Origin of the sequence: Burkholderia sp. THE68 (assembly GCF_009938265.1) — a bacterium.
In the GTDB taxonomy this organism is placed as follows: domain Bacteria; phylum Pseudomonadota; class Gammaproteobacteria; order Burkholderiales; family Burkholderiaceae; genus Caballeronia.
Window position 1 is genome coordinate 1076655 of the sequence record NZ_AP022315.1, and the last position, 226391, is coordinate 1303045.

Below are 226391 nucleotides of genomic sequence, written 5' to 3' on the forward strand. Positions count from 1 at the left end.
GGTCGAAGGCCTGTGGATCGAAGAGAACATCAGCTTCGCCGATCTGAAGGGCGTGTACACCGATTTCCTCAAGAAGTTTTTCGAGCGCGACGACATTCTCGTGCGCTTCCGTCCGTCGTATTTTCCGTTCACGGAGCCGTCCGCCGAGATCGACATGATGTTCGAGCATGGCAAGAACGCGGGCAAATGGCTGGAAATCTCCGGCTCGGGTCAGGTGCATCCAACCGTCATCCGCAACATGGGCCTCGACCCGGAGCGCTACATCGGCTTCGCGTTCGGCAGCGGCCTCGAGCGTCTGACAATGCTGCGCTACGGCGTGCAGGACCTGCGTCTGTTCTTCGAGAACGATCTGCGTTTCCTGCGCCAGTTCGCATAACGCGACCGCATTGCCCGCGACGTCCGGCGCCCACGTGAGTTGAGCTGCCGGACGAGAGACTCCAAACATTTCGAACGTAGACACACATGCAATTCCCAGAATCCTGGCTCCGCAGTTTCGTCGATCCCAAGCTCTCCACGGACGAACTCGCGCACGCGCTGACGATGGCCGGTCTCGAAGTCGAAGACCTGCGTCCGGTCGCGCCGCCGACCACGAAGATCGTCGTCGGGCAGGTGCTCGAAGTGGCGAAGCATCCGAACGCCGACAAGCTCAATGTCTGTCAGGTCGATGCCGGCACGGGCATGCAACTGAACATCGTGTGCGGCGCGCCGAATGTGTCGCCGGGCATCAAGGTGCCGGTCGCGCTGATCGGCGCGGTCTTGCCGCCGGCCGAAGCGGGCGGCGAGCCGTTCGCGATCAAGCCCACGAAGCTGCGCGGCGTCGATAGCGAGGGCATGCTGTGCTCGGCGCGCGAACTGAAGCTGTCGGAAGACCACAGCGGTCTGCTGATCCTGCCGGCCGATGCGAAGGTCGGTCAGGATATCCGCGAGACGCTCAATCTCGACGACACCGTGTTCGAGATCAAGCTCACGCCGAACAAGGCGGATTGCCTGTCGGTGTTCGGCGTCGCGCGCGAGACCGCCGCGATCACCGGCGCGCCGCTGAAGGCGCTCGATATCGCCGCGGTCGAAACGAAGCTCGACGAAAAGCTGCCCGTGAAGATCATGGCGCCCGATCTGTGCGGCCGCTTTTCCGGCCGCGTGATTCGCGGCGTGAACGCGCATGCGAAGTCGCCGCAATGGATGGTCGAGCGTCTCGAACGCGCGGGCCAGCGCAGCATTTCCGCGCTCGTCGACATCTCGAACTACGTGATGCTCGAACTCGGCCGCCCGTCCCACGTGTTCGATCTCGACAAGATCCACGGCGCGATGGAAGTGCGCTGGGGCAAGAAGGGCGAGTCGCTCAAGCTGCTGAACGGCAACACCATCGAGGTCGATGAAACCGTCGGCGTGATCGCGGACGATCACCATCTCGAGAGTCTCGCGGGCATCATGGGGGGCGACAGCACCGCCGTGACGCTCGACACGACCAACATCTATCTCGAAGCCGCGTTCTGGTGGCCGGATTCGATCCGCGGTCGCGCGCGCAAGTACAACTTCTCGACCGATGCGGCGCATCGCTTCGAGCGCGGCGTCGATTACTCGACGACCGTCGAGCACATCGAGCGCATCTCGCGCCTGATCCTCGATATCTGCGGCGGCGAGGCCGGCCCGGTCGACGATCAGATCGTCAACGTGCCCGAGCGCAATCCGGTGTCGATGCGCGTGTCGCGCGCGCATCGCATCATCGGCATCGAGATCGGCGCGGAAGAGATCGCGCAGATTTTCACGCGCCTGAACCTCGCGTTCGAGCGCGACGGCGACACCTTCAAGGTTACGCCGCCGCCGTATCGCTTCGACATCGAGATCGAGGAAGACCTGATCGAGGAAGTCGCGCGCATCTACGGCTTCGAGAAGATTCCGGCGCGTCCGCCGGTCGCGCGCAGCGAGATGCGGATCACGGACGAGACGAAGCGCTCGATCCACACGCTGCGCCATGAAGTGGCCGCGCGCGATTACTCGGAGACGGTGAACTTCAGTTTCGTCGACGCCGAGTGGGAGAGCGACTTCACCGGCAACGACAACCCGATCAAGCTGCTGAACCCGATCGCGAGCCAGCTCTCGGTGATGCGTACGACGACCTTCGGCAGCCTGATCGAAGTGCTGCGCCATAACCTGAACCGTCGCGCGGAGCGCATTCGCGTGTTCGAAGCGGGTCGAGTGTTCCATCGCGATGCAGCGGTGAAGGCGGGCGAACTGGCGGTCGAAGGCTTCGCGCAGCCGAAGATGATCGGCGGCCTTGCCTATGGTCCGGTGATCGAGGAGCAGTGGGGCGCGGCCTCGCGCAACGTCGACTTCTTCGACGTGAAGGGCGATGTCGAAGCGCTCTTCGCGCCCGTCGTGCCGCGCTTCGTGAAGGCCGAGCATCCGGCGCTGCATCCGGGACGCAGCGCGCGCATCGAAGTGGCGGGGCGCGCGGTCGGCTGGATCGGCGAACTGCATCCGCGCTGGCTGCAAAAGTACGATCTGCCGAACGCGCCGATCCTGTTCGAAATCGAGGCCGACGCGCTGATGGATCGCGCGCTGCCGACGCCGTCCGAAGTGTCGAAATTTCCGCCCGTACGGCGTGATATCGCGATTGTCGTGGATCAACACGTGCCGGTTCAGGCGCTTCTCGACGAGCTCGAAAACGCCCGCTCGGAGACCGCTTGCAGGCACGTCACGAGGGTTGCGCTTTTCGATGAATTTCGTCCAAAATCAAATACTTCCGGCGGCTTGGGAGCACATGAGAAAAGTCTTGCCTTCCGTGTAACGTTGCAAGATACTGGCGGCACGCTTCAGGACGAAACGGTCGATACGGCCATCAAAACACTGGTGGATCGCCTGGCTCGAGTACACGGCGCGCGGTTGCGCGGATAGCCTGCAGATGGCCCGTCCGTTTCAGCCGCCAGGTCTCAACATGGCAAGCGCCGTTTTACCGATATGAACCAAATGAACTCGAGTGATTTCGAAGCCCTTCTTTCGGCGCAGCGTAGCGCCATGACCCGAGATACCCAGACCTCGAGCGCGAACGGCGACACGCCGACGCTCACCAAAGCCGAACTCGCGGAGATGCTGTTCGACCACGTTGGTTTGAACAAGCGCGAAGCCAAGGACATGGTCGAAGCTTTCTTCGAAGTCATCCGCGATGCGCTGGAGAGCGGAGAGAGCGTCAAGCTGTCCGGCTTCGGCAATTTTCAGTTGCGCGACAAGCCTCAACGTCCGGGCCGCAATCCGAAGACGGGCGAGGCCATTCCTATCGCCGCGCGGCGGGTCGTCACGTTTCATGCAAGTCAGAAGCTGAAGGCGCTGGTCGAAACGGGAGCGGAGTCCGATCTCACTCGCTGAAGTCCCGGCGGCACGCTAAAGACCGGTGTGCCGCATCGCTTGCCACCGCGCTTCAATCGACATCACTTATAAGATGGTTGATCGACGATGGAAAAAGTCGTCTTGCCTCCGATCCCCGCCAAGCGTTACTTCACGATCGGGGAAGTCAGTGAGTTGTGCGGCGTCAAGCCGCACGTGCTGCGCTATTGGGAACAGGAGTTCACGCAGCTGAGGCCGGTCAAGCGGCGCGGCAATCGCCGCTATTATCAGCATCACGAAGTCTTGCTGATTCGCCGGATCCGCGAGTTGCTGTACGAGCAGGGCTTCACCATCAACGGGGCGCGCAACCGGCTCGATTCACAGGGGCGCGCCATCAGCGATGAAGCCGAGATGGATGCCGAAGCGCAAGCGTCGGGCCAAGCGCAACCGGGCGTCGATGTCGATCAACTGCGCAAGGATATTCTTCAGGTGATCGACCTCCTCGGTGGATGAGCGTCTCTTCGATCCACGCAAGCCATGCCGCGATTCGTCGCGGCATTTTTTTCGTCCGGACGACGCGCTGCACGCGTGCCGAGACGGCAGTAGCATAGTTCCTCGTTGCCGCGCCGGGCGCGCCCGCCGCGGCCTTTCATGTCGATTCAGGAGGGCTTATGCGAGTGCTGCTCATTGGCGCAACCGGCATGCTGGGCACGGAGATCAAACGGATTCTCGACCCCGAGCATGATGTCATCACCGCGAGCCGCAAAGGCTCCGACATCGCAGTCGATTTGTCGGACAAGGCGAGCATCGTCGCGATGTATGACAAGGTCGGGAAGGTCGGCGCGGTCGTGAGTGTCGGCGGTGCGGCGAAGTTCGCGCCGCTCGACTCGCTCGGCGACGATGACTATGCGTTCAGCATCACGAACAAGCTGATGGGGCAGGTGAATCTGGTGCGCTGCGCGATCGGTCATGTGAACGATGGCGGGTCCGTCACGCTGACGAGCGGCACGCTCGCGCAGCAACCGATGGTCGGCAGCGCGGCCGTGAGTATCGTCAATGCAGGCGTGGAAGGTTTCGTGCGCGTGGCCGCGCTCGAACTGCAGGGCAAGCTGCGCGTGAATGTCGTGAGTCCGGGCTGGGTTGCGGAGACGCTGGCTTCGATGGGCAAGGATGCATCGCAAGGCATCGAGGCCGCCGATGTGGCGAAGGTGTACAAGCGCGCCGTCGATGAAACGATGACGGGCCAGACGCTGCTTGCAGCTAAGGCTTGATCCCGACGCGGAAGCGCTTCTTTGGACCGGCCGCCTGCGACGCCGGCAGCTTCGCCTTGACCGACCAGTAGACGATGCTCGGCCCGACGCCCCACGGTGGATAGATGCGCCAGTCGCCGGCGCCGTGATGAAAGAAGTACAGCGCGAAGAAGCCGCCGGGTTTGGGCGCGCTCACGCATACGTAGCGGCTTCCGCCAGGATAGATACGCCCGAAACGGGTGACGCGCGCGCGGCTCGCCGGAACGAACCATCTCGAGACTTCCTTGCGCAAGGCAGAGGAAGTTCGGTCGGTTCGGGTGCGCCGCGCTTGCGCGGGCGCTGAGACAGACGAAGGCATTGGGCGCCGTTCCTTATGTGTCACGTTAAGATTAGAGCTTAACTGACTGACGCACAAGTGTTTTTTCGCGTTCTAACGTCTGAATAAAGGACTTCAACGAAAAGATCGCGCTTGATACTCTGGCCGGCGAAAAAGAAAAAGGCTCTCCGGCCAGAAGCCGGAGAGCCTTTCAATTCTGGTCGGGGCGAGAGGATTTGAACCTCCGACCACCTGCACCCCATGCAGGTACGCTACCAGGCTGCGCTACGCCCCGAAAGAGCAAAAGTATATCAGACCGAAACGAATAGTAGAACTGCTTCGAACAATTTTGCCGTTGCTCACGGCAAATTCACTCGCGATGGGTCAAAGCCGATGCGTCAAAGCGTCAGCTCCGACTGCGAATAAGGCGACGTCTGAATCTGCACCGACCCTTCACGATCCGACTTGTTCACGCCACCCGCAAGCTCGCGCGCGAAACGCTGTCGTCTGCGGAACCGCAGTGCCAGCAGCAGCGATATCGCGCAGGGAATCAGATACGTCAGAATGCGCTCACTCCACGCAATCCGCGATCCGAAGCTGTCGTACGTGGTGCGCGCATTGAAGCCCGCGGTCGCGAAGATCATCGTCAGCGTGAAGTCGAGCAGCATCGCCGAGAGACACAGGACCAGAAACAGCAGCGCGCCGTTCCACGTCAAGCTGCCTCGACTGGCATTCAACGTGCGGCAAATGAACAGCGCCAGCCCCAGCAAAGTCAGATTGAATGCCAGGGGAAGCCAGGGAAAATCCATATCGCGCGAGCCTCGCGTGCGGGTAACGGGAACGATCCCGGTGGCGCGCGAGATGAAATTTTTTGTCGCGTCTCGAGCGCCCGATCCGGAAGCGGACGCGATGATCACACGCAGAACACGGCTCTAGAATAAGAGTAATCCTAATCACATCGGCCGATCGGCGAGCGACTCGGACAGGAAGTCGATGAAGGTCCGCACCTTCGTCGTCATATATTTTCGGCTCGTGTACACGGCGTACACGGACGGCGCGAATGCCGTGTAGTTTGGCAGCACGCGCACGAGCGCGCCCGACGCCAGTTCGGGCTCGACGATCCACGCGGGAAAGTACGCGAGCCCGAGTCCGGCGCGCACGAGTTGCAGCGCCATGGACGTATCGTTGGTCTTGAGCACGGCCTGATTTTTGACGATGAACGCGCCGTCCGGGCCGGTCAGGGTCACCGAGTCGATGTTCGTGTAGGTCGGCAACACGAAGCGATGCCGCGCGACATCGTCGGGATGGCGCAGCTTGCCGTGCTGCTCCAGATACGCGCGCGAGCCCGCGAGCACGAAGGGCATCTTGCACAGGGGCCGCACGATAAGCGAAGGCGAAGGCTCGGAGGTCGCGCGGATCGCCATGTCGTAGCCTTCTTCGACGAGATCGACGAAGCGGTTCTCCAGCCGCAGGTCGACGAGCACGCCGGGATAGCGCGCCTGATACGCGACGAGCAGATCCGCGAAGGTCCGATTGGCGAACCAGCCAGGTGCGGTCACCTTGAGCACGCCCTGCGGCTGCGCGGTCTGCACGCCGACGGCGGCTTCGGCGGCTTGCAGAATATCGAGCGCCTCGCTGCATTGCTCGTAGTAGACGTTGCCGGCTTCCGTGAGGCTGAGGTGGCGCGTGGTGCGGTTGAGCAGGCGCACGCCCAGCTGGCGTTCCAGATTGGCGACATGCTTGCTCGTCATCGCAGTGGAGATGTCGAGGCGCTCGGCGGCCTTGACGAAGCTGCCTGCTTCGACGACTTCGCGGAATACGCGCAAGCTGGTCAGTGCGTCCATCGATAATTTCCTGGCTGGAAATAAAGCGCCAATATTAACCGGATTTATCGACCGTCCATGTCTGCATAGACTGGCGGCAATCCACCTTTACGGGAGTCTTGCCATGTCTGCCCAAGACCGCTTTGCTTCGCTAGCGAGCTACGCTCACGCTCTGTTGCGCATCGTTGCGTCGTATCTGTTGCTCACGCACGCGAGCGCGAAGCTCTTTCACGTTCCCCACATCGCGATGTTCGATGGCCTGCCGCTCTTCTCGCTGCTCGGCGCGGCGGGAATCATCGAGCTGGTCGGCGGGGTGCTGGTCCTGATCGGTTTCTTCACGCGCGCGGCCGCGTTCGTGCTGTCGGGCGAACTGGCGTTTGCGTATTTCATCGGACACGCGCCGAGCGGGCATTTCTTCCTGCCACTGCTGAACCAGGGCGAGCCGGCTGTGCTGCTCTCGTTCATCTATCTGTTCATCGCGGCGGCGGGGCCGGGCGCGTGGAGCATCGACAATCGCCGTTGACACTCACTTGGGCCACTCATCGAGCTCGTCGTTGAACAGCGACGCAACAATGCCCCGCAGCCACACCGTACGCGCGTCGTTGTGAAACTTGCGATGCCAGTGCTGCTTCAGATCGAAGCGCGGCAACGGGAGCGGCGGCTCGGCCAGCGTGATCGACGCATGCTCGGCCACATACGCGAAGCCGATCGCATGCGGCACGGTCGCGATCAGATCGGTGCGCGACAGGATGAACGGCAGGCTCATGAAATGCGGCGTTTCCAGCACCGCACGACGCCGCACGCGCTCCTTGTCGAGAAAATTCTCGAGGATTTCCTGACTGCGGCCCTCGGCGCGCACGACCGCGTGGCCGCATTCCATGAAGCGCTCCAGCGTGAGCGGCTCGTTCGCGAACGGATGATTGCGCCGCATCAGGCAGATGAAGCGGTGCGAGAAGAGCCGCTGCTGAAAGAAATTGTTGCCGCGCAAGTCCGGAAAATAGCCAACGGCGAGATCGATTTCACCGGCTTCGAGCCCGCGCTCGACATCCCCGTGCGACACCGACACCGAGCGCAAGTTCGCATTCGGCGCTTCTCTCGCGAACGCTTGCAGAAGCCTCGGCAGGAACACGATTTCGCCGACATCGGATAGCGCGATCGAGAACGTCTCCGTGCTCATCGACGGATCGAAGTGCTGCCGGTCGAGCAGGCCGCGCTCGATGCGCGCCAACGCCTCACGCGCCGCCGGCACGAGCGCGAGGGTGCGCGGCGTCGGCTCCATGCCGCGCGAAGTCCGCACGAACAGCGGATCGTTGAAGTACTCGCGCAGGCGCGCAAGCGCGGTCGACACGCGCGGCTGGCTCACGCCGAGCCGTTCGGCGGCGCGGCTGACGTTGCGCGTCTCCTCGATCGCGACGAGGTACGGAATCAGATTCAGATCGAGGTCGTTCATGGCGTGATGCGCCGTCATCCGCGCCGCGCGACCATGTCGGACACGCGCTGCGCCGCGTCCTGAAGCGGCTCCAGAAACGCCTTCACCATCTGCTTCGCGTTCTTGCGCTGCGCATTGCCGCTGATGTTCAGCGCCGCGATCACGCGGCCTTGCCGGTCGCGGATCGGCGCGGACATCGAAATCAGTCCTTCCTCCAGTTCCTGATCGACGATCGCCCAGCCCTGACGTCGCACGGCGGCTATCGCGTCCTTGAGCGCGTCCTTGTCGACGATGGTGCGCGGCGTGCGCGCGACGAGCGAACTCGAATCGAGCGCTTCGTCGAGGCGCGCTTCGTCGAGCGCGGCGAGCAGCACGCGGCCCATCGACGTGCAGAACGCGGGCAGGCGGCTGCCGATCGACAGATTCTGCGTGATGATCTTGTGCGTCGGCACGCGCAGCACATAGACGATTTCCGCGCCGTTCAGCACGGCCGCCGAGCAACTTTCGTGGACCTGCTCGACGAGGTCTTCCATCACCGGCTCGGCGAGATTCCAGAAGGGCATCGAAGTCAGATATGCGAAACCCAGATCGAGGATCTTCGGCGTCAGTTGAAAGAGCCGTCCGTCAGCTTCGACGTAACCGAGCGCCTGCAGCGTCAGAAGAATGCGGCGCGCGCCCGCGCGCGTGAGACCCGTCGCGCCGGCGACATCCGTCAGTGTCTGCGCGGGGCGGTTCGTATCGAACGAGCGGATCACCGCGAGTCCGCGCGCGAATGACTGAACATAGGCATCGCCGGGACGCGACGGCGCGTCCTGAGACTCGGCTTCCTGATTGAGCGTGGCTGAATTCTTCATAAGGCGGATGATGAACGCATGAACCGGTGGCGACTCCGTGAAAACCCGAGGTTTGCAGAAGCTTCGTTGACACGACAACGAATGCAGGACTACCATGCCGATGTTCGCTAAACGAATCCATGTTCGCATATCGAACATTTCGATGCAAGTCTGATTACGAGCAGGTAAACCCCGAGTTCGGGACGGGCGCGCGAAGCCAAAGCGGCGCTCAGACTGGAGAAGAACGGCAATGATCAACAAGATTTTCGATTCGCTCGCCTCGGCCGTCGCCGACGTCAACGACGGAGCGACCATCATGATCGGCGGTTTCGGCACGGCGGGCATGCCGTCCGAGCTGATCGACGCGCTCATCGAGCAGGGCGCGCGCGAGCTTACGATCGTCAACAACAACGCCGGCAACGGTGATACGGGTCTCGCCGCCTTGCTCAAGGCGAAGCGCGTGCGCAAGATCATCTGCTCGTTCCCGCGTCAGACGGATTCATATGTATTCGACGCGCTCTATCGCGCCGGCGAAATCGAACTGGAACTCGTGCCGCAGGGCAATCTGGCCGAGCGCATCCGCGCGGCGGGCGCGGGCATCGGCGGTTTCTTCACGCCCACCGGCTACGGCACGCGGCTCGCGGAAGGCAAGGAAACGCGCGTGATCGACGGCAAGCATTACGTGCTGGAAGCGCCGTTGCACGCGGATTTCGCGCTCGTGAAGGCATACAAGGGCGACCGCTGGGGCAATCTGGTCTATCGTAAGACCGCGCGCAACTTCGGACCGATCATGGCGAGCGCCGCGAAAACGGCGATCGTGCAGGTGTCGAAGGTCGTGCCGCTCGGCGAGCTGGACCCCGAAAACATCGTGACGCCGGGCATCTTCGTGCAGCGCGTCGTGGAAGTGCCGCAAGCCGTGCATCAAGCCGAACTCGCTGCTTAAAGGAAGGACGAAAAGCCATGAAGAAACTCACTCGTGACGAAATGGCCCGGCGCGTGGCCGCGGACATTCCCGAAGGCGCGTATGTGAACCTCGGCATCGGCGTGCCGACGCTCGTCGCCAATCACCTCGCGGCGGATCGCGAAATCTTCCTGCACAGCGAAAACGGCCTGCTCGGCATGGGCCCGGCGCCCGCAAAGGGCGAGGAAGACGACGAACTCATCAACGCCGGCAAACAGCACGTGACGCTGTTGACCGGCGGCGCGTATTTCCATCACGCGGATTCGTTCGCGATGATGCGCGGCGGCCATCTCGACTTCTGCGTGCTCGGCGCGTTCCAGGTATCGGCGACGGGCGATCTCGCGAACTGGCACACCGGCGCGCCCGACGCGATTCCGGCAGTCGGCGGCGCGATGGACCTCGCGATCGGCGCGAAGCAGGTCTACGTGATGATGGAACTGCTCACGAAGCAGGGCGAGAGCAAGCTGGTTGCGGAGTGTTCGTATCCGGTGACGGGCGTGCAGTGCGTGAACCGCGTGTACACCGACCTCGCCGTGTTCGATGTGACGCCGGAAGGACTGGTCGTGCGCGAGATCGTGGAAGGTCTGTCGTTCGACGAATTGCAGAAGCTGGCGCAGGTGCCGCTGCAATACGCGCCGCTTACCGAAGCTGTCTGAGACCTGAGAGATAAAAGAGAACTGGAGCAACTGATGAAAGAAGCTTTCGTATGTGATGCGATCCGCACGCCGATCGGCCGTTACGGCGGTTCGCTCTCCTCGGTGCGCGCCGACGACCTCGGCGCCGTGCCGCTGCGCGCGCTCATCGAGCGCAACAAGGAAGTGGACTGGGAAGCCGTCGAGGAAGTGATCTACGGCAACGCGAATCAGGCGGGCGAAGACAATCGCAACGTCGCGCGCATGTCGGCGCTGCTGGCGGGCCTGCCGGTCGGCACGCCGGGCACGACGGTGAACCGCCTGTGCGGTTCGGGCATGGACGCGATCGGCGTCGCGGCGCGCGCGATCAAGGCGGGCGAGACGAGCCTGATGATCGCGGGCGGCGTCGAAAGCATGAGCCGCGCCCCATTCGTGATGGGCAAGGCGACCAGCGCGTTCTCGCGTCAGGCCGAGATCCACGATACGACCATCGGCTGGCGTTTCATCAATCCGCTGATGAAGAAGCAGTACGGCGTCGACTCGATGCCAGAGACCGCCGAAAACGTCGCGGACGACTACAAGATCAGCCGCGCCGACCAGGACGCGTTCGCATTGCACTCGCAACAGAAAGCGGCGCGCGCGCAGAAAGACGGCACGCTGGCGCAGGAAATCGTAGCGGTGACGATTCCGCAGAAGAAGGGCGACGCGCTCATCGTCGATAAGGACGAGCATCCGCGTGAAACGAGCCTCGAAGCGCTCGCGAAGCTCAAGGGCGTCGTGCGTCCGGACGGTTCGGTGACGGCGGGCAACGCATCGGGCGTCAACGACGGCGCGGTCGCCATGCTGATCGCCGACGAGGACAGCGCGAAGCGCAACGGCCTCACGCCGCGCGCGCGCATTCTCGGCATCGCGACCGCAGGCGTGCCGCCGCGCGTGATGGGCATCGGGCCGGGCCCGGCGTCGCAGAAGCTGCTCGCGCGTCTTGGCATGACCATCGACCAGATGGATGTGATCGAGCTGAACGAAGCGTTCGCGTCGCAAGGTCTCGCCACGCTGCGCATGCTCGGCGTCGCCGACGACGATCCCCGCGTCAACCCGAACGGCGGCGCGATCGCGCTCGGCCATCCGCTCGGCGCGTCGGGCGCGCGGCTCGTGACGACCGCGAGCTACCAGCTTCATCGCACCGGCGGCCGCTTCGCGCTCTGCACGATGTGCATCGGCGTGGGCCAGGGCATCGCGATGATCATCGAGCGCGTCTGAGCTCATGTTCGCATCCACGGGACGTCTCACCGATCTCGTTTGCGGCAACGCCGCCGCGAACGAGATCTGGTCGCCGCGCGCGACCGTGCAGGCGATGCTCGACGTCGAAGCCGCGCTCGCGCGTGCGTCGGCGCTGCATGGCGTGATTCCGTCGGGCGCGGTCGAGGCGATCGTCGCCGCGTGCCAGGCCGACAACATCGACGCCGACGCGTTGATGGCCGGCGCACAGGCCGGCGGCAATCTCGCGATTCCGCTCGTCAAGCAACTGACGGCCGTCGTGAAGGCGCGCGACGCCGAAGCGGCGAAGTACGTGCACTGGGGCGCGACGAGTCAGGACATCATCGATACGGGCGTCGTGCTGCAATTGCGCGCGGCGCTCGATCTGCTCGATGCCGATTTACGCGCACTTTCCGATGCGCTCGTCACGCAGGCTCAAACGCACGAAAAGACGCCGATGATCGGCCGAACCTGGCTACAGCAGGCGCTGCCGATCACGCTCGGCCTGAAGTTCGCGCAATGGCTCGATGCGGTGACGCGTCATCGTGAGCGCCTCGACGCGTTGCGCTCACGCGCGCTGGTGCTGCAATTCGGCGGCGCAGCGGGCACGCTCGCGAGTCTGCGCGACCAGGCGTTGCCGGTTGCGGCATCGCTCGCGCAGGATCTGAAGCTGACGCTGCCCGCGCTGCCGTGGCACACGCAGCGCGACCGCATCGCGGAGGCCGCGTCGTTCCTCGGCATGCTGACGGGCACGCTAGGCAAAATCGCACGGGACATCTCGCTGATGATGCAGACCGAAGTCGGTGAAGTCGCCGAACCGGCCGCGGCAGGCAAGGGCGGTTCATCGACGATGCCGCACAAGCGCAATCCGGTCGGCTGCGCGGCGGTGCTGACGGCCGCGACGCGCGCGCCCAATCTCGTCGCGACGATCTTCGCGGGCATGGTGCAGGAACACGAGCGCGCGCTCGGCGGCTGGCAGGCCGAATGGGAAGCGCTGCCCGACCTCGCGCGTCTGACAGCGGGCGCGCTCGCGAACATCAAGGGCATCGTCCCGACGATGGAAGTCAACGTCGAACGCCTCGCGCAGAATCTGAACGTGACCAATGGCCTCGTGCTTGGCGAAGCGGTGATGCTCGCGCTCGGCGACGCCATCGGCCGGCTCGATGCACACAAGCTGGTCGAGGGCGCATCGAAGGCGTCGGTCGCGAACGGCACCTCGCTGTTCGACGAACTCGCCGCGAACGAAACCGTCACGCGTCATCTGTCGCACGATCAACTGAAGCAATTGCTCGATCCGGCGAACTACGTCGGTCAGGCGCAGGCGTTCGTCGCCGCCGCCATCGCAAACGCCAACTCGAAAAAACAGGAGCAGTAAAAACATGCCTCTTGCCGAAGTGAACGGAACGCGGATTCACTACCGCATCGATGTCACGGCGGGCGACGACGCCCCGTGGCTCGTGCTGTCGAATTCGCTCGGCGCGGATGTCTCGATGTGGACGCCGAACATCGAAGCGTTCGCGCAGCATTACCGCGTGGTGCGCTACGACACGCGCGGCCACGGCCATTCGGACGTGCCGCCGGGACCGTACACGATCGATCAGCTGATCGGCGACGTGATCGGCCTCATGGATCACCTCAAGATCGAGCGCGCAAACTACTGCGGCCTGTCGATGGGCGGGCTGACCGGCATAGGACTTGCCGCGCGTCATCCGGAGCGCTTCTCGCGCGTCGTGCTGTCGAACACCGCCGCGCTGATCGGCTCGGACGCGGTGTGGACGCCGCGCGCGGCGAAGGCGCGCGAGCCGGGCGGCATGCCCGCGCTGACCGACGCCGTGATCGCGCGCTGGTTCACCGCGCCGTTCATCGAGCGCGAGCAGCTCGAACTCACGAATATCCGCGATGTGTTCCGCCACACTTCGGGCGACGGCTACGCATCGAACTGCGAGGCGATCCGCGACGCCGATCTGCGCGGCGAAGCGAAAACCATCCGGTTACCGGTGCTCGTGATCGCCGGTACGCACGATCTGTCGACGACCGCCGAGCAGGGCCGGGAGCTTGCGGGTTACATCGAGGGCTCGCGCTACGTCGAACTCGATGCGGCGCATCTGTCGAACATCGAAAAGCGCGACGACTACACGCGCGCGGTCCTCGAATTCCTCGGAGAACAGCAATGACCGACGACGAACGCTACGAAGCCGGAATGAAGGTGCGCCGCGCGGTGCTGTCCGACGCGCACGTCGACCGGTCGCTCACGAACCGCACGGAACTGACGACCGAATTCCAGAACTTCATCACGCGCTATGCGTGGGGCGAAATCTGGACGCGCGACGGCCTGCCGCGCCACACGCGCAGCCTTCTTACCATCGCGATGATGGTCGCGCTGAACCGCAGCGAAGAACTCGCGCTGCACTTGCGCGCCGCGAAGAACAACGGCGTGACGCAGGACGAGATCAAGGAAGTGCTGTTGCAGACGGCGGTGTATTGCGGCGTGCCGGCGGCGAACTCGGCCTTTCACCTCGCGCAGAAGATTTTCGACGAGGAAAGCAAGGCGTAGTCGCGCAACGAGTTCGACAGGAAACCGTCTCCGGGACACCGGAGACGGTTTTTTTGCGTTTGGACTCAGAACGCGTAATACGGTCCCGGGCCCGCGGGCGTCGGGCGTCCGGCGAGCGCCGTGAATACGCGGCGTCCATAGAAGAACGGCAGGCCCCAGTCGAAGAAGCCGCTGGCGGAGCCGGCGAGGTTGTCGAAGGCAAAGTTGCCTGTGCCGAACAACGCCGTCGACTGCGCGATCGTGAAGCTCACCGCGCTTTGCGCCCCGGTCGACGAGCGGAGCGTGGCGGCGATCGTCTGCGGCGTGGTCGGGCAATACCATGCGCCGCAACGGGCGAGCGTCGTCGACGGGAAGAAGACGCCGTTCGATCCGCTGTCGATGAAGCTCGATCCGTACTGACTGCCGCCGAAGTCCGTCGTCACGTAGCCGGTGAGCGAGCTCGACTTGAGCACGGTCGCGGCGCCGAGCAGGTTGTTCGACTGCGAGCCGATGCCGAAGGTCATCGTGCCGGTCACCGTGGCCGCGCCGCTGTCCGGTATGTCGGGCAACTCGATCAGCACGCCGTTGTTGTCGGAGGCGAAGTTCGCGACCGGATTCGTCACCTGCTGGGCGACGGGCAACGTGCTCGCGACACAATTGCCCGAGATGCAGCTGTAGTACCAGCGCGGCATGGCCGACGTCGCGCAGCCCGCGCCGCAATCGGCGGTGAAGGGGCCGACGCCGAGTATCCCGTTGCCGCGCAGCGACGACGCGGAGAGCATCGGCAGGCCGGACTGGCTGCAATCCTGCGCGGTGCTGGGCGCGGCGCTGTCGGCGATCAGTTGCACGGAGGTCGAATCCGCGACTTGGCCGGCGAGCCGGACATCGGCCTGGCGCACCGCGCCCCATGTATAGCCCGAACCGAACACCGCGCATTCCGCGACGATCGCGTTCTCGCCGCCTCCCGCGACGAGCGGCAGCGCGATCGACGGATCGAGCGCGGACGCCAGCACGCGCAGGCCGTGCGAACCGGTATCGACCTGAACGTTGTCGATGGTCTGGCAGGTGCTCGTGCCGGGCACGCAGATCGTCACGCTGGTTTGCAGCATGTTGCGCGTGTTGGTGGGCGTGCTGGCGACGCGGATGACCTGGACGTTGGGCGTCGTCGATTGCGGCACGGTGGTGTTCGCAGCCGGCGCCGATGGCGCGCTCGCGGGCGTGGCGGCGCTGGCCGTTTGCGGCGCGCTGGCCTGCGGGACCGGCGCGGCGGAACCGCTGCTGGAGCCGGCGGTGGGGGCGCCGCTGGAACCGCCGCCACCACCACAGGCTTGAAGGAGTGCACACAGTGCGAGCGCGGGAATCGCGAGAAGGGCGCGGGTGTTCATCGTCGTCCTCCTACTGGATATCCGTGGTGTTCACGCCTGGCGGCAGGTCGCCTGCGAGCCACGCGCGGCCGCTGAACTCGCGCAGCCGCACGCGATTTTCGACGACGAGATCGCCCTGCGCGACGCGCGCCGTGTGCAGACCCGCTTCACCGACCGACGCGTTCGCGCCTTGCCGGAAGGTCTCGAAGTACGTGCCGAGGAGCGTCTGCACGTCGGGCATCGCGGGGCCGCGCCAGGACACGGCGTACACATCGCCGCTCGAATCGATGTATTCACGCACGACGATGCCGTGCGCGTCGGTCGTCTCGTGATATCGCACGAGGCCGCTCTGAGCCCGATGCATGACATCGCTCCGCGACGCGCTGGCGGCGCGCCCGGACGCGCCGAGTTGAGCGTGAACGGACGTCGTCGTGCCGATCGCGAGGATTGCCAGGGCCGCCGCCGTATAGTGAGGAATTCTGATTTTTGTCATCGCTTTCTCTCAGGTAATTAGGATTCTTCTTATTGTTGCGATGGAATTTTAAGATGAAGGCGCGACAAATTGATACGACGCGCCGAGCGGGCGGGATGCGGCCAGATTCCGGCGAGGCGCGCAAAAAACATCGACTAATCAACATGTTAAGAATCGAGAAAAATCGAATTGCTGCTTTTCGTGATTGTCATAAATTGTCAATTCGATGTGGGGCGACTTAAATACAAATTTCAGATGGGTTGATTCATGACCGCAGTCCGCTGTCTGCGTCGTTAGGCAGGAAACATGTCGTAAAGGGTGGCCCACGGCCGCCCGGCGCTCTTTTTTTCACGGCTACGCGCCGGACCGGTAAAATAGCGGGTTGATCCACGGAAGAACGGCCGTGGCGTAGCGGAAGGATTTTCCAAATGACAGATTTTCGTGTAACCAGGCGCATGGCTGCGCTTTTCGCGGTGGCCGGAATCGTGGCGGGATGCGGCACATCCAATCCCAACGCGTTCAACTACAAGAGCGATCAGCGTTCGAAACAGGTGTCTCTCGCCGTTCCGCCGAATCTGCTCGACGAAGCGGCCGACCAGCGTTCGCTGCCGCCGCAGGGCGGGCAGGCAACGCTCTCCGATCTGCAGCAGATTCAGAAAGTCGCACCGAACGCGCCCACCGTGGCGCCGCCCGTGTCGGGCATGCGCGTTCAGCGCGACGGCACCGAGCGCTGGCTCGTCATCGACGGCAAGACGCCCGATCAGGTGTGGCCGCAGGTTCGTCGCTTCTGGCAGGAGCAGGGCTTTCTGCTGGTCGTCGATCAGCGCGACAAGGGCGTGATGGAAACGGACTGGAACGAAACCCATCCGCAAATTTCCGACGGCCTGATCCGCGACACGCTCTCCAAGGCAACCGGCAACTCGTATGTCACCGCTGAGCGCAACAAGTACCGCACGCGCCTCGAAGCGGCGCCCAGCGGCGGCACCTACGTGTTCATCAGCCAGAAGGGCATGCGCGAAGCGCTGACCGGCGTGAACAACGATTCGAGCCAGTGGCAGGCGCGCCCGAACGATCCGGCGCTCGAAAACGAATACCTGAAGCGCCTGTTGTCCTCGCTGGCGATGGCGGATCAGCGCACCGCTCCGGGCGGCGCGACGCCGCTCGATGTGCCGGCAGCGGGCGCAGCGGGTGCCCAGGCTGCGAAGGGCGGCGATTCGAAGGCGGCATCGGTCGCCGCGCAGAACGTCACGAATGCGGGCAATTCGCCGATCAGAAACGAGGCGGTGCCCGAGGCCACGACCTCCGAGCTGACCTTGCCGGAAGCGTATGACCGCGCGTGGCTGCGCGTGGGCACGGCGCTCGATCGCGCCAACTTCACGGTGGACGATCGCGACCGTGCGAAGGGCGTCTACTACGTGCGCTACGTCGATCCGACCGACAAGTCATCGGCCGAGCAGGGCTTCTGGAGCCAGGTGTTCCACGGCCGCAAGGAAATGAAGGCGAAGCAATATCAGGTCAACGTGCGCGCGGTGACCGAGCAGCAAACGCGCATCGCGGTCGTCGATGACAAGGGCAACCTGGATTCGTCGCCGCAAGCGCGGCAGATCATGGCTCTCCTCGCGGACCAGATCAGCTGATCGTTTCGCGGCAGCCGCATCACGAAAAACCGCCTCCTTTTCGAGGCGGTTTTTTTGCGCCTTCACTGTCGCGCCGGGCGCGCAAACGATTCTCTTCAGCGTGCACAGAAATGCGAGACTGACCGGCGAATTGCGCAGACAATTCTTTCTATCGCGGAATGTGCGCAAAAGCTTATAGAAATGACCGCGCGAACAGTACATTGCATCAATGGCGCAAAACGCGGTTTCTGCGACCTCAAGACGCGGTTGTACCCACGCTTCGCACGACATCAAAAGACGATTGGTTCGCTACGCGCGAACCCCGATGGCCCCGTCGCCTATCCTCGTAGGGCGACGGTTTTTGCCCGCGTTTCGCTTGGAACGCGGGCTTTTTCTTTGGCTGTCCGAGCCGATCGTTTCGGCGGCGTGCGACGCGCGCGGTTATGCTCGTGCTTTCATCGATTCATGAAAACAGGAGAACGCATATGTCGGAAGTTGCCGTCGTCGCGATTTTTGTCGCCAAGCCGGGCAAGGAAGAGGAATTGAGGCTCGTGCTCGAAGCCAATGTCGAGCCGACGCGGAAGGAACCGGGTGCGCTGCAGTACGATTTGCACCGCGACATCAAGGAGCCGCGGCGCTTTATCTTCGTCGAGCGCTGGGAAAGCGAGGCCGCGCTCGCGAAGCACGGCGAATCGGCGCATATTCAGACGTTTCGCGCCAAAGCGCCGGATCTATACGAGCACGGCGAAGTCCGTGTCGCAAGCAAGATTCTCTGACGGAACCGCGGACCTTCTTCAGTGCGTTTCGTGCGGCACGTCGAGGATCAGGATGATGGTCCAGTCGGCGTCGCCGTCGTGATGATACTGGCGCTCCGCGACGATGAACGGCTGCTGCTTGCCGGACGGCCCGAGGAACAGCACGTCGCCTTCCATCGGCAGACATTCGACGGGCGGCAGCGCCAGATACGAGTCCTTGTTCACGTTGCGCGGCATCAGTTTTTCGATCTTGCGCGATGCCGCTTCGGTCCATTCGATATCGAGCTGGATATTGCTCATGCTGTCGTTCGCACGGTCAGTGCGCTCCACGGTTGAATCATTGAAAAGACGATGCGCAATGTAGCACACGCCGTGCTCGATCCATGAGGCGCGCCAGACGAAAAAACGGCCCGAGGGCCGTTTTTTCGTCGTGCGTCAAAACCCTCGAAACGCTCAGATTTCCTCGTACAGCGGCAGCGTCAGAAACTCGGTGAAGTGCGCCGACGTCGACATCTCCTCGAAGATCTTCGCCGCGCGTTCGTAGGGCTTCGTGTCGGCGCCCGACGCGCTGACGGCCTGCTTCACCTTCTCCAGTTCGTCGATCGTGATCTCGCGCACCATCGCGGCGGTGACCTTGCGGCCATCGTCGAGCTTGCCCTTCGGCGAGCGAATCCACTGCCACACCTGCGAGCGCGAGATTTCGGCGGTCGCGGCGTCTTCCATCAGATTGTGGATCGGCACGCAGCCGTTGCCCGCGAGCCACGAACCGAGATAGTGGACGCCGACGTTCACGTTGTTGCGCAGGCCCGCTTCGGTGATCGGCTCTTCCGGGCGGAAGTCGAGCAGGTCGTGCGCGGTCACCTGCACATCGGTGCGTTGCTTGCCGATCTGGTTCGGCTGGTCGCCGAGCACCTTCACGAACTCTTCCATCGCGATCGGCACGAGGCCCGGATGCGCGACCCAGCCGCCGTCGTAGCCGTCGCTCGCATCGCGCGCCTTGTCGGAGCGCACGCCGCCCATCGCCTTGTCGTTCGCGGCGGCGTCGTTCTTGATCGGAATCAGCGCGGACATGCCGCCGATCGCCGGCGCGTTGCGCTTGTGGCACGTCTTCAGCAGTTCGAGCGCGTAGGCGCGCATGAAGGGCGAGGTCATCGTGATCTTGGCGCGGTCGGCGAGGCAGAAATTGGTGTCGTTCTTGAACTTCTTGATCGCCGAGAAGATGTAGTCCCAACGGCCCGCGTTCAGCCCCGAGCTATGCTCGCGCAATTCGTACAGGATCTCGTCCATCTCGAAGGCGGCGAGAATCGTTTCGACCAGCACCGTCGCGCGGATCGTGCCGCGCGCAATGCCCACGCCTTCCTGCGCCGCGACGAAGATGTCGTTCCACAGACGCGCTTCGAGATGGCTTTCCATCTTCGGCAGATAGAAGTAGGGGCCGCTGCCGCGCGCGATCAGTTCCTTCGCGTTGTGGAAGAGGAAGAGCGCGAAATCGAAGATGCCGCCCGACACGCGCTGTCCATCGACGCTCACGTGCTTTTCATCCAGATGCCAGCCGCGCGGACGCACGATCAGCGTCGCGATCTTGTCGTTGAGCCTGTACGACTTGCCGTTCTGTTCGAGCGTGATCGTGCGGCGCACCGCTTCCTTCAGGTTGATCTGGCCGACGATCTGGTTGTCCCAGTTCGGCGCGTTCGAATCCTCGAAGTCGCTCATGTACGAATCCGCGCCGGAGTTGAGCGCGTTGATGATCATCTTGCGCTCGACCGGGCCGGTGATTTCGACGCGCCGGCATTGCAGGTCCTGCGGCAACGGCGCGACTTTCCAGTCGCCTTCGCGGATCGATTTCGTGTCTTCGAGGAAGTTGGGACGCTCGCCCGCATCGAGACGCTTGGTGCGCTCGACGCGCGCAGCGAGCAGTTGCTGGCGGCGCGGCTCGAACTGGCGATGCAGCGACGCGACGAACGCGAGCGCTTCGGGCGTCAGGATGGTCTCGTAGCCGGGCTTGATATCGGCCGAGATTTCCATGCCTTTCGGAAGCGAAAGCGGATTCGATGGATGCGTCATGGTTTTCTCCTTGGTCGGTCAGACGGTTTTGCTGGTGGTTCGCTTGCAGCGATAAAACTGCGATAAAAAAGTGATGACATCAGACGCCGGGCGGACGACGCCCGCCGCCCGTGCGACGGCTTGCGAGCGGAATGTCCTGCCGCGCGCAGCCGCTCTCGAGGAACGCGATGAGTTCGGCCATGCCGCGCCCGCTGCCGTGCGGCGCGACGCCGAGTTCTTCGACCGGCAGCGCCGCGCGATTGATCCAGAAAGTCGTGTAGCCGAACCACGTCGCGCCGGCGACATCCCAGCCGTTCGACGACACGAACACGATGTCGCGCGCCGCCGCGCCGAACGCGCGCGTGCCGAGCGCATACGCGGCGGCGGCGGGTTTATAGGCGCGCACGGCATCGACGGACAGCACGTGATCGAAGAGTCCGGTCATTCCGGCGCTTTTCACGGCGATGTCGAGCATCGGCGGATTGCCGTTCGAAAGGATCGCGAGCGGCATATCGAAGCGCTCGCGCAACTGGCGCAGCGCGGGCACCGTGTCGGGGAACGCGGACAGGCACGCGTATTCGTCCATCAGCCGCTTTTCGGCGGGCTGGGTCAGCGCATCGGCGAGATCGAGTCGCGCGGCGGCATGGCGCAGCGCATCGATCGTCATGTTCCAGAACGCCTCGTAATGCGCGCCAGCCGGATCGGCGAGGGTGCGCAACTGCGTGTATTCGATCTGCTTTTGACGCCAGAGCTGCGAGAGCGCTTCGCCGTGGCCGGGGAAGAGCTGCTCGGCGGCCGCGACGACCGAATGCACGTCGAAGAGCGTGCCGTAAGCGTCGAAGATGACTGCGCGGGGAGCGTTGAGGAATCGGGACGATGCGTGTGTCGTTATGGCCGACATAGCCGTGCGCTCCATTTAGAGGTCGGAATCGATTGTATTCGTGATCTGAGTGATGGAAAAAGACTCGTCGAATCACTTGATCTTTTACTTTTACTTACCTAATCTGTGCGCAAGCCGGAACATTGAAGACGAACACGCATGGATCGATTCAAGCAGATCGAAACCTTCGCCTCGGTCGCAGCGAAAGGCAGCCTGTCGGCGGCAGCGCAGGCGGAGGGCATCGCGCCGGCGGTCATCGGACGCCGGCTGGACGCGCTCGAAGAGCGGCTCGGCGTGAAGCTGCTGGTTCGCACGACGCGCAAGATCACGCTCACCTTCGAAGGCTCCGCGTTTCTCGAGGACTGTCAGCGCATCATCAACGACATGCAGAACGCGGAGGCGAGCGTGTCGGCCGGCGGCGTGAAGGCGAGCGGGCATCTGCGCGTGTCGGCGCCGGCGGGTTTCGGGCGACGCCACGTCGCGCCGCTCGTGCCGAAGTTCACGACGCTGCATCCGGATGTGTCGGTGAGTCTCGATCTGACCGATCGCATGGTGGATCTCGTCAACGAAGGTTTCGATTGCGCGATACGGCTCGGCGAGCTGCCGGATTCGTCGCTCGTTTCGCTGAAGCTCGGGGAAAACCGGCGTGTGTGCGTCGCGTCGCCGGACTATCTCGCGCGGCGCGGCAAACCCGCCGATCTCGCGGCGCTCGCGCATCACAATTGTCTGGCGCTCGGCGCGTCGGCCAATCAGCAGCGCGGCTGGGTGTTCGGGCAGGACGGCAAGGTCGTGACGATCAAGGTTTCCGGCACGATGGAATGCTCCGACGGCGCGGTGCTGCACGAATGGTGTCTCGAAGGCCGCGGCCTCGCCTGGCGCTCGTGGTGGGAAGTCGGCGAGGATATCGGCGCGGGGCGCCTGGTGAGCGTGCTCGATGGGTTCGCCGCGCCGCCCATCGGTATTCATGCGGTGTTTCCGCAACGAAGACACTTGCCGTTGCGCGTGCGATTGTTTCTCGATCTGCTCAAGCATACGTATAACGCGACAGGGTATTGGGGATAGACGTTTCGGATTCCTAGCGACACATCGTCACGCGCAGGCATCGAAACTTTTCTTCGCCTGCGTGCCCGTTACTACAATGGAACCACGCACCTACACGTATTGCGGAGGACGCCATGTTCAAACACATCCTCGTGCCGACCGACGGCTCCGAGCTTTCGCAAAAAGCCATCGACGGCGCGATCGATCTCGCGCAATCCGTCGGCGCGCGCATCACGGCCTATGCGTGCCTGCCTCAATACCCGTACTCGCCATTCGCCGATGTCGCCGTCGAGCCGCCCGACGATTTCCACGCGCGCGCCGAGAACGAAGCGCGCGAGCATCTGCGCGCGGTCGAGCGTGCCGCTGAAAGCGCCGGCGTGCCGTGCGCGAGCGTGACGAGCATCGATGCCGCGCCGTACATCGGCATCATCGAAGCGGCGGAGCAAAACGGTTGCGACGTGATTCTGATGGCGTCGCACGGACGCCGTGGTCTCGGAAGCCTGCTTATCGGCAGCGAAACGCAGCGCGTACTGACGCACACGAAGATTCCGGTCATCGTTTACCGCTGAAACCTCAAACGGAAGCGCACGCGATGCGCTTTCGTTTGAGCGGCGGCGCGGGCGCATTGCTGCATGCGCCCGGCCGCCGCTTCTTTTCACCACTCTCCCTGATTCAGCCTGCCTGCTGCGGTATTACGCCACCTTCTTGTCGAAGAACTGCTCGTCTTCGGTCGAGCCGTGCAGCGCGGTCGTCGACGACTCTTTCTCGACCGTCTGCGTCACTGCGTCGAAGTAACCCGTGCCCACTTCGCGCTGATGCTTCACCGCCGTGAAGCCCTTGTCGGCGGCGGCGAACTCGGCCTGCTGCAACTCGACGAACGCGCTCATCTGCGAACGGGCGTAGCCGTGCGCGAGGTTGAACATCGAGTAGTTCAGCGCGTGGAAGCCGGCCAGCGTGATGAACTGGAACTTGTAGCCCATCGCGCCCAGTTCGCGCTGGAATTTGGCGATGGTCGCGTCGTCCAGATTCTTCTTCCAGTTGAACGACGGCGAGCAGTTGTAGGACAGCATCTTGTCCGGGAACTGCTTGTGGATCGCCTCGGCGAACTTCTTCGCGTATTCCAGATCCGGCTTGCCGGTTTCACACCACACGAGATCGGCATACGGCGCGTAGGCGAGCCCGCGCGAAACTGCCTGCGCGAGCCCCGGCTTCGTGCGGAAGAAGCCTTCCACGGTGCGCTCGCCGGTGAGGAACGGCTGGTCGTTGTCGTCGACGTCGGAGGTGACGAGATCGGCGGCTTCGGCGTCCGTGCGGGCGATGAGCAGCGTCGGCACGCCGCACACGTCCGCCGCCAGCCGCGCGGCCGACAGCTTCGCGACGTTCTCGCGCGTCGGCACGAGCACCTTGCCGCCCATGTGGCCGCACTTCTTGACCGACGCCAGTTGATCCTCGAAGTGCACGCCCGCGGCGCCGGCTTCGATCATCGCCTTCATCAGTTCGAATGCGTTGAGCACGCCGCCGAAACCCGCTTCGGCATCGGCCACGATCGGCGCGAAATAGTCGATGTAGCCTTCATCGCCCGGATTCCTGCCTTCCGACCATTGAATCTGATCGGCGCGCGTGAGCGTGTTGTTGATACGCTTCACGACGAGCGGCACCGAGTTCGCCGGATACAGCGACTGGTCCGGATACATTTCGCCCGCGACATTGGCGTCGCCGGCCACCTGCCAGCCCGACAGATAAATCGCCTTGAGGCCGGCCTTCACCTGCTGCATCGCCTGATTGCCGGTCAGCGCGCCGAGCGCGTTGACGAACGGCTCCTCCTGAATCGACGCCCACAGGCGCTCGGCGCCACGGCGCGCGAGCGTGTGTTCCGGCTGCACCGAGCCACGCAGACGCACGACATCATCCGCCGAGTAGCCGCGCTTGATGCCTTTCCAGCGCGGATCGGTTTCCCATTGCTGCTGGAGTTGCTGAGCTTGTTGTTGACGTGAGGTCATGGCGCTTCTCCTTGAGACTGGAACGACGAATAGGTGAGTCGATAACTCTTATATAAGAGTCTAGGCAAACACACCTTGCCGAAACACCCCTCGTATGGAGTTTTTATGATAAATTTAATCGATATAAATCAGTGAGATACGCGCTTCATATCGTATTGCGGAATGTCTTTTTCTATCTCGCAACGCACCGGTTTGTGCCGCGCAGCACATCTTTTGCGACGCAAGAGGGCATTGCACATCGTGAAATATGGAGACGGGACGAAAAAAAACCGATGCACGAGGCATCGGTTTTTTTCGTCGCGTAGAGAAACGGCGCGGGCGCCGCTTCCTGATCGCGCTTAGCTGCTGCGGCGCGGGGCGCGCGGACCGTCGTTGCGGCGCGCGCTGTAGCCGTCGCGCTGGCCGAAGCCGCCTTCACGATTGCCGCCGCGATAGCCGCCTTCGCTGTTGCCGCCGCGATAGCCGCCTTCGCTATTGCCGCTACGATAGCCGCCGCCTTCGCGCGCACCGGCGTTCGACTTGTTGCCGTAGCCGCCGGCGTTGCCCGGACCGTAGCCACGGCCGCTGCCGCTGTTGCCGCCACTACCGCTGCCAAAGCGCCGGCCACCACCGTTACCGCCGCCCGGACGGCCACGGCCGCCGCCGCCGCCGAAACCGCCCTTGGGGGGCGCCCTGCGCGGCTCGAAGCCCGCAATGACGTTCACCGGCAGCGGGTTACGCACGAAACGCTCGATGCGCTTCAGCGCGCCCATTTCGGCGTAATGCACGAGGCTGACCGCCGTACCGCTGCGACCCGCACGACCCGTACGGCCGATACGGTGCACGTAGTCTTCCGCGAACTTCGGCAGGTCGTAATTGAAGACGTGCGTGATCCCCGGAATGTCGATGCCGCGCGCGGCGACGTCGGTTGCCACCAGCACGCGCACACGGCGCTCGCGCAGCGCGCGGATCGTGCGGTTGCGCGCGCCTTGCGGCAGGTCGCCGTGCAGCGCGGCCGATTCGAAGCCCGCGTCCGCGAGACGATTGGCGATGAGGTCGGCGTCGCTCTTGGTCGCCGTGAAGACGATCGCCTGATCGAGGCCCTCGCCGCGCAGCAGATGATCGAGCAGACGATCCTTGTGATCGCGGTCATCGACGTAATGCACGGTCTGCGCGATGTTGCCGCTCGCTTCGAGCTTCTGCACGATCTCGATGCGCTCCGGATCCTTCAGGAGACGCCCGGTCAGCGACGTGATCTTGCTGTCGATGGTCGCGGAGAAGAGCAGCGTCTGGCGCGAAGCCGGCGTCGCGTCGACGATGCGCTCGATGTCTTCGATGAAGCCCATGTCGAGCATGCGGTCGGCTTCGTCGAGCACGAGCATGTTCAGGTTCGACAGGTCGATGCGGCCGCGTTCGAGGTGATCGATCAGACGGCCCGGCGTCGCGACCAGGATCTCGGGGTTCTTCGCAAGCAGCATCAGCTGCTGGCCGTAGGCGACGCCGCCGAGAATGCTGACGGTGCGCAGGCGGCGCAGGTGCTTGCCGTACGTGGTCGCGGCGGTGGACACCTGCATCGCGAGTTCGCGCGTCGGCGTCAGCACGAGCAGGCGCGGACGGGCGACCGGCTGCGGACGGCGGCCGCGGGCGTTCGCATCACGCGGCTCGCGCGGCTGTTGCGCTTCCTGCTTTTGCAGTTGCGAGAATTTTTCGATGGCCGGCAGCATGAACGCCGCCGTCTTGCCCGAACCGGTCGGGCTGGAGACGAGCAGATCGCGTCCGGCGAGCGCAGCGGGAATCGCGCGCTGCTGCACGGGCGTCGGGTTCTGGTAGCCCGCGCCGGTCAGCGCGGACACGATTTCGGCGCACAGGCCGAGGGATTCGAAACTGGGGCCGGTGGGCTTGTCGGCGGGCGCTTCGGTCGCCGGGGTATCGGCCGGGGAGGGAATGCCAATGGTTGCTGCGAGATTGTCCAACGGGCTAGCGGTAAAGCTCGAAGTCATGTCGATCCTTGAAACGGGAAATAAGGCGTCGGCGCCAATCGGCATACCCAAGTCGTTGGATTCAGCGAGCGAAGAAACAGCGAGCAAATCGAAAAACGGGGGCTACTCGCGCGAACGTGCGGCGAGCATCTTTGTTAGAAGCTGTATCGGATTCGACAGGCTCGATCGTTCGAACAGAACGACGGGCGCTGGCGTCAGCCTGATGCATGACGGGCCGGGAAAACTGCGCGCAAGACAACCGCGCAACGGCCTAGCAGGGAGGGGACAGTTTCTAAACTGGATTGGAGCAAAACGCTACGAAGCGCCTTGCTGCGTGAGGCTTTGCCAGAAAGCAGCCGACTCACAGTGAAGCGCTGGCCGCTAGTATATCCGAATTTGCTGCACTGCGCCACATTTTGACGCGTACGCGCGCCATCCCTGGGCACGGGACGGCGCGGCGGGAAACGCGCAGGCGTCAGGCTGCTTCGCCGCGTTTGAGCGATTCGACGAGTTCGACGTAGCGTGCCTTGGCGTCATCGGCGGGCGTGCCCTGCAGCGCGGACCATGCTTCGTACTTGTACTTGCCGGCGATATCCGTGAAGCCCGGCTTCTCACCCTGCACGTCGCCGCTGCTCGCCTGCTTGAAGAGCGCGTAGAGGCGCAGCAGCGTGAGGTTGCCCGGCCGTTCGGGCAGTTGGGTGACGTCGGTCTGGGCCTGCGCGAATTGCTGGTCGATGTCGGTCATGCGTTCTCCGTTCTTCTCGAAATAGGACCGCACGATCTTAGCAAGCCGCACTCGCGCGGCCTGTCGAGGCTTTCCTCCAACCGAGCGCGTCCTCCAGCTGCGGTTCGGATCGATCCGCGTGCGTGCTTCGCGCGAATGCGGCGCATGTCCCGCATTACAATACCGGCTATGACACGCACCGTTCTGCTCGCCCTCGACACCTCGACGGAGTTTTGCTCCGTTGCGCTCCTGCTCGCCGACTCCGCTCCCGACTCCACCCATTCCGCCGCCGCGCCGCAGTACGCGAGCGGCGACACGCGCGTGTGGATCCGGCACGAAGCGACCGGAGCGGTCTCGAGTACGCGTCTCTTGCCCGCCGTGCGCGAACTGTTCGACGAAGCGGGCCTCGCGCTCGCCGATTGCGCGGCCATCGCGTTCGGCGCCGGACCGGGCTCGTTCACCGGCCTGCGCACGGCGACAGGCGTCGCGCAAGGACTGGCGTTCGGGCTGGGCGTGCCGGTGGTGCCGGTCAGCACGCTGCTCGCCTGCGCGGAAGGCGCGCGGCTGAACGATCCGTCGATTCCGCCGCGCGTGCTCGCGGCGCTCGATGCCCGCATGGACGAGGTGTACTGGGCCGACTTCGAATTCGATTCCGCCGCCGCCGAATGGCGCACGCTGCATCCGGCCGCGCTCGATGCGCCCGGCGCGTTGCCGCTGCCGGACGCGCCGTTCGCACTCGCCGGCAACGCCGCCGCCGCGTTCGGCGACCGCCTGCCGGCGCTGGCCGCAGCCGCGCGCGTCGATCGCGAAGCGCTGCCGCATGCGCTGCCGGTCGCGCTCGTCGGTCTGCGTGCTTTTCGGGCGGGCCGCGCGGTCGCGCCAGAGCTCGCCGCGCCGGAATATGTGCGCGACAAGGTCGCCCAGACCACGGCCGAACGCATGCAAGCCCGCGAGGAGGCGCTTCGGTGAGCGGGGTATTGCTGGCGGACCGCTATCTCACGTCGATGACCGAAGCCGACCTCGACGAAGTCGCCGCGGTCGAAAAGCTCGCCTACGAGTTTCCGTGGAGTCGCGGCAATTTCCAGGATTCGCTGCGCAACGGCTACTACGGCGTGTGTCTGCGCCACGTGACCGGCACGCTGATCGGCTACTGCGTGCTGATGCCGGTCGTCGACGAGATGCATCTGCTCAATCTGTGCGTCGCGCCGGCGGCGCAGCGCGCGGGCGCGGGACTCACGCTGCTGCGCGAAGCGGTGCGTATCACGCGCGCCGAGAAACTCGAAGGCGTGCTGCTCGAAGTGCGGCCGTCCAATCCGCGTGCGATCCAGCTTTACGAGCGCTTTGGCTTCACCGCCATCGGACGTCGCAAGAACTATTACCCCGCGCGGCATCGCTCGCGCGAGGACGCCATCGTCATGCGTCTGGCGTTTTTGAAGGAGGGCGCGCATGGCGCTGGATGAATCGCTGATCGAGGAACTGGGAATCGGGCCCGTCTGGGTCCGGCGCGGCGTCGTGGCCGCGTCGCCGCGCGTGGAAGAACCGCCGAGCGTCGAACCGGTCGCGCAAGCGGTCGAAGCGCCGAAGTCCGCTGAACCGCCGCCGCCCGTTGTGCAGACAGACCCCGACACACCGCCGCTCGACGCCTACGACGATCTCCCCTGGACCGACGACGCTCCCGTTCATTCGGAGCCCGTCGCCCTCGCCGAAGCCCCTGAGGACGTCCACACGCTCGACTGGGATGCGCTTGCCGAGCGTGTCGCGAACTGCGAGCGCTGCCGGCTGTGCGAGCGCCGCACCAACACGGTGTTCGGCGTCGGCGACCGCGAAGCCGACTGGATGCTGATCGGCGAGGCGCCGGGCGAGAACGAGGACAAGCAGGGCGAACCGTTCGTCGGCCAGGCGGGCAAGCTGCTCGACAACATGCTGCGCGCGCTCGATTACTCGCGGCAATCGAACGTCTATATCGCGAACGTGATCAAGTGCCGGCCGCCCGGCAACCGCAATCCCGAACTCGATGAAGTCGCGCGCTGCGAGCCGTATCTGCAGCGGCAAGTCGAACTCGTGAAGCCGAAGGTGATCGTCGCGATGGGCCGTTTCGCCGCGCAAAGTCTCCTGAAGAACGAAGCCAGCATCGCGTCGATGCGCGGTCGCGTGCACGCGTATCGCGGCGTGCCGGTCATCGTCACGTATCACCCGGCTTATCTGTTGCGCAGCCTGCAGGACAAGTCGAAGGCGTGGGCCGATCTCTGCCTCGCGCGCAACACGTATCGCGAAGCGCTCGCCGCGCTCGGCGTCGAGCAAGGAGCGCAGAAGGACGGCATCTGATGGCCGCCGGGGCGAGCGAACTCACGCGTCTCGTCGATCGTTTCGACGACGTCGCCGTGCGCGATCTCGTCTGGCTGCTGTTCGCCCCCGATCTGCTGCGCGAAGGCGATGCGCCGCTGGCGCATCCATTCGACTCGCCGCAGGAGCGCGATGCGACGCTCGCATGGCTGAACGCGCTCGACGCCTCACCGCAATCACTGCAATCGCTGCACGAACACACGCGCAATCCCAGATTCACGCGCCTCGGCATTTATGCCGAAAGCCTGCTTGGATACTTTCTCGCGCACGGACCGGCGGCGCGTCTGATCGCGGCGAACGTGCCGCTGCGGCTTCAGCGGCGCACGATCGGCGAATGCGATTTCCTGCTGGAGACGGCGAACGACGTGCGCCTGCATTGGGAACTCGCGGTGAAGTTCTATCTGCATATCGGCAATGGCGACGCGTCACGCGCCGCGCGTCTGTCGGACTATGTCGGTCCGAATCTGCAGGATCGCTTCGATCTGAAACACGCGCGGCTCGTCACGCATCAGCTCGCGCTGACTTCGCGCACGGAATTCGCCACGCTCGGCTTCGAAGGGCCGTGGCGCGCGCAGTTGTTCATCAAGGGACGGCTTTTCTATCACGGCCTCGCCGGCGAGCGTATCGATCCCGCGCCCGAAATCGGCGCGTGTCATTTACGCGGATGGTGGCTGACGGCGTCTGAATGGCGCGATGCGCGGGCGCGCGCGTCCGCCGCTTCGGGCGATGAGCGCGCCTGGGTCGTTCAGCCGCGCCTGGCGTGGCTCGCGTCGCGGCGGCTCGATGCGAGCGACGCCGAATCGCTCATCGCGGAATCGGATGCGATTCGCACGCGTCTGGAAACGACTGTCGCGCCGACGATGATCGCCGCCTACCTGCGCGACGAAGCCGGGAAGTGGACCGAGGAATCGCGCGGGTTCATCGTGCCGGACGACTGGCCGGAGCGTGCGCGCGCATTCGCCGCTTCGGCGCCCTGATCACCACCAGCGATAGAAGTGATGTACCGGCCCGACGCCGTGACCGACGTCGAGCCGCACGCTTGCTTCGATCGCGCCGGTCAGATAGCGCTTGGCTTCGGCGGTGGCGCTCGCCAGATCGTCGGTTTGCGGGATCAGCGCCGCGATCGCCGACGACAACGTGCAGCCCGTGCCGTGCGTGTTCTTGAGCGGCACGCGCGCGCCGCCGAGCCGCAGCGAACCGTTCGCCTCGATGAGCCAGTCGGGACTATCGGAGGAGGCGAGATGGCCGCCTTTCATCAGCACGGCTCGCGCGCCGAGCGCACGCAGCGCTTCGCCTTGCTGCACCATCGCGTCTTCGTCGACGGCGCTTTCGACGTTAAGCAGTGCCGCCGCCTCGGGCAGATTCGGCGTGACGAGCGTCGCGAGCGGCAGCAGTTCGTCGCGCAGCGCGGCGACCGCTTCCGGCGCGAGCAGCGCGTGATTGCTCTTGGAGATCATCACGGTATCGAGCACGACATGCTTCGGCCGATGGCGCTTGAGCGCAGCGGCGACCGCGCGCACGATGTCCGCGTTCGCCAGCATGCCGATCTTCACCGCGTCGATGCGAATGTCGTCGAACACGGCGTCAAGCTGCGCGGTGATGAACGCGGGCTCCGGCGCGTGCACGGCCGTCACGCCGCGCGTGTTCTGCGCGGTGAGCGCCGTGATGACGCTCGCGCCGTACGCGCCGAGCGCGGAGAAGGCTTTGAGGTCTGCCTGAATGCCCGCGCCGCCGCCCGAGTCGGAGCCGGCGATGGTGAGGACGTTGGGAATGGTTTTCGTGGCGGGCATGGAAAGATCAGGTTCGGGCGCGCGCGATGGTCGCGCGCAATGCCGCGGCCGCTTCGCGCGGATCGGCGGCCTTGCAGATCGCGGAAACGACCGCGAGACCGGCGGGCTTCGCGCGCATCACGTCGGCGGCGTTGTGCGCCTGGATGCCGCCGATCGCGACAGTCGGAAAGCGCGCGGCGGCGCGGATTTCAGCGAGGCCGTCGATGCCGCATGGCGCGGCGGCGTCGGACTTGGTCGGCGTCGCGTACACCGGACCCGCGCCCAGATAGTCGACGACGCCGGCGAGCTTTTGCGCGTCGGCGGTTTCGTCGAGGTTCGACACCGACAGGCCGATCAGCGCGCGCGGCCCGAGCAGTTGCCGCGCGATATCGGCGGGCAGATCGCGCTGGCCGATATGCACGCCATCGGCGCCCACGGCGAGCGCGACATCGACATGATCGTTGATGACGAACGGCACGCCGCGCGCGCGCGTGAGCGGCAGCAGCTCGCGCGCGAGGTCGAACCACGCGCGCTTGTGCCATTCGGGCGCGCGCAGTTGCACGATGGTCGCGCCGCCTTCCAGCGCGGCCCGCGCGACGGCAAGCGCCGCGTCGTGCCCGCCGCATTGCACCGGATCGAGCACGAGATAGAGCGAGAGATCGAACGAAGCGCGCATGATCAGCCGGACACGATATCGCGCTGCACGAGCGTCTTCTCGAACGCGGCTTCATCGAGCGATGCCAGGCGGTCGAGATACGTGACGGCAAAGCTGCCGGGCAGGGCGGCATCGCGCGCGGCCAGTTCGCCCGCGATGGTCGAATACGCGATGGCGGCGACCGTCGCGCTCCAGAACGCGTTGCGATCCGGCGCGGCGCCGACGAACGCCGCGACCGTCGCCGACAGCGCGCAGCCGACGCCCGTCACGCGCGTCATCAGTGGCGAGCCGTTGGACAGCGCGATCACGCGCCTGCCATCGGTTACGTAGTCGGTCTGGCCCGTCACCGCGACGACGGCCTGGGCCTTCAGCGCGAGAATCTGCGCGGCGTCGAGCGCGGCGTCGGTGGCGGCGGTGCTGTCGACGCCGCGCGCGCTCGACGCGCCGCCTGACAGACTGATGATCTCCGACGCGTTGCCGCGAATCACCGCGGGTTTCGCATCGAGCAGATCGAACGCGAATTCCGTGCGAAACGCGAGCGGGCCGACCGCGACCGGATCGAGCACCCACGGCTTGCCGGCGTCGTTGGCGGCGTCCACGGCGACGCGGATCGCGCGGCTTTGCGGCACGTCGAGCGTGCCGAGATTGACCGACAGCGCATTGGCGAGCGGTGCGAATTCGCCGACTTCCTCACGCGCGACGACCATCGCGGGCGCCGCGCCGATCGCGAGCAGCACGTTCGCGGTGAAGTTGGTGACGACGAGGTTCGTCAGGCAATGGACGAGCGGCGCGCGCTCCCGCACGCGGGTGACGAACGAAAAGAGGTCGGCGGCGAGCATGATGAAAGTCGAATGGAGCGTGCGCGACGCGTCAGTGCCGCGCTTCGCCGATCAGCGCGACCGAATCGAATGCGCGCTGATTGGCCTGATGCCGCCGCATCACGAAGTACATCATGAGACAGACGAACGAGCCGAACAGCACGATGACGAACTGGATCGGCACGTCGAGCCACACGAGCACCGCGTAGAGGCACAGCATGATGAGCACCGAAAGGTTCTCGTTGAAGTTCTGCACGGCGATCGAATGGCCCGCGGAGAGCAGCACGTGACCGCGATGCTGGAGCAGCGCGTTCATCGGCACCACGAAGAAGCCCGACAGCCCGCCGACGATCATCAGGAACAGATACGCGACCAGCAGGTAGCCTGGGAAGTGCATCTTGCCGAAGTAGATGCCCCAGTGCGCGGGAAAGAGATGGCGCGTGTAGAAGGCCATCAGCATGACGGCGAGACCCATGATGATGCCGACCGGCAGCACGCTGAGCGAGCGCTTGAGCGGCACGCGCGCCGCCGCGAGCACCGCGCCCACCGCGACGCCGACCGCGATCACCGCCTGCAGGATCGCGGCCTGCGAAAGCGTCATGCCGAGCGACACTTCGGCCCACTTCAGCACGATGAACTGCAGCGTCGCGCCCGCGCCCCAGAAGAGCGTCGTGACGGCGAGCGAGATCTGGCCGAGCTTGTCGCGCCACAGCGTGAGGAAGCAGTCGGCGAAATCGGTGATGAGCTTGATCGGCCGCGTCTCCTGCTTCGGATAGCGGGCGCCTGTGTCGGGGATGCGCAGGTTGAACATCGCGGCTATCACGTATATCAGCATGATGACGAGCATCGCTGCTTCGGCGGGCGTGTGAATGCGTGGAATGTTAAGCGACAGCAGATGACTCGCGATATGCGGGCTGATGAGCGCGCCGCCCATCACGGTGCCGAGAATGATCGAGCCGACGGTCGTGCCTTCGATCCAGCCGTTCGCGGCGACGAGCCGGTCCGGTGGCAGGAGTTCGGTGAGAATGCCGTATTTCGCCGGCGAGTAAGCAGCGGCGCCGAAGCCAACGATGCCGTACGCGAGCAGTGGATGCGCGCCGAAGAGCATCGTCACGCAGCCGACCACCTTGATCGAGTTGGTCACGAACATCACCTTGCCCTTGGGCCGGGAGTCCGCGAAAGCGCCGACGAAGGCCGCGAGAATCACGTACGACAGGACGAAGAACAGCTTGAGCAGCGGCGTCATCCAGTTCGGCGCGTGAAGGTCCTTCAGCAGAGCGATGGCAGCGATCAGTAAAGCGTTATCGGCCAGCGATGAGAAAAACTGCGCGGCCATGATGGTGTAAAAACCTTTTTTCATCTGATCCGAAGCTTTCCTCACTGCGGGTGATCCGCCCCGGGCGCCTGTTATGCGTCCGGGCTTATGCCTTTCGAAATGGGTTGTGCGCACGGCTTTATAACACGAAAATAGGCGCATTCTGACTAGCACTCATCCCGATCGCGTGCGAAATGACACGTCCGTGCGGGGGATTCCTCATAAGATACTGATTCACAAGGCGTCCCGATCGGGGCAGCAGGACGCGTCCCGCTGACGTATGCTGGTCGTTTCGATCGCACTTACCGCACTTCCTCCAAACGCTCATGCCGCGCCCCCTCTCTGCAACCATTCACACCCCCGCGCTCGCCAACAACCTCGCCATTGCGCGCAAGTACGCGCCGAAGTCCAAGATCTGGGCCGTCGTCAAGGCCAATGCGTATGGCCACGGACTCGCCCGGGCGTTCCCCGGACTGCGCGCGACGGACGGCTTTGGCCTTCTCGACCTCGAAGAAGCCGCGAAGTTGCGTGAATTGGGCTGGGCGGGGCCGATTCTTTTGCTCGAGGGCTTTTTCCGGCCCACCGATATCGACGTGATCGACCGCTACAGCCTGACCACGGCCGTGCATTGCGACGAGCAGTTGCGCATGCTGGAAATGGCGCGCCTCTCGAAGCCGATCAACATCCAGTTGAAGATGAACAGCGGCATGAACCGCCTCGGCTACACGCCCGAGAAGTACCGCGCTGCGTGGGAGCGCGCGCGCGCCGTGCAGGGCGTCGGTCAGATCACGCTCATGACCCATTTTTCCGATGCCGACGGCCCGCGCGGCATCGCCCATCAGCTCGATGCGTTCGAACGCGGCGCGGAAGGCATTGCGGGTGCGCGCAGCCTCGCGAATTCGGCGGCGGTGCTGTGGCATCCGGACGCGCACGTCGACTGGGTGCGGCCCGGCATCATGCTGTATGGCGCGTCGCCGTCGGGCGTGACCGCCGACATCGCCGGCACCGGCCTCAAGCCCGCGATGACGCTCCAGTCCGAGCTGATCGCCGTGCAGACGGTCAGCGCGGGAAGCAGCATCGGCTATGGCTCGACCTTCACCGCGGGCACCTCGATGCGGATCGGCGTGGTCGCGTGCGGCTACGCGGACGGCTATCCGCGCGTGGCGCCGGAAGGCACCCCCGTCATCGTCGATGGCGTGAGGACCAAGCTCGTCGGCCGCGTGTCGATGGACATGCTGACCGTCGACCTGACGCCGTGCCCGAATGCGGGCATCGGCTCGCGCGTCGAGCTATGGGGCGCAAATCTGCCGATCGACGATGTGGCGAGCGCGGCCGGCACGGTCGGCTACGAACTCATGTGCGCGATCGCGCAGCGCGTGCCGGTGCGCGCGGAATAACTCTCAACGAAAACTCAAAGCAAGGCAGTGTGTGGCAAAAGCAGCGAAGGCAAAGACGCTCTATACGTGTAGCGAATGCGGCGGACAATCGCCGAAATGGACCGGCCAGTGCGCCGCGTGCGGAGCGTGGAACACGTTGGTGGAAGGCGTGGAGCAGGCGCCCTCCACGCATCGCTTCCAGGCGCTCGCGAAGAGCTCGGCGGTGCGCAAGCTCGCCGATATCGAGGCGTCGGACGTGCCGCGCTTCACGACCGGCGTCGGCGAGTTCGACCGCGTGCTGGGCGGCGGCCTCGTGCCCGGCGGCGTGGTGCTGATCGGCGGTGATCCGGGCATCGGCAAATCGACTTTGCTGTTGCAATCGCTCGCGGAGATCGCGCGCGAGCGCCCCGCGCTCTATGTGAGCGGCGAGGAATCCGGCGCGCAGATCGCGTTGCGCGCGCAACGGCTCGGCCTGATCGGGGAAAGCGCGGCGGGCGACCTCGCGCTGCTCGCGGAAATCCAGCTCGAAAAGATTCAGGCGACCATCGACGAGCAACGTCCTGAAGTCGCCGTGATCGACTCCATCCAGACCATTTATTCCGAAGCGCTGACTTCCGCGCCCGGTTCGGTCGCGCAGGTGCGCGAGTGCGCGGCGCAACTGACGCGCATCGCGAAGCAGACGGGCACGTCGATCATCATGGTCGGCCACGTCACCAAGGAGGGCAGTCTCGCGGGGCCGCGCGTGCTGGAACATATCGTCGATACCGTGCTGTATTTCGAGGGCGATACGCATTCGTCGTTCAGACTCGTGCGCGCGTTCAAGAACCGGTTCGGCGCGGTCAACGAACTCGGCGTCTTCGCGATGACGGAAAAGGGCTTGCGCGGTGTCGCGAATCCGTCGGCGCTGTTTCTGTCGCAGCACGAGCAAAGCGTGCCGGGTTCGTGCGTGCTCGTGACGCAGGAAGGCTCGCGGCCGCTGCTCGTCGAGGTGCAGGCGCTGGTCGACACGGCGCATGTGCCCAATCCGCGCCGGCTCGCGGTGGGGCTGGAGCAAAACCGGCTCGCGCTGTTGCTGGCCGTTCTGCATCGGCATGCCGGCATCGCGTGTTTCGATCAGGATGTGTTTCTCAACGCGGTCGGTGGCGTGAAGATCACCGAACCGGCGGCGGATCTGGCCGTGCTGCTCGCGATTCATTCGTCGATGCGCAACAAGCCATTGCCCAAGGGCCTCATCACGTTCGGCGAAGTCGGGCTGGCGGGCGAAATCCGGCCGTCGCCGCGCGGACAGGACCGCCTGAAGGAGGCGGCCAAGCTCGGCTTTTCGGTCGCGCTGATTCCGAAGGCGAACGCGCCGAAGCAGGCGATCGACGGCCTGAAGGTGATCGCGGTGGATCGAATCGAGGAAGCGATCGACCGGGTTCGGGATCTCGATTGAACCCGTGGTCGGACCCTTGGTAATGCGGCGTAAAAATCTCGTTGCGCAATGTAACCTACGCGGCGCGCGGTTTTCTTATCCTTTCAATGCTACGGACCCGGCCAACTTCGCTATGGACAGTTCAAGAAGCGAAGTGACTGGAAGGATCGAGAGGACCACGCATTGAAACACTCAAAATCAACCCGGCCGAAGCCCGCGTTCCATCTGCGCGGATGCCGCGTCTCCGCGCCGCTGCAACAGCCCTGGGGAAGCGGCTGCCGGATCGTCGAATGGATCGACGAGCAAGGCCAGATATCGCGCCGCGTCGTCGCGGCCGATGTCACCGAGGATGAAGTCGTCGCGACCATCCGCGAACACGTGACGGGCCGCAAGCACGTGCTCGTCGATGATGAGCGCCCGCCGCGCCAGGTCTTGCCGCGGCGCTAGGCGTCGCGGAACAGCGGATGCATTGCCGCTTCGGCGGGCGTGAGCACCGGCGCGACGCAGCAATCGAGCGGCTCCAGCAGCGTCATCCATTCATCGCGCGTGCGTTCGCGAAAGCGCGCGGCCAGTTGCACCGACAATTCCGCCGCGTCCGTTCCGCCGATCGCCTGGCCGAGGCTCCAGTGCCGCGTCGCCCAGTCGGGACGGCCGAGTGCCTCGCACAAGGTTTGCCAGAACTTCAGCTCCAGTGCGCCGACCGCGACGAAGCGGTCATCGCGCGTGCGATAGACGTCGTAGCACGGCGCGCCGCCGTTCAGCAAGCCCGCGCCAGCGCGCGTTCCGGCTTCGTCGGCATTGGTCAGCGCGATATGCGCCATCACGTTGTGCGCGTGAATCGCGTGCGTCATCGACACATTCAGGCAGCGTCCTTCGCCGCCACGCGCGACGTGCCACGCCGCCGCGAGTATCTCCATCACGGCCGACAGCGCGCCGCCGAGCAGGTCCGCGAGCTGAAAATTCGGTGCGACGGGCGTGCCGTCGCGCGCGGCAAGCTGATCGAGCACGCCCGCGTAGGCGATGTAGTTCAGATCGTGCCCCGCCTTCTGCGCGAACGGCCCGTCGCCGCCGAAGCCCGTAATCGCGCAATAGACGAGCTTCGGATTCGCCTCGCGCAGCACGTCATAGCCGACACCCAGCCGCGCCATCACCGAAGGGCGAAAGCTTTCGACGAGCACGTCGGCGTCGCGCGCGAGTTCGATCAGTTTCGCGCGGCCTGCGCTGGTCTTGAGGTCGAGCGTGAGTTGCCGCTTGCCGCGATTGACGATGCGATAGAACGCGCTCGGCGCGCCGCTCTGCCGGTCCGCTTCGCTTTGCATCATCGTGCGCGCGTAGTCGCCTTCGCCCGGCGGCTCGATCTTGAGCACGTCGGCGCCGAGTTCCGCGAGCCGCAACGTGGCGATCGGTCCGGGAAGAAGCCGCGTCAGATCCAGCACGCGCAGGCCGGTGAGGGATGGCGTCAAGTCGTCGATCTCCGGTTATGAGCCAATTTGCTCCAGTTCCTCGTGCGCTTCGAGCCACTCCATTTCGAGCGTTTCGAGACGCGCATTGACTTCGCCCTGCCGGCGGATCGTCTCGGTGAGCTTCGCCTTCATCGCGGCTTCGTAGCTCGCAGGATCCGCGACGAACGCTTCGAGCGTCGACTTCTCGGCGTTGAGCTTCTCCATCTCTTTCTCGATCTTCGCGATGCGCGACTGCAGCGGCTTCCTGAGATGCGCGAACTTTTGCCGCTCCTGCGCTTCCTGGCGGCGCTGTTCCTTGCGATTCGGCCCGCTGTCCTGCGCGTCGGCCGATGCAGCGCCGCTCGCTTCCTTCGCCGCCGCGCGTACTTCGGCGGCGTGCTGCAGCAGCCAGTCGCGATAGTCGTCGAGATCGCCGTCGAACGGACTCAGGCGATGCTTTGCGACGAGCATGAAGGTATCGGTCGTCGCTCGCAGCAGGTGCCGGTCATGCGACACGAGAATCAGCGTGCCCTCGAACTGCGCGAGCGCCATCGTCAGGGCGTGGCGCGTTTCGAGGTCGAGGTGGTTGGTCGGTTCGTCGAGCAGCAGCAGATTCGGTTTCTGCCAGATGACGAGCGCCAGCGCGAGCCGCGCTTTTTCGCCGCCGGAGAAGGGCGCGATCTTCGCGGTCGCCATCTCGCCGGAGAAGTTGAAACTGCCGAGATAGTCGCGCAACTCCTGCTCGCGCGTATCGGGCGCGAGGCGCGCGAGATGCTGGAGCGCGGAGTCGTCCGAGCGCAGCGTTTCGAGCTGATGCTGCGCGAAATAGCCGATCTGCAAGCCCTTGCCCTGGCGGACGCCGCCGGAGAGCGGTTCGAGCGTCTGCGCGAGCGTCTTGATGAGCGTCGACTTGCCTTGTCCGTTCGCGCCGAGCAGGCCGATGCGCTGGCCGTTCTGGATCGACAGCGTCACTGCATCGACGATCGGAATCTCGCCGCCTGCGTCGTCGTGATAGCCGCAGCGCACGCTTTCCATGACCATCATCGGATTGGGCGCGGCATCGGGCTCGCGGAATTCGAAGGTGAACGGCGAGCTCGCATGCGCGGGCGCGATCAGCTCCATTTTCTCCAGCGCCTTCACGCGGCTCTGCGCCTGCTTCGCCTTGGTGGCCTTGGCCTTGAAACGGTCGATGAAGCTCTGCAGATGCGCGACCGTCCGCTGCTGCTTCTCGAACGCGCTCTGCTGCAGCGCGAGCTGCTGCGCGCGCAGCACTTCGAACTGGCTGTAATTGCCGCCGTAGCGCTTCACCTGACGATTTTCCAGATGCAGCGTGACGTTGCAGACCGAATCGAGAAACTCGCGATCGTGCGAAATGACGACGAGCGTGCCCGCATAGCGCCCGAGCCAGTCTTCGAGCCAGACGATGGCGTCGAGGTCCAGGTGGTTGGTCGGTTCGTCGAGCAGCAGCAGATCGGACGGACACATCAGCGCCTGCGCGAGATTCAGGCGCATGCGCCAGCCGCCCGAAAAGCTCGACACCGGCTCGCGCGTCTGTTCGAGCGTGAAGCCGAGGCCGAGCAGCAGCGTTTCGGCGCGCGCGGGCGCGGTGTAGCCGTCGGCGTCGGCGAAGGCGGCATGCGCTTCTGCTTCAGCGGCGCCGTCGTGCGCGGCGGAGGCCGACGCGATGCGCGCCTCGATCGCGCGCAGATGGGTGTCGCCGTCGAGCGTGTAATCGAGCGCGCTGCGGTCCACCGCGGGGGTTTCCTGCGCGACGTGCGCGATGCGCCACGACGGGGGCATCGAGAAATCGCCGCCGTCCGCGTGCAGCTCGCCGCGCAGCACGGAAAATAGCGTGGACTTGCCCGCGCCGTTCGCGCCGACGAGACCGGCTTTCTCGCCCGGATTGAGCGTGAAGCTCGTCTCTTCGAAAAGCGGCTTGGTGCCGCGGGACAGGCTGAACTGATTGAAACGGATCACGTCGAATTGGCGGCGAAAGGGCGCGGCTTGGAAGGAAAGCGCTATTTTAGACCGGACCGGTTGCCGCGCAGGGGTAGGCCGTTCGGCCAATGGCACAGGAACGCGCGCCGGGTTAGCATCGCCTGTCATTCATCGAATTCATTAGCGGAGCGTGCCATGAGCGCAGCCAGTGACGGCATCTACGGCTTTTCGGCCGAAACACTCGACGGCGCGACCGTCGGTCTCGACACCTATCGCGGCAAGGTGTTGCTGATCGTGAACACGGCCAGCGAGTGCGGTTTCACGCCTCAATACAACGGCTTGCAGCACATTTACCAGCTGCTTGCCGCGCGCGGCTTCGAGGTGCTCGGTTTCCCATGCAACCAGTTCGGCAAGCAGGAACCGGGCGATGCCGAGCAGATCGGCAGCTTCTGCGAGAAAAACTACGGCGTCACGTTCCCGATGTTCGGCAAGATCGAGGTGAACGGCGCGAACGCGCATCCGCTCTACAAGTATCTGAAGGACAAGGAGCCGGGATTGCTCGGCATCGAGGCGATCAAGTGGAACTTCACGAAGTTTCTCGTCGACCGTCAGGGCAACGTGGTGAAGCGCTATGCGCCGCAGACAAAGCCCGAGTCGATCGTGGAGGACATCGAGAAGCTGCTCTGAAGCTTCGGCGCGCTCAGAGAATCGGCGAGAAAAGCCGCGCGACGTGCATCGCCATGCGTCGCCAGAACGCCTTGCCGCGGTAGTCGTTGCCGTCGATCTCGAAGGCGAGCGCGAAGTCCGCGCGCAGCATCGCTTCCACCTCGTTGGCGAACGCGCGATCGACCGTCAGCACGGTGATCTCGAAGTTCAGGCGAAACGAGCGGTTGTCGAGATTCGCGCTGCCGATCGCCGCGGCGATATCGTCGACGAGCACGACTTTCTGATGCAGGAAGCCCGGTTCGTAACGGAAGATGCGTACGCCGGCCTGCCACAGATCGTACGCATAGAGCCGGGACGCTGCGAACACCACGCGATGATCGCGCCGGCTCGGAATCAGGATGCGTACGTCAACGCCGCGCATCACCGCGAGCCTGAGCGCCGAGAACACGGCTTCGTCGGGAATCAGATAAGGCGAGGTGATCCAGATGCGCTCGCGCGCCGCGTTGATCGCCTCGACGAAAAAGAGCGAGCAGGTTTCCTGTTTGTCGGCGGGGCCGCTCGACAGCACCATGCAATGCATGTTGCCGTCGGAGGGCGGCGCGGGACCGAGTTCGGGCAGGCGCTGGGTCGCCCAGTACCAGTCTTCCGTGAAGACGAACTGGATGCTCGCGACCGCCGGTCCGCGCACTTCCACATGGGTGTCGCGCCAGGGCGAGAGGCGCGGATTGCCGCCGAGATACTCGACGCCCACGTTGTGCCCGCCGATGAACGCGCATTTGCCGTCCACCACGACGATCTTCCGATGATTGCGGAAGTTGATCTGGAAGCGGTGCACGAACTTGCGCGTGGCCGCGAACGGATGCGCCTCGACGCCGCCCGCGCGCAGCGCGTTGACGTAGCGATGCGGCAGATCGAAGCTGCCGATGCTGTCGTAGAGAAAATAGACGCGCACGCCGGCCTGGGCCTTGCGGATCAGCGCGTCCTTGAGCATGTCGCCGAGCGCGTCGGCGCGCACGATGAAGAACTGCACGACCACGTAGCGTTCGGCCGCGGCGATGGCATCGAGGATCGCGGCGAAGGTGGCGTCGCCGTTGATGAGCACGCGCGCCGAGTTGCCGCGCAGGAACGGCATGCCGGAGAGGCGCTGCAGCGTGCGGATGGTCGGATTGCCAAGATAGGCGGCCGGTCCCGGCGCAATCTCTCCGCGCGCGCCCGAGGAATCGATGAGCGGGGCGCTCTCGGGCGCATCGCTGCGCGCGCCCGAGTCCCATTCGGCGGGCTTCGAACGGTTGCGCAGGATTTCGATCTCCAGCCGCCGCTCGTCGATATACCCCGCGAACTTGCTGCGGCCGAGGAACAGATAGGGAATCAGCGTGAAATAGGGCATCGCGACGAGCGACACCGCCCACGCCACCGCGCCTTGCGACGTGCGTGTGTTGATGACGGCATGGATCGCGGCGATCACGCCGAGCACATGCGCGGCCATCACGAGCGTGCCGAGGTGTAGCCAGTCGGATGCTTGCATAAGCGCGAGAGGGAGCCTGATGGCGATTTGCCATCTTACCCAACCCTTTCGCGCGAAGTGTTAGCGATCGTTGCAGCGCGTGTCGCCGCAACGATCGCCAGGGTGCAGGCTTCAGGAGGGAAGGTCGGCGGCCTGGATCAGGAACACGTTGTCGTCGCCGGCGCTGGTCGAGAGCCACACGAGATCGAGACCGCCCAGCGCTGCCTCGACGTTCGGCCGCTCGTTGCCGATTTCGACGACGAGCACGCCGTCCTCGGTGAGCCAGTTGCGCGCGTCGCGCACGATGCGCCGCACCACGTCCATGCCGTCCGCACCGCCCGCGAGCGCGAGTTCGGGCTCGTGCCGGTACTCCTCCGGCAGCGCCTGCATCGCGTGGGCGTTGACGTACGGCGGATTCGTGATGATCACCTCGTAGCGCTCGGCCGACAGCGGCGCGTACAGATCGCCTTCGTGGAGGCGCACGCGTTCGTTCAGACCATATTCGTCGACGTTGCGGCGCGCGACCGCGAGCGCATCGGCGGAGATATCGACGGCATCGACATCCGCGTTCTCGAAGGCCTGCGCCGCGAGAATCGCGAGACAGCCCGAGCCGGTGCACAGTTCGAGCACGCGCGTGACCTGATCGGGATCGGCCACATACGGTTGCAGACCGTCCTGCAGCAGCTCGCCGATGAACGAACGCGGCACGATCACGCGCTCGTCGACGTAAAAGCGGCGGCCGTGCATCCACGCTTCCTGCGTGATGTACGCGGCGGGAATGCGCTCTTTCGCGCGGCGCTCGATCACTTTCATGACGGCGTCGATTTCGTTGTCGAGCAGGCGCGCGTCGAGGAACGGTTCGAGCGTGTCGAGCGGCAGATGCAGCGTGTGCAGGATCAGGTACGCGGCTTCGTCGTAGGCATTGGTCGAGCCGTGGCCGAACGACAGGCCCGCTTCGGTGAAGCGCGAGACGCCGAAGCGCAGCAGGTCGCGCACGGTGGTGAAGGGCAGCGCCATCGAAGGCTCCTTTTTATTGTGTGAGATTGAATTCAGGCGATCAGCTGTTCGAGCACACGGCGGTACACGTTCTTCAACGGCTCGATGAAGCGCACTTCGACATGCTCGTCGATCTTGTGGATCGTGCCGTTGGGCGGGCCGAACTCGACCACCTGATCGCAGATTTGCGCGATGAAGCGTCCATCGGAGGTGCCGCCCGTGGTAGACAGTTCGGTGCGCACGCCGGTTTCATCGGCGATGGCCTTTTCGAGCGCATCCGAAAGCTCGCCGCGCGGCGTGAGAAACGGCAGGCCGCTCACGATCCACTTCAGATCGTAGTCGAGACCGTGCTTGTCGAGAATCGCGCGCACGCGGCTTTGCAGGCCTTCCACCGTGCTCGCGGTCGAGAAGCGGAAGTTGAACATCAGATCGGCGTGGCCGGGAATGATGTTGGTCGCGCCCGTGCCGGAATGCAGGTTGGAAACCTGCCAGGTCGTCGGCGGAAAATACTCGTTGCCGTCGTCCCAGCGCTCGGCGACCAGCTCGGCCAGCGCGGGCGCGAGCAGATGCACCGGGTTCTTCGCGAGATGCGGATACGCGATATGCCCCTGCACACCCTTGACGACGAGCTTGCCGGTCATCGAGCCGCGCCGGCCGTTCTTGACCATGTCGCCGAGCGTGGCGTTCGAGGTCGGCTCGCCGACGATGCAGTAATCGAGCCGCGTGCCGCGCGCTTTCAGCGCTTCGACGACCTTGATCGTGCCGTCGGTGGCGGGGCCTTCTTCATCGCTCGTGATGAGAAACGCGAGCGTGCCGCGGTGCTCCGGATGCTTTGCGACGAACTCCTCGCTCGACACGACGAACGCCGCGAGCGACGCCTTCATGTCCGCCGCGCCGCGCCCGTAGAGTTTGCCGTCGCGGTGAGTGGGCGTGAAGGGCGGCGAGGTCCATTGTTCGAGCGGACCGGTCGGCACGACATCCGTATGGCCGGCGAACGCGAGCAGTCGGGCCGAAGCGTCCGTGCCGCGCTTCACGGCCCACAGGTTGGTGACGCCGCCCGATTCAATCGTTTCGCATTCGAAGCCGATCGCTGCGAGCCGCTCGATCATGAGCGCCTGACAAGCCTGATCGTCGGGCGTGACGGATGCGCGTTCGATCAGCGCTTCGGTGAGGGAGAGGGTGCCGGACATGGTCGATTCACGTGAGTGCGATAAAAAATGCCGGCGCGCGGGCCGGCACTCGTAGCGATTTTGCGATGACCGTCGAGTTCACAGTCATCGCTCTGGCTCAGACGAAGAGCGTTTCGAACTGCTCGGCGGAAAACCCGAGCGTTTTCACGCGCCCGTTCACCACGACGACGGGCCGCTTGATGATCGACGGCTTGTGGATCATCAGCGCGATCGCGCCGGAGGTGGTGTCGGCTTCGGCCTTGTGCACGTCGGACAGGCCGCGCCAGGTGGTGCCGCGCTTGTTGATGAGCTGCTCGAGCGGCACGTCCTTGAGCCAGTCCTGAATCAGCGCGTTCGACACGCCGGCCTTCTTGAAGTCGTGAAACTCGAACGGCACGCCGTGCTCTTCCAGCCACACGCGCGCTTTCTTCACGGTGTCGCAATTCGGAATGCCGTAGACGACCGTGGTCGGAGTGGAACCGCGCGCCACGATCAGTCGCCTCGCAGCAGTTCGTTCAGGCCGACCTTCGCGCGCGTCTTGGCGTCGACCTTCTTGACGATCACCGCGCAGTACAGGCTGTGCGAACCGTCCTTCGACGGCAGATTGCCCGCGACGACCACCGAGCCCGCCGGAATGCGGCCGTAGCTGACTTCGCCGGTTTCGCGGTCGTAGATCTTGGTCGACTGGCCGAGATACACGCCCATCGAGATGACCGAGTTCTCTTCGACGATCACGCCTTCCACCACTTCCGAACGCGCGCCGATGAAGCAGTTGTCCTCGATGATGACCGGGTTCGCCTGCAACGGCTCCAGCACGCCGCCGATGCCCACGCCGCCCGACAGATGCACGTTCTTGCCGATCTGCGCGCACGAGCCGACGGTGGCCCAGGTGTCGACCATCGAGCCTTCGTCGACATACGCGCCGATGTTGGTGTACGACGGCATCAGCACGACGTTCTTCGCGATGAACGAGCCGCGGCGCGCGATGGCCGGCGGCACCACGCGAAAGCCGCCCGCCGCGAAGTCTTCCGCCGTGTAATTGGCGAATTTCGAAGGCACCTTGTCGTAGAACTGCGAGTAGCCGCCGGCGGGCATCGGCGCATTGTCTTCCAGGCGGAACGACAGCAGCACGGCCTTCTTGAGCCACTGATTCACGATCCATTCGCCGTCGCGCTTTTCGGCGACGCGCATCTGACCTTTGTCGAGCTGTTCGATCGCGTGCGCGACGGCTTCGCGGACTTCGGCGGGCGCGGCCTTGGGCGACAGCTCGGCGCGGTTTTCCCAGGCGGTATCGATGATGCTCTGAAGTTGTTGCGACATAGTGGTATCAAGGATGGAGGATTGGGCCGGTCAAGCTCATGACTTGAGCGAGCGGCAGAATTCGACGATGCGGCGGGCTCCTTCGACACATTCTTCGTTCCCGGCCACGAGCGCGATGCGTACGAAGCCCTCGCCGGGATTCGTGCCGTGCGCGCTGCGAGCGAGAAAAGAGCCCGGCAGAACCGTCACATTATAGTCGGCGTACAGGCGCGCCGCGAACTCGGTATCCGTGAGTCCGGTGCCCGCGACGTTCGCCCAGAGGTAGAACGCGGCGTCGGGCAGACGCACGTCGAGCACGTCGGCGAGCATCGGCGTGACCGTCTGGAATTTTTTCAGATACTTGGCGCGGTTGTCGCGCACGTGCGTTTCATCCTGCCACGCGGCGATGCTCGCGCGCTGAAATACCGTCGACAGCGCCGCGCCGTGATACGTGCGGTAGAGCAGGAAATCCTTCAGGACGGACGCGTCGCCCGCGACGAAGCCCGAGCGCATGCCCGGCACGTTCGAGCGCTTCGACAGGCTCGACAGCATCACGAGGCGCTCGAACCCGCGCTTGAGCAGGCGCGCCGCCTCGAGGCCGCCGAGCGGCGGATTGGTTTCGTCGAAATAGATTTCCGAGTAGCACTCGTCCGACGCGATCACGAAACCGTGCCTGTCCGACAGCGCGAAGAGCTCGCGCCAGTTCTCGAGCGTGAGCACCGCGCCGGTCGGGTTGCCCGGCGAGCAGACGTAGAGCAGTTGCGTGCGCGCCCAGATGTGATCGGGCACCGCGGCGTAATCGCACGCGAAGTTGCGCGCCGGGTCGCTGTTGACGAAGTACGGCTCGGCGCCCGCGAGCAGGGCCGCGCCTTCGTAGATTTGATAGAACGGGTTCGGACAGAGTACGATGGGCGGTTCGGCGGCATTCGTCGTCCGGCTGTCGATCACGGTCTGCGCGAGCGCGAACAGCGCCTCCCGCGAGCCGGACACGGGCAGCACTTCAGTGGCCGGATCGACCGATTCGAGGCCGTAGCGCTGCATGACCCATGCCGCGATCGCCGCGCGCAGCGGCTCGCTGCCGAGCGTCGCCGGATAAGAGGCGAGGCCGTCGAGCGCATTGATCACCGCATCGCGGATCAGCGCGGGCGTCGGATGCTTCGGCTCGCCGATGCCGAAGCTGATCGGCGTGAATCCGGCGCGCGGCTCGACGCCCTTGAAGAGCACGCGAAGCTTTTCGAACGGATAAGGCTGAAGTTTCTTGAGAAGTGGATTCACGGCGTGACCGGTAAGCAGTGAGCGATGCGCGCGAGGCGAAAAGCGCCTGCGAGGGCGGCATCGGAAGACGTCGAACGGACGCGAAACAAGCTCACGATTATAGCGCGCGGCCCCGGCTCGCAAGCGGGCAGCGGCGCGCGGCACGAAGGACAAAGCACAGAATGACGGCAACAAAAAAAGGATGGGGCGCATGGCCAACGCTCGCGATCATGATCGGCGCGTCGGTATGGGGCCTCGTCTGGTATCCCATGCGTATGCTCGCCGCGATGGGCCTCTCCGGCACCGCCGCCAGCGCGACCACGAGCGCCGCCGCATGCGTCTTCGTGCTGCTCGCGAAGCGCCGCTCGCTCAGCACGCTGTCCTGGCACTGGCTGCTCGTCGCGCTCGGCGTGGCGGCGGGCGTGACCAATATCGGCTTCGTGTGGGGCGCGATCCACGGTCAGGTGATGCGCGTGCTGCTGCTTTTCTATCTGACGCCCGCGTGGACCGCGATCTTCGCGCACTTCATCCTGAAAGAACGGCTGACGCGCGCCGACGCCGCGCTGTCGCTGCTGTCGCTGGCGGGCGCCGTGACCATGCTCTGGTCGCCCGAACTCGGCATGCCGCTGCCCGCCGATCTTGCCGAATGGGCCGGTCTCATGGGCGGCATGGGTTTCGCGATGAGCAACGTGCTCGTCGTCAAGGTCACGCGCACGCTGCCCGCGATGAAACCCGAGATGCGCACCGCGGTGATCTTCGGCGGCGCGGCGCTCGTCGCCTGCGTCATCACGCTGTTCGAGCCGATGCCCACGCCGCCCGCCGCCGCGCTGCTGCCCACGGTGGCGTTCATCGTGATCGGCTTGGGCGTCGTGCTCGCGGTGAACAACATGATCGTGCAGGTGGGCCTCGCACGCGTGCCGGCCAATCGCGCGTCCATCATCATGCTGTTCGAGCTCGTCGTCACCGCGCTGTCCGCGTGGCTCTTCGCGGACGAAGTGCCCGGTCCGCGCGAGTGGGCGGGCGGCGCGTGCATCGTCGTGGCGTGCGTGCTGTCGGCGTGGGTGCATCGGCAGGGTGCGCAGCGTTCGCCTCCCGCGCCCGAGGCGCTCGACATCGCCGGACACGCGCCGGAAAGCAAAAAGAAATCGACTCGCGCGATGGTATGATGGTGTCCGCTTCGCCGGGACACGCATGAGTCTTCGCGTGGCGTGACCGAATGCGATCGACGGGCCGCGACGCTCGTCTGCCATCTATCCTCCGTCATCAATTCAAAACAGCGATATCGCCGTGCGTCTGACCTCGATAAAACTCGCTGGCTTCAAGTCCTTCGTCGATCCCACGCATTTTCAGGTCCCCGGCCAGTTGGTCGGCGTGGTGGGACCGAATGGCTGTGGCAAGTCCAACATCATCGATGCCGTGCGCTGGGTGCTCGGCGAATCGCGCGCCTCCGAATTGCGCGGCGAATCGATGCAGGACGTGATCTTCAACGGCTCGACGGCGCGCAAGCCCGGCAGCCGGGCAAGCGTCGAACTCATTTTCGATAACGCCGACGGCCGCGCCGCCGGTCAGTGGAGCAGCTACGGCGAAATCGCCGTGAAGCGCGTGCTGACGCGCGATGGCACCTCCAGCTACTACATCAACAATCTGCCCGCGCGCCGCCGCGACATTCAGGACATCTTCCTCGGCACGGGTCTCGGCCCGCGCGCCTACGCGATCATCGGGCAGGGCATGATCGCGCGCATCATCGAGGCGAAGCCGGAAGAGCTGCGCGTGTTTCTCGAAGAAGCCGCGGGCGTGTCGAAGTACAAGGAGCGCCGTCGCGAGACCGAGAACCGTCTGCATGACACGCGCGAGAACCTGACGCGCGTCGAGGACATCGTCCGCGAGCTGTCGAACAATCTCGAGAAGCTCGAAGCGCAGGCGGTCGTCGCGACGAAGTACAAGGAATTGCAGGCCGAAGGCGAAGAGAAGCAGCGTCTTCTGTGGCTCTTGCGCAAGAAGGAAGCGGGCAACGAGGCCGAGCGCCAGCAGCGCGCGATCCGCGAGGCGCAGGTCGAACTCGAAGCGCAGACCGCGCGTCTGCGCGAAGTCGAGGCGCAACTCGAAACGCTGCGCGTCGCGCATTACAGCGCGAGCGACGCGATGCAGGGCGCGCAAGGCTCGCTGTACGAAGCCAACGCCGAAGTGAGCCGGCTCGAAGCGGAGATCCGCTTCATCGTCGAATCGCGCAATCGCGTGCAGGCGCAGATCGCCGCGCTCACCGCGCAGCGCGAGCAGTGGCAGGTGCAGGCGCAGAAGGCGCGCGATGAAATCGATACCGCCACCGATGCCCTCGCCGAAGGCGAAGAGAAGGCCGCGATCGCCCAGGAAAACGCGGCCGCGAAGCACGACGCGCTGCCCGCGCTCGAAGCCCGCTGGCGCGACGCGCAGGCGCAGCTCAACGATGAGCGCGCGGGCATCGCGCGCGCGGAGCAGGCGCTGAAGCTCGAAGCGGCGCATCAGCGCAACGCGGATCAACAGCTTCAGCAACTGCAGCAGCGCCAGGAGCGGCTCAAGAGCGAAGCGAAAGGGCTGGACGCACCCGACGAAGCGCATCTCGAAGAGCTGCGCATGCAGCTCGCCGAAAACGAAGAGATTCTCGGCGAAGCGCAAGCGCGCCTCGCCGATGCGCAGGAAACGGTGCCGCGTCTGGACGCCGGGCGCCGTGAAGCGCAGGAGCGCGTGCAAAAGGAAAGCGCACAGATCCACCAACTCGAAGCGCGCCTCGCTGCTCTGAAGCAGCTTCAGGAAAGCGTGCAGACCGAAGGCAAGATTCAGCCGTGGCTCGACAAGCACGAGCTCGGCGCGCTGCCGCGCCTCTGGAAGAAGCTGCACGTCGAGACCGGCTGGGAAGCGGCGCTCGAATCGGTGCTGCGCGAGCGTCTCGCCGCGCTGGAAGTATCGAATCTGGACTGGGTCAAGGCCTTCGCCACCGATGCGCCGCCCGCCAAGCTCGCGTTCTATTCGCCGCCCGTCGCGGGCAAGCCGGTCGAGACGGCGCAAGGCCTGCGCTCGCTGCTGTCGCTCGTGCGTATCGACGATCCGGGTCTGCGCGCCGTGCTCAACGAATGGCTCGCCACGACCTTCGTCGCCGACGACATCGGAGCCGCGCTGGCATCGCGCAATCAGTTGCCGGAGGGCGCCGCGTTCGTCGTGAAGGCGGGACATATCGTAACGCGCGTGGGCGTGCAGCTCTACGCGGCGGATTCCGAGCAGGCTGGCATGCTCGCGCGGGCGCAGGAAATCGAGAACCTCACGAAGCAGGTGCGCGCGCAGGCATTGTTGTCCGACGAAGCTAAAGCCAGCGCCGTGCGCGCCGATGCCGCGCACACGCAAGCCTCGCAGACGCTCGCGGAGGCACGCGCCGCCGCCGAGCGCGCGACGCAGCGTGTCCACGCATTGCAGCTCGACGTGCTCAAGCTCGCTCAGGCGCACGAGCGCTACACGCAGCGCAATACGCAGATCGGCGAGGAACTCGAAGAGATCGCCGCGCAGATCGAAGAGCAGCGCGCGTTGCGCGCCGAATCGGAAGCCGCGTTCGAGCGTCACGATGGCGAGATCGCGCAGTTGCAGGCGCGTTTCGAGGACAACCAGCTTGCGTTCGAATCACTCGATGAAGCGTTGACCAGCGCGCGTCATGAATTGCGCGAGTTGGAGCGCGCGGCGAGCGATGCGAGTTTCGCGGTGCGCGGCCTGTCCGCGAAGATCGACGAATACAAACGCAACATCGAGACGGCGCACGACCAGAGCGAACGCATTGCGGGCGCGCTGGAAGATGCGCGCGCCGAGCTCGAAACCATCAACGAGCAGACGGCGCAGACCGGCCTGCATGACGCGCTCGAAGTGCGCGCGGCGCGTGAGGAATCGCTGCACGCGGCGCGCGTCGAACTGGACGATCTCACTGCGCGGCTGCGTCAGTCCGACGAGCAGCGTCTCATGGCCGAACGCTCGCTGCAGCCGTTGCGCGACAGGATCAACGAACTGCAGTTGAAGGAGCAGGCGGCGCGCATCAGCGGCGAGCAGTTCGTCGAGCAGTTGCAGGCGGCGGGCGTCGACGAAGCCGAACTCGCCGCGAAGCTCACGCCGGACATGAAGCCGTCGTATCTGCAAGGCGAGGTCACGCGCCTGAACAACGCGATCCTCGCGCTCGGGCCGGTCAACATGGCCGCGCTCGAAGAGCTCTCGGCGGCGACCGAGCGCAAGCATTTCCTCGATGCGCAATCGGCCGATCTGAACAACGCCATCGGCACGCTGGAAGACGCGATCCAGAAGATCGACCAGGAAACGCGCGCGCTGCTGCAAGGTACGTTCGACGAGGTGAACCGTCACTTCGGCGAGCTGTTCCCGCGTCTGTTCGGCGGCGGCCAGGCGAAGCTCATCATGACCGGCGACGAAATCCTCGACGCCGGCGTGCAGGTGATGGCGCAGCCGCCCGGCAAGAAGAATTCGACCATTCACCTGCTTTCGGGCGGTGAAAAGGCACTGACCGCCACCGCGCTCGTGTTCGCGATGTTCCAGCTGAATCCCGCGCCGTTCTGTCTGCTCGACGAAGTGGACGCGCCGCTCGACGACGCCAATACGGAACGTTTCGCGAACCTCGTGCGCGCGATGTCGGCGAAGACGCAGTTCCTGTTCATCTCGCACAACAAGATCGCGATGGAAATGGCGCAGCAACTGATCGGTGTGACGATGCAGGAGCAGGGCGTATCGCGCATCGTCGCGGTGGATATGGAAGCCGCGTCGGGTTTCGCGCAGAACGGCTGAAGCCTCGCGTTGCGCAACAGTTTTGATTGAGTGAAGGGCCGGACGATGATCCGGCGGCGTGCGCCAGACGCGGAGTGGCGCGCATCGGCCAGGCGGCGGCGAGAAGCCGGAACGCGGCGCGATGCGTGCGACAGATCGCGCGGTGCTTCGTAACTTGAAAAAGAATAGTGGAGCCTGCATGGACGAGTTGACTCTCGGTTTGATTGGAGCCGGAGCCGTGGTGGTGGGCGGCGTGGTCGTGTACAACGCGTGGCAGAGCGCGAAGGTGCGCCGCAAGATGCCGCGTCCGATGCCCGACGAAGCGGCGGACGCACTTGCCCGCCAGGAAGCGGACGACGAGCAGCCGTTCATCGAGCCCGTGCGTCAGTCGCGCCGCGAGCCGGTCGCGGGCGACGATGCCGCCGCCGATCAGCCGCGCGACGCGCGCATGGAGCCGAGCTTCGGCAGCGCGAATCCGGCGCCGTCGGTTGCGCCGGCCGATACAGCCGTCGATCTCCAGGCCGAGGCGACCTCCGCCAATGGCGCGGCGCAAGAAGCCGAAAGCGACACGGAAGACGAACGTGCCGAACCCGTGATGCCCGCCGCAACGACGATTTCATCGGCGCCGCCGGCGGTGGTGGATCGCCGTATCGATTGCGTCGTGCCGATTCGTCTCGCCGCGCCGGTCGCGGGCGATCGCGTGATTCCGCTCGCGCAGCGCCTGCGTCGCGCGGGCACGAAGCCCGTGACGATCGAAGGCAAGAGCGAGGGCGAGAGCGCATGGGAGTTGCCGCGCAACGGCGTGCGCTATGACGAACTGCGCGCGGCCGCGCAACTGGCGAACCGCAGCGGGCCCCTGAACGAACTCGAATTCTCCGAGTTCGTGACCGGCGTGCAGCGCTTAGCCGACGCAATCGACGGCGCGCCCGAATTCCCCGACATGATGGAAACCGTCGGCATGGCGCGCGAGCTCGACGCGTTCGCCGCGCAATGCGACGCGCAACTCTCGATCAACATTCTCTCCGACGGCGCGCCGTGGTCCGCGAACTACGTGCAGGCGGTGGCGTCGCAGGACGGTCTCCTGCTGTCGCGCGACGGCACGCGGTTCGTGAAGCTCGACGCGAAGCAGAACCCGGTCTTCATGCTCCAGTTCGGCGACACCAACTTCCTGCGCGACGACCTGACCTACAAGGGCGGCCAGATGATCACGCTGGTGCTCGACGTGCCCGTCGCCGATGAAGACATCCTGCCGTTCAGGCTGATGTGCGATTACGCGAAGTCGCTGTCGGAGCGCATCGGCGCGCGCGTCGTCGACGATCAGCGCCGGCCGCTGCCCGAATCGGCGCTGCTCGCCATCGAAAAGCAGTTGATGACGCTGTATGCGAAGCTGGAGCAGGCGGGCATTCCGGCCGGCTCGCCCGCGACGCGGCGTCTTTTCAGCCAATAGTGCCGCGCCGCGCGCGTTCGAAGAACCGCGCTCGCGTCAGAGAATCGCGCCCCAGCCGGGGCGTTTTTCTTTGCGTGCGCGCCGCCGCACCGACGCCCGCAGATAGGCCGTTCGGCCGATGCCACCATTTACCGATCTTCTGAGACAATCGAACGGTCGGTTGACGAACTTACCCACTTTCTCAAGCCGCATGTCCGCAAAAACAAAAGCCGAATCCGCCGCTGCCGCCAGGTCGGAAGCCGCCGTGCCGAGCGCCGATCGTCCGGCCGAACGCGCGGCGTGGTTGCGCTCCGAGCTGGAGCGCGCGAACTACGCGTATTACGTGCTGGATCAGCCGGATCTGCCCGACGCCGAATACGACACGCTGTTCAAGGAGCTTCAGGGCATCGAGGTCGAACATCCGGACCTGATCACGCCTGATTCTCCGACGCAGCGCGTAGGCGGTGAAGTCGCCGAAGGTTTCACGCCGGTCGTCCACGACGTGCCGATGCTTTCGCTCAACAACGGCTTCGCGGACGAGGACATCGCCGCATTCGACAAGCGCGTGTCCGACGCGCTGGGTCACGTGCCCGTCGAGTACGCGTGCGAGCTGAAGTTCGATGGACTCGCGATTTCCCTGCGCTACGAGGACGGCCATTTCGTGCAGGCCGCGACGCGCGGCGACGGCGCGACCGGCGAAGACGTCACGGCGAACGTGCGCACCATTCGCTCGATTCCGCTCACGCTGAAGGGCAAGAACGTGCCGAAGCGGCTCGACGTGCGCGGCGAAGTGCTGATGTTCAAGCGCGACTTCGAGCGCCTGAACGCACGCCAGCGCGACGCCGGGCAGCGTGAATTCGCCAATCCGCGCAACGCGGCGGCGGGCGGTTTGCGCCAGCTCGACCCGAAGATGACCGCGCAACGCTCGCTGTCGTTCTTCGCGTACGGCATCGGCGTGCTGGAAGGCGCCGAGATGCCGGCCACGCATGCGGCGCTGCTCGACTGGTACAAGGAAATGGGCTTGCCGGTGAATGCGGAGCGCGCGGTCGTGCAGGGCGCGGATGGCTTGCTCGCCTTTTTCGGCAAGGTCGGCGAGAAGCGCGAAAAGCTGCCGTATGACATCGACGGCGTCGTCTACAAGGTCGATCGGCGCGATGAGCAGGACAAGCTCGGTTTTGTATCGCGTGCGCCGCGCTTTGCGCTCGCGCACAAGTTTCCCGCGCAGGAAGCGTTGACGGAGTTGCTCGCGATCGACGTGCAGGTGGGCCGCACCGGCGCGATCACGCCGGTCGCGCGGCTCGCGCCGGTGTTCGTCGGCGGCGCGACGGTCACCAACGCGACGCTGCACAACGAGGACGAGGTGCGCCGCAAGGACATCCGCATCGGCGATACGGTCATCGTGCGGCGCGCGGGCGACGTGATTCCCGAAGTCGTCGGCGCGCTGCTCGAGCGCCGTCCCGCCGACGCGGGCGAGTTCGTCATGCCGACGCAATGCCCGGTCTGCGGCTCGAAGATCGAGCGTCTGCCGGACGAGGCGATCGCGCGCTGCACGGGCGGGCTGTTCTGTCCGGCGCAGCGCAAGCAGGCGCTGTGGCATTTCGCGCAACGCCGCGCGCTCGACATCGACGGGCTCGGCGAGAAGATCATCGATCAGCTGGTCGAGCAGAATCTGGTGCGTACGCCCGCCGATCTCTTCAATCTGGGTTTCTCGACGCTCGCGGCGCTCGACCGTTTCGCCGACAAGTCCGCACAGAACCTGATCGATTCGCTGGAAAAGGCGAGCAAGACGACACTCCCGCGCTTCATCTATGCGCTGGGCATCCGGCACGTGGGCGAATCGACGGCGAAGGATCTGGCCAAGCATTTCGGCTCGCTCGATCCAATCATGGCGGCGTCCGTGGAAGAGTTGCTCGAAGTCAATGATGTCGGTCCGATCGTTGCTGAGGCCATTCACAACTTCTTCGGCGAAGCGCACAACCAGCATGTGATCGAGCAGTTGCGCGCGAAGGTGTCATGGCCGGAAGGACCGCCCGCGCCCAAGGCGCCGCAGGGCGTGCTGGCGGGCAAGACCGTTGTGCTGACGGGCACGCTGCCCACGCTGTCGCGCGAGCAGGCGAAGGAAATGCTTGAGGCGGCCGGCGCCAAGGTGGCCGGCTCGGTATCGAAGAAGACCGACTACGTCGTGGCGGGCGCCGATGCGGGCAGCAAACTCGCGAAGGCCGAGGAACTCGGGGTCCCGGTTCTCGACGAAGACGGCATGCACAAGCTTTTGGAAGGAGTCACTCCATGATTCGCGAAATCCTGAAGATGGGCGATCCGCGCCTTTTGCGCATCGCGCAGCCGGTCGAGCATTTCGACACGCCCGAACTGCACGCGCTCGTGCAGGACATGTTCGACACCATGCGCGACGCCAACGGCGCGGGCCTCGCCGCGCCGCAGATCGGCGTCGACCTGCAGGTCGTGATCTTCGGCTTCGGGCACAACGAGCGTTATCCCGACGCGCCGTCGGTGCCGGAGACGGTGCTCATCAACCCGATCATCACGCCGAACGGCCATGACATGGAGGAGGGCTGGGAAGGTTGCCTCTCCGTGCCTGGCTTGCGCGGCGCGGTGCAGCGTTTCTCGATGATCCGCTATCAGGGCTTCGACCAGTACGGCAGCGCGATCGAGCGGCTGGCCGAGGGCTTTCACGCGCGCGTCGTGCAGCACGAGTGCGACCATCTGATCGGCAAGCTCTATCCGATGCGGATCACCGACTTCTCGAAATTCGGCTTCACGGAAGTGCTCTTTCCGGGGCTCGATCCGGTGCGCGACGAGTAACGCCGCGCGTTTCGGGCCGCAACGAAATCGAGTGGAAGGCCGCTTCGCGAGGAGCGGCCTTTTCTTTACGCCAGCGTCTTGGTACTGCCGCTTAAATCGGGTTGACGGAACAGGGCGACATGCTCCGGATTCGCCGACGCTTGCAGACGTCCGTCGGGCAGGCGCGCGACGACCATCTCACCGACGCCGGGGCTCATCACGACGACTTCGTCGCGCAGGGCGAGCAGGGCTTCGAGCCGTCGTCGGCCGCTTACGATCTCCAGACCGGTTCCTGTCTCACGAACGATGATCTCAACTGACATGGCGATTCTCCCTCAATGCCGTTCAACGATGCTGATCCTGCCGTCTTCCACCTGACCCGGCGCGCATCCGCCTGACAGGTGTATCGGATCGATGATTCATTTTCTTTAATCAGAAAGCGGCAGGAAACAAAAAGGCACGATCGGGACTGCATCGTGCCTGTTTTTTCGCTGAAATGTCGCATTTTTGCGACGCAGCATGAGTCTGCACGTACGTTCGGTCGACGTACGTGCGGACGTTTCGGTTTGCTTAGAAACTCTCGTTCGGTGCGAGATAGCGCCATTGACCCGGCGGCAGAGCGCCGAGTGCGACGTGGCCCATGCGGACGCGTTTCAGGCCTACGACTTCCAGCCCGACCAGCTCGCACATGCGGCGAATCTGGCGCTTCTTGCCTTCACGCAGCACGAAGCGAAGCTGTTCGCCGTTCTGCCAGCTTACCTGCGCCGTTTTGAGCGGCACGCCGTCGAGTTCGAGACCGTGGCGCAGCAACGCAAGCTGCTCGGCGGGCAGATGCTGATCGACATCGACCGTATGCTCGCCGAGGCGCACGCGCACGAGATATTCCTTGTCGACTTCCGAATGACCGCCGATCAGCTGCTTCGCGATGCGGCCGTCCTGCGTGAGCACGAGGAGGCCCGTCGAATCGATGTCGAGGCGGCCTGCGGGCGCGAGCGTGCGCAGATGTCCCGGCGTGAAGCGGATGCCCGAACGGTCCTCGTTCCAGTGATTGGCCGGGTTGATGAGCGTCACGGCCGGTTCGTAGCCGTCTTCCGCCTGACCCGACACGTAGCCGACCGGCTTGTGCAGCAGGATCGTGACGAGTTGCGATTGCGCGGAGCGCGCGGCGGGCAGCACCTCGATGTTCTGGGTCGGACGGATGCGCGAGCCGAGCGTGTCGATGACTTCGCCATCGACGAGCACCCAGCCCTTTTCGATCCATTCGTCGGCTTCGCGGCGTGAGCAGAGGCCGAGTTCCGACATCACCTTGGACAGGCGGACGAGGCCATCGTGATGGTCGCGATGCTTCGGCGCGGATTCCGCGGCGGGTGTTGCTGGTTTAGCTTCGGACTTCGGCGAAGGCTTGCGCGTGTCGCTGCGATCGTCGCGTTTGGCAAACGCGCGATCGCCATCGTCGCGGCGCGGCGGGCGGGTTCCGGGCGCGCGGTCCTCGCGAGGTTTGAACGGGCGGTCTTCGGGCGATCTGCGCGTGCCGCGCTCGCCGAACGCCGGGCGCGAATCGTCGCCGCGTGGTTTGAACGGGCGACGTTCTTCGCCTGCTGGCGGCCGGCCTTCGAACGACTTGCGTGGCCCGCGCTCGCCGAGCGGCGGGCGCGAATCATCGCCACGCGGTTTGAATGGGCGACGTTCATCGCCTGCCTGCGGACGGCCTTCGAACGACTTGCGCGGCCCGCGCTCGCCGGACGCCGGGCGCGAGTCGTCGCCACGCGGTTTGAATGGGCGACGTTCTTCGCCTGACTGCGGACGGCCTTCGAACGACTTGCGCGGCCCGCGCTCGCCGAACGCCGGACGCGAGTCATCGCCACGCGGTTTGAACGGGCGGCGTTCATCGCCTGACTGCGGACGGCCTTCGAACGACTTGCGCGGCCCGCGTTCGCCGGACGCCGGACGCGAGTCATCGCCACGCGGTTTGAATGGGCGACGTTCATCGCCTGCCTGCGGACGGCCTTCGAACGACTTGCGCGGTCCGCGCTCGCCGAACGCCGGACGCGAATCATCGCCACGCGGTTTGAATGGGCGACGGTCATCGCCTGCCGACGGGCGGCCTTCGAACGACTTGCGCGGCCCGCGCTCGCCTGACGCCGGACGCGAATCATCGCCACGGGGTTTGAACGGGCGACGTTCATCGCTTGCCTGCGGCCGGCCTTCGAACGACTTGCGCGGTCCGCGCTCGCCGAATGCCGGGCGCGAATCATCGCCACGCGGTTTGAACGGGCGACGTTCATCGCTTGCCTGCGGCCGGCCTTCGAACGACTTGCGCGGTCCGCGCTCGCCAAATGCCGGACGCGAATCATCCCCACGCGGTTTGAACGAACGACGTTCATCGCCACCCGAAGCACGCTCGCTCGACTTGCGCGGTCCACGCTCCCCAAACGCCGGACGCGAATCATCGCCACGCGGCTTGAACGAGCGCGGTTCGCGCTTGCCCTCCGCCGGCTGGCCCGCGCGCTTCGGACGCGCTTCCTCCGGCGCGCTCGCGCGAGCAGGCTTGCGCCCGGTGGTCGTGCCGGCACGAACCGGGGAGCGCGTCGCCGATGTGGGACGCGGATGTTTGGCTGTCAGTTTGACGCGCATAAAGTCTCAGGCTGCGATCGCGCGCAGCAGTTCGGTTTCCACCTGGATCTGGGTGCGGTTGTTCGACAGGCTCTTGCCGTCGATCAGGAATACGTCCTCGACGCGTTCGCCGAGGGTGTTGATCCGTGCCGCCTGCACGCCGATCCGGTGTTGCGCCAGCACGCGCGCGATCGAATAAAGAAGGCCCTGCCGGTCGTTGGCCGACACGGACAGGATGTAGTACTGGCCGCGATCGTCGGGACGCAGGTCCACGCGCGGCGTAATCGGAAACGTGCGGACGAGCCGCGACAAGCGACCCTTCGACGGTTCCGGCAGAATGCGTTCGTCCGCGAGCAGCGCGGCCAGTTGCTGTTCGACGAGATTGGCGATGTCCCGATAACTCCCGTCGTGATCCGGATGCGCGACGAGGAAGTTGTCGAGCGCGTAGCCGTGGCGCGTCGTCGTCACGCGCGCATCGAGCACGGACAGGCCGTTTTTGTCGAAATATCCGCAGATGCCGGCGAACAGATCCGGCCGGTCCTTCACGTAGACGAGCACCTGCAGCGCCGCGCCGATGGGCGAGGGCCGCGCGCGCACGATCGGCTCATCGCTCTCGACGTGACGGTAGAGCACGCGCGTCTGCCACGCGATATCGGCCGGATCGTGACGCAGAAAATAGCCGACATCGAGTTGATCCCACAAGCGCTTTTGCGCGTGCTCCGGCACGGTTTCGAGCCGAAGGAGCGCGAGCGCGGCTTCCTGACGCGACTTGAGTTCCGAGTGCGTGTCCGGCTGCGCGCCGCCCAGCACCGCGTGCGTCGCGCGGAAAAGATCTTCCAGAAGCTTGCCCTTCCAGTTGTTCCAGACCTTCGGACTCGTGCCGCGGATGTCGGCGACGGTCAGCAGATACAGCGCCGTGAGCCGCCGCTCCGTCTTCACGACCGAAGCGAATTGCTTGATGACTTCCGGATCGCTCGTGTCCTGTTTCTGCGCGACCTGGCTCATGGTCAGATGCTGCTGCACGAGCCACACGACGAGTTCCGTATCCTCGGCGCCGATGTCATGCTCGCGACAGAAGCGCCGGGCGTCGGCCATGCCGAGCGTCGAATGGTCGCCGCCGCGGCCCTTGGCGATATCGTGGAACAGCGCGGCCACGTACAGCACCCACGGGCGCTCGAAGTTGCCCATCAACTGGCTGCAGAACGGATACTCGTGCGCGTGTTCGGCAATCGCGAAGCGCCGCAGATTGCGCAGCACCATCAGGATGTGCTGGTCGACGGTGTAGACGTGATAGAGATCGTGCTGCATCTGCCCGACGATGCGCCGGAAATTCAGCAGATAGCGCCCGAGCACGCTCGTCTGGTTCATCAGGCGGAACGCGTGCGTGATGCCTTCGGGCTGCTTCAGGATTTCCATGAAGAGCCGGCGGTTTTCGGGATCGCGCCGCCAGTCGCGGTCCATCAGATCACGGGCGTTGTAGATCGCCCGCAACGTGCGCGCGGAAAAGCCCTTGATGCCGCGCGTCTGCTCGTAGAGCAGGAACGCTTCGAGAATCGCGTGCGGCTCGCGCTCGAAGACATCGTCGCGGGCGATTTCCAGCATCCCTTGCTTCTCGACGAAGCGACCGGAAATGACGCGGGTGATGCCGCTCGTCGACGGGAAAAGCTGCGCTTCGACGTTCTGGATCAGGATCGTCGCGAGCTGCGTCACGGCTTTGGCGGCCCAGTAGTAGCGGCGCATCAACTGCTCGCTCGCGCGCTTGGCGGCGGTCGCCTCGAAGCCGAAGCTCTCCGCGAGCGGCGTCTGCAGGTCGAAGACGAGAATGTCCTGGCGGCGCTTCGCGATCACGTGCAGCCGCGCGCGCAGCGCCTTCAGGAAGCCTTCGTTGCGGCGCAGTTCACGCGCTTCGCGCTCGGTGATGAGCCCGCGCAAGTCGAGTTCGCGCCAGCTGCTGCCGAAGCCGGCCGCGCGCGCGATCCACAGAATCAGTTGCAGATCGCGTAGCCCGCCCGGACTTTCCTTGATGTTCGGTTCGAGGCTGTACGGCGTGTCCTGGAATTTCGCGTGCCGCTGGCGCATTTCCAGCACTTTCGCCTGAAAGAACGCGCGCGGGTCGAGTGTTTCGCGATAGCGCGCCGAGAAGCGCTGGAACAGCTGCGTATCGCCGCAGATGCGCCGCGCTTCCAGCAGCGACGTCTGCACCGTGATGTCGTTGCCCGCCTCGGCGATGCATTGCTCGACCGAGCGCACGCTGCTGCCGATGTCGAGCCCCAGATCCCACGCCATGCCGATGAAACGTTCGACGCGGCCGTTCAGTTCGGCATCGTTCGTGTGCGGCGAAGCCTCCGGGAGGAGCACGAGGATGTCGACGTCGGAATAGGGCGCGAGCTCGCCGCGCCCATAGCCGCCGACCGCGACGAGCGCGGCGCCATCGGGCATGTCGCAGGCGGCCCAGGCGCCCTTGAGGGCGTCGTCGGTGGCGCGGGCGAGGGCGTGCATCAGCGGCTCGACGTTCGAGGTCGCCTCGAAGCGTACGATCAGCGCCGCCTTCGCCGCCTTGTAGGCGGCGCGCAACGTTTCACAGGGCGTGGCGACGGCGGCAGTGACGCTCATGGATGGACCGGACGGTGGCGAGGAACGGCGAAGGGATGCGCCCGCGTGCAGCGATGGCGGGCGCCGGAAGACGCGGAATCAGGCGGTGGCCGCGATCAGTTGCGACGGCGCCTGCGTGTCCGCCGAGACGGTCAGCACTTCGTAGCCAGTCGGCGTGACGAGCACGGTGTGCTCCCACTGCGCCGAAAGGCTGCGGTCGCGCGTCTTGACGGTCCACTGGTCGGGCATCGTGCGGATTTCACGGCGGCCGGCGTTGATCATCGGCTCGACGGTGAAAATCATGCCCGCCTGCAATTCGATGCCCGTGCCCGGACGGCCGTAGTGCAGCACTTGCGGCTCCTCGTGGAACACCTGCCCGATGCCGTGGCCGCAGTATTCGCGCACGACGCTGTAACCCTGCGCTTCGGCGTGCTTCTGGATCGCCGCGCCGATATCGCCGAGATGCGCGCCGGGGCGCACCTGATCGATGCCGAGCCACATGCAGTCGAAGGTCGTCTGCACCAGGCGTTTCGCCAGAATCGAGCCCTCGCCGACGATGAACATGCGGCTCGTATCGCCGAAATAGCCGTTCTTGATGACGGTGATGTCGATATTGAGCGCGTCGCCGTTCTTCAGCACCTTCTCGCCGGGGATGCCGTGACAGATCACGTCGTTCACGGAGATGCAGGTGGCTTTCGGGTACGGCGGATAGCCGGGCGGCTGATAATTGAGCGGTGCGGGAACGGTGCCCTGTTCCTTCACCATGTATTCGTGGCAGAGGCGATCGAGTTCCTCGGTCGTCACGCCGGGCGTGATATGCGGCGTGATGAAATCGAGCACTTCGCTGGCGAGCCGGCAGGCGACGCGCATCTGCGCGATATCGTGGTCGTTTTTCAGCGTAATGGACATGACTTGGCTCAGAAATGCTTGTATGCGGCAGTGAGCCGCGAAAGCGGCATTATCGCACCTTAAGAAATGCGCCGCACCCGGATAGTTTGGGGCCGCAAGCGCGGTGGCAAGGTGCCGGCGGGGTGCACGCGGGAAATCCGGTCCGGTCGTGCGGCTTGAGCCGACCAATCCTCACATGCTATACTCGCAGGCTAAGTCGTAATCCATCTTGCCGTCACGATCTTCCGGGACAATCGGATCATCTGAACGCAGTCACGGATCACGGCTTGGAATGTAGTTTCAAGTCGATTAGCAAGCCGGCGCACCCAGGGTGTCCGGCGTCCGGAAAGCGAAAAAACCGGGCGCGGGATGCGGCAGCCGGCTTAAGACCCAACCCTCGCGGAGAATTTCCATGGCAGTCACGATGCGTCAAATGCTGGAAGCGGGTGTCCACTTCGGTCACCAAACGCGCTTCTGGAACCCCAAGATGGCCCCGTACATCTTCGGTCATCGCAACAAGATTCACATCATCAACCTCGAAAAGACCCTGCCGCTCTACAACGACGCGCTGAAGTACGTGCGCCAGTTGGCAGCGAACCGCGGCACGATTCTTTTCGTCGGCACGAAGCGCCAGTCGCGCGACACCATCGCGCAGGAAGCAGCGCGCGCCGGTATGCCGTTCGTCAACGCTCGCTGGCTCGGCGGCATGATGACCAACTTCAAGACGCTGAAGGTTTCGATCAAGCGCCTGAAGGACATGGAAGCAGCGCTGGAATCGGGTGAAACCGAGCGCATGAGCAAGAAGGAAGCGCTTCTGTTCGAACGCGAAATGGCCAAGCTGCAAAAGTCCATCGGCGGCGTGAAGGACATGGGCGGCATTCCTGACGCAATGTTCGTCATCGACGTCGGCTACCACAAGATCGCTGTTACCGAAGCGAAGAAGCTCGGCATTCCGGTCATCGCCGTGGTCGACACGAACCACTCGCCGGAAGGCATCGACTACGTGATCCCGGGTAACGACGACGCGTCGAAGGCCGTGGCACTGTACGCCGAAGGCGTCGCTGACGCGATCCTCGAAGGCCGCGCGAACGCGGTGAACGACGTGGTCCAGGCCGTGCGCAACGGCGAAGGCGACGAGTTCGTCGAGGTCAACGCAGAGGCGTAAGCGCGCCCTGCGGCCGACAAAAAAGGGGGCTTTGCGAAAGGCCCCTTTTTTTTAGTCGAAGCGATAGAAATGCCTGATCAGGCGATAGAAAATGCCAATTTTCCTGCCGTGGGCGAGTAGTGAAGGCCGGCGGCACGTATCAAACAGACTCAAGGAGCGAATGATGGCGGCAATTACCGCAAGCATGGTGGCAGAACTGCGCGCGAAGACCGATGCGCCGATGATGGAATGCAAGAAGGCGCTGACGGAAGCCGACGGCGACATGGCGCGCGCGGAAGAGCTGCTGCGCGTGAAGCTCGGCAACAAGGCGAGCAAGGCGGCATCGCGCGTGACGGCTGAAGGCATCGTGACGGCGCATGTCGAAGGCGGCGTGGGCGCGCTCGTCGAGCTGAACTGCGAAACCGACTTCGTCGCGAAGAACGACGATTTCCTGGCCTTCGGCAAGACGATCGCCGAATTGGTCGCGAAGAACAACCCGGCCGATGTGGCTGCGCTGTCGGCGCTGCCGCTGGAAAGCTCGACGGTCGACGCCGTGCGTCTGGCGCTCGTCGGCAAGATCGGTGAGAACCTGTCGATCCGTCGTTTCGTGCGTTTCGAGTCGGCCAACAAGGTCGCGTCGTACCTGCACGGCACGCGTATCGGCGTGCTGGTCGAGTTCACGGGCGCTGACGACCAGGTCGGCAAGGATGTCGCGATGCACGTCGCCGCGATGAAGCCGGTTTCGCTGTCGTCGGACGAAGTGCCGGCCGATCTGATCGCCAAGGAGCGCAGCATCGCCGAGCAGAAGGCCGCCGAGTCGGGCAAGCCGGCCGAGATCGTCGCGAAGATGGTCGACGGCTCGGTCCAGAAGTACCTCAAGGAAGTGTCGCTGCTGAACCAGCCGTTCGTGAAGAACGACAAGCAGACGATCGAACAAATGCTCAAGGCTGGCAACGCGTCGGTGCAGAAGTTCGCGCTGTTCGTGGTCGGCGAGGGCATCGAGAAGCGTCAGGACGACTTCGCAGCCGAAGTGGCGGCGCAAGTCGCGGCGGCCAAGCAGTCCTAAGGCTCGCTTAAGGCGCGTGTGCTGTCATAACGCGGCCGCGCGCCGGCCCGGCATGACCCGCGGCGGAACGTCCCGCCGCCAGCATTCAGCGATCCGGTTCGCACCTGAGCGGGCGCGGTGAAATAGGGGTAAACCCTGATTCACCGCGCCCGCCGCCCGATCCGGCCCGCTTGCAGTAAGCAATGTTTCACCCCTACAGTTCTACGTTGTTGCAACCCTCCTCGGCGCGATCGGAACCTCATATGCCCACAGCCTACAAACGCGTACTCCTCAAACTCTCCGGCGAAGCCCTGATGGGCGACGATGCTTTCGGCATCAATCGCGCAACGATCGAAAGGATGGTGGCGGATGTCGCGGAGGTGGTGCGGATCGGCACGCAACTGGCCGTCGTGATCGGCGGCGGCAACATCTTTCGCGGCGTGGCGGGCGGCGCGGCCGGCATGGACCGCGCAACCGCCGACTACATGGGCATGCTCGCCACGATGATGAACGCCCTCGCGCTGCAGGACGCGATGCGTCACGCGGGCATCGAGGCGCGCGTGCAGTCGGCGCTGCGCATGGACCAGGTGGTGGAGCCGTATATCCGCCCGCGCGCGATCCGTCAGCTGGAAGAAGGCAAGGTCGTGATCTTCGCGGCCGGCACCGGCAACCCGTTCTTCACGACGGACACGGCAGCCGCGCTGCGCGGCTCGGAAATCGGCGCCGAAGTGGTGTTGAAAGCGACGAAGGTCGATGGCGTATACTCCGCCGACCCGAAGAAGGATCCGCACGCGACGCGCTACAGCACGATCAGCTTCGACGAAGCGATCGGCCGCAATCTGCAGGTGATGGACGCCACGGCGTTCGCGCTGTGCCGCGACCAGAAGCTGCCGATCCGCGTGTTCTCGATCACAAAGCCGGGCGCATTGAAGCGCATCGTGCAGGGCGACGACGAAGGGACGCTCGTCCACGTGTAAACTCACGCGATATCAGGCGCCGCGCGGCATGGCAAACGCCGCGCGCGAAAATGCGCCGCTTTTCGCCAGTAAAACCCAGGTTTGGAGGTTCAAATGAGTGTGGCTGACATTAAAAAGGGCGTCGACCAGAAGATGCAGCGGTCGATCGAAGCGTTCAAGGCCGATCTCGCCAAGATTCGCACAGGGCGTGCTCACACGGGCCTGCTCGACCACATCCAGGTCGATTACTACGGCTCGAATGTGCCCATCTCGCAAGTCGCGAACATGACGCTCGTCGATGCGCGCACGATCGGCGTGCAGCCGTGGGAAAAGAAGATGGTCCCGGTGGTCGAGAAGGCGATCCGCGAATCGGATCTCGGTCTGAACCCGGCAACCCAGGGCGACCTCATCCGCGTGCCGATGCCCGCGCTGACCGAAGAGCGTCGCCGCGAACTCACGAAAGTCGTGAAGAGCGAAGGCGAAACCGCGAAGATCGCCGTGCGCAATCTGCGCCGCGACGCGAACGAGCAACTGAAAAAGCTCGTGAAGGACAAGGAGATTTCGGAAGACGATGAGCGCCGCGCAAGCGACGACGTGCAGAAGCTCACCGACAAGTTCGTCACCGAGATCGACAAGCTCGTTCAGACCAAAGAAGCCGAAATCATGACGGTGTGAGGCCGTAGAAACGGTTCTGCCAGCCTCGCGCGCGCATGCTGCGAGGTTGGCTCTCACTCCTTCCGATTCCCAGATTCAGCGGCCATGACCTATACCAGCTCTACCGTTACCGTGCCCGATGTCGCGGCTGTCCCGCGTCACGTCGCGATCATCATGGACGGCAATGGCCGTTGGGCGACCGAGCGGCGCCTGCCGCGCGTCGCCGGTCATACGCGCGGCGTCGACGCGGTTCGCGCAACCGTCGAGAGCTGCGCGCGGCGCGGTGTCGAATTCGTCACGCTGTTCGCGTTCAGCTCCGAAAACTGGCGTCGTCCGACCGACGAAGTGTCCTTCCTGATGCGCCTGTTCGTCACCGCGCTCGAGCGCGAAATCGGCAAGCTGCACGCGAACGGCATCCGCCTGCGCGTCGTCGGCGACATCGCCATGTTCGACGACCGGATCCGCGCGCTCATTCAGCGCGCCGAGACCAAGACGGCCCGCAATACCCGCCTCACGCTCACTATCGCCGCCAACTACGGCGGGCGCTGGGACATCATGCAGGCCACCAAGAAGCTGATCGCGCAATCGCTCGAAACCGGCGTGCCTGCGCGCGTGGACGACGAATCGTTCGCCGAGCATCTCGCGATGGCTTACGCGCCGGAGCCGGATCTCTTCATCCGCACGGGCGGCGAGCAGCGCATCAGCAACTTCCTGCTGTGGCAGCTCGCGTACACCGAGCTTTATTTTACCGATACCTACTGGCCCGACTTCGACGCCGACGCGCTCGATCGCGCGATCGCGTCCTACGGCGACCGTGAGCGCCGCTTCGGGCGCACGAGCGCACAGCTCGCTTCCCAATCGCAGAAGGCCGACACCCTTTCATGCTAAGGACCCGTGTCATCACGGCAATCGTCCTGCTCGCGGTACTCGTGCCGGTCACGCTGTTCGCGCCGGTGGGCGCGTTCGGAGCCCTGATCGGTTTCGTCGTAGTGTTCGCGGCATGGGAATGGGGGCGTCTGCTCAAGCTGAACGGGGCGGGGCCGGTGGCCTACGCGCTGGTCGCGGGCGTCGCGCTGATTTTCAGCGCCTTTCTGGGCGTCGCGCCCAGGCCGCTCTTTCAGATGGCGGCGATTTTCTGGGTCCTCGCGGGTCCTTTTGCACTCATACGAAAGCCTCAACTCGCAAGCGGCGCGTGGCGCGCGTTCCTGCTTTTCGCCGGAATCGTCGTGTTCGTCGCGTGCTGGCACGCGGTCGTCGCGGCCCGCACTGTGGGCGTGGCGTTCGTGCTATCGCTTCTGCTAGTAGTCTGGCTGGCTGACATAGGCGCATACTTCGCCGGAAAAGCGCTCGGCCGCCACAAACTCGCCCCGTCGATCAGCCCGGGCAAGACCTGGGAGGGCGCCCTCGGCGGGTGGCTCGCCGTTGTCATCATCGGCGCGCTCGCCGCGGCCACCGGCTTTTATGCACCCACCGTGTTCACGGCTTTCGTCGAGCATCTCGGCTGGGATCGCTCGTTCGTCGCGCTTTCCGTGCTGGTCGCGTTCAGCGTGGTCGGCGACCTGTTCGAGTCGCTGCTCAAGCGCCAGGCCGGCGTCAAGGATTCGAGCGGGCTCCTGCCGGGTCATGGCGGCGTCCTCGACCGCATCGACGCCTTGTTGCCCGTATTGCCGATCGCAATGCTGATGCTTGGCTAATCGGCTAGAGAAGAATTTATGCAAAAACGTCTCACATTGCTCGGCTCCACGGGCTCGATCGGCGACAGCACGCTCGATGTCGTGGCGCGGCACCCGGACCGTTTCTCGGTGTACGCGCTGAGCGCTCACCGCAACGGCGACAAACTCGTTGCCCAGTGCCTGAAATTCCAGCCCGAAGTGGCGGTCGTCGGCGATGCCGAAACCGCCGTGCGCGTCGCCACGGCGTTGCGTGCTCAGGGCTGCAAGACGGAAGTGACGCACGGACCGGAAGCGCTCGTCGAGGTCGCCCGCGCGGCGGCGTGCGATACAGTCGTCGCGGCGATCGTCGGCGCGGCGGGCCTCGCGCCCACGCTGGCCGCCGCGCGCGCCGGCAAGCGCATCCTGCTCGCGAACAAGGAAGCGCTCGTGATGTCCGGCCAGATCTTCATGGACGCGGTGCGCGACAACGGCGCGATCCTGCTGCCGGTCGACAGCGAACACAACGCCGTGTTCCAGTGCCTGCCGCCTTGCGCGGACAAGGAAGCGAAGCTTCACGGCGGCGTGTCGAAGATCATTCTGACGGCATCCGGCGGGCCGTTCCGCACCCGCGAACCCGCGACGCTCGTGAACGTCACGCCCGAAGAGGCCGTTAAGCATCCGAACTGGGCGATGGGCCGCAAGATCTCCGTCGATTCCGCGACGATGATGAATAAGGGCCTCGAAGTGATCGAGGCGCACTGGCTGTTCGATTTGCCCGGCTCGCGCATCGAAGTGCTGATCCATCCGCAAAGCGTGATCCATTCGATGGTGTCCTACGCCGACGGCTCGGTGCTCGCGCAACTCGGCAATCCCGACATGCGGACGCCGATCGCGCACGCGCTGGCGTATCCTGACCGGGTGGACTCGGGCGTGGCGCCGCTCGATCTCGCGCAGATCGCCTCGCTTACGTTCGAAAAACCCGATTTCGCGCGCTTCCCTTGCCTCGCGCTGGCCATCCAGGCGCTGGAAGCGGGCGGCATCGCGAGCGCCGCGCTGAATGCGGCGAACGAAATCGCCGTGGAAGCGTTCCTCGAGCGCCGCATCGGCTTCATGGCGATCGGCGGCGTGGTGGAGCGCGTGCTGAACACGCTGCCGAACACGAGCGCCGCCACACTGTCCGACGTCCTCGCCGCCGATGCGAACGCACGCCGTCTCGCATCCCGTTTCGTCGCTGAGCTCACCGCGAGCGCGCCGGGCGCCGAACCCATCGCCCATTGAGGCCGTCATGAACTTTCTGACCGAAATCGTCGCCTTCGTCGTTGCGATAGGCGTACTCGTCGTCGTCCACGAATTCGGTCACTACAGCGTCGCGCGACTGTGCGGCGTGAAAGTGCTGCGCTTCTCGGTCGGCTTTGGCAAGCCGCTCGTGCAGTGGGTCAGCAAGAAGACGGGCGTCGAATGGACCATCGCCGCGCTGCCGCTCGGCGGCTACGTGAAGATGCTCGACGAGCGCGAGATCGACCCCGACAGCGGCACGAAGATTCCCGCCGAGGACTTGCCGCGCGCCTTCAACCGGCAGAGCGTGGCCAAACGCATCGCGATCGTCGCGGCGGGGCCCATCGCCAACTTCCTGCTCGCGATCGCACTGTTTTCCGCCGTGTTCGCGGGCGGCGTGACCGAGCCCGCGGCGATCGTCTCGCAGCCCGCGCCGGACACGGCGGCGGCGCACGCGGGCTTCGAAGGCGGCGAGAAGGTTCTTTCGATGCGCGACGCGCAAGGCGGCGAGGCGCATCCGATCCGCTCGTGGTCCGACCTGCGCTGGAAGCTGCTCGATGCGTCGTTCGATCATCGCCGCATCGTGCTGACGGCGAAGACGCACGACGGCACCTTCGATTTCCCGATGAGCGTCGCCGGCATCACCGATGCCGACGCCGATCAGGACTTCATGGACAAGCTCGGCTTCACGCCGGGCGGCGGCACGCTGACGGTCGCGGGCGTGGAAGCGGGCAGCGCCGCGCAGAAGGGCGGCCTGAAGGCCGGCGACACGCTGCGCGCGATCGACGGCCGCAATGTCGACAACGCGACGAGTTTCATCGACTACGTGAAGGCGCACGGCGCGAAGCCCGTGACGCTCGTGATCGAGCGCAACGGCCAGCGGGAATCCGTGCAGATCGTGCCGGACCTGAAGCGCGATGCGTCGACGGGCAAGGATATCGGCCGCATCGGCGCCGCGCTCGCGAATCAGCTGCCGACCGTGGACGTGCGCTATGGTCCGCTCGAAAGCGTGCGCCTCGGCGTGAACCGCACGTGGGACATCAGCGTGTATTCGCTGCGTATGTTCGGGCGGATGATCATCGGCGAGGCGTCGCTCAAGAATCTTTCCGGGCCGGTCACGATTGCCGACTATGCGGGAAAGAGCGCGAGACTCGGCGTAACCGCCTTTATTTCATTTCTTGCGCTCGTCAGCATCAGCCTCGGAGTGTTGAACTTGTTACCGATTCCGGTATTGGACGGTGGGCATCTGTTATATTATTTGGTTGAGGCTGTTACCGGCAAAGCCGTATCCGACCGCTGGCAGCTGGTTCTGCAAAGGGCGGGCCTGGTCTGCATCGTCGCGCTTTCGATGATCGCACTGTTCAATGACCTCGCTCGTCTGATTCGTTTTTGATCCACTTTGACAATTTCTGGCGGCGTCTCTCGAGCGACCGCCGGAACGAATGCAGCTTTAAATACTGGGGAAGCACGTTGTTCAAACCTCATCGCTTTGTTCCTAAGACGGCTGTGGCCGCGGCGCTCGCCGCAACGGGCATGGCGGCGCACGCCACCACGCCGTTCGTCGTGCAGGATATTCGGATCGACGGTCTCCAACGGATCGAACCGGGCTCCGTCTTCGCTTATCTGCCGATCAAGCAAGGCGACACCTTCACCGACGACAAGGCCTCCGAAGCGATTCGCGCGCTCTACGCGACGGGCTTCTTCAACGACGTTCAGATCGCTACCGAAGGCAACGTGGTGATCGTGCAGGTGCAGGAGCGCCCGGCCATCTCGGCCATCGACTTCGCGGGCCTGCACGAGTTCGACAAGGACAATCTCACGAAGGCGCTGCGCTCGGTCGGCCTCTCGCAAGGCCGCTCGTACGACAAGGCGCTGGTCGACAAGGCGGAGCAGGAGCTCAAGCGCCAGTACCTGACGCGCGGCTACTACGCGGCGGAAGTCACCACGACGGTGACGCCGGTGGACCGCAACCGCGTCGCGATCCTGTTCTCGGTGGCCGAAGGCCCGAGCGCGAAGATCCGCCAGATCAATTTCGTCGGCAACAAAGCGGTGAGTTCGGGCACGCTGCTGAGCGAAATGCAGCTCTCCACGCCGAACTGGTTCTCCTGGTACACGAAGAGCGATCTCTACGCGAAGGAAAAGCTGACGGGCGACCTCGAGAACGTGCGCTCGTACTACCTGAACCGCGGCTACCTCGAGTTCAGCATCGATTCCACGCAGGTGTCGATCTCGCCGGACAAGAAGGACATGTATCTGACGATCGCCGTGCATGAAGGCGAGCCGTACAAGATCAGCAGCATCAAGCTGTCGGGCAACCTGCTCGATCGCGAGGCGGAGCTCAACAAGCTCATCAAGATCAAACCGGGCGAGCGCTTCTCGGCCGAGAAGCTGCAGGCGACGACCAAGGCGATCGTCGACAAGCTCGGCGAATACGGCTACGCGTTCGCGCAGGTCAACGCGCAGCCGGCCATCGATCAGGCGGACCACACTGTGGCGCTGACGTTGCAGGTCGATCCGAGCCGCCGCGTGTATGTGCGGCGCGTGAACATCGTCGGCAATACGCGCACGCGCGACGAAGTGGTGCGCCGCGAAATGCGCCAGCTCGAAAGCTCGTGGTTCGATTCGAGCCGCCTCGGGCTGTCGAAGGACCGGATCAACCGTCTGGGCTACTTCACCGACGTCGACGTCACCACGACGCCGGTCGAAGGCACGAACGACCAGGTCGACGTCGACGTGAAGGTTGCCGAAAAGCCGACCGGCGCGATTACGCTGGGCGCGGGCTTCTCGTCGACGGACAAGGTGGTGCTCTCCGCGGGCGTGTCGCAGGACAACGTGTTCGGTTCCGGCACGAGTCTCGCGGTCAACGTGAACACGGCGAAGACGTACCGCACGCTGACGGTGACGCAGGTCGATCCGTACTTCACGATCGACGGCATCAAGCGCATCACCGACGCGTACTACCGCACGTACCAGCCGCTGTACTACTCGACCGATTCGAGCTTCAAGATCATCACGATGGGTGCGGACACCAAGTTCGGCATCCCGTTCTCCGAGCAGGACACGGTGTTCTTCGGCGTCGGCGCCGAGCAGAACACGATGGATCTGGACTCGGCCACGCCGCAGTCCTACCAGAACTACGTGAACGAGTTCGGCCGCGTGGTGAACAACTATCCGCTGACGGTCGGCTGGTCGCGCGACAATCGCGACAGCGCGCTGGTTCCGAGCCGCGGTTATTACGTCCAGTCGAACGCGGAATACGGCACGCCGCTCGGCAACACGACCTACGCGAAGTTCGACGCGCAGTTCCAGTATTACTATTCGTTCGCGCGCGGTTTCGTGCTCGGCTTCAACCTGCAGGGCGGCTACGGCAAGGGCCTGCAAGGCCAGACGTACCCGATCTTCAAGAACTACTACGCGGGTGGTATCGGTTCGGTGCGCGGCTACTCGCCGAGCTCGCTGGGTCCGCGCGACTCGAAGACGAACGATCCGATCGGCGGCTCGCGCATGGCGGTCGGCAATATCGAACTGACGTTCCCGCTGCCGGGCACGGGTTATGACCGCACGCTGCGCGTCTTCACCTTCCTCGATGCCGGTAACGTCTGGGGCGACCCGAACCAGGGCGGCACGAGCTCCGGCGCGAACGGCCTGCGCTACGGCTACGGTGTGGGTCTCGCGTGGATCTCGCCGATCGGCCCGCTCAAGCTGAGCCTGGGCTTCCCGCTGCAGAAGCACGAAGGCGACCAGTATCAGAAGTTCCAGTTCCAGATCGGTACGGCTTTCTAAACGGCATGCCGACGAACGCGAACTTCATTCAATCAGACGTAACGTGAGGAACACTTTGGGAACCGGTAAGCATTCGAAACATATGGCGCTGGCGCTTGCGTTGTCGATGGTTCTCGGCCTGGGCACGGCGATGTCCGCCAGTGCTCAGGAAGCGCGCATCGCTGCGGTCAATTCGGACCGCATCCTGCGCGAATCGGCTGCGGCGAAGGCTGCGCAGTCGAAGCTCGAGCAGGAGTTCTCCAAGCGTGACAAGGCGCTGCAGGACATGGCGCAGCGCCTGAAGTCGATGTCGGACAATATCGACAAGAGCGGCGCCTCGCTGGCGCCGACCGATCGCGCCGCGCGTCAGCGCGACCTCGCGCAGCTCGACGCCGATTTCCAGCGCAAGCAGCGCGAATTCCGCGAAGACCTGAATCAGCGCCGCAACGAGGAACTCGCGGCGGTGCTGGACCGGGCGAACAAGGTGATCAAGCAGATCGCGGAACAGCAGCACTACGACCTGATCGTGCAGGAAGCGGTGTACGTGAGCCCGCGCATCGACATTACGGATCAGGTGCTGAAGGCGCTGGCCGCGAGTTCGGCTGGCACGGGTTCGAGCTCGAACTGACGAGGACTGAGACGAGATGGCATCAGGCATGACGATCACGCTCGACGAGCTGGTGAAGCGCTTCGGTGGCGAGGTGGTCGGCGAGGGCGCGCACGCAGTCGGAAGTCTCGCGCCGCTCGACAAGGCCGGCCCCGGGCAGCTCGCGTTTCTCGCGAATCAGAAGTATCTGCCGCAGGTGGAAACGACGCGCGCCGGCGCGGTATTGATCTCTCCCGCCGATCTCGAGAAGGTGACGAATCGCGCGGGCAGCAACTTCATCGTCACGCCGAATCCTTACGCGTATTTCGCGCGCGTGGCGCAGGCGTTCATCGATCTGGCAACGCCCAAAGCCACGCCGGGCGTGCATCCGAGCGCGACGATCGATCCCGACGCAAAGGTCGCGGCGAGTGCCGTGATCGGCCCTCATGTGACGGTCGAGGCGGGCGCGGTGATCGGCGAGCGCGTGAAGCTGGACGCGGGCGTGGTCATCGGCCGCGGCGTAAAGCTCGGCGACGACGTGCATCTGTATCCCAATGTCACCGTCTATCACGGCTGCAAGCTCGGCGTGCGCGTGATCGTGCACGCGGGCGCGGTGATCGGCGCGGATGGCTTCGGCTTCGCGCCGGATTTCGTCGGCGAAGGCGACGCGCGCACCGGAAGCTGGGTGAAGATTCCGCAGGTCGGCGCAGTCGATATCGCCGCTGACGTCGAAATCGGTGCGAACACGACGATCGATCGCGGCGCGATGGCGGACACCGTCATCGAAGAATGCGTGAAGATCGACAATCTGGTGCAGATCGGCCATAACTGCCGCATCGGCGCGTACACGGTGATCGCCGGTTGCGCGGGCATCGCGGGCAGCACGAGCATCGGCAAGCATTGCATGATCGGCGGCGCGGTGGGCATCGCGGGCCATGTGACGCTCGCGGACTACGTGATCGTGACGGCGCAGTCAGGCGTCTCGAAGTCGCTGCTGAAGCCCGGCATGTACACGAGCGCGTTTCCGGCCGTGCCGCATGGCGACTGGAACAAAAGCGCGGCGATCATGCGCAATCTGGACAAGATGCGCGAGCGCATCAAGGCGCTGGAATCAGCGCTGACGGACGCAGGCAAAGGCGGCGCATAAGCCAGGCGCGTCGGTCAGACGAAGCGCCGAAGCAGAATCAGGCGTGGGCCGGTCGGAACCGCCCAAGAGACAAGCAATCCCGGGCGGGCGTCGCAGACGGCCCGCCATCCAATTTCCGCGCCCGACACGCGCGTGAGCAGAACGACCATGAGCACAGAAAAAATCAATCTCGATATCCACAAGATCCTCACGCTGCTGCCGCATCGCTATCCGATCCTGCTCGTGGATCGCGTGCTCGAACTCGAGCCGCACAAGAGCATCAAAGCGTTGAAGAACGTGACGATCAACGAGCCGTATTTTCAGGGCCACTTCCCGACACGGCCGGTCATGCCGGGCGTGCTGATCCTGGAAGCGCTCGCGCAGACGGCCGCGTTGCTGACCTTCGCGGAAGAGCCGCACGATCCGGGCAATACGCTCTACTACTTCGTCGGCATCGACGGTGCGCGCTTCAAGCGCGTGGTGGAGCCGGGCGATCAGCTGATCCTCAACGTTCACTTCGAGCGGTACATGCGGGGCATCTGGAAGTTCAAGGCGCGCGCCGAAGTCGACGGCGCGACGGCCGCCGAAGCCGAGCTCATGTGTACCGTCAAGACCACGGACGCCTGAGCGCGCATTTGCGTCCGCTCCGCGTCCATCCGCGTTCATCGAAACAAGCAGCACGAACAGCATAGGCGAAAAGCGCATGAGCAAGATTCACCCAACCGCGATCGTCGAGCCGGGCGCTCAGCTCGACGAGTCCGTCGAAATCGGACCGTACGCGATCGTCGGTTCGCACGTCGTGATCGGCGCGGGCACGACTGTCGGCTCGCACAGCGTGATCGAAGGCCACACGACGATCGGCCAGGACAACCGCATCGGCCACTACGCGTCGATCGGCGGCCGTCCGCAGGATATGAAGTACAAGGGCGAGCCGACGCGTCTCGAAATCGGCGACCGCAACACCATCCGCGAATTCACGACGCTGCACACGGGCACGGCGCAGGATCAGGGCCTGACCTCCATCGGCAGCGACTGCTGGATCATGGCGTACGTGCACGTCGGTCATGACTGCCGTCTCGGCGACAACGTCATCATGTCGAGCAACGCGCAACTGGCCGGGCACGTGATCGTCGGCGATCACGCGATCGTCGGCGGGATGTCGGGCGTGCATCAGTTCGTACGCATCGGCGCGCATTCGATGCTGGGCGGCGCCTCGGCGCTCGTGCAGGACGTGCCGCCGTTCGTCATCGCGGCCGGCAACAAGGCGGAGCCGCACGGCATCAATGTCGAAGGTCTGCGCCGCCGCGGCTTCACGCCCGACGCCATTTCGGCGTTGCGCTCGGCGTATCGGATCGTCTACAAGAGCGGGCTTTCGCTCGAAGAAGCGAAAGTGCAACTGAAGGAACTGAGCACGGCAGGCGGCGAGGGCGATGCGCCCGTCAAGGCTTTCTCCGACTTCATCGCGGCGTCGCAGCGCGGCATCATTCGCTAGCCCCGCCGCCTGATGACCCTGATCACCAACCCGCCACGCATCGCGATGGTCGCGGGCGAGCCTTCCGGCGACCTGCTCGCGGCTTCGCTGCTCAAGGGCCTGAGAAATACGCTGCCGGAAGGCACGCGCTATAGCGGCATCGGCGGCCCGCGCATGAAAGCTGAAGGCTTCGAAGCGCACTGGCCGATGGACAAGCTGACCGTGCGCGGCTATGTCGAAGCGCTGAAGCATATCCCCGAGATTCTCGGCATCCGCAACGAGATCAAGCGGCAGTTGCTTGCCGAGCCGCCGTCGGTGTTCATCGGCGTGGACGCGCCCGATTTCAATTTCGGCCTCGAGCAGCCGCTGCGCGAAGCGGGCATTCCGACCGTGCATTTCGTGTGTCCGTCGATCTGGGCCTGGCGCGGCGGACGCATCAAGAAGATCGTGAAAGCGGTCGATCACATGCTGTGCGTGTTTCCGTTCGAGATCGCGCTGATGGAGAAGTCGGGCGTGGCGGCGAGTTACGTCGGGCATCCGCTCGCCGACGAAATCCCGCTCGAACCCGACGTCATGGGCGCGCGCCGCGAACTCGGTATCGCGGAAGGCGGACCGGTGATCGCCGTGCTGCCGGGCAGCCGCCGCTCGGAAATTTCGCTGATCGGCCCGACCTTCTTCGACGCGATGGAGCTGATGCAGCTTCGCGAGCCCGGCGTTCGCTTCCTGATGCCTGCGGCAAACCCGGCATTGCGCGAACTGTTGCAGCCGCTCGTGGACGCGCATCCGCAGCTGTCGCTCACGATTACCGACGGCCGCGCGCAGACCGCGATGACCGCCGCCGACGCGATTCTCGTGAAAAGCGGCACGGTGACACTCGAAGCCGCGCTGCTCAAGAAGCCGATGGTCATCTCGTACAAGGTGCCTTGGCTGACGGGACAGATCATGAAGCGGCAGGGTTATCTGCCGTATGTCGGCTTGCCGAACATTCTGGCGGGCCGTTTCGTCGTGCCGGAAATCCTTCAGCACTTCGCGACGCCCGAAGCGCTCGCCGACGCAACGCTGAAACAGTTGAACGACGAAGCCAACCGCCGTACCCTGACGGAAATCTTCACCGACATGCACATCGCGTTGCGCCAGAACACGTCGCACAAGGCGGCGGAGGCGGTCGCGCGGGTGCTCGACACGCGGAGGCCGCGATAATGGCGGCAAGACGATCGGCTCAGGCGGGACTCGATTTCAGCTCGCCGTTCGACATCATTTGCGGCGTGGATGAGGCCGGGCGCGGTCCGCTGGCCGGTCCGGTCGTCGCCGCGGCCGTGATCTTCGATCCCGACAGGCCGCGCATCAACGGCCTCGACGATTCGAAGGCGCTGAGCGCGAAGAGGCGGGAAGAGCTCTACGAGAAGATCGTCGATCGTGCGCTCGCGTATTGCGTCGCGTCGGCGAGCGTCGAGGAAATCGACACCATCAACATCCTGCACGCGTCCATGCTCGCGATGAAGCGCGCGGTGGAAGGGCTTTCGGTTGCGCCGACGCTCGTCAAGGTCGATGGCAACCGCTGTCCGGTGCTGTCGATCCGCGCGGAAGCCATCATCGGCGGCGACGCGCTCGTCAAACAGATTTCGGCGGCGTCGATACTCGCGAAAGTCACGCGCGATCGCATGCTGGTCGAGCTTCACGAAACGTTTCCGGTGTACGGCTTCGACGCGCATTCCGGCTACGGCACGCCGCAGCATCTGAAGGCGCTGCGCGAGCATGGGCCGTGCGAGCATCATCGGCGTTCGTTCGCGCCGGTGCGCGAGGCGCACATGCTGTTCGGCTCGGTGTTGCCCGAGATCGCGCCTGAAGTGCTTCAGGCCGCTTCGACATTCGCGGACGACCCGGACGCGCGCGCTTTCTAAAGCGGCACTCAATTCAACGTGAAATCCATCACTTCGCGGGACAACCCGCTCTACAAGCGCATCAAGGCGCTTGCCGGCTCGACCGCGCAGCAGCGCCGCAGCGGCCACGCGCTGCTCGAAGGCCTGCATCTCGCGTCCGCTTATCTCGACGCGGCCGGACAGCCCGAGACGTGCGTTGTGACCGAGGGCGCGCTGATACATGCAGAAGCGCGCGATATCGTCGCGCGTATCGAGGAAAGACGCGTTGTGGTGTTGCCCGATGCGCTCTTCGGACAGCTTTCGAGCGTCGTGCACGGCGTGGGAATGTTGCTGCTCGTCGAAAAGCTCGATGCGGAGCTGCCCGCGCGCATTGCCGAAACCTGCGTGATTCTCGACGGCGTTCAAGACGCGGGCAATGTCGGCTCGATCCTGCGCAGTGCGGCAGCGGCGGGCATCACGCGTGTGTTCTGCGCGCCGGGCACGGCGTACGCGTGGTCATCGAAAGTGCTGCGCTCGGGCATGGGCGCGCACTTCCTGCTGGATATTTTCGAAGACGTGGACTGCGCGGATCTGATCGCGCGGCTGGATGCGCCCGTGACGATCACCGATTCGCACGGCGCGGTCGCGCTCTACGATTGCAATCTGTCGGGCGCGCTTGCGTGGGTGTTCGGCAACGAAGGCGCGGGCGTGTCGCAGATCTGGCGCGATGCCGTGACGCATCGCGTGACCATTCCGCAGCCGGGCGGGATGGAGTCGCTGAACGTGGCGGCCGCGGCGGCGATCTGTCTTTTCGAGCAGTGCCGCCAGCAGCGCTGACGCGAATCAATAGTAGGAAGGCCGTTCCGGCTTGATTTCCTGCAGGATCGTCGTGGCGATTTCCTCGATCGACTTGTGCGTCGACGAGAGCCACTTGACGCCCTCGCGCTTCATCATCATTTCCGCTTCGTTGATCTCGTAGCGGCAATTCTCCAGCGCCGCATACTTGCTGCCCGGGCGGCGCTCGTTGCGGATCTCGGCAAGCCGCTGCGGATCGATCGACAGACCGAACATCTTCGCGCGGTGCTCGAGCAGCGGCGTGGGCAGCTTGCCGCGTTCGAAATCCTCGGGAATCAACGGATAGTTCGCGGCCTTCACGCCGTATTGCATTGCGAGGTAAAGGCTCGTCGGCGTCTTGCCGCTGCGCGACACGCCGACCAGAATGACGTCGGCATCGGCGAGATTGCGGTTGGACTGGCCGTCGTCGTGGGCGAGCGAAAAGTTGATCGCCTCGATGCGATTCTTGTATTCCTCGGTGTCCGCGTTCTGGTGGACGCGGCCCATCGCGTGCGTCGACTTCATCTCGAATTCGTGTTCGAGCGGCTCGATGAAGGTCTGGAACATGTCGAGCACGAGCGCATTGCAGCCCTTGACGACTTCGTTCGACGCGCTGTCGACGAGCGTCGTGAACACGATGGGGCGCCGCCCGTCGAGCGTGACGACCTCGTTGATCTTCTCGACGGTCGCGAGCGCCTTGTCGATCGAATCGACGAACGGCACGCGCACGAGCCGGAATTTTTGATCGAACTGGGCGAGGATCGAATGCGCGAAGGTTTCGGCAGTGATCCCGGTCCCGTCGGAAACGATGAATACGGAAGGCGGCATTGGCGAAAAGACCAAATGGGGAACGAGTTGGGGCGGGTACGCTCAAACGGTATCACGCGCGGACAGCGCCATGGAAAAGCGAGGCACGGCGGACCCGAGCGCCTGTGTTACATTGGTTGCCCTGCGGTGTGCGCCGGCGAACCGGGCGGCGCGAAAGACCTCGATTTTGCCGTGGAATTACTGTCTCTGCCGAACCAAAATTGAGAATCGGCACGGTAGAATAGCGGCAACCTGTTCGATAAGCAATTGCGGACAAATTGATTCGGATTTTCGTCAAATCGCGGTCGGTTCGTCGGTTTTGGCAGCAAAAACCCACGGTTTCGAGCAGATTTCAGACGTCCCGCCTCTTTTTGCAACGCGCGCCGGCTCCGGCGATGCACCCCCCGATGGTTTATCAAACAGGTTGTACGAGATGCGCCGGCGCTTCCAATGAGCGCCGCCGCATATGAGCCCACTCGTGCGATCGTGAATTCCATCCACCTTAGGGGCTTGTATGACTAACGCAGTCAATGTTGCGAAAGACGTCGCAAAGGATCAGGCGTATGTAGTTCCATTCGAGCAGTTGCGAATGACCGACGTGGAAATCGTCGGTGGCAAGAATGCGTCGCTCGGCGAGATGATCAGCCAGCTTTCCGAAGCCGGCGTTCGCGTGCCGACGGGCTTCGCCACGACCGCGCTCGCCTTTCGCGACTTCCTCCAGCACAACGAACTGACCGAGCGCATCGCCAAGCGTCTCGAAACGCTCGACGTCGACGACGTCAAGTCGCTCGCCGAAGCCGGCAAGGAAATCCGTCAGTGGATCATCGACGCGCCGATGCAGCCGCGCCTCGAAGACGAAATCCGCCGCGGCTTCGAAGTGCTCCAGAACAGCTCGCCCGAAGAGCTATCGTTCGCCGTGCGTTCGTCCGCGACCGCAGAGGACTTGCCGGACGCGTCGTTCGCGGGTCAGCAGGAAAGCTATCTGAACGTGGTCGGCATCGAGGACGTCCTCGATCGCATGAAGCACGTGTTCGCGTCGCTCTACAACGATCGCGCCATCTCGTATCGTGTCCACAAGGGCTTCACGCATGCCGAAGTCGCGTTGTCGGCGGGCGTGCAGCGCATGGTGCGCTCGGACGTGGGCGCGGCGGGCGTGATGTTCACCATCGACACGGAATCGGGCTTCAAGGAAACCGTGTTCATCACGTCGAGCTACGGTCTCGGCGAAACCGTCGTGCAGGGCGCGGTGAATCCGGACGAGTTCCACGTCTTCAAGACCACGCTCGAACAGGGCAAGTACCCGATCATCCGCCGCTCGATCGGCTCGAAGCTCGTCAAGATGGAGTTCACGAAGCCGGGCGAGCCGGGCCGCGTGAAGACCGTCGACGTGCCGCACGAGCAGCGCAACCGCTTCTCGATCACCGACGACGACGTGATCGAGCTGGCGAAATACGCGGTGATCATCGAGAAACACTACGAGCGTCCGATGGACATCGAGTGGGGCAAGGACGGCCGCGACGGCAAGATCTTCATTCTTCAGGCGCGTCCCGAAACGGTGAAGAGCCAGGCGGCCGGCAAGGCCGAGATGCGCTTCAAGCTCAAGGGTCAGTCGAACGTGCTGGCGACCGGCCGCGCGATCGGCCAGAAGATCGGCGCGGGTCCCGTGCGCGTGATTCACGATCCGTCGGAAATGGAGCGCGTGCAGCCGGGCGACGTGCTCGTCGCCGACATGACCGACCCGAACTGGGAACCGGTGATGAAGCGCGCATCGGCCATCGTGACGAATCGCGGCGGGCGCACCTGCCACGCGGCGATCATCGCGCGTGAGCTGGGCGTGCCAGCGGTGGTCGGCTGCGGCGACGCCACCGACATCCTGAAGGAAGGCGCGCTCGTCACGGTGTCGTGCGCGGAAGGCGACGAAGGCAAGATCTACGACGGCCTGCTCGAAACCGAAGTGACCGAAGTGCAGCGCGGCGAGCTGCCTAAGATTCCGGTCAAGATCATGATGAACGTCGGCAATCCGCAACTCGCGTTCGACTTCGCGCAGTTGCCGAACGAGGGCGTGGGTCTGGCGCGGCTGGAATTCATCATCAACAACAACATCGGCGTGCATCCGAAGGCGATTCTGGAGTACCCGAACATCGACGCCGATCTGAAGAAGGCGGTCGAGAGCGTCGCGCGCGGTCATGCGTCGCCGCGTGCCTTCTATGTCGACAAGCTGACCGAAGGCATCGCCACGATCGCGGCGGCGTTTTATCCGAAGCCCGTGATCGTGCGTCTGTCGGACTTCAAGTCGAACGAGTACAAGAAGCTGATCGGCGGTTCGCGTTACGAGCCGGACGAAGAGAATCCGATGCTCGGTTTCCGCGGCGCGTCGCGCTATATCGCGGAAGACTTCGCCGAGGCGTTCCACATGGAATGCATCGCGCTGAAGAAGGTGCGCGAGGAAATGGGTCTGGACAACGTGCAGATCATGGTGCCGTTCGTGCGTACGCTGAAGCAGGCGGATCGCGTCGTCGAGCTGCTGAAGAAGTTCGGCCTCGAGCGCGGCAAGAACGATCTCAAGCTCGTGATGATGTGCGAGGTGCCGTCCAACGCGATTCTCGCCGAGCAGTTCCTGGAGCGCTTCGACGGCTTCTCGATCGGCTCGAACGATCTGACGCAATTGACGCTCGGCCTCGACCGCGACTCGGGCATGGAACTGCTCGCGGCGGACTTCGACGAGCGCGACGAAGCGGTGAAGTTCATGCTGGAGCGCGCGATCGAAGCGTGTCTCAGGTTGAACAAGTACGTTGGTATTTGCGGTCAAGGGCCGTCGGATCATCCGGATCTGGCCGAGTGGCTCGCGAAGAAGGGCATCGAATCGATGTCGCTGAATCCGGACACGATCATCGACACTTGGCAGCAACTGGCGAAGACGTTGTCAAAATAAGTCGACAGAGCCTTTCCGGATGCTTTCGGAAAGGCGCGAGCGTGCTATAAAAACACCCCGGACTTCTCCGGGGTGTTTTCGTTTGGAGACCGGCGATGTTGACGAGTGGATTGATTTGGTGGGTCGCGGCGGGCGCGCTGATCGTCGCGGAGCTGTTCACCGGCACGTTCTATCTGCTCATGATCGCGCTGGGCATGATCGCGGGCGGCATCGCTAATGTGTTCGGCGCGTTGCCGCATGTGCAGATGGGCGCGGCGGCGGTCTTCGCGCTGATCGCCGTGGCCGCGCTGCGCCGCTCGCGCTTCGGCAGCTGGAAGCGGCGCGACGCCTCGCGCGATGCAGCCGTGAATCTCGATATCGGCGCTACGCTGGAAGTGGATCAATGGCGCGATGGCCACGCGCGCGCAATGTATCGCGGCGCGCAGTGGGACGTCGAGCTCGCGCCGGGCGAAACCGAAGGCGCGCGGTTTTACCGCATCACTGCGCTTGACGGCAACCGGCTGATCGTCGCGGCCAAGCGCTAGCAAGCTCGCCCAATAAAAAGGAGTTACACAATGTATTTCGCGCTCATCGTGCTCATCATCGCCATCGTGATCGTGGTGAACACGGTCAAGATCGTTCCTCAGCAGCATGCCTGGGTGCTGGAACGCTTCGGCCGCTATCACGCGACGCTCACGCCGGGCCTCAACATCGTGCTGCCGTTCATCGATCGCATCGCGTACAAGCACATGCTGAAGGAAATTCCGCTCGAAGTGCCGAGCCAGGTCTGCATCACGCGTGACAACACGCAGTTGCAGGTCGATGGCGTGCTGTACTTCCAGGTCACCGACGCGATGAAGGCGTCATACGGTTCGAGCAACTTCGTGTTCGCGATCACCCAGTTGTCGCAGACCACGCTGCGTTCGGTCATCGGCAAGCTGGAGCTCGACAAGACTTTCGAGGAGCGCGACTACATCAACCAGAGCATCGTCAATGCGCTCGACGAAGCCGCGTCGAACTGGGGCGTGAAGGTGTTGCGCTACGAGATCAAGGACCTGACGCCGCCGAAGGAAATCCTGCACGCGATGCAGGCGCAGATCACCGCCGAGCGCGAAAAGCGCGCGCTGATCGCCGCGTCGGAAGGGCGCAAGCAGGAGCAGATCAATCTCGCCGTCGGCGCGCGCGAGGCCGCGATCCAGAAGTCCGAAGGCGAACGGCAGGCGGCCATCAATCAGGCGCAGGGCGAGGCGTCGGCGATTCTCGCGGTGGCCGAGGCGAATGCGCAGGCGATCCAGAAAATCGGCACGGCGATCCAGACCGCGGGTGGCATGGAAGCGGTGAACCTGAAGATCGCGGAGCAGTATGTCGGCGCATTCGGCAACATCGCGAAGACGGGCAACACGCTGATCGTACCGGGCAACCTGTCGGATATGAGTTCGATGATCGCGTCGGCGTTGACCATCGTGAGAGGCGAGGGCGGCGGCGTCATCAAGAAGGGCTGACGCAAGCAAGAAAGAAAGCAATCGGGGCGCTCAATGGCGCCCCGTTTCATTTAACGCGTGCTCGTTCGCATCAGGCGAGCGCGTTCACGTTCCCAGTCGCGTTGCTTCTCGGTCTCGCGCTTGTCGTGCAGCTTCTTGCCCTTCGCCAGGCCGATCTCGCACTTCACGCGGCCTTCCTTGTAGTGGAAGTTGAGCGGCACGAGCGTATGCCCGCGCTGCTCGACCTTGCCGATGAGCTTGTCGATCTGCTCGCGATGCAGCAGCAGCTTGCGCGTTCGCACCGGATCGAGATTGGCGAATTTCGACGCTTCGGGCAGCGGGCTGATATGCGTGCCGATCAGAAACAGTTCGCCTTGCTTGATGACGACGTAACCTTCCTTGATCTGTCCACGGCCCGCGCGCAGCGCCTTGACTTCCCAGCCCTCGAGCACGAGACCCGCTTCGTAGCGTTCTTCGATGAAGTAATCGAAGAAGGCTTTTCTGTTGTCGATGATGCTCATGAATGGAAAGTGCCCAACTCGTTTAAAATCACGATTTTAGCAGCGCGCCGCGCGGCAAACGAACTCCTGCCGCGTTCTCTTGCGCATTGCCGCCCAATCCAGCCACCGCTGCGCCCTATATGGCAGACGTCCAGAAAACCGTGTTGATCCGCCATTCAGCGGAAGAAATGTTCGACCTCGTCACCGATGTCGCCGACTACCCCAATTTTTTGCCCTGGTGTGGCGGCGTCGAAATCGGCCGCCAGGACGAAAACGGCATGGAAGCGAAGATCGACATCAGCTTCAAGGGCATCAAGCAGCACTTCGCGACGCGCAACACGCAGAAGCGTCCGACCAACATCGATATGGAGTTCCTGAGCGGTCCGTTCAAGAAGTTCACCGGCTACTGGCGCTTCACGCCGCTGCGCGCGGACGCGTGCAAGATCGAGTTCGCGCTGCACTACGAGTTCTCCAACGTGATTCTGGAAAAGCTCATCGGGCCGGTGTTCAGCCATATCGCCAACACGTTCGTCGATTCCTTCGTGAAGCGCGCGGACCAGCGCTACGGGAAGCCATGATGCATATCGATGTCTGCTACGGCCTGCCCGATGGCGCGTTTCTGAAGCGTGTCGAATTGCGCGACGGCGCGACGGTGCTCGATGCGATCGAGGCGAGCGGCGTTTTACGCGCGCATCGGGACATCGATCTGACGACGCAGAAGGTCGGCGTGTTCGGCAAGGTCAAGCCGCTCGACGCGGCGCTCGCGGAGTTCGATCGCGTGGAGATCTATCGTCCGCTGAAAGTGGACCCGAAGGCCGCGCGCCAGCGCCGCGTCGACAAGGCGCGCAAGGCCGGTTCGATCGAAGGGCGCAAGTGGCAGTCGAAGGATTCGCGCTGAACTGAATCAGTGCGCGGGCGCTTCCTTCGCGGCGGCGGGTGCGGCTTCGAGCGAATGTTGCCGGACCGACCACATCACGCCGACCAGCAACAGCACGATTGCGAGTACTTCGGGCGTGCGCGGCCAGCGGCCGTCGTAGACGAACGCGTAGAGCAGCGCGAACAGCGTTTCGAATACGATCATCTGCCCTGAGAGCGTGAGCGGCAGGCGCTTCGACGCCGCGTTCCACAGCATGTTGCCGAGCCACGAACCGCCGGTCGCCAGGGCGAACGACACGATCCAGAAGAGTTGCCAGCGCGCGGCCGGCACGCTCGCCTGCACGGTTCCAGCGGGCAGCATCCACACGATCGCGCCGAGCAGGACGCCGAGCAGACCGGTCACGATGCCCCACAGCACCGACCACTCGTTGCCGTCGAAATGGCGGTTCGCCTGCAGATAACGCGCGTTGACGACCGCGTACCAGGTCCACGACGCGAGCGCGCCGAGCGCGCAGGCGAGGCCCGTCAGGCGCGTGAACACGCTCGTCGCATGTTCGCTGCCGCCCGTCGATGAAAATACGTCGCTGAACACATCGAGATTGATGCACGCGATGCCCGCCAGCACCAGCAGCAGAGGCCCGACGAGCCGCCTGAGGTCGACGGCGCCGTGATCGCGCCGTCCGGCGAGCGTCACGGTCACGGGCAGAATCCCGACGATCAGCGACGAAGGCGCGACGCCCACCAGCTGCACCGCGCTCGCGAGCAGCATGTAGTAGAGCAGGTTGCCGACGAGCGCGAGCTTCACCAGCGCGATGAAATCGGCACGCGTGAGCTTGGACAGGAGGCGCCGGGCGAATGGCAGCGCGACCGCGACCGACACCGCGCCGTACATCAGATAGCGGCCGATCGAGAGCGTCAGCGGCGAAAAATCCGGCAGGAGCCGGGGCGCGAGAAAGATGAAACCCCAGATCGCGCCCGCCGTCATTCCATACATCACACCGCGCTGCATTGCCCGACTCCCGCCGTTATTTCACTTGACGGCGCGAAGCGTAGCACGCGACCCCGGGAGGCCGTCTTGTCGAAAACTGCAACCGCCCCGGTGTGCCGCGCACGGCGCGGATTTTGCGGTCGAATGGCCTAAGCTGCTGTTCGGGCAGTGAAAATCCGGGGAACTATCGGTATAATCTGCTTTTGCGCCCATAGGATTTGCCATGCGTCTGATCCAGAAAGCACTCACGTTCGATGACGTGCTCCTCGTTCCCGCGTTCTCCAGCGTTCTTCCGCGCGACACCAGCCTGAAATCGCAGCTGACTCGCAACATTTCCCTGAACATGCCCCTCGTGTCCGCCGCCATGGACACGGTCACCGAAGGCCGGCTCGCCATCGCGATGGCGCAGATGGGCGGCATCGGCATCGTCCACAAGAATCTCACCGCCAAGGAACAGGCCCGCGAAGTCGCGAAAGTCAAGCGCTTCGAGTCGGGCGTCGTGCGCGATCCGATCACCGTGCCGCCGCAGATGCGCGTGCGCGACGTCATCGCGCTGACGCAACAGCACGGCATTTCGGGCTTTCCGGTGGTCGAGGGCGCGCAGCTGATCGGCATCGTCACCAACCGCGACCTGCGTTTCGAAGAACGTCTCGATGAGCCGGTGCGCAACATCATGACGCCGCGCGAGCGTCTCGTGACGGTCAAGGAAGGCACGTCGCTGGCCGAGGCGAAGGCGCTGATGCACGGCCATCGCCTGGAGCGCGTGCTGGTGGTGAACGACGCGTTCGAACTGCGCGGCCTGATGACGGTGAAGGACATCACCAAGCAGACCGAGAACCCGGACGCCTGCAAGGACCAGGACGGCAAGCTGCGCGTGGGCGCGGCGGTGGGCGTCGGCGCGGACAATGAAGAGCGCGTCGATCTGCTCGCGCAGGCGGGCGTCGACGTGATCGTCGTCGATACCGCGCACGGACACAGCCAGGGCGTGCTCGAGCGCGTGCGCTGGGTCAAACAGAACTATCCGCACGTGCAGGTCATCGGCGGCAATATCGCGACGGCGGCGGCGGCGAAGTCGCTCGTCGAGTACGGCGCGGACGCGGTGAAGGTCGGCATCGGCCCGGGCTCGATCTGCACAACGCGTATCGTCGCGGGCGTCGGCGTGCCGCAGATCACGGCGATCGCCAACGTCTCGGAAGCGCTGCGCGGCACCGGCGTGCCGGTCGTCGCGGACGGCGGCGTGCGTTTCTCGGGCGACGTCTCCAAGGCGCTCGCGGCGGGCGCGAACGTGGTCATGATGGGCAGCATGCTCGCGGGCACGGAGGAGTCGCCGGGCGACGTGTTCCTGTATCAGGGCCGCCAGTACAAGTCGTACCGTGGCATGGGCTCGGTCGGCGCGATGAAGGACGGCGCGGCGGACCGCTACTTCCAGGACAACTCGGCGAACATCGACAAGCTCGTGCCGGAAGGCATCGAAGGCCGTGTGGCCTACAAGGGCTCGGTCAACGCCATCCTGTTCCAGATCGTCGGCGGCGTACGCGCGAGCATGGGCTATTGCGGCTGCCGCACCATCGCTGAAATGCACGAGAAGGCGGAGTTCGTGCAGATCACGGCGGCGGGCATGCGAGAGTCGCATGTGCATGACGTGCAGATCACGAAGGAAGCGCCCAACTATCACGTCGACTGATCAAGCGGAGCGATCATGAAACCGTTGCTGCGGGTCGTGCTCGTCATCAATGCCCTGATTTTTCTGGCGTTTGGTTTGCTGTTTCTGCTGACGCCGTGGGCAGGCCTGTACGGCGCGCTGCAACTGGATGCGATCCGCGTGCAACCGGCGCTCGCCGGACAATTGCTCGGCATCGCGCTCATGGGCCTTTCGTGGCTCGCGTTTCATGCGGCGGTCGATGGCGCGTTGACCGCGCGCGCCGCCCGGGTATCGGGCCACGTGCAGTGGCTTTCGGGCGTCGTGGTACTGGTCTGGCTGCTCGGATTGCACACGCCGCAGGTCGATGGCTTCGGGCAGATCAGCGCGGCGGTGGTCGGCGCCGTGCTGCTGGTGCTCGGTCTGGGCAGCGTGAGGCTGTCGTCGGCGGTGCGTCGGCGCGAGCGCGCGGCGCTGGCCGGCGCGGCATCGGCGCAGCGCGCGGAAAAGAAGGCGGCGCAAAAGCGCGACGACATTCGCGCGACCACGGCGACATCTGTGGATACCGCCGTGCGACCCGCAGCCCGCGCGCCCGAAGCGACGGCCATCGATCCGGTTTCGGGGCGCGTAATCGATGCGTCGGGACGTCCGCTCGATCCCGCTTCGCCGATCGCACCGGCTGCCATCCGCGCGCATCCGGACGGCGCGGTCGATCCCGTCACGGGCGGTACGCTCGACCCGGTCACGGGCCGCGCGATCGATCCGGTCACCGGGAAGCGCATCGAGCCCGTGATCAGCGGCGAGATCGATCCGGCGACGGGTCGAAGAGTCGATCCGCTCGCGCCCGACGCGGGCCGCGTACCACGTTGAGGACGCGAAGCGCATGCCGCACGCCACGCGAGCGCAGCAGCGGAAGCACGCAAGACACGTACGGTCGGCCTTTGTGCCGGCCGTCGATTTATTGGCCGGCGGGCCGCGCAAGATCGCGCCCCGGCCGTACCGACATCATTCGTTCACTTAGCCTTTGGCCGCAGCCATGCACGACAAAATTCTGATTCTCGATTTCGGCTCCCAAGTCACTCAACTGATCGCCCGCCGCATCCGCGAGTCGCACGTCTACTCGGAAATCCATCCGTACGATGTCGACGAAAGCTTCATCCGCGAATTCGCGCCGAAGGGCATCATCCTGTCGGGCGGTCCGAACTCGGTCACCGAGGCGAAGTCGCCGCGCGCTCCGCAGATCGTCTTCGATCTCGGCGTGCCGGTGCTCGGCATCTGTTACGGCATGCAGACGATGGCCGACCAGCTCGGCGGCAAGGTCGAACTGGGCAACGTGCGCGAATTCGGCTATGCGGAAGTGCAGGCGCTGAATCACACGGGCTTTCTGGAAGGCATCGAGGACTTCACGAACGAGAAGTCGGAATCGATGCTCAAGGTGTGGATGAGCCACGGCGACAAGGTCGTCGATCTGCCCACGGGTTTCAAGCTGATGGCTTCGACGCCCTCGTGCCCGATCGCCGCGATGGCCGACGACGACCGCCGTTTCTACGGCCTGCAATGGCATCCGGAAGTCACGCACACCGTGCAGGGCCGCGCGATGCTCGATCGTTTCGTGCTGGAACTGTGCGGCGCGCGGGCGGATTGGGAGATGGGCCATTACATCGACGAGGCCGTGGAGAAGATCCGCGCGCAGGTCGGCAGCGAGCACGTGATTCTCGGTCTCTCGGGCGGCGTGGATTCGTCGGTGGCGGCGGCGCTGTTGCATCGCGCGATCGGCGATCAATTGACGTGCGTGTTCGTCGATCATGGTCTGCTGCGTCAGAACGAGGCGGAACAGGTGATGTCGACCTTCGCGGATCACCTGGGCGTGAAGGTGATTCACGTCGATGCGAGCGAGGAGTTTCTTCAGAAGCTCGCGGGCGTGACCGATCCGGAAGCGAAGCGCAAGATCATCGGCGCGGAGTTCGTCGAGGTATTCCACAAGGAATCGGACAAGCTCACCGATGCCAAATGGCTGGCGCAAGGCACGATCTATCCGGACGTGATCGAATCGGCGGGCAAGGGCAAGAAGGGCGCGCATACGATCAAGAGCCACCATAACGTCGGCGGCTTGCCGGAAACGCTCAATCTCAAGCTGCTCGAACCGCTGCGCGAACTGTTCAAGGACGAAGTGCGCGAACTCGGCGTGAAGCTCGGTTTGCCGCCTGGAATGGTGTATCGCCATCCGTTCCCGGGGCCGGGACTGGGCGTGCGGATTCTCGGTGAGGTGAAGCGCGAGTTCGCGGATCTGCTGCGCCGCGCGGATGCGATTTTCATCGAGACGCTGCGCAATACCATCGACAAGGAGACGGGCAAGTCGTGGTACGACCTGACGAGTCAGGCGTTCGCGGTGTTCTTGCCGGTGAAGAGCGTCGGCGTGATGGGGGATGGGCGCACGTATGAATACGTCGTCGCGCTGCGCGCCGTGCAGACGCTCGACTTCATGACGGCACATTGGGCGCATCTGCCGCATGAGTTGCTTGGACATGTTTCCAATCGCATCATCAATGAGGTGCGCGGGATCAATCGGGTGGTGTATGACATCTCGGGCAAGCCGCCTGCGACGATCGAGTGGGAGTGATGGCCGTCGCTTCACATTGAGCGCGAGCCGGGCGCATGGCTGACGTTGCGTCCGGACGCGAGCCGAGCGGGCGCATCACCGACTCGCTCTTCTTCGCGCTGTACCCCGACGATCCCGCCGCCACGCGCATCGCCGAACTGGCCGCGCGGCTACGCATCGAGCATAAGCTGAAGGCGAAGCCGATTCCCATCGACCGCCTTCACGTCACCCTCCATTACCTCGGCGCCTTCGCGGGCCTCCCCGCCGACGTGCTCACGCAAGCGCGTGCCGCCGCCTCCCGAATCGCGCTGTCACCCGTCGAAGTGACGCTCGACCGGATCGAAACCTTCTCCGGCCGTCGCTCAAAGCGTCCGCTGGTTCTCTCGGGCGATGTCACCGGGCCACTCGCCGCACTCCAGCAAGCGCTCGACGCCGCACAACGCCATCCGCGCTTCACGCCCCACGTGACCTTGCTCTACGACGAGCAGCGCATCGCGCGCGAACCCGTCGCGCCCGTCACATGGACCGCGCGCGAGTTTGCGCTCGTGCGCAGCGTGCTAGGCAAATCGCATTACGACGTCCTCGCGCGCTGGCCGCTCGGGCTTTGATTGCCGAAACGATCCGACAAAGGGTTTCGCGAAATTTTCTAACGCGTTAAGGTTCGTCTATCGAAATCGAAGCCGCATGCAACCCATGACGCGATCCCGCCTGCTGCACATCACGCCCGAAACCCACGATGTCCAGATCGACCTCGTCTACGCGACCGATCGCAACTTCACCGGCAAACCGATCTACAAGGCCCAGCACTGTCTCTTGCTGGAACCCGCCGAAGCGGCATTACGAAAAGCCGTCGATATCGCGCGCAGCATCGGCACGACGCTGAGGATCTTCGACGCCTATCGCCCGCCGCAAGCGCAAAAGGTGCTATGGGACTTCCTGCCTGACCCGACCTTCATCGCCGAACTCGGCCGCGGTTCGAACCATAGCCGCGGCACGGCAGTCGATCTCACGCTGGTCGATCGCGACGGCAACGAACTCGACATGGGCACCGGATTCGACGCGATGGTCGTCGAATCCGAGCATTTCCACTTCGGCCTGCCGGAGCATGTGCAGCGCAACCGCACGCTGTTGCTCGGCGTGATGCACGGCGCCGGCTTCACGCACATCAAGAGCGAGTGGTGGCATTACGAATTGCCAGGCTCGCGCGAACTTGCTCTGATCGACAACGAAGAAAGCGGCCCGTTGCGGCTGCTGTGAACCCGACGACAACAGGACGACCACCCATGAAAAAGGCATTGGCAGCGGTCATGCTCGCATCGGCGCTGACGGCATTCACGGGCTTGCACAGCGCGCAGGCCGCCACGCCGAAGGACATGTTCGTCATGGCGACGCTGCTCGACGAGTTCACCTCGCTCGACCCCGGCGAAATCTACGAGCTCGTGCCGGAAGAATATGTCGCGAACACGTACGACCGGCTGGTGCGCGTCGATCTGAAAGACCCGTCGAAATTCAATGGCGATGTCGCCGAATCCTGGAGCGTCAGTCAGGACGGTCTCACGTTCACGTTCAAGATCCGCCCGGGCCTCAAGTTCCACTCGGGCAATCCGCTCACGGCCGACGACGTCGCGTGGTCGATCCAGCGTACCGCATTGCTCGACAAGGGCGCGGCGGCGGTGCTCGCGGGCATCGGTCTCACCAAGGCGAACGCGTTGCAGAACGTGAAGAAGATCGACGACACGACCGTCGCGATCACCACCGATCGGCGTTACGCGCCGACCTTCGTGCTGAATGTGCTCGGTTCGTGGCCGGCGTCGGTGGTGGATCGCAAGCTCGCCGAATCGCACGCGAAGGGCAACGACTATGGCAACGAGTGGCTCAAGACCAACGAGGCCGGTTCGGGCGCGTACAAGCTCGTGAAGTGGACCGCCAACGACAGCATCGTGCTGCAGCGCTTCGAGGGCTACCGCATCCCGCTCGCGATGAAGCGCATCGTGCTGCGTCACGTGACCGAGGCGGCGAGCCAGCGCCTGATGATCCAGAACGGCGATATCGACGTCGCGCGCGATCTGAGCCCGGACGATCTCGACACGCTTTCGAAGAACGGCGTCATCAAGGCGAGCGCCGTCCCGCAAGCCACGTTGATGTATCTCGGCCTCAACAACAAGAACCCGAATCTCGCGAAGCCGGAAGTCTGGGAAGCGATGAAGTGGCTGATCGACTATCAGGGCATCCAGAAGAACGTGATCCGCACGACCTACAAGGTCCACGAAACGTTTCTGCCCGAAGGCTTTCTCGGCGCGCTGAACGAAAACCCGTATCACCAGGATGTCGCGAAGGCGAAGGCGCTGCTTGCGAAGGCCGGGCTCGCCAACGGATTCACGGTGAAGATGGACGTGCGCAACGACTATCCGTACAGCGAGATCGCGCAGGCGGTGCAGGCGAATCTCGCGCTCGCGAACATCAAGGTGCAGCTCATGCCGAGCGACAACAAGCAGACGCTCGGACGCTATCGCGCGCGGGCGCATGACATCTATATCGGCGAATGGTCGGCGGATTACATCGATCCGCACAGCAACGCGCAGGGCTTCGTATGGAACCCGGACAACTCGGATGCGTCGAGCTACAAGATGCTCGCGTGGCGCAACGACTGGGACATTCCGCAACTGACCAGGGAAACCGATGCCGCGCTTGCCGAAAGCGACACGAAGAAGCGCGCGCAGCTCTACGAGAAGATGCAGCGCGAAGTGCTCGCGAAGTCGCCATTCGTGATCATGTTCCAGAAGGTGTCGCAGGTGGCGGCGCGTCCCGGCGTGACCGGTCTGGAAGTCGGGCCGATCAACGATCTCGTGTCGTACCGCAATATCAGGAAGCAGTGAGCACGGTCACGCTGATCGAGCGCATGCGCGCCGCGAGTTCGCGGCGCGGCGGCGTACGCATCGCGCTTGCGCTCGCGCGCTGGATCGCGATGCTCGCCATCACGTTCACGGGCCTGCTCGCGATCACGTTCTTCATCGGCCGCAAGATACCGATCGATCCCGTGCTCGCGATTCTCGGCGACCGCGCATCCGCGAGCGCGTATGCGGCCGCGCGCCTGCGGCTCGGGCTCGACAAGCCACTCATCGATCAATTCCTGATCTACGCGCGCGACGTGTTGCACGGCAACCTCGGCATCTCGCTGCTGACGGCCAACCCGGTCATCGACGATATCAAACGCGTCTTTCCCGCGACGCTCGAACTCGCGACGCTGTCGACCTTCATCGGCGTCGCGATCGGCGTGCCGCTTGGCGTGGCGGCGGCGGTGAAGCACAACCGCATCGTCGATCACGTGGCGCGCGTGATCGGGCTCGCGGGCAGTTCGGTGCCGGTGTTCTGGCTCGCGCTGATGGGCCTCTTGCTCTTCTATGCGCGGCTGCACTGGGTGTCGGGACCGGGACGCATCGATCCGGTCTACGACGGCATGGTCGATACACGCACGGGCAGCCTGCTCATCGATTCGATCATGGCCGGCGAATGGGATGTGTTCAAAAACGCGTTCTCGCATATCGCGCTGCCGGCGGGCGTGCTCGCGTTCTATTCGATCGCGTATCTGTCGCGCATGACGCGCTCGTTCATGCTCGAACAACTGAGCCAGGAATACGTGACGACCGCGCGCGCGAAAGGCCTGCCCGAGCGGCGCGTGATCTGGCGGCACGCGTTCGGCAACATCGCGGTGCCGCTCCTGACGGTGATCGCGCTCGCCTACAGCTATCTGCTCGAAGGCTCGGTGCTCACCGAGATCGTGTTCGCGTGGCCGGGCATCGGCTCGTATCTGACGGGCGCGCTGCTCAACGCCGACATGAACGCCGTGCTCGGCAGCACACTCGTGATCGGCGCGACGTTCATCGCGCTCAATCTGCTGACCGATGCGCTTTATCGCGTGTTCGATCCACGCTCGCGCTGACATGGAGGACTTTGCGCAGATGAAACCGGCGCGAACGGGCTTGCGCACGTGGCTTCTCACCGAGACGCCCGCGTCGCCGCGTCAGGCCGCGCTCGGCCGCGCGTATCGGCGCTGGCGGCGGTTCTCGTCGAATCCGCTGAGCATGGTCGGGCTCGCGATCCTGCTGCTGCTCATCGTGGTCGCGGCCGTCGGGCCGCTGCTCGTCACGCAGGATCCATTGCAGCAAGTGCTCGCCGAACGTCTCACGCCGCCCGGCGCGGCGCACTGGTTCGGCACCGATCAACTCGGCCGCGACATCCTCTCGCGGCTCGTGCACGGCTCGCGCCTCACACTGGCGATCGCGATGCTCGTCGTCGTGCTCGTCGTGCCGGTCGGGCTTCTGATCGGCACGGTGGCGGGCTATTGCGGCGGCATCGTCGATACGGTGCTGATGCGGCTCACCGATGTCGCGCTGGCGTTCCCGAAGATCGTGCTCGCGCTCGCGTTCGCGGCGGCGCTCGGGCCGGGCGTGCTCAATGCGGTGATCGCGCTGTCGATCACCGCGTGGCCGCCGTATGCCCGGCTTGCGCGCGCGGAATCGCTGCGGCTCGCGCAGTCGGACTACATTCACGCGGCGCGTCTGCAAGGCGCGTCGCATCCACGCATCCTGCTGCGCTATATCGTGCCGCTGTGCTCGTCGTCGGTGATCGTGCGCGCGACGCTCGACATGGCGGGCATCATTCTCGCCGTCGCCGGCCTCGGTTTTCTCGGGCTGGGCGCGCAGCCGCCGAGCCCGGAATGGGGCTACATGGTCGCGGCGGGCCGCAACGTGCTGCTCGATGCCTGGTGGGTCGCGACAATCCCCGGCCTCGCGATCCTCGCGGTGAGCCTCGCGTTCAACCTGCTCGGCGACGGTCTGCGCGACGTCTTCGATCCGCGTCACGGAGGCTGACATGTCGACGCCGCTCGCGCAGATCGAAGGTCTGGAAGTATCGTTCGCCGGCCACGACGGCACGCTCATGCCCGCCGTGCGCGGCGTGTCGCTGACGGTGCGGCGCGGCGAACGGCTCGGCATCGTCGGCGAATCGGGATCGGGCAAATCGCTCACGGGGCGCGCGCTGCTCGGACTGCTGCCGCCCGAGGCGAACTGGTCGGCGCAGGCGTTGCGCTTCGAAGGACAGGACCTGCTCGCGATGCGCCCGAAGGAGCGCCGGCGCCTGTGCGGCACGCGCATGAGCATGATCCTGCAGGACCCGAAATTCTCTCTCAACCCGGTGATGACGGTCGCGCAGCAGATGCGCGAAACCTTCGTGCGGCAGGGCGTGAAAGAGAGCAGGCGGGCGCTGCGCGAGCGCATCGTCGCGGCGCTGGAAGCGGTGCATATCCGCGATCCGCAGCGCGTCGCGGATGCGTATCCGCATGAACTGTCGGGCGGCATGGGCCAGCGCGTGATGATCGCGATGATGGTCTCCGCTGGTCCGCGCCTCCTGATCGCCGACGAACCCACGAGCGCGCTCGACGTCCTCGTGTCGATGCAGGTGCTTGCCGTGCTCGACGAGATGATCGAGCGCCACGACACCGGGCTCGTCTTCATCAGCCACGATCTGCCGCTCGTGATGTCGTTCTGCGACCGCGTCGCGGTGATGTACGGCGGGCGCGTCGTGGAGACGTGCGCCGCGCGCGATCTCGTTCACGCGACGCATCCCTACACGCGCGGCCTGCTCGAAGCGAATCCGCCGCTCGACAATCCGCCCGACGAATTGCCGACGCTGCGCCGCGATCCGGCATGGCTCGATGAAAGGACCGCGCGATGATCGACATCGAGCGCGCGCTGATTCGCTTCAAGACGAAGACCGGCCACGTCGACGCCGTGCGCGACGTTTCCCTGCGCGTGGAGGAGGGCGAGGTGTTCGGGCTCGTCGGCGAATCGGGCAGCGGCAAGTCGACGCTTCTGCGCGCGCTCGCCGGGCTGACGCCGCTTGCGGGCGGCAGCATACGCATCGGTTCTCAACCTGCGAGGCGCGATGTGCAGATGGTGTTTCAGGACCCGTATGGCGCGCTGCATCCGCGCTTCACCGTCGACAAGACCTTGCGCGAACCGCTTGCGATCAACGGCATCGGCGACGAAGACGCGCGTATCCTCGATGCGCTCGCCGAAGTCGGGCTCGGGCCGGCGTTCCGCTTTCGCTATCCGCATCAGTTGTCGGGCGGGCAGCGGCAGCGCGTGTCGATCGCGCGGGCGCTGATCGTCGGGCCGCGCGTGCTGCTGCTCGATGAACCGACTTCCGCGCTCGATGTCTCGGTGCAGGCCGAGATTCTGAATCTGCTGCGCCGTTTGCATCGCGAGCGCAAGCTGACGATGATCCTCGTGAGTCATAACCTCGCGGTGATCGGCTTTTTGTGTCAGCGCGTCGCGGTGATGCGCAATGGCGAGATCGTCGAGGAACTGGGTGTGGACGCGGTGCGCTCGCGCGACGTTTCCCATGAGTACACGCGGCGGCTTTTGCTTGCGACCGAAGGCTATACGCGCGGCGGCGGGGCGTTGGAGCGCATGCCGGGCGGTTAGACATCGTACAAGCACAGTTGCTGCGACGCCGTCAACGAATGTTGCGCAAACGACGCATAAGAACAGCAATAAGCCCGGTATACGGCCTCACGCCGTGAACACGCGCGCCCCCGACGAAAACCTCTAGGCAGCCGCTGATAGAATAGACACTGGATTGTCGAGACGTGCCGAACAACGCGCAAGCGTGGTCTTCCGGTTGCCTTCCGACTTCGAGCTAACCAACGGAAATCGTGACAGACCGTGCCCGTTCGCGGGTGAAAGCCGGTCGTAATCCCCGATGAAATTGCTAGATGCTTTGGTCGAACAGCGGATCAACGAAGCCGCTACGCGTGGCGAGTTCAACAACCTGCCGGGCGCGGGCGCACCGCTCAACTTCGACGACGACGTCCTCGTGCCCGAGGAAGTGCGTGTCGCCAATCGAATCCTCAAGAACGCGGGCTTCGTCCCGCCTGCCGTCGAACAGCTTCGCGCGCTGCGCGGGCTTCAGGAAGAGTTCGACAAGGTGACGGACCCCGCCGCCCGTTGCCAGTTGCAAGCGCGGATGCTCGCGCTCGACATGGCGCTCGAATCGCTGCGTGGCGGCGGCTGCGTGCCGCATGAGTATCGCCGGCGCATCGCCGAACGGCTCTCCGAACGCGCGCAGTCGCGCGTGGCGCTGGAAGCCGAAGCCAAGTGACCGGGATGCCGGACGCGCCCGATCCCGCGCCCATCGCCTCCATCGACGATCATTCGAACGAACGCGATCGCCGCTTCATGGCGCTCGCGCAACGCGCCGCCGACGAAGCTCGTCGCGCGGGCGAAGTGCCCGTGGGCGCGGTGATCGTGCTCGGCGATGATGTCATCGCCACCGGTTTCAATCATCCGATTCGCGGACACGATCCGTCCGCGCATGCCGAAATGGCCGCGCTGCGCGCCGCCGCCCAGAAGCTGGAAAACTATCGACTGCCGGGCTGCGAACTCTATGTCACGCTGGAGCCGTGCCTGATGTGCGCGGGCGCGATCATGCACGCGCGCATCTCGCGCGTCGTCTACGGCGCGACGGACCCGAAGACGGGCGCGTGCGGCAGTGTCGTCGACATGTTCGCGAATACGCAGCTCAATCATCACACCACTGTGACAGGCGGCGTGCTCGCGGACGAATGCGGGCACGCGCTCAAGAATTTCTTCGCGGAACGCCGCCGCCTGGCGCGCGAAGAGCGCGATGCGCGCCGCGCGCGAGAAGCCCGATAACGAATCCAACGACAACAACATCGTGAAATCACGCACCATCGATCTCGTCGCGCCTTCGGGCTATCCGCACGATCCGGCGGCAGTGGAACGCGGCATCGGGCGATTGCGCAGGGAAGGGCATCGGCTCGAAAACGTCGAAGCGACGCGCCGGCGCTTTCAGCGCTTCGGCGGCACCGATGCCGAGCGCGCAGCCGATCTCAATCGCCTCGCCGATCCGTTGCGCCGGTTGCCTGACATCGTACTGGCGGTGCGCGGCGGTTACGGCGCGTCGCGCATTCTGCACGGGCTCGATTATGTCGGTTTGCGCAGGCTTTCCGATCAGCCGGTGGCGATCGTCGGGCACAGCGATTTCACGGCGATCCAGTGCGCGCTGTTCGCGCATGCCGGCGTGAAAAGCTTCGGCGGACCGATGTTCGCGGGTGATTTCGGCGCTGAACAGGTGAGCGCGTTCACGATGCAGCATTTCTGGAACGCGATCTCCCATTCGAGCTTCACGGTGACGAGCAACACGCCGCAGCGCCAGACCGTGAACGCGACCGGCATGCTGTGGGGCGGCAACCTCGCGATCCTGGCGTCGCTCGTCGGCACGCCGTATCTGCCCCCGGTCGAAGGCGGAATTCTTTACCTCGAAGATGTGAACGAGCATCCGTTTCGCATCGAGCGAATGATCTATCAGTTGCATCAGTCCGGCGTGCTCGGCCGTCAGCAGGCGATCGTGATGGGCGAGTTTTCCGGCGGCAGGCTCTCTGAGTACGACAACGGCTACTCGCTCGACGCGATGATCGAGCAGGTCAGAGCCGTGACCGGCATTCCGGTGGTGACCGGGTTGCAGTTCGGGCACATCGAAAATCTTCTTACGTTGCCTTTCGGTGCAACGGCGCATCTGGTCGCGACGGAGCGGGGTTTTACGCTGAAACTCTCCGACTACCCGCATCTGGCTTGATTCGACGATCAGGAGGCGCTTATTGAGCGCCTCGTTTTTTGACTTAACTCGCAACTAACGGTCTTAATTTGCACCATCCGGACTTCAACCGCGCACCAACCTCACCCTTTAGATTGTCGACAAAAAAGTGGCGGCAATGCTGACAAAAACTTGATAAATTGGCTGAGAGGACCGTCCGTATTGAGATGAAGGCTAGCCGAGCCAACGAAACACGGCCGAAAGTCAACGATTTCTCAAATGAATTGTTGACAATCTTTATGTCGATTCTAAGATGCTTAACATGCAAGCGAGCACATCATGTCCGACACCACGCGTAGTGCTGCCCCGAATGCCGCAGTTGCCGCTTCGAACGGAGCAAATGCCGAGTCGATCGCCGAGAACATCCGCGCCGCGATCCTCGAGCATCGGCTCGCACCGGGCGCGAAGCTGACCGAAGCGCAGTTATGCGAGGTGTTCGCCGTCAAGCGCGGCACCGTCCGTCAGGCGCTCGCGCAACTGTCGAACGAACGGCTCGTCGATCTGGAGCCGAATCGCGGCGCGTTTGTCGCGAGTCCGTCGCTGCAGGAAGTGCACGAGGTGTTCGAGATGCGCCGCATCATCGAACTGGCGGTGGTGGAGCGGATCGCGCAGGGACACGGCACGCGCCGGCTGAAGTCGATTAGCGCGACCATCGGCAAGGAGCGCCGCGCGTTCGAAAGCCACGATTTTTCTTCGTGGATCCGGCTTTCCGGCGAGTTTCACACCGAGCTCGCGGCGCTCACCGGCAACACGGTGCTGTGCGAATGCCTGTCGGGACTCGTCGCGCGTTCGACGCTGATTTCGGCGCTATATGAATCGCTCGGCAAGAGCTCATGCTCGTTCGAGGATCACGAAGAGATACTCGCCGCGCTCGATACCGGCGATGCAACGAAAGCCGCCGGTCTGATGGCGCAGCATCTGCGCGATGTCGAACTGAAGATGCTGGAGCGGCCCGCGCGCGGTGCGGTCGATCTGAAGGAAGTATTCGCAAGACCCTCCGAGCGCGAACAGACGCTCGACACGTAGCAGCGGAACACGGCAGGTCGGAGTATCTGCCATCGGCTGAATGAAGCAGGACTAACTAATTGGAGACCGTGCCCCGCGCATCCGCACCGGGCGCGCGGAGAGTCGCACGCGCAAGAATCCGCAACGTGCGATGCATCGGACAGGACGCTCAAGTGAGCGTGAAATGAAAGCCGCCGCCGGGCGGGCGTGTGGGGCAGGTGCCTCGCGCGCTCTTGGTTTCAGGCCCGGAAGCGATAACGCAAATCCAAAGAATGCCGCGCCGATGCGAGACCTCGGCGAAGGCATCCGATCGAAGCTTGTCACTCGAGCATTTGCTTTTTTTCATTACGCAAGCAGCCAATGAAGGAGACGTCATGGCCCAGTTCAGTGCATCCGGCAATTCAGCCTTGCCGCAATACGAAGAGCAGACAGCGGACCACGATCCGAATCTGCCCGCCGGTTACAGCGACCGCCTTTACAACGAGGATCTCGCCCCCCTCAAGAACCAGACCTGGGGCGCGTACAACATCTTCGCCTTCTGGATGTCGGACGTGCACAGCGTCGGCGGATACGTGTTCGCGGGCAGCCTGTTCGCACTCGGTCTGACGAGCTGGCAAGTGCTGGTGTCGTTGTTGATCGGCATCGGTCTTGTGAACGTGCTGTGCAACATGATCGCGAAGCCGAGCCAGGTTGCCGGTGTGCCGTATCCCGTCGCGTGCCGCGCCACCTTCGGCGTGCTCGGCGCGAACATTCCCGCCGTGATTCGCGGGCTCATCGCGGTTGCGTGGTACGGCATTCAGACGTATCTGGCGTCGAGCGCGCTCGTCATCGTCGTGCTGAAGTTCGTGCCCTCGCTGATGCCGTATGCCGACGTGCACAAGTACGGCTTCGTCGGCCTCTCGGCGCTCGGCTGGGCGGGCTTCATGCTGCTCTGGGTGTTGCAGGCCGTCGTGTTCTGGCGCGGCATGGAGATGATCAAGAAGTTCATCGACTTCGCCGGTCCCGCCGTGTATGTCGTGATGTTCATTCTCGCCGGCTACATGGTGTGGCGCGCGGGCATCGGCAACATCGGCCTGAATCTGGGCGGCGTGAAGTATCACGGCATGGAAGTGATTCCCGTGATGATCACCGCGATCTCGCTCGTCGTGTCGTACTTCTCCGGCCCGATGCTGAACTTCGGCGACTTCTCGCGCTATGGCAAGAGCTTCCGCAGCGTCAAGCGTGGCAACTTCTGGGGCCTGCCGGTCAACTTCCTGGCCTTCTCGCTGGTGACCGTCATCACGACTGCGGCGACGCTGCCGGTGTTCGGCCAGTTGATCACCGATCCGGTCGAGACGGTAGGCCGCATCGATCATCCGTCCGCCGTGATTCTCGGCGCGCTGACTTTCACGATCGCGACCATCGGCATCAATATCGTGGCGAACTTCGTGTCGCCGGCCTTCGACTTCTCGAACGTCGCGCCGAAGCTCATCAGCTGGCGCATGGGCGGCATGATGGCGGCGGTCGCGTCGATCTTCATCACGCCGTGGAACCTGTTCAACAACCCGGCCGTGATCCACTACACGCTCGATATTCTGGGCAGCTTCATCGGACCGTTGTATGGCGTGCTGATCCTCGACTTCTATCTGGTGAAGCGCGGCAAGCTGGTGGTCGACGATCTCTACACGGTGTCCGAGGAAGGCAAGTACTGGTACACGAAGGGCGTGAACCGCCGCGCGGTGATGGCGCTCCTGCCGGCAGCAGTAATCGCGACGCTCTGCGTGGTGGTGCCGTCGCTGGAAGGCGCCGCGAACTTCTCGTGGTTCATCGGCGCGGGCCTGGGCGCGGTGTTCTATTACTTCCTCGCCGCTCGTAATCGCGAAGTCTGAATCACCGCCTATAACAAACGATAGAACCTGAGAGAACAATCGAACGCAGTCTGGAGAAAGCAATGCGTATCAAACTGATCAACCCGAACACGACGCAGCGCATGACCGACTCGATGGGCCGCTGCGCCCGCGAGGTCGCCGCGCCCGGCACGGAGATCGTCGCCGTGAGCCCGACGATGGGCCCGGCGTCCATCGAAGGCTATTACGACGAAGCGATCGCGTCGCTCGGGCTGCTAGACGAAATCGAGGCCGGCGAAAAGCAGGGTTTCGACGGTTACGTGATTGCCTGCTTCGGTGATCCGGCCCTTTACGCGGCTCGCGAATTGGCGCGCGGCCCGGTGATCGGCATCGCGGAGGCGGCGATGCACGCGGCGAGCGTCATCGCGCCGGGATTTTCGGTCGTCACCACGCTGCAGCGCACCGTCGGCATGGCCTGGCATCTGGCGGAGCGCTACGGCATGACGCGCTTCTGCAAGAACGTCCGTGCGACCGACGTTCCCGTGCTCGAGCTCGACGTGCCGGGCTCGCCCGCGCGTCAGACGATCATCGACGAATGCCGGCGCGCGCTCGATGAGGACGGCTCGGACGCCATCGTGCTCGGCTGCGCGGGCATGGCGGAGTTCTGCCGCGAGGTGGAGGACGCGATCGGCGCGCCGGTGGTGGAGGGCGTGACGGCGGCGGTGAAATGGACGGAGGCGCTCGTCGCGCTGAAGCTTCACACGGCGAAACGTGGCGACTATGCGCGGCCGCTGGCGAAACGGTACGACGGCGTGCTGTCGGATTTCAGCCCGCGCTGATGGCGGAAAAGCCGGGTCACATACAGATGACGTGACCCGGATTATCTGCCCTGATGTATGGGCGCGTGCGGGTCTTTTAGCTACACTGAATCGTCAACAATCCCGTTTTTTCAACGCTTGAGCTCAACGCCAGCCATGTCACTCGATCCGAACTATCCACGCGACCTGATCGGCTACGGCCGTCATCCGGTGCAGGCGAACTGGCCGGGACGCGCCCGCGTCGCCGTGCAATTCGTGCTCAATTACGAAGAAGGCGGCGAGAACTGCGTGCTGCACGGCGACCCGGGCTCGGAGCAGTTCCTGTCGGAAATCGTGGGCGCGGCGGCGTATCCGTCGCGTCACATGAGCATGGAATCGATCTACGAATACGGTTCGCGCGCGGGCGTGTGGCGCATTCTGCGCGAGTTCGAGAAGCGCGGCATGCCGCTCACGATCTTCGGCGTCGGCATGGCGATCGAGCGGCATCCGGAACTGGCGAAGGCGTTTGTCGAACTGGGGCATGAGATCGCGTGTCACGGGTATCGCTGGATTCACTATCAGGACATGTCGCCGGAGCGCGAGGCGGAGCACATGCGCCTCGGCATGGAAGCGATCGAGCGCGTGACGGGCGTGCGCCCGCTCGGCTGGTACACCGGGCGCGACAGTCCGAATACGCATCGGCTGGTCGCGGAGCACGGCGGTTTCCTCTACGACTCGGACAACTATGGCGACGACCTGCCGTTCTGGACCGAAGTCGAAGTGACGGGCGGCGAGAAGAAGCCGCATCTGATCGTGCCGTACACGCTCGACACCAACGACATGCGCTTCGCGACGCCGCAGGGCTTCAACACCGGCGAGCACTTCTTCACGTATCTGAAGGACGCGTTCGACGTGCTCTACGAAGAGGGCGACGAAGCGCCCAAGATGCTTTCCATCGGCATGCATTGCCGCCTGCTCGGACGTCCCGGGCGTTTCCGCGGCCTGCAGAAATTCCTCGATCACATCGAGAAGCACGATCGCGTGTGGGTCACGCGGCGTGTGGACATCGCGCGTCACTGGCGCGAGCAACATCCTTTCGAAAAAGCTAACAACGGGACGGCGGCATGAAGGCGATGCAATACACACTCGACCAACTCAACACCATGCCCGCCGACACGTTCGTGACGGTGCTCGCGGGAATTTTCGAGCACTCGCCGTGGGTGCCGGAAGCCGCGGCGCAACAGCGCCCCTTCAAGGACATCGACGCGCTGCATGCGTCGATGTCGCATATCGTCGAAACCGCCGGCGATGACAAACAGCTCGCGCTCATCAACGCCCACCCGGAACTCGCGGGCAAGGCGGCGGTGCGCGGCGAACTGACGGCCGAATCGACGCGCGAGCAGAGCGGCGCGGGCCTCGATCTGTGCACGCAGGACGAGTTCGACAGGCTGCAATCGCTCAACCAGCAATATCGCGACAAGTTCGGCTTTCCCTTCATTCTCGCCGTGCGTGGCTACGACCGGCACGGCATCATCGCGAACTTCGAAAAACGCGTGAATCACGACCGCGCCGAGGAGCTTCGCACGAGTCTCGATCAGATTTACCGGATCGCGCGCTTCAGGTTGAATGACCTGATCCAGGCCTGATCCGCTTTCACCGCAACCGAAACCCCAAGGACGAAGACAATGGCAATTCCGACACTCGATCCCAACGCGCCTGAATTCACGCGCCGCTATGTGAACCTCGCGGACCCGCGTCTGGGCGCGCAGGCACTCGAGGCGAGCGACGATTTCTTCGCGCCGAAGGAACGCATGCTGAACCCCGAGCCGGCCGTGTTCATCCCCGGCAAGTTCGACGATCACGGCAAGTGGATGGACGGCTGGGAAACCCGCCGCAAGCGCACGACGGGCTATGACTGGTGCGTCGTCAAGCTGGCGCGTCCGGGCGTGATCAAGGGCATCGATGTCGACACGAGCCACTTCACCGGCAACTTCCCGCCGGCGGCGTCGATCGAAGGCGCGCATGTCGTCGATGGCGCGCCGAACCAGTCGACGCAGTGGACGGAAATCGTCCCGTCGACGACGCTTCAAGGCAACAGCCACCACTATCTCGAAGTCGGCGCCGCGCAGCCGTTCACGCACCTGCGCGTGAATGTCTATCCGGATGGCGGCATCGCGCGTCTGCGTGTGTATGGCCAGCCGCAACTCGACTGGACCAACGCGGACCGCAACCAGCTCGTCGATCTCGGCGCGATGGAAAACGGCGCCTATCTGGTCGGCACGAACAACCAGCACTTCGGACTCGCCTCGACGCTTCTGATGCCGGGCCGCGGCGTGAACATGGGCGATGGCTGGGAAACGCGCCGCCGTCGCGAGCCGGGCAACGACTGGTGTATCGTCGCGCTGGCGCAGCCGGGCATCATCAAGAAGGTCGAAGTGGATACCGCGCACTTCAAGGGCAACTATCCGGACCGCTGCTCGCTGCAGGCGGCGTACGTGAAGGGCGGCACCGACAGCTCGCTCGTCACGCAGGCGATGTTCTGGCCCGTGCTGCTCGGCGAACAGAAGCTGCAGATGGACAAGCAGCATTTCTTCGAATCGGAACTGGCCGCGCTCGGTCCCGTGACGCACGTGCGCTTCAACATCTATCCTGACGGCGGCGTGTCGCGTCTTCGTCTCTTCGGAACCCTCGCATAATGAAAAAGCTCGCTATCGAACCGTTGACGCGCGCTGCGTTCAAGTCTTATGGCGATGTCATCGAACTCGATGGCGCGAAGCAGATCCCGATCAACCTCGGCACCACGATCCGCTTTCACGATCTGTGCAACGTCGATGTTGAAGAGCAGGGCGGTCACGCGATCGTCAATCTCTTTCGCGGACAGCCGCGCACGCTGCCGTTCGAATGCAAGATGATGGAGCGTCATCCGCTCGGCAGCCAGGCGTTCATTCCGCTCGACGACCGTCCGTATCTCGTGGTCGTCGCGCCCGCGGGCGATCTCGACGAGTCGAAGATTCGCGCGTTCGTCACGAGCGGCTGGCAGGGCGTCAACTATGCGAAAGGGGTGTGGCATCATCCGCTGCTCGCGCTGGGCAAGGTGACCGATTTCATCGTCGTCGATCGTGGCGGCGGTGAAGGGCACAACCTCAACGAGCAGGATCTGAAGGAATCGTTGTGGCTGACTGACGAAGCCTTGCGCTGAGTCGGGCTGCGCCAGCTCCAGGTTTGATCGAGGACCGGAAGTCATTCCGGTCCTCTTTGTTTTTGCGCGTCCGATTCGTTCCCGCATCTCCCCCCCGATATTCCCCGCGTCCCACCCGAATCGTGCGTTGAGCCTTCCTTTGCCTCGCCTTACCCTCGACGGACCGCTCGCAATGGCGTCTCGTCACCGACGATTCGCTCCGGGCCAGAGCAGGCGAAACAAGGGAGACGACATCACCATGACGGCGAATCATGAGATCGGAAGCAATGCGGGCGAGGAATACGACTTCATCGTGATCGGAGCGGGTTCAGCGGGATGTGCGGTGGCGGGCCGGCTCGCGGAGGAGCGCGGCGTCACGGTCGCGCTGCTCGAACCGGGACCGGACGATCATCACTTCACGGTCTGGACGCCGATCGGCGTGGGCAAGCTCGCCGTCAGGCCCGGACCGCGCAACTACGGCTACATGACGACGCCGCAGGCGGCGCTGAACCATCGCAAATCGTTTCAGCCACGCGGGCGTGGGCTGGGCGGCAGTTCCTCGATCAACGGCATGGTCTATATCCGCGGGCATCGCAGCGACTATGACCGCTGGGCGCAACTCGGCTGCCGCGGATGGAGCAGCGAAGATCTCCTGCCGTACTTTCGGCGCGCCGAAGCGAACGTCCGGCTCCCGGACGGCCGCGACGATGCCTGGCACGGGGCGAAAGGTCCGCTGCATGTGAGCGACCTGCGCACACCCAATCCTTTCAGCCGGCGTTTCATCGAAGCCGCCGTGCAGGCGGGCATTCCGCTCAACGACGATTTCAACGGCCACGAGCAGGACGGCGTCGGCCTGTATCAGGTCACGCAGCACAACGGCGAGCGCTGGAACAGCGCGCGCGCCTATCTGCATCGCGGGAATGCAGCCGATATCTCGCTCAACAACGGGCGCGGCAACCTGTTCGTGATGACCGGCACGCTTGCCCTGCGCATCGTGTTCGAAGGACGGCGGGCGATTGGCGTGCGCGTCGTGCGCGATGGCGTCGAGCGCACGTTGCGGGCGCGGCGCGAAGTGATCCTGAGCGCGGGCGCGTTCAACTCGCCGCAATTGCTGATGGCGTCGGGCATCGGGCCGGGCGCGCATCTGCAGGCAGCCGGCGTGCCGGTCGTCTGCGATCTGTCGGGCGTCGGCGAGAACCTTCAGGATCACATCGACGTGACGATCAAGAAGGAAGTGCCGACGACCGAACTGTTCGGCTATACCTGGCGCAACATCCTGCACATGATTCCCGAGCTCTTGCGCTACCGGCGCGAGCGCACCGGCATGTTCTCCTCGAATATCGCCGAAGCGGGCGGTTTCACGCGCAGCCGGCCCGGGCTCGACAAACCGGATATTCAATTCGCCTTCATCGTCGCGCTGCTGACCGCGCGCGGCGAGAACATCGGCAAGAAGGGGCCACCGGGATATAGCTGTCACGCCACCAATCTGCGCCCCGCGAGCCGTGGCGTCGTGCGGCTCGGGTCCGCCGACGTGCGCGAGGCCCCGATCATCGATCCGCGCTACCTGAGCGTCGAGTCGGACATGGACACGCTCGTCGCCGGCCTGCGCATCATCCGCAAGATATTCGCGCAACCGGCGCTCGCCGAAGCGGGCGGGCGCGAACTCAACACCGAGCGCTTCGGGCCGGGCGAGGGCGACGAACGCATGCTGCGCGAATATATCCGTGAGCATGCCGACACGCTGTTTCATCCGGTCGGCACCTGCAAGATGGGCGTGGATGACAAGGCCGTCGTCGATCCGAGCTTGCGCGTGCGAGGCATCGAAGGCCTGCGCGTCGCCGATGCCTCGATCATGCCGACGCTCATCGGCGGCAACACGAACGCGCCCACGATCATGATCGGCGAAAAGGCCGCGGACCTCATTCGCGGACGTCACATCGAAGGCCATGCGCTGGACGCCGAAGCGCGCTATTCGCTCGATGCATCGAACAAGTGACAGGACGCGACGCGCGTAAAGGACACCGTTATGCCGAATCAGGAACACATCGAACACACACAGCCATTTTCATCGCTGCCGCCGACTCAGGCAACGATGGCGGCGCAGCAACGCGCCTTGCACGACCTTCCACCGGATGATCCCGACGAAGAGGCCGACGCGCGGCGCGGCTTCATCGGCACGATTCCCGATGCGGAAGTGCGCGGCGCTTACGATCAGGTGATCTGGAGTCTCGCCGATTACGGATTCCTCGACGACGCGCCCGCGCCCGCGTCCGCGCATCCGGCGCTGTGGCGGCATGCGCGCATCAATACGCTGCACGGCCTGTTCCGGGTGACCGAGCGCATCTTTCAGGTCCGCGGTTTCGATGTCTCGAATGTGACCTTCATCGAGGGCGAGCGCGGGCTCATCGTCATCGATCCGCTGACCTGCAAGGAAACGGCGGCGGCCGCGCTGGAGCTCTACTTCACGCATCGTCCGAAGCGGCCGGTGGTCGCTGTTATCTACAGCCACAGCCATGCGGATCACTTCGGCGGCGTGCGCGGCGTCACCTGCGATGCCGACGTGCACGCAGGGCGCACGAAGATCATCGCGCCCGCCGGCTTCATGGAAGAGGCGGTGTCGGAGAATGTCATGGCAGGCCCGGCGATGGCGCGCCGCGCGCAGTTCCAGTTCGGTCATACGCTCGCGCGCAACGCGTGCTGCCAGATCGACGCCGGCATGGGCAAGACCATCCCGCGCGGCACGATCACGCTGATTCCGCCGACGCAACTCATCAGCGAAACGCTGGAGACGCACATCATCGATGGCGTCGAGATTGTGTTTCAGCTGACGCCCGAAAGCGAAGCGCCTGCGGAAATGCATTTCTATTTCCCGCAGGAGCGCGCGCTCAATCTCGCCGAGAACGGCACGCGCTCGCTGCACAATCTCTGTCCGTTGCGAGGCGCGAACGTGCGCAATGCGCAGCGATGGGCGCGATATCTCGGAGAATCGCTGGAGCGCTTCGGGCGCGACGCCGACGTCGTCTTCGCGCAACACAACTGGCCGACCTGGGGTAGCGAGCGCATCGTCAGCTATCTCGAAGCGCAACGTGATCTCTACAAGTTCCTGCACGATCAGACCGTGCGGATGATGAACCGTGGCCTGAATGCCGCCGAGATCGCGGAAGTCATGCAACTGCCGGACTCGCTGCGCGCGCTGTGGCATACGCGCGGTTACTACGGCACCGTCTCGCACAATGTGAAGGCGATCTATCAGCAGTATCTGAGCTGGTACGACGGCAATCCGTCGAATCTGCATGCCTTGCCGCCCGAGATGGCGGCAACGCGCTATGTCGAATACATGGGGGGCGCGGACGAGATTCTCGATCGTGCGCGCCGGGACTACGAAAAAGGCGAATACCGCTGGGTCGCGCAGGTGATGAATCACCTGGTGTTCGCTCAGCCGCAATTGCGCGAAGCGCGCGAACTGGGCGCGGCGGCGCTCGAACAAATGGGTTATCAGGCGGAATCGGCGACGTGGCGCAACGCGTTCATGCTCGGCGCGCGCGAGCTGCGCGAAGGACGCCGCTCGGTGACCGGGTTCGCCGGACGCAGCCGCGACATGGTGTGCGCGATCACCGAGGAAATGTTCTTCGACTATCTCGCGGTTCGCGTCGATGGCTTGCGGGCGCAGCACCTGCACGCGCGCATCGACTGGCAGTTCACCGATACGGCCAGGCGCTTCAGGCTGAATCTGCAGCACGGCACGCTGACGTGGTCGTCGATGTTGTCATCGCAGCCACCGCATGTTGTGGTCGCGATGACGCGCGACTTGCTGAATCGCATCCTGTGCGGCGAGACCGGTTTCGTCGACGCATTGCGCGACGGAAACATTCTGCTCGAAGGCGACGGCGGCGTGTTCAAGGCCTTGCTCGGCACGCTCGACACCTTCGACGGCGAGTTCAACGTCGTGGAGCCGTGACGGTTCGGGCGCGGGGCGGCCGGATCGATCGGCGGGATGTACCATAGCGCTTCTCGAAGCGCACGCACAAGGGCACAACGCATGATCGATCTACGCAGCGATACCGTCACCCGTCCCAGCAAGCCGATGCTCGCCGCGATGTCCGCAGCCGCAGTCGGCGACGATGTCTGGGGCGACGATCCCACCGTCATCGAGCTTCAGGCCGCGCTCGCCGAACGCACCGGCAAGGAAGCGGGCCTGTTCTTCCCGAGCGGCACGCAGAGCAACCTCGCGGCCTTGATGGCGCATTGCGCGCGCGGCGACGAGTACATCGTCGGGCAGGTCGCGCACACGTACAAGTACGAAGGCGGCGGCGCGGCCGTACTCGGCAGCATTCAGCCGCAGCCGATCGAAAACGCGCCCGACGGCTCCTTGCCGCTCGAGAAGATCGCAGCGGCGATCAAGCCGATCGACAATCACTTCGCGCGCACGCGGCTGCTCGCGCTCGAAAACACGATCGGCGGCAAGGTGCTGCCGGCCGGTTACGTCGCGCAGGCGACGAAGCTCGCGCGCGATCGCGGGCTGTCGACGCATCTCGACGGTGCGCGCGTGTTCAACGCGGCGGTGGCATCGGACAAGCCGGTCAGCGATCTGTGCGCGCCGTTCGACTCCGTGTCGGTCTGTTTTTCAAAGGGATTGGGCGCGCCGGTTGGCTCGGTGCTGGTCGGCTCGAAAGCATTGATCGAGGTCGCAAGCCGCTGGCGCAAGGTGCTGGGCGGCGGCATGCGGCAGTCGGGCCTGCTCGCCGCCGCGTGTCTCTACGCGCTGGAGCATCACGTCGATGACCTCGCGCGGGATCACGACAACGCCGCGCGTCTCGCCGCCGGTCTGGGCCAGATCGACGCAATTACTGTGCTGTCGCACGCAACCAACATGGTCTTCGCGCAGATTCCCGAGGCGCATTGCGCGCCGCTCGAAGCGTTCCTGAAGGAGCGCGGCATTCTGATGCAAATGCTCTATGCATCGCGATTCGTTACGCATCGCGATGTTTCGCGCGCGGATATCGACACGGTCATTCACGCGGTCAAAGACTATTTCGCGCGTTGAATGAAAAATGCCCCGCTCTGAATGCAAGCGGGGCATTTCTCGATTCTGAACGGCAAGCTTAGTCCACTGCGCCGCCTGCAAACCAGGCCGCCACTTTCTGACGCTCGGCGTCGGTCATCTGCGTCACGTTGCCGAGCGGCATCGCCTTCAACGTCACCGCCTGCTGATGCACGCGCTGCGCGTTCTGCTTGATCTCGGCAGGCGTATCGAGCAAGACGCCGGCGGGCGCGCTGCCCATCATCGTCGGATGCGCGGAGTGGCACGTCGCGCAGCGCTGCTGGATGATCGGCTGGATGTCGGAGACCTTGATGGTCGGGGCACCCGCGGCTTGCGCGACCGGCACCGACGGCGCAGGCATGGTCCACGCGAACGCGCCGAGCACCAGCGCGAGACCCGCGACCGGCATGTACCACAGCACCTGGCCGCGATGGCGCATCACGAAGAACTGGCGAATCAGCGCGCCCGCCAGCATGATCAGCACGAGAATCAGCCAGTTGTACTTGTGCGTGTAGGTCATCGCGTAGTGATTCGACAGCATCGCGAACACGACCGGCAGCGTGAAGTACGTGTTGTGCACGGAGCGCTGCTTGCCTCGCTTGCCGTAGATCGCGTTCGGCGTCTCGCCCTTGAGCATCGCGGCGACCATCTTGCGCTGGCCCGGAATGATGACGAAGAACACGTTGGCCGACATGATCGTCGCGATCATCGCACCGGTGATCAGATACGCGGCGCGGCCCGCGAACACGTGGCACGCGATGAACGCCGCGATGAGGACGTAGATGCCGACGCAGATGCCGAGCAGCTTGTCGTTGGTGCCGAGCACGCGGCACAGCGTGTCATACACGATCCAGCCGGCCATCAGGAAGCCGAGCGCGGCCGACACGGCGACGACCGGGCCCATGTCGAGCACGCTCTTGTCGATGAGATAGGTGCTCGGCGCCATCAGATACAGCACGAAGAAGAGGCCGAAGCCCGACATCCACGTGGTGTACGACGGCCAGAATGACCAGTGCAGGCTCTCCGGCATGTCCTGCGGCGCGACGGAGTATTTCTGCATGTGATAGAAACCGCCGCCGTGAACGTGCCAGAAATCGCCGAACACGCCGCGACGGCGCGCGTTCGGGTCGGTGGGCGGTTTCAAACTGTTGTCCAGCGCGACGAAATAGAACGATTCGCCGATCCAGGCGATCGCGACGATGACGTGCAGACAGCGCAATACGAGATTGAGCCAGTCGGTGACAAAGCCTTCCATGTACTCCTCCACTACCGATTCGTTATGCGCGGGGACGGCGCGATATAGGTATGTTTTAGCTGCCGCTCAGCTTCCGCGATACGTGCTGTAGGCCCATGGCGAAACGAGCAGCGGCACGTGATAGTGCGCGCCGGAATCCGCGATGCCGAAGCGCAGTACGACGCGATCGACGAAGCGCGGCTCGGGCACTTTCACGCCGAACGCGGCGAAATAATCGCCGGCATGGAACACCAGTTCGTATTCGCCGGGTACGAGATCGGCGCCTTCGAGCAGCGGCGCATCGGCGCGGCCGTCGTCGTTGGTGTGGATGGTCTTGATCGCGCGGCGGCTGTCGCCGTCGAGCGCGAACAGTTCGACCTTGATGCTGGCGCCCGGGCGGCCGTGCGCGGTGTCGAGGACGTGGGTAGTGAGCTTGCCCATTTCGCAGTTTCCTTGAGTTATGCGAGATCCGGCTTTGCGCATCGATCCGAAATTCGGCACCCCAGCGTTGAGGTGCTTCTGCGGCGGATCGAGGCTCCACGTCAGTGGCTACATACCCGTCGGCGTTTCAGATGCGCGCCGTGTACAGCATTGTAGGAATTTGAGACGCGCTGTGCGCCCGCGATAGGAAAGATAATGCCCAACGCATGACAGCGGCGCGTAAGCCTTGCCGCAACGGGTTCGGGGACGTTTCCGGCGGCTTCCGGACGGCTCTTCCGCCGATGCTACCCGCGCCAAAATTCACGAATATATTGCCTGCCTGAGGACGACTATGACGGCAGTCTGATTGCGTCCGATTTTTTGGCTACGGACAGTGGCGATGCGCGCAAAGTCTATGGATACTTGCCGCGTCCCGAAGACGGCGGCAGACGCTGGGTAACCGGGGCTTTTACTGGTTCCCCTGAACGTCTCTGGAGAGAAAGCCGATGCCACGCAGTCTATTGGTCAAGAATGCTCACATGCTCGTCACGATGGACGAAGCGCGCCGTGAAATTGCCGACGGCGGTTTGTATATCGAAGACAACCGCATCGTCCAGGTCGGACCGACGAGCGAACTCCCGCCCACCGCCGACGACGTGCTCGACATGCGCGGCCATCTCGTCGTTCCGGGCCTCGTCAACACGCACCATCACATGTATCAGAGCCTGACGCGCGCGATTCCCGCCGCGCAGAATGCCGAACTGTTCGGCTGGCTCACGAACCTCTACAAGATCTGGGCGCATCTGACGCCCGAGATGATCAACGTATCGACCAAGACGGCGATGGCCGAATTGCTGCTGTCGGGCTGCACGACGTCGAGCGACCATTTGTATATCTACCCGAACGGCAGCCGGCTGGATGACAGCATCGCGGCGGCGCGCGAGATCGGCATGCGTTTTCACGCGGCGCGCGGCAGCATGAGCGTCGGGCAGCGCGATGGCGGGCTGCCGCCGGATTCGGTCGTCGAGAAGGAAGACGCGATCCTGAAGGACTCGCAGCGGCTCATCGAGACGTATCACGACGAAGGCCGTTACGCGATGCTGCGCGTGGTCGTCGCGCCGTGCTCGCCGTTTTCGGTAAGCCGCGAATTGATGCGCGACGCGGCGCTGCTTGCGCGCGAATACGGCGTGTCGCTGCATACGCATCTGGCCGAGAACGTGAACGATGTCGCGTACAGCCGCGAGAAATTCGGCATGACACCCGCCGAATATGCCGAGGATCTCGGCTGGGTGGGCCACGACGTGTGGCATGCACACTGCGTGCAGCTCGACAAACCGGGCATCGAACTGTTCGCGCGCACGGGCACGGGCGTCGCGCATTGTCCGTGCTCGAACATGCGGCTCGCGTCCGGCATCGCGCCGATCCGCGCGATGCGCGACGCGGGCGTGCCGGTAGGCATCGGCGTGGACGGGTCGGCATCGAACGACGGTGCGCAGATGGTCGCAGAGGTGCGTCAGGCGTTGCTGTTGCAGCGCGTCGGCTTCGGCCCGGACGCGATGACCGCGCGGGAAGCGCTCGAGATTGCAACGCTCGGCGGAGCGAAGGTGCTCAATCGCGATGATATCGGCGCGCTTGCGCCCGGCATGGCGGCGGATTTCGTGTCGTTCGACCTGTCGCAGACGGCGTTCGCGGGCGCGCTGCACGATCCGGTGGCGGCGCTGGTGTTCTGCGCGCCGTCACAGGTATCGACGAGTGTGATCGACGGCAAGGTCGTCGTGAAGGAAGGGCGCCTGACGACGCTGGATCTGGGGGCCGTGGTGGAACGGCACAACCGGCTGGCGGGTGAACTGGCGAACCGGGCGTAAATGAAGCGGGGCGCCCGAAGGCGCCCCGTCCGAAGCATCACGGCTGATCGATCAACGACCGCGTCGCTTCGCCGACGAGCCCGCGCAGCCAGCGGACTTCATCGGAGTAATGACAGCGCTCGTGCCAGAGCTGGTAATACTGCATCGGCGGGAAATCGAGCGGCGCGGGCACGACCGCGAGCGGCAGAAACCGCGCGTAGTGATCGGCGAAGAGCCGCGTCGTCGTGAAGACCAGATCCGACTTGATCAGCACGTAAGGCGCGAGATTGAAGTACGGCAGCGTAACGACGACATGACGCTTCAGACGCTCGCGCGCCAGATGCACGTCGATCGCGCCGCGCTGGCCGACGGAATAGGGCGTTGGCGCGAGATGCGGCGCGTTCAGGTACTGATCGAGCGTGAGCCCGCCGCGCTTGGCGAACGGATGCTGATTGCTGACGAGACACACGATCTTGTCGACGAACAGGTTCGAGAGGTGCAACTGCTCGGGCGGCTCCGGCCAGTTGCCGACGACGATATCGAGCTTGCCATCCTCGAGCGCGAGTTCGTAGTCGAACGCAGGCCCAAGCGAATGAAACTCGAGCGTCGCATTCGGCGCGGCCAGACGAAAGCGTTCGACGACGGTCGGCACGAACAGCACGTTCAGATAGTCGGGACAGCCGATGCGATAGCACCGCACGGAAGTCGAAGGATCGAAGTTGTGCTGCTGGACCTTGATGCGTTCGATCTCGCGCAGCGCGTTCTGCGTGGGCTCGAGCAGGCGCAGTCCGTATTCGGTCGGCACCATGCCGGACTTGCCGCGCACGAGGAGCGGGTCGCCGGTGATGTCGCGCAGCCGGCGTAACGCTGCGCTGATGGCGGGTTGGGACTGATTGAGTTTGACGGCCGCGCGGGTCACGCTGCGTTCCATCAAGAGGGTATGCAAGACGCGCAATAAATACGTATCGATCGCCTCGCGTTGCTGACTCATGTTATCTCCACTATATGTTCTGGCTGATCGATGCGGGGGTGCCACATATCATTTTTAATATGTCGTGAAAATTTCGTCAAGGTGTGGCTTACCCGCAAATAATGGCTCGGCGGGGCGCAACATCTAATTTTGAGTTATCGACTTAGCGTTCCGAATTCTGTAAATTCTGCCCGCGATATGAGTTCGTGCGACATGACGGTGTGTCTCACGCTCGTGAGCGGTAACTTTTCCAGCCCGGCCTGCTCGGTGGCCGGGCGCATTTCTGGATCTTCATGGGCGACGCCATTTCCAAGTCGACCACGCCACCGCGCCTGGCGTTGTCGGGTATCAGCAAGCAATATCCGTCCGTCAAGGCCAATGACGGCGTGAATCTCGTCGTCATGCCGGGCGAAATCCACGCGGTGCTCGGCGAGAACGGGGCGGGCAAGTCCACGCTGATGAAGATCATCTACGGCGCGGTGCGCCCGGATGAAGGCGAGATCCGCTGGCAGGGCGAGGCGGTGGAGATCGGCAGCCCGGCCGCCGCGCGCAAGCTCGGCATCGGCATGGTGTTCCAGCACTTTTCCCTCTTCGAGACGCTGACGGTCGCCGAGAACATCGCGCTCGCGCTCGACGAGAAGTTCGACATGAAAGCCTTGGGCAAGCGCATCCGCGAAGTGTCGAAGGACTATGGCCTCGATGTCGATCCGCAGCGTCATGTGCACAGTCTGACCGTGGGCGAGCGGCAGCGCGTGGAAATCGTGCGCTGTCTGCTGCAGAATCCGCGTCTGCTCATCATGGACGAACCGACTTCGGTGCTCACGCCGCAAGCGGTCCAGAAACTCTTCAAGGTGCTGCGCCGGCTCGCGTCCGAAGGCTGCAGCATTCTCTACATCAGCCACAAGCTCGACGAAATCCAGTCGCTCTGCGAAAACGCCACCGTGATGCGCGGCGGCCGCGTGACCGGCAACGTCGATCCGCGCAAGGAAACGCAGGCGTCGCTCGCGCAACTGATGGTCGGCCATTCGCTGCCCGATTACACGCGGCGCGAGCACAATCCGGGCGACGTGCGGCTCGCGGTGAAGAATCTGTCCGTGGTGAGTCCGGATCCGTTCGGCACGTCGCTGGAGAACGTGTCGTTCGCGGTGCACGCGGGCGAGATCTTCGGCATCGCGGGCGTTTCGGGGAACGGGCAGGCCGAACTGCTCGCGGCGCTGTCGGGCGAGATTCGCGACCGGCACGTTGCGACGGATGCCGTATCGATCTGCGGCAAGCCTGCCGCGCGACTGACGGCGGGCGGACGGCGCCGGCTCGGTTTCGCGTTCGTGCCTGAAGAACGCCTCGGGCGCGGCGCGGTTCCCGCGATGTCGCTCGCCGACAACGGCCTGCTCACCGCGCATCGCGAGAACATGGTGCGCGGCGGCTGGATCAAGGCGGGCACGGTGAAGGCGTTCGCCCAGCGCTGCATCGAATCGTTCGACGTGCGCTGCGGCGGCAGCGACGCGCTCGCGCAAAGCCTCTCGGGCGGCAATCTGCAGAAGTTCATCGTCGGGCGCGAGATTCTTCAGGAGCCGAAAGTGCTCGTGGTCGCGCAGCCGACCTGGGGCGTCGATGTCGGCGCGGCGGGCTTCATCCGCCAGCAACTGCTCGATCTGTCGGCGCGCGGCGTCGCGATCCTCGTGATTTCCGAAGAGCTGGAAGAACTGTTCGATATCTGCGACCGGCTCGCCGTGATCGCGCGCGGCAAGCTCTCGCCGGTGCGCAAGACGAGTGAAACCAACGCGGAGGAAGTCGGCCTCTTCATGGCCGGCCTTTTCGAAGGCAAGCCTGCGACCGCTGCCGAACCCGACTCTCTCTTGAAGCACTAAGCAGATGATCTTTCCCTATCGACTCGAAGCGCGCCCGACGCCCTCGCGCGTCATGCAGCTCGCGGTGCCGGTGGTCGCCGCCGTCGCGACGCTCATCATCGGCTTTCTGATTTTCAGCCTCGTCGGGCAGGACCCGCTGCGCGCGATGCACGCGTTCTTCATCGAGCCGCTTGCAAGCGTCAACGGCTGGTCAGAACTCGTGCTCAAAGCGTCGCCGCTGTGCCTGATCGGGCTTGGGCTCGCGGTCGGCTATCGCGCGAACGTGTGGAACATCGGCGCGGAAGGGCAGATGCTGCTCGGCGGCATCGTCGCGGGCGGCATCGCGATTCATGCCGGCGATGCGTCCGGCTGGTGGACGCTGCCGTTGATGATGCTCGGCGGCATCGTGGGCGGCATGCTGTGGGCGGCGATTCCCGCGCTGCTCAAGAGCCGCTTCAACACCAACGAAATCCTCACGAGCCTGATGCTCACCTACGTCGCGACGCAGTTGCTCATCTACCTCGTGAGCGGCCCGTGGCGCGACCCCGAAGGCATGAACTTCCCGATCTCGGCGATGTTCGGCGACGACGCGCTGTTCCCGCGCCTTTACGGCGACTGGCACTGGACCTGGCTCAAGGGCACGCGTATCAACGCGTCGGTGTTTCTGACGGCGATCGCGATTCCCTGCGTGTGGCTCTTCATGCGCAAGAGCTTCGCTGGCTTCCGGATGAACGTCGGCGGTCTCGCGCCGCTCGCCGCGCGCTACGCCGGCTTCTCCGACAAGAAGACGATCTGGACCTCGCTGCTGCTCTCCGGCGGCCTCGCGGGGCTGGCCGGCATGGGCGAAGTGGCCGGTCCCATCGGACAGTTGCAGGCGGGCTGGTCGCCGGGCTACGGCTTCACCGCGATCATCGTCGTGTTCGTGGGGCGGCTGCATCCGGTGGGCATCGTGCTCGCCAGTCTGCTGATGGCGCTGCTGTATCTCGGCGGCGAAGCGGTGCAGACCTCGCTGCAACTGCCGCAGGCGCTCGCGGGCGTGTTTCAGGGCTTGCTGCTCTTCTGCCTGCTCGGCTGCGATCTCTTCGTGAATTACCGCATCAAGCGCAGGACGCCCGCGCATCACGCCGCATAAGAGGCACGACAACATGGACATCAATCAAGCCGGCAACCTCGCTTCGAGCGCCGTGATCGCCGCGATCCCGCTGATGTACGCTGGCGCGGGCGAACTCGTCGCCGAAAAATCGGGCGTACTGAATCTCGGCGTCGAAGGGATGATGCTGATGGGCGCGGTCGCGGGCTACGCCGTCACCGCAATCACGGGCAATCCGTGGCTGGGCATCGTCGCGTCCGTGTTCGCCGGGCTCGCGATGGCGCTTCTGTTTGGCTTTCTCACCATCACGATGCTTGCCAATCAGGTCGCGACCGGCCTCTCGCTGACGATCTTCGGCATCGGCTTTTCGGCGTATATCGGCAAGCCGTACACGTCGGCGGCGGTGCGTGCGAGCATCGAGGTCATGCCGATTCCCGGCCTCGCGAACATTCCCGTGCTCGGTCCCGCGATCTTCTCGCTCACGCCGCTCGGCTATCTCGCGTTCATCATGTTCGCGGTGATCGGCTGGTTCCTCTACAAGACGCGCGCGGGGCTCGTGCTGCGCTCGGTGGGCGAATCGCCGTCGGTGGCACATTCGGTGGGTTTTCCGGTCGTCGGCGTGCGTTACGGCGCGACGCTCTTCGGCGGCGCGATGGCGGGCATCGCGGGCGGCTATTACTCGATCGTCTATCTGCACGTATGGCAGGAACAACTGACGTCGGGGCGCGGCTGGATCGCGCTCGCGCTCGTCGTGTTCGCGACGTGGCGGCCGGGGCGCCTCCTGATCGGCGCGTTGCTGTTCGGCGCGGTGATGGCGCTGCAGTTCTACGCGCAGGCGATCGGCGTGCCCGTGCCGACGCAGTTCCTCGCGATGCTGCCGTATATCGCGACCATCGTCGTGCTGGTGCTCATTTCGCGTAACGCGAACACGATCAAGCTCAACGCGCCCGCATCGCTCGGCAAGCCGTTCTTCGCGGCGAGCTGATGCTGTTGTTCTCGCGCAGCGTCGTGGTTTCGCTCTCATTTTTGACCGACCAAACTGATGCGGGCCTGCAATGCCGTTTCACACACAACATCGACCAGGAGAATCACAATGAATAAACCATGGCTGAAGGCGATCACCGCGACGGTCGCACTGTCCGCCACCGTCGCCGCGCTGAGCGCGCGCGCGGCGGACGCGCCGGGCGTCGCGTTCGTCTATCTCGGCAATCCGGGCGATGCGGGCTGGACCTTCGCGCACGACGCCGGCAGCAAGGAAGCCGAAGCAAAGTTTGGCAGCAAGATCAAGATCACGCGCGTGGAGAACGTGCCGGAGTCCGCGGACTCGGAGCGCGTGTTCCGCGATCTCGCGAACAAGGGCAACAAGGTCATCTTCGCGACGAGCTTCGGCTATCAGGATTTCGCGTTGAAGGTGGCGAAGGATTTTCCCGACACCATCTTCCTGACGGCGACCGGCTTCAAGAAAGCCAAGAACTTCGGCACCTATGACGTACGCATGTATCAGGGCGCGTATCTGGCCGGCGTCGCCGCGGGCTATGTGACGAAGACGAACACGCTCGGCTTCGTGGCGTCGGTGCCGATTCCGGAAGTCGTGCGCAACATCAACGCGTACACGATGGGCGCGCGCTCGGTGAATCCGAAGGTCCACACGAAGGTCATCTGGATCAATAGCTGGTTCGATCCGGGCAAGGAAAAGCAGGCGGCCGAAACGCTGATTGGCCAGGGCGCGGACGTGCTCCTGCAGAACACCGATTCCAACGCGACGCTCAACACCGCCGCCGAGAAGAAGGTCTATGCCTTCGGCTGGGACTCGAACATGAAGAAGTTCGGTCCGAGCGCGCATCTGGGCTCGGTGGTCGCGCACTGGGGCGTGTACTACAACGAGGTCATTCCCAAGGTCCTCGACGGCACGTGGAAGAACGATCCGGTATGGCTCGGCATTCCGCAAAAAGCCGTGGATCTCGAAGACCTGAACAACGGCGTGATTCCCGCGAAGGCGCTGCAGGCGGTCGCTGCGAAGCGCGACGAACTGCACACCGGCAAGTGGGATGTGTTCAGTGGTCCGATCAAGGATCAGTCTGGCGCCGAGAAGGTGCCGGCGGGCAAGACGCTCACGGATCCGGAATTGCAGCGGATCAACTGGTACGTCGAAGGCGTCGACGGCTCGTTGCCGAAGTAAGCGCGCGCGTTCGGTCCGCGCAAAGACAAACCGCGCTTCGTTGCGAAACGAAGCGCGGTTTTTTCATGCGACGCAGCCACGCATCAATCGATACGCAGTCCCACCTTGATCGTCACCTGCCAGTGCAGGATCTTGCCATCCTCGATGTGTCCGCGCGTCTCCACCACTTCGAACCAGTGCATATTGCGCAGCGTCTTCGATGCCTTGTCGAGCGCGACGCGCACGGCATCGTCGCTCGACGTCGGCGAGGAGCCAGTGAGTTCGATCTGCTTGTAGACGTGTTCCGACATGGTGTTCTCCTTGTAGTGACCCGTTGTGTCGCGAGAAGCTCGCAGTACTGGTGCAGCAACGCACGCGCCACGCTTTCGCGCGTGGCTTCCATTAAAGGACAGGAAAGCGCGCACGAGTAGTGGGGGTTTGCGCGAAGCGCGCCAGCGCGCGCGACAATGCGCGGGCCTCGTGGATGAGACCCGCACACATCGGTGCAGAACGGGGAAGATCAGGAAAAGATCAGCGCAGCGGCCGCGAGGCGGCGTCGCCCGCGTCCTGGCGGCGCGTGCCGCGACGTCTGCGCGCGGAAACCGTCGCGCCGAATTCGCTCAGAATCTGCGCGCGGGCGCGGCTCGCGAATACGAGGAAACCGAAACCGTTCGCCTCGTACCAGTAACCGCCGTTCTCCAGACCATCGAGCGGCTGCTCGAGCGCATTGGTGATCGATTCGACACAGCGCCTGTGCAGCTCGTCGATGGCCGGATACGGCGGCTGTGCGCCGCGCACGCTGCACAGCAGGACATCGAGCCCCGGCAGAACGTGCGCGTACAGAACCGGCTCATCCTGAGCGCGAGCACGGGCAATCTTCGTGTCTAACTGACCGAATGGCTTGAAATGCCGCAGCACGGCGAGAAAAGACTCGTCGCCATCGGCCTTCACGCGTTTACGCTTTTTCGGGAAGGACATAAAAACTCGCCTGAAAAAGAATTGCAAGAAACGCAGCGTCCTCATGCGGCCACTCCCGTCTTGCGCGCCGCACGTCGATCTTTTATAGCGCATCGATGTGATTAGGTCACGGTGAATCGGACGATTCGATGGTTGACCGGCAAAAGTGCCAGCGCACATCCATGGCGCACGATTCATGCCGATGACCGTTTGGCGGCCCGCTTGGCATCTCTCAGAGCATCTGTCTCAATAATAGTCCTGCTCTTCCCCGCGCGAGCAGCTTTCGTAAAGAAAAATGCGGGTGGGGGCACCAACGGTGTGGGGTGCTACAGGGCAGACCTACCCAACACCGCGCGGGTTCCACGGCCCGCGCGGGGGTTTGCCCGGCTAGACGCGCGGGGACTTCTTGAGTTCGTCGCGAATCTCGCGCAGCAGCAGCACGTCTTCCGGGGTCGCGGGGGGTGCGGCTTCGGCCGGCTTGCGCAGATTGTTGATGAACTTGACCATCAGAAAGATGATGAACGCAAGGATGATGAAGTTGATCAGCACGGTGATGAACGAGCCGTAGCCGAACACCGCCACGCCCGCGGTCTGCAAATCCTTGTAGGAATCGGGATTGCCTTTGAAGGTTGGCGGTATCTGCCCGAGTTTTACGAACAGATTCGAAAAATCGAGACCGCCCGTCGCGAGCCCGACCACCGGCATGATCAAATCCTTGACGATGGAGTTCACGATCGTCGAAAAAGCGCCGCCGATGATGACACCGACCGCGAGGTCCATGACGTTGCCCTTGAGGGCGAAGTTCTTGAATTCCTCAATCATGCTCATGCGCGGCTTCCTCCAGTTTGAGTTAGACGGTTGTGCGGGCTACAGCGGCAGCAAGGGATATGCCATTGAAGCGCCCGCGAAACGTGCAGCACGGCGCGTTTCATCGGCGGGCGCCCCGACAATGATAGTCAATTCGACCGCGTGACGCCCGCGCGCCTAAAAAACGGCATCACGTTGCGGGCACGCGGCCCACGGTGATCGCGGCACAGAAGGCGGCGTGGTCCGCGACCGTCTGCGCGCCGTAGCGCTCGGCCCACATCGCGAAGGCCGCGTCGAGCCGGTCCGAATTGCCGCAGTAGCCCGCGATGAGCGCGGCGTCGCCCGTGCGCGCGTGGGCGCGGGCGAGCAGCAGGCCGAGGCACCACGCGTAGAAATCAAAGGTGGCGCCATGCAGCCAGTCGACGGGAATCGAGCCGCGAATCTGTTTCATCTGGCGTACGTAGAAATCGCGTCCGGAGATGGTCGTCCAGCCGAGCAGCGCGTCCGATGAATTCTGCATGAGCCGTTGCCCATGCACGACGCGCCGTCCCTGATGCCGATACGGCTCCGGTAGCGCCGGCACGAAGGGCGCGGCGGCGGGCACGATGCCTTCCTTCACCTGCATGAAAAGCGGGTCGCCGAGCGCGCGGCCGAGCATCAGCACGAGATACGCGCGCGTGCCGACGCTCCCCACGCCGACCACGCGATGCGCGACATCCACGACGTCGTACCGTTCGAGCATCATGCGCCATTCGCCCGCGATGGTCTGCAGATACGCTTTCAGTCCATCGATTACATGATTTTTCTCGGCGCCGTCGAGCTTCGTGAGAATCGGCGGATCGACCTTGAAGCGATAGCTCTTGCCCGCCGGCTCCGCGACTTTAGCGAGCATGGTCGCGTGCGAACGTTTCATCGCACGCTCGACCGTTTTCTCGATGGTCGCCTTTTCGTCGGCGTCGAGCGGGGTGGGCGCGTCCATGTGCAGCGCGCTCGCGTAGGAGCGCATCTGCCACAGATCGTAGGGGCTCACTTGCCACAGGCTGGCCATCGTCGTGCGATACGCGGCGCACGCCGAGCGCACCGCGCGCTCGCGCCCGGCCGAGTCGACGCCGTTTTCGCGCGCCGCGACGTTGATGCTCGCGGTCAGGCGCTTGAGGTCCCATTCCCACGGGCCGACCAGCGTTTCGTCGAAATCGTTCAGGTCGAACACGACGTCCTGGCGCGGCGTGCGAAACAGGCCGAAGTTATTGATGTGCGCGTCGCCGTCGATGATCACGTTGTGCCCCATCGACGGCGACTTCGCCAGATCCCACGCCATCACGGTCGCGGAGCCGCGCAGGAACGCGAACGGCGACTCGGCCATGCGCTGCATGCGCAACGGGATCAGCCGCTCCTGCCGGCCCGCGTTGCCGGCGAGCACGCGCTCGACGGGATCGGGGCGATCGGGCTCGGGCGCCCACGCGCCGTGTGCGTCGAACGGAACGGCGTCGCGCAGCGCGCGGCCAGCGGCGCGGCTCTCTTCGGCCGTGCCGTTGATCTGTGTATTCGTCGAGGCGGAATCGGGGCGGGTGGACAAGGCGTGCTCTCCTTCGGGATGGGGCGTCGGTCGTTCCCCGAGCATTCGGCGCTCCCGACAGGAACGTTTTACACGCAGCACGCGGCGGCGAGAAGCGACCGCGCGTCGGACGGCCCGAAGACAGGCCGCGCGCCGATACGGCAAACGGGCACACGAAATGCTTCTTACGATCCGCCTGAAGCCCCGCAATGCCACCGCACGATCCCGACGCCGCGCGCGTCAACCATTCGAATACATCATCTCATGGCGAACGAACTCCGCATTGCTGAAGGCTCACCGTTTCCGCTCGGCGCGACCTGGGACGGAAACGGCGTCAATTTCGCGCTGTTTTCCGCGAACGCCACCAAAGTCGAGCTGTGTCTGTTCGACGAGAAGGGCGAGAAGGAAACGCAGCGCATCGAACTGCCCGAATTCACCGATGAAGTCTGGCACGTCTACGTGCACGGGCTCGCACCCGGCACGGTCTACGGCTACCGCGTGCACGGTCCTTACGAGCCCGAAGCCGGACATCGCTTCAATCCGAACAAGCTGCTGCTCGACCCGTATGCGAAGGCGCACGTCGGCACGCCGGACTGGGACCCGGCCTTGTTCGGCTACACGCTCGACGCCGAGGGCGAAGATCTCACCTTCGACGAACGCGACAGTGCGCCCTTCATGCAGAAGTGCCAGGTCGTCGATCAGACTTTCAGCTGGACCCACGCGACGCGCGTGCGCGTGCCATGGGAGCACACGATCTTCTACGAAACGCACGTGCGCGGCTATACGAAGCTGCATCCGGCGATCCCCGAGCACATGCGCGGCACGTTCGAAGGGCTCGGGCAGAAGGAAGTCGTCGAGTACATCAAGAGCCTCGGCGTGACGTCGGTCGAACTGCTGCCGATCCACACCTTCGTCAACGACAGCTATCTGCTCGACAAGGGTCTCACGAACTACTGGGGCTACAACACGATCGGCTTTTTCGCCGCCGATCCGCGCTACTTCGCGCGCGGCGCGGGCGCCATCGCCGAATTCAAGGAGATGGTCGACCGGCTGCACGAGGCCGGCCTCGAAGTGATTCTCGACGTCGTCTACAACCACACCGCCGAAGGCAACGAGCGCGGGCCGACGCTGTCGTTTCGCGGCATCGACAACGCGTCGTACTATCGGCTTATGCCGGAAGAGTCGCGCTATTACATCAACGATACCGGCACCGGCAACACGCTCAATCTCTCGCATCCGCGCGTGCTGCAGATGGTCACCGACAGCTTGCGCTACTGGGTGACGGAGATGAACGTCGACGGCTTCCGCTTCGATCTCGCGACGATTCTCGGCCGCGAGCCCTACGGCTTCGACGAAGGCGGCGGTTTTCTCGACAGTTGCCGGCAGGACCCGATTCTCTCGAGCGTGAAGCTCATCGCAGAGCCGTGGGATTGCGGGCCGGGCGGCTATCAGGTCGGCGGCTTCCCGCCGGGCTGGGCGGAATGGAACGATCGCTATCGCGATACCGTGCGGGAGTTCTGGAAGGGCGACGAAGGCGTCGCGCCGGAACTCGGCACGCGCATCACCGCATCGGGCGACAAGTTCAACAAGCGCGGACGCAGACCGTGGGCGAGCGTGAACTTCATCACCGCGCACGACGGCTTCACGCTCAACGATCTCGTCTCGTACAACGAAAAGCACAACGAGGCGAACGGCGAGGACAACAACGACGGTCACTCGGACAACAAGTCGTGGAACTGCGGCGCCGAAGGTCCGACCGACGACCCCGAGATCCGTGCACTGCGCGAGCGCCAGAAGCGCAACCTGCTCGCCACGCTGCTGTTCTCGCAAGGCACGCCGATGCTGCTCGCGGGCGACGAGTTCGGCCGCACGCAGAAGGGCAACAACAACGCCTACTGCCAGGACGACGACATCAGCTGGGTCAACTGGGACATCGACGACGATGGCCGCGCGCTCACCGAGTTCGTGCGCAAGCTGACGACGCTGCGGCACACGCTGCCGGTGCTGCGACGCCAGCGCTTCCTCACGGGCGAGTACAACGAAGACCTGCAGGTCGCCGATGTCCGATGGCTCGGCACGACCGGCGACGAACTCACGCAGGAGCAATGGGACGATCCGAACATGCGGTGCTTCGGCCTCGTCTTCGATGGCCGCGCGCAAGCGACGGGCATCCGCAAGCCGGCCTCGGACGCGACGCTGTTGCTGATCGTGAACGCCTATCACGACGTGGTGGATTTCACGCTGCCGGACATTCCGGGTCCGGACGAATGGATCTGCCTGATCGACACGAATGCGCCGATTCGCGAGGAGTTGCCCGAGTTCGGCTCCGACGATGTGTATCAGGTCACGGGCCGCTCGCTGCTGCTGTTCGCGTTGCAGCCGCGCGGCGCGACGAAGCGTATTTTCAAGCGGCTGGAAGAGGCGCTCACGGACGAAGTGCCGCCCGAAAGCGAAGAGAAGAAAGCGGGATGATTTTCGCGTTGACGGGCCGCTTCGCACGACCGGGTATCATGCGACTTTTGCGATAGCGACAGGAGGCGGCGCGAGCCGCCTTCTTTTTTTCGATGATGGCTGTTTCACTCACGCATGAACGCGCGCCTGTCGAGGGCCGCGCCGCCCCGACAGCATGATCCTGCATGCCGTCCTGCACGTCGCGAGCTGGGATCAGCTCGAACGCATCTGGGAATTCGTCGTCGGCTTCTTCAAGTTTTTGTGGGGCCTGCTGCGCTTTCTCGGCGGAGGCTGAAGCGCTGATTTCTCACGCCGATACGAAAAAGCCCCGCGTCAGCGGGGCTTTCGATCGTGCGTGTGCGGCGAGATCAGGAATCGCGCCAGCCATCGTCGTTGCTGCCGAGGTCGAGGCCGCCGCCACCTCCGCCGCCATCGTTCCAGTCGTTCGAGCCATTGCCGAGGTCCAGTCCGCCGCCATTGTTGCCGAAGTCGAGACCGCCATTGTCGTTCTGCGCCGGGCGGTCGACGGGCACATCGCGCTCGATCACGCGATCGCGTCCATGTGACAGCGCCTGACCGAGCAGCACGCCCGTCAGCAGCCCGCCCATGCCGCCGCCGAATCCGCCGCCGCCTTGCTGGATGATGACGGGCGGTTGCTGGCCCTGCTGCGGCGGATAGGGCGGATAAGGCCCTTGCTGCGGATACTGCTGCGGGCCGCGCCCGAAACGCTCGGCTTCCTGCGCGTACGGCGAGGCGTTCGGCGCACCCGCTTGAGCGTTGCTGGCCGCGTTCGGATCGGGGCGGCCTTCGGCGCGCGCTTTCAGGCTCGCGACCTGATTCTCCAGATCCTCGATCGCATACGGCGGCACCGGATTCTTCGAATTCGACAGCGATTCGACCATTTCGCGCAACTGCGTTTCCGCGCCTTCCACGTCTTTCAGCAGCGCCTCGTGGCCCGGCGCGGTGGACAGGCGCACGTCGAGCTTGAGCGTGCGTACGTCGTTGAGCAGTTCGGTCGCGCGTTTTATCTGCGTGCGGCGATCGTTTTCGGCCTGGCCGTCGTCGCGCGCGCGAGCGCGGCGCAAACCCCAGCGCAGCACGAGCGCGATTGCCGCGATCAGCACCGCGAAGCCGATCCACGCGCCCGCACCGAGCCCGTGGCTCTGCGGCGCGGCGGCCGCCTGATCCTGACTGAAGGGGTTCTGCGCGCTCGATGTGTTCGCGCCGTTGTTCGAGCGCGGCGCGAGGTTCGCGCGTGTCGCATCGCCCTGAATGCGCGCTTGCGTAGCCGCGAAGCGGGAAGGGTCAGTGAAGCTCAGCGAAGGATCGAGCGATTTCGCCTGCTGCAGATGCGAAAGGGCGTCGCTGTAGCGGCCCTCGCGGTCGAGCACCTGCGCGTAGAGATAATGCGCGTGCGCGTTTTTCGGATGCGCGTCGAGCACTTCGCTCAACTGCGCGTCGGCCTGTTTCCAGTTGCCCTGCGTCATCGACTGCTCGACCTGCTGCGCGGTAGGCACGGCGAACGCGAGCGGGGAAGCGAGCGACAGCGACAACGCCACAGCCGTCAAAAACTTTTTCATGATGCGGGCCGGACGCGATGAACGTCCGTCTCCTGTCGAAGCTGCAATCGGGTCGTGCAAAGGTGATGCTCAAGGTAACGCATATTCGTGCGACGCGCCGCGCGCCCGAGAGTTCGCCGCGCGTGCACGTATTTCAGATGCCGATCCTTACTGCGCCGGCGTATTCAACTGCTTCTTCAGCGCGGCGAGCCGATCCTCGACCGACGGTCCGCGATTGAGATCGGCGAGTTTGTCGTCGAGGGCCTTGCCGGACTTCTGGTCCGCCGAATTCAGACGCGCGTCAGAGCGGGCGTTGGCGAGCTGAACCTTGTCTTCGAGCTTTTGAAAGTCTTCCGACAGATTCTTTCCGCCGATGCCGCCGAGCGCCGTCGCCGCGGTGTCCTTCGCCTGCGCGATCTGCTGCTTCGCCTGGAGGATGTTCGAGCGCGCGTTGAGATCGTTGCGGCGCTGGCGCATGTCGGTGATCTGTTTCTTCAGATGCTCGACCGAGGGCTCCAGCGTCTGGAGTTCCGCCGCGAGCGCGTCGCGTTCGGTCTCGGCGTTCGCCTGCGCCGCGAGCGCCTCGCGCGCGAGCGATTCATCGCCGGCTGTCAGCGCGCGCTTCGCGCCGTCTTCGTACTTCTTCGCCTTGTCGGCGGCGGCGTCGCGTTTGCTTTGCTGCGTGGCGACCTGCGCTTCGATCTCGATGAGCGAGTTCTCCGCCTTCGCGATGCTGTCGTCGAGCTCGCGCACGATCTGGCGCGCGTCGCGCGAAGGGTCCTGCATGGTGTCGGCGGCGTCGTTCAAGAGGCCTCTGACCGTGCGCGTGATGGAATCGAAAAGCGACATGTATTTCTCCTGGATGAAGACGGCGGCCTGTGCGCTCACCTGCTGGCCACGCGGCTCGAATGTGAGGCGCAATGCGCAGGATTGCAAGCGCAATGAGCCTTGCATCCACGCCGGGCTTACCCGTTCATTAGATCATGCCGTGACTTAATCGGGACTTAACGGAACGTTAAGGAGTGTAACGACGCGCGCGGCCGGAGAAGCGAAGCAGGGCGCGCCGGAATCGTCAGCGTTCGGAACGCGTGTCGTCCGTGAGCGAGGCGTCGTCGCCCTGATCCGTGTCGTGCTCGATTTCGTCTTCGGGTTCGGCGGGCGCGGCGTGCGTGTGCGGCACGCTGCGCGCCTGCGCGGCGCGTTTGGTCGCGCTTGCCGCCGCCTCGCGGGCCTCTCTCGCCGCTGCTTTCGCGGCGACGCTTTTCAGCGCGGCGTTGAGCGCATCGGGCGCCTTGGGCGCGCGCAAGCGGTCGACGATGCCCGCGACCTTGATCTGCTCGCTCGTCGCGTTGAAGTTCAGCACCGCGCGCCGCATGAGCTCGCTGACGCTGATGCCGAGCGTGTCCGCTGTCTTGCTGATGGCCAGCTTCTGCGCGGGAGTCACGAAAACAACGATGCGTTCGCTGGGTTTGGTCGTCATGAGCGGCTCGCAAACAGTAAGGCGATCGTAACGTGACGATCGCAACTTCGGTTCATCAAACGGCACGACAGCGCTATGGAAGGCGCCCGCGCCATGTCCGGGGAACCTGCCATGCGTTTATCCATCATATCGGTTTGCGCGCGGCCGTGCGTGTGGCTCACCCCGCATCGCACGTGATGAGCATTGCGCAAAACAGGCGCGCGATCAACGACTTGGCTATTTTCTCATACGGTTGTCCACAAGGCTCTCAACACTTTCTGTGGGTAACCCCACTTTTGGCGCTCATTCACCCGGTGGGCGGCATTTACTTACAAAAAAATCCCGCTTGTTTTGTGGGGGCGCGCGCGAATTCTTTAAAATGCGCTGTTACCCTCGGTCGACGCCGGGCCCGCATATTCGCCTCTCGCCTTTGCAGTAGCGCCGATGCCGGCGCATCGCAGCGCAGCAGCGCGCGCGCTTCACGGCGCGCCGAACGAACCCAGTCATGCCTATCATCAAACGACCCGACTCATCGAATGCCTCGCGATACGATCGCGAACCCCGCTGGAACGACTCACGCAAGGATTCGGGCGGCCGCGACGGCGGTGGACGCGACGGCGGCGGCGGGCGTAACGGCCGCGATGGCCGCAACGATCGCAATGAACGCGGCGGCTCAGGCCGTTCTCCTTTCGCGCGCATCGCCCTCTGGTTCGCGGGACTCGCGGCCATCGGCGTGGTGGTGGGCGCGCTGATCGTCGGTTATGCGCTCGTCGTCATGGGGCCGAATCTGCCATCGCTCAATGCGCTGATCGATTACCGGCCGAAGGTGCCGCTGCGGGTCTATACGGCCGACCACGTGCTGATCGGCGAATTCGGCGAGGAACGCCGCAGCCTCGTGCGCTTCCAGGACATCCCCGACCAGATGAAGAAGGCCGTTCTCGCGATCGAGGACTACCGCTTCTACGATCACGGCGGCGTCGACTTCCTCGGCATCTTGCGAGCGGGTGTCACCGACCTGATGCACGGCGGCGCGTCGCAGGGCGCGAGCACGATCACGATGCAGGTCGCGCGCAACTTCTTTCTGTCGAGCGAGAAGACCTACACGCGCAAGATCTACGAGATGCTGCTCGCGTACAAGATCGAGCGCGCGCTGACGAAGGACCAGATTCTCGAGCTGTACATGAACCAGATCTATCTCGGCGAGCGCGCGTACGGTTTTTCCGCCGCGGCGCGCGTGTATTTCGGCAAGGATCTGAAGGACATCTCGCTTGCCGAAGCGGCGATGCTCGCGGGCCTTCCGAAGGCGCCGTCCGCGTATAACCCGGTCGTCAATCCGAAGCGCGCGAAGGTGCGTCAGCAGTACATCCTGAAGCGCATGCTGGACCTGAATTTCATTACGCGCCAACAGTACGACCAGGCCGCGGCCGAGGAAATCCACACGAAATCCGCCGGCACGGAGTACGGCGTGCATGCCGAGTACGTCGCGGAAATGGTGCGGCAGATGATGTACGCGCAGTACAAGGAAGAGACCTACACGCGCGGCCTCACGGTCACGACGACGATCGATTCCGCCGATCAGGACGCCGCGTACAAGGCCGTGCGTAAGGGCGTGATGGATTACGAGCGCCGCCACGGTTATCGCGGGCCGGAGGGCAACATCAATCTGCCGTCGAACGCGGATGATCGCGCCGAGGCGATCGAAGACGCGCTCGTCGATCATCCGGACAACGGCGAGCTCGTCGCGGCGGTCGTGACGGCGGCGAGCCCGAAGCAGGTGACGGCGCAGTTCGTCGGCGGCGATACCGCGACGATCGCGGGCGATGGTCTGCGCTTCGCGGCAGCCGGTCTGCGCAACAACGCGACCAAGGCGCTCGCCGTCAAGCCGGGCGCGATCGTGCGCCTGACGAAGGATGACAAGGGCAACTGGCAGATCACGCAGTTGCCGCAGGTCGAAGGCGCGCTCGTCTCGATGACGCCGCAGGACGGCGCGATCCGCGCGCTCGTCGGCGGTTTCGACTTCAACAAGAACAAGTTCAATCACGTCACGCAGGCATGGCGTCAGCCGGGTTCGAGCTTCAAGCCGTTCATCTATTCGGCGGCGCTCGACAAGGGGCTCGGGCCGGCGACCATCATCAACGACGCGCCACTGTACTTCCCGGCAGCGGGCGGCGGCGACGCCTGGGAGCCGAAGGACGACGACCAGCCCGATGGCCCGATGTCGATGCGCACCGGCCTGCAGAAGTCGAAGAACCTCGTGTCGATCCGCATCCTGTCGTATATCGGCACGGGCTACGCGCAGGACTTCGTCACGCAGAAGTTCGGCTTCGACAAGGACAAGACGCCGCCTTATCTGCCGCTCGCGCTCGGCGCGGGGCTTGTCACGCCGTTGCAGTTGAGCGGCGCGTATTCCGTGTTCGCGAACGGCGGCTATCGCATCAATCCGTATCTGATCGCCGATGTCGCCGATGCGCGCGGCACCGTGATCTCGCGCGCCAATCCGCTTACGGCCGGCAGCAACGCGCCGCAGACGCTCGAACCGCGCAACGCGTACATCATGAACAGCCTGCTGCACACGGTCGCGACGCAGGGTACGGGGTCGGGCACCAACGTGCTGAAGCGCAACGACCTGCAAGGGAAGACCGGCACGACCAACGATGCCAAGGACGGCTGGTTCGCGGGCTATCAGAAGCAACTGGTCGCGGTCGCGTGGATGGGCTATGACCAGCCGAAGACGCTCGGCAGCCGCGAGTTCGGCGCACAGCTCGCGTTGCCGATCTGGATCGAGTACATGGGACGCGCGCTGCGCGGCATTCCGCAGGAGCAGATGGCGAAGCCGGACGGCATCACCACGGTCGACGGCGAATTGTTCTATGCGGACCGCACGCCGGGCGCGGGCTTCGTCGCCAGCATCGGGCTGGACAACACCAATCCGATGGCGGGCGACGCCACCACGATGGGCGGTGTCGGTCCGGCTGGCATGCAGGCGCCGCCGGCGCCGCCGGTCACGACCGACGAACGCAAGCAGATCATGGACATGTTCAGCAGGCCCTGATGTAATCCTGTGTGGTCGATAAAAAAGCGCGCCGGACTCGAAACCCGGCGCGCTTTGTTTTTGCGGACAGCGTGATCAGTGCCCGACCGTCGCCGCCGATTTCACTTCGCAGTTCACGTTGAGCGTGGACTTGTCGGCGAACGAAAGGGTGAGGGGAATCGTCGAGCCGATCTTGAGCGGCTTGGCCGGCTGTTCGAGCATCAGGTGATAGCCCTTCGGCGCGAAGCTCAAGGTGCCGTGCGCGGGCACATCGACGGACTCCACATGCGACATCGTCGCTGTGCCGTTCTTGCTTTCCGACTTGTGCATCATCGCCATGCCGAACGCGGGCATGTCGGCGGCTGTGATCGTTGCGGGCTTGTCGCCGTTGTTCGCGACGGTGAAGTAGCCCGACGAAGGCAGGTTCGGCGGCATCGCGCGGACCCAGCAATCGCGCGCTTCGAGCGTGGCGGCCTGGGCGGTGGAAGCGCAGGCGAGCGCGCCCACGAGTACAGCGATCTTTTTCATTGTGTTCTCACTTGACGGTGAAGTTGTAATGGCCTTGCGTGCGATGCCCGTCCGCCGCGACCGCGGTCCACTGCACCTTGTAGACGCCCGGCGCGAGATCGGGAAGCGCGACGCTCATGTGCTTCTTGTCGTTGGCGTCGACGGCGGACTTCGCGGTGTTGACCTGCGTGCCCTTGGCATCGGTGACGATGAGCTTGCTGAAGGTGGGCTCCAGCGCTTCACCGAAGTCGATCGCGACTTCATGCGGCGCGTCGACGGTCGCGCCGGGGCCGGGTTGTTGCAGCTTCGGCAAGGCGTGCGCGAATGCGAGCTGCGCGGAGCCGATGAATGCGAGCGCGAGCACGCCGCGCATGAGCGAAGATGAAAGCATGATATGTCCTTGCGTGCCCGCAGCGGATCCTGGTCGGGCAATAGATGCAATAGCGATGTGAAGACCTGTGCGTAAGAACGCGATTCAGGCGAAGGCGGGCGGGGCGCGCGGCTGTGCGGCGCCGGGCAGGGCGCGGCGAGGCGCATCGATGGGCGGGGCTGCGGCGAACACGTCGCGCGGCGGAAACGCGAAGGAGTCTCGATGAAGCGATGTCGGCGGCGTGGGCGCGTGCGCGATGAGATCGCAATAAGCACACGCCTGCAGATGATCGGCGATGCCGTGCTGCGCGTGATGCGAGTTCTGCGCGTTCTGCGGACCCTGGCCATCGGATGCGCAGACGGCAGCGAGCAGCGACTCGATGCGCGCATGTTCGAGCGTTTGCGATGCGACGGGCGCAAGCGAGAGCAGCAGGATCGCGCATATCGCCGCGAAGCCGCCGATCTTCCCGATGATGCTCCGACGCAAGTCATGCATGCCGCGCTCGATCCGATACGTTGTCGATATGAAGACGATGATGAGCGAACGATTATGCCATGTGTGTTTCCATGCTCTGCGCTTGCGGACGAGGCGCTTCGACGCAGCGTGCCTTGTTCGATTCTTCTCGATTCAGCGATTGAAGCACACAAGGCATTGCGCCAAAGTAAGCGATGACATATAATCTTTTCTTCGACGGACGCGGGGTGGAGCAGTCTGGCAGCTCGTCGGGCTCATAACCCGAAGGTCGTAGGTTCAAATCCTACCCCCGCAACCAACCCGTCCAGCATCACGCACAAAAGCCCGGTCAAGCCGGGCTTTTTGCATTTGCGCGCACGCATCGTCGATAGCTTCGATGCACGGTCTCACGAAGTCGCAATTGCACCGGTTCATGACCGACTCGTACATCGCGGCATCGCAGGCGCATGTCAAAATCGCAAGTCCGCACACGCCACACAGGAGTCGCTCGCTCATGGACATTCCACACGTTCTCCAGGCCATCGCGCATCAGGAACACACGCTCGTGTTCCCGCAGTTTCATACCGAACACGCGTGGCAGATCGGCACGCAGTTGCGCGAGATGGCGCTCGCGCGCGATGCGGCCGTCGTCATCGATGTACGCACCTTCGGACGCAAGCTCTTCTACGCCGCGCTCGAAGGCACCACGCCCGACAACGCGCGCTGGGTCGAGCGCAAGTCGCGCACTGTCGAGCATTTCCATCGCAGCTCGTACGCGCTCGGTCTCTCGCTGCAGCAGGCGGGCACGACGCTCGCCGAGAAGTACGGTCTGAATCTCGCCGAGTTCGCCACGCACGGTGGCGCGTTTCCCTTGCGTGTGTTGGGCGCGGGCGTGATCGGCTCGGTCGCGGTGTCGGGGCTTCCACAACGCGACGATCATCAGATGGTCGTCGAAGCGCTATGCGCCGTGCTCGGCCAGGACTTCGGCAAATTTTCGCTCGGACGCGACTGACGCGATGCGCTCAACCGCTTATGTGCTGCTCGCCGTCGCGATCGTCGCGGAAGTCATCGCGACCTCCGCCCTGCGCGCCTCCGATGGCTTCACGCGCGCGCTGCCCGCGGCCATCGTCGTGGTCGGATACGGGCTGTCGTTCTATCTGCTGTCGCTGACGCTGCGCACCTTGCCCGTCGGTATCGTGTATGCGGTGTGGTCGGGCGCGGGCATCGTGCTCATCACGCTGGTCGCCGCGCTGCTCTTCAAGCAGACGCCCGATTTGCCCGCCATGTTCGGGATGGGCCTCATCGTCGCGGGCGTCGTGGTGCTCAATGCGTTCTCGAAGATGAGCGCGCACTGACGCACGCGCGGTCAGCTTATTTGCAGCGCACGATCATCGAGCGGTTCTTGACGTTCGCCGAAACCACATTGCTGATGCCGCCGCCAGTCGGTCCGCCTTCCTCGTTGTCCTTCGAAACGATGTCGTAACCCGTCGCGCCGCATTTCTGGCCGGCGAGCACGTAGCAGCTCGCCCAGCTCGATCCGGCATCCGCGCCGCTGCAATTGACGGCGTAGCCGGTCTGTCCGTCGGGCAGGTTGATGAGCGACGCTTCATTCGACGATGCGCAAGCGCCGAGGCTCGCGAGTGCGACGGTTGCCGCGCCGAGCGTGGCCGCGCGCAGCCATGAAAAGCGCGAAACGGCGCCGTCATGCGCGGCGCGTGCGGAAATACGGCGCAAGCGCCGACCGGGTTCCTTCATCTTTACCTCGTGTGAGCGAATTGCGATTCGCGCCCTTCGGCCCATGCGCAAAGGCGAGGGCGCGTTTATCGGACCAGGGCGTTTTTTTGAGATGTGCATTGTCCCATACGCGGCTTACGCGACACGTAAGCGGTTGTTAGCGGCCTGACACGCGACGCGCGCGGGCGCGATGATTGCGAACGAAAAAAAATGCGGGCAGCGCCGTCCGCGTTCGATGAACTATTTTCCGGCTCGCGCGCCTTATCCATTCGGAATGTCGGTTGGAATTGCCTGTTGTTGGGCATCGAAGCGGGACGGCATGCAGCACGAACAAAAGGGAGGAAATGACATGGCGGAAAGAGTCACGGGGCCATATCGAGGGTATTACATCAGCGCGTCGGCACGGCTGGTGCAGACACACGGCGAGACCGATGACAACGCGCCGATCTACGTCGGCTCGGTGAGTCTCGCGCGCGGCGGCCCGGACGACGTGCATCGCTTCGAGGCGCTCGTCGATCTCGGACCCGAGCGGCGCTTTGTGACCGAAGGCGAGGCGCTCGCGCATGTGGAGCAAGCCGCACGCGAGTATATCGACCGCTTGCTGCACTCGACGTGATGCGCCCCGTCCATCTTCGACACACCGTGCTGTACGACGTCGCGAATTGCCTGATCGACCTTTTTCCGAGCGGCGCGGATGTCGCGGAAATCGGTCTGGAGGCGTCACCTGCGCTGTTCGTCAGCTGGCGCACGGGCGGCGTGGCGAATCATCCCGGCAACATCGCGTGGGGTGTGCACTATCGCTTCGACGCGCTGGTGCTGCGCGATTATCCGCATCTGTCCGAGCGAGCTCGCCAGCGCGTATGCGAGCGCGTGCGCGAGATGAGCCGGCTGCTCGACTTCAACTACGCCGATCCACGGGCGAGTTCGCTGCTCGTCGTGGATGTCGATGAAACCGTGCTCGCCGCCTGAACGCGGCGCTGGACCACGCGGCGCGAGCGCGAGTACCATAATCGCCGAATCGATTCGTGCGATCGTTTGCATGGCAGCAAGCGGCTCGCATCGAATGGAGCGATGGAGCGCTTGAACGTCTTCGCGTCGGTCCCGGCTGGATGCTTCATGCATCGGCCGCCACGCCCCAGCAACGAGACAATCATGAATATTCGATTCCTCCCGGACGCGCCCGATTACCGCGATGCCAACCTGACCGTCGAGTTTGCCGCGATCGTCGATGGCCGGCGCGTACCGTGTGCCATATCGGTCGAAGCGCTGGAAGATCACTTCGGCGCGCAAAGCTATGACAGCGCCGGCTGGATCGACGCGTTCGATGCGGGACGCCCGCGCATCGAGGAAGTCGCGCGCGAGCATCTGCGCGTGACCAACGGCATGCCGGTGCTTCTGAAAAGCGGACACTTTCCGCCGGGGCGCGTCACCGCCTGACGCAGCCTTCGCTCTTACATGGCGCGATGTAAGACCTGCATCGCGCCATCGCTTTTATCGGCGCGAGATGCGTTGCGCCTCCTTCCGCGCGACCCTGCAACGGAGTACCATCGCTCTATGCCGCACGCGATGCGATTCGCTCGGCACACTACTTGCTCAACGGCTTGCGCTGGCTGAGCAACCAAATATAAAAATCGCGCGGGGTCGTCATGCTTCATTCCTTTCTTCACTCACTAGTCGAGTCCAATGCGCTATGGCTCATCTGGGCAGCCGTTGGTGTGCTGATTCTTGCGTTGTGCATCGTGTTCGCTTCGGTCGTGCTGCGAGACTCGGACGAGCCGCTGTATCGCGCGGCATCGCGTCGGGACGACGACGGCAAGATGATCGTCTGAGCGGGCGCGCCCGCGCCGCGAATTGACTTCGAAAGAGGCGGTGCCGACAATGCCTCGGACGGGACCGCAAGCGCGGCGCACCGAGCAAAGACGCGAGCAGCGTCAGGCGCTGCGCGAGCGCATACTCGAGGTATCGCGTGAAATCGTGAAGCGCGAAGGGTTCGCATCGCTCTCGATGAGAAAGCTCGCCGAGGCGATCGACTATTCTCCCGCCGCGCTCTATCTTCATTTCAGGAGCCGTGGTGAGATCGCCCGGGCGTTGCGCACGGAAGGGCACGCGCGTTTGCGCGAAGCGTTCCTCGCGCACACGACAATCGTCGACCCGGCCGCGCGACTGAACGCAATGGCGCGCGCGTATGTCGAATTCGGGCTGGCCGAGCCCGAGACGTATCGGCTGATGTTCATGATGTTCATGGAGCCCGCAGGTTTCGCCGACGCAGGCACCGATGCCACGGCGAGCGGCCAGGCGGCGCAGTCCGGTGCGGCGGCGCTTTCGCTGATCGCGGATGCGTACGTCGAGTTGCGCGCGGCCGACCGGCTGCCGCCTCGCGCCGCGCCGCTCGCGTGTGCGGAAGGGCTGTGGGCGAATCTGCATGGCATCGTCGCGCTGAAACTGAACGGCGCGTCCTTGCCCGAGACGCCGGTCGCGACGCTCGTCGAGTTGTCGCTCGATGCGTGGTTCGCGCCGGTCAACGGAACCGAATCCCGATTCACTTGTGCGAATCGACCCGACACTTCAACACGATGACCACCGAAGACATCCGTATCGACACCGCCAACGGCATCGGCTTCATTGCGCTCGATCGTCCGAAGGCACTCAACGCGTTGACCGCGCCGATGCTGCGCGCGATCAGCGAGGCATTGCGCGCGTGGCGCCACGATCAGGCGATCCGCGCGGTCGTCGTCTATAGCCCGCACGTGCGGGCGTTCTGCGCGGGCGGGGACATCCGCTTCCTGTACGAGTCCGCGAAAGCCGGCGAACGCGAGGCGATCGACGCGTTTTTCACCGATGAATACAAGCTCAACCACGCGATCTTCACGTTCCCGAAGCCTTACGTCGCAGTCGTGAATGGCGTCGTGATGGGCGGCGGCATGGGCATTTCGCAGGGCGCGCATCATACGGGCGGGCTGCGCATCGTCACGCAGACGACCAGGATGGCGATGCCCGAGACGCGCATCGGACTATTTCCCGATGTCGGCGTGAGCTGGTTTCTTGCGCGCACGCCGGGCGCGATCGGCCGCTATCTCGCGGCGACCGGCGCGAGTCTCGCCGCCGCCGACGCGCTCTATGCGCGCATGGCCGACGCTTATCTCGACGATGGCGCGCTGCCGGGGCTCGTCGAGTCGCTGAGGCACCAGCGCTTTCTGGATGGCGTGGAGATCATCCGCTTCGTGCAGAACGAAACCACGAAGTACAAGGTCGCGCCGATTCCCGAGAGGAGCGAACTCGCCGATGCGCGCACGATGATCGACAAGCACTTCGCGGCGGGCAACGGCGCGTCGATTCTGGCATCGCTGGAGCGCGAGGCGGACACCGGCAACGACTGGGCGAAGCGCACGGCCGCCGAACTGCGTGAACGCTCGCCGCTTTCCGTCGATGTGGCGCTGCAGCAGGTCGATCGCGCGAAGTTCTCGACGATGGCCGAGACGCTGCGCCGCGATCTCGACCTCACGCGCACGATGTTCGCGCGCGGCGACGTGCTGGAAGGCATCCGCGCGCGCATCGTCGACAAGGACAACGAGCCGCAATGGAAGATCGCGCGCGTCGAAGACGTGAACGCTGCCGATGTGGATCGCATGTTCGAGAGCGCGTGGACGCCCGCGTCGCATCCGCTACGGCTGTTGAAGGACTGAAGCTGTGAGAGAAGCGGCGCGCGCGGGCCGCTTTTCATTTGTGCGCCGGCTCAGCGCGTTTCGCTGCCCGCCATGAACGCGCGCATGAAAACGAGCGCGCCCCAGCCCCAGATCGCGTTGGCGATGAAGTTCGGCGCGAGGCGCGGCAGCATGTTGCCGCTCGGCCAGATGCCGCGCGCCGGATCGATCACGAACACGCCCACGGCCGTCAGCACGATGCCGCCGAACACGAGTGCGCCGATCCACGGCGCGCTGCGATCGGGCGCAATGCGCAGCAGCCAGGCCATCAGCACGCCGAAGATCGAACTCCATAGCGCATTGGCGATGAATTCGGGAATGCCGAGCGGCAGGAACGGCGCGGTGGAATAGCCGGCCGGATCGACAAGACCCGCAGCGTGCAGCAGCGCGAGAGTGGATTCGCGAAAGAAGAGCGCGGCAAGAAAACCGGAAACGAACGGCAGAATGACTTTTTGCATTGGCTAGACCGCCTGGAGCCTTGAGGCGCGGTTCTCTCCGATTATCGTGAAGAGCGCCATTATAGTGGCGTCGCGCGCGCTTCCAAGCCGGTTCCGGGCGATTGCGGACTATTTTGCGATTGCGTCGCTCGCGGGGCTGTGATGCAGCATGCGATCGCTGTTCGGCGGCGGGTTGGGACGCTTCACAGGCATGTTGTCGGGGTTGTCGGGACGCGTGGCGCTCGCCGACGGCGCGCCGGGTGCGCCCGGCGGTTTGACCATCGATGCGTTGTCGTCGGGGCGCGCGGTCTGGGCTTGAGTTGCGAACGACGCGACGAGAAGGAGGATGGCTATCGCGAGGGGAGGTCGGGTCATGATCGGTCTTTCGCGAAGAGGAGACCTTCGATGTGCATGACGCGTGCCCGAGGCGGGTCCGGGAAAGCAAAAAGCCCAGTCGGATGACTGGGCTTTCGCATGAATTCTCTGTGGGGTGGCTGATGGGACTCGAACCCACGACGACAGGAATCACAATCCTGGACTCTACCAACTGAGCTACAGCCACCACTGTTACTTCGACCTTGACTGCTTCAGACCTGCCGTAGCAATCAAGAAGCGAGATTATACGAACAAAGATTGCGCTTGCCTAGTCCCTTTGAGCATCTTTTTCCGCCACACGCGCCTCAGGATTCGATCGCTTCCGCGGCTTCGCAGAGATGAGCGCGCGCCTCGTCGAAAATCGTCAGATCGCCCTTTGCGAGACGGCGACTATCGGACAACACGCGACGCCATCCACGCGCGCCCGCGACCCCGCGATAAAGCCCGAGCGCATGCCGCGTTACCGCGCCGAGATACGTGCCGCGCGCAAGCTCATTGCGCGCGTAGCCGATCAATTCCGCCTCGATCTCCTCGCGCGAAAGCGCCGGCGTGTCCGCGCCATAGAAGCGCGTGTCGACGCCCGCGAGCACATACGGATTGTGATAAGCCTCGCGTCCCAGCATCACGCCGTCGACATGCTTCAGATGCTCCTCGACTTCATCCAGCGTCTTGATGCCACCGTTGATCGAAATCTCCAGATGCGGGAAGTCGCGCTTCAGGCGGTACGCGTACTCGTACTTGAGCGGCGGAATCTCGCGGTTCTCCTTCGGGCTCAGGCCTTTGAGGATCGCGTTGCGCGCATGCACGATGAACACCTCGCAGCCGGCATCGGCGATGGTGCCAACGAAATCGCGCACGAACTCGTAGTCCTCGACCGTATCGACGCCGATGCGATGCTTGACCGTCACCGGAATCGACACGGCATCGCGCATCGCCTTCACGCAGTCCGCGACGAGCTGCGGCTCCTTCATCAGGCACGCGCCGAATGCGCCGCGCTGCACGCGCTCGGACGGGCATCCGCAATTCAGGTTGATTTCGTCGTAGCCCCATTGCTCGCCGAGCTTCGCGCTTTTCGCAAGATCGGCCGGCTCGCTGCCGCCGAGTTGCAGCGCGACGGGCGCTTCGGCGGGCGTGAACGCGAGATGGCGCGCGACGTCGCCGTACAGCAGCGCGCCGGTCGTCACCATTTCCGTGTAGAGCCACGCATGACGCGACACGAGGCGATGCAGGGACCGGCAATGGCGGTCGGTCCAATCCATCATCGGTGCGACGGATACGCGGCGAGGGCTGATCTTCGATACGGCTGTCATGGGCGACAGCGGCCGCGCTTTCGGGCGAACCGCATTGAAACTGAAGGGGAATCCGCGATTTTACCGCAGCGCGGCAGTTCGGTTGTGCCGTTCGCTCGCGCGGGGCGTCGCAAACGTTCACCCCTGTCGCGTCACCATGCTAGGATTTCCAAACCACCCCCAACGACGGCATCGGAGGCAGACATGGCTACTTTGGCGATCGACGGTGTGCGCTGGGTCAACGACCGCGTGACCAGCGTGCGCTGGGGCAGTTTCGATCCAGCCACGAACGACTGGGCCGCGCCCACCACCATCGTGGATGTCCAGCAGGTCGTGGACGCCATCAAGAGCGGCAAGGAAGTCCGCACGCTCTTCATACTCGGCGGCCGTGCCTTTCTCGGCCCGAAAGTCATCGCGATGCCGTTTGCGAACGGCCATATCGGCATCGAGGCGCGCGTGCAGGACGGTCAGATCGAGAAGTCGCTCGAAGACCTGCCGCCCGTCTGAACCCGTCGCAAACCAAGGGCGCTCGCGGAGATCAGCGTTGAATCGGCAACAGGCGCACCGGTTCGAAATCGAGTTCATGCCGCGCATCGTCGAGCGCGTGACGCGCGTCGTCGGTCATGGCGTGCGCGTCGAAGTCCTGCCCTACGAAAGTCCGCTCGTGCCGACGCGCCTGCATGTCAGCGCCGGGCGCGCACCACACGAAGGCGACGACCAACGGCGCGGCTATGCATATCCAATGAATGTATTTCTGACCTGGGACGACGAGGAAATCGAACGCCTGCTGGGCGCTGGCGGCGAGGCCCGTTTCGTGCGATACCTCGATGCGATCGGCGCCAAGCTCGATGCCTGGCAGGGCGCGCGCGACGTCGATCTCACGACGCGCTCGCAGGCGGAGCGGTCGGTGCTCTTCGGCCGTCTCGACTTCGAGGCCTGATCACGGCGGCCGGCTGCCGCCCGCTCGCGCCCGTTCAGCCGACGCATCGCAACGCCCGTCGCCGCGCAGCGCGCGGCACGGCAGGGCGCATCAACATGAACGAGGAGGTCGGTATGGCATCGTCGAATGAAGGCAACCTGCGCGCTTTCGTGCAGACCGCGGAACAGGCGGGCGGCTTCATCTGGGTCATCACGCTCGTCGATTTCGCGGCGCGCGACGTCAAGCGCGCCATCGTCTCCGAAGAAAATTTCTCCACTTCAGATGCGGCTCGCGATGCGGGCAACGACCGCCTGAAAGGCATGTCGAACGACCACTGACGAAGCGTCACGGCGCGCGGCACGCGACGGTTCATTTCGTCGCGATCACCATCGAATCCGGTCCGACCAGCGGCTCGACGCGCGCCGACGCGAACCCCGCTTCCTTCATCCACGCGCAGCACTGCGCGCCGGTGTAGTCGAAGCCGCCCGGCGTCTCGATCAGCATGTTGAGGCTCATCAACAGCCCGAATGCGTTCTGACGACGCTCGTCGTCGATGATCGCGTCGTACACGATGAGGCAGCCGCCCGGTGGCAGCGCCGCGTGACATTTCGCGAGCAGTTCGAGCTTCTGCGCCAGATTCCAGTCGTGCAGGATGTGACCCATCACGAGCACATCGGCGGATGGGCACGGCTCCTTGAAGAAATCGCCCGGATAAAAGCGCAGCCGGTCCTGCAGGCCGTTCGCGGCGACGTATTCGTCGAAGATCGGACCGACGACCGGCAGATCGAAGCCGCCGCCCGTCAGATGCGGATGCGCGAGCGCGACCTGCACCGGCAGCGCGCCCTGCGCCGCGCCGATATCGATGAACGTGCGGTACTCGCGCCACGGAAACTGCCGCGCAATCGCCCGCGCCGCGCCCATGCTCACGCCGCTCATCGCGTGCAGAAAACCCCGCAGGCGCGCCGGGTCGCTGTAGAGCGTGTCGAAGAGATTGCCGCCGTGCTTCGATTCGTTCTGCGGCAGCCCGCTGCGCAGCGCCTCGGTGAGCGACCCCCAGAACGGGTAGAGCCGCGCGTTCGCCATCTCCAGCAGTCCGCCGACATACGTCGGCTTGTTGCGATCGAGAAAGATGTCGGCGTCGCCTGCGTTCGCGTAGCGGTCGCCATCGCGCGTGAGCAGACCGAGCGCGACGAGCGTGTCGAGAAAATCGAGCGCGGCGCGCGGATGCAGTCCGAGCGCCCGCGTGAGATCCTCTGCCGGTTGCGGACCGGTCGCCAGTTGCGTGAATACGCCAAGCTCGACGGCCGAAAGCATCGCTTTCGACGCCCAGAACGCCATGCCCATTTGCAGCAGCCGTTCCGGATTCGGCTGACCGTCGATATTGCCTCGCGCGTCTTGCATGGTGCGCCTCCTGTCGAAAGTACGACGAAATGGAGCAGGTGTAAGCGAGTGGGAAGGACGGCGTAACTTTAGGCGTCGCGCGCGCACGGTTCAAGGAGATGTGTGGGACACATAACGCACGATCACGCAGACGAAAACATGTTCGAGGATATCGAACGAGTGCGCCAAAAGCATCGTACGGCAGCGCGTCAAACGCCGTCCATAATGGCTTCACACTGATCAACGTTCACACAAGGAGAACGCCATGAATCGCTTCGAAGGCAAGACAGTTCTGGTCACCGGCGGCAACAGCGGCATTGGTCTCGCGGCGGCGCAGGCATTCGTCGCGGAAGGCGCGCGGGTCGTCATCACGGGCCGCGACGAAAGCGCGCTCGCAACCGCACGCGCCACGCTCGGCGAGAACGCCATCGCGATCCGCAATGTGGCGGGTACCGTCGCCGCGGCGCGCGAACTCGCGCAACGTCTCGCCGATGCGAACATCCGCCTCGATGCGGTGTTCGTGAATGCGGGCGTCGGCACGTTCGCGCCGTTCACCGACATCGACGAAAAGGCGTGGGACGAAACCTTCGCGGTCAACGTCAAGGGTCCGTATTTCCAGATCCAGTCGCTCGTGCCGCTGCTGAACCAGGACGCATCCATCGTGCTGAACGGTTCGATCAACGCGCATATCGGCATGCCGAATTCGTCGGTGTATGCGGCGAGCAAGGCGGCGCTCGTGTCGCTCGCGAAGACGCTGTCGGCTGAACTGCTGCCGCGCGGCGCGCGCGTGAATGTCGTGAGCCCCGGTCCGGTCGCGACGCCGCTGCACGGCAAGCTCGGCCTCGTCGATGAAGCCGCCGCGCAACTGCAAAGCCAGATTCCACTCGGTCGCTTCGGCAAGTCGAGCGAAGTCGCGGCGACGGTGCTGCATCTCGCATCGACGGAATCGGGTTTCATCGTCGGCACGGAGATCATCATCGACGGCGGCATGAGCCAGCTTTGAGCGGCGCGCGGGCCGCGCATCGTGAACGCAATTCGCATGGAGCAGGCGCACAATCGCCGAAGGCCACGACATACGGGTCATCGGAATGAGTGAAAGCGAAGAACGAAACGATGCACATGCGGCCCGCGAAGCGCGCTATCGTCGTTACGAAGCGGTGGGAGAAACATCGATTCGCGCGGACCTTGACGAGTCCGCCGACACCGATCCCGAAGCGCCATTCAAGCGCGCGTGGCTGCGTCGCAAGGAGGCGTCACGTCAGGACGAGCAGTTTCGCGCGATGTTCGCGTCGGTGACATCGGCGAACGATGCTGCGCAACTCGCCCGCGATTCCGCGCAGGCGTCGCGCCGCTCCGCTTTCTGGACCATGATCGCCGCGCTCGCGGCGACGCTGGGCGTGATCGTCAACGCGGCTATCGCGCTCGGCTGGCTCGACTGGCTGAGGCGTTAGCGCATCGTCGGCTGCAGTTCACCCCAACTGACGAGGATCTGCTGGATGCTGCGCGCGTAGGCATCGCGATGTTTCGGCGATTCCGAGTGATACGCGCCGACCGCGCGCCACGTATTGCCGTATTTCACCATCTTCTGCTTCAGCAGCCACGCGGCGACGAACACGTTGACACACGGATCGGTGAGCGCGCGATGCGGTATGCCATGGCGCGCCAGATCCGGGAAATGAATCGAGTTGATCTGCAACTGGCCGACATCCATCGAGCCGTTGAGATTGCGGTTGATCGCGGCGGCATCGCCTTTCGATTCGCGCCACGCGACGGCGCGCAGCACGAGCGGATTGACGCCCTGATAGGCGGCGGCCTGCTCGAAGCAATCGTCGGCGAGAGCGGGGCTCGCCGCGAGCGACGCGACGAGCAGCGCGCAGGCGGCGCGCGCGACATGAGTGAAACGGAACATGAAGCGTGGCTCCTTCGGGAAATGAACGAGGGGCGGCTTACTGCGCGAGCGCGGTGTCGATACGGCGTTCGACGTCCTTCAGATACGTGCGCGATTCGTCGGACACCACGAGGCGCGGCTCCGGGCCATTGCATTTGCAATCGGCGACACGGCGCGGCTTCTTGCCTTTCTTGCTCGCGGTCCTGACGGGCGCATCGTCGTCATCGCTTGCTGGCGGCAGCATCGCCAGCGTGGGCAGCGGCGGATAAACCTTCTGCACAGCGGGGCCGAGCGCGGCGAGCGTCTGCGCGGACGCGGGCGCACTCACGTCGAGCGGACCGGCAAAGGCGCTCGACATGACGAGCATGCCGGCGCAAAGAATGAGCATCGGGCGCATGGCGTCAGCCTCCCTGAGTCGGCTTGATGGCGACGCTGTAGGGCTGTCGCGCGCCGGCGGTGAGGTTTTCCAGGCTGAGCCTGACCGTGTGGCGGGCCGGCACGCCTTTCCAGATCGCCTGATTGAGATAGGGGAAGTCTTGCGCGAGCGCCGTGACGAGAATGGTCGTCGGCTGCTTTTGCGCGGCCGCGAGCGCGCCGGCTTTCGCGAGGATCGCGGTGAGTTGCGGATCGCGCGCGCCGAGCGCGTCGGCGGGAATCTCGAAACGGACGATCTCGGCGGGCGCCGCCGGCTTATCGATCTGGGCCGTGCTGGCCGCGGGCATCGGCGCGCAGCCGGTCACGGCAACTGCGACGACGATGGCAAAAAGTGACGCTACCCACTTCACTGGCATCTCCTGATTGAGTCATGGCTATATGCGAGTTGTCGGCGCGCGTGAGCGCGACTTGATGGCCGCGCGCAAACGTTTCGCCAAATAGCAAAACTTGACTCAGAAGATGTCGATTCGGGAAACCGGATTACGCGGATCGTTGTAATCGATACGGCGGCGTTACCGATGTGACGGTGAGATGACGCGCCGGATTCGTCAGATGGGCCACCACGCGCCGATGCTCGGCTCGGCGTCGAGCGCTCGCAGGAAGTCGTCGGCGAAGGCGTCGGCGACGCGCTGGCGGTCGGGTGAACCTTCCGGGAAATCGTGCGGATTCTTGAGACCACGCGCGTGGCGGATGGCGGCGACCGTTTCGGTCAAGGCGGACAGGGCGTCGAGGGTGTGGGAGTTCATACGGGGGATTACGGCAGGCGAGGCGAAGGCTTGAGCCTTTGCGTCATGAAATCGTCACGCCTTCCGCTTCCCATGCCCCGAAACCAGCGCCCCCGCGTCCTTCGCGAGCCCGAACAGATCCACCACGCCGACCAGCCCCACCAACGCGACGATCAGAAACGCGACGCTGAAATCCTCCGGCCCGATCGAATGCGCATCGTGCCCGTGGAACCACTCGCCGATGCGCAGCGCGATCGCCCCGATTGCAACGCCGATGCCCATCGTCATCTGAAAGAGCGTGCTGGACAGCGCCGACGCGCCGCTCATCTGCGTTTTCGGCACGTCGGCGAAGCTCAGCGTGTTCAGCGCCGTGAACTGCAACGAACGCGACAGACCGCTCAAAAACAGCACGACGACGATCAGGAGTTTGGGCGTCGTCGGCGTGAGCAGGCTCATCGCGGCGAGCGACAAGGCGGCGAGCACGCCGTTCACGATCAGCACCGACCGGAAGCCGAACCGGCGCATCACGGGCGTGGTGACGAGCTTCATCGACAGATTGCCGGCGAACACGGCAAGCGTGAGCAAGCCGGATTCGAACGCGTTCATGCCGAAGCCGACCTGGAACATCAGCGGCAACAGGAACGGCGCCGCACTGATCGCGATGCGAAAGAGCGACCCGCCGGTCATCGATACGGCGAACGTCTTCACCTTCAGCGCCGACAGATCGACGACCGGCTGCGCCGCGCGCCGCAGATGCCAGTACGACGCGATACCCGCCACCCCGCCCACCGCGACCAGCACGCCGACCAGGGTCCAGTCGGCGTCGCTGCGGCCGATCAGTTCCATCGCGTAGAGCAGCGTCGTGCATGCGATGCCGCACAGCGCGAACCCCGGCAGATCGAAGCGGCGCGTCGCATCCTCGCGCTCGTTGCCGATGTAGCGCAGCGTCAGCAGCAGGCCGATCAGACCGAGCGGGACGTTCAGATAGAAGATCCAGCGCCACGACGAGTAGGTCGTGATGAAGCCGCCGAGCGGCGGGCCGATCACCGGAGCGACGAGGCCCGGCCAGGTGATGATCGCGATCGCGCGCATCAGCCCTTCCTTGGGCGTCGCGCGCAGCACGGCCAAGCGTCCGACCGGCACCATCATCGCGCCGCCGATGCCTTGCAGCACGCGCGCCGCGGCGAACGCGGGCAGAGTCGAAGTCGTCGCGCACAGCACGGACGCCGCCGTGAACACCGCGATCGCGCTCGCGAACACGGTACGCAGCCCGAAGCGGTCGGCGGCCCAGCCGGAAATCGGAATGAAGACCGCGAGCGTGAGCAGATAGGCCGTGATGCCGAGGCTCATGTCGGCGGGATGCACGTTGAACGAGCGCGCCATCTGCGGCAAGGCGGTGGCGATGATCGTGCCGTCGAGGTTCTCCATGAAGAAGGTCGCCGCGACCAGCATGATGATGAGCGACGAGCCTTTGTTCTCGCTGACACTTGCAGACGGCATCGGTGACGCGCTCCTGCCTGACGTATTGGAAGCCTGCCATTCTAGCTGCGGGAGCAGACCTTTCGCGGCTATGGTAGTTTTTGCGATTGCCGGAAAACCAGCCAAGCAGCATTTCCGACAATGCGCCGACAGCGCGCAAACACTACGCCAACAAGAGGACTGAGCAATGAAGTTTCGGAAACTGGGTGATTCGGGTGTCGATGTGAGTCTGATCGGGCTCGGCACCATGACCTGGGGCGAGCAGAACACTGAAAGCGACGCACACGAGCAGATCGAATACGCGCTCGCTCAGGGCGTGAATCTGATCGATGCCGCCGAAATGTACCCGGTGCCGCCGCGCCCCGAAACGCAGGGCCGCACGGAGGAATATATCGGTACGTGGCTCGCGAAGAACGCTGCGAAGCGCGCGGACATCGTGCTGGCGACGAAGATCGCCGGGCCCGCGCGTCAGCCGCACAATCCGCGGCACATTCGCGGCGCGGGCAACCAGTTCGATCGCAAAAACCTGAACGAGGCCATCGACGGCAGTCTGAAGCGCCTGCAAACCGATTACGTCGATCTGTATCAGCTGCACTGGCCCGACCGCAGCACGATGACCTTCGGACGACCGAACTATCCGTATCTGGAAGACGAGTACACGGTGCCGATCGAGGAAACGCTCGCCGCGCTTGCCGAGATCGTGAAGGCGGGCAAGATCCGCTATGTGGGCGTGTCGAACGAAACGCCGTGGGGCGTCGCCCAGTTCCTGCGCGCGGCAGAGAAAGTGGGCCTGCCGAAGATCGTCAGCATTCAGAATCCGTACAGTCTCGTGAACCGCACGTATGAAGTCGGACTGTCGGAGTTCACGCACCATGAAAGCGTCGGGCTGCTCGCGTATTCGCCGCTCGCGTTCGGCTGGCTGTCGGGCAAGTACGAAGGCGGCGCACGTCCGGCCGGCGCGCGCATCACGCTGTACGAACGTTTCCAGCGCTACAGCAAGCCGCAAGCGGTCGCGGCAATCTCGTCGTATGTCGAACTGGCGAAGCGTCACGGCCTGACGCCCACGCAACTCGCGCTCGCGTTCGTCAACACGCGGCCATTCACGACGAGCACGCTGATCGGCGCGACGTCGATGCCGCAGTTGAAGGAGAACATCGAGAGCGTGAACGTGGAACTGTCGGACGAAATTCTGGCCGAAATCGAAGCATTGCACGAACGCCAGCCGAATCCGGCGCCCTGAATTCCCTGTCCGGTCAACGATTTGTCGAAGAATCGGATGGGCTGGCCGCGAATGTGTCAGCATTGACGTTCGTGCGGCGTTTAGCCCATTTTCTTAAACCGCATCCGTTTGCCGTGCCGCAGTGATGCGGCACGGCGCGCCTCTCGCAATACTCGCCGTGCGGTGCCGGCTGCAAGGCACTACACTTGCTCGATGGTCCTGGTTGCCCGCTGCGGCGCCTTTCGCCACAGCGCGCTCTTTGCAAAGGAGTCGTCGCTCATGTCTCAAGCAACACCGCAGGCCAAAGATCTCGATCGCCTGACGATCGACACCATCCGTACCCTTTCGATGGACGCCGTGCAAAAGGCCAATTCCGGCCACCCCGGCACCCCGATGGCGCTTGCGCCCGTCGCCTTCCATCTCTGGCAGAACCATCTGCGCTACGATCCCGACGCGCCGCTCTGGCCGAATCGCGACCGCTTCGTGCTGTCGGTCGGTCACGCGTCGATGCTGCTGTATTCGCTGCTGCATCTGGCGGGCGTGAAGGAATTCGACCAGGACGGCAAGCCGACCGGCAAGGCCGCGGTCTCGCTCGACGACATCGAGCATTTCCGGCAACTCGACAGCAAGACGCCGGGCCACCCGGAATACCGCATGACGACCGGCGTCGAAACGACGACCGGCCCGCTCGGGCAGGGTCTCGGCAACAGCGTCGGCATGGCGATGGCCGCGCGCTGGAAGGAAGCTCACTTCAACAAGGGCAATGACACGATCTTCGATTACCGCGTCTACGCGCTGTGCGGCGACGGCGACATGATGGAAGGCGTGTCGCACGAAGCGGCGTCGCTCGCGGGGCATCTGCGGCTGTCGAACCTCATCTGGATCTACGACAGCAACCGCATCACGATCGAAGGTCACACGGACCTCGCGTATAGCGACGATGTCGAAGCGCGCTTTCACGGCTACAACTGGCATACGCTGCACGTAGACGACGCCAACGACGCCAGCGCGCTCGAAGACGCGATCAACAAGGCGAAGTCCCACACCGACAAGCCGACGCTGATCGTCGTGAAGAGCATCATCGGCTGGGGCGCGCCGCACAAGCAGGACACGTCCGGCGCGCACGGCGAGCCGCTCGGCGAGGAAGAAATCAAGCTCGCGAAGAAGTTCTACGGCTGGCCCGAGGACAAGCAGTTTTACGTGCCCGACGGCGTCATGCAGCATTTCGCCGACGGCATGGGCGCGCGCGGCAAGAAGCTGCACGCCGAGTGGAAGCAGCGCTTCGACGCCTACGAGAAGTCGAATCCGGAACTTGCGAAAGAAGCGTGGCAGATGCTCCAGAACAGGCTGCCTGAAGGCTGGGACGCCGATATTCCCACCTTCGAGCCGGACGAAAAGGGCATCGCGACGCGCGATTCGTCGGGCAAGGTGCTCAACGCGATCGCGCCGCGCCTGCCCTGGTTGATCGGCGGCTCGGCGGATCTGTCGCCTTCGACCAAGACGAACCTCAAGTTCGAGGGCGCGGGCAGTTTCGAACACGACAGCTACGACGGGCGCAACCTGCACTTCGGCATTCGCGAGCACGGCATGGGCGCGGTCTGCAATGGCCTCGCGCTATCCGGATTGCGGCCGTATGGATCGACGTTCCTGATCTTCAGCGACTACATGAAGCCGCCGATCCGCCTCTCCGCGATCATGGAAGTGCCGGTGATCTACGTGTTCACGCACGATTCGATCGGCGTCGGCGAAGATGGACCGACGCATCAGCCGATCGAGCAACTGGCTTCCTTGCGCGGCGTGCCGGGCCTCTCGACGCTGCGTCCCGCCGATGCGAACGAAGTGGCCGAAGTGTGGCGCGTCGCGCTGTCGCATCCGAAGGAGCCGTCGTGCATCGTGCTGACGCGCCAGGCGCTGCCGACTTTCGATCGCAAGAAATACGCATCGGCCGATGGCGTGAAGCGCGGCGCGTACGTGCTCGCCGATACCGAAGGCGGCAAGAAGCCCGAAGTGCTGCTGCTCGCGACGGGCAGCGAAGTGTCGCTGTGCGTCGAGGCGTACGAGAAGCTGAAGGCCGAGGGCATCGCGGCGCGCGTCGTGTCGATGCCGTCATGGGACATCTTCGAGAAGCAGGATCAGGCGTACAAGGACTCGGTGCTGCCGCCGGACGTGAATGCGCGCGTGTGCGTCGAGCAGGCCGCGACGCTCGGCTGGGATCGCTACGTCGGCCGCCTGGGATCGCAGATCGTGATGCACACGTTCGGCGCGTCGGCGCCATTGAAGGCGCTCAAGACGAAATTCGGCTTCACGCCGGAGCGCGTCTACGAAGAAGCGAAGAAGCAGATCGCGCGCGTGAAATCCAACGGCAAGGAGTGAATCATCATGCAGATCGGCATCGTGGGACTGGGACGCATGGGCGGCAACATCGGGAGGCGTCTGATGCGCAGCGGGCACACGTGCGTCGTGTACGACCACAACCCGCAGGCGACCGAGGCGCTCGCCAGTGAAGGCGCGACGGGCGCGAAGGATCTGGGCGATCTCGTCGCGAAGCTGGCCGCGCCGCGCGTCGTCTGGCTGATGCTGCCCGCGGGCAAGATCACCGAGGACACGCTGAATGATCTGCACAAGATCCTCGGCGCAGACGACGTGATCATCGACGGCGGCAACAGCTTCTACAAGGACGATATCCGGCGCGCCGCGCAGTTGCGCGAGCAGGGCATCCATTACGTCGATGTCGGCACTTCGGGCGGCATCTGGGGACTGGAGCGCGGCTACTGCATGATGATCGGCGGCGACGAAGCGGTCGTGCGCCGGCTCGATCCGATTCTCGCGACGCTTGCGCCCGGACGCGGCGATATTCCCGCCACGCCGGGACGCGAAGGACGCGATGCGCGCGTCGAGAACGGCTATATGCATTGCGGACCGGTCGGCTCGGGCCACTTCGTGAAGATGGTGCACAACGGCATCGAGTACGGTTTGATGCAGGCGTATGCCGAGGGCTTTCACATCCTCAGGCACAAGGAATCGAAGGATCTGGCGGAAGGCGAACGCTATACGCTCGATCTCGCGGATATCGCCGAAGTATGGCGGCGCGGCAGCGTGGTGTCGTCATGGCTGCTCGATCTGACCGCCGGCGCGCTCGCCACCGATGGCACGCTCGAACGCTTCTCGACGGAAGTCGCGGACAGCGGCGAGGGGCGCTGGACCATCGAGGCGGCGATCGAGGAAGCGGTGCCGGCGCAGGTCTTGTCGGCGGCGCTTTACACGCGCTTCCGCTCGCGCGATGCCGAATCGTTCCCCGAGCGCATGCTCTCCGCGATGCGCTTCGGCTTCGGCGGGCACCACGAGTTTCCGGCGAAGTAGCGCTGTTTCGTCGACGATGCGAAAACGGCGATGGGCTTCGCAGTCCATCGCCGTTTGTCATTTGTCACTTCATCATGCGCCGCCTGAAGAGCCACGCGCAGAGAAAGAACGGCACGACCGCATACGCGATCAGCACGAGCACGTGCACGGCCAGGCCGTCGAACGGGCGGCCGAGCATCGCGGGACGAATCAGTTCGACCGCGTGAAAGAGCGGCAGCACCTGCGTGACGTGCTGCGCGAGCGCGGGCAGTTGCGCGATCGGAAAGAACACGCCGGAGAGCAGAAGCATCGGCGTGAGCGCGAGCGTCTGATAGAACATGAAGAAGTCGTAGCTCGGCGCGAGCGCGGTGATGACCATCGCGGTGCTGGCAAACGCGAGTCCCGTGAGCACGATGACGGGCAGCGCGATCAGCATCGACGGAAAGCTCGCATAGCCGAGCGCGCCCGCGACGACCATGATCGCCACGCCCGACAGCACCGATTTGCTCGCGGCCCAGACGATCTCGCCCAGCACGATATCGCCGAGCGTGAGCGGCGTGTGCATGATCGCTTCCCATGTGCGCTGCACGTGCATGCGCGAGAAGCCCGAGTACATCGCTTCGAAGCTCGCGGACATCATCACGCTCGACGCCGCCGTGCCCGCCGCGAGAAACGCGATATACGACACGCCGTCGACGTGTCCGACCATCAGGCCGAGACCCAGCCCGAGGCCGAAGAGATAGATCATCGGATCGGCGAGATTGCCGATCATCGAGGCGATCGCGAGCTTTCTCCAGACGAGATAGTTGCGCAGCCATACCGACATCCAGTGCGTGCCGTTGGCGGGCAGCGCGCTGGACAGCGGCGTGAAGCTTTCCGCGTGCGCCTGCGGCCTGTGCGCGCGCTTTTTGTCGACGCGGGATTGATCGAGCGTATCCATTGATTCAGTCCACCATCTCGCGTCCGGTGAGACGCAAAAACACATCTTCGAGATTTGCCGGGCGATGCAGATAGCGCACGTCCGCGCGGCCCTTCACGCGCGCATGCACGGGCTGCGGGTCGTCGACGTAGCAGAACAGCGTTTCACCGCTGACTTCCATGCGCGCGACCAACGGCGCGAGCTCGGCGGCGAGGGCTTGCGGATCGGGGCCGTAGATCTCGATCACGTCCGAGCCGATCACCGATCCGATGAGATCGCGCGGCCGTCCCTCGGCGATCTTGCGGCCTTCCTCGATCACGCACAGCCGGTCGCAGAGGCGTTCGGCTTCTTCCATGAAGTGCGTCGTCAGGAGGATCGTCTTGCCGCGCGCGAGCAGCGAGCGCAGGCGCTCCCAGATCAGATGCCGCGCCTGCGGATCGAGGCCGGTGGTCGGCTCGTCCATGACGAGGACGTCGGGATCGTTGACGAGCGCACGCGCGAGCGTGAGACGCCGTTTCATGCCGCCCGACAGTTCGCCGACGCGCGCATCGGCCTTGCTCTCCAGCCGCGCGAATTCGAGCAGCGACGGCACGAGCGCGTCCATGCGCGCGCCCGTCAGGCCGAAGTAGCGGCCGAACACGGTCAGGTTCTCGCGCACCGTGAAATCGGGATCGAGATTGTCGAACTGCGGCACGACGCCCACGCGCTCGCGCGCGAAACGGGCGCGAGCGGGCACCGGCTCGCCGACGAGCCGGATCGCGCCGCTGTCGGGCGAGGTGATGCCGAGCAGCATCTTGAGTGTCGTCGTCTTGCCCGCGCCGTTCGGGCCGAGCAGTCCGAAGCATTCGCCGGGGCGCACATCGAACGAGAGACCGTCGACGACAGTGCGATCGCCGTAGTGTTTCCTTACTTCGTTGAACTCGATGGCGGGTGGCGCGCCGCTTTCATCGGACTCGCGTGATGTTTGATCAGTCATGCATTCGTGCCGCAGGAAAATCGCGTAAGGGAAATCCAGCGGGCTAGTGTAATCCATTGCACCAAGGCAGCGCGTCGCTTGCAACCGCATGCGGCGAACGCGAGTCAAAGCTGTGCGGGAAGGTGTCGAACCGGTTCCGGCCGAAAGTGCCAGAGGCTTGTCCGCCGGTGCGCCCGGGGTTCTGGCACGGTGCGAGCTAGCACGTTCGCGGCGGTTAGCGTTTTCCAGCGTTGCCACGTATGGGGCGACACACCATGATGAAGAAACGCCGCAGGTAAATCGCGCTACGCTTCGCATCGAACGGAGCGCGACGGGCAAGTTGGCCAGGGAGGTCACGATGGATAGCTATCGAAAAATCCTGCTGTGCTATGACGGCTCCAGAGAGGGTCGCAAGGCATTGCGGCAAGGCGCGAATCTCGCGCTGGATCTGAATGCCGAGACGCACGTCCTCGCGGTGGTCGACATGCGCTCCAGCATCGCGCAGAGCGCCGGACTGCTAACCGATATGGCCTGCGGACGCTTCGAAGAGGCCGCGCGCGACATCCTGCAGGAAGGCGTGGAATGGCTGCGCGAACGCGGTCTTCAGGCGCAGGGGCATTTCGCGTTCGGCCATCCGATCGACGAAATCGCGGCGCTCGCGGAAAGCCTGCAGGTCGATCTCGTCGTGGTCGGGCATCGGTGCCGCAGCGGACTTGCGCGCTGGTGGATGGGCGCAGGCAACACGCCGCTGCTCGATCGCGTGAAATGCAGCATTCTCGTTGCCGTGTGTCAGGCGGGTGAATCGGCGGAAGCCGAAGACGAAGCGGCTTACGCGGCGAAACCGGTCAAGGCCGAAGCCGGCGCCTGAGCGTGGGCGCTCGACGGATCAGCCGTTGAGATCGACCGCGACGAGCTTCCACGACACGAGTCCGTCGCGGCGGAAAATCGCCGAGTAACGCGCATCGCCGGCGCCGTGCTGATACGTGACGACGAACGTGTTCAGGCTTCGGTAGCCCGCCGTGGTCTGCGGCGGCGCTTTCGGCGCTGGCTGCGCGGCCGTGACAGCGGATGCGGGCGCGTCCGCGGCACTTGCCGATGCGCCGCCATTGCCCGCCTGTGGCGGACGTTCTCCCGGATCGCCGCGCGGTGGAATGCCGTTCAGAATGGCCGCGACGCCGTCCGGGGTTGCGTAAGAATCGACCAGCGGACCGACGAGCGCCGCGCCGATCATCGCTCCGATGATCGCGAGCGGATTGCCGCTTTTCTGGATATCGACACGCCGCGTCAGCAGCGCGGCGACCTGTTCCTTGAGACTCGCGCGCAACGCGGGAAAATCGACGTATTGATTGACTGTCTGCGCGTCGCGCGCATCGGCCGCGCGCTTCACGCGGTCCAGTGCGATGTAAGGTGACGCATAGATGAAACCGAGCGCCGCGACGAGTATCAGGACGACGAGCGCGGCAACGACAGAACGGGTAGTGCGGGACATGCGACGGCGAAGCCTCGTTTGCGGAACGTGAATCCGGGATTGACAGCGCGCAGGCGGTTTATATCCCGGAAATTCACGTTCGGCGTGCGGTTCGCCGCAATATCAGGCGAGGATGCCTCCCGTCAGCCCCGCGTCTTCCTCGGCGATACAGCGGTCGATCATGCGCGACACTTCGTCGATCTTGCCGACCAGAATCACCCTCGATTGTCCGCGATACACCCGCACCGGCGCGCGCTGTTCGGGTTCCGCATGCACCGTGCTGCTCAGCGACACGCGCGCAAAAGCCGGCTGGCGCGACGGCAACGCGGGCATTTCGTCGAAGAGATCGGGCGCGGATTCGGCGCGCGGCGTGCCGCACGTGATCAGCGCGCGCAGATGACGCAAGCGGCCGAACTGACGGAAGGGCAGCAGACGGGCAAAACGTTCCATGATGACTCTCCAGACGATAGGATGCACCGCGGCGCACCGGAACGATGGCCGTCATGCTTGTTGTGTTTGGGACGCCCTGGACGGACGTTGAAGCGGTTGGTGAGGCTATCTTGATATTTGAACGGGACATTTTCCGTCCCGTTGCGAAAATCTCGTGCAATCTGTCTTCGACTTTCGCGCCTCGCCGCCCGCGCGGCGCGCCGTCAGAACTCGCCCGAGCGGATCAGTCCGACGGCGATGCCTTCGAGCGCGAAATCGCTGTTGCCGGAGCGCACGAAAATGTTTTCGTAATCCGGGTTCTCGGCGATCAGTTCGACGCCGTCGGGACGGCGCTTCCAGCGTTTCACCGTGACGTCGTCGCCCAGACGCGCGACGACGATCTGTCCGTCCTTCGCTTCGTTGCGCTTCTGCACGGCGAGCAGGTCGCCATCGAGGATGCCCGCGTCGCGCATCGACAGCCCGCGCACTTTCAACAGATAGTCGGGCTTGTCAGAGAACAGCGCGGGATCGCACGAGTAGTGCTGCGAGATGTGCTCCTGCGCGAGGATCGGGCTACCTGCCGCGACCCGCCCGACGAGCGGCAGCGACAGTTGCATGATGCTCTGATGCGGCAGCGTGAACTGGTGCGGCAACTCCTCGGAGCGGTCGATGCGCGATGCATCGCCGAGCAGCCGGATGCCGCGCGACGAACCCGCCGCCAGCTCGATCACGCCCTTGCGCGCCAGCGCCCGAAGGTGTTCCTCGGCGGAATTCGCCGAGCTGAAACCCAGCTCGGCCGCAATCTCGGCGCGCGTAGGCGGGAAGCCGGTGCGGTCGATCGCACGCTGGATGAGCTCGAACACCTGCTGTTGCCGCGCGGTAAGTTTGGATGTCTTGGTCACTGGCTCAGGTCCCGGATGCACTGTATGAATGGACAGGTGACTGTATTTTTATACAGTATTTCGCGCTTTTCAAGCTTTACTTTAAGTTCGTGCCCGCCAGCCTGCGAAACAGTCGGTTGCCGGGCGCGCGCCCTTTTTCCATCCAGGAATATGCTTCTTAGCAGTTTTTCGTATAAAAAAGTGAATAACGATTATTTTCATTCATATAGACGCCTCGTTAGACTGATTCCGTCAATTCGATAAGACGGAGAACGGGGAATGCAAAGCATCACACTGGGATTAGGCAAGGGCGCGCGGCGTCTGTTCGCGGCAGCGGCGCTGACGGCCGCGAGCTTCGGCATGGTCGCGTCCGCGCACGCGCAGACGTCGTTTCTGAATGTCTCCTACGACCCGACCCGCGAGTTGTATCAGGACTTCAATCAGGCGTTCGCGAAGAAGTGGAAGGCCGATACGGGCGAGACGGTGACCTTCAAGCAGTCGCACGGCGGCTCGGGCGGACAGGCGCGCGCGGTGCTCGACGGCCTGCAGGCGGACGTCGTGACGCTCGCGCTCGCCTATGACATCGATGCGCTCGCTTCCAAGGGCCTCGTCAACGCGGACTGGCAGAAGCGCCTGCCGGACAACGCATCGCCGTACACGTCGACGATCGTGTTTCTCGTGCGCAAGGGCAATCCGAAGCACATCAAGGACTGGGACGATCTGGCCAAGCCGGGCGTGTCGATCGTCACGCCGAACCCGAAGACCTCGGGCGGCGCGCGCTGGAACTATCTGGCTGCGTGGGCCTACGCGCAGCACAAGCCGGGCGGCAACGAGCAGACCGCCAAGGATTTCGTGACCAAGCTCTACAAGAACGCCGGCGTGCTCGATTCCGGCGCGCGCGGCGCCACGACGAGCTTCGTGCAGCGCGGCCAGGGCGACGTACTGATCGCGTGGGAAAACGAGGCGTTTCTCTCGGTGAAGGAGTTCGGCACGGACAAGTTCGAGATCGTGGTGCCGACGGTGAGCATTCTGGCCGAGCCGCCGGTCGCGGTAGTCGACAAGGTCGTCGACAAGCACGGCACGCGCAAGCTCGCCGAAGCCTATCTCAAGTATCTGTATAGCGACGAAGGACAGACCATCGCCGCGCGCAACTTCTATCGGCCGCGTTCGGACAAGGTGCCCGCCGAACTCACGAAGCAGTTTCCGAAGCTGAAGCTCTACACCATCGACGACACGTTCGGCGGCTGGACCAAGGCGCAAAAGACGCACTTCGCCGACGGCGGCGTGTTCGATTCGATCTATCAACCGCAATAAGCAGAAGAAGCGCAAGAAGTGGGCGCAGCGGCGCGTCAATGACGCCGCGCGCCCGAAGCAGCAACGCGTGCCCGACCCCGGCGCGCAACCAAGGATCAATCAAGGATGACGACCCTCACATTCAAGAAGCCGAGCGCGCTTCCCGGGTTCGGCCTGACGCTCGGCATCACGGTGGCGTACTTAAGCCTCGTGGTGCTGATTCCGCTTGCCGCCACCTTCGCGAAGACCGCGACGCTCGACTGGGCGCAGTTCGTGCGCGCGGTGACTTCGCCGCGCGTGCTGGCGTCTTACCGGCTGACGTTCAGCGCGGCGCTCGGCGGCGCGCTCATCAACGCGGTGTTCGGTTTTCTGGTCGCGTGGGTGCTCGTGCGCTACACGTTTCCGTTCAAGCGCATCGTCGACGCGATCGTCGATTTGCCGTTTGCGCTGCCGACCTCGGTCGCCGGCATCTCGCTCGCGGCGGTCTATGCGGGTAACGGCTGGATCGGGCAGTTTCTCGCGCCGCTCGGCATCAAGGTCGCGTTCACGCCGCTCGGTGTGCTCGTCGCGCTGACGTTCATCGGCTTGCCGTTCGTCGTGCGTACTGTCCAGCCAGTGCTCGAAGACTTCGAGCGCGAACAGGAAGAAGCCGCCGCGTGCCTCGGCGCGACGCGCTGGCTCACGTTTCGCCGCGTCGTGCTGCCTTCGCTCTTTCCCGCGCTTTTGACCGGCTTCGCGCTCGCGTTCGCGCGCGCGCTCGGCGAGTACGGCTCGGTCATCTTCATCGCAGGCAATGTGCCGATGAAATCGGAGATCACGTCGCTGCTCATCATCACGAAGCTCGAACAGTACGACTACGCCGGCGCAACCGCGCTCGCCGTGGTGATGCTGTGCGTGTCGTTCCTGATGCTGCTGCTCATCAATACGCTGCAATGGTTCCTGCAGCGGCGCACCAGCAAGACGGGCGCGGCGCCTGCCGTCGCGGTCGGCCCCTCGCTGCATGTCGGACATCAGGGCGGAGGTCGCGCATGAGCACGCCAAACAGCAAGGCGTTGCCGGTGAACGCCGCCGCGCGCATGCACGAGAACAGCCTCAATCCGGTCACCGAGCCGCGCGCAGTGCGCTGGCTGCTGACGGGCATCGCGCTCGTGTTCCTGGCGCTCTTTCTCGTCGTGCCGCTCGTCGCCGTGTTCGTGCAGGCGTTCGCGAAAGGCATCGACTATTATTTCGAGTCGCTGAAGGACCCGGATGCGTGGTCGGCCATCAAGCTGACGCTCATGACCGCCGCGATTGCCGTGCCGCTGAATGTGGTGTTCGGGCTGGCGGCGTCGTGGGCCATCGCGAAGTTCGAGTTTCGCGGCAAGGCGCTCCTGACCACGCTGATCGATCTGCCGTTCTCCGTGTCGCCGGTGATCTCGGGTCTCATCTACGTGCTGATGTTCGGCGCGCAGGGCTGGTTCGGCCCGTGGCTCGCCGCGCACGACGTGCAGATCATCTTCGCGGTGCCGGGCATCGTGCTCGCGACGATCTTCGTGACGTTCCCGTTCGTCGCGCGCGAGCTGATTCCGCTGATGCAGGCGCAGGGCAACGACGAAGAGGAAGCGGCCCATGTGCTCGGCGCGTCGGGCTGGCAGATTTTCCGGCGCGTGACGCTGCCCAACGTGAAGTGGGGCCTGCTCTACGGCGTGATTCTCTGCAACGCGCGCGCGATGGGCGAGTTCGGCGCGGTATCGGTGGTCTCGGGCCACATCCGCGGCCAGACCGACACGATGCCGCTGCACGTCGAAATTCTCTACAACGAATACAACTTCTCGGCCGCGTTCGCGGTGGCGTCGTTGCTCGCGCTGCTCGCGCTCGTGACGCTCGGGCTGAAGCTCCTCGCGGAGCGGCGCATGACGCAAGCCATCACCGAAGCCAAGACAACCGCACCGAGTTAAGAGGCCGTCATCATGAGCATCATCGTTCGCAATCTGCAAAAACGCTTCGGCGATTTCACCGCGCTCGACAACGTCACGCTCGATTTTCCGGCGGGCGAACTGGTCGCGCTGCTCGGACCTTCGGGCTGTGGCAAGACCACGCTGCTGCGCGTGATCGCGGGCCTCGAATTCGCCGATGCGGGACAGGTCGTGCTGCACGGCGAGGACGTCGCGGAAGTCGGCGCGCGTGAACGTCAGGTCGGTTTCGTGTTCCAGCATTACGCGCTGTTCCGGCATATGACCGTGTTCGAAAACGTCGCGTTCGGTCTGCGCGTGAAACCGCGCCGCGAACGTCCGAGCGAAGCCGTGATCCGCGAGAAGGTGCACGAACTTTTGAAGCTCGTGCAGCTCGACTGGCTCGCGGAGCGCTTTCCGTCGGAACTGTCCGGCGGGCAGCGGCAGCGTATCGCGCTCGCGCGGGCGCTTGCCGTCGAGCCGAAAGTGCTGCTGCTCGACGAACCGTTCGGCGCGCTCGACGCAAAGGTGCGCAAGGAACTGCGCAGCTGGCTGCGCCGTCTGCACGACGATCTGCATATCTCGACGCTCTTCGTCACGCACGATCAGGAGGAGGCGCTCGAAGTGGCGGACCGCATCGTGGTGATGAATCACGGGCATGTGGAGCAGGTGGGCAGCCCGCAAGACGTGTACGATCATCCGCAGACGTCGTTCGTCTACGAGTTCCTCGGCGCGGCGAACCGGCTGCAAGGCAACGTCGATGCCAACGGCTTCGTCGTCGATGGCGCCGCGAGCCCGATCGCCGCCCAAGCGCATTTCAGCGGCCGCGCGCTCGCCTATGTGCGTCCGCACGATCTCGCGCTGTATCCCGCCGACGGCACGCATCGCGATGGCATCGTGGTCGGCGTGCGGCGCGTCGTGACGCTTGGCGGCTCGGTGCGCGTCGAGCTCGAAGGCAACGCGGGCAGTGTGATCGAGGCGGAGCTGGATCGCGAGGCCTGGCGCGCGCTCAAGCTCGATATCGGCGATGGCGTGACGGCCGTGCCGCGCGCGCTGCGCGTATTTCCGGCCCCGTCGCCGGCGCAATGACATAACGACATAAAAGCATCAAGAGAGGCTGACATGAACTTCCAGCAATTGCGCTTCGTGCGCGAGGCCGTGCGTCAGAACATGAATCTGACGGAGGTCGCCAACGTGCTCTATACGTCTCAGTCGGGCGTATCGAAACAGATCAAGGATCTCGAGGACGAACTCGGCGTCGATATCTTCATTCGCCGCGGCAAGCGTCTGACCGGTCTCACCGAGCCGGGCAAGGAGGTGCATCAACTGATCGAGCGCATGCTGCTCGACGCCGAAAACCTGCGGCGCGTCGCGCGCCAGTTCGCGGATCAGGACAACGGCCATCTGGTTGTCGCGACCACGCACACGCAGGCGCGTTACGCGCTGCCGAAGGTGATTCGCCAGTTCACCGAGGTGTTCCCGAAGGTGCATCTCGCGCTGCGCCAGGGCAGCCCGCAGCAGATCGCGCAGATGATCATCAACGGCGAGGCGGATATCGGCATCTCGACCGAGGCGCTCGACCGCTATCCGGACATCGTCACGTTCCCGTGCTATTCGTGGCATCACACGGTCGTGGTGCCGAAGGATCATCCGCTCGTCGGACGCGAGAACATCACGCTCGAGCAAATCGCCGAGTATCCGATCGTCACCTACGATCAGGACTTTACCGGCCGCTCGCACGTCGACCAGGCGTTCGCGAGCGCGGGCGCGCTGCCCGATATCGTGCTCACCGCGATCGACGCCGACGTCATCAAGACGTATGTGGAACTGGGCATGGGCATCGGCATTGTCGCGGCGATGGCGTATGACGCGAAGCGCGACACCGAACTCGTCGCGCTCGACACGCAGCATCTGTTCGAGGCCAGCACGACGCGCGTCGGCTTGCGCAAGGGCGCGTTCCTGCGCGCGTACGCGTATCGGCTGATCGAAATGTTCGCGCCGCAACTCGATGAGGCGCAGATCGCGGCCCAGCTTCGCGAAGCAGCGTGATTCCAGCGTGAACCGCAGGCCGGCTGATTTACAATCGCCGGCATGAATACTTCCTCTCTCCCTCGCATCGCCGTGCTGGCAACGGGCGGCACCATCGCCGGACAGGCTGGTGATGCCTCGAAGACGGCGGGCTACAAGGCGGGCGTCGTCGGCGTCGACAAATTGCTCGATGCCGTGCCCGCGCTCGGATCCGTCGCGCGCATCCACGCCGAGCAGATTGCGAGCATCGACAGCAAGGACATGAGCGCCGCGTTGTGGACGACTCTGAGCCGCCGCGTGACCGCGTTGCTTGCGCAGGACGATATCGATGGCATCGTCATCACGCACGGCACCGATACGCTCGAAGAAACCGCGTACCTGCTGCATCTGACGGTGAAGAGCGCGAAGCCCGTCGTGCTGACGGCCGCGATGCGCCCATCGACCGCGCTGTCCGCCGATGGTCCGTTGAATCTGCTCAATGCGGTGACGGTGGCGGCTTCGAAGGATGCGGCGGGGCAGGGCGTGCTGGTCGCGTTCAATAACCAGATTCACAGCGCGCGCGATGTCACCAAGACGAGCACTTACGCCGTCGATGCGTTTCGTTCGCCCGAAACTGGCGCGCTCGGGTTCGTGCAGGATGGGCGCGTCGAGTTTCAACGCACGGTCGTGCGGCCGCATACCGTTGCAAGTGAATTCGATGTCCCCGCCGGGCAGTGGCCGATGGTCGAGATCGTCGCGAGTTATGCGGATGTGTCGCGGGTGGTGGTCGATGCGCTTGCTGCTGCGGGCGTGAAGGGCATCGTCGTGGCGGGCACCGGCAACGGCTCGATGCATGCGACGCTTACCCAGGCGCTGATCGATGCTGCGAAGCAGGGCGTTGCAGTGGTGCGCGCGTCGCGCGTGGGGGCGGGGCATGTGATGCGCAACGGCGCGGCGAATGACGATGCGCTCGGGAGCATCAGTGCGGGGACGCTCAACCCTTATAAGGCGCGGGTGCTGTTGATGCTTGCTTTGGCTTCGGGGGTGGAAGACCTGCAGCGTGTTTTTGACATGTACTGAAAAAAAAAGCGGACCGAAGTCCGCGTTCGAATAGTCGCAAACACTAAAAATTCAGTTCGCCGCCGGAATCCGCAGCACCTGGCCGGGATAAATCTTGTCCGGACTCTTCAGCATCGGCTTGTTCGCCTCGAAGATCACATCGTTCTTCGAGCCATTGCCATAATATTTCTCGGCAATCTTCCAGAGATTGTCACCTGACACGACAGTGTGATACTGCGACTCGGGTTCGGTGTTCGGCACGGTCAGTTGATCGTCCACCTTGTCGACGTGCTGGACGTTACCCGCAGCCACAAGGATCTTCTCCTTCGTAGCCTGATCCGGCGCCTGACCCGAAACCGTCACAGTATGCGACGCGCCGTCATATTTCACATCGAGATTGTCAGCGTTGAGGCCTTGCGAACGGATGTACGTCGCGATGGCTTCGCCCGCTTTCTGGTTCAGCGCAGCGACATCGACAGGCGCTGGAGCCGCCTGTGCGCTCGGCGTGGCTGCGCCGAAAAGTTTTTCGCCTGCTTCCTTGATAAAGCTGAGGATTCCCATTGTTCAACTCCTTTGATTAACGGTAGTGACACGGCCCGCGAAGTCTAGGCAGATTAGTCGCAATCACCACCAGATAGTTCTGAGTTTCAACAAAAGGATTTGTAGCACCGCTCATGCGTGAGCGGTAGGACGCAAATTGCAACAATCCGACGCGGACACCCGACGACAAACCGTCTGACCGACCAAGGCTTACCCGGCGCACCGCCGGGTGCCGCTCTCGGACCCCACTATTGCCGCCCTCAGCCCAGAGCGACAGTTGTCCCGCGTGCCCATACGCGGGACGCCCCACGGTTCAGATGACGATGCGAATCACGCAGCAGCCTTGGCTTGCTGCGGCTCATCGGCCACCTGGAAGTTCGACATGATCTCGAGCGCACGCACGAGCGCCGAGTGGTCCCACGCCTTGCCGCCGTTCGCGGCGCACACGCTGAACAATTGCTGCGCGCTCGCCGTGTGGGGCAGGGCGAGGCCCATCTTGCGCGCGCCGTCGAGCGCGAGGTTCAGGTCTTTCTGATGCAGTTCGATACGGAAGCCCGGATTGAACGTGCGTTTCGTCATGCGCTCGCCATGCACTTCGAGAATGCGCGACGATGCGAAGCCGCCCATCAGCGCTTTACGCACGCGCTCCGGATCGGCGCCCGAGCGTGCCGCGAACAGCAGCGCTTCAGCGACCGCCTCGATGTTCAGCGCGACGATGATCTGGTTCGCGACCTTGCAGGTCTGGCCCGCGCCGTTGTCGCCGATGAGTGAAATGTTCTTGCCCATCAGATCGAAAAGCGGCTTCGCGATGTTGAACGACTTCTCCGGACCGCCGACCATGATCGTGAGCGTCGCTTCACGCGCGCCGACTTCGCCGCCGGAAACCGGCGCGTCGAGATAGTCGCAGCCGAGCGCGTTGATCTTCTTCGCGAACTCCTGCGTCTCGAGCGGGGCGATCGAGCTCATGTCGATGACGAGCTTGCCCTTCGAGAGACCATTCGCGACGCCGTCGTCGGCGAACAGCACATTGGCGACATCGGGCGTGTCGGGCACCATCGTGATGACGATCTCGCTTGCTTGCGCAACCGCGCTCGAATCCGCGACGACTTGCGTCTGCGCGCGGATGTCGTCGGGCACGGGGAACTTGCCGTTCACGACGAGCGAGTGGCCGCCCTTGATGAGGTTGCGCGCCATGTGCGCGCCCATGATGCCGAGGCCGATGAAACCGATCGTTGCCATACTTCGAGCTCCTCCTGTGTGTCAGATTTAAGCGGCAGCCGTGGCTTTCACGCCGCCGATGCTTTGCAGCCAGCCGAGGCCCGCTTCCGTGCCGTCGAGCGGCTTGTACTCGCAGCCGATCCAGCCTTGATAGCCGATCTCGTCGAGCAGCCCGAACAGGAACGCGTAATTGATCTCGCCCGTGCCCGGTTCGTTGCGGCCGGGGTTGTCGGCGAGCTGGATGTGCGCGATCTGCGGCAGGTTCTTTTTGATCGTCGCGGCGAGCTCGCCTTCCATGCGCTGCATGTGATAGATGTCGTACTGCAGAAACAGGTTGTCGGAGCCGACCGCGCGGATCACGTCCAGTCCTTCCTTCGAGCGGTTCAGCGCGAAGCCCGGAATGTCGTATCCGTTGCACGGCTCGACCAGCAACCTGATGCCTTCTTTCTTGAGTGCTTCAGCGGCAAAGCGCAGATTCTCGATGATCGTCGCGCGCGCCTGTTCCGCCGATACACCCGCCGTCGGAATGCCGACGAGGCAGTTCAGTTGCGGCACGTTCAGCGCCTTCGCATATTCGATCGCGCGCGGCACGCCTTCGCGGAATTCCGCGACGCGATCCGGCAGGCAGGCGATGCCGCGCTCGCCCGCTTCCCAGTTGCCCGCAGGCAGGTTGTGCAGCACGATCTGCAGGTCGTTGTCCTTCAGACGCGTCTGGATATCGCTGATCGAGAACGCGTACGGGAACAGGAACTCGACCGCCTTGAAACCCGCGTTCGCCGCCGCCGCGAAGCGGTCGAGGAACGGGACTTCGTTGAACAGCATGGTCAAATTCGCGGCAAATTTCGGCATTGTTCTTTCCTGATGGTCGGTCAGTGGATATACCCCGCGCGTTCCTTGCGGGAACGCGCGGCGGCATTGCTCAGTCGAGCGGCGTGACGGCGGTCGGTGCATCCGCCTTCGTTTCGGCGAGTTCCTCGAACTCGTTGATCGCGTCGATCTCGGTGCCCATTGCGATGTTGGTCACGCGCTCGAGAATCATCTCGACGACCACCGGCACCTGATGTTCGGCGGCCAGTGCCTGCGCCTGCTTCAGCGCCGGAGCGATGTCTTCCGGCTTGTGCACGCGCAGCGCCTTGCAGCCCAGGCCTTCGGCCACCGCGACGTGGTCCACGCCATAGCCTTCGAGTTCAGGCGCGTTGATGTTGTCGAACGCGAGCTGCACGCAGTAGTCCATGTCGAAGCCGCGCTGCGCCTGACGGATCAGGCCGAGATACGAGTTGTTCACGACCACATGCACGTACGGCAGCTTGAATTGCGCGCCGACCGCGAGCTCTTCGATCATGAACTGGAAGTCGTAGTCGCCCGAAAGCGCGACGATCTTGCGTTGCGGATCGGCCGCACGCACGCCGAGCGCGGCGGGGATCGTCCAGCCGAGCGGGCCGGCCTGGCCGCAGTTGATCCAGTTGCGCGCCTTGAACACGTGCAGGAACTGCGCGCCCGCGATCTGCGAAAGACCGATCGTCGTGACGAAGCAGGTGTCGCGGTCGAACGCGAGGTTCATCTCTTCGTACACGCGCTGCGGCTTCATCGGCACGTTGTCGAAGTGCGTCTTGCGCAGCATGGTGCGCTTGCGCTGCTGGCAGTCCGCGACCCATGCGCCACGATCCTTCAGCTTGCCGGCGGCCTTCCATTCCTTCGCCACTTCGACGAACAGTTCGAGCGCGGCCTTCGCATCCGACACGATGCCGAGGTCCGGTCCGAACACGCGGCCGATCTGCGTCGGCTCGATATCCACGTGCACGAACTTACGGCCCTTGGTGTAGACCTCGACGCTGCCGGTATGGCGGTTCGCCCAGCGGTTGCCGATGCCGAGCACGAAGTCGGAGGCGAGCATCGTCGCGTTGCCGTAGCGGTGCGACGTCTGCAAGCCGACCATGCCGGCCATCAGCGGGTGATCGTCGGGGATCGCGCCCCACGACATCAGCGTCGGAATCACGGGCACGCCGAGCGTTTCCGCGAACTGCACGAGCAGATCTTCCGCCGCTGCGTTCAACACGCCGCCGCCGGAAACGATCAACGGCTTTTCGGCGTCGTTCAACATCGTCAGCGCCTTTTCGATCTGCGCGCGCGTCGCTTTCGGCTTGTAGACCGGCAGCGGTTCGTACGTGTCGATGTCGAATTCGATTTCGGCAAGCTGCACGTCGATCGGCAAGTCGACCAGCACCGGACCCGGACGGCCCGAGCGCATCAGATGGAATGCCTGCTGGAACACGCGCGGCACGAGCGCCGGTTCGCGCACGGTGACGGCCCACTTCGTGACCGGCTTGGCGATCGATTCGATATCGACGGCCTGGAAGTCTTCCTTGTACAGACGCGCGCGCGGCGCCTGGCCGGTGATCGCGAGAATCGGAATCGAATCTGCCTGGGCCGAGTAGAGGCCGGTGATCATGTCCGTGCCCGCCGGGCCCGACGTGCCGATGCAAACGCCGATGTTGCCGGGCGCGGCGCGGGTATAACCTTCGGCCATGTGCGATGCGCCTTCGACGTGGCGCGCCAGCACGTGGCTGATGCCGCCCGACTTTTTCATCGCCGAGTAGAACGGGTTGATGGCCGCGCCCGGCACGCCGAACGCGGTATCGATTCCTTCTTTTTCCAGCACGAGGACGGCTGCGTCGACGGCTCTCATCTTGGGCATGGTTGTCTCCTTCCTGGGGTCTTGATCCGAAATGGCTGTCTGCATTCAAGCAGGGTTCCGTTGCACTTTAAGTCTGTGAAAAAGGTTTGATAAGATCAGCCGAAGTCGCTTTTTCCCAAACAAAAAGTATGGAATGCCCGTTCCGCGCGGTCTGGCGGCTGGAGACGAGAGATGGACCGCTTCAAGCAGATAGAGACTTTCGTGCGCGTGGCCGAGGCGGGGAGCCTCGCCGCGGCGGCGCTGGAGGAGGGCGTGTCGCCGGTGATACTCGGGCGGCGCATCGACGCGCTCGAAAAACGCCTGGGGGTGAAACTGATGTATCGCTCGACGCGGCGGCTCGTCGTGAGCGAAGAGGGCGCGGCGTTTCTCGACCGCTGCCGGAATCTGCTGTCGGAATGGGATCAGGCGGAAAACGAACTCGCGGCGGGACGGCGCGCGGTGGGCGGGCATCTGATCGTGTCGGCGCCGGCGGCGTTCGGGCGCATGCACGTCGCGCCGCATGCACCCGCGTTCCTCGCAGACAAGCCCGAACTGCAGATGTCGTTCAATCTGACCGACCGCGTCGTCGATCTGGTGCGCGAGGGTTACGATCTGTCGATTCGCATCGGCGGGGCGGTCGATCCGAACTTCGTCGCGGTGAAGCTGGCCGGCAACCGGCGCGTCGTGTGCGGCACGCCCGCCTATTTCAAAAAGCACGGCCGGCCCAAAGCGCTCGAAGACCTGCCGAATCACAACTGCCTCGCGTTCAACCTGCAGGGCGGCCAGAATCGCGGCTGGTACTTCCGGCGCAACGGCAAGGTGGTGACGGTGCGCGTCACCGGCAATCTCGATTGCAACGACGGCGAATTGCTGCACCGCTGGGCGTCGGAGGGACTGGGACTCGGCTGGCGCTCGACGTGGGAGATCCAGCGGCAACTGGAATCGGGCGAGCTGGAAACCGTGCTCGACGAGTTCGAACTTCCCGATTACGACATCGTTGCGGTGTATCCACAGCAACGCTACGTGCCGGCGCGCGTGCGCTACTTCATTGATTATCTTAAGGAAATCTATGCGCAGCCGGGTTACTGGAGCCGTCGTCTGACGCTACCTGGCGAACCGCAGCCAGAGTACGCGCACGGGCGCTAACTGCTTGAAAACGCGATCGAAATTGCATTTGCGTGAGCGTCTGTAAAAAGCTATAATCTTTGGCTTCTCACTTGCCGCACCGGTCCGACGCCCGGGTGGCTTATATCCACAAGGAGTGAATATGCGTCATTACGAAATCGTATTTATCGTGCACCCCGATCAGAGCGAGCAAGTGCCCGCGATGATCGAGCGCTACAAGGGCACGATCACGTCGCACGGTGGCCAGATCCACCGCATCGAGGACTGGGGCCGTCGCCAACTGGCCTACATGATCGAGAAACTCGCGAAGGCTCACTACGTCTGCATGAACATCGAATGCGACCAGACCACGCTCGAAGAACTCGAGCACGCGTTCAAGTTCAACGACGCCGTTCTGCGTCACCTCATCGTCAAGATGAAGAAGGCCGAATCCGGCCCGTCGCCGATGATGAAGGAAGTGCAGCGCGAAGAAGCCAAGAAGGCGGCCAGCCAGCCGTCCGAAGCGCAGGCTTAAGGACAGTTTCGAACTGTCAAGCCATCAGGGAACAACGTTAATCTCGTGAACCGGCTGCAACTGACAGCAAGCGTCGTGGAACGCGAACCGGTGCGGTACACGCCGGCCGGCATTCCGATCGCAAGCTGCACGTTGCAACACGCGGCAGAAGTCGTCGAAGCGGGCATCGCCCGAAAGATCGAACTGACACTGCAGGCGGTCGCGGCCGGAGAAGCGAGCGGCAGGCTGGAAAGCTGTCCGATGGGCGTCGAAACACGCTTCACCGGCTTTCTGGCGAAGAAAAGCCGCAACGCGCGAACCCTGGTGTTTCACATCACAGAATTGCAGGACATTGGAAAGGACTAATCATGCCCCGCCCGACTGGTAAGAAATTCGACAAGCGTCGTCAGCAACAAAACCCGCTCTTCAAGCGCAAGAAGTTCTGCCGTTTCACGGCAGCCGGTGTCGAGTACATCGACTACAAGGACACGGAAACGCTGAAGGACTTCATCGGCGAAAACGGCAAGATCACGCCGGCTCGTCTGACTGGCACGAAGGCGCACTATCAGCGCCAGCTCGACACGGCAATCAAGCGCGCGCGTTTCCTCGCGCTCCTGCCGTACACCGACCTGCACAAGGCCTAATCAGACGACGCACTAAGGAAAGCCAAAAATGCAAATCATTCTTTTGGAAAAGGTCGTCAACCTGGGCAACCTCGGCGATATCGTCAAGGTCAAGGACGGCTACGCACGCAACTTCCTGATCCCCGGCAAGAAGGCTCGCCGCGCCACGAAGGACGCAATCGCTGAATTCGAAGTTCGCCGCGCCGAACTCGAAAAGGTCGCCGCTGAAAAGCTGGCAGCCGCGCAGGCTCAAGGCGAAAAGCTGAGCGGTTTTACCGTTCAGATCTCGCAGAAGGCTGGCGTCGACGGCCGTCTGTTCGGTTCGGTCACGAACGCGGACATCGCTGAAGCGCTGAAGTCGCAAGGTTTCGCGGAAGTGGAAAAGGCGCAAGTGCGTCTGCCGCAAGGCCCGCTGAAGATCGTCGGCGACCACGCAGTTCAAGTCGCGCTGCACACCGACGTCCTCGTCGACGTCACGGTGTCGGTGCTCGGCGAGCACGCGTAAGTTTCAGGCGAGGCCTCGCGCCTCGCGAGCAGGAAAGAAGGGCAGGAACCAAGGGTAAAAACCCGCCGGTTCCTGCCTTTTTTGTTTGTCTGAACATAACAACGACCGCGTCATTTCGTTGATAATTCCACCCCATGAACGCTCCGTCCAAAGACCCGCAACTCGACGCGCTGAAGGTCCCGCCGCATTCGATCGAAGCCGAGCAATCCGTGATCGGCGGCTTGCTGCTGGACAACGCCGCATGGGACCGTATCGCCGATGTCATGCATCAGAGCGATTTCTATCGCTATGACCATCGCATCATCTATGAGCACATCGGCAAGCTGATCGCGGCGACGCGCCCGGCGGACGTGATCACCGTCCACGAAGCGCTCACGATGGCCGGCAAGGCCGAGGAAGTGGGCGGGCTCGCCTATCTGAACGCGCTCGCACAGAACACGCCCAGCGCAGCGAATATCCGCCGCTATGCGGAGATCGTGCGCGATCGCGCCGTGCTGCGCCGTCTCGTCTCGGTCGCGGATGAAATCTCCGCCGACGCCTTCAATCCGCAAGGCAAGGAAGTCCGTCAGATTCTCGACGAAGCCGAAGCGCGCGTGTTCTCCATCGCCGAAGACGGCGCACGCGGAACGCAGGGCTTTCTGGAAATCGGGCCGCTGCTCACGCAGGTCGTCGAGCGCATCGACACGCTGTATCACACGGCCAATCCGAGCGATGTGACCGGCACGCCCACGGGCTTCGTCGATCTCGATCGCATGACCTCGGGCATGCACGGCGGCGAACTGATCATCGTCGCGGGCCGCCCGTCGATGGGTAAAACCGCGTTCTCGATGAACGTCGGCGAATATGTCGCGGTGGAGTACGGCTTGCCCGTCGCGGTGTTCTCGATGGAAATGCCGGGCACCCAGCTGACGATGCGTATGCTCGGCTCGGTCGGCCGGCTCGATCAGCACCGCATGCGTACGGGCCGTCTCACGGACGAAGATTGGCCGAAGCTCACGCACGCCGTGCAGAAAATGAGCGAGGCGCAACTTTTCATCGACGAAACCGGCGGCCTGAATCCGATGGAGCTGCGCTCGCGCGCGCGCCGTCTGTCGCGGCAATGCGGCAAGCTCGGCCTGATCATCGTCGATTACCTGCAGCTCATGTCGGGCTCGGGCGGCGGCGAAAACCGCGCAACCGAAATCTCCGAAATCTCGCGCTCGCTCAAAGGCCTCGCGAAGGAACTCGACGTGCCGGTGATCGCGCTGTCGCAGTTGAATCGCGGTCTCGAACAGCGGCCGAACAAACGTCCGATCATGTCGGATTTGCGCGAATCGGGCGCTATCGAGCAGGACGCGGACGTGATCCTCTTCATCTACCGCGACGAAGTCTACAATCCCGACAGCCCCGACAAGGGCACCGCCGAAATCATCATCGGCAAGCAGCGTAACGGTCCGATCGGGCCAGTGCGCCTGACTTTCCACGGTCAATACACGAAGTTCGACAACTTCGCCGGCGCACAGAACTTTTACGGCGGCGAGTAAAAGCCGTCTACCGCATCCGCTGTCAAGTCCTCGCATTGTCACAAGCCGCGCGTCAGGCACGCGCGGTGCGGCGGCTGATGTGCGCAGGTACAATATGACGGTTTGATGTATGTCTCAAAATTGACCCACTTAGCGGGAATTTCATGTTCGGTCGTTTCATGCCCACCGAGGGCAAATTCTTCGAGATCTTCAACGCGCACGCGAAATGCATGGTCGATGCAAGCCACGAGCTCGAACTGCTGATCGATAACCTCGACGACGCCGAGGTTCACAAGCAGAACGTGCAGGCGAACGAAAAGCGCGCCGACAAGCTCACGCACGAAACCATCGATTTGCTGCACAAGACGTTCATCACGCCGCTCGACCGCGACGAAATCCACAAGCTCATCACGACGATGGACGACATCCTCGATCTGATGGAGGACGTCGCGACGGCCATTTCGCTGTATGACGTGCGCTCGGTGACGTCCGAGGCGAGCCAGCTCGCGCATATCTGCACGGGCACCGTCACGCGCGTGCAGAAGGCCGTCGAATTGCTGGCGGACATGAAGCGCGCAAGCGAGATTCTGAAGATCTGCGAAGAAATCGACCGTCTGGAGTCGGATGCCGACCGCGTGCTGCGTTCCGCAATGTCGAAGCTCTTCCGCGAGGAAGACGACGTGAAGACGCTCATCAAGCTGAAGGCAATCTACGAGCTTCTCGAGACGATTACCGACAAGTGTGAAGACGTGGCGAACATCATCGAAGGCATCGTGCTGGAAAACGCCTGATCAAGCCGTCCGAGCCCCCGGCGCGCGGCAGGCCCGCGCGCGGCGGGGCACCAAAAAACCGGGACGACAAACCGGCAGCGCAATACGAGACCGGTCAAAACAACACCAACCGATGCATTCGATTCAACTCGCCATCTGGGCAGTCGCCTTGCTCGTCATAGTCGCACTCGCGTTCGACTTCATGAACGGCTTTCACGACGCCGCCAATTCCATCGCGACGGTCGTTTCGACCGGCGTGCTCAAGCCACAGCAGGCGGTCGCGTTCGCTGCGGCGTTCAACGTCATCGCGTATTTCATCTTCCACCTGAAAGTCGCCGCGACTGTCGGCAAGGGCACGATCGATCCGCAAATCGTCGATCACTACGTGATTTTCGGCGCGCTCGTCGGCGCGATCGGCTGGAATATCGTCACCTGGCATTACGGTATTCCGTCGAGTTCGTCGCACGCGCTGATCGGCGGTCTGGTCGGCGCGGCGCTCGCCAAGTCGGGCTGGGCGTCGCTCAACTGGGACGGGCTGCTCAAGACGGTCGCGTTCATCTTCATCTCGCCGCTGCTCGGCTTCGTGCTCGGCTCGTTCTTCATGCTGTTGGTGTCGTGGCTGTACTTCCGCACGCCACCCTCGAAGGTCGACCGGCGTTTTCGCCGCATGCAGCTCGTCTCGGCCGGTCTCTATTCGCTCGGCCACGGCGGCAACGACGCGCAAAAGACCATCGGCATCATCTGGATGCTGCTGATCGCGAGCGGTTATGCCTCGGCAACCGCCGATGCGCCGCCGGTCTGGGTCATCGGCCTGTGCTATCTGTCGATGGGCCTCGGCACGCTCTTCGGCGGCTGGCGCATCGTGCGGACGATGGGACAGAAGATCACCAAGCTGAAACCGGTCGGCGGTTTCTGCGCGGAGACGGGCGGGGCGATCACGCTGTTCGTCGCGTCCTTCCTCGGCATTCCCGTTTCTACGACGCACACGATCACCGGCGCGATCGTCGGCGTCGGCGCGACGCAGAAGTTCAGCGCGGTGCGCTGGGGCGTCGCGGGCAATATCGTGTGGGCGTGGATTCTGACGATTCCCGCCTCCGCCGCGCTCGCGGCGGCCGGCTGGTGGGTCGGCCACCAGTTCCTGTAAGCATCGAACCTTGCCTCCGGCCCCGCATCGCGTCGGGGCTGAAGCGCATCAGATGATCGGCGACGACACTCCGTCCATCGGAATGATCGCGCCCGATACGTAACTCGCACGGCGGCTCGCCAGAAAGAGCGCCACGTCGGCGATTTCCTCAGGCTTCGCGTAACGTCCGAGCGGCACTTTGGCCTGGCTCTCGGCGAGCACCTGATCGCGCGTGACGCCCTGACGCTTCGCTTCCAGTTCGAGCGCTTCCTCGACGCGCTCGGTGAGCGTCGCGCCCGGATTGATCGCGTTGATGCGAATGCCGAGCTTCGCGTAGTGATGCGCGAGACCGACGGTATTGAGCATCAGCGCCGCATTGGCCGCGCCACCCGCGATATGGATGTCCGTCGCGATCTTCCCGCCCATCCCCACGATATTCACGATGGCGCCCGGCTCGGCCTTCGGATCGTTGCGCAGCCGCTCGGCCATACGCTTCAGCACGACCTGCTGAGGATAGACATAAGAGAAGTATTTCGCATCCATGGCCGCCTTGTAGGCGGCGGCGTCGAGCGTGTCGGGATCGTAGCGTCTGGCCGCGCCGGCGCTGTTGATGAGAATGTCGATCGCTCCCAGCGCGGCGCTCGCTTCCTCGACGACATCTTCGGCGCTGTGCGCTTCATGCAAATCAGCGCGCGCGAGATGAATATGATGTCCGACGCTGGCCAGTTGTTCGCGGGCGCGGGCGAGATTCGCGGCATCGCGCGAGACGATCGCGACTTTCGCACCCTCGCTCGCGAACGCTTTCGCACATGCAAATCCGATTCCCTTGCTGCCGCCCGTGATCAGGACGACCTTGCCCGCGAGTCCCAGGTCCATGGTGTTGCGCTCCGTCGACGAATGATCGGAACACGATAGCAGAGACGCGCGGCGCGCGTCAGTTCGTGCCGGTCGCGAAGCGGGCGATGGGATCGTCGGTCGGAGCCGGGCGCGGCGCGGCGAGCGAGCCGGTGGAGGCGCGCATCACGCGCACGGGCGGTTCAGTTGGATCGGCTGTGGCTTGTGCGGTGCGCGCCTGCTGGCGTGCCGCGTTCGATGACGGAGGTGGCGGCTCGAAGGCATCGGCGGCGGCCTGAATCGGATCTGGCGCGGCGCTGGTGGCGACGGCCGCTTGAGGCGCGGTCGCGCCTGCGGCTTGCGACTGGCGTTGCGCGGCCGTGAGCGTGGAGGGCGGTGGTTCGAACGCGTCGGCGTTTGCCGGCGTTGGCGTTGGCGTTGGCGCGGGAACAGGCGATGCCAGATAAACCGGCGCATCGAACGGCGCGGGCGCAGGCGCGGACTTCGGCGGAGCGACGCGGCGGATGCCGTCGAACCGTTTTGCCCAATAGGGATTGGTCAGATAGTCGAGCCGCACGGTGCCGCCCGTCGACGGCGCATTCACGAAGCGCAGCTTGCCCACATAAATGCCGACATGCGAATGCGGCCGTCCGGTCGTGTTGAAAAAGATCAGATCGCCCGGTGCGACGCCGTCCGGTTCGATCGATTCGCCACGCGAACTCATTTCGGCCGTCGTGCGCGGCAGATTGACCGACGCCGCGCGATCGACGACGTATCGCACGAGCCCGCTGCAATCGAAACCGGCTTCGGGCGTATTGCCGCCCCAGCGATACGGCACGCCGACGAGCGACATCGCCTGGATGGAGATTTCCTCGCGCCCGACGCTGTGATCGACGAAGGTGGGGAAACCGGCCGGCGGCTTGTAAGTGCGATTCGCGTTCGCACCGGCGGCAGGCTGACGTGCCACCTGCTGCGGCGCGCTGCCACACGCGGCGAGCAAAACGGTAACGAGAAGCGGCAGCCAGATTCGACGCATTGCAGATAGCGAGCAAAAAGTCGCCAGGAAGGGCAGTGTGCCGATACTAGCCCGCCGAACGGGCGTGCGGCAAGATGTCCTGAGGTTTTACATGAAGTTTGTGCCGTAAGTGTTGCAAGCGGGAAACGTCGGACGAAAAGAAAACGGCCCGGTGGATCGCTCCACCGGGCCGTCTGACCCGCAATAAATGCCGGGCGCTTACAGAATGTCGGACGCGTAATCGGCCAGACGCGAGCGCTCGCCGCGCGCGAGCGTCACGTGACCGCTATGCGTCCAGCCCTTGAAGCGATCGACCACGTACGTGAGCCCCGAACTGCCTTCGGTCAGATAAGGCGTGTCGATCTGCGCGATGTTGCCGAGGCACACGATCTTCGTGCCCGGACCCGCGCGCGTGACGAGCGTCTTCATCTGCTTCGGCGTCAGGTTCTGCGCCTCGTCGATGATCACGTACTTGTCGACGAACGTGCGCCCGCGCATGAAGTTCATGCTCTTCACCTTCAGGCGCGAGCGGATCAGCTCCTGCGTCGCGGCGCGCCCCCATTCGCCGGCGGCATCGTCGGTTTTCTGCAGCACTTCGAGGTTGTCGTCGAAGGCGCCCATCCACGGCTGCATCTTCTCTTCCTCGGTGCCCGGCAGAAAGCCGATGTCCTCGCCGACCGGCACCGTCGCGCGCGTCACGATGATCTCGTTGTAGCGCTTGTCGTCGAGCACTTGCGCGAGGCCGGCGGCGAGCGCCATCAGCGTCTTGCCGGTGCCCGCCTGACCGAGCAGCGTGACGAAATCGACTTCCGGGTTCATCAACAGGTTCAGCGCGAAGTTCTGCTCACGGTTGCGCGCCGTGATGCCCCACACGTTGTTCTTGTGATGGCCGTAGTCGCGCAGCGTCTGCAACAGCGCGGTCTTGCCGTTCAGCTCGCGCACCACCGCGTGAAACGACGGCTCGCCGTTCTGCGGCTCCAGATACACGAACTCGTTCACGAGCATCGACGGACACAGCGGCCCGGTCACGCGGTAATACGTCGTGCCGGTCTTGGTGTCCTGCCAGCTCTCCATGCCCTTCGCGTGCCGGGTCCAGAAGTCCTGCGGCAGCGCGCGCACGCCGGAGTAGAGCAGGTCCTTGTCTTCCAGAACCTGATCGTTGAAATAGTCTTCCGCCGGCAGCCCGAGCGCATGCGCCTTGATCCGCATGTTGATGTCTTTCGACACCAGCACGACCTGACGATCCGGACGCTCCTTCTGCAACGCGCGCACGACGCCGAGAATCTGATTGTCCGCCTTGCCGACGGGCAAGCCTTCCACCGGTTCGATGTCCGTGAGCGTCGTCTGGAAGTACAGGCGGCCGAGCGCGTCCCGGTTGCCTTGCGCGGCCAGCGGAATGCCTTCCGTCATCTTGCCCGCGTTGGCGACGAGCGCATCGAGCGTGCGGCTCACCTGACGCGCATTGCGCGCCACTTCCGACATGCCTTTCTTGTGATTGTCGAGTTCTTCCAACGTCATCATCGGCAGATAGACGTCGTGCTCCTCGAAGCGGAACAGCGAGCTCGGGTCGTGCATCAGCACGTTGGTGTCGAGCACGAAAAGCTTGCGCAATTCGGCTTCGGCCGTCGTGCTCTTGCGGCGTTTGTTCTGCGCGCGCGTGTCTTTCGCGGCGGACGGAGCCGCTGCCTCGGGCGCGACCGGCGTTTCGGCGCGCTCCGTGCGCGCTTCGACGGGTTCCGGCGCGGTGCGCGCGGCCGGCACCGGCTGCAGCAGCGCCGCGGTCTGTTTCGATTTTCGGCCGCGGGCGGGCGCAGGCGACGGTGCGGCCGCTTCCACATGCGGTTCGGCCGGAATCTGGGTCAGCACGTCGCTCGCGATCGAGCGCAGCGTGTGCGCGGCGTTCGTGGCGGGACGCTCCGCGGCGACGGTTTCGACCGCGCCGTACGCGTCGTCATCGCTCGCCGCGGCTTGTTTCTTCGACTGTTTCGAAGGCCGGGCTTTGGCCTTGTATTCTTCAGCCGGAAGGAGATGGCCGAGCTTGGCCGGGGCGGTAGGCAAAGGCATGGTGTTCCCTCGAAGGAATCGGGTCGTATATCGTGCGCCGCCTGTCGCATCCTGCCCGTACGCCCTCGCAGCGCAACGGTTCCCGCAGTTTGCGCCCGGCGGCGCGCTTCATTGTCGAAATCGCCGGTTCGCCTAAGTTTCGATCTGCTCCTTGGGGTTGCGTCCACTGGTCATCGCGCGCCAGCGTTCAAGACGTGGTTTTTGTGCGACGCCAATAAAAAAGCCGCCGTTCCGACTACCGGAACCAGCGGCTGACTTCTGCTTCGGAGCACCTGCGCCGTGCCGTCTCCACGTAGCCCGGATCCATGCCGACCGTGCCGGCAGGCACACGGCGGCTCGCGCTACAAAGAATGGGTTGGACTGGACAGGCGCTCATTGCGAACCAATATAGCGTGCCTCAAATTGCTTGTACAGCCTCGACAATAGCCTCTACGTGGCCCGGCACCTTGACACCGCGGAACTCGCGGCGAAGCACGCCTTTCGCGTCGATGAGGAAAGTCGAGCGCTCGACGCCGCGCACTTCCTTGCCATACATTTTCTTCATTTTGATGACATCGAAGAGCGAGCAGATGGCTTCGTCGCCGTCCGAAACCAGCGTGTAAGGCAGTTCCAGCTTCGCCTTGAAGTTGTCGTGCGACTTCACGCTGTCGCGCGAGATGCCGACGATTTCCGCGCCCGCCGCCTTGAACTGGTCGTAGTGGTCGCGAAATTGCAGGCTTTCGGTCGTGCAGCCCGGCGTGTTGTCCTTCGGGTAAAAGAAGAGCACGACCTTACTGCCGCGCAGGTTCGAAAGCGTGAACTCGCCACCCGTCGCGGGTGCGGTGAAGTCGGGAACGGGCTGGTCGACTGCGACTGACACGAAAGTTTCTCCGGTTGTTCTGGTTTGTTGGTGAGAAAAAACGCCGAGACCCGACGATGAGCCACGCAAGCGCCACGCGCCGATTCAACCGGGCTGGACGATCAGTTCGCCCGCGCGGCCCGGAATTTCGCCCCACGTCACAGGGTACGTGGGCAGCGTCGCGCGGTCCAGCGTCGCATGGTAGTCGCCCATGGTGGCGAAGGTGTGTCCCTGCGCGCGCCAGCCAGCGAGCAACTGTTCGAACACCGGCGCGAGCTTCTGGCCTTCGAGCTCGGCGTGCAGCGTGAACACCTGATCGTGCGGGTTGTTAGCCGTGTGCCGCAAGAGACGCGCCGCGACACTGCTTTCGTCGACGCCGTCCACGCCCAGGATTTCGTCGAGCGTCGGCAGCGTGGTGGGCATCTGGACGTGATCGAGCGTGCGGCCGTCGAGCACGGGAATGTACGGCGTGTGCCCGCGCCCGTCGGATGCATAGCGCATGCCCCACGCATCGATCTGCTCGAACGCGTAGCCGTTCATCTGCCAGCCAGCCGCGCCGTGCGTGACGGGCGGCCCGCCGAATATCTCGATGAAGCGCGCATGGCTCTGCTGCATCTGCGCGACTGTCCACGCGCGGTCGCGCGCGCGCACGTTGTCCTGCCAGTAGACGTGATCCCAAGTGTGGATGCCGCATTCGAAGCCGGCTTCGTGGATCGCGCGCATCTCGGACACGGCTTCACGGCCGATATCCGGTCCCGGCAGCAGCACGCCGTACATGAGCGTCTTCACGCCGTAGTGCTCGACTACAGACGTGCGCGACACTTTCTTCAGAAAGCCCGGCCGGAACACGCGCCGTAGCGCCCAGCCGGTGTGATCGGGGCCGAGGCTGAAGAGGAACGTCGCGCGGGCGCTGTACTTGTCGAGCAGGCGCCCGAGGTTGGGTACGCCTTCGCGCGTGCCGCGCAGCGTATCGACGTCGATCTTGAGAACGATGCGGGCCACGCCTGGTTCCCTTGCTTACGACTGCTCGACGAGCTTGCGGGCTTCGCCCACATGGCCGCGATACGCTTCGAAGATCTTGCGCAGCGCGTCGTCCATGGACGCTTGCGGCGCCCAGCCGAGCTCCTGCATCGTGTTGTCGATCTTCGGCACGCGGTTCTGCACGTCCTGATAGCCGTTGCCGTAGTACGCGCCCGACGAGGTCTCGACGAGCTGCACCTTCTTCGCGGTGTCCGTGTACTCGGGGAACTCGTTGGCGAGCGCGAGCATCTTGTTCGCGAGTTCGCGCACCGAGAAGTTGTTGGTCGGATTGCCGATGTTGTAGATCTTGCCCGACGCCACGCCGTTCTTGTTCTCGATGATCTTCATCAGCGCGCCGATGCCGTCGTCGATATCGGTGAACGCGCGCTTCTGCGCGCCGCCGTCGACGAGGCTGATGTTCTCGCCCCGCACGATATGGCCGAGGAACTGCGTGACCACGCGCGACGAACCTTCCTTCGGCGTGTAGATGGAGTCGAGGCCCGGGCCGATCCAGTTGAACGGGCGGAACAGGGTGAAGTTCAGCCCTTCCATGCCGTAGCCCCAGATCACGCGGTCCATGAGCTGCTTCGAGCACGCGTAGATCCAGCGCGGCTTGTTGATCGGGCCATAGGACAGGACGGAGTTTTCCGGATCGAACTGCTCGTCCGTGCACATGCCGTACACCTCGGAGGTCGACGGAAACACCAGATGCTTGCCGTACTTCACCGCCGAACGCACGATCGGCAGATTCGCTTCGAAGTCGAGTTCGAACACGCGCAACGGCTGCTTCACGTAGGTCGCGGGCGTGGCGATCGCGACGAGCGGCAGGATCACGTCGCACTTCTTCACGTGATACTCGACCCACTCCTTGTTGATCGTGATGTCGCCTTCGAAGAAATGCATCCGCTCGTGATTCGCGAGGTCGCCCAGGCGATCGGTTTGCATGTCCATCCCGAACACTTCCCAGTCGGTGGTTTCGAGGATGCGCTTGGACAGGTGGTGGCCGATGAAGCCATTGACGCCCAGGATGAGAACTTTTTTCATGAATGACGAGAGGATTGAATGATGCGGCCGAATTCGGCGGGTTCGACGAGGCGCTCTTCGTCCACGGATTGCGAATCGGCGTCGAGCCTCCGATGACGCAACTCGTGGATGGCGATGACGCGGCCATCGCCGCAGACGCCAAACAGCGCATTATCCGCCACCCGCAGGCCCGGGGGCAAACCCCGCAGCTCACCGAGTCTTCCGGGCGAGACGCCTGGCGCGCCCGTTTCAGGCACGAGCCGCGCCCGCGCGACGATGAATCGGTTCGCGCCGATATCCGTGAACGCGCCCGGATAAGGCGGCGCGACCGCGCGAATCAGGTTGTAGACGCGCTGTGCCGGCTGCGCCCAGTCGATGCGTCCGTCTTCGGGCTTGCGCCCGCCATAGTAGCTGCCGGACGCGAGATCGTTCGGCAGATGCGGCGCTTCACCGGCGAGCAGCGCGGGCAGCACACGCCAGAGCGTCTGCTCGGCGGCGACGACGGTCTTGTCGAAGACGAGCGCCGCGGTGTCGTCGGGGAGAATGGGCACGGGCGTCTGCGCGAGGATCGCGCCGGCGTCGGGCTTCTCCGCCATCTCGTGCAGCGTCGCGCCGCTTTCGGTTTCGCCGTTGAGCACGGCCCAGTTGGTCGGCACGCGGCCGCGATATTTCGGCAGCAGCGAGCCGTGCATGTTGTACGCGCCGCGCCTCGCGAGCCCGAGCAGCGAGACCGGCAGCATGTGCCGGTAATAGAACGAGAAGATGAAGTCCGGCGCGAGTGTTTCGATCGCGTCATAGAGCCCGGGCGATTTCGGGTCGGCGGGCGTGATCGTCTCGATGCCATGTTCCGCCGCGACCTGCGCGACGCTGCCGAACCAGATATTCTCGCTTGCGCTGTCCTCGTGCGTGACCACGAGCGCGACGTCGACGCCGCGCGCGAGCAGCACTTGCAGACAGCGTACGCCGACGTTGTGATAGGCGAATACGACTGCGCGCGGCTTCATCGGCCGTCTTCCTCGCGGCCGACGACGGCCACGCGCTGCACCGGTTCCTGCAGCGGCTTGGTGGCGGAAGGCAGGCCGTCGCGCTGTTCGAGGATCGTCTGAACGAGATAGCGCGGCCGCGCGCGCACCTGCTGATAGATGCGGCCGATATATTCGCCGAGCAGCCCGAGCGCGAAGATGATCACGCCGAGCATGAAGAACGTGATGGCGAAGAGGGTGAACACACCCTGGACTTCCGCGCCGAACATGAAGCGGCGAATCACCAGCAACAGGAACAGACCCGCCGAGCCGACCGACAGAATCACGCCGATGAACGACAGCCATTGCAGCGGCACGACCGAAAAGCCGGTGACGAGATCGAAGTTCAGGCGGATCAGGCTGTAGAGCGAGTACTTCGATTCGCCCGCGAAGCGCTCCTCGTGCGCCACGTCGACTTCGATCGGGTTCTGCGCGAAGGTGTACGCGAGCGCGGGGATGAACGTGTTGATCTCGCCGCAACGGTTGATCGTATCGATGATATGCCGGCTGTACGCACGCAGCATGCAGCCCTGATCGGTCATCTTGATCTTGGTGATGCGCTCGCGCAGGCGGTTCATCGCGCGCGACGCCTTCTTGCGCCACAGACTGTCCTGACGCTGCTGACGGATCGTGCCGACGTAGTCGTAGCCCTCGCGCATCTTCTCGACGAGCTTGGCGATTTCCTCGGGCGGATTCTGCAAGTCGGCGTCGAGCGTGACGACGATCTCGCCGCGCGACTGCTCGAAGCCCGCAAGAATCGCCATGTGCTGGCCGTAATTCCCGTTGAGCAGAATGACGCGCGTGGTGTCGGGCCGCACGTGAAACTGCTGCGCCAGCAATGCAGCCGATTTGTCGCGGCTGCCGTCGTTGATGAAGATCACCTCGTACGACGTATTCAGCGCGTCCAGCGCCGGATACAGACGCTGGAAGAGGGCGGCGAGGCCGTCCTCCTCGTTGTACACCGGGATGATCACTGAAAGCTCGGGGGAAGTTGCCGGAAAATCAATATGACTCATGTTGCGCCGCTTGTCCCTGGGTTACCCGTTGCGCTTCGAATCGCCTGCGAACTGTTCGCAGATCTCGTCGATCGTTTTCACGACGTGTGTGACATCGTCCGTGCTCATCAGCGTGAAGAGCGGCAATGTCACCGTCGACGCGCCATAGCGCTCCGCATGCGGGAACATGCCTTCCGTGAAGCCGCGCGCGCGATACAGCGTGAAAAGATGCAGCGCCGGATAGTGAATGCCCGTGCCGACGCCGCGCTCCTTCATCTCGCCCATGAATTCCGCACGCGTGAGCGTCAGCTTCTCGAGCGGCAGCGCGATCTGGAACATGTGCCAGTTGCTGTCGGTGAAATTGCGCGGCGGCAGGCCGACGCCGAGCTTCACGGCGGCGCCGCCTTCGAACGCGTCGAAGTAGGCGCGCGCGAGTTCGCGGCGCTTTTCGGTGAAACGTTCGATGCTGCGCAACTGGCCGAGCCCGACGCGCGCCGCCACGTCCGTCAGGTTGTACTTGCCGCCGAGCACGTCGCAGTCCATGCCGTCGAAGCCCGTGCGCGTGATGCCCTGCAGCCGGTATTTGCGCGCGAGTTCCGCTTCGTCCTCGTTGTTGAGCACGAGCGCGCCACCTTCGATCGACGTCACGTTCTTGTTGGCGTGGAAGCTGAACGACACGATGTCGCCGAGCGCGCCGATGCGCTCGCCCTTCCAGGTCGAGCCGAACGCCTGCGCGGCGTCCTCGATCACGCGCAGCTTGTGGGCGCGCGCGATCTCGTAGAGCCGGTCCATGTCCACCGGCAAACCCGCCAGATAGACCGGCATGATGGCCTTCGTGCGCGGCGTGATCGCGCGTTCGAGCAGGTTCAGGTCGATGTTGCGCGTGACCGGATCGATATCGACGAACACCGGCGTCGCGCCCACTTCGAGAATCACGTTCGCCGTCGACACCCAGGTCATCGGCGTGGTGATCACTTCGTCGCCCGACCCGACGCCCGCGATGCGCAGGCCGATTTCCATCGTGCAGGTGCCCGAGTTAAACGCGCGCACCGGGCGGCCGCCTACATAGGCCGACAATTCGGCTTCGAACTGCTGATTCTGCGGGCCGGTCGTGATCCAGCCCGAGCGCAGCACGTCGACGACACCCTGAATGGTCTCTTCATCGATCTCGGGCTTGACGAAAGGCAGAAACGGCCGCGTTGTTTGAGTCATGGACTATGCGCTTAAAAAATGAATTGATCCGGTTGACGCTTCGGGTTGACGTTTCGGTTCGGTGAATCAGCCGCGGGCGAGCACCACTACGCCGATCAGAATGATGCCGATGCCGACGAGCCGCTGCATCGACAGCACCTCGCCGAACAGATACCACGCCGCGAACGCATTGACGACGTAGCCGAGCGAGAGCATCGGATAGGCGATCGACACATCCACCCGCGACAACCCGACGATCCACACGACGACGCTCAGCACGTAGCATGCGAGCCCGCCGATGATGGGCAACTGGGTCGCGATCCTGAAGCCGACCGGGACGATATTGGCGGCCGTCAGGTCGAAATGGCCCACCGCGTTCACGCCGGCTTTGAGCAGGAGCTGGGCGCACGCGTTCAACAATACGCCGATGATGATGCAAGTGAAGGAAATCGGGTTCATCGCGCCTTTTTCAAATGCGGAACAAGGATACTCGGTTCGTCGCGAAATGCCGAACGATCGTGCGGCGCAACATCGTCGCTGGGAAGGATCAGAAGGCTCACGGCTGCGGCTTCTCCACGATCACGCGGCGCTCGTCGCGCGCGATCACCTGCATCGGCACGTGACGCGCCACGAAATCGTCGTAGCGGGACGGCGGCATCAGTGCGAGCGCGTAACGCTTCGAATCCCACAACTTGATCCATTCGTCGATGCTCGGCACCCATTTCTGCGGTTCGGTCTGTACGCCAAACGTAAGCTCGTCGGCTTCCTGGACCATGATCATCGTGTGATCGAGGTAGAAGGGCATCGTGTGATCGAGCTTCGCAATCGAATAGAACGGCGTGTCGGGCGGCAGCTTCGCCATCGCGGCCTTCACGGCCGGCACGAGGTTCACGCCCGAGCTCTGCGTGCCGAACACGTCGTGGCCGGAGCCGGCGATCGTGCCGAGCAGCAGCCACGCCGCGCCCAGCCCGGCGGCGCCCGCGAGCACGCTGCGCCGGTTCAGCCAGATCGCGAATACGGTCACGACGAACGCGACCGCGAGGCCCGCGTACACCCAGATCTGGAATTCGCGATAGAGCGCATTCGGCGTGTTTGCGCTGCCCGCGCGGCCGAGGAAGATCGCGCCGAACGCCGCGGCGATCAGAAACACCGCGTAGCCGATCAGATGCATGCGGTAGCGCGTCTTCGTCAGCGACGGCAAATAAAGCCCGATCACGAGCGCGATCGCCGGCGCGATCGGCAGCATGTAGGACAGGAGCTTCGAGTGCGACGCGCTGAAGAACAGGAAGATGAACGCCGACCAGACGAGCAGCATCGTCACGGGCGCGAAGCCGTTGGGCTGACGCGGCGTCTTCAGGCCGTGACGCACGCTCTGAAAGGTGATCGACAGCCACGGCAGAAATCCGACGATCAGCACCGGCACGAAGTAATAGAACGCGCCGGGGCGGTTCTGCTCGGGCGTCAGATAGCGCTTGAACTGCTGAACGATGAAAAAGAAATTGAAGAACTCGGGGTTCTTCATCTGCACGAGCGCGAACCACGGACCCGTCACGATCAGGAACACGATCAGCCCGCTGCCGATATAGAGCCGCTTCCACAGCGCCCAGTCGCGCGCGACGAGCGAATAGAGAATGAGCGTCGCGCCGGGCAGGATCAGCCCGATCAGCCCCTTCGACAGCACCGCCGCGCCCATGCCGGCCCAGCAGAGCCACATCCACAGACGGACTTCGCGCGTCGGCAGGCCGGGGCGTTGGGCGAGCAGCAGCGCGCAGAGCGTCAGCTCCATCCAGAACGACAGGGCCATGTCGAGCGTGTTGAAGTGACCCATCAGGTTCCAGTACGGGCAGGTCGCGAGAATGACCGCGGCCGCGAAGCCCGTCAGCGCGTTGAATACCCGCGCGCCCGTGTAGCCGACGAGCAGCACGCCCGCGAAACCCGTGAGCGCCGTATAGAAGCGCGCCTGCCATTCGCCGATGCCGAACCAGGCGAACGTGAGCGCGTTCGCCCAGGTTTGCAGCGGCGGCTTCTCGAAATACTTGTAGCCGTTATAGCGCGGCGTGATCCAGTCGCCTGTAACGAACATCTCGCGTGCCATTTCGGCATAGCGGCCTTCGTCGCTCGGCACGAGATGGCGATAGCCCAACGGCGCGAACCAGATGATCGCGAGCGCGAGAACGAGAAGAATGAGCGAAAGACGTGTGAGCGGTAGCCGCGAAGGCGTATCGTTCATGAAGTCAACCTGTCCGATGCCGCGATGCGCGGCGCTAGTGAAACGAAATGGGCGATGGGCGCGCGCATACTCAGGCACGCATTTTCGATGCGAGTTCGCATTGATCGGCCACGCCGCGCGATTTGCACCGACGCCCCGAATCCATCCCGGCGAATGCCCGCCGCATCCCGGAAAGGCGGACGCCGGGCGGGAGTGTAGCGCACGCCCGGCCTGCCATCGTCAAAATTGACGCATGGCGGTCCAGGGCGCGCCGGGATCGGACGGGCGGCGCAAGTCTGCCAGCGCTTCCTTAACGAATACTTAGCGGCCTGCTCAGGTTTCGATCAGCAGCGCAGCGGCCACGCGCCGGCCTTCGGACATCAGAATGTTGTAGGTGCGGCAGGCCGCGCCAAAATCCATCGTCTCGACGCCGATCCGGTGCTTCGCCAGTTGCGCCGTCAGGCGCGGATGCGGAAAGCGCAGCCGCGACCCGCTGCCGAAAATGACGACCTCGGGCGCGGCCTCGACGAGCGCGTCGAAATGCTCGGGCGCAAGCGCCTCGAACGACGACACCGGCCATGTCGCGACGGGCATCTCGGGCATGACGATCACGCTGCCTTCGTGCCGAGCGAGATTGATCGCCACGAAACCGTCTCCGTAGCTCGTGATGGTGTTGAGCGCGTTGTTGGAATCCTGGTGCAGTTTCAAAACAGTGATCCGGCAAGGGAAAGGGTGACGACCCAGCGTTCGCCGCGACGGCGGGAGCAGCCTGCACACCTTCTGGCGCGTCGACTTCGGGCCGCGCAGACGCGTTCCTTTGGTGCATTGCGGAACTGAGTCATAATCAGTAAATTATAACTTTCCGGCCGCCGGGCTTGCTCGTGCGCCGTCCGTTGCCCCCGCGCGCCGCCACAAGCCGCCGCCGGCGCGCAATCCGGTCCGCATCGCCCATGCCTTACCTGGCGCGGCGTCTAAAATGCATCGTTCGGCGCTCGGGAACGAGCGAGTCGTCCGGGCGAGCCGCCTTCAGGCTTCAAACTCGGTTTTCATCGAACGCCCGTTCGCCGTCCGCGCACGAGGCTGGCTGTCCGGAACGCCGAGCCGCACCTGATCGACATCAGAAAAACCAGTCCGCATCAACACCCAGACCCAGAGCGCCAGCCGTGAAACCGATTCTCAAATCCAACAAGCTGCAAAACGTCTGCTACGACATTCGCGGGCCCGTGCTCGAACACGCGAAGCGCCTCGAAGAGGAAGGGCATCGCATCATCAAGCTCAATATCGGCAATCTGGCGCCGTTTGGCTTCGAAGCGCCGGACGAGATCATCCAGGACATGATCCGCAACCTGCCGGGGTCGTCGGGCTATTCGGATTCGAAGGGCGTGTTCGCCGCGCGCAAGGCGATCATGCATTACACGCAGCAAAAGGGCGTGGCGGGCGTCGAACTGGACGATATCTACATCGGCAATGGTGCGTCCGAGCTCATCGTGATGGCGATGCAGGCGCTCCTGAACGACGGCGACGAAGTGCTGCTTCCCGCGCCGGACTATCCGCTCTGGACGGCTGCAGTGAGCCTGTCGTCGGGCACGCCGCGCCACTATATGTGCGACGAGAGCAACGGCTGGATGCCCGATCTCGACGACATCCGCGCGAAAATCACGCCCAACACCAAGGCGCTCGTCGTCATCAATCCGAACAACCCGACCGGTGCGCTGTATTCGGACGAACTGCTGCGCGACCTGATCGCGATCGCGCGCGAGCACGGCCTGATCATTTTCGCGGACGAGGTCTACGACAAGATCGTCTACGACGGCAAGACGCATACGTCGATGGGCGCGCTGTCCGAAGATGTGATCACGGTCACGTTCAACAGTTTGTCGAAGAGCTACCGGTCGTGCGGTTATCGCGCGGGCTGGATGGCGATTTCCGGGCTGATCGAAGAGAACCGCCGCCGCGCGAAGGATTATCTGGAAGGTCTCGGCATTCTCGCGTCGATGCGCCTGTGCCCGAACGTGCCGGGCCAGTACGCGATCCAGACCGCGCTCGGCGGCTATCAGAGCATCAACGACCTGATCGTGCCGGGCGGACGTCTCTACAAGCAGCGCGAGCTCGCCTACGACATGCTCACGGCCATTCCCGGCGTGACCTGCGTGAAGCCGCAAGCCGCGCTCTACATGTTTCCGAAGCTCGATCCGAAGATGTACCCGATCCAAGACGATCAGCAGTTCATCACGGACCTGCTGCTCGAGGAGCGTGTGCTGCTGGTGCAGGGCACGGGCTTCAACTGGCCGACACCGGATCACTTCCGCGTGGTCTTTCTGCCGAACGTCGACGATCTCGCGGATTCAGTCAACCGCATCGCGCGCTTCCTCGACGGCTATCGCAAACGACATTCCGCTTAATCTCTCTTTTAAAGACTCGCGCTGCATGGAACCGATCAAAGTAGGACTCTTGGGCTTCGGCACGGTCGGCAGCGGCACCTTCACGGTGCTGCGCCGTAACCGGGAAGAAATCAAACGACGCGCCGGGCGCGGCATCGAAATCGCGCGCGTCGCGGTGCGAACGCCGGCGAAGGCCGAAGCCGCGAAGCAGGAAGGCATCGCGGTGACGGACGACTTCAACGCTGTCGTCGATGATCCTTCCATCGATATCGTGTGCGAAATGATCGGCGGCACGGGCTTCGCGCGCGAGCTGGTGCTGCGCGCGATCGCCAACGGCAAGCATGTCGTGACGGCCAACAAGGCGCTGCTCGCGGTGCACGGCACGGAGATTTTCGAAGCCGCGCGCGCGAAGGGCGTGATGGTCGCCTTCGAAGCGGCGGTGGCGGGCGGCATTCCGATCATCAAGGCGCTGCGCGAAGGGCTGACGGCGAACCGCATCGAATACATCGCGGGCATCATCAACGGCACGACGAACTACATTCTCTCGGAGATGCGCGACCGCGGACTCGACTTCGCGACCGCGCTGAAGGCCGCGCAAGAGCTGGGCTATGCCGAAGCCGATCCGACCTTCGACATCGAAGGCGTCGACGCCGCGCACAAGGTCACGATCATGAGCGCGATCGCGTTCGGCGTGCCCGTGCAGTTCGATCGCGCGTATGTGGAAGGCATCAGCAAGCTCGCGGCCATCGACATTCGCTATGCCGAAGACCTTGGCTACCGTATCAAGCTGCTCGGCATCGCACGGCGAACGGAGAAGGGCATCGAGCTGCGCACGCATCCGACGCTGATTCCGGCCAAGCGCCTGCTCGCGAACGTTGAAGGCGCGATGAACGCGGTCGTCGTGCACGGCGATGCAGTCGGCACCACGCTCTACTACGGCAAGGGCGCGGGCGCGGAGCCTACCGCTTCCGCCGTGGTCGCCGATCTCGTCGACGTGACGCGCCTGCACACGGCCGATCCGGAGCATCGCGTGCCGCATCTGGCGTTCCAGCCGGAAAGCCTGTCGAATACGCCGATCCTGCCGATCGACGAAGTGACGAGCGGCTATTACCTGCGCCTGCGCGTCGCGGACGTGACGGGCGTGCTCGCCAACATCACGCGCATTCTCGCGGACAAGGGCATTTCCATCGATGCGTTGCTGCAGAAGGAGTCGGAAGAAGTCGACGGCGCGAACAAGGGCGAAACCGACATCATCCTGATCACCCACGAGACGCTGGAAAAGAACGTGAACGCGGCGATCGCCCAGATCGAGGCGCTGTCCACGGTGGTCTCGAAGGTGACGAAGCTGCGCATGGAAGCGCTCAATTAAGGGCAAGGACGCACGATGAACTACATTTCGACGCGCGGCGCCGGCAGCAACGAGCGCCACACGTTTTCCGACATCCTTCTCGGCGGGCTCGCGAAAGACGGCGGCCTGTATCTGCCGGCGGACTATCCGCGCGTATCGGCCGATGAACTCGCGCGCTGGCGCACGCTCTCGTATGCGGATCTCGCATTCGAAGTGCTGTCGAAGTTCAGCGACGACATTCCCGCCGATGACCTGCGCTCGCTCACGCGCAAGACCTACACGGCGCAGGTGTACAGCAACGTGCGCCACGAAGAGAGCGCGGCGCAAATCACGCCGCTCAAGACGCTCGGCGTGGAAAACGGCGCGACGCTCTCGCTGCTGGAACTGTCGAACGGTCCGACGCTCGCCTTCAAGGACATGGCGATGCAACTGCTCGGCAATCTGTTCGAGTACGCGCTGGAGAAGCACGGCGAGACGCTGAACATCCTCGGCGCGACCTCGGGCGACACCGGCAGCGCCGCCGAGTACGCAATGCGCGGCAAGGCCGGCGTGCGCGTCTTCATGCTGTCGCCGCACAAGAAGATGAGCGCGTTCCAGACCGCGCAGATGTTTTCGCTGCAGGACCCGAACATCTTCAATCTGGCCGTCGAAGGCAACTTCGACAACTGCCAGGACATCGTGAAAGCCGTATCGAACGATCACGCGTACAAGGCGAAGCACAAGATCGGCACGGTCAACTCGATCAACTGGGCGCGCGTCGTCGCGCAGGTCGTGTACTACTTCAAGGGCTATTTCGCCGCCACTACGAGCAACGACGAGCGCGTGTCGTTCACGGTGCCGTCGGGCAATTTCGGCAATGTGTGCGCGGGGCATATCGCGCGCATGATGGGCCTGCCGATCGATCAGCTCGTCGTCGCGACCAACGAAAACGACGTGCTCGACGAATTCTTCAAGACGGGCGTGTATCGCGTGCGCGGCGCGGCCGAGACGTATCACACCACGTCGCCGAGCATGGATATCTCGAAGGCGTCGAACTTCGAGCGCTTCGTGTATGACCTGCTCGGCCGCGATCCGGCGCGCGTGCTGCAACTGTTCCGCGATGTCGAGGAGAAGGGCGGCTTCGATCTCGCGGCGAGCGGCGATTACGCGCGCGTGCAGGAATTCGGCTTCGTGTCGGGCAAGAGCGATCACGACGACCGCGTGAAGACCATCCGCGACGTGTTCGAACGCTATCACACGATGATCGACACCCACACCGCCGACGGCGTGAAGGTTGCGCGCGAGAACCTGAAGCCCGGCGTGCCGATGATCGTGCTTGAAACCGCGCAGCCGATCAAATTCGGCGAGACGATCCGCGAGGCGCTCAATCGCGAGCCGGAACGGCCCGCCGCGTTCGCCGGACTTGAAAAACTGCCACAAAGGTTCGATATCGTTCCTGCGGACGCGGGCGTGGTGAAGGCGTTCATCGCCGAGCGCACGTAAAGGGACATCCGCCTGGCGCGGATCAACGTCGAAAGCGCGCGGGGCGCGGCTCGAATGGCCGCGCCCCGTTGCTTTTGGCCGTCCCGAAAAGCCGCCATCCGGCTCAAAAGCCCGCAAATTCTGCTAAAATCTCAGGTTTTTCGTCGTACCCCATTCAAAAGGACGCGCCGTGCTGTCTACCGCCAATATCACCATGCAATTCGGGCCCAAGCCCCTCTTCGAGAACATCTCGGTCAAGTTCGGCGAAGGAAACCGCTATGGCTTGATCGGCGCCAACGGCTGCGGCAAGTCGACCTTCATGAAGATTCTGGGCAGCGATCTGGAACCGAGTTCCGGCAACGTCATGCTGGAGCCGAACGTCCGTCTCGGTAAATTGCGCCAGGATCAGTTCGCGTACGAAGACATGCGCGTGCTCGACGTCGTCATGATGGGTCACACGGAAATGTGGGCCGCGATGACCGAACGCGACGCGATCTACGCCAACCCCGACGCGACCGACGACGACTACATGCGCGCCGCCGACCTCGAAGCCAAATTCGCCGAGTACGACGGCTACACGGCCGAGGCGCGCGCGGGCGAGTTGCTGCTCGGCATCGGCATCGCCATCACCGATCACAATGGCCCGATGAGCAACGTCGCGCCGGGCTGGAAGCTGCGCGTGCTGCTCGCGCAGGCGCTGTTCTCGAAGCCCGACGTGCTGCTGCTCGACGAGCCGACCAACAACCTCGACATCAACTCGATCCGTTGGCTGGAAGACGTGCTCAACCAGTACAACTCGACGATGATCATCATCTCGCACGATCGACACTTTCTGAACCAGGTCTGTACGCACATGGCGGACATGGATTTCGGCACGCTGAAAATCTGGCCGGGCAACTACGACGACTACATGCTGGCTTCCACGCAAGCGCGCGAGCGTCAGCAGAACGCCAACCAGAAGGCGAAGGAGCGCGTGGCCGACCTGCAGGACTTCGTGCGCCGCTTCTCGGCCAACAAGTCGAAGGCGCGTCAGGCAACCAGCCGTCTGAAGATGATCGACAAGATCAAGATCGAGGAATTCAAGCCGTCGTCGCGTCAGAATCCGTTCATCCGCTTCGAATTCGAGAAGAAGCTGCATAACATCGCGGTCGTGGCCGAGGATCTGACCAAGAAGTACGACCGCACGATCTTCCAGAACTTCTCCATCAGCGTGCAGCCGGGCGAGCGCATCGCGATCATCGGCGAGAACGGCGCGGGCAAGACGACGCTGCTCAAGTCGCTCAAGGGCGCGCTCGACCTCGATCACGGCACCGTGAAGTGGGCGGAGAACGCGAACGTCGGCTATATGCCGCAGGACACCTACGAAGAGTTTCCGAAGGAAGAGACGCTGACCGACTGGATCGACCAGTACCGCAAGGAAGGCGACGACGAGCAGATGGTGCGCGGCACGCTCGGCCGGTTGCTGTTCAACGCGGACGACATCAAGAAGAACGTGAAGGTGCTGTCGGGCGGCGAAAAGGGCCGCATGATCTGGGGCAAGCTGATGCTGGGCCGCCACAACGTGCTGCTGATGGACGAGCCGACCAACCACATGGACATGGAGTCGATCGAGTCGCTGCAGATCGCGCTGGACAAGTTCGATGGCACGCTGATCTTCGTTTCGCACGATCGCGAGTTCGTGAGCGGGCTGGCGAACCGGATCATCGAAGTGAGAACCGATGGCACGCTGCGCGATTTCGGCGGGAATTACGAGGATTTTCTGTCGAGTCAGGGCATTCAGTAAGACCCGGCTTCCCGCACTGTTTGAAAAACGGCCCGTTTCGAAAGAGCGGGCCGTTTTTTCATGGGCTTACAGGTGGTCGTTGCGAAACCGCATCGCCGTGCCCTCGCGCGTGATGCGCGCCCAGATCGCGCGTTTTTCGTCGTCGGTGAGGAACACCCAGTTCGACACCTCGACGGCCGTGCGGCCGCAGCCTTTGCAGACTTCGTCGAAGAGCGTGGAACACACGCCGATGCAGGGGCTATCAGGAAGGTCGTGAAGATTCGAAGACATTGGCGGTCAAAAACGTAAAAAAGCTCAGCGCGCGATACTGTAGCCTATTCGCGCGATCCAGTGATGTCGCTGGTTGTAATCGAGGATGTCCTCGCCGTAGCCATTGAAGTAGCTCAAGAACAGATAGCCGCCCCACGCGCTGCCGACCAGTTTGGCGAGCGGGTAGGTGAGCTGCGAGTCGACGCTGCCGTACCAATGCTTCGTGCCCTTGCGCAGCGTGGTCGCGAGCTGCCAGCCGTCCGGACTGCCGTACTTCACGAGAAAATCGACATAGCCGCGATAGTCCGCGATGTCCTCGTTGCCCGACTTCGACAGGTAGTAATAGAACTTCGGCGAGAGCGTCAGATGATTGCCGTTCAGGTCGCCGAAATCCCAGGTCGGGCGCACGAACGCGATGTTGATCGAGCGCGACTCGTCCCCGCTCTTGCCGTTCGATTCATGCCCGAAGCCCGCCGACACGCCCATGCGCGTGAAAAGCGGACTCTTCCATCCCGTGTCCTCCACGTAATAGAACAACTGCGGCTGAAAGCTGATGTCGCGAAACGGCACGGACTCGGCGGAGAGATTCCAGATTGCCGTCTGCGTGTAGCCGAAGTAGAGATTGTCCAGCAGGCCGCGTGAGCGCGGATCGTCGGGCAGATGCAGCCGGTACTTGAAGCTGAACTGGAATTTCGCGAGGTTGTCGCCGTTCTTGCCGTCGGCGAAATAGATCGGCTCGAAGGTCGAGAAGCGGCCGGAGAGCATCGTGTCCTGCGACGCCGTCGGCACGACGGCGGTGTTCGCGGCGGCGCTCGCGCTCGCAAGCTGCGCGGGCGTCGTCGCCTGCGTTTCGCGTCGCTCGGCCGCGGCGACCTGCGTCTGCGTATCGCTGCGATTGATCGTGACGAGCATCGGCGAGGCATCGAAGCCGACCGGGTCGATCTTCACCGTGCCGCGCGCCGAATCAGGCCACGGCGCCGAAAAGCGCACGCGACGATACTGCCCCGGCGCAAGACGCAGGCGGTCGGGCACGGCGGGATCGCGTGCGAGCGTGAGCGGCGCGGGCGGCAGATCGCCGTTGGTCAGGTTGACGGTCAGTTGCTTCGGCACGTCGACGGTGAGCGGTTTGGCGTCGTCGTCGGTGTAGAGGAGCGTCAGTTCCAGCGGCTGCGTGGCAGCGGCTTCGCGCGCGGGTTGCAGCACGGAGACGGTCGCGTGGGCCGCGCCGCCTGCACCGAGCAGAATGATGAAGAGCGTGAACGTGCGTGCGCGGTCGGTGAAAGCCATCTAATTCGGGTCCTGATTCGGGCGGGAAAGAGCGCGGTCATCGCGCGCCAGAAGACTCCGGTAGCACAACCCGCGCCACGCCCCCGAAACCGACACGAAATTCGCAGTTTCAGCCCGAAAATACCGCCTGCCACAGCATCGCGCCGTTCAACGCGACGATCACGCCAGCACACGCCCACGCCAGCGCGAGCGGCACGCGCGCGACGCGCCAGCGGCCCATCAGACCGGCATCGGAGGCGAAACGCACGAGCGGAATGACGGCGAGCGGCAATTGCAGGCTCAGGACGACCTGCGTCGCGACCAGCAGCGCGTTCGAGCCGTGCTGGCCGAAGCTCGCGACCGCGACGAGCGCAGGACCGATCGCGAGGCCGCGTGTCAAGAGCGCGCGGGCCCAGCGCGCCATTTTCAGACGCAGAAAGCCTTCCATCACCGCCTGACCCGCGAGCGTGCCGGTGACCGTCGCGTTCAGGCCGCAGGCGAGCAGGGCTACGGCGAACACGACACCCGCCCAATGGCTGCCGACGAGCGGCGCGATGAGCCGGTGAGCATCGGCGAGATCGTCGACGTTCGTATGGCCGCTTGCGTGGAACACCGCCGCCGCGACCAGCAACAGCGACGCATTGACCACGAACGCGAGCGCCAGCGAGCCGAACGTGTCGATGTTCACGCCGTATAGCGCGCGACCGATGGCGGCGTCGTCGCGGCCGCTCGCGTGCTCCTTGACGAGCGCCGAATGCAGATAGAGGTTGTGCGGCATGACCGTCGCGCCGAGAATGCCCGCCGCGAGCCAGAGCATGCCGGCATCGCGCACGAGCTGGCTCGACGGCGCAAGCCCGCGCAGCGCATCGCCCCAGACCGGATGCGCGAGCGCGAGTTCGATCACGAAGCAGAAGCTGACGAAGAAGATCAGCGCGGTCACGACGCGCTGCAACGGCCGCTTGCCGCGGCTTTGCAGCGCAAGCATCGCGAAGGTGCCGACCGCCGAGATCAGCACGCCGGCGGTGAGCGAGAGGCCGAACAGCATCTGCAGCGCCACCGCGCTGCCGACGACCTCCGCGACATCGCAGGCAATGATCGCGATTTCACACGCGATCCAGAGTATGAGCGTGGTGCGGCGGCTGTAGCGCTCGCGGCACAGTTGCGCGAGATCGCGCCCGGTGACGACGCCCACGCGCGAGGCGACCCATTGCAGCAGCATGCCCATCAGGCTCGCGAGCAGCACGACGAAAAGCAGCGAGTAGCCGTAGCGCGCGCCGCCCGCGAGCGCCGTCGCCCAGTTGCCGGGGTCCATGTAGCCGACCGCGACTAGCGCGCCCGCCCCGGCGAACGAATACCAGCGTCCGTGCGGGCGCGGCGCCCGCCGGCGCTCCTCGCGGCTCGCCGCGGGCGACTGCACGTCGGATTGCGCGGCGGATAGCTGGGCGAGTGCGGACGGATTGGTATTCATGCGTTAAGCGGCCTCGAATAGCGGGACAACGGCGGCGTCATGTCAGTCGTATACGCGTGCGTTGCGGTTCTGGACGCACCGCGTGTTCGCGGCGCACGTCGAATTGGCTCGCAACAACTGTTCCGCTGGCTATTCGTCAGGCTCGGCATCCGGTTCCGGGCGTGCGTCGTCGCGGGACCCGGGAAGCCGATCACGAATAATGACATTGCATCGGGCTTACACGCGTGCGTGCCACTTTGGCGAGTGTGGTTTTATCAGGTGCCGCCGGGCTCGATTAGGGGCTAAAATGCGCGCTCTTTCCGGCTGCCCGCGAGCGGAGCGAAGCCGTGGAAAGGCCCGCGTGGCAAGACTGTGGCCGCACGATGCAAGGGCGTGTACATTTTGCGCGACACGCGGCGCATTATTTTTTGTCGCCCCTGCGTTTAATGGTAGTTTTCGGGGTTTTGAGGGAGTCGTGGACCAGATCGGACGACGGGACGTGCGCCGGGTCCGCGCGGCACGACGCCGTGACAAGTCGGAACAAGGGAGAATCGAGATGAACGAGAAACTGGCGAGCCGCATGGCGAAGCTGGCGGGCGCCCTGACATGCGCCGCGATGTTGACCCCGCTCGCAGCGATGGCGAAGGACACGCAGTTGAACGTGTACAACTGGTCGGACTATATCGCCAAGGACACGATTCCCAACTTCACCAAGCAGACCGGCATCAAGGTGAAGTACGACAACTACGACAGCGACGACACCCTGCAGGCCAAGCTGCTCACCGGGCGCTCCGGCTATGACATCGTGGTGCCGACGAGCAACTACGCGGGCAAGCAGATCGCCGCGAATATCTTCGCGCCGCTCGACAAGTCGAAGCTGCCGAACCTCAAGTATCTCGACCCCGACCTGATGAAGCTCGTCGAGGGCGCCGATCCCGGCAACAAGTACACGGTGCCCTGGGCGTACGGCACGACCGGCCTCGGCTACAACGTCGACAAGGCGAAGCAGATTCTCGGCCCCAACGCCGAACTCAATAGCTGGGACATTCTCTTCAAGCCCGAGAACATCTCGAAGCTGAAGGCGTGCGGCGTCTCCGTGCTCGACGCGCCGGATCAGATGTTCGCCGCCGCGCTGCATTACATCGGCAAGGATCCGATGAGCACGAATCCGGCCGACTATCGCGAAGCGCTCGCGATGATGAAGAAGATCCGCCCGTACATCACGCAGTTCAACTCGTCGGGCTATATCAACGACATGGTCGGCGGCGACATCTGCTTCACCTACGGCTGGTCGGGCGATGTCGTGATCGCGAAGCATCGCGCGGTCGACGCGAAGAAGTCGTTCAAGATCGAGTACTACATTCCGAAGGGCGGCGCGCCCGTGTGGTTCGACGTGATGGCGATCCCGAAGGACGCGAAGAACAAGGACGCGGCGCACGAGTGGATCAACTACATCGAGACGCCGCAGGTTCACGCCGCGATCACGAACGCGGTGTACTACCCGAGCGCAAATCTGGAAGCACGCAAGTACGTGGACAAGGACGTCGCGAACGATCCGGCCGTGTATCCGCCGCAGGAGGTCATCAAGACGCTGTTCCTGCTGAAGCCGCTGCCGCCGGAAATCCAGCGCCTTCAGACGCGGCTCTGGACGGAATTCAAGTCCGGCCGATGAATCGCAAAAGCCGGTTATTCTTTTGAATCGACGAAGCCCCTGGACCTCCGGGGGCTTTGTTCGTGGTCGCATCGCACATCGGTGCGGGCCGCGAAAGTCACATGGAAGCAAGGAGTCGGACAGGCAATCATGAGTGAGCAGTCGAGCGCGTTGAAGGCAGCGCCTAATTCCGGCCGGCGCGAGCCGGGCAGTTCTCCATCGGCCCCGGGCACGGACGACAACTTCGTGCAGATCGTCGACGTCGTGAAGAAATTCGACGAAACGACGGCCGTGCGGGGCGTCAACCTGTCGGTGAAGAAGGGCGAACTCTTCGCGCTGCTCGGCAGTTCGGGCTGCGGTAAATCGACCCTGTTGCGCATGCTCGCAGGTCTCGAGTCCGTGACCGAAGGGCAGATCCTGATCGACGGCGAAGATCTCGCGAAGATGCCGCCGTATCAGCGCCCCGTGAACATGATGTTCCAGTCCTACGCGCTCTTTCCGCACATGAGCGTGGAATCGAACGTCGCGTTCGGGTTGAAGCAGGAAGGCGTGAAAGGCGGCGAGCTGAAGGACCGCGTGCACAACGCGCTCGCGCTCGTGCAGATGGCGCAGTACGCGAAGCGCAAGCCGCATCAGCTGTCGGGCGGCCAGCAGCAGCGCGTCGCGCTCGCGCGCAGCCTCGTCAAGCGCCCGAAGCTTCTCCTGCTCGACGAACCGATGTCCGCGCTCGACAAGCAGATCCGCCAGCGCACGCAGATCGAGCTCGTCAACATTCTCGATCAGGTCGGCGTGACGTGCATCATGGTGACGCACGATCAGGAAGAGGCCATGACAATGGCCAATCGCATCGCCGTGATGAGCGAAGGTCAGATCGTGCAGCTCGGCACGCCGCACGAGGTCTACGAATACCCGAATACCCGTTTCTCGGCGCAGTTCATCGGCTCGACGAATCTGTTCGACGGCAATGTCGTGGAAGACGAGCCGGATCACGTGTTCGTCGAATCGCAGGACCTGCCCGTGCGCCTCTATGTGAGCCACGGCATCACCGGGCCGCTCGGCATGCCGGTCACGATCTCCGTGCGTCCGGAGCGCATCGCGCTCACGCGCAAGCCGCCTGAAGGCACGTACAACTGGGGCCGCGGCAAGGTGTCGAACATCGCGTACATGGGCGGCTATACGCTCTATCACGTGACGCTCGATTCGGGCAAGGTCGTGGTCGCGAACCTGTCGAGCCTCGCGATCGGCGAGATCGATTCGCCGACCTTCGGCGACGAAGTCTATGTGCGCTGGAGCGCGTCGGCCGGCGTGGTGCTGACGTCATGATGATGAATCTGCTCAGGCGCATGGGCATTTCGGGGCGCTCGCTCGTCATCGGCGGGCCGTACCTGTGGCTGCTGCTGCTGTTCTTCGTGCCGTTCCTGCTGGTCGTGAAGATCAGCTTCGCCGACAGCCAGCTCGGCATTCCGCCGTACACGGATCTGGTGTCGATGGAACAGGGCGTGATGCACATCGCGCTTGACTTCGCGCACTACGCGTTCCTTGTGCAGGACAGCCTGTACTTCGCGACCTATATGAACTCGCTGCTGGTCGCGGCGGTGTCGACAGTACTGTGCCTGCTGATCGGCTATCCGATGGCGTATTACATCGCGCGCTCGAATCCGGCCACGCGCAACATCCTGATGATGGCCGTGATGCTGCCGTTCTGGACATCGTTCCTGATTCGCGTATATGCGTGGATCGGCATTCTCAAGAACAACGGCCTGCTCAACAACTTCCTGATGTCGGTCGGCCTGCTGCATTCGCCGATCGAGCTGTATCACACGAATATCGCGGTGTATATCGGCATGGTGTATTCGTATCTGCCGTTTCTCGTGATGCCGCTCTACGCGCATCTCGTGAAGATGGACCTGACCTTGCTCGAAGCGGCTTACGATCTCGGCGCCAAGCCGTGGAAGGCGTTCGTGCAGATCACGCTGCCGCTGTCGAAGAACGGCATCATCGCGGGGTGTCTGCTTGTGTTCATTCCGGCCGTGGGCGAGTACGTGATTCCTGAACTGCTCGGCGGCGCGGATACCCTGATGATCGGCCGCGTCATGTGGAACGAGTTCTTCAACAACGCCGACTGGCCGATGGCCTCCGCCGTCACCTGCGCGATGGTCCTGTTGCTGCTCGTACCGATGGCGCTCTTCCAGCACTTCCAGGCGAAGCAACTGGAGGAAAAGCGATGATCAAGCCTTGCCGTCCGTTGCAAATCACCGCGCTGGGCCTCGGGTTCGCTTTTCTGTATATCCCGATCCTGAGTCTCATCGTCTATTCGTTCAACGATTCGCCGCTCGTCACCGTCTGGACCGAGCCGTCGCTCAAGTGGTATCGCGCGCTCGTCACCGACGACGAGCTGATCAACGCCGCGTGGCTGTCGTTGCGTATCGCGTTCCTGACGGCGTGCGCGTCGGTCGTGATCGGCACGTGGGCGGGCTTCGTGCTCGCGCGCATGGGCCGCTTCAGGGGCTTCACGCTCTACACGGGCATGATCAACGCGCCGCTCGTGATTCCCGAAGTGATTCAGGGCATCTCGCTGCTCTTGCTGTTCGTGGAAATGGCGAAGCTGATCGGATGGCCTGAGCGCGGCATCTTCACGATCTGGATCGGGCACGTGATGCTGTGCATTTCGTACGTCGCGATCATCGTGGAGTCGCGCGTGCGGGAGCTGAATCCGTCGTTGGAGGAAGCCGCGCTCGATCTCGGCGCGACGCCCTTGCGCGTGTTCTTCACGATCACGCTGCCGCTGATCTCTCAGGCGCTCGTCGCGGGATGGCTGCTGTCGTTCACGCTGTCGATCGATGACCTCGTGCTGTCGGCGTTCCTGTCCGGCCCGGGCTCGACGACGCTGCCGCTCGTCGTGTTCTCGCGCGTGCGTCTGGGCCTGAATCCGGAGATGAACGCGCTGGCGACGTTATTCATCGCGCTGGTGACGATCGGCGTGGTCGCGGCGAATTACTTCATGCAGCGCAGCGAGCGGCGCAAGCTGGCCGCGGTGCTCTGAGGTAACGCGCCACGCAAGCGGTAGATGAACATGCGGCCCCTGACGGGGCCGCTTGCACGTCATGCGTTCGCCAGATGCTTCGCGAACGTCGCCGGATCAGTATTGGTTCCACACAGCAGCACGCCCACGCGCTTGCCTTGCAGACGCTCGCGCAGCGGGCCGAGCAGGGCGGCGGTCGCGGCGGCGCAAGCCGGCTCGACCGCGAGCTTGAGTTCGCTGAAAAGCTGCAGCATGCCGTGACGCAGCGCATCGTCCGACACGGTCACGATCTCGTCGATATGGCGCCGGCACAGCTCGTAGCTGTACTGCTCGGTATGCGGCGCCATCAGCGAATCGGCGATGCCGTGCATCGCGCCCATCTTGATCGTGTGATTCGCCTCGAAGCTGCGCTTCATCGCGTCCGATCCTTCGGGTTCGACGCCATAGACATGCAACGACGGATTGGCGAGCCGCATGGCCGTCGACACCCCCGCCGCGAGCCCGCCGCCGCCGATCGGCAGGATCACCGCGTCGAGATCGGGCGCCTGCGAGGTCCATTCGTAGCCGAGCGTCGCGGTGCCGAGCACCGTGCGATAACCGTTGAACGGATGGATGAAGACGCGTCCTTCTTCCGCTTCGACGCGCCGCACGACATCGAACGCTTCGGCGACGTTCTCCGCGAACACGACTTCCGCGCCGAAGCGCCGGCACAGCGCGACGCGCGCCGGACTCGCGCTCTTGATGATGACGACCTTCGCGCCCACGTCCATGCGCTGCGCGGCGTAGGCGACCGCCACCGCGTGATTGCCCGCTGATACACACGTGACGCCCGCCGAGCGTTCGCTGTCGGAGAGCGCGAGGATGTTGGAGAACGCGCCGCGCGCCTTGAATGTGCCGCTCGCCTGCAGCAGTTCGAACTTGAATGTGACGGGCGTGCCTTCGAGCGTCGGGAAATCGTGGCGCTCGAAGGTTGGCGTGCGTGCGACCCAGGGCGTGAGCGCCATGTGCTGCTCGGCGATTTCGTCGAGCGTCGGAATCGGCGTGCCGTCGATCGTGTTGTCGGAATGCTGGGTGGCGGTGGACATGGCGCTTGTTGCTCTGAAAGGGTCAGCGGGCCTGTGCTTCGACGGACATGCTGTGAATGAACTTGCCGAGGAACGCCTCGCACTGCGCGAGTTGTTCGAGCGACACGTACTCGTTCGCCTTGTGCGCCTGCTCGATGTTGCCCGGCCCGCACACGATGCTCGGCACGCCCGCGTTGGCGAACAGGCCCGCTTCGGTGCCGTAGGCGACCTTGCGCTTGTCCTGGTTTTCGGTGAGCGCGCGCACGAGTTGCGTGATCGCGGCCTGCTCGGTGGCGTCGAGACCGGGCGCGGAAGCGAGCTTGGTGAATTCGATGGCGCCGTTGCCGTGTTCCTTCAGCATCTTCGGCAGCAGCGTGTCATGCGCGTACGATTCGATGCGCTGGAAAATCTGCTCGGGGTCCATCGTCGGCAGATTGCGGAATTCGAATTCGAAGTTGCATTCGGCGGGCACGGTGTTGATCGCGTTGCCGCCCTTGATCGTGCTCGTCTGGCTGGTGGTGAAGGGCACGTCGTAGAGTTCGTCGAACGGGCCTTTGGCGCGGAATTCGTCGGCGATATCGCGGATGTGGCAGATGAGCCGCGCCGCGTATTCGATGGCGTTCAGGCCTTTCGGCGTCAGCGACGAATGCGCCGCGAAGCCGCGCACGCAGCAGTGATACGTATTGATGCCCTTGTGCGCGATGACCGGGCGCATCGAGGTCGGTTCACCGACGATGCAGCCGTCCGGCTTCACACCGCGCTTGAGCAGGTCCGCGATCATCAGCGGCGCGCCGGCGCAGCCGACTTCTTCGTCGTACGAAAGCGCGAAGTGGATGGGTTTGGCGAGCTTCGTCGCCTGCATTTTCGGCAGCATGGCGAGCGCCGCGCCGATGAAGCCCTTCATGTCGCACGAGCCGCGGCCATAGAGCAGGCCGTCGCGTACTTCGGGCTTGAACGGGTCGCTTTGCCAGTCTTGTCCGTCGACCGGCACGACGTCGGTGTGACCCGAGAGCACGATGCCGCCGTTGGTCTCGCCGTCGTGCGCCGGAATCGTGGCGAAGAGATTGGCCCATTGGCCGCGCGGATCGCTCGTGATGGTCGCTTCGATGCCGGCGTGGCGCAGTTCATCGCGGACGGATTCGATCAGGCCGAGGTTCGGATTGCGGCTGACAGTGTCGAAAGAAACGAGGCGCTCGATCCACGGCAGGGAGAGCGGCGATGTTGTCGAGGCTGCTTCTGGATGCGCCGGGTCGGCGATCTGTGACATGTTTTTACTCCTGCGGGTAGGGTTTGATCATAGCCGAAAAGGGGATTCGGGCGGGGTGGTTCGCTTGGGCCTCGATGGATGACCTGATTTCGCGTCGGTCTATTAGCACTGCCCCTGTGCGGGGCGGCAGTCACTTTCTTTGCTGCTGCAAAGAAAGTAACCAAAGAAAGCAGCTTTCCCCATCCAAAGTACTTCATGCCGGCCCCGGCACAGGCGAACAGTCTTGGCACAGCAGTAGCGAGTGCCCTCAAAGGCCAGACCGGGCTTGGACCGCACACGGTCTGACACATCGCACCGCTCGCGTGGCTGGTTCAGCACGAAATGGCTCCGGCCCGCTTCGCGGCCGATGGGTCAATCGGGACTGCGTGTGCTTCTGCGTTTCTATTTTCTCGTCGGTTTCCCTTGCATATCCAACGGCAGCGCGTAGCGCTGTGCCGAAGCTATTTCGTGCTGAACCAGCGCGCTCAAACGACTAGCTAGTCAGACCGTGCGCGGTCCAAGCCCGGTTAGGCCTACGAGGGCACTCGCTACAGAGGCCACGAGCAACGAGAAGAACACTCAAATTGCGTGTGACCGCGGGCGTGTCGAGCTGCTTTCTTTGGTTACTTTCTTTGCAGCAGCAAAGAAAGTGACTGCCGCCCCGCACAGGGGCAACGCCAATAAACCGACACGAAATCAGGCCATCGACAGAAGCCCAAAAAATCACCGAACAGCAGAAGCCGGCTGCCTAACCGGCCCGCCCAACGCCCGCAACGTCTCCTTGACCGTGGAAATCCGCACCGCAAGATCCGGACTCCGCGACTCGATGCGCAACTTGTCCTGCCCCGCCAGCTTGATGTGCTTGTGCTTCTGCACCATCTCGATGATCTTCATCGCATCCACCGGAGGATTCGGCACGAACTGCAGCGAGATGGATTGCTCCGCCGCATCGATCTTGGAGATGCCAAGCGGCTTCGCAGCCAGCCTCAACCGATGCGTCTCCACCAGCGCATGCGCCTGCGGCGGCAGCTTGCCAAAGCGGTCGACGAGCTCTTCGAGAATCCCATCGATCGCATCGCTGGATTCGCAGTTCGCGAGCCGCTTGTACAGCGACAAACGCTCCTGCACGTCGCCGCAATATTCGGCCGGAAGAATGGCCGGCGCATGCAGATTGATCTCGGTCGTGGCAGCCAGCGGCGCATTCAGATCCGGCTCGCGGCCTTCCTTCAGCGCGCGCACCGCGTCGTTCAGCATGTCGGTGTAAAGCTGAAAGCCGATCTCCTGAATCTCGCCCGATTGCTTGTCGCCGAGCACTTCGCCGGTGCCGCGAATTTCCAGATCGTGCATCGCGAGATAGAAGCCCGAACCGAGTTCCTCCATCTGCTGGATCGCCTCCAGCCGGCGCTGCGCCTGCTTCGTCAGCGACTGCGGATCGTGCACGAGCAGATACGCATACGCCTGGTGATGCGAACGCCCCACGCGCCCGCGCAACTGATGCAGCTGCGCAAGCCCGAACTTATCCGCGCGATGCATGAGGATCGTGTTCGCGCTCGGCACGTCGATGCCGGTCTCGATGATCGTCGTGCACAACAGCACGTTCGCGCGCTGGCCGACGAAATCGCGCATCACGCGTTCGAGTTCGCGCTCATGCATCTGACCATGCGCCACCGCGATGCGCGCTTCGGGCACCAGCGCTTCGAGCATCGTGCGCCGATTCTCGATCGTCTCGACTTCGTTGTGCAGGAAGTACACCTGACCGCCGCGCTTGAGTTCGCGCAGCATCGCTTCGCGGATCACGCCGTCTTCCTCGCGCCGCACGAAGGTCTTGATCGCGAGGCGCTTTTGCGGCGCGGTCGCGATCACGGAGAAATCGCGCAGTCCTTCGAGCGCCATGCCGAGCGTGCGCGGAATCGGCGTCGCGGTGAGCGTGAGCACATCGACTTCGGCGCGCAGCGCCTTCAAGGCTTCCTTCTGGCGCACGCCGAAACGATGTTCCTCGTCGATGATCACGAGCCCGAGCCGCTTGAACTTCACATCGCCCGACAGAAGCTTGTGCGTGCCGATGACGATATCGACACTGCCATCGTTGATCTGCTGAATTGCCGTCGATACCTCCTTGCCGGTCTTGAAACGCGACAGCTCCGCTATGCGCACGGGCCAGTCCGCGAAGCGATCGGTGAAGGTCTGCGTGTGCTGCTCGGCGAGCAGGGTGGTCGGCGAGAGAATCGCCACCTGCTTGCCGCCCATCACCGCGATGAACGCGGCGCGCAGCGCCACTTCCGTCTTGCCGAAGCCGACGTCGCCGCACACGAGGCGGTCCATCGGCTTGCCGCTCGTCATGTCGCCGATCACCGCGGCGATTGCCGCCGCCTGATCGGGCGTTTCCTCGAAGCCGAAGCTCTCCGCGAACTTGACGTAGTCGCGCGGTTCCAGCGCGAACGCATAGCCCTCGCGAGCCGCGCGGCGCGCATACAGGTTGAGGAGTTCGGCGGCGGTGTCGCGGATCTGCTGCGCGGCCTTGCGCTTCGCCTTTTCCCACTGGCCCGAGCCAAGCTGATGCAAAGGCGCGCTGTCCGGGTCCGCGCCGCTATAGCGCGAGATCACGTGCAACTGCGCGACCGGCACATACAGCTTCGATTCGTTCTGGTACTCGAGATGCAGAAACTCGGTTTCGCCTTCGCCGAGATCCATCGACACGAGACCCATATAGCGGCCGATGCCGTGTTGCGCATGCACGACCGGATCGCCGATTTTCAGCTCGGCGAGATCGCGCACCATCGAATCGACGTTGCTCGCCTGTTCCTGCCGGCGTCGGCCGGCGCGCCGCGCGAGCGGTCCATACAGCTCCGTCTCGGTGACGATCGAAAGCTTCTCCGACGGCAACACGAAACCGTTCGCCAGCGGTGCAATGCCGAGCGTGAACTTGCCGTCGCTCGCGAGCCATTCCTGGAACGTGTCGCGCAACTCGCCGCGCAGGCCGTTGTCTGCGAGCAGTTGCTGGATGGTCTCGCGCCGCCCCGCCGATTCCGCGACCAGCATCACGCGGTTATCCGTCTGGTCAAGATAATGGCGCAGCGCGAGCAGGGGCTCGTCGGCATGGCGGTCGATCGCGAGTCCCGGCAACGGCACGGCCCAGCCGCCTTCGGGCGTCGACGGGAACTTCAGTTGGGCGAACGGCTTGGCGAAGGTGAAGAAATCGTCGTCGGTCAGAAACAGACGGCGCGGTTCGAGCAAAGGCCGCTCGCGGTCGTGCGAGAGAAAGTCGAAGCGTTGCTTGGTGTCGTTCGTGAAGCGCTTGATCGCCGCGTCCATGTCGCCGACGAACGCGAGCTGCGCGCCTTCGGGCAAATAGTGGAAAAGCGTCGCGGTTTCGTCGAAGAAGAGCGGCAGATAGTATTCGATCCCCGCCGACGGCACGCCGATGCCGATGTCCTTGTAGATCTGCGAACGGCTCGGATCGCCTTCGAACACCTCGCGCCAGCGGCTGCGAAAGGCGGTGCGCGCGGCTTCGTCGAACGGAAACTCGCGGCCCGGCAGCAGGCGCACGTCGCGCACAGGATAAAGGCTGCGCTGCGTGTCGGGATCGAATGCGCGGATGGAGTCCACCTGATCGTCGAACAGGTCGAGGCGATACGGCAGCGCCGAACCCATCGGATACAGGTCGATCAGCGAGCCGCGCACGCAGTATTCGCCCGGGCGCACGACCTGGCTCACGTGCTCGTAGCCCGCGAGCGTCAACTGTGCCTTCAGCTTCGCCTCGTCGAGGCGCTCGCCCTGCGTGAACGAGAACGTGTAGGCCGCGAGAAACGACGCGGGCGGCATGCGATACAGCGCCGTCGTCGCGGGCACGATGAGAATGTCGCAGCGTCCTTCGCCGAGATCGTGCAGCGTCGCGAGCCGCTCGGACACGAGATCCTGGTGCGGCGAGAACGTGTCGTACGGCAGCGTTTCCCAGTCGGGCAAAAGGCGCACGCGCGCATCCGGCGCGAAATAGGGGATTTCGGCGGCGAGGCGCTGCGCATCGACCGCGCCCGCGGTCACGACCGTCAGCAGCGGCACACTCTCGCGATACGCGCTGTAATAGCGCGCGATGGCAAGCGCATCGGACGAGCCGGTCGCGCCGTCGAAAGCGAAACGCTGGCCTGGCTTTACGAGCGCGATAGGAGAACTGGACTGCGCTTTGACGGCTTTGGAAGACATAAGGTGTGCATGGAACGGCCCGGCAAACGCGGGTTCGAGGAGTCGAACCCGCGTGCGCGGGACGTGGTCGCGAAAGACCTATTATAAAATCCGGGCTTCAACTTTGACTTGCCCACAATAATTGCCCGTGACTTCGCGCCTGTTTTCCCTGATTCCCTGCGCCGGGACCGGCAGCCGCGCCGGTGCGCCGATGCCGAAGCAATACCAGACGGTCGCGGGCCGCCCGATGCTCGCGTACACGCTCGCGGCGTTCGACGCGTGCTCCGAATTCTCGCAGACGCTGGTCGTGCTCGCACCGGACGACCATCATTTCGACGCGCGCCGCTTCGCCGGGCTGCGCTTCGCGGTAGAGCGCTGCGGCGGCGCCTCGCGGCAGGCGTCGGTGTACAACGGCCTGATCGCGCTCGCGAGATTCGGCGCGCGTGACGACGACTGGGTCCTCGTGCACGACGCCGCGCGCCCCGGCATCACGCCGGAACTGATTCGCAAGCTTGTCGCGGAACTGCGCGATGATGCCATCGGCGGGATTCTCGCGCTGCCGGTCGCGGATACGCTGAAGCGCGTCGCACCGAACATGCCCGATGCGCCTTTGTCCGCGGGGCCCGCGCAGACGCGCATCGCCCGCACGGAGTCGCGCGACGGCCTGTGGCAGGCGCAGACGCCGCAGATGTTCCGGCTCGGCATGCTGCGCGAGGCGATCGAGCGTGCGCGTCACGACGGCCACGACCTGACGGACGAAGCGAGCGCCATCGAATGGCTCGGGCACTCGCCGAAGCTGGTTCAGGGCAGTTTGCGCAACTTCAAGGTGACCTATCCGGAAGATTTCGCGCTCGCGGGCGCGATCCTTTCGGCGCACGCCTGACTCACACTCAAAAAGGTTTGGATCGATGGATTTCAGAATCGGACAAGGATACGACGTCCACCAGCTCGTCGAGGGCCGCCCGCTCATCATCGGCGGCGTGACGATTCCCTATGAACGCGGCCTGCTCGGGCATTCCGATGCCGACGTGCTGCTGCACGCGATCACCGACGCACTGTTCGGCGCGGCCTCGCTCGGCGATATCGGACGGCACTTTCCCGACACGGCGACCGAATTCGCCGGCGCCGACAGCCGCGTGCTGCTGCGCGAGGCGTTCAAGCGCGTGTCGGAGGCGGGCTTCGCGATCGGCAATATCGACAGCACGATCATCGCGCAGGCGCCGAAGCTTAGCCCCCATATCGACGCGATGCGCGCGAACATCGCGGCCGACCTCGATCTCTCGATCGACCGCGTGAACGTGAAGGCCAAGACCAACGAGAAGCTCGGTTATCTCGGCCGCAAGGAGGGCATCGAGGCGCAGGCCGCGGTGCTGCTGCGCCGGACCTCGATCGACGGCTGAACCGACGACGTTACCCTTGCGCTTCGATCGTCAGCGCGACGGCGTTGATCACCGCCGCGATGCGGCCGACGTCGCGCAGTTGCGTCGTCGACATGCCTTCGGCCACGAGATTCTCGTAGTGCGACTTCACGCAGAAGTGGCACTTGCCGATGATCGACGCCGCCAGCGCATACATCTCGAAGCGCCGCTTGTCCACGCCGCCGTGCGATGCGTACGCGTTCATGCGCAGGTTGGCGGGCTGCGTCTTGAGATCGGCGTTGTCGGCCATCTCCTGATACGGATACCAGACGTTGTTCATGCCCATCAGCGCGGCGGCGGTGAGCACGGCGTTGGTTTCTTCCGGCGACAGCACGCCTGCGTTGCGAATGATGTTCACCAGCTTCGTCGCTTTCGCGGCAAACGCGGCGGCCAGCGCGACACCGACCGCATCGTTGCCGTCGAGCGATGAGCGGGCGATCGTGCCGTCGACGTTCAGGCGAATATCCTTCGCGTAGTCGGGCACGAGTTCCTTGATCGCGGACAGGAATTCCATTGTTTTCTCCTTGTTCGTGGCATGAGCGTGGCGTTAAAAAACCCGCCAGCGCCGAACACGTTCGGCCAATGGCGGGTTTCGCGGCATCCGGGAACGCTTACAGCGTCGAGCCGCCGACAGCGCGGTTGCACGGGCACAGTTCGTCCGTCTGCAAACCGTCGAGAATACGCAGGACTTCTTCCGGGCTGCGGCCCACGTTCAGGTTGTTGACCGACACGTGCTGAATGACGTTGTCCGGATCGACGATGAAGGTCGCGCGCAGCGCCACGCCGGCTTCCTTGTCGCGCACGCCGAGCTGATCGATCAGTTCGCCCTTCACGTCGCCGAACGCGTAGTGGTTCAGCTTGTTCAGGTCTTTATGCTCGCGGCGCCATGCGAGCTTGACGAACTCGTTGTCGACGCTGCCGCCGAGCAGAACGGCGTCGCGGTCCTCGAAATCCTTCGCGAGCTTCGCGAACTCGACGATTTCCGTCGGACAGACGAACGTGAAGTCTTTCGGATAGAAGTAGATGATCTTCCACTTGCCCGGGAAGGACTGTTCGGTGATTTCCTCGAACGCGGACTGCCCGTGCTCTTCGTGATGGTTGAAACCCGGCTTCGCAGCGGTGACGGTGAATGCTTCGACTTTATCGCCAACGGTCTTCATGCAGTAACTCCTGTGAAATCGTTGAAAGGACACACTCCAAGCAAACTACGGGATCGCCGTAACGCGCGCGTGACACTTTCAATGCCAGCCATGCCGCGCGTTAACCCGATTCACCTTAACCCTATACAAATAATCGTTCCAATAGTTTTTAACTAACTAAGTGGAGGGGCAGCGCGTTCAGCCTTCGAAACGCGCGCCACCTTTGATCGGCGGGAAGTCGATGGTCACTTCGAAGCCCGGCAGCGGCGTGCGGTTGCGCAGTCGCAGCGTGCCGCGCTGGCGCGTGACGAGCCGCTGCACGATCGCCATGCCGAGGCCCGTGCCGTTCGCCTGCGTGCGCGCCGTATCGACGCGATAGAACGGGCGCGTGATGAGCGCGACCTGATCGTCGGGAATGCCGCGGCCTTCGTCCATCACCGAGAGTTCGACCTTGCCATGCGCGACGCGCGTCTGCAGCGTGATGCGGGCGATGTCGTCGTGCTCGCTGCGTCCGTACTTGCGCGCGTTCTCCAGCAGGTTGCCGACCACGCGGCGCGCATCCGTCGGGTCGCCTTCGATGACTGCGCCTTGCGCGAGATCGGTGTGCATCACGACGCCGTCGTCGGCCTGGAAGCGCGCGGCGAGCTCGCCCGCGATCATCGACAGATCGACCGCCTCGGGCATGCGCTGCATCGGCCGTGCGTAATCGAGGAAGCGGCCGATGATCATGTCCATCTGCTCGATGTCGTCGATCATCGCGAGCTTGGTCGCTTCGTCCGACGGACTCATTTCGGTTTCGAGACGCAGACGCGCGAGCGGCGTGCGCAGATCGTGCGAGATGCCCGCGAGCATCAGCGCGCGATCCGCTTCGAGCTGTTCGAGGTTCTGCACCATCTGGTTGAAGCTTCGGTTGGTTTCCGCCGCCACGCCCATGCCGCGCTCGGGCAAGGGTTCGGGCGATTGTCCCGAGCCGACCCTGCGCGCTGCGAGCGCGAGGCGCGCGAACGGCCGGTTCACGAGACTCGTGATGAACGCCGCGCCGAACAGCGACAGTGCGAGCGCGAACACGCCCCAGCCGGCCCATTGCAGGCCGGTGACGGTGTCGAGCTGATCGCGGTCGAGTGCGACCCAGTAGTCGTCGTCGTCGATCTTGAAGCTGATCCAGACGCCGGGAATGTCGTTCACCGATTGCGCGATGATCGTCTCGTTGCCGAGCCGGCCGCGCACGTCGCGCTCGATCAGCCGGTTGAGCGATTCATCGGGCTGGAGCTTGTACTTGTCGGTGGTTTCGCGCGGATACACGCGCACGCCTTCGTTGCTCTCCAGATCCTGAAGCAGCGCGCGGCGCAGATCGGGATCGGAGTAAAGCAGGGCGGTGCGCGTGAGCTTGACCACGGCGACGAGCTGCAGCGCCACGCGCTGCGCGCGCGGCTCGCGTTCGATCACGCGAAAGCTCTGGAACCACGCCGTCAGACTGACGGCGATGAGCAACGCGATCAGCGCAAAGGTTCGCCAGAACAGGCCGCCGAACGCGAGCGCCAGTAGCCGCCTGTCGATTCGCATGGGTCTGTCGGGTTCAGCTCGATGAAGGGGAGAAAGCGTGACGAAACTCGCTCAACGATCGATCAGGCTGCGCCGTCGGGAATGAAGACGTAGCCGAGGCCCCACACGGTCTGAATGAAGCGCGGACTGCTGGGATCGGGCTCGATCAGCTTGCGCAGACGCGAGATCTGCACGTCGAGACTGCGGTCGAACACTTCGTATTCACGGCCGCGTGCGAGCTCCATCAGCTTTTCGCGTGAGAGCGGCTGACGCGGATGACGCGCGAACACTTTAAGGACCGAAAACTCGCCGGTAGTCAGCGGAATTTCCTGGCCGTTCTTCGTGAGCGTGCGCGTCGCGAGGTTTAGCGCGAACTCGCCGAACTCGAATACTTCGGTGGTTTCGGACGGCGCGCCCGGCAATTCGGAAGGCGTCTGACGACGCAGCACCGCATGAATACGCGCGACGAGTTCACGCGGATTGAACGGCTTCGGCAGATAGTCGTCCGCGCCCATTTCGAGGCCGACGATACGATCGACGTCTTCACCCTTCGCGGTGAGCATGATGATCGGCGTACGATCGTTGCTGCCGCGCAGACGCCGGCAGATGGAAAGACCGTCTTCGCCGGGCAGCATCAGATCGAGCACGAGCAGATCGAAACGCTCGCGCACCCAGAGCTTGTTCATCGACGGCGCGTTCTCCGCAACGTAGACGTTGAAGCCCTGCTCACCGAGGTAGCGTCGCAGCAGATCGCGCAGGCGCGGATCGTCGTCGACGACGAGAATTTTTGAAGGGTTCTTGGTTTCCATGGAGGCATCTTAGCGCGTTTGATCAAACGCCGAGTTTGTAACAAAAGCGAGTGTAACAGTTGGTTACAAAATTTACGGAGGCTGTGGCACGGCCTAAGGGTTTGGTGCGTACACTGCTTTACCTAAGCCCGCCATTCGGTAGATACTCCATTAGACCAGCGCGTCATGCGGCCCGACCAAGCCACTGCGAGACGCGCGCGAAAAGAATGAGGCTGTCCGGTTGTCGAGCAACGAAGGGAAAAACATGAAGGGAGCGCGGCAGCGCGGACCCGTGCGCGCTGAGCGCATCTTCAGACAGACACTTCTTGCCAGTGCGCTTTACGCAGTACTGAGCACGCCTCACGCCTATGCGCAATCGACGGGCTTCGATCGCGGCTTCAGCAACTCCCCGAATCGCTTCGATGGCCGCATGATTCGCGCGCAGCAGCGCGCGACGCCTTCGAGCCGCGATCGCGCCTCCGGCTCGCCCTCCATGCAACCCGTACAGCAGGCCGATCAGACGCCGCCCGCGCGCCCGCCGCGTCACACGGTGATGACCGCTGACGAGCGCCGTCTCTTGCGCCAGCACATCGAAGAAGCGGTGCGCGATCTCTATAAGCGGTGAGCCGCGCGGACCGCGATGAACCGACGTCAATTTCTCTCGATTGCCGGCGCGTTCGCAGGATGGTCGGGCAGCGTTGGTAACGCGTTCGCCTTCAGTCGATTCGATCCTTCATCTTCCATTCGCACGCTGGTGCTCGTCGATCTCGACGGCGGCAACGATTCCCTCAACACCGTCATTCCGATCGCCGATCCGCGCTATCGCGCGCTCAGGCCGACTCTCGCGATATCGAAGGATCAGGCGTTGATGCTCGATGAACGTACGGCGCTCCATCCATCGCTCGTGCCGTTGATGAGTGCGTGGCGCGCGAACGATATGGCGATCGTGCAGGGCGTCGGCTACCACGCGCCCAATCGCTCGCACTTCCGCTCGCGTCAGATCTGGGACACCGCGTCGCATGCCGATGAATATCGCGCCGATGACTGGCTCGATCGCGTGCACGGCGTGAACGTGATCCGCTTCACATTGCATGGCTTCGACACGCACGAGAATCAGGCGCATCGTCATGCGGCGCTGCTGGCTCGACTGGCTGAAGGACTCGCATCGTTGCGTGCATCGCTGATCGCGTCGGGCGACTGGAACCGCACGCTCGTGATGACGCGTTCCGAGTTCGGACGCGCCGCGCGTGAAAATGCCGCAGGCGGCACGGAGCACGGCGCGGCCGCGGCGCATTTCATGATGGGTGGCAACGTGCGCGGTGGACTCTTCGGCATGCCGCCGCGACTCGATCGACTCGATGCGGACGGCGGCTTGCCTGTCGGCATCGATTTGAGAAGGCTGTATGCGACGGCCCTTCGCGCGTGCTGGAAACTCGATGCCGCCGCGATCCTCGGGCAGCGCGTCGAGTCGCTACCGCTCCTGCGCGTCTAGCGCGTGCGCCACGTGATCCACAGCTTGCGGATCGGCGTGAGCGCGATGCGCTGATGCAGCACCTTGAAATTCTCCCGCTCGATCTCGTCGAACAGCGCGAGCGACAGCGCCGCCTGTGCGCGCAGCACACGTTGCGTTGCGCGCTCGGAAGCGGGGATGGCCGCGAGCGCTTCGATAAGTGTCTGTCGCGCGCGCCCGGTCTGAAAGCGCATGAGATCCGTGAATGCATCGCTGTACTTGCGATTGATGATGTCCGCGGCTGTCACGTTGAAGCGCTGCAACTCGTCGATGGGAATATAGATGCGGCCGTGGCGCGCATCGTCGCCGATGCTCTGAACGCGTTCGGCGAGTAACAGCGCCGAGCCGAGCGGCGCGGCCCACGCGGCGGCTTGCTCCGGAGCGCGTGCACTCGCGCGTGCGATGGCCGTCGCGAATGCGCCGCCCGTCTGCTCCAGATAGCGCCTGAGGCCAGGCCAGTCGAGATAGCGCGCCTGATCGAGATCCATGCCGAAGCCATCGACGACCGCGGCAAGCGACGCGCGCCCGGTATCGTCGAGAACGGGATGCGCGGCGTCGCCCGCATGCGCCCGCAATGCCTTCGTGACGGGATGCGTCGGTTCGCCGCCATCGAGCCGGCCGAGCTCGCCTTGCCACCACGCGTGCTTGGTGCGGCCGATGGTCGAATCGCTGGTTTCCCTGACGGTCTCTTCGAGCTCGCGATAGAGCGCGTAGAGCGCGGTCAGAAGCGGCTGGCTCGACATCGGCGCGCGGCGCAGCGCGTAGTACGTGCCGGAGCCATCGGGGGCGGCCTTTTGCTGGCAATAATCGTCGAAATTCACGGACGGGGCTTGTGGGGGAGGTTTTGTCTTGTGGCTTCGCCAGGCGCTGGCCGACGCACGGGCGCTCATTTTATCCGGCGAAGCGCGGCTTCGCTGCCGACGTGCTCGCGCCATTGGATTGTGTGCCGAACCACCGACGTGTATCGTCGCGCGCGCAACACTGTCGCCATCGACTCTGGAGGGCGCTCATGGCCTTGAGCAAATCCGAGAACAGGCAATTCAGCAACACGTGCCTGCCTTATCTCGTGAAGAGCGTGGCGACGGATTTCGGCTTCGACTTTCGCGTGTGTCCGCGTCAGATGCACGTCTCGCCGACGGTGGGCCTGCACATCACCGCCCAGCGCCGCGGCGACGCCCGGCTCACCTATCCGCTCAACATTTTCGTGTTCTGGCAGCCGGCATGCGTGCGGCGGTTTCTTTCGCATGTCGACCGGCCGATCGCCGCTGCGCGCGCAAGCGAGCAGATACCGGAGGAGATCAGGCGCGTAATGGACCGTGCGGGCATCGACTTCGCCGGACGATCGCAGGATAGAGGCGAGGTGCTGATGGTCGAAGTGGGCGAGTTGAACGTTTAGTCCGCAACTTCCGGGCGGGAGAAAACCGGTCCCGCAAACGAAAAACCCCTTTGCCGATGAAAGGGGTTTCGTGTGGTGCGAGGAGCGGGACTCGAACCCGCACACCCTTGCGGGCGTCAGGACCTAAACCTGGTGCGTCTACCAATTTCGCCATCCTCGCAGCACGGCAGGCGCGCTGGGCGCCCGGCGTTGCCGCCGTGTCGGCACCGGTCCACTGTGCCAAGCCCGAGATTCTAACCGATTCATCTGGTGATGTCTGCGAAAATGCGTCAACGCTTCCGACGCCGCACATGCGCCATGACGCGCGGATGACGTGCGATTCCGGAGATACGCACTGCAAGATTGCGGCTTGCCGAACGCCTGCCTACAATCTCGTTCAATCTTCCGCACGGCCACACAAACTTCCCTCATGAACCGCAACGCGCGCAATCGCTTCGTCGCATGGCTCGGCATCGCCGCCATGTGGCTTGCCATTGTCGCGCCGGTCATCAGCCAGACGCTCGCGGCGCGCAATGCGGCGAACGACACGGAAGCCATCCTGTGCGCCGTCGACGCGCCGGAAGCGCGCGCGCACGAAGGCCATCACGCCGTCGCCGAAGAGGACGCCGGGCACGCCGGCCATCACGACGCCGCGAGCCATTTCGACGCCTGCTCGTATTGCGGACTCCTCGCGCACAATCTGCCGATCGCCACGGGCGTCGCGCATGACGTCGTGCGCGTCGAGCGCGTCACGCGCGTTTCGACCTTCGCGGTCATCGACACTGTCTCGTCGAAGTCCTTCAACGCCGCGAGTCCGCGCGCGCCACCCGTCCTGTCCTGAAACCGTCCTTCGTCCGATCGCCTCGACGTACATCGCGCACATGAGCGCGATGTACGCGCGCGATCGCTCGTCAGCCTCTTCAGGAATTCACGATGTTCACGCTCACCACGCGAGCGCGACGGCGTTCGCGCCGCCGTGCCGCGGCGCACGCACGCGCCTGGCTGCCGCTATCGCTGATGGCGCACGCGGCCTTGTCCGCAGCCGCTTCTCCCGCACCGGATGCCCCGGTCACGACCGCGCAGGCCGATAGCGCCGCGCCCACCAGTTCGAACGACGCCACGCTGGCGCCGGTCGTCGTCACGGCGCAGGCGGGCTCGCGCGCGTCGCCGCTCGATCCCAATTTGCCCGCGAGCGTCAATACCGTCACCGCCGACCAGTTTCAGTACTGGAACGTGACGACGCCCGAAGACGTGCTCAAGTACGCGCCGAACATGGCCGTGCGCAAACGCTTCATCGGCGATCCCAATGCGACCATCGCCGTGCGCGGCACGAGCAACTCGCAGACGGCGCGCGGCCTCGTCTACGCCGACGGCCTCCTGCTCAGCAATTTCCTCGGCAACACCTTTACGTTCGCGCCGCGCTGGTCGATGGTCTTCGCCGACGACATCGAGCGCACCGATGTCATCTACGGCCCGTACTCGGCGCTGTATCCCGGCAACTCGATCGGCGCGACCGTCGCGATCACCACGCGCATGCCGACGCAATTCGAAGCCGACGCGAAAGTGCAAGGCTTCACGCAGCACTTCGATCTCTTCGGCGTGAACCGGAACTTTAACGGCACCAACACGACGGCGACGGTCGGCGACCGCATCGGCAAGCTGTCGTTCCTGATCGGCGTCGATCATCTGGAGAACACGGGGCAGCCGCTGCAGTTCGCGACGCTCGCGCAATCGAAAACGCCCGCCACGGCCGCCGACACGCCGGTCACGGGCGCGACCTTCTACAACGACCAGTTCAACGCGCGCACCGCGGTGCTCGGCACGTCGAGCGAAGGCATCACGCGCACGTTTCAGGATCAGGTGCGCGTGAAGCTCGCCTACGATCTCACGAACACGTTGCAGGCGGGCTTCACGCTCGGCTACTGGCATCAGAAGTACAACAGCGACACGCAGACCTTTCTGCGCGATGCCGCCGGCAATCCGGTGTACAGCGGCCGCGTGAACATCGGCGGTTTCGAGTACGTCATTCCGGCCGCGACGTTCGCGCCGAGCATGGGGTCGAGCGAGAACTTCCTCTACGGCGTGTCCTTGCGCACGCACAACGACACGGGCTGGAACGCCGAGGCGATCGCATCGTACTTCGACATCACGCAGAGCATCGCGCGCACAGCGAGTTCCGGCGTGCCCGGCGACGGCCCCGGCACGCTCACCGACGGCAGCGGCTCGGGCTGGAAATCGCTCGATCTGCGCACGAGCTGGACGCCCACCGCGCGCTCGGGTCTCGCCGCGCACGCGTTGTCGTTCGGCTATCACTACGACAACTATTTTCTCGACAACGTCACGTCGAACACGAGCGCGTGGCGCGAGGGCGCGGGCGTGTCGTTCGCCAATTCGTTCGGCGGACGCACGCGCACGCAGGCGCTCTACGCGCAGGACGCGTGGCGCTTTCTGGCGCGCTGGGCATTCACCTACGGCGTGCGCTACGAGAACTGGAACGCGTATGACGGCACGCGCGCAGTCGGCTCGACCGCGCTCGGGTATGCGGACGCGAGCGAGAGCCATTGGTCGCCGAAGGCGTCGCTGTCGTTCGACGTCACGCAGGACCTGACATTGCGCGCTTCAGTCGGACGCGCGTACCGGTTTCCGACCGTCGGCGAGTTGTTTCAAGGGCAGATCAACGGCATCTCGATCGTCAACAACAATCCGAACCTGCAGCCCGAAGACGATTTGTCCAAGGAACTGACGGCCGAATGGGTGCGCGGCAACGGGCTGTATCGCTTCACGCTCTTTCAGGACGACGTGAAGAACACGATCTTCAGCCAGACCAACACGACCGTCATTCCCAACGTCACGAACTTCCAGAATATCGACAAGGTGCGTTCGCGCGGCGTCGAGTTCGCCTACGAAGGACAGGACGTGCTCATGCGCGGGCTCGATCTCATCGCGAACGCCGCGTACACGCAGTCGAAGATTCTCGCGAACAGCGGCAATCCGGCATCGGTGGGCAAGTACTTCTATCGCATTCCGCTGTGGCGCGCGAACGTGGCGGCGACGTATCACACGCCCGGGAATACGGCGACGACGCTCGCGGTACGTTACTCGGGGCGGCAATACAACACGCTCACGAACACCGACGTCAATCCGAACACCTACGGCGGCACGAGCACGTACGCGGTCGTCGACGCGAAGTTCACGTGGAAGCCGACCAAGCGCACGGAGCTGGGCGCCGGCGTCGACAACCTGTTCGACAAGCGCTACTACGTATTCCATCCGTATGCGGGGCGCACGTTCTATCTCGAAGGACGCATCGGCATCTGATGGCCTTCAACTGACAACGCACCTATTCAACGAGAATCGTCATGCTTGCACCCAACTTGAACGCGGCAGAGGCAACGTCGAACGCGCAGGTCATCGCGCATCGCCGCACGCTCTGGCGCTGGCATTTCTACGCGGGCCTCTTCGTGATGCCGCTGCTCATCGTGCTCGCGATCACCGGCACGATCTACTGCTTCCAGCCGCAGATCGAACCGCTGCTGTATCGCGACAGGATGGTCGTCACCGATACCCACGGCCCGCAGCTTTCACGCGAGATTCTGCTCGCGAAGGCCGCGGCGAACGAGCCGCGCGGCGCCGTGCCGACGCTCGCGCAGATCGAAGCCGATCGCACGCGCAGCGCGGAGTTCGTCTTTCGTCTGCCTTCGGGCGAAAGCGAAAGCGTCTATGTGAATCCCTACGATGGCGCCGTGCTCGGCACGCTTTCGGTCGAACATCGGCTGATGAAGCAGGTGCGCAATCTGCATCGCGGGCTGATGCTCGGCAAGACCGGCGAGCTCGTGATGGAGCTGGCGGGCTGCTGGACGCTCGTGATGATCGGCACGGGCATCGCGTTGTGGTGGCCCAGCCGGTCGAATGCCCCGAACGTTACGAGAGGCGGCGTGTGGCTGCCGCGTCTGTCGCTGCAGGGCCGCGCGTGGTGGCGCGATCTGCATGCGGTCGGCGGCGTGTGGCTTGCCATCGGCGCGCTGTTCTTCGTGCTGTCGGGATTGCCGTGGTCGGGATCGTGGGGCAAGCAGTTCAAGGCGCTCGCGACCTCGGCGTCGCTCGGTTATCCGAAGGGCGCGTGGGGCGAGGCGCATGTGCATTCGACCGCGCCCGGCGCAGCGGCGAAGCCAGGCGACGAACACGCGATGCACGGCATGCAGATGAAGATGGACGATCTGCCGTTGCCGCAAACGCCGTGGGCCGTCGGTGCGACGGCCGTGCCGGACAGCGCGCATGCGCCGGCGCCGGCCGCGCGCGTGTCGATCGACGACGTGGTCGCGCTCGCCGCGAAAAACGGCGTCACCGACGACTACGGCATTGCGCTGCCGGCCAAACCGACCGGCGTCTACACGGTGTCGTATTTCCCCGCCGATCCGCGTGACGAGCGCACGCTGCACATCGATCAATACAGCGGACGCGTGCTGTCCGATATCGACTACGCGAGCTATGGAGGCGTCGCGCAGTGGATTTCGTACGGCACGTCGCTGCACATGGGGCGCTACTTCGGGCTCGCGAACCAGATCGTCTGCTCGGCGATCTCGCTCGGGCTCGCCGCGCTCGCGGTGACCGGCTTCATCATGTGGATGAAGCGCCGGCCCACGCGCGAACTGGGCGCGCCGGCGCGGCCGGTCAAGCGTGCGCCCATGCGCGCATGGCGCGGCGGCCTGACCGTGCTCGGCATGATCTTCCCGCTGATGGGCGCGACGATGCTCGCCGTCTGGTGCCTGGACCGGCTCGCGTTCGGCGCGAAACGCGCGGTGGCCTGAGGCGCGCGCGCGTCGTCCGGACTCAGACCGAACCGAACCTCAACCGCGTGAGCTGCTCGGCTTCGTTGGCGAGCAGGCGCGCGGCGTCGCGGATCGCCGTGTCGAGCGTGATCGGCCCCGGCGCGGGCGAGAAGCAGCCGCTGAAGAATTCGGACAGACGCGGCAGCGCGGCCGAATCGACGGCGCCCGACAGCAGCGTCGCCGGCACGCCCTGGTCGCGCGCGTGCTTGCAGGCGATGAACGGCGCCTTGCCGTGCAGTGTCTGCACGTCGGAGCGGCCTTCGCCGGTGATCAGCCAGTTCGCGCCCTCGAGCGCGGCATCCAGCCCGATTTCGCGCGCGACCACTTCGGCGCCCGTCTCGAAGCGCGCGCCAAGCATGTGCAACGCGAAGCCGAGCCCGCCCGCCGCGCCCGCGCCGGGTTCGTTGCGCTTCGCGACGCCCATCGCGGGTTCGAGCAGATCGGCGAAATGGGCGAGGGCGGCGTCGATCGTCGCCACCTGTTCCGGCGTCACGCCTTTTTGCGGACCGAAGATCGCGGTCGCGCCGTGATCGCCGTTGAGCGGATTGTCGACGTCCGACATGCCGACGAACTGCGCGTCCTTCACGCGCGGATCGAGCCCCGACGCGTCGATGCGCGCGATCTGCGCGAGCGCCGACGGCACCGGCGCCAGTTCCTTGCCGGCCGCGTCGAAAAGCTTCAGCCCGAGGCCGACGAGCAGGCCCGCGCCGCCGTCGTTCGTGCTGCTGCCGCCGAGCGCGACGTAGAACGTGCGCGCGCCGGAATCGAGCAGCGCGCGAATGGCCTCGCCCATGCCGAGCGTGCTGCGTTCGGTGACGGGAACCGCCATCCCGTCCGGGTCCGTGATGCCGACGACTTCCGCCGTCTCGACGATCGCGCCGCCGTCGGCGAGCAGGCCCGTGGCGGCATCGCGGCGCGCGGCGGCCGCGCCGCGCACGTTCAGCATGCGGCGCTCGCCGCCCGCCGAGAGCATCGCGTCGAGCGTGCCTTCGCCGCCGTCGGCCATCGGGCGGATCCGGATGTCGGCGTCCGGCCGCGCGCGCCTGATGCCTTCCGCGATGGCGTTCGCGACCCCTTCCGCGGACAGCGAGCCCTTGAAAGAATCGGGAGCGATGACAACTACAGGAGCAGCAGACGTGGCGTTAGGCATGGTGTCTCGAATGTTCTGGTGTTGAAGGAGCGATCGGAAGCCGCGGCGAGGTCCGATTCATGCACTTGTTGCATGCTTCTCATGCCTTGCGGCAATGGATTGCGCGCCGCGCGGCCTGATCGCGTGAATCATGCGCCGGCAAGCTTATCAGCGCGGCGCGCGACGCAAAATAGCGGCGCGCCGATAGCGGGAATTGTGCGCGCGCGAGCGCGTCGGGAAAACGCGGATTTACGCCAGAATCCATCCCAAAAACGTGCGCTTTTTCGGTCAAATTCAGCCGAAACGGCAGGTTCGCGGCTTCGTTGTCCGGCCCCTCGCCATTTGTTTGCTAAAATGCTTGGCTCTGTTGACTGACACCGTGTCGGGCGACGGCCCGGCATCGCCGCGAGGCGCGCATTGCGTGCGCTTCGGGCGCCAGGCGTCGATTTCGGCCGGCTCACGCAGAGTCCGCACCCGGACCCGCGCCTTTAGAACCGCGGAAGAACCGAACACCGAATTTACGATTTACTCTAGGACGATTTCAGCCATGGCTAACGTAGTTGAGAACCTCGGCAAGCTCGAACGCCGCGTGACCATTTCCCTGCCGAAGGACACCGTGCAGAAGGAAGTGGATTCGCGCATCCGCCAGTTGGCCAAGAACGTGCGCATGCCGGGTTTCCGCCCGGGCAAGGTGCCGCTCAAGATGGTGACGCAGCAGTATGCCGGTCAGGTCGAGGCCGAAGTGCTGAGCGACAAGGTCGGCAAGGAGTTCTTCGACGTCACGCGCGCCGAGAACCTGCGCGTCGCGGGCCAGCCGAGCTTCGCGCCGAAGTCGGAAGCCGCCGCCGACGCCTACGCGTTCGACGCGACCTTCGAGGTCTATCCCGAAGTGAATCTCGGCGACGTGGCCACCGCTGAAATCGAACGCACGGTCACGACCATCTCCGAAGCCGAAGTCGACCGCACGCTGGACATCCTGCGCAAGCAGCGCGTGCACTTCCACGCACGCGGCGAAGCCGGCGAGCACGGTGACGGCGGCCCGAGCACGGCAGCAGCCGACGGCGATCGCGTGACGCTCGACTTCGTCGGCAAGATCGACGGCGTCGCGTTCGAAGGCGGCAGCGCGGAAGACTTCGCGTTCGTGCTGGGCGAAGGCCGCATGCTGCCTGAATTCGAGCAAGCCGCAACGGGCCTGAAGGCCGGCGAATCGCGCGAATTCGACCTCAAGTTCCCCGAGGACTATCACGGCAAGGACGTGGCGGGCAAGACGGCGCAGTTCACGATCACGCTCAAGAAGATCGAATGGCCGCATCTGCCGGAAATCAACGCGGAATTCGCGAAGTCGCTCGGCATCGAAGACGGCGATCTCACGAAGATGCGTACCGAGATCAAGGACAACCTGGAGCGTGAAGCGAAGCGCCGCACGCAGCAGATCGTGAAGAACCAGGTCATGGACGCGCTGCTCAAGATCTCCGAGCTGGACGTGCCGAAGGCGCTGATCGAGCAGGATCAGCAGCGCCTCGTCGAAATGGCCCGCCAGGACCTGCAGCAGCGCGGCGTGCCGAACGCCGCCGACGCGCCGATCCCGGCTGAAATGTTCGCTGAACAGGCCGAGCGCCGCGTGAAGCTGGGCCTCGTGCTGGCCGAACTCGTGAAGGCCAACGAACTGCAGGCGAAGCCCGAGCAGATCCGCGCTGAAGTGGACGAATTCGCCAAGAGCTACGAAGACCCGAAGGAAGTCGTCCGCTGGTATTATTCGAACCAGCAGCGCCTCGCCGAGATGGAAGCGTACGTCGTGGAAAGCAACGTCGTCGATTTCGTCCTGGGCAAGGCCAAAGTGACCGACAAGGAAGTCAGCTTCGAGGAACTGGCCAGCGCAACGGCGCAAGCCTGACGCGATAGGCAGGGGGCGTGCGGAGTCGTCGGACTGACGGCCCGCACGCCTTTTTTGCATTAAAGTTTGGGCGTTTGCATGCCGTTCTACTGGATGTTCCTTTGTCGTTCAGTATCCCTATTCCGAACAAGGAAATTGCATGACCTTTCGCGCTGAATTGCTCGATACGTTGGCGTCCCACGCAACGCGGGACTTCGAAGCCCAGGCGCTCGGCCTCGTTCCGATGGTCGTGGAAACGAGCGGCCGCGGCGAGCGAGCCTATGACATTTACTCGCGCCTCCTGAAGGAGCGCGTGGTGTTTCTCGTCGGCGAGGTGAACGACCAGTCGGCGAACCTCGTCGTCGCGCAGCTGCTGTTCCTCGAAAGCGAGAACCCGGACAAGGACATCAGCCTGTACATCAACAGCCCGGGCGGCTCGGTCTCGGCCGGCATGGCGATCTACGACACCATGCAGTTCGTGAAGCCGGACGTGTCGACGCTGTGCATGGGACTTGCCGCGAGCATGGGCGCGTTCCTGCTGGCGGCGGGCGCGAAGGGCAAGCGCGTCGCGCTGCCGAACGCGCGCGTGATGATCCACCAGCCGCTCGGCGGCGCACGCGGTCAGGCATCGGACATCGAAATCCAGGCGCGGGAAATCCTGTACCTGAAGGAACGTCTGAATCAGTTGCTGTCGCATCACACGGGTCAGCCGGTCGAGCGCATCGCGCGCGACACCGATCGCGACAACTTCATGTCGGGCGACGACGCGCAAGCTTACGGCCTCGTCGACCAGGTGCTTCACAAGCGTCCCTGACGGCGTCCGGAGCGGCGCCGCGCCGGCGCCCGGAGACGGTGCCGGCCCAGTAGCGAAGTCGCGCATGCGGCGCAACGCCAGAACGCGCTTCGTTCGGTATCGCAAGGTGTGAATCTGCGAGGGCGAATCGAAGGGCGTATCATGTAACAAGAGTGTCCGGAGGCTTACACATTTATGGCGGACAAAAAAGGTTCCAGTAGCGAAAAGCTGCTGTATTGCTCGTTCTGCGGCAAAAGCCAGCATGAGGTGAAAAAACTCATCGCTGGGCCGTCGGTGTTCATCTGCGATGAATGTATCGACCTGTGCAACGAGATCATTCGCGACGAGGCGGCTGGCGCGGCGGATGAGGCCGGGCTGACCAAGTCAGACCTGCCGAGCCCGCAGGAAATCAGCGATATCCTCAATCAGTACGTGATCGGCCAGGAACGCGCGAAGAAAATTCTCGCGGTGGCCGTGTACAACCACTACAAGCGTCTCAAGCACCTCGACAAGAAAGACGAAATCGAGCTGTCGAAGAGCAACATCCTCTTGATCGGACCGACCGGTTCGGGCAAGACGCTGCTCGCGCAGACGCTTGCGCGCATGCTGAACGTGCCGTTCGTGATCGCGGACGCAACGACGCTGACCGAAGCCGGTTACGTCGGCGAGGACGTCGAGAACATCATTCAAAAGTTGCTGCAGAACTGCAACTACGAAGTCGACAAGGCGCAGCGCGGAATCGTTTACATCGACGAAATCGACAAGATCAGCCGCAAGTCGGACAACCCGTCCATCACGCGCGACGTGTCGGGCGAGGGCGTGCAACAGGCGCTGCTCAAGCTGATCGAGGGCACGATGGCGTCGGTGCCGCCGCAAGGCGGACGCAAGCACCCGAATCAGGATTTCATCCAGGTCGATACGACCAACATCCTGTTCGTGTGCGGCGGCGCGTTCGACGGCCTGGAAAAGGTCATCACCGATCGCACGGAGAAGACTGGTATCGGTTTCGGCGCGAGCGTGAAGAGCAAGCAGGACCGCGACGCCGGCGAGGTGCTGCGTGACGTCGAGCCGGAAGATCTGATCAAGTTCGGCCTGATTCCCGAGCTGATCGGCCGTCTGCCCGTCGTGGCGACGCTCGGCAAGCTCGACGAAGCCGCGCTGGTGAAGATTCTGATCGAGCCGAAAAACGCGCTCGTGAAGCAGTATCACAAGCTCTTCGCAATGGAACGCGTGGAACTGGAGATCCGTCCGGCGGCGCTGCAGGCCATCGCGCAGAAGGCGATTCGCCGCAAGACCGGCGCGCGCGGCCTGCGTTCGATTCTGGAACAGGCGTTGCTCGACGTGATGTACGAACTGCCGACCATGAAGGGCGTTTCGAAGGTGATCGTCGACGACAACACGATCGACGGCGACGGCAAGCCGCTGCTCATCTACGAAGATGCACCCAAGGTAGCTGGATCGAACTGAAGCAGGCTGTGTGTCGGCGAAAGGCCGTTCATGGCGACGTGAACGGCCTTTTATTTTTTTCGGTTTATCTTGTGGACGTTACTGACGCGATCTTTGACTACCGACTTTTCCCTTCCGATAAAGGCTTGCAATAGCTCTGAACGGCCTTACTTACGACTGAACTGATTCCATTAATGGGGAAATGAAATGTCAGGAACCCAACTCCTCCCGCAGGAACGCATTACGCTGCCGCTGCTCCCGCTGCGCGACGTAGTCGTTTTCCCGCATATGGTGATTCCGCTCTTCGTCGGGCGGCCCAAGTCGATCAAGGCCCTCGAAGCCGCGATGGAAGGCGGCAAGCACATCATGCTCGTCGCCCAGAAGACGGCGGCGAAAGATGAACCGACCGAAAAGGACATGTACGAAGTGGGATGTGTCGCCAACATCCTGCAAATGCTGAAGCTGCCCGACGGCACGGTGAAGGTGCTCGTCGAAGGTTTGCAACGCGCCAAAACGCTCTCGATCGAAGAGCAGGAAACGCAGTTCTCGAGCGACGTGATGCCGCTCGAGCCGGATCACGCCGACAGCGCTGAAACCGAAGCGCTGCGCCGCGCGATCGTTTCGCAATTCGATCAGTACGTGAAGCTCAACAAGAAGATTCCGCCGGAGATCCTGACCTCGCTGTCCGGCATCGACGAAGCAGGTCGTCTTGCCGACACCATCGCTGCGCATCTGCCGCTCAAGCTCGATCAGAAACAGCACATCCTCGAGATGTTCCCTGTGATCGAACGGCTGGAGCATTTGCTTGCCCAGCTCGAAGCCGAAATCGACATTCTTCAGGTCGAAAAGCGCATCCGTGGCCGCGTAAAGCGCCAGATGGAAAAGAGTCAGCGCGAGTACTACCTGAACGAACAGGTCAAGGCCATCCAGAAGGAACTGGGCGAAGGCGAAGAGGGCGCGGATCTCGAGGAACTGGAGAAGCGCATCACCGCCGCGCGCATGCCGAAGGAAGCCAAGAAGAAGGCCGATGCCGAGCTCAAGAAGCTCAAGCTCATGTCGCCGATGTCCGCGGAAGCGACCGTCGTGCGCAATTACATCGACACGCTGATCGGCCTGCCGTGGCGCAAGAAGAGCAAGGTC

General features: G+C 64.0%; 220 protein-coding genes and 4 tRNA genes (2 of these 224 cut by a window edge). 133 read left to right on the plus strand and 91 right to left on the minus strand.

Annotated features, from left to right (window positions below; all coding sequences use genetic code 11):
- From pheS to BTHE68_RS05110, 5 genes are all read left to right on the plus strand, one after another.
- On the plus strand, positions 1 to 376 hold the end of the coding sequence (pheS, locus tag BTHE68_RS05090; protein ID WP_162065407.1) for a phenylalanine--tRNA ligase subunit alpha. The gene continues 638 nt to the left of window position 1, outside the view; 376 of the gene's 1014 nt are visible here — the last part of the coding sequence; its start codon lies off the left edge, out of view; it ends in the stop codon at positions 374 to 376.
- Positions 377 to 462: 86 nt separating this feature from the next.
- The gene (gene pheT / locus BTHE68_RS05095) at positions 463 to 2895 is read left to right on the plus strand and encodes a phenylalanine--tRNA ligase subunit beta (RefSeq protein ID WP_162065408.1); all 2433 of its coding nucleotides are present in this window, start codon (positions 463 to 465) and stop codon (positions 2893 to 2895) included.
- 63 nt (positions 2896 to 2958) lie between these two features.
- Positions 2959 to 3363 (plus strand): integration host factor subunit alpha, encoded by a 405-nt coding sequence (locus BTHE68_RS05100; RefSeq protein WP_162065409.1) that lies wholly within the window; start codon positions 2959 to 2961, stop codon positions 3361 to 3363.
- Positions 3364 to 3450: 87 nt separating this feature from the next.
- Positions 3451 to 3834, plus strand: a complete 384-nt coding sequence (locus BTHE68_RS05105) for a MerR family transcriptional regulator (RefSeq protein WP_162065410.1) — start codon at positions 3451 to 3453, stop codon at positions 3832 to 3834.
- A gap of 158 nt (positions 3835 to 3992) precedes the next feature.
- Positions 3993 to 4592, plus strand: a complete 600-nt coding sequence (locus BTHE68_RS05110; RefSeq protein ID WP_162065411.1) for a short chain dehydrogenase — start codon at positions 3993 to 3995, stop codon at positions 4590 to 4592.
- Here the strand turns inward: BTHE68_RS05110 and BTHE68_RS05115 are convergent.
- The 4 genes from BTHE68_RS05115 to BTHE68_RS05130 form a co-directional block, all read right to left on the minus strand.
- A complete protein-coding gene (locus tag BTHE68_RS05115) occupies positions 4582 to 4767 on the minus strand; it encodes a hypothetical protein (RefSeq protein WP_162065412.1) in 186 nt (61 codons plus the stop codon). The two genes, BTHE68_RS05110 and BTHE68_RS05115, sit on opposite strands and share 11 nt — an antisense overlap.
- Before the next feature lie 338 nt (positions 4768 to 5105).
- Positions 5106 to 5182: transfer RNA gene (locus BTHE68_RS05120), tRNA-Pro, on the minus strand.
- A 103-nt stretch (positions 5183 to 5285) separates the two neighbouring features.
- Positions 5286 to 5603: a hypothetical protein gene (locus tag BTHE68_RS05125; protein WP_232077908.1), complete on the minus strand. Its 318-nt coding sequence runs from the start codon at positions 5601 to 5603 to the stop codon at positions 5286 to 5288.
- A gap of 237 nt (positions 5604 to 5840) precedes the next feature.
- Positions 5841 to 6731 carry a LysR family transcriptional regulator gene (locus BTHE68_RS05130; protein ID WP_162065414.1) on the minus strand — a complete coding sequence of 297 codons (891 nt, stop codon included), beginning with the start codon at positions 6729 to 6731 and terminating at the stop codon, positions 5841 to 5843.
- A 103-nt stretch (positions 6732 to 6834) separates the two neighbouring features.
- Between BTHE68_RS05130 and BTHE68_RS05135 the strand changes: the two genes are divergently transcribed.
- Positions 6835 to 7233 carry a DoxX family protein gene (locus tag BTHE68_RS05135; RefSeq protein ID WP_162065415.1) on the plus strand — a complete coding sequence of 133 codons (399 nt, stop codon included), beginning with the start codon at positions 6835 to 6837 and terminating at the stop codon, positions 7231 to 7233.
- 3 nt (positions 7234 to 7236) lie between these two features.
- Here BTHE68_RS05135 and BTHE68_RS05140 read toward each other — a convergent pair whose 3' ends face one another.
- Positions 7237 to 8160, minus strand: coding sequence for a LysR family transcriptional regulator (locus BTHE68_RS05140; protein ID WP_162065416.1), 924 nt, complete (start codon positions 8158 to 8160; stop codon positions 7237 to 7239).
- Positions 8161 to 8174: 14 nt separating this feature from the next.
- The gene (locus BTHE68_RS05145) at positions 8175 to 8993 is read right to left on the minus strand and encodes an IclR family transcriptional regulator (protein WP_162065417.1); all 819 of its coding nucleotides are present in this window, start codon (positions 8991 to 8993) and stop codon (positions 8175 to 8177) included.
- A 229-nt stretch (positions 8994 to 9222) separates the two neighbouring features.
- Here BTHE68_RS05145 and BTHE68_RS05150 point away from each other — a divergent pair, with 229 nt between their 5' ends.
- From BTHE68_RS05150 to pcaC, 6 genes are read left to right on the plus strand one after another with little or no spacing between them, the layout of a single operon-like run.
- A complete protein-coding gene (locus BTHE68_RS05150; RefSeq protein ID WP_162065418.1) occupies positions 9223 to 9915 on the plus strand; it encodes a 3-oxoacid CoA-transferase subunit A in 693 nt (230 codons plus the stop codon).
- 17 nt (positions 9916 to 9932) lie between these two features.
- Positions 9933 to 10589 (plus strand): 3-oxoacid CoA-transferase subunit B, encoded by a 657-nt coding sequence (locus BTHE68_RS05155; RefSeq protein WP_162065419.1) that lies wholly within the window; start codon positions 9933 to 9935, stop codon positions 10587 to 10589.
- A gap of 33 nt (positions 10590 to 10622) precedes the next feature.
- Entirely contained in the window at positions 10623 to 11825 is a 1203-nt protein-coding gene (gene pcaF / locus BTHE68_RS05160) for a 3-oxoadipyl-CoA thiolase (RefSeq protein WP_162065420.1), read from the plus strand.
- Positions 11826 to 11829: 4 nt separating this feature from the next.
- Positions 11830 to 13197, plus strand: coding sequence for a 3-carboxy-cis,cis-muconate cycloisomerase (locus BTHE68_RS05165; RefSeq protein ID WP_162065421.1), 1368 nt, complete (start codon positions 11830 to 11832; stop codon positions 13195 to 13197).
- A gap of 4 nt (positions 13198 to 13201) precedes the next feature.
- Positions 13202 to 13996 (plus strand): 3-oxoadipate enol-lactonase, encoded by a 795-nt coding sequence (gene pcaD / locus BTHE68_RS05170; protein WP_162065422.1) that lies wholly within the window; start codon positions 13202 to 13204, stop codon positions 13994 to 13996.
- Positions 13993 to 14376, plus strand: a complete 384-nt coding sequence (pcaC, locus tag BTHE68_RS05175) for a 4-carboxymuconolactone decarboxylase (protein WP_162065423.1) — start codon at positions 13993 to 13995, stop codon at positions 14374 to 14376. Before pcaD ends, pcaC begins: the two co-directional genes overlap by 4 nt.
- 65 nt (positions 14377 to 14441) lie before the next feature.
- Here the strand turns inward: pcaC and BTHE68_RS05180 are convergent, their stop codons facing one another.
- Positions 14442 to 15740 carry a DUF3443 domain-containing protein gene (locus tag BTHE68_RS05180; RefSeq protein ID WP_162065424.1) on the minus strand — a complete coding sequence of 433 codons (1299 nt, stop codon included), beginning with the start codon at positions 15738 to 15740 and terminating at the stop codon, positions 14442 to 14444.
- A gap of 10 nt (positions 15741 to 15750) precedes the next feature.
- Positions 15751 to 16212, minus strand: a complete 462-nt coding sequence (locus BTHE68_RS05185) for a DUF2844 domain-containing protein (RefSeq protein WP_162065425.1) — start codon at positions 16210 to 16212, stop codon at positions 15751 to 15753.
- A gap of 407 nt (positions 16213 to 16619) precedes the next feature.
- Between BTHE68_RS05185 and bamC the strand changes: the two genes are divergently transcribed.
- Together bamC and BTHE68_RS05195 are read left to right on the plus strand one after the other, a co-directional pair.
- A complete protein-coding gene (gene bamC / locus BTHE68_RS05190; RefSeq protein WP_162065426.1) occupies positions 16620 to 17828 on the plus strand; it encodes an NlpB/DapX family lipoprotein in 1209 nt (402 codons plus the stop codon).
- Between the two features lie 464 nt (positions 17829 to 18292).
- Positions 18293 to 18583, plus strand: coding sequence for a putative quinol monooxygenase (locus BTHE68_RS05195; protein ID WP_162065427.1), 291 nt, complete (start codon positions 18293 to 18295; stop codon positions 18581 to 18583).
- 18 nt (positions 18584 to 18601) lie between these two features.
- On the opposite strand, the gene BTHE68_RS05200 is transcribed toward BTHE68_RS05195, so the two are convergent.
- The 3 genes from BTHE68_RS05200 to BTHE68_RS05210 form a co-directional block, all read right to left on the minus strand.
- Positions 18602 to 18862, minus strand: coding sequence for a hypothetical protein (locus BTHE68_RS05200; RefSeq protein ID WP_035503563.1), 261 nt, complete (start codon positions 18860 to 18862; stop codon positions 18602 to 18604).
- A gap of 153 nt (positions 18863 to 19015) precedes the next feature.
- Positions 19016 to 20626: a malate synthase A gene (aceB, locus tag BTHE68_RS05205; protein WP_162065428.1), complete on the minus strand. Its 1611-nt coding sequence runs from the start codon at positions 20624 to 20626 to the stop codon at positions 19016 to 19018.
- A 79-nt stretch (positions 20627 to 20705) separates the two neighbouring features.
- Complete coding sequence (locus BTHE68_RS05210) at positions 20706 to 21506, minus strand: haloacid dehalogenase type II (protein WP_162065429.1); 801 nt, start codon at positions 21504 to 21506, stop codon at positions 20706 to 20708.
- Positions 21507 to 21644: 138 nt separating this feature from the next.
- On the opposite strand from BTHE68_RS05210, the gene BTHE68_RS05215 reads away from it, so the two are divergent.
- Together BTHE68_RS05215 and BTHE68_RS05220 are read left to right on the plus strand one after the other, a co-directional pair.
- Positions 21645 to 22547, plus strand: coding sequence for a LysR family transcriptional regulator (locus BTHE68_RS05215; RefSeq protein ID WP_162065430.1), 903 nt, complete (start codon positions 21645 to 21647; stop codon positions 22545 to 22547).
- A 113-nt stretch (positions 22548 to 22660) separates the two neighbouring features.
- Positions 22661 to 23095, plus strand: coding sequence for a universal stress protein (locus BTHE68_RS05220; protein WP_061124593.1), 435 nt, complete (start codon positions 22661 to 22663; stop codon positions 23093 to 23095).
- A 123-nt stretch (positions 23096 to 23218) separates the two neighbouring features.
- Here the strand turns inward: BTHE68_RS05220 and aceA are convergent, their stop codons facing one another.
- The 3 genes from aceA to BTHE68_RS05235 form a co-directional block, all read right to left on the minus strand.
- Complete coding sequence (gene aceA, locus BTHE68_RS05225; RefSeq protein ID WP_162065431.1) at positions 23219 to 24526, minus strand: isocitrate lyase; 1308 nt, start codon at positions 24524 to 24526, stop codon at positions 23219 to 23221.
- 338 nt (positions 24527 to 24864) lie between these two features.
- Positions 24865 to 26505, minus strand: coding sequence for a DEAD/DEAH box helicase (locus BTHE68_RS05230; RefSeq protein WP_162065432.1), 1641 nt, complete (start codon positions 26503 to 26505; stop codon positions 24865 to 24867).
- A 454-nt stretch (positions 26506 to 26959) separates the two neighbouring features.
- Positions 26960 to 27229, minus strand: a complete 270-nt coding sequence (locus tag BTHE68_RS05235) for an acyl-CoA-binding protein (protein WP_162065433.1) — start codon at positions 27227 to 27229, stop codon at positions 26960 to 26962.
- 168 nt (positions 27230 to 27397) lie between these two features.
- Here BTHE68_RS05235 and tsaB point away from each other — a divergent pair, with 168 nt between their 5' ends.
- The 4 genes from tsaB to BTHE68_RS05255 are packed head-to-tail and all read left to right on the plus strand — an operon-like array spanning position 27398 to position 30528.
- On the plus strand, positions 27398 to 28177 hold the full coding sequence (gene tsaB, locus BTHE68_RS05240; RefSeq protein ID WP_162065434.1) for a tRNA (adenosine(37)-N6)-threonylcarbamoyltransferase complex dimerization subunit type 1 TsaB: 780 nt from the start codon (positions 27398 to 27400) through the stop codon (positions 28175 to 28177).
- Positions 28174 to 28668 (plus strand): ribosomal protein S18-alanine N-acetyltransferase, encoded by a 495-nt coding sequence (rimI, locus tag BTHE68_RS05245; RefSeq protein ID WP_162065435.1) that lies wholly within the window; start codon positions 28174 to 28176, stop codon positions 28666 to 28668. The genes tsaB and rimI overlap by 4 nt, the downstream gene beginning before the upstream one ends.
- Positions 28655 to 29533 (plus strand): uracil-DNA glycosylase, encoded by an 879-nt coding sequence (locus tag BTHE68_RS05250; protein WP_162065436.1) that lies wholly within the window; start codon positions 28655 to 28657, stop codon positions 29531 to 29533. Before rimI ends, BTHE68_RS05250 begins: the two co-directional genes overlap by 14 nt.
- Entirely contained in the window at positions 29533 to 30528 is a 996-nt protein-coding gene (locus tag BTHE68_RS05255; RefSeq protein ID WP_162065437.1) for a DUF1853 family protein, read from the plus strand. The genes BTHE68_RS05250 and BTHE68_RS05255 overlap by 1 nt, the downstream gene beginning before the upstream one ends.
- Here the strand turns inward: BTHE68_RS05255 and thiD are convergent, their stop codons facing one another.
- Genes thiD through lplT form a run of 4 tightly spaced genes read right to left on the minus strand, consistent with a single transcriptional unit; the run spans position 30529 to position 34153 of the window.
- Positions 30529 to 31341, minus strand: coding sequence for a bifunctional hydroxymethylpyrimidine kinase/phosphomethylpyrimidine kinase (thiD, locus tag BTHE68_RS05260; protein ID WP_162065438.1), 813 nt, complete (start codon positions 31339 to 31341; stop codon positions 30529 to 30531).
- A 7-nt stretch (positions 31342 to 31348) separates the two neighbouring features.
- Entirely contained in the window at positions 31349 to 31996 is a 648-nt protein-coding gene (gene thiE / locus BTHE68_RS05265; RefSeq protein WP_162065439.1) for a thiamine phosphate synthase, read from the minus strand.
- Between the two features lie 2 nt (positions 31997 to 31998).
- Positions 31999 to 32814, minus strand: a complete 816-nt coding sequence (gene thiM / locus BTHE68_RS05270) for a hydroxyethylthiazole kinase (RefSeq protein ID WP_162065440.1) — start codon at positions 32812 to 32814, stop codon at positions 31999 to 32001.
- A 31-nt stretch (positions 32815 to 32845) separates the two neighbouring features.
- Complete coding sequence (lplT, locus tag BTHE68_RS05275) at positions 32846 to 34153, minus strand: lysophospholipid transporter LplT (protein ID WP_162065441.1); 1308 nt, start codon at positions 34151 to 34153, stop codon at positions 32846 to 32848.
- A 281-nt stretch (positions 34154 to 34434) separates the two neighbouring features.
- On the opposite strand from lplT, the gene alr reads away from it, so the two are divergent.
- The 3 genes from alr (at position 34435) to BTHE68_RS05290 (ending at position 37345) form a co-directional block, all read left to right on the plus strand.
- Complete coding sequence (alr, locus tag BTHE68_RS05280) at positions 34435 to 35505, plus strand: alanine racemase (RefSeq protein ID WP_162065442.1); 1071 nt, start codon at positions 34435 to 34437, stop codon at positions 35503 to 35505.
- Positions 35506 to 35536: 31 nt separating this feature from the next.
- Positions 35537 to 36919, plus strand: coding sequence for a DNA repair protein RadA (radA, locus tag BTHE68_RS05285; RefSeq protein ID WP_162065443.1), 1383 nt, complete (start codon positions 35537 to 35539; stop codon positions 36917 to 36919).
- A gap of 162 nt (positions 36920 to 37081) precedes the next feature.
- A complete protein-coding gene (locus tag BTHE68_RS05290; protein ID WP_162065444.1) occupies positions 37082 to 37345 on the plus strand; it encodes a DUF2866 domain-containing protein in 264 nt (87 codons plus the stop codon).
- Here BTHE68_RS05290 and BTHE68_RS05295 read toward each other — a convergent pair.
- Complete coding sequence (locus tag BTHE68_RS05295) at positions 37342 to 38361, minus strand: CaiB/BaiF CoA transferase family protein (RefSeq protein WP_162065445.1); 1020 nt, start codon at positions 38359 to 38361, stop codon at positions 37342 to 37344. The genes BTHE68_RS05290 and BTHE68_RS05295 overlap by 4 nt on opposite strands.
- A 15-nt stretch (positions 38362 to 38376) precedes the next feature.
- Positions 38377 to 40317, minus strand: coding sequence for an ATP-binding cassette domain-containing protein (locus BTHE68_RS05300; RefSeq protein WP_162065446.1), 1941 nt, complete (start codon positions 40315 to 40317; stop codon positions 38377 to 38379).
- 156 nt (positions 40318 to 40473) lie between these two features.
- Here BTHE68_RS05300 and BTHE68_RS05305 point away from each other — a divergent pair, with 156 nt between their 5' ends.
- Positions 40474 to 40965, plus strand: a complete 492-nt coding sequence (locus BTHE68_RS05305; protein WP_162065447.1) for a glutathione peroxidase — start codon at positions 40474 to 40476, stop codon at positions 40963 to 40965.
- Positions 40966 to 40978: 13 nt separating this feature from the next.
- On the opposite strand, the gene cls is transcribed toward BTHE68_RS05305, so the two are convergent.
- The 6 genes from cls to dapC form a co-directional block, all read right to left on the minus strand.
- Positions 40979 to 42469 (minus strand): cardiolipin synthase, encoded by a 1491-nt coding sequence (cls, locus tag BTHE68_RS05310; protein WP_162065448.1) that lies wholly within the window; start codon positions 42467 to 42469, stop codon positions 40979 to 40981.
- 111 nt (positions 42470 to 42580) lie between these two features.
- A complete protein-coding gene (prmB, locus tag BTHE68_RS05315; RefSeq protein WP_162065449.1) occupies positions 42581 to 43465 on the minus strand; it encodes a 50S ribosomal protein L3 N(5)-glutamine methyltransferase in 885 nt (294 codons plus the stop codon).
- A 32-nt stretch (positions 43466 to 43497) separates the two neighbouring features.
- Positions 43498 to 44634 (minus strand): succinyl-diaminopimelate desuccinylase, encoded by a 1137-nt coding sequence (gene dapE, locus BTHE68_RS05320; protein ID WP_162065450.1) that lies wholly within the window; start codon positions 44632 to 44634, stop codon positions 43498 to 43500.
- Positions 44635 to 44731: 97 nt separating this feature from the next.
- Positions 44732 to 45103 (minus strand): ArsC family reductase, encoded by a 372-nt coding sequence (locus BTHE68_RS05325; protein WP_162065451.1) that lies wholly within the window; start codon positions 45101 to 45103, stop codon positions 44732 to 44734.
- A 2-nt stretch (positions 45104 to 45105) separates the two neighbouring features.
- Positions 45106 to 45933, minus strand: a complete 828-nt coding sequence (dapD, locus tag BTHE68_RS05330; RefSeq protein WP_162065452.1) for a 2,3,4,5-tetrahydropyridine-2,6-dicarboxylate N-succinyltransferase — start codon at positions 45931 to 45933, stop codon at positions 45106 to 45108.
- Positions 45934 to 45969: 36 nt separating this feature from the next.
- Complete coding sequence (dapC, locus tag BTHE68_RS05335) at positions 45970 to 47187, minus strand: succinyldiaminopimelate transaminase (RefSeq protein WP_162065453.1); 1218 nt, start codon at positions 47185 to 47187, stop codon at positions 45970 to 45972.
- Positions 47188 to 47348: 161 nt separating this feature from the next.
- Between dapC and BTHE68_RS05340 the strand changes: the two genes are divergently transcribed.
- The 5 genes from BTHE68_RS05340 (at position 47349) to def (ending at position 56194) form a co-directional block, all read left to right on the plus strand.
- Positions 47349 to 48332: a DMT family transporter gene (locus tag BTHE68_RS05340; RefSeq protein ID WP_162065454.1), complete on the plus strand. Its 984-nt coding sequence runs from the start codon at positions 47349 to 47351 to the stop codon at positions 48330 to 48332.
- 121 nt (positions 48333 to 48453) lie between these two features.
- Positions 48454 to 51969 carry a chromosome segregation protein SMC gene (gene smc, locus BTHE68_RS05345; RefSeq protein ID WP_162065455.1) on the plus strand — a complete coding sequence of 1172 codons (3516 nt, stop codon included), beginning with the start codon at positions 48454 to 48456 and terminating at the stop codon, positions 51967 to 51969.
- Positions 51970 to 52147: 178 nt separating this feature from the next.
- The gene (locus BTHE68_RS05350) at positions 52148 to 53395 is read left to right on the plus strand and encodes a cell division protein ZipA C-terminal FtsZ-binding domain-containing protein (RefSeq protein ID WP_162065456.1); all 1248 of its coding nucleotides are present in this window, start codon (positions 52148 to 52150) and stop codon (positions 53393 to 53395) included.
- 190 nt (positions 53396 to 53585) lie between these two features.
- The gene (gene ligA, locus BTHE68_RS05355) at positions 53586 to 55664 is read left to right on the plus strand and encodes an NAD-dependent DNA ligase LigA (RefSeq protein ID WP_162065457.1); all 2079 of its coding nucleotides are present in this window, start codon (positions 53586 to 53588) and stop codon (positions 55662 to 55664) included.
- Entirely contained in the window at positions 55661 to 56194 is a 534-nt protein-coding gene (gene def / locus BTHE68_RS05360; protein ID WP_061175663.1) for a peptide deformylase, read from the plus strand. Before ligA ends, def begins: the two co-directional genes overlap by 4 nt.
- A gap of 65 nt (positions 56195 to 56259) precedes the next feature.
- Here the strand turns inward: def and BTHE68_RS05365 are convergent, their stop codons facing one another.
- The 4 genes from BTHE68_RS05365 to map all read right to left on the minus strand — a co-directional run bounded on the left by BTHE68_RS05365 (position 56260) and on the right by map (position 62299).
- On the minus strand, positions 56260 to 56496 hold the full coding sequence (locus tag BTHE68_RS05365; RefSeq protein ID WP_162065458.1) for a hypothetical protein: 237 nt from the start codon (positions 56494 to 56496) through the stop codon (positions 56260 to 56262).
- Positions 56497 to 56743: 247 nt separating this feature from the next.
- Positions 56744 to 58807, minus strand: coding sequence for a pseudouridine synthase (locus tag BTHE68_RS05370; protein WP_162065459.1), 2064 nt, complete (start codon positions 58805 to 58807; stop codon positions 56744 to 56746).
- Between the two features lie 6 nt (positions 58808 to 58813).
- Positions 58814 to 61399, minus strand: a complete 2586-nt coding sequence (locus BTHE68_RS05375; RefSeq protein WP_162065460.1) for a [protein-PII] uridylyltransferase — start codon at positions 61397 to 61399, stop codon at positions 58814 to 58816.
- Between the two features lie 78 nt (positions 61400 to 61477).
- A complete protein-coding gene (gene map / locus BTHE68_RS05380) occupies positions 61478 to 62299 on the minus strand; it encodes a type I methionyl aminopeptidase (protein WP_286202784.1) in 822 nt (273 codons plus the stop codon).
- A gap of 379 nt (positions 62300 to 62678) precedes the next feature.
- Between map and rpsB the strand changes: the two genes are divergently transcribed.
- The 16 genes from rpsB to BTHE68_RS05460 all read left to right on the plus strand — a co-directional run bounded on the left by rpsB (position 62679) and on the right by BTHE68_RS05460 (position 78633).
- Positions 62679 to 63431 (plus strand): 30S ribosomal protein S2, encoded by a 753-nt coding sequence (gene rpsB, locus BTHE68_RS05385; protein WP_061175658.1) that lies wholly within the window; start codon positions 62679 to 62681, stop codon positions 63429 to 63431.
- Between the two features lie 163 nt (positions 63432 to 63594).
- Positions 63595 to 64476, plus strand: coding sequence for a translation elongation factor Ts (tsf, locus tag BTHE68_RS05390; RefSeq protein ID WP_062258048.1), 882 nt, complete (start codon positions 63595 to 63597; stop codon positions 64474 to 64476).
- A gap of 242 nt (positions 64477 to 64718) precedes the next feature.
- Entirely contained in the window at positions 64719 to 65432 is a 714-nt protein-coding gene (pyrH, locus tag BTHE68_RS05395; protein WP_061175656.1) for a UMP kinase, read from the plus strand.
- A gap of 93 nt (positions 65433 to 65525) precedes the next feature.
- Positions 65526 to 66086 (plus strand): ribosome recycling factor, encoded by a 561-nt coding sequence (gene frr / locus BTHE68_RS05400; protein ID WP_162065462.1) that lies wholly within the window; start codon positions 65526 to 65528, stop codon positions 66084 to 66086.
- An 84-nt stretch (positions 66087 to 66170) separates the two neighbouring features.
- A complete protein-coding gene (gene uppS / locus BTHE68_RS05405) occupies positions 66171 to 66953 on the plus strand; it encodes a polyprenyl diphosphate synthase (RefSeq protein WP_061175654.1) in 783 nt (260 codons plus the stop codon).
- Complete coding sequence (locus BTHE68_RS05410; protein WP_162065463.1) at positions 66947 to 67759, plus strand: phosphatidate cytidylyltransferase; 813 nt, start codon at positions 66947 to 66949, stop codon at positions 67757 to 67759. The genes uppS and BTHE68_RS05410 overlap by 7 nt, the downstream gene beginning before the upstream one ends.
- A gap of 18 nt (positions 67760 to 67777) precedes the next feature.
- Positions 67778 to 68995, plus strand: coding sequence for a 1-deoxy-D-xylulose-5-phosphate reductoisomerase (locus BTHE68_RS05415; RefSeq protein ID WP_162065464.1), 1218 nt, complete (start codon positions 67778 to 67780; stop codon positions 68993 to 68995).
- A gap of 7 nt (positions 68996 to 69002) precedes the next feature.
- A complete protein-coding gene (gene rseP, locus BTHE68_RS05420) occupies positions 69003 to 70385 on the plus strand; it encodes an RIP metalloprotease RseP (protein ID WP_162065465.1) in 1383 nt (460 codons plus the stop codon).
- A gap of 77 nt (positions 70386 to 70462) precedes the next feature.
- Complete coding sequence (bamA, locus tag BTHE68_RS05425) at positions 70463 to 72775, plus strand: outer membrane protein assembly factor BamA (RefSeq protein WP_162065466.1); 2313 nt, start codon at positions 70463 to 70465, stop codon at positions 72773 to 72775.
- Between the two features lie 82 nt (positions 72776 to 72857).
- Positions 72858 to 73382: an OmpH/Skp family outer membrane protein gene (locus BTHE68_RS05430; protein WP_162065467.1), complete on the plus strand. Its 525-nt coding sequence runs from the start codon at positions 72858 to 72860 to the stop codon at positions 73380 to 73382.
- A 16-nt stretch (positions 73383 to 73398) separates the two neighbouring features.
- Positions 73399 to 74487, plus strand: coding sequence for a UDP-3-O-(3-hydroxymyristoyl)glucosamine N-acyltransferase (lpxD, locus tag BTHE68_RS05435; protein ID WP_502710571.1), 1089 nt, complete (start codon positions 73399 to 73401; stop codon positions 74485 to 74487).
- Between the two features lie 147 nt (positions 74488 to 74634).
- Entirely contained in the window at positions 74635 to 75093 is a 459-nt protein-coding gene (gene fabZ / locus BTHE68_RS05440; protein WP_061175647.1) for a 3-hydroxyacyl-ACP dehydratase FabZ, read from the plus strand.
- 76 nt (positions 75094 to 75169) lie between these two features.
- Positions 75170 to 75958 (plus strand): acyl-ACP--UDP-N-acetylglucosamine O-acyltransferase, encoded by a 789-nt coding sequence (lpxA, locus tag BTHE68_RS05445; RefSeq protein ID WP_162065468.1) that lies wholly within the window; start codon positions 75170 to 75172, stop codon positions 75956 to 75958.
- Positions 75959 to 75970: 12 nt separating this feature from the next.
- A complete protein-coding gene (gene lpxB, locus BTHE68_RS05450; protein WP_162065469.1) occupies positions 75971 to 77137 on the plus strand; it encodes a lipid-A-disaccharide synthase in 1167 nt (388 codons plus the stop codon).
- The gene (rnhB, locus tag BTHE68_RS05455; RefSeq protein ID WP_162065470.1) at positions 77137 to 77838 is read left to right on the plus strand and encodes a ribonuclease HII; all 702 of its coding nucleotides are present in this window, start codon (positions 77137 to 77139) and stop codon (positions 77836 to 77838) included. Before lpxB ends, rnhB begins: the two co-directional genes overlap by 1 nt.
- An 18-nt stretch (positions 77839 to 77856) precedes the next feature.
- Entirely contained in the window at positions 77857 to 78633 is a 777-nt protein-coding gene (locus BTHE68_RS05460; protein ID WP_162065471.1) for a TrmH family RNA methyltransferase, read from the plus strand.
- Positions 78634 to 78639: 6 nt separating this feature from the next.
- On the opposite strand, the gene ppsR is transcribed toward BTHE68_RS05460, so the two are convergent.
- Positions 78640 to 79458 carry a posphoenolpyruvate synthetase regulatory kinase/phosphorylase PpsR gene (ppsR, locus tag BTHE68_RS05465; RefSeq protein ID WP_162065472.1) on the minus strand — a complete coding sequence of 273 codons (819 nt, stop codon included), beginning with the start codon at positions 79456 to 79458 and terminating at the stop codon, positions 78640 to 78642.
- On the opposite strand from ppsR, the gene BTHE68_RS05470 reads away from it, so the two are divergent.
- The 4 genes from BTHE68_RS05470 to BTHE68_RS05485 all read left to right on the plus strand — a co-directional run bounded on the left by BTHE68_RS05470 (position 79439) and on the right by BTHE68_RS05485 (position 83850).
- Entirely contained in the window at positions 79439 to 79891 is a 453-nt protein-coding gene (locus BTHE68_RS05470; protein WP_162065473.1) for a hypothetical protein, read from the plus strand. The two genes, ppsR and BTHE68_RS05470, sit on opposite strands and share 20 nt — an antisense overlap.
- 60 nt (positions 79892 to 79951) lie before the next feature.
- Positions 79952 to 82369, plus strand: a complete 2418-nt coding sequence (ppsA, locus tag BTHE68_RS05475; protein WP_162065474.1) for a phosphoenolpyruvate synthase — start codon at positions 79952 to 79954, stop codon at positions 82367 to 82369.
- Positions 82370 to 82464: 95 nt separating this feature from the next.
- Positions 82465 to 82893 (plus strand): NfeD family protein, encoded by a 429-nt coding sequence (locus tag BTHE68_RS05480; protein ID WP_162065475.1) that lies wholly within the window; start codon positions 82465 to 82467, stop codon positions 82891 to 82893.
- Positions 82894 to 82923: 30 nt separating this feature from the next.
- Entirely contained in the window at positions 82924 to 83850 is a 927-nt protein-coding gene (locus tag BTHE68_RS05485; RefSeq protein ID WP_162065476.1) for an SPFH domain-containing protein, read from the plus strand.
- 50 nt (positions 83851 to 83900) lie between these two features.
- On the opposite strand, the gene smpB is transcribed toward BTHE68_RS05485, so the two are convergent.
- Complete coding sequence (gene smpB, locus BTHE68_RS05490) at positions 83901 to 84350, minus strand: SsrA-binding protein SmpB (RefSeq protein WP_061175638.1); 450 nt, start codon at positions 84348 to 84350, stop codon at positions 83901 to 83903.
- Positions 84351 to 84469: 119 nt separating this feature from the next.
- Between smpB and BTHE68_RS05495 the strand changes: the two genes are divergently transcribed.
- Complete coding sequence (locus BTHE68_RS05495) at positions 84470 to 84907, plus strand: type II toxin-antitoxin system RatA family toxin (protein ID WP_061168572.1); 438 nt, start codon at positions 84470 to 84472, stop codon at positions 84905 to 84907.
- On the plus strand, positions 84904 to 85227 hold the full coding sequence (locus tag BTHE68_RS05500) for an RnfH family protein (RefSeq protein WP_162065477.1): 324 nt from the start codon (positions 84904 to 84906) through the stop codon (positions 85225 to 85227). Before BTHE68_RS05495 ends, BTHE68_RS05500 begins: the two co-directional genes overlap by 4 nt.
- A gap of 6 nt (positions 85228 to 85233) precedes the next feature.
- Here the strand turns inward: BTHE68_RS05500 and BTHE68_RS05505 are convergent, their stop codons facing one another.
- Positions 85234 to 86214, minus strand: a complete 981-nt coding sequence (locus BTHE68_RS05505; protein ID WP_162065478.1) for a DMT family transporter — start codon at positions 86212 to 86214, stop codon at positions 85234 to 85236.
- Between the two features lie 202 nt (positions 86215 to 86416).
- On the opposite strand from BTHE68_RS05505, the gene guaB reads away from it, so the two are divergent.
- The 23 genes from guaB to ltaE all read left to right on the plus strand — a co-directional run bounded on the left by guaB (position 86417) and on the right by ltaE (position 110957).
- Positions 86417 to 87877, plus strand: coding sequence for an IMP dehydrogenase (gene guaB / locus BTHE68_RS05510; protein ID WP_061175634.1), 1461 nt, complete (start codon positions 86417 to 86419; stop codon positions 87875 to 87877).
- Between the two features lie 15 nt (positions 87878 to 87892).
- A complete protein-coding gene (locus BTHE68_RS05515; protein WP_162065479.1) occupies positions 87893 to 88702 on the plus strand; it encodes a hypothetical protein in 810 nt (269 codons plus the stop codon).
- Between the two features lie 166 nt (positions 88703 to 88868).
- On the plus strand, positions 88869 to 90452 hold the full coding sequence (gene guaA / locus BTHE68_RS05520; RefSeq protein WP_162065480.1) for a glutamine-hydrolyzing GMP synthase: 1584 nt from the start codon (positions 88869 to 88871) through the stop codon (positions 90450 to 90452).
- Between the two features lie 35 nt (positions 90453 to 90487).
- A complete protein-coding gene (locus BTHE68_RS05525) occupies positions 90488 to 91039 on the plus strand; it encodes a 2'-5' RNA ligase family protein (RefSeq protein ID WP_162065481.1) in 552 nt (183 codons plus the stop codon).
- An 85-nt stretch (positions 91040 to 91124) separates the two neighbouring features.
- Complete coding sequence (gene ddpX, locus BTHE68_RS05530) at positions 91125 to 91688, plus strand: D-alanyl-D-alanine dipeptidase (protein ID WP_162065482.1); 564 nt, start codon at positions 91125 to 91127, stop codon at positions 91686 to 91688.
- 50 nt (positions 91689 to 91738) lie between these two features.
- Positions 91739 to 93307, plus strand: coding sequence for an ABC transporter substrate-binding protein (locus BTHE68_RS05535; RefSeq protein ID WP_232077927.1), 1569 nt, complete (start codon positions 91739 to 91741; stop codon positions 93305 to 93307).
- Positions 93308 to 93330: 23 nt separating this feature from the next.
- The gene (locus BTHE68_RS05540) at positions 93331 to 94371 is read left to right on the plus strand and encodes an ABC transporter permease (protein WP_232077928.1); all 1041 of its coding nucleotides are present in this window, start codon (positions 93331 to 93333) and stop codon (positions 94369 to 94371) included.
- Between the two features lie 19 nt (positions 94372 to 94390).
- A complete protein-coding gene (gene nikC / locus BTHE68_RS05545; protein ID WP_162065485.1) occupies positions 94391 to 95302 on the plus strand; it encodes a nickel transporter permease in 912 nt (303 codons plus the stop codon).
- A gap of 1 nt (position 95303) precedes the next feature.
- A complete protein-coding gene (locus BTHE68_RS05550) occupies positions 95304 to 96164 on the plus strand; it encodes an ABC transporter ATP-binding protein (RefSeq protein ID WP_162065486.1) in 861 nt (286 codons plus the stop codon).
- Positions 96161 to 96916, plus strand: coding sequence for an ABC transporter ATP-binding protein (locus BTHE68_RS05555; RefSeq protein ID WP_162065487.1), 756 nt, complete (start codon positions 96161 to 96163; stop codon positions 96914 to 96916). Before BTHE68_RS05550 ends, BTHE68_RS05555 begins: the two co-directional genes overlap by 4 nt.
- Before the next feature lie 277 nt (positions 96917 to 97193).
- Positions 97194 to 97592 carry a DnaJ family domain-containing protein gene (locus BTHE68_RS05560; RefSeq protein WP_162065488.1) on the plus strand — a complete coding sequence of 133 codons (399 nt, stop codon included), beginning with the start codon at positions 97194 to 97196 and terminating at the stop codon, positions 97590 to 97592.
- 5 nt (positions 97593 to 97597) lie between these two features.
- Positions 97598 to 98146 carry a tRNA adenosine(34) deaminase TadA gene (gene tadA / locus BTHE68_RS05565; protein ID WP_162066796.1) on the plus strand — a complete coding sequence of 183 codons (549 nt, stop codon included), beginning with the start codon at positions 97598 to 97600 and terminating at the stop codon, positions 98144 to 98146.
- Positions 98118 to 99089, plus strand: a complete 972-nt coding sequence (gene ldcA / locus BTHE68_RS05570) for a muramoyltetrapeptide carboxypeptidase (RefSeq protein WP_174257991.1) — start codon at positions 98118 to 98120, stop codon at positions 99087 to 99089. Before tadA ends, ldcA begins: the two co-directional genes overlap by 29 nt.
- A 297-nt stretch (positions 99090 to 99386) precedes the next feature.
- Positions 99387 to 100133 carry a GntR family transcriptional regulator gene (locus BTHE68_RS05575; protein ID WP_174257992.1) on the plus strand — a complete coding sequence of 249 codons (747 nt, stop codon included), beginning with the start codon at positions 99387 to 99389 and terminating at the stop codon, positions 100131 to 100133.
- A 353-nt stretch (positions 100134 to 100486) separates the two neighbouring features.
- On the plus strand, positions 100487 to 101980 hold the full coding sequence (locus tag BTHE68_RS05580; RefSeq protein ID WP_162065489.1) for an NCS1 family nucleobase:cation symporter-1: 1494 nt from the start codon (positions 100487 to 100489) through the stop codon (positions 101978 to 101980).
- A gap of 62 nt (positions 101981 to 102042) precedes the next feature.
- Complete coding sequence (locus BTHE68_RS05585; protein ID WP_162065490.1) at positions 102043 to 102777, plus strand: aspartate/glutamate racemase family protein; 735 nt, start codon at positions 102043 to 102045, stop codon at positions 102775 to 102777.
- Positions 102778 to 102912: 135 nt separating this feature from the next.
- Positions 102913 to 103863, plus strand: a complete 951-nt coding sequence (gene puuE, locus BTHE68_RS05590) for an allantoinase PuuE (RefSeq protein WP_061175620.1) — start codon at positions 102913 to 102915, stop codon at positions 103861 to 103863.
- The gene (gene uraD, locus BTHE68_RS05595) at positions 103860 to 104381 is read left to right on the plus strand and encodes a 2-oxo-4-hydroxy-4-carboxy-5-ureidoimidazoline decarboxylase (RefSeq protein WP_162065491.1); all 522 of its coding nucleotides are present in this window, start codon (positions 103860 to 103862) and stop codon (positions 104379 to 104381) included. The genes puuE and uraD overlap by 4 nt, the downstream gene beginning before the upstream one ends.
- A 39-nt stretch (positions 104382 to 104420) precedes the next feature.
- Positions 104421 to 105431, plus strand: a complete 1011-nt coding sequence (gene alc, locus BTHE68_RS05600; RefSeq protein ID WP_162065492.1) for an allantoicase — start codon at positions 104421 to 104423, stop codon at positions 105429 to 105431.
- A complete protein-coding gene (locus tag BTHE68_RS05605; protein WP_162065493.1) occupies positions 105431 to 105934 on the plus strand; it encodes an ureidoglycolate lyase in 504 nt (167 codons plus the stop codon). Before alc ends, BTHE68_RS05605 begins: the two co-directional genes overlap by 1 nt.
- A gap of 238 nt (positions 105935 to 106172) precedes the next feature.
- Positions 106173 to 107909, plus strand: coding sequence for a GMC family oxidoreductase (locus BTHE68_RS05610; RefSeq protein ID WP_162065494.1), 1737 nt, complete (start codon positions 106173 to 106175; stop codon positions 107907 to 107909).
- A 30-nt stretch (positions 107910 to 107939) separates the two neighbouring features.
- On the plus strand, positions 107940 to 109871 hold the full coding sequence (locus BTHE68_RS05615) for an alkyl/aryl-sulfatase (RefSeq protein ID WP_232077909.1): 1932 nt from the start codon (positions 107940 to 107942) through the stop codon (positions 109869 to 109871).
- A gap of 81 nt (positions 109872 to 109952) precedes the next feature.
- Entirely contained in the window at positions 109953 to 110957 is a 1005-nt protein-coding gene (gene ltaE, locus BTHE68_RS05620) for a low-specificity L-threonine aldolase (protein ID WP_162065495.1), read from the plus strand.
- A gap of 58 nt (positions 110958 to 111015) precedes the next feature.
- Here ltaE and BTHE68_RS05625 read toward each other — a convergent pair whose 3' ends face one another.
- Together BTHE68_RS05625 and uraH are read right to left on the minus strand one after the other, a co-directional pair.
- Entirely contained in the window at positions 111016 to 112209 is a 1194-nt protein-coding gene (locus BTHE68_RS05625; RefSeq protein ID WP_162065496.1) for a urate hydroxylase PuuD, read from the minus strand.
- A gap of 66 nt (positions 112210 to 112275) precedes the next feature.
- Entirely contained in the window at positions 112276 to 112629 is a 354-nt protein-coding gene (uraH, locus tag BTHE68_RS05630; RefSeq protein WP_162065497.1) for a hydroxyisourate hydrolase, read from the minus strand.
- A gap of 485 nt (positions 112630 to 113114) precedes the next feature.
- On the opposite strand from uraH, the gene BTHE68_RS05635 reads away from it, so the two are divergent.
- Positions 113115 to 114473 carry an 8-oxoguanine deaminase gene (locus BTHE68_RS05635; RefSeq protein WP_162065498.1) on the plus strand — a complete coding sequence of 453 codons (1359 nt, stop codon included), beginning with the start codon at positions 113115 to 113117 and terminating at the stop codon, positions 114471 to 114473.
- 37 nt (positions 114474 to 114510) lie between these two features.
- Here the strand turns inward: BTHE68_RS05635 and BTHE68_RS05640 are convergent, their stop codons facing one another.
- Positions 114511 to 115443 (minus strand): LysR substrate-binding domain-containing protein, encoded by a 933-nt coding sequence (locus tag BTHE68_RS05640; protein ID WP_162065499.1) that lies wholly within the window; start codon positions 115441 to 115443, stop codon positions 114511 to 114513.
- A 272-nt stretch (positions 115444 to 115715) separates the two neighbouring features.
- On the opposite strand from BTHE68_RS05640, the gene BTHE68_RS05645 reads away from it, so the two are divergent.
- From BTHE68_RS05645 to BTHE68_RS05660, 4 genes are all read left to right on the plus strand, one after another.
- Positions 115716 to 117290, plus strand: a complete 1575-nt coding sequence (locus tag BTHE68_RS05645; protein WP_162065500.1) for an ABC transporter ATP-binding protein — start codon at positions 115716 to 115718, stop codon at positions 117288 to 117290.
- A 4-nt stretch (positions 117291 to 117294) separates the two neighbouring features.
- The gene (locus BTHE68_RS05650) at positions 117295 to 118401 is read left to right on the plus strand and encodes an ABC transporter permease (RefSeq protein ID WP_162065501.1); all 1107 of its coding nucleotides are present in this window, start codon (positions 117295 to 117297) and stop codon (positions 118399 to 118401) included.
- Between the two features lie 13 nt (positions 118402 to 118414).
- Entirely contained in the window at positions 118415 to 119344 is a 930-nt protein-coding gene (locus tag BTHE68_RS05655) for an ABC transporter permease (protein WP_162065502.1), read from the plus strand.
- A gap of 108 nt (positions 119345 to 119452) precedes the next feature.
- The gene (locus BTHE68_RS05660) at positions 119453 to 120538 is read left to right on the plus strand and encodes a BMP family ABC transporter substrate-binding protein (protein ID WP_162065503.1); all 1086 of its coding nucleotides are present in this window, start codon (positions 119453 to 119455) and stop codon (positions 120536 to 120538) included.
- An 83-nt stretch (positions 120539 to 120621) separates the two neighbouring features.
- On the opposite strand, the gene BTHE68_RS05665 is transcribed toward BTHE68_RS05660, so the two are convergent.
- The 4 genes from BTHE68_RS05665 to BTHE68_RS05680 all read right to left on the minus strand — a co-directional run bounded on the left by BTHE68_RS05665 (position 120622) and on the right by BTHE68_RS05680 (position 123857).
- Positions 120622 to 120828, minus strand: a complete 207-nt coding sequence (locus BTHE68_RS05665) for a dodecin (protein WP_162065504.1) — start codon at positions 120826 to 120828, stop codon at positions 120622 to 120624.
- 220 nt (positions 120829 to 121048) lie between these two features.
- The gene (locus BTHE68_RS05670; RefSeq protein ID WP_061149898.1) at positions 121049 to 121540 is read right to left on the minus strand and encodes a hypothetical protein; all 492 of its coding nucleotides are present in this window, start codon (positions 121538 to 121540) and stop codon (positions 121049 to 121051) included.
- A 321-nt stretch (positions 121541 to 121861) separates the two neighbouring features.
- Positions 121862 to 122302, minus strand: coding sequence for a large conductance mechanosensitive channel protein MscL (mscL, locus tag BTHE68_RS05675; protein WP_162065505.1), 441 nt, complete (start codon positions 122300 to 122302; stop codon positions 121862 to 121864).
- A gap of 169 nt (positions 122303 to 122471) precedes the next feature.
- Positions 122472 to 123857, minus strand: a complete 1386-nt coding sequence (locus BTHE68_RS05680; RefSeq protein WP_162065506.1) for a DUF2252 domain-containing protein — start codon at positions 123855 to 123857, stop codon at positions 122472 to 122474.
- Positions 123858 to 124100: 243 nt separating this feature from the next.
- Between BTHE68_RS05680 and glgX the strand changes: the two genes are divergently transcribed.
- A complete protein-coding gene (glgX, locus tag BTHE68_RS05685) occupies positions 124101 to 126308 on the plus strand; it encodes a glycogen debranching protein GlgX (protein ID WP_162065507.1) in 2208 nt (735 codons plus the stop codon).
- A 347-nt stretch (positions 126309 to 126655) separates the two neighbouring features.
- Here the strand turns inward: glgX and BTHE68_RS05690 are convergent, their stop codons facing one another.
- The 3 genes from BTHE68_RS05690 to BTHE68_RS05700 form a co-directional block, all read right to left on the minus strand.
- The gene (locus tag BTHE68_RS05690; RefSeq protein ID WP_162065508.1) at positions 126656 to 127867 is read right to left on the minus strand and encodes a tetratricopeptide repeat protein; all 1212 of its coding nucleotides are present in this window, start codon (positions 127865 to 127867) and stop codon (positions 126656 to 126658) included.
- A 147-nt stretch (positions 127868 to 128014) separates the two neighbouring features.
- The gene (locus BTHE68_RS05695; RefSeq protein ID WP_162065509.1) at positions 128015 to 128695 is read right to left on the minus strand and encodes a PspA/IM30 family protein; all 681 of its coding nucleotides are present in this window, start codon (positions 128693 to 128695) and stop codon (positions 128015 to 128017) included.
- A 223-nt stretch (positions 128696 to 128918) separates the two neighbouring features.
- Positions 128919 to 129326 carry a plasmid mobilization protein gene (locus BTHE68_RS05700; protein ID WP_162065510.1) on the minus strand — a complete coding sequence of 136 codons (408 nt, stop codon included), beginning with the start codon at positions 129324 to 129326 and terminating at the stop codon, positions 128919 to 128921.
- Positions 129327 to 129810: 484 nt separating this feature from the next.
- Here BTHE68_RS05700 and BTHE68_RS05705 point away from each other — a divergent pair, with 484 nt between their 5' ends.
- Positions 129811 to 132357 (plus strand): penicillin-binding protein 1A, encoded by a 2547-nt coding sequence (locus BTHE68_RS05705; RefSeq protein ID WP_162065511.1) that lies wholly within the window; start codon positions 129811 to 129813, stop codon positions 132355 to 132357.
- A 75-nt stretch (positions 132358 to 132432) separates the two neighbouring features.
- On the opposite strand, the gene BTHE68_RS05710 is transcribed toward BTHE68_RS05705, so the two are convergent.
- From BTHE68_RS05710 to BTHE68_RS05720, 3 genes are all read right to left on the minus strand, one after another.
- A complete protein-coding gene (locus tag BTHE68_RS05710) occupies positions 132433 to 132864 on the minus strand; it encodes a copper chaperone PCu(A)C (RefSeq protein WP_162065512.1) in 432 nt (143 codons plus the stop codon).
- A 7-nt stretch (positions 132865 to 132871) separates the two neighbouring features.
- On the minus strand, positions 132872 to 133234 hold the full coding sequence (locus BTHE68_RS05715) for a copper resistance CopC family protein (RefSeq protein ID WP_162065513.1): 363 nt from the start codon (positions 133232 to 133234) through the stop codon (positions 132872 to 132874).
- An 84-nt stretch (positions 133235 to 133318) separates the two neighbouring features.
- The gene (locus BTHE68_RS05720) at positions 133319 to 133708 is read right to left on the minus strand and encodes a DUF2946 domain-containing protein (protein ID WP_162065514.1); all 390 of its coding nucleotides are present in this window, start codon (positions 133706 to 133708) and stop codon (positions 133319 to 133321) included.
- Positions 133709 to 133908: 200 nt separating this feature from the next.
- On the opposite strand from BTHE68_RS05720, the gene BTHE68_RS05725 reads away from it, so the two are divergent.
- The 3 genes from BTHE68_RS05725 to BTHE68_RS05735 all read left to right on the plus strand — a co-directional run bounded on the left by BTHE68_RS05725 (position 133909) and on the right by BTHE68_RS05735 (position 135021).
- A tRNA-Met gene (locus BTHE68_RS05725) sits at positions 133909 to 133985 on the plus strand.
- 195 nt (positions 133986 to 134180) lie between these two features.
- Entirely contained in the window at positions 134181 to 134678 is a 498-nt protein-coding gene (locus BTHE68_RS05730) for a heme-degrading domain-containing protein (RefSeq protein ID WP_162065515.1), read from the plus strand.
- A gap of 4 nt (positions 134679 to 134682) precedes the next feature.
- The gene (locus BTHE68_RS05735) at positions 134683 to 135021 is read left to right on the plus strand and encodes a DMT family transporter (protein ID WP_162065516.1); all 339 of its coding nucleotides are present in this window, start codon (positions 134683 to 134685) and stop codon (positions 135019 to 135021) included.
- Between the two features lie 16 nt (positions 135022 to 135037).
- On the opposite strand, the gene BTHE68_RS05740 is transcribed toward BTHE68_RS05735, so the two are convergent.
- Entirely contained in the window at positions 135038 to 135421 is a 384-nt protein-coding gene (locus tag BTHE68_RS05740) for a hypothetical protein (RefSeq protein WP_162065517.1), read from the minus strand.
- Between the two features lie 328 nt (positions 135422 to 135749).
- Here BTHE68_RS05740 and BTHE68_RS05745 point away from each other — a divergent pair, with 328 nt between their 5' ends.
- From BTHE68_RS05745 to BTHE68_RS05770, 6 genes are all read left to right on the plus strand, one after another.
- Positions 135750 to 136016 carry a hypothetical protein gene (locus tag BTHE68_RS05745; protein WP_162065518.1) on the plus strand — a complete coding sequence of 89 codons (267 nt, stop codon included), beginning with the start codon at positions 135750 to 135752 and terminating at the stop codon, positions 136014 to 136016.
- Between the two features lie 26 nt (positions 136017 to 136042).
- Positions 136043 to 136369, plus strand: a complete 327-nt coding sequence (locus BTHE68_RS05750; protein WP_232077910.1) for a hypothetical protein — start codon at positions 136043 to 136045, stop codon at positions 136367 to 136369.
- A 183-nt stretch (positions 136370 to 136552) separates the two neighbouring features.
- Positions 136553 to 136837 carry a DUF1488 family protein gene (locus BTHE68_RS05755; RefSeq protein WP_162065520.1) on the plus strand — a complete coding sequence of 95 codons (285 nt, stop codon included), beginning with the start codon at positions 136553 to 136555 and terminating at the stop codon, positions 136835 to 136837.
- A gap of 209 nt (positions 136838 to 137046) precedes the next feature.
- On the plus strand, positions 137047 to 137229 hold the full coding sequence (locus BTHE68_RS05760; protein ID WP_162065521.1) for a hypothetical protein: 183 nt from the start codon (positions 137047 to 137049) through the stop codon (positions 137227 to 137229).
- Positions 137230 to 137278: 49 nt separating this feature from the next.
- The gene (locus tag BTHE68_RS05765; RefSeq protein WP_162065522.1) at positions 137279 to 137977 is read left to right on the plus strand and encodes a TetR/AcrR family transcriptional regulator; all 699 of its coding nucleotides are present in this window, start codon (positions 137279 to 137281) and stop codon (positions 137975 to 137977) included.
- Positions 137974 to 139083, plus strand: coding sequence for an enoyl-CoA hydratase/isomerase family protein (locus tag BTHE68_RS05770; protein ID WP_162065523.1), 1110 nt, complete (start codon positions 137974 to 137976; stop codon positions 139081 to 139083). The genes BTHE68_RS05765 and BTHE68_RS05770 overlap by 4 nt, the downstream gene beginning before the upstream one ends.
- Positions 139084 to 139133: 50 nt before the next feature.
- Here BTHE68_RS05770 and BTHE68_RS05775 read toward each other — a convergent pair whose 3' ends face one another.
- The 4 genes from BTHE68_RS05775 to dusA form a co-directional block, all read right to left on the minus strand.
- The gene (locus tag BTHE68_RS05775) at positions 139134 to 139559 is read right to left on the minus strand and encodes a hypothetical protein (protein ID WP_162065524.1); all 426 of its coding nucleotides are present in this window, start codon (positions 139557 to 139559) and stop codon (positions 139134 to 139136) included.
- Positions 139560 to 139667: 108 nt separating this feature from the next.
- The gene (locus tag BTHE68_RS05780; protein WP_162065525.1) at positions 139668 to 139913 is read right to left on the minus strand and encodes a hypothetical protein; all 246 of its coding nucleotides are present in this window, start codon (positions 139911 to 139913) and stop codon (positions 139668 to 139670) included.
- A 111-nt stretch (positions 139914 to 140024) separates the two neighbouring features.
- A tRNA-His gene (locus BTHE68_RS05785) sits at positions 140025 to 140100 on the minus strand.
- 118 nt (positions 140101 to 140218) lie between these two features.
- A complete protein-coding gene (gene dusA, locus BTHE68_RS05790) occupies positions 140219 to 141223 on the minus strand; it encodes a tRNA dihydrouridine(20/20a) synthase DusA (RefSeq protein WP_162065526.1) in 1005 nt (334 codons plus the stop codon).
- Positions 141224 to 141406: 183 nt separating this feature from the next.
- Here dusA and BTHE68_RS05795 point away from each other — a divergent pair, with 183 nt between their 5' ends.
- From BTHE68_RS05795 to BTHE68_RS05805, 3 genes are all read left to right on the plus strand, one after another.
- Positions 141407 to 141709, plus strand: coding sequence for a hypothetical protein (locus BTHE68_RS05795; protein ID WP_162065527.1), 303 nt, complete (start codon positions 141407 to 141409; stop codon positions 141707 to 141709).
- Between the two features lie 37 nt (positions 141710 to 141746).
- Positions 141747 to 142142 (plus strand): DUF5594 family protein, encoded by a 396-nt coding sequence (locus BTHE68_RS05800; protein ID WP_162065528.1) that lies wholly within the window; start codon positions 141747 to 141749, stop codon positions 142140 to 142142.
- Between the two features lie 113 nt (positions 142143 to 142255).
- Positions 142256 to 142459, plus strand: coding sequence for a hypothetical protein (locus BTHE68_RS05805; RefSeq protein ID WP_162065529.1), 204 nt, complete (start codon positions 142256 to 142258; stop codon positions 142457 to 142459).
- Positions 142460 to 142490: 31 nt separating this feature from the next.
- On the opposite strand, the gene BTHE68_RS05810 is transcribed toward BTHE68_RS05805, so the two are convergent.
- Entirely contained in the window at positions 142491 to 143522 is a 1032-nt protein-coding gene (locus BTHE68_RS05810; RefSeq protein ID WP_162065530.1) for a methyltransferase, read from the minus strand.
- A 244-nt stretch (positions 143523 to 143766) separates the two neighbouring features.
- On the opposite strand from BTHE68_RS05810, the gene BTHE68_RS05815 reads away from it, so the two are divergent.
- Together BTHE68_RS05815 and BTHE68_RS05820 are read left to right on the plus strand one after the other, a co-directional pair.
- Positions 143767 to 144504: an SDR family oxidoreductase gene (locus tag BTHE68_RS05815; RefSeq protein ID WP_162065531.1), complete on the plus strand. Its 738-nt coding sequence runs from the start codon at positions 143767 to 143769 to the stop codon at positions 144502 to 144504.
- An 85-nt stretch (positions 144505 to 144589) separates the two neighbouring features.
- A complete protein-coding gene (locus BTHE68_RS05820) occupies positions 144590 to 144952 on the plus strand; it encodes a hypothetical protein (RefSeq protein WP_162065532.1) in 363 nt (120 codons plus the stop codon).
- On the opposite strand, the gene BTHE68_RS05825 is transcribed toward BTHE68_RS05820, so the two are convergent.
- From BTHE68_RS05825 to BTHE68_RS05845, 5 genes are all read right to left on the minus strand, one after another.
- Positions 144949 to 145410 (minus strand): lytic transglycosylase domain-containing protein, encoded by a 462-nt coding sequence (locus BTHE68_RS05825; protein WP_162065533.1) that lies wholly within the window; start codon positions 145408 to 145410, stop codon positions 144949 to 144951. The two genes, BTHE68_RS05820 and BTHE68_RS05825, sit on opposite strands and share 4 nt — an antisense overlap.
- Positions 145411 to 145447: 37 nt before the next feature.
- Complete coding sequence (locus BTHE68_RS05830; RefSeq protein WP_162065534.1) at positions 145448 to 145786, minus strand: hypothetical protein; 339 nt, start codon at positions 145784 to 145786, stop codon at positions 145448 to 145450.
- Between the two features lie 4 nt (positions 145787 to 145790).
- Positions 145791 to 146180, minus strand: coding sequence for a hypothetical protein (locus BTHE68_RS05835; RefSeq protein ID WP_162065535.1), 390 nt, complete (start codon positions 146178 to 146180; stop codon positions 145791 to 145793).
- Positions 146181 to 146372: 192 nt separating this feature from the next.
- A complete protein-coding gene (locus BTHE68_RS05840; protein WP_061176201.1) occupies positions 146373 to 146570 on the minus strand; it encodes a hypothetical protein in 198 nt (65 codons plus the stop codon).
- 54 nt (positions 146571 to 146624) lie between these two features.
- Positions 146625 to 148049, minus strand: a complete 1425-nt coding sequence (locus BTHE68_RS05845; protein ID WP_162065536.1) for an MFS transporter — start codon at positions 148047 to 148049, stop codon at positions 146625 to 146627.
- A gap of 166 nt (positions 148050 to 148215) precedes the next feature.
- Between BTHE68_RS05845 and BTHE68_RS05850 the strand changes: the two genes are divergently transcribed.
- The 3 genes from BTHE68_RS05850 (at position 148216) to gnd (ending at position 152607) form a co-directional block, all read left to right on the plus strand.
- Positions 148216 to 149268 (plus strand): NADP(H)-dependent aldo-keto reductase, encoded by a 1053-nt coding sequence (locus BTHE68_RS05850; RefSeq protein ID WP_162065537.1) that lies wholly within the window; start codon positions 148216 to 148218, stop codon positions 149266 to 149268.
- A 258-nt stretch (positions 149269 to 149526) separates the two neighbouring features.
- Positions 149527 to 151620, plus strand: a complete 2094-nt coding sequence (gene tkt, locus BTHE68_RS05855; RefSeq protein ID WP_162065538.1) for a transketolase — start codon at positions 149527 to 149529, stop codon at positions 151618 to 151620.
- 6 nt (positions 151621 to 151626) lie between these two features.
- A complete protein-coding gene (gene gnd / locus BTHE68_RS05860; RefSeq protein WP_162065539.1) occupies positions 151627 to 152607 on the plus strand; it encodes a phosphogluconate dehydrogenase (NAD(+)-dependent, decarboxylating) in 981 nt (326 codons plus the stop codon).
- Positions 152608 to 152671: 64 nt separating this feature from the next.
- Here the strand turns inward: gnd and BTHE68_RS05865 are convergent, their stop codons facing one another.
- Positions 152672 to 153526, minus strand: coding sequence for an ABC transporter permease (locus tag BTHE68_RS05865; RefSeq protein ID WP_286202781.1), 855 nt, complete (start codon positions 153524 to 153526; stop codon positions 152672 to 152674).
- Between the two features lie 4 nt (positions 153527 to 153530).
- The gene (gene nodI, locus BTHE68_RS05870; protein WP_162065540.1) at positions 153531 to 154481 is read right to left on the minus strand and encodes a nodulation factor ABC transporter ATP-binding protein NodI; all 951 of its coding nucleotides are present in this window, start codon (positions 154479 to 154481) and stop codon (positions 153531 to 153533) included.
- 337 nt (positions 154482 to 154818) lie between these two features.
- Here nodI and BTHE68_RS05875 point away from each other — a divergent pair, with 337 nt between their 5' ends.
- Entirely contained in the window at positions 154819 to 155328 is a 510-nt protein-coding gene (locus BTHE68_RS05875) for a universal stress protein (RefSeq protein ID WP_086966931.1), read from the plus strand.
- Positions 155329 to 155346: 18 nt separating this feature from the next.
- On the opposite strand, the gene BTHE68_RS05880 is transcribed toward BTHE68_RS05875, so the two are convergent.
- The 3 genes from BTHE68_RS05880 to lexA all read right to left on the minus strand — a co-directional run bounded on the left by BTHE68_RS05880 (position 155347) and on the right by lexA (position 157259).
- A complete protein-coding gene (locus BTHE68_RS05880) occupies positions 155347 to 155949 on the minus strand; it encodes a DUF2939 domain-containing protein (protein ID WP_162065541.1) in 603 nt (200 codons plus the stop codon).
- Positions 155950 to 156051: 102 nt separating this feature from the next.
- Entirely contained in the window at positions 156052 to 156378 is a 327-nt protein-coding gene (locus BTHE68_RS05885) for a hypothetical protein (protein WP_162065542.1), read from the minus strand.
- Between the two features lie 203 nt (positions 156379 to 156581).
- Entirely contained in the window at positions 156582 to 157259 is a 678-nt protein-coding gene (lexA, locus tag BTHE68_RS05890) for a transcriptional repressor LexA (RefSeq protein WP_061176194.1), read from the minus strand.
- Positions 157260 to 157517: 258 nt separating this feature from the next.
- Between lexA and BTHE68_RS05895 the strand changes: the two genes are divergently transcribed.
- The 6 genes from BTHE68_RS05895 to BTHE68_RS05920 all read left to right on the plus strand — a co-directional run bounded on the left by BTHE68_RS05895 (position 157518) and on the right by BTHE68_RS05920 (position 163549).
- Entirely contained in the window at positions 157518 to 158552 is a 1035-nt protein-coding gene (locus BTHE68_RS05895; RefSeq protein WP_162065543.1) for a sulfate ABC transporter substrate-binding protein, read from the plus strand.
- Positions 158553 to 158657: 105 nt separating this feature from the next.
- Positions 158658 to 159563: a sulfate ABC transporter permease subunit CysT gene (cysT, locus tag BTHE68_RS05900; RefSeq protein ID WP_162065544.1), complete on the plus strand. Its 906-nt coding sequence runs from the start codon at positions 158658 to 158660 to the stop codon at positions 159561 to 159563.
- A 44-nt stretch (positions 159564 to 159607) separates the two neighbouring features.
- Complete coding sequence (gene cysW, locus BTHE68_RS05905; protein WP_087131407.1) at positions 159608 to 160468, plus strand: sulfate ABC transporter permease subunit CysW; 861 nt, start codon at positions 159608 to 159610, stop codon at positions 160466 to 160468.
- Positions 160469 to 160480: 12 nt separating this feature from the next.
- Positions 160481 to 161551, plus strand: coding sequence for a sulfate/molybdate ABC transporter ATP-binding protein (locus BTHE68_RS05910; RefSeq protein WP_162065545.1), 1071 nt, complete (start codon positions 160481 to 160483; stop codon positions 161549 to 161551).
- Positions 161552 to 161584: 33 nt separating this feature from the next.
- Positions 161585 to 162511: a CysB family HTH-type transcriptional regulator gene (locus tag BTHE68_RS05915; protein ID WP_162065546.1), complete on the plus strand. Its 927-nt coding sequence runs from the start codon at positions 161585 to 161587 to the stop codon at positions 162509 to 162511.
- A 42-nt stretch (positions 162512 to 162553) separates the two neighbouring features.
- Positions 162554 to 163549: an asparaginase gene (locus BTHE68_RS05920; protein WP_162065547.1), complete on the plus strand. Its 996-nt coding sequence runs from the start codon at positions 162554 to 162556 to the stop codon at positions 163547 to 163549.
- 51 nt (positions 163550 to 163600) lie between these two features.
- Here the strand turns inward: BTHE68_RS05920 and lysM are convergent, their stop codons facing one another.
- The 4 genes from lysM to gcl form a co-directional block, all read right to left on the minus strand.
- Complete coding sequence (gene lysM, locus BTHE68_RS05925) at positions 163601 to 164089, minus strand: peptidoglycan-binding protein LysM (protein WP_162065548.1); 489 nt, start codon at positions 164087 to 164089, stop codon at positions 163601 to 163603.
- Positions 164090 to 164398: 309 nt separating this feature from the next.
- Positions 164399 to 165307 carry a 2-hydroxy-3-oxopropionate reductase gene (locus tag BTHE68_RS05930; RefSeq protein ID WP_162065549.1) on the minus strand — a complete coding sequence of 303 codons (909 nt, stop codon included), beginning with the start codon at positions 165305 to 165307 and terminating at the stop codon, positions 164399 to 164401.
- A gap of 27 nt (positions 165308 to 165334) precedes the next feature.
- Entirely contained in the window at positions 165335 to 166135 is an 801-nt protein-coding gene (gene hyi, locus BTHE68_RS05935) for a hydroxypyruvate isomerase (RefSeq protein WP_162065550.1), read from the minus strand.
- 70 nt (positions 166136 to 166205) lie between these two features.
- Positions 166206 to 167981, minus strand: a complete 1776-nt coding sequence (gcl, locus tag BTHE68_RS05940; protein WP_162065551.1) for a glyoxylate carboligase — start codon at positions 167979 to 167981, stop codon at positions 166206 to 166208.
- Between the two features lie 171 nt (positions 167982 to 168152).
- Here gcl and BTHE68_RS05945 point away from each other — a divergent pair, with 171 nt between their 5' ends.
- The 8 genes from BTHE68_RS05945 (at position 168153) to BTHE68_RS05980 (ending at position 174122) form a co-directional block, all read left to right on the plus strand.
- Entirely contained in the window at positions 168153 to 169106 is a 954-nt protein-coding gene (locus BTHE68_RS05945; protein ID WP_162065552.1) for a LysR family transcriptional regulator, read from the plus strand.
- 121 nt (positions 169107 to 169227) lie between these two features.
- Positions 169228 to 169599, plus strand: coding sequence for a 30S ribosomal protein S6 (gene rpsF / locus BTHE68_RS05950; RefSeq protein WP_162065553.1), 372 nt, complete (start codon positions 169228 to 169230; stop codon positions 169597 to 169599).
- A gap of 45 nt (positions 169600 to 169644) precedes the next feature.
- On the plus strand, positions 169645 to 169944 hold the full coding sequence (priB, locus tag BTHE68_RS05955) for a primosomal replication protein N (RefSeq protein ID WP_007000151.1): 300 nt from the start codon (positions 169645 to 169647) through the stop codon (positions 169942 to 169944).
- 2 nt (positions 169945 to 169946) lie between these two features.
- Complete coding sequence (gene rpsR, locus BTHE68_RS05960) at positions 169947 to 170222, plus strand: 30S ribosomal protein S18 (protein ID WP_007000150.1); 276 nt, start codon at positions 169947 to 169949, stop codon at positions 170220 to 170222.
- A gap of 28 nt (positions 170223 to 170250) precedes the next feature.
- On the plus strand, positions 170251 to 170706 hold the full coding sequence (gene rplI / locus BTHE68_RS05965; protein WP_061176181.1) for a 50S ribosomal protein L9: 456 nt from the start codon (positions 170251 to 170253) through the stop codon (positions 170704 to 170706).
- A 134-nt stretch (positions 170707 to 170840) separates the two neighbouring features.
- Complete coding sequence (locus tag BTHE68_RS05970; protein ID WP_162065554.1) at positions 170841 to 172229, plus strand: replicative DNA helicase; 1389 nt, start codon at positions 170841 to 170843, stop codon at positions 172227 to 172229.
- A 143-nt stretch (positions 172230 to 172372) separates the two neighbouring features.
- Positions 172373 to 172999 (plus strand): DUF47 domain-containing protein, encoded by a 627-nt coding sequence (locus BTHE68_RS05975; RefSeq protein WP_162065555.1) that lies wholly within the window; start codon positions 172373 to 172375, stop codon positions 172997 to 172999.
- 112 nt (positions 173000 to 173111) lie between these two features.
- On the plus strand, positions 173112 to 174122 hold the full coding sequence (locus BTHE68_RS05980) for an inorganic phosphate transporter (protein WP_162065556.1): 1011 nt from the start codon (positions 173112 to 173114) through the stop codon (positions 174120 to 174122).
- A gap of 48 nt (positions 174123 to 174170) precedes the next feature.
- Here the strand turns inward: BTHE68_RS05980 and BTHE68_RS05985 are convergent, their stop codons facing one another.
- The 12 genes from BTHE68_RS05985 to BTHE68_RS06040 form a co-directional block, all read right to left on the minus strand.
- Positions 174171 to 174977, minus strand: coding sequence for an SDR family oxidoreductase (locus BTHE68_RS05985; protein WP_162065557.1), 807 nt, complete (start codon positions 174975 to 174977; stop codon positions 174171 to 174173).
- A 58-nt stretch (positions 174978 to 175035) separates the two neighbouring features.
- Positions 175036 to 175971, minus strand: coding sequence for a C40 family peptidase (locus BTHE68_RS05990; protein ID WP_162065558.1), 936 nt, complete (start codon positions 175969 to 175971; stop codon positions 175036 to 175038).
- Positions 175972 to 176169: 198 nt separating this feature from the next.
- Positions 176170 to 178014: a PhoH family protein gene (locus BTHE68_RS05995; protein WP_162065559.1), complete on the minus strand. Its 1845-nt coding sequence runs from the start codon at positions 178012 to 178014 to the stop codon at positions 176170 to 176172.
- A 397-nt stretch (positions 178015 to 178411) separates the two neighbouring features.
- Positions 178412 to 178873, minus strand: a complete 462-nt coding sequence (locus BTHE68_RS06000) for a peroxiredoxin (RefSeq protein ID WP_162065560.1) — start codon at positions 178871 to 178873, stop codon at positions 178412 to 178414.
- 84 nt (positions 178874 to 178957) lie between these two features.
- Positions 178958 to 179854, minus strand: coding sequence for a polysaccharide deacetylase family protein (locus BTHE68_RS06005; RefSeq protein ID WP_162065561.1), 897 nt, complete (start codon positions 179852 to 179854; stop codon positions 178958 to 178960).
- Between the two features lie 15 nt (positions 179855 to 179869).
- On the minus strand, positions 179870 to 180916 hold the full coding sequence (locus BTHE68_RS06010) for a bifunctional UDP-4-keto-pentose/UDP-xylose synthase (protein ID WP_162065562.1): 1047 nt from the start codon (positions 180914 to 180916) through the stop codon (positions 179870 to 179872).
- Positions 180913 to 181899 (minus strand): formyltransferase, encoded by a 987-nt coding sequence (locus BTHE68_RS06015; protein ID WP_162065563.1) that lies wholly within the window; start codon positions 181897 to 181899, stop codon positions 180913 to 180915. The genes BTHE68_RS06010 and BTHE68_RS06015 overlap by 4 nt, the downstream gene beginning before the upstream one ends.
- Positions 181896 to 182933 (minus strand): glycosyltransferase, encoded by a 1038-nt coding sequence (locus BTHE68_RS06020; RefSeq protein WP_162065564.1) that lies wholly within the window; start codon positions 182931 to 182933, stop codon positions 181896 to 181898. The genes BTHE68_RS06015 and BTHE68_RS06020 overlap by 4 nt, the downstream gene beginning before the upstream one ends.
- 21 nt (positions 182934 to 182954) lie before the next feature.
- The gene (locus tag BTHE68_RS06025) at positions 182955 to 184124 is read right to left on the minus strand and encodes a DegT/DnrJ/EryC1/StrS family aminotransferase (RefSeq protein WP_162065565.1); all 1170 of its coding nucleotides are present in this window, start codon (positions 184122 to 184124) and stop codon (positions 182955 to 182957) included.
- Between the two features lie 66 nt (positions 184125 to 184190).
- Positions 184191 to 184562, minus strand: coding sequence for an SMR family transporter (locus BTHE68_RS06030; protein ID WP_162065566.1), 372 nt, complete (start codon positions 184560 to 184562; stop codon positions 184191 to 184193).
- A gap of 97 nt (positions 184563 to 184659) precedes the next feature.
- Positions 184660 to 186333, minus strand: coding sequence for a glycosyltransferase family 39 protein (locus tag BTHE68_RS06035; RefSeq protein ID WP_162065567.1), 1674 nt, complete (start codon positions 186331 to 186333; stop codon positions 184660 to 184662).
- Positions 186334 to 186645: 312 nt separating this feature from the next.
- On the minus strand, positions 186646 to 187020 hold the full coding sequence (locus BTHE68_RS06040) for an Mth938-like domain-containing protein (protein WP_162065568.1): 375 nt from the start codon (positions 187018 to 187020) through the stop codon (positions 186646 to 186648).
- A gap of 455 nt (positions 187021 to 187475) precedes the next feature.
- Here BTHE68_RS06040 and BTHE68_RS06045 point away from each other — a divergent pair, with 455 nt between their 5' ends.
- The 4 genes from BTHE68_RS06045 (at position 187476) to BTHE68_RS06060 (ending at position 193285) form a co-directional block, all read left to right on the plus strand.
- Complete coding sequence (locus tag BTHE68_RS06045) at positions 187476 to 188714, plus strand: pyridoxal phosphate-dependent aminotransferase (protein ID WP_162065569.1); 1239 nt, start codon at positions 187476 to 187478, stop codon at positions 188712 to 188714.
- A 25-nt stretch (positions 188715 to 188739) separates the two neighbouring features.
- Complete coding sequence (locus BTHE68_RS06050) at positions 188740 to 190062, plus strand: homoserine dehydrogenase (RefSeq protein WP_162065570.1); 1323 nt, start codon at positions 188740 to 188742, stop codon at positions 190060 to 190062.
- Positions 190063 to 190077: 15 nt separating this feature from the next.
- Entirely contained in the window at positions 190078 to 191523 is a 1446-nt protein-coding gene (gene thrC, locus BTHE68_RS06055) for a threonine synthase (RefSeq protein ID WP_162065571.1), read from the plus strand.
- A 169-nt stretch (positions 191524 to 191692) separates the two neighbouring features.
- On the plus strand, positions 191693 to 193285 hold the full coding sequence (locus BTHE68_RS06060) for an ABC-F family ATPase (RefSeq protein WP_162065572.1): 1593 nt from the start codon (positions 191693 to 191695) through the stop codon (positions 193283 to 193285).
- Between the two features lie 66 nt (positions 193286 to 193351).
- Here the strand turns inward: BTHE68_RS06060 and BTHE68_RS06065 are convergent, their stop codons facing one another.
- From BTHE68_RS06065 to BTHE68_RS06075, 3 genes are all read right to left on the minus strand, one after another.
- Complete coding sequence (locus tag BTHE68_RS06065) at positions 193352 to 193555, minus strand: DUF1289 domain-containing protein (protein ID WP_162065573.1); 204 nt, start codon at positions 193553 to 193555, stop codon at positions 193352 to 193354.
- Between the two features lie 24 nt (positions 193556 to 193579).
- Positions 193580 to 194821: a phospholipase A gene (locus BTHE68_RS06070; protein WP_162065574.1), complete on the minus strand. Its 1242-nt coding sequence runs from the start codon at positions 194819 to 194821 to the stop codon at positions 193580 to 193582.
- Positions 194822 to 194930: 109 nt separating this feature from the next.
- Complete coding sequence (locus BTHE68_RS06075; protein WP_162065575.1) at positions 194931 to 196268, minus strand: Nramp family divalent metal transporter; 1338 nt, start codon at positions 196266 to 196268, stop codon at positions 194931 to 194933.
- 559 nt (positions 196269 to 196827) lie between these two features.
- Here BTHE68_RS06075 and BTHE68_RS06080 point away from each other — a divergent pair.
- From BTHE68_RS06080 to BTHE68_RS06095, 4 genes are all read left to right on the plus strand, one after another.
- A complete protein-coding gene (locus BTHE68_RS06080; RefSeq protein WP_425266868.1) occupies positions 196828 to 197919 on the plus strand; it encodes a polyamine ABC transporter substrate-binding protein in 1092 nt (363 codons plus the stop codon).
- Positions 197920 to 198048: 129 nt separating this feature from the next.
- The gene (locus tag BTHE68_RS06085) at positions 198049 to 199221 is read left to right on the plus strand and encodes an ABC transporter ATP-binding protein (RefSeq protein WP_162065576.1); all 1173 of its coding nucleotides are present in this window, start codon (positions 198049 to 198051) and stop codon (positions 199219 to 199221) included.
- Positions 199218 to 200126, plus strand: coding sequence for an ABC transporter permease subunit (locus tag BTHE68_RS06090; RefSeq protein WP_061176158.1), 909 nt, complete (start codon positions 199218 to 199220; stop codon positions 200124 to 200126). Before BTHE68_RS06085 ends, BTHE68_RS06090 begins: the two co-directional genes overlap by 4 nt.
- The gene (locus BTHE68_RS06095; RefSeq protein WP_162066801.1) at positions 200126 to 200941 is read left to right on the plus strand and encodes an ABC transporter permease subunit; all 816 of its coding nucleotides are present in this window, start codon (positions 200126 to 200128) and stop codon (positions 200939 to 200941) included. The genes BTHE68_RS06090 and BTHE68_RS06095 overlap by 1 nt, the downstream gene beginning before the upstream one ends.
- A 59-nt stretch (positions 200942 to 201000) precedes the next feature.
- On the opposite strand, the gene BTHE68_RS06100 is transcribed toward BTHE68_RS06095, so the two are convergent.
- The 3 genes from BTHE68_RS06100 to mfd form a co-directional block, all read right to left on the minus strand.
- Complete coding sequence (locus tag BTHE68_RS06100; protein WP_162065577.1) at positions 201001 to 202005, minus strand: threonine/serine dehydratase family protein; 1005 nt, start codon at positions 202003 to 202005, stop codon at positions 201001 to 201003.
- 22 nt (positions 202006 to 202027) lie between these two features.
- A complete protein-coding gene (gene argE, locus BTHE68_RS06105) occupies positions 202028 to 203251 on the minus strand; it encodes an acetylornithine deacetylase (protein ID WP_162065578.1) in 1224 nt (407 codons plus the stop codon).
- Between the two features lie 702 nt (positions 203252 to 203953).
- On the minus strand, positions 203954 to 207430 hold the full coding sequence (gene mfd / locus BTHE68_RS06110; protein ID WP_162065579.1) for a transcription-repair coupling factor: 3477 nt from the start codon (positions 207428 to 207430) through the stop codon (positions 203954 to 203956).
- Between the two features lie 127 nt (positions 207431 to 207557).
- Here mfd and ispD point away from each other — a divergent pair, with 127 nt between their 5' ends.
- Positions 207558 to 208292: a 2-C-methyl-D-erythritol 4-phosphate cytidylyltransferase gene (gene ispD / locus BTHE68_RS06115; protein WP_061176238.1), complete on the plus strand. Its 735-nt coding sequence runs from the start codon at positions 207558 to 207560 to the stop codon at positions 208290 to 208292.
- Between the two features lie 25 nt (positions 208293 to 208317).
- Entirely contained in the window at positions 208318 to 208809 is a 492-nt protein-coding gene (ispF, locus tag BTHE68_RS06120) for a 2-C-methyl-D-erythritol 2,4-cyclodiphosphate synthase (RefSeq protein WP_162065580.1), read from the plus strand.
- A gap of 10 nt (positions 208810 to 208819) precedes the next feature.
- Here ispF and BTHE68_RS06125 read toward each other — a convergent pair whose 3' ends face one another.
- The 4 genes from BTHE68_RS06125 to ompR all read right to left on the minus strand — a co-directional run bounded on the left by BTHE68_RS06125 (position 208820) and on the right by ompR (position 212317).
- Positions 208820 to 209341, minus strand: coding sequence for a carboxymuconolactone decarboxylase family protein (locus BTHE68_RS06125; RefSeq protein WP_162065581.1), 522 nt, complete (start codon positions 209339 to 209341; stop codon positions 208820 to 208822).
- 97 nt (positions 209342 to 209438) lie between these two features.
- A complete protein-coding gene (locus tag BTHE68_RS06130; RefSeq protein WP_162065582.1) occupies positions 209439 to 209987 on the minus strand; it encodes a peroxiredoxin in 549 nt (182 codons plus the stop codon).
- A 177-nt stretch (positions 209988 to 210164) separates the two neighbouring features.
- Entirely contained in the window at positions 210165 to 211529 is a 1365-nt protein-coding gene (locus BTHE68_RS06135; RefSeq protein WP_162065583.1) for an ATP-binding protein, read from the minus strand.
- A 62-nt stretch (positions 211530 to 211591) separates the two neighbouring features.
- The gene (gene ompR, locus BTHE68_RS06140) at positions 211592 to 212317 is read right to left on the minus strand and encodes an osmolarity response regulator transcription factor OmpR (protein ID WP_008349770.1); all 726 of its coding nucleotides are present in this window, start codon (positions 212315 to 212317) and stop codon (positions 211592 to 211594) included.
- A gap of 244 nt (positions 212318 to 212561) precedes the next feature.
- On the opposite strand from ompR, the gene BTHE68_RS06145 reads away from it, so the two are divergent.
- Together BTHE68_RS06145 and BTHE68_RS06150 are read left to right on the plus strand one after the other, a co-directional pair.
- Entirely contained in the window at positions 212562 to 212921 is a 360-nt protein-coding gene (locus tag BTHE68_RS06145) for a hypothetical protein (RefSeq protein WP_232077911.1), read from the plus strand.
- A gap of 15 nt (positions 212922 to 212936) precedes the next feature.
- Positions 212937 to 213788, plus strand: a complete 852-nt coding sequence (locus BTHE68_RS06150) for a DUF1501 domain-containing protein (protein WP_162065584.1) — start codon at positions 212937 to 212939, stop codon at positions 213786 to 213788.
- Here the strand turns inward: BTHE68_RS06150 and BTHE68_RS06155 are convergent.
- Positions 213785 to 214627, minus strand: a complete 843-nt coding sequence (locus BTHE68_RS06155; RefSeq protein WP_162065585.1) for a squalene/phytoene synthase family protein — start codon at positions 214625 to 214627, stop codon at positions 213785 to 213787. The genes BTHE68_RS06150 and BTHE68_RS06155 overlap by 4 nt on opposite strands.
- A gap of 188 nt (positions 214628 to 214815) precedes the next feature.
- Between BTHE68_RS06155 and BTHE68_RS06160 the strand changes: the two genes are divergently transcribed.
- Positions 214816 to 215202 (plus strand): DUF5594 family protein, encoded by a 387-nt coding sequence (locus BTHE68_RS06160; protein WP_162065586.1) that lies wholly within the window; start codon positions 214816 to 214818, stop codon positions 215200 to 215202.
- A 73-nt stretch (positions 215203 to 215275) separates the two neighbouring features.
- On the opposite strand, the gene BTHE68_RS06165 is transcribed toward BTHE68_RS06160, so the two are convergent.
- A tRNA-Leu gene (locus BTHE68_RS06165) sits at positions 215276 to 215362 on the minus strand.
- 249 nt (positions 215363 to 215611) lie between these two features.
- Between BTHE68_RS06165 and BTHE68_RS06170 the strand changes: the two genes are divergently transcribed.
- The 3 genes from BTHE68_RS06170 (at position 215612) to BTHE68_RS06180 (ending at position 219989) form a co-directional block, all read left to right on the plus strand.
- On the plus strand, positions 215612 to 216022 hold the full coding sequence (locus BTHE68_RS06170; protein WP_162065587.1) for a DUF2946 domain-containing protein: 411 nt from the start codon (positions 215612 to 215614) through the stop codon (positions 216020 to 216022).
- 92 nt (positions 216023 to 216114) lie between these two features.
- The gene (locus tag BTHE68_RS06175) at positions 216115 to 218499 is read left to right on the plus strand and encodes a TonB-dependent receptor (protein WP_162065588.1); all 2385 of its coding nucleotides are present in this window, start codon (positions 216115 to 216117) and stop codon (positions 218497 to 218499) included.
- 41 nt (positions 218500 to 218540) lie between these two features.
- A complete protein-coding gene (locus BTHE68_RS06180) occupies positions 218541 to 219989 on the plus strand; it encodes a PepSY-associated TM helix domain-containing protein (RefSeq protein WP_162065589.1) in 1449 nt (482 codons plus the stop codon).
- 22 nt (positions 219990 to 220011) lie between these two features.
- Here the strand turns inward: BTHE68_RS06180 and BTHE68_RS06185 are convergent, their stop codons facing one another.
- Positions 220012 to 221160: a glycerate kinase family protein gene (locus tag BTHE68_RS06185; protein ID WP_061176145.1), complete on the minus strand. Its 1149-nt coding sequence runs from the start codon at positions 221158 to 221160 to the stop codon at positions 220012 to 220014.
- A 526-nt stretch (positions 221161 to 221686) separates the two neighbouring features.
- On the opposite strand from BTHE68_RS06185, the gene tig reads away from it, so the two are divergent.
- The 4 genes from tig to lon all read left to right on the plus strand — a co-directional run.
- On the plus strand, positions 221687 to 223033 hold the full coding sequence (gene tig / locus BTHE68_RS06190; RefSeq protein WP_162065590.1) for a trigger factor: 1347 nt from the start codon (positions 221687 to 221689) through the stop codon (positions 223031 to 223033).
- 139 nt (positions 223034 to 223172) lie between these two features.
- A complete protein-coding gene (gene clpP, locus BTHE68_RS06195) occupies positions 223173 to 223826 on the plus strand; it encodes an ATP-dependent Clp endopeptidase proteolytic subunit ClpP (RefSeq protein WP_061176142.1) in 654 nt (217 codons plus the stop codon).
- A gap of 174 nt (positions 223827 to 224000) precedes the next feature.
- Complete coding sequence (gene clpX / locus BTHE68_RS06200) at positions 224001 to 225272, plus strand: ATP-dependent Clp protease ATP-binding subunit ClpX (protein ID WP_061176141.1); 1272 nt, start codon at positions 224001 to 224003, stop codon at positions 225270 to 225272.
- A gap of 186 nt (positions 225273 to 225458) precedes the next feature.
- Positions 225459 to 226391 carry the 5' portion of an endopeptidase La gene (lon, locus tag BTHE68_RS06205; protein WP_162065591.1) on the plus strand. 1491 nt of this gene lie beyond the right edge of the window, so 933 of the gene's 2424 nt are visible here — the first part of the coding sequence; its start codon is at positions 225459 to 225461; its stop codon lies beyond the right edge, outside the window.

Excerpts from the sequence above, each read along its gene's own strand:
- pheT (WP_162065408.1), top strand. The coding sequence starts at position 463 with ATGCAATTCCCAGAATCCTGGCTCCGCAGTTTCGTCGATCCCAAGCTC.
- BTHE68_RS05100 (WP_162065409.1), top strand. The coding sequence starts at position 2,959 with ATGAACCAAATGAACTCGAGTGATTTCGAAGCCCTTCTTTCGGCGCAG.
- BTHE68_RS05105 (WP_162065410.1), top strand. The coding sequence starts at position 3,451 with ATGGAAAAAGTCGTCTTGCCTCCGATCCCCGCCAAGCGTTACTTCACG.
- BTHE68_RS05110 (WP_162065411.1), top strand. The coding sequence starts at position 3,993 with ATGCGAGTGCTGCTCATTGGCGCAACCGGCATGCTGGGCACGGAGATC.
- BTHE68_RS05130 (WP_162065414.1), bottom strand. The coding sequence starts at position 6,731 with ATGGACGCACTGACCAGCTTGCGCGTATTCCGCGAAGTCGTCGAAGCA.
- BTHE68_RS05135 (WP_162065415.1), top strand. The coding sequence starts at position 6,835 with ATGTCTGCCCAAGACCGCTTTGCTTCGCTAGCGAGCTACGCTCACGCT.
- BTHE68_RS05140 (WP_162065416.1), bottom strand. The coding sequence starts at position 8,160 with ATGAACGACCTCGATCTGAATCTGATTCCGTACCTCGTCGCGATCGAG.
- BTHE68_RS05145 (WP_162065417.1), bottom strand. The coding sequence starts at position 8,993 with ATGAAGAATTCAGCCACGCTCAATCAGGAAGCCGAGTCTCAGGACGCG.
- BTHE68_RS05150 (WP_162065418.1), top strand. The coding sequence starts at position 9,223 with ATGATCAACAAGATTTTCGATTCGCTCGCCTCGGCCGTCGCCGACGTC.
- BTHE68_RS05155 (WP_162065419.1), top strand. The coding sequence starts at position 9,933 with ATGAAGAAACTCACTCGTGACGAAATGGCCCGGCGCGTGGCCGCGGAC.
- pcaF (WP_162065420.1), top strand. The coding sequence starts at position 10,623 with ATGAAAGAAGCTTTCGTATGTGATGCGATCCGCACGCCGATCGGCCGT.
- BTHE68_RS05165 (WP_162065421.1), top strand. The coding sequence starts at position 11,830 with ATGTTCGCATCCACGGGACGTCTCACCGATCTCGTTTGCGGCAACGCC.
- pcaD (WP_162065422.1), top strand. The coding sequence starts at position 13,202 with ATGCCTCTTGCCGAAGTGAACGGAACGCGGATTCACTACCGCATCGAT.
- pcaC (WP_162065423.1), top strand. The coding sequence starts at position 13,993 with ATGACCGACGACGAACGCTACGAAGCCGGAATGAAGGTGCGCCGCGCG.
- BTHE68_RS05180 (WP_162065424.1), bottom strand. The coding sequence starts at position 15,740 with ATGAACACCCGCGCCCTTCTCGCGATTCCCGCGCTCGCACTGTGTGCA.
- BTHE68_RS05185 (WP_162065425.1), bottom strand. The coding sequence starts at position 16,212 with ATGACAAAAATCAGAATTCCTCACTATACGGCGGCGGCCCTGGCAATC.
- bamC (WP_162065426.1), top strand. The coding sequence starts at position 16,620 with ATGACAGATTTTCGTGTAACCAGGCGCATGGCTGCGCTTTTCGCGGTG.
- BTHE68_RS05195 (WP_162065427.1), top strand. The coding sequence starts at position 18,293 with ATGTCGGAAGTTGCCGTCGTCGCGATTTTTGTCGCCAAGCCGGGCAAG.
- BTHE68_RS05200 (WP_035503563.1), bottom strand. The coding sequence starts at position 18,862 with ATGAGCAATATCCAGCTCGATATCGAATGGACCGAAGCGGCATCGCGC.
- aceB (WP_162065428.1), bottom strand. The coding sequence starts at position 20,626 with ATGACGCATCCATCGAATCCGCTTTCGCTTCCGAAAGGCATGGAAATC.
- BTHE68_RS05210 (WP_162065429.1), bottom strand. The coding sequence starts at position 21,506 with ATGTCGGCCATAACGACACACGCATCGTCCCGATTCCTCAACGCTCCC.
- BTHE68_RS05215 (WP_162065430.1), top strand. The coding sequence starts at position 21,645 with ATGGATCGATTCAAGCAGATCGAAACCTTCGCCTCGGTCGCAGCGAAA.
- BTHE68_RS05220 (WP_061124593.1), top strand. The coding sequence starts at position 22,661 with ATGTTCAAACACATCCTCGTGCCGACCGACGGCTCCGAGCTTTCGCAA.
- aceA (WP_162065431.1), bottom strand. The coding sequence starts at position 24,526 with ATGACCTCACGTCAACAACAAGCTCAGCAACTCCAGCAGCAATGGGAA.
- BTHE68_RS05230 (WP_162065432.1), bottom strand. The coding sequence starts at position 26,505 with ATGACTTCGAGCTTTACCGCTAGCCCGTTGGACAATCTCGCAGCAACC.
- BTHE68_RS05235 (WP_162065433.1), bottom strand. The coding sequence starts at position 27,229 with ATGACCGACATCGACCAGCAATTCGCGCAGGCCCAGACCGACGTCACC.
- tsaB (WP_162065434.1), top strand. The coding sequence starts at position 27,398 with ATGACACGCACCGTTCTGCTCGCCCTCGACACCTCGACGGAGTTTTGC.
- BTHE68_RS05250 (WP_162065436.1), top strand. The coding sequence starts at position 28,655 with ATGGCGCTGGATGAATCGCTGATCGAGGAACTGGGAATCGGGCCCGTC.
- BTHE68_RS05255 (WP_162065437.1), top strand. The coding sequence starts at position 29,533 with ATGGCCGCCGGGGCGAGCGAACTCACGCGTCTCGTCGATCGTTTCGAC.
- thiD (WP_162065438.1), bottom strand. The coding sequence starts at position 31,341 with ATGCCCGCCACGAAAACCATTCCCAACGTCCTCACCATCGCCGGCTCC.
- thiE (WP_162065439.1), bottom strand. The coding sequence starts at position 31,996 with ATGCGCGCTTCGTTCGATCTCTCGCTCTATCTCGTGCTCGATCCGGTG.
- thiM (WP_162065440.1), bottom strand. The coding sequence starts at position 32,814 with ATGCTCGCCGCCGACCTCTTTTCGTTCGTCACCCGCGTGCGGGAGCGC.
- lplT (WP_162065441.1), bottom strand. The coding sequence starts at position 34,153 with ATGAAAAAAGGTTTTTACACCATCATGGCCGCGCAGTTTTTCTCATCG.
- alr (WP_162065442.1), top strand. The coding sequence starts at position 34,435 with ATGCCGCGCCCCCTCTCTGCAACCATTCACACCCCCGCGCTCGCCAAC.
- BTHE68_RS05305 (WP_162065447.1), top strand. The coding sequence starts at position 40,474 with ATGAGCGCAGCCAGTGACGGCATCTACGGCTTTTCGGCCGAAACACTC.
- cls (WP_162065448.1), bottom strand. The coding sequence starts at position 42,469 with ATGCAAGCATCCGACTGGCTACACCTCGGCACGCTCGTGATGGCCGCG.
- prmB (WP_162065449.1), bottom strand. The coding sequence starts at position 43,465 with ATGGCGCTGCCCTTCACCACCGTGCGCGACCTGCTGCGCTTCGGCGTC.
- dapE (WP_162065450.1), bottom strand. The coding sequence starts at position 44,634 with ATGTCCGGCACCCTCTCCCTCACCGAAGCGCTGATCGAACGCGCATCC.
- dapD (WP_162065452.1), bottom strand. The coding sequence starts at position 45,933 with ATGTCGCAACAACTTCAGAGCATCATCGATACCGCCTGGGAAAACCGC.
- BTHE68_RS05340 (WP_162065454.1), top strand. The coding sequence starts at position 47,349 with ATGACGGCAACAAAAAAAGGATGGGGCGCATGGCCAACGCTCGCGATC.
- BTHE68_RS05350 (WP_162065456.1), top strand. The coding sequence starts at position 52,148 with ATGGACGAGTTGACTCTCGGTTTGATTGGAGCCGGAGCCGTGGTGGTG.
- ligA (WP_162065457.1), top strand. The coding sequence starts at position 53,586 with ATGTCCGCAAAAACAAAAGCCGAATCCGCCGCTGCCGCCAGGTCGGAA.
- def (WP_061175663.1), top strand. The coding sequence starts at position 55,661 with ATGATTCGCGAAATCCTGAAGATGGGCGATCCGCGCCTTTTGCGCATC.
- BTHE68_RS05365 (WP_162065458.1), bottom strand. The coding sequence starts at position 56,496 with ATGTCAGTTGAGATCATCGTTCGTGAGACAGGAACCGGTCTGGAGATC.
- BTHE68_RS05370 (WP_162065459.1), bottom strand. The coding sequence starts at position 58,807 with ATGCGCGTCAAACTGACAGCCAAACATCCGCGTCCCACATCGGCGACG.
- BTHE68_RS05375 (WP_162065460.1), bottom strand. The coding sequence starts at position 61,399 with ATGAGCGTCACTGCCGCCGTCGCCACGCCCTGTGAAACGTTGCGCGCC.
- rpsB (WP_061175658.1), top strand. The coding sequence starts at position 62,679 with ATGGCAGTCACGATGCGTCAAATGCTGGAAGCGGGTGTCCACTTCGGT.
- tsf (WP_062258048.1), top strand. The coding sequence starts at position 63,595 with ATGGCGGCAATTACCGCAAGCATGGTGGCAGAACTGCGCGCGAAGACC.
- pyrH (WP_061175656.1), top strand. The coding sequence starts at position 64,719 with ATGCCCACAGCCTACAAACGCGTACTCCTCAAACTCTCCGGCGAAGCC.
- frr (WP_162065462.1), top strand. The coding sequence starts at position 65,526 with ATGAGTGTGGCTGACATTAAAAAGGGCGTCGACCAGAAGATGCAGCGG.
- uppS (WP_061175654.1), top strand. The coding sequence starts at position 66,171 with ATGACCTATACCAGCTCTACCGTTACCGTGCCCGATGTCGCGGCTGTC.
- BTHE68_RS05410 (WP_162065463.1), top strand. The coding sequence starts at position 66,947 with ATGCTAAGGACCCGTGTCATCACGGCAATCGTCCTGCTCGCGGTACTC.
- BTHE68_RS05415 (WP_162065464.1), top strand. The coding sequence starts at position 67,778 with ATGCAAAAACGTCTCACATTGCTCGGCTCCACGGGCTCGATCGGCGAC.
- rseP (WP_162065465.1), top strand. The coding sequence starts at position 69,003 with ATGAACTTTCTGACCGAAATCGTCGCCTTCGTCGTTGCGATAGGCGTA.
- BTHE68_RS05430 (WP_162065467.1), top strand. The coding sequence starts at position 72,858 with ATGGCGCTGGCGCTTGCGTTGTCGATGGTTCTCGGCCTGGGCACGGCG.
- lpxD (WP_502710571.1), top strand. The coding sequence starts at position 73,399 with ATGGCATCAGGCATGACGATCACGCTCGACGAGCTGGTGAAGCGCTTC.
- fabZ (WP_061175647.1), top strand. The coding sequence starts at position 74,635 with ATGAGCACAGAAAAAATCAATCTCGATATCCACAAGATCCTCACGCTG.
- lpxA (WP_162065468.1), top strand. The coding sequence starts at position 75,170 with ATGAGCAAGATTCACCCAACCGCGATCGTCGAGCCGGGCGCTCAGCTC.
- lpxB (WP_162065469.1), top strand. The coding sequence starts at position 75,971 with ATGACCCTGATCACCAACCCGCCACGCATCGCGATGGTCGCGGGCGAG.
- rnhB (WP_162065470.1), top strand. The coding sequence starts at position 77,137 with ATGGCGGCAAGACGATCGGCTCAGGCGGGACTCGATTTCAGCTCGCCG.
- BTHE68_RS05470 (WP_162065473.1), top strand. The coding sequence starts at position 79,439 with ATGAATACGGAAGGCGGCATTGGCGAAAAGACCAAATGGGGAACGAGT.
- ppsR (WP_162065472.1), bottom strand. The coding sequence starts at position 79,458 with ATGCCGCCTTCCGTATTCATCGTTTCCGACGGGACCGGGATCACTGCC.
- ppsA (WP_162065474.1), top strand. The coding sequence starts at position 79,952 with ATGACTAACGCAGTCAATGTTGCGAAAGACGTCGCAAAGGATCAGGCG.
- BTHE68_RS05480 (WP_162065475.1), top strand. The coding sequence starts at position 82,465 with ATGTTGACGAGTGGATTGATTTGGTGGGTCGCGGCGGGCGCGCTGATC.
- BTHE68_RS05485 (WP_162065476.1), top strand. The coding sequence starts at position 82,924 with ATGTATTTCGCGCTCATCGTGCTCATCATCGCCATCGTGATCGTGGTG.
- smpB (WP_061175638.1), bottom strand. The coding sequence starts at position 84,350 with ATGAGCATCATCGACAACAGAAAAGCCTTCTTCGATTACTTCATCGAA.
- BTHE68_RS05495 (WP_061168572.1), top strand. The coding sequence starts at position 84,470 with ATGGCAGACGTCCAGAAAACCGTGTTGATCCGCCATTCAGCGGAAGAA.
- BTHE68_RS05500 (WP_162065477.1), top strand. The coding sequence starts at position 84,904 with ATGATGCATATCGATGTCTGCTACGGCCTGCCCGATGGCGCGTTTCTG.
- BTHE68_RS05505 (WP_162065478.1), bottom strand. The coding sequence starts at position 86,214 with ATGCAGCGCGGTGTGATGTATGGAATGACGGCGGGCGCGATCTGGGGT.
- guaB (WP_061175634.1), top strand. The coding sequence starts at position 86,417 with ATGCGTCTGATCCAGAAAGCACTCACGTTCGATGACGTGCTCCTCGTT.
- BTHE68_RS05515 (WP_162065479.1), top strand. The coding sequence starts at position 87,893 with ATGAAACCGTTGCTGCGGGTCGTGCTCGTCATCAATGCCCTGATTTTT.
- guaA (WP_162065480.1), top strand. The coding sequence starts at position 88,869 with ATGCACGACAAAATTCTGATTCTCGATTTCGGCTCCCAAGTCACTCAA.
- BTHE68_RS05525 (WP_162065481.1), top strand. The coding sequence starts at position 90,488 with ATGGCTGACGTTGCGTCCGGACGCGAGCCGAGCGGGCGCATCACCGAC.
- ddpX (WP_162065482.1), top strand. The coding sequence starts at position 91,125 with ATGACGCGATCCCGCCTGCTGCACATCACGCCCGAAACCCACGATGTC.
- BTHE68_RS05535 (WP_232077927.1), top strand. The coding sequence starts at position 91,739 with ATGCTCGCATCGGCGCTGACGGCATTCACGGGCTTGCACAGCGCGCAG.
- BTHE68_RS05540 (WP_232077928.1), top strand. The coding sequence starts at position 93,331 with ATGCGCGCCGCGAGTTCGCGGCGCGGCGGCGTACGCATCGCGCTTGCG.
- nikC (WP_162065485.1), top strand. The coding sequence starts at position 94,391 with ATGAAACCGGCGCGAACGGGCTTGCGCACGTGGCTTCTCACCGAGACG.
- BTHE68_RS05550 (WP_162065486.1), top strand. The coding sequence starts at position 95,304 with ATGTCGACGCCGCTCGCGCAGATCGAAGGTCTGGAAGTATCGTTCGCC.
- BTHE68_RS05555 (WP_162065487.1), top strand. The coding sequence starts at position 96,161 with ATGATCGACATCGAGCGCGCGCTGATTCGCTTCAAGACGAAGACCGGC.
- BTHE68_RS05560 (WP_162065488.1), top strand. The coding sequence starts at position 97,194 with ATGAAATTGCTAGATGCTTTGGTCGAACAGCGGATCAACGAAGCCGCT.
- tadA (WP_162066796.1), top strand. The coding sequence starts at position 97,598 with ATGCCGGACGCGCCCGATCCCGCGCCCATCGCCTCCATCGACGATCAT.
- ldcA (WP_174257991.1), top strand. The coding sequence starts at position 98,118 with ATGCGCGCCGCGCGCGAGAAGCCCGATAACGAATCCAACGACAACAAC.
- BTHE68_RS05575 (WP_174257992.1), top strand. The coding sequence starts at position 99,387 with ATGTCCGACACCACGCGTAGTGCTGCCCCGAATGCCGCAGTTGCCGCT.
- BTHE68_RS05580 (WP_162065489.1), top strand. The coding sequence starts at position 100,487 with ATGGCCCAGTTCAGTGCATCCGGCAATTCAGCCTTGCCGCAATACGAA.
- BTHE68_RS05585 (WP_162065490.1), top strand. The coding sequence starts at position 102,043 with ATGCGTATCAAACTGATCAACCCGAACACGACGCAGCGCATGACCGAC.
- puuE (WP_061175620.1), top strand. The coding sequence starts at position 102,913 with ATGTCACTCGATCCGAACTATCCACGCGACCTGATCGGCTACGGCCGT.
- uraD (WP_162065491.1), top strand. The coding sequence starts at position 103,860 with ATGAAGGCGATGCAATACACACTCGACCAACTCAACACCATGCCCGCC.
- alc (WP_162065492.1), top strand. The coding sequence starts at position 104,421 with ATGGCAATTCCGACACTCGATCCCAACGCGCCTGAATTCACGCGCCGC.
- BTHE68_RS05605 (WP_162065493.1), top strand. The coding sequence starts at position 105,431 with ATGAAAAAGCTCGCTATCGAACCGTTGACGCGCGCTGCGTTCAAGTCT.
- BTHE68_RS05610 (WP_162065494.1), top strand. The coding sequence starts at position 106,173 with ATGACGGCGAATCATGAGATCGGAAGCAATGCGGGCGAGGAATACGAC.
- BTHE68_RS05615 (WP_232077909.1), top strand. The coding sequence starts at position 107,940 with ATGCCGAATCAGGAACACATCGAACACACACAGCCATTTTCATCGCTG.
- ltaE (WP_162065495.1), top strand. The coding sequence starts at position 109,953 with ATGATCGATCTACGCAGCGATACCGTCACCCGTCCCAGCAAGCCGATG.
- BTHE68_RS05625 (WP_162065496.1), bottom strand. The coding sequence starts at position 112,209 with ATGGAAGGCTTTGTCACCGACTGGCTCAATCTCGTATTGCGCTGTCTG.
- uraH (WP_162065497.1), bottom strand. The coding sequence starts at position 112,629 with ATGGGCAAGCTCACTACCCACGTCCTCGACACCGCGCACGGCCGCCCG.
- BTHE68_RS05635 (WP_162065498.1), top strand. The coding sequence starts at position 113,115 with ATGCCACGCAGTCTATTGGTCAAGAATGCTCACATGCTCGTCACGATG.
- BTHE68_RS05640 (WP_162065499.1), bottom strand. The coding sequence starts at position 115,443 with ATGAGTCAGCAACGCGAGGCGATCGATACGTATTTATTGCGCGTCTTG.
- BTHE68_RS05645 (WP_162065500.1), top strand. The coding sequence starts at position 115,716 with ATGGGCGACGCCATTTCCAAGTCGACCACGCCACCGCGCCTGGCGTTG.
- BTHE68_RS05650 (WP_162065501.1), top strand. The coding sequence starts at position 117,295 with ATGATCTTTCCCTATCGACTCGAAGCGCGCCCGACGCCCTCGCGCGTC.
- BTHE68_RS05655 (WP_162065502.1), top strand. The coding sequence starts at position 118,415 with ATGGACATCAATCAAGCCGGCAACCTCGCTTCGAGCGCCGTGATCGCC.
- BTHE68_RS05660 (WP_162065503.1), top strand. The coding sequence starts at position 119,453 with ATGAATAAACCATGGCTGAAGGCGATCACCGCGACGGTCGCACTGTCC.
- BTHE68_RS05665 (WP_162065504.1), bottom strand. The coding sequence starts at position 120,828 with ATGTCGGAACACGTCTACAAGCAGATCGAACTCACTGGCTCCTCGCCG.
- BTHE68_RS05670 (WP_061149898.1), bottom strand. The coding sequence starts at position 121,540 with ATGAGGACGCTGCGTTTCTTGCAATTCTTTTTCAGGCGAGTTTTTATG.
- mscL (WP_162065505.1), bottom strand. The coding sequence starts at position 122,302 with ATGAGCATGATTGAGGAATTCAAGAACTTCGCCCTCAAGGGCAACGTC.
- glgX (WP_162065507.1), top strand. The coding sequence starts at position 124,101 with ATGGCGAACGAACTCCGCATTGCTGAAGGCTCACCGTTTCCGCTCGGC.
- BTHE68_RS05690 (WP_162065508.1), bottom strand. The coding sequence starts at position 127,867 with ATGAAAAAGTTTTTGACGGCTGTGGCGTTGTCGCTGTCGCTCGCTTCC.
- BTHE68_RS05695 (WP_162065509.1), bottom strand. The coding sequence starts at position 128,695 with ATGTCGCTTTTCGATTCCATCACGCGCACGGTCAGAGGCCTCTTGAAC.
- BTHE68_RS05700 (WP_162065510.1), bottom strand. The coding sequence starts at position 129,326 with ATGACGACCAAACCCAGCGAACGCATCGTTGTTTTCGTGACTCCCGCG.
- BTHE68_RS05705 (WP_162065511.1), top strand. The coding sequence starts at position 129,811 with ATGCCTATCATCAAACGACCCGACTCATCGAATGCCTCGCGATACGAT.
- BTHE68_RS05710 (WP_162065512.1), bottom strand. The coding sequence starts at position 132,864 with ATGAAAAAGATCGCTGTACTCGTGGGCGCGCTCGCCTGCGCTTCCACC.
- BTHE68_RS05715 (WP_162065513.1), bottom strand. The coding sequence starts at position 133,234 with ATGCTTTCATCTTCGCTCATGCGCGGCGTGCTCGCGCTCGCATTCATC.
- BTHE68_RS05720 (WP_162065514.1), bottom strand. The coding sequence starts at position 133,708 with ATGCATGACTTGCGTCGGAGCATCATCGGGAAGATCGGCGGCTTCGCG.
- BTHE68_RS05730 (WP_162065515.1), top strand. The coding sequence starts at position 134,181 with ATGGACATTCCACACGTTCTCCAGGCCATCGCGCATCAGGAACACACG.
- BTHE68_RS05735 (WP_162065516.1), top strand. The coding sequence starts at position 134,683 with ATGCGCTCAACCGCTTATGTGCTGCTCGCCGTCGCGATCGTCGCGGAA.
- BTHE68_RS05740 (WP_162065517.1), bottom strand. The coding sequence starts at position 135,421 with ATGAAGGAACCCGGTCGGCGCTTGCGCCGTATTTCCGCACGCGCCGCG.
- BTHE68_RS05745 (WP_162065518.1), top strand. The coding sequence starts at position 135,750 with ATGGCGGAAAGAGTCACGGGGCCATATCGAGGGTATTACATCAGCGCG.
- BTHE68_RS05755 (WP_162065520.1), top strand. The coding sequence starts at position 136,553 with ATGAATATTCGATTCCTCCCGGACGCGCCCGATTACCGCGATGCCAAC.
- BTHE68_RS05760 (WP_162065521.1), top strand. The coding sequence starts at position 137,047 with ATGCTTCATTCCTTTCTTCACTCACTAGTCGAGTCCAATGCGCTATGG.
- BTHE68_RS05765 (WP_162065522.1), top strand. The coding sequence starts at position 137,279 with ATGCCTCGGACGGGACCGCAAGCGCGGCGCACCGAGCAAAGACGCGAG.
- BTHE68_RS05770 (WP_162065523.1), top strand. The coding sequence starts at position 137,974 with ATGACCACCGAAGACATCCGTATCGACACCGCCAACGGCATCGGCTTC.
- BTHE68_RS05775 (WP_162065524.1), bottom strand. The coding sequence starts at position 139,559 with ATGCAAAAAGTCATTCTGCCGTTCGTTTCCGGTTTTCTTGCCGCGCTC.
- BTHE68_RS05780 (WP_162065525.1), bottom strand. The coding sequence starts at position 139,913 with ATGACCCGACCTCCCCTCGCGATAGCCATCCTCCTTCTCGTCGCGTCG.
- dusA (WP_162065526.1), bottom strand. The coding sequence starts at position 141,223 with ATGACAGCCGTATCGAAGATCAGCCCTCGCCGCGTATCCGTCGCACCG.
- BTHE68_RS05795 (WP_162065527.1), top strand. The coding sequence starts at position 141,407 with ATGGCTACTTTGGCGATCGACGGTGTGCGCTGGGTCAACGACCGCGTG.
- BTHE68_RS05805 (WP_162065529.1), top strand. The coding sequence starts at position 142,256 with ATGGCATCGTCGAATGAAGGCAACCTGCGCGCTTTCGTGCAGACCGCG.
- BTHE68_RS05810 (WP_162065530.1), bottom strand. The coding sequence starts at position 143,522 with ATGCAAGACGCGCGAGGCAATATCGACGGTCAGCCGAATCCGGAACGG.
- BTHE68_RS05815 (WP_162065531.1), top strand. The coding sequence starts at position 143,767 with ATGAATCGCTTCGAAGGCAAGACAGTTCTGGTCACCGGCGGCAACAGC.
- BTHE68_RS05820 (WP_162065532.1), top strand. The coding sequence starts at position 144,590 with ATGAGTGAAAGCGAAGAACGAAACGATGCACATGCGGCCCGCGAAGCG.
- BTHE68_RS05825 (WP_162065533.1), bottom strand. The coding sequence starts at position 145,410 with ATGTTCCGTTTCACTCATGTCGCGCGCGCCGCCTGCGCGCTGCTCGTC.
- BTHE68_RS05830 (WP_162065534.1), bottom strand. The coding sequence starts at position 145,786 with ATGCGCCCGATGCTCATTCTTTGCGCCGGCATGCTCGTCATGTCGAGC.
- BTHE68_RS05835 (WP_162065535.1), bottom strand. The coding sequence starts at position 146,180 with ATGCCAGTGAAGTGGGTAGCGTCACTTTTTGCCATCGTCGTCGCAGTT.
- BTHE68_RS05840 (WP_061176201.1), bottom strand. The coding sequence starts at position 146,570 with ATGAACTCCCACACCCTCGACGCCCTGTCCGCCTTGACCGAAACGGTC.
- BTHE68_RS05845 (WP_162065536.1), bottom strand. The coding sequence starts at position 148,049 with ATGCCGTCTGCAAGTGTCAGCGAGAACAAAGGCTCGTCGCTCATCATC.
- BTHE68_RS05850 (WP_162065537.1), top strand. The coding sequence starts at position 148,216 with ATGAAGTTTCGGAAACTGGGTGATTCGGGTGTCGATGTGAGTCTGATC.
- tkt (WP_162065538.1), top strand. The coding sequence starts at position 149,527 with ATGTCTCAAGCAACACCGCAGGCCAAAGATCTCGATCGCCTGACGATC.
- gnd (WP_162065539.1), top strand. The coding sequence starts at position 151,627 with ATGCAGATCGGCATCGTGGGACTGGGACGCATGGGCGGCAACATCGGG.
- BTHE68_RS05865 (WP_286202781.1), bottom strand. The coding sequence starts at position 153,526 with ATGGATACGCTCGATCAATCCCGCGTCGACAAAAAGCGCGCGCACAGG.
- nodI (WP_162065540.1), bottom strand. The coding sequence starts at position 154,481 with ATGACTGATCAAACATCACGCGAGTCCGATGAAAGCGGCGCGCCACCC.
- BTHE68_RS05875 (WP_086966931.1), top strand. The coding sequence starts at position 154,819 with ATGGATAGCTATCGAAAAATCCTGCTGTGCTATGACGGCTCCAGAGAG.
- BTHE68_RS05880 (WP_162065541.1), bottom strand. The coding sequence starts at position 155,949 with ATGTCCCGCACTACCCGTTCTGTCGTTGCCGCGCTCGTCGTCCTGATA.
- BTHE68_RS05885 (WP_162065542.1), bottom strand. The coding sequence starts at position 156,378 with ATGGAACGTTTTGCCCGTCTGCTGCCCTTCCGTCAGTTCGGCCGCTTG.
- BTHE68_RS05895 (WP_162065543.1), top strand. The coding sequence starts at position 157,518 with ATGCAAAGCATCACACTGGGATTAGGCAAGGGCGCGCGGCGTCTGTTC.
- cysT (WP_162065544.1), top strand. The coding sequence starts at position 158,658 with ATGACGACCCTCACATTCAAGAAGCCGAGCGCGCTTCCCGGGTTCGGC.
- cysW (WP_087131407.1), top strand. The coding sequence starts at position 159,608 with ATGCACGAGAACAGCCTCAATCCGGTCACCGAGCCGCGCGCAGTGCGC.
- BTHE68_RS05910 (WP_162065545.1), top strand. The coding sequence starts at position 160,481 with ATGAGCATCATCGTTCGCAATCTGCAAAAACGCTTCGGCGATTTCACC.
- BTHE68_RS05915 (WP_162065546.1), top strand. The coding sequence starts at position 161,585 with ATGAACTTCCAGCAATTGCGCTTCGTGCGCGAGGCCGTGCGTCAGAAC.
- BTHE68_RS05920 (WP_162065547.1), top strand. The coding sequence starts at position 162,554 with ATGAATACTTCCTCTCTCCCTCGCATCGCCGTGCTGGCAACGGGCGGC.
- lysM (WP_162065548.1), bottom strand. The coding sequence starts at position 164,089 with ATGGGAATCCTCAGCTTTATCAAGGAAGCAGGCGAAAAACTTTTCGGC.
- BTHE68_RS05930 (WP_162065549.1), bottom strand. The coding sequence starts at position 165,307 with ATGGCAACGATCGGTTTCATCGGCCTCGGCATCATGGGCGCGCACATG.
- hyi (WP_162065550.1), bottom strand. The coding sequence starts at position 166,135 with ATGCCGAAATTTGCCGCGAATTTGACCATGCTGTTCAACGAAGTCCCG.
- gcl (WP_162065551.1), bottom strand. The coding sequence starts at position 167,981 with ATGCCCAAGATGAGAGCCGTCGACGCAGCCGTCCTCGTGCTGGAAAAA.
- BTHE68_RS05945 (WP_162065552.1), top strand. The coding sequence starts at position 168,153 with ATGGACCGCTTCAAGCAGATAGAGACTTTCGTGCGCGTGGCCGAGGCG.
- rpsF (WP_162065553.1), top strand. The coding sequence starts at position 169,228 with ATGCGTCATTACGAAATCGTATTTATCGTGCACCCCGATCAGAGCGAG.
- rpsR (WP_007000150.1), top strand. The coding sequence starts at position 169,947 with ATGCCCCGCCCGACTGGTAAGAAATTCGACAAGCGTCGTCAGCAACAA.
- rplI (WP_061176181.1), top strand. The coding sequence starts at position 170,251 with ATGCAAATCATTCTTTTGGAAAAGGTCGTCAACCTGGGCAACCTCGGC.
- BTHE68_RS05970 (WP_162065554.1), top strand. The coding sequence starts at position 170,841 with ATGAACGCTCCGTCCAAAGACCCGCAACTCGACGCGCTGAAGGTCCCG.
- BTHE68_RS05975 (WP_162065555.1), top strand. The coding sequence starts at position 172,373 with ATGTTCGGTCGTTTCATGCCCACCGAGGGCAAATTCTTCGAGATCTTC.
- BTHE68_RS05980 (WP_162065556.1), top strand. The coding sequence starts at position 173,112 with ATGCATTCGATTCAACTCGCCATCTGGGCAGTCGCCTTGCTCGTCATA.
- BTHE68_RS05985 (WP_162065557.1), bottom strand. The coding sequence starts at position 174,977 with ATGGACCTGGGACTCGCGGGCAAGGTCGTCCTGATCACGGGCGGCAGC.
- BTHE68_RS05990 (WP_162065558.1), bottom strand. The coding sequence starts at position 175,971 with ATGCGTCGAATCTGGCTGCCGCTTCTCGTTACCGTTTTGCTCGCCGCG.
- BTHE68_RS05995 (WP_162065559.1), bottom strand. The coding sequence starts at position 178,014 with ATGCCTTTGCCTACCGCCCCGGCCAAGCTCGGCCATCTCCTTCCGGCT.
- BTHE68_RS06010 (WP_162065562.1), bottom strand. The coding sequence starts at position 180,916 with ATGAAAAAAGTTCTCATCCTGGGCGTCAATGGCTTCATCGGCCACCAC.
- BTHE68_RS06015 (WP_162065563.1), bottom strand. The coding sequence starts at position 181,899 with ATGAAGCCGCGCGCAGTCGTATTCGCCTATCACAACGTCGGCGTACGC.
- BTHE68_RS06020 (WP_162065564.1), bottom strand. The coding sequence starts at position 182,933 with ATGAGTCATATTGATTTTCCGGCAACTTCCCCCGAGCTTTCAGTGATC.
- BTHE68_RS06025 (WP_162065565.1), bottom strand. The coding sequence starts at position 184,124 with ATGACTCAAACAACGCGGCCGTTTCTGCCTTTCGTCAAGCCCGAGATC.
- BTHE68_RS06030 (WP_162065566.1), bottom strand. The coding sequence starts at position 184,562 with ATGAACCCGATTTCCTTCACTTGCATCATCATCGGCGTATTGTTGAAC.
- BTHE68_RS06035 (WP_162065567.1), bottom strand. The coding sequence starts at position 186,333 with ATGAACGATACGCCTTCGCGGCTACCGCTCACACGTCTTTCGCTCATT.
- BTHE68_RS06050 (WP_162065570.1), top strand. The coding sequence starts at position 188,740 with ATGGAACCGATCAAAGTAGGACTCTTGGGCTTCGGCACGGTCGGCAGC.
- thrC (WP_162065571.1), top strand. The coding sequence starts at position 190,078 with ATGAACTACATTTCGACGCGCGGCGCCGGCAGCAACGAGCGCCACACG.
- BTHE68_RS06065 (WP_162065573.1), bottom strand. The coding sequence starts at position 193,555 with ATGTCTTCGAATCTTCACGACCTTCCTGATAGCCCCTGCATCGGCGTG.
- BTHE68_RS06070 (WP_162065574.1), bottom strand. The coding sequence starts at position 194,821 with ATGGCTTTCACCGACCGCGCACGCACGTTCACGCTCTTCATCATTCTG.
- BTHE68_RS06075 (WP_162065575.1), bottom strand. The coding sequence starts at position 196,268 with ATGAATACCAATCCGTCCGCACTCGCCCAGCTATCCGCCGCGCAATCC.
- BTHE68_RS06080 (WP_425266868.1), top strand. The coding sequence starts at position 196,828 with ATGGCGAAGCTGGCGGGCGCCCTGACATGCGCCGCGATGTTGACCCCG.
- BTHE68_RS06085 (WP_162065576.1), top strand. The coding sequence starts at position 198,049 with ATGAGTGAGCAGTCGAGCGCGTTGAAGGCAGCGCCTAATTCCGGCCGG.
- BTHE68_RS06090 (WP_061176158.1), top strand. The coding sequence starts at position 199,218 with ATGATGATGAATCTGCTCAGGCGCATGGGCATTTCGGGGCGCTCGCTC.
- BTHE68_RS06100 (WP_162065577.1), bottom strand. The coding sequence starts at position 202,005 with ATGTCCACCGCCACCCAGCATTCCGACAACACGATCGACGGCACGCCG.
- argE (WP_162065578.1), bottom strand. The coding sequence starts at position 203,251 with ATGTCACAGATCGCCGACCCGGCGCATCCAGAAGCAGCCTCGACAACA.
- mfd (WP_162065579.1), bottom strand. The coding sequence starts at position 207,430 with ATGTCTTCCAAAGCCGTCAAAGCGCAGTCCAGTTCTCCTATCGCGCTC.
- ispF (WP_162065580.1), top strand. The coding sequence starts at position 208,318 with ATGGATTTCAGAATCGGACAAGGATACGACGTCCACCAGCTCGTCGAG.
- BTHE68_RS06125 (WP_162065581.1), bottom strand. The coding sequence starts at position 209,341 with ATGGAATTCCTGTCCGCGATCAAGGAACTCGTGCCCGACTACGCGAAG.
- BTHE68_RS06130 (WP_162065582.1), bottom strand. The coding sequence starts at position 209,987 with ATGAAGACCGTTGGCGATAAAGTCGAAGCATTCACCGTCACCGCTGCG.
- BTHE68_RS06135 (WP_162065583.1), bottom strand. The coding sequence starts at position 211,529 with ATGCGAATCGACAGGCGGCTACTGGCGCTCGCGTTCGGCGGCCTGTTC.
- ompR (WP_008349770.1), bottom strand. The coding sequence starts at position 212,317 with ATGGAAACCAAGAACCCTTCAAAAATTCTCGTCGTCGACGACGATCCG.
- BTHE68_RS06145 (WP_232077911.1), top strand. The coding sequence starts at position 212,562 with ATGAAGGGAGCGCGGCAGCGCGGACCCGTGCGCGCTGAGCGCATCTTC.
- BTHE68_RS06150 (WP_162065584.1), top strand. The coding sequence starts at position 212,937 with ATGAACCGACGTCAATTTCTCTCGATTGCCGGCGCGTTCGCAGGATGG.
- BTHE68_RS06160 (WP_162065586.1), top strand. The coding sequence starts at position 214,816 with ATGGCCTTGAGCAAATCCGAGAACAGGCAATTCAGCAACACGTGCCTG.
- BTHE68_RS06170 (WP_162065587.1), top strand. The coding sequence starts at position 215,612 with ATGAACCGCAACGCGCGCAATCGCTTCGTCGCATGGCTCGGCATCGCC.
- BTHE68_RS06175 (WP_162065588.1), top strand. The coding sequence starts at position 216,115 with ATGTTCACGCTCACCACGCGAGCGCGACGGCGTTCGCGCCGCCGTGCC.
- BTHE68_RS06180 (WP_162065589.1), top strand. The coding sequence starts at position 218,541 with ATGCTTGCACCCAACTTGAACGCGGCAGAGGCAACGTCGAACGCGCAG.
- BTHE68_RS06185 (WP_061176145.1), bottom strand. The coding sequence starts at position 221,160 with ATGCCTAACGCCACGTCTGCTGCTCCTGTAGTTGTCATCGCTCCCGAT.
- tig (WP_162065590.1), top strand. The coding sequence starts at position 221,687 with ATGGCTAACGTAGTTGAGAACCTCGGCAAGCTCGAACGCCGCGTGACC.
- clpP (WP_061176142.1), top strand. The coding sequence starts at position 223,173 with ATGACCTTTCGCGCTGAATTGCTCGATACGTTGGCGTCCCACGCAACG.
- clpX (WP_061176141.1), top strand. The coding sequence starts at position 224,001 with ATGGCGGACAAAAAAGGTTCCAGTAGCGAAAAGCTGCTGTATTGCTCG.